Origin of the sequence: Chryseobacterium sp. StRB126 (assembly GCF_000829375.1) — a bacterium.
GTDB lineage: Bacteria > Bacteroidota > Bacteroidia > Flavobacteriales > Weeksellaceae > Chryseobacterium.
This window is the reverse complement of sequence record NZ_AP014624.1, coordinates 1150706-1381391: the sequence shown is the minus strand read 5'-3', so window position 1 is coordinate 1381391 and position 230686 is coordinate 1150706. Positions and strand designations below refer to the sequence as shown.

Genomic DNA, 230686 nt, shown 5'->3' with positions numbered 1-230686 from the left:
GTCATTGTAAAAAGCATCAGCAAGAAAACCTTTTGTTTCTTTATTTTCTAAATAAATATTCTTTTCACTAATCAAATTCATAAAATAATTGGCTTTTATTCAATATTCTTTATATTTAGAATACTAATTTTAATTGAAATTTATGAAAAAAACTCTACTCTTTTTATTTTTAATTGTCTTTTCTGCTGCCTTTAGCCAGATCACCAAAAAAGTATTCTTTATTGGGAACAGTTATACCTATTTTAATGACTTACCAGTGTTGGTTCAAGATATAGCCGAATCTACAGGGGATATTCTGGAACACCAAAGCCAGACTCCGGGAGGGTCTACTCTTCAGCAGCATATAAACAGTACTACTATTGCTACCCTTATACAAGGAAACTGGGATTATGTAGTATTGCAGGAACAGAGCCAACTTCCTTCTCTTACAGATCAGCAGGTTCAAACTCAGGTATATCCTTATGCTGCTCAGCTTTCTGACCTTGTAAAGAATACCAATGGCTGTGGCAATGTTATTTTCTACATGACCTGGGGCCGTAAAAACGGAGATGCTTCACGTTGCTCTGTACAGCCTTCTGTTTGCACCTATGAAGGAATGGATGATCTGATCTCCAAACATTATATAGAAATGGCAAAGGACAATGAAGCAATACTTTCTCCTGTTGGCAAGGTCTGGAGAGCGATAAGAGAACAAAATCCAGCTTTGGAGCTTTATAATTTGGATGAATCACACCCTAGTTATATTGGTTCCATGATAGCCGCTTATACATTCTATACGGTAATATTTAAAAAGGATCCAACTCTCGTTTCTTATAATGGAACACTTACTGCGGAACAAGCACAGCTTATAAAAAATACTGTAAAAACAGTTGTGTATAATGCAATGGATACCTGGAATATCCCTTCCAATGATGTACACAGCAGGTTTACCTATCAGGCTACCAGTACCCATACCATTAAGTTCACTAATAAAACAAAAAATGCTACCACTTATTTATGGGATTTCGGAGATGGTACAACTTCCACACTGGAAAACCCTGAACATACTTACAATGCTCCGGGAGATTATCAGGTAAAACTAACCAGTAATTCATGCAGCTCAAATACTACCAAGACAAAACTGATAACAGTTGGCAATTTAGGAACAAAGGATTCAGACATTGAAGATCCGATTCAGATTTACCCTAATCCTACACAGGACAATATTAACATTATCACCAAAAAGAAAACAGAGATTCTCTCACTTACCGATGCCAGTGGAAGGATAATATCTTATCAAATGAATAAGACCAATTCCGGTTATACAGTACAGCTCCATCATTTGTCTGTCGGAGTTTATTTTTTAAAATATAAAACAGGAGAAAAAGAATTCATTAAAAAAATTATAAAAAAATAACCTTATTTTTGCTTCATGCAGAATTTAAGAACGGTAACTGTGATGCGTTACATTCTGCCATTGAGAGAGGGAGGTTCACTTCCTGCTCTGGCAGAAGCTGATGATGATTTTAAATATGTCTTAAAATTCCGTGGCGCAGGTCATGGAGTTAAAATGCTAATCTCCGAATTTTTAGGGGGAAAGATTACAGAAGCTTTGGGATTAAAGATTCCTGAACTGGTTTTTATTAATCTTGATGCAGACTTTGGAAGGACAGAAGCAGATGAAGAAATACAGGATTTATTAAAATATTCCGAGGGTTTGAATCTTGGTTTGCACTATCTGTCAGGTTCCATCACTTATGATCCCGGAGTGAGTGTTGATCCGCTTCTGGCTTCAAAAATAGTATGGCTGGATGCTTTCATTACCAATATTGACCGTACCTTTAAGAATACGAATATGCTGATGTGGCATAAGGAACTTTGGATTATTGATAATGGAGCTTCGTTCTATTTCCATCATTCATGGCAAAATTTTGATGCTGCGGCAAAGACTCCGTTCAAATATGTGAAAGACCATGTTCTTCTTCCAAAAGCCAGCAAACTTGATGAAGCAGATAAGTTTGCTCATGAAATACTGAATGAAACGCTTTTCAGAGATATTGTCAATGCTATTCCTGAAGATTGGTTACATTGGAATGATGCAGATGAAACACCTGATGAGATCCGTGAAATTTATTTTCAATTTTTGAAAACCAGACTAGAAAATTCTCAAATCTTTGTAAACGAAGCCAAAAATGCAAGAGGATAAAATATATGAATATGCGGTAATACGCTTGGTGCCAAAAGTTGAAAGAGAAGAATTTTTCAATATAGGATTGGTTATGTTTTCTAAAAAGGAGAAATTCATTCGGGTAGAATTCTATTTATGTCCTGATAAATTCAAGCTGATGCACAGTAAACTGGATTATGATGATATTATTCAAAACCTTGAAAGTTTTCAGAAAATAGCGAATGGAGATAAAGATGGCGGGCCTATTGCCCTTCTTGAAATTCCAGAGCGTTTCCGTTGGCTAACGGCTGTAAGAAGTGCCGTTGTGCAAACTTCCAGACCTCATCCGGGGAAATCTAAGGATCTGAATATTACTTTTGGTAAACTTTTTGAAGAGTTAGTAAAGTAATAATTTCCTTTTAAAAATTTTATGCAATCATCTATAAACAACATATCAATTAACAGGTTTTTCACAAACCTGTTTTTTATTTTATTTTTAAGCGTTTCCGGTTTATTTTTTTCACAAACATTTTCACACGCACCTACCCAGGTTAAGCGTATAAAAAGCTCTCTTCTTCCTGAAATCACAGCACTTACCGAAAACATTGTATACAAAATCAGCAAAAAGGGAGACTCCATTACACTGGATCTTTATATGCCGAAAAATGTTTCTGTTGAAAAAATTCCCGTACTGATCTATGTTCATGGCGGAGGTTGGATAGAAGGTAATAAAGAAATTCATGCAGATAATTACGTTGAAAATACCATCAAAAAACTCACCACCAGACAGTATGCTATCATCAGTATCAATTATACACTTCTTAATAAGAATACCCATTTCCCTTTGCCTTTGGAAGATACTAAGGATGCCGTAAGATGGGTTAGAAAAAATGCTGAAAAGTATAATTTTGACACCAATAACATTGGGCTTTTCGGGGCTTCTGCGGGAGCACATCTTTCATTAATGGCCGCATATTCTCCAGACAATACTTTTAAGGGAAGCCCTGAACTTTCGCCTTATTCTGCAAAAGTTAATTATGTAATAGACCACTATGGACCGGCTGATTTGAATAAGCTTTTTCATACCAAGTTAGGAACAATTCCAGTTTCTCTGGTGAAAATGATTTCAAAAAAGATCGTTGATCTACAACAAGGGCTTGTAAAGGGTATTTCCGGTTATGATCTGAATAAAGATCAGGATGGAGCCACAGAATATTTAAAAACCATATCTCCTGTTAATTATACTTCAACTGCTGTTCCTACTTTAATTGTTCAGGGGAATCAGGATAAAATAGTTCCTTTAAGCCAGTCAAAAAAATTATACAGAAAATTAAAACGGGCCAATATTGAAACTTCTTTACTGGTTATTGATAAAGGTGTTCACAGCTTTTCTACTACAGATAAAGATACTCTGGATAAAATGACAGATCAGATGGTGGACTTTATTATTTCACAGAAAAAGTAATATACATTATTCAATATAATTAAACACAAAACACTGTAAATTAAATATTTAAATAAAAACAAAACAACAAATATGCTAGATTGATATATATATTAATATTTTTTACCTGAAAAATAATTACCTTGGCTATTGTTTAAGTTATTCATAACAAAAACAGTATTTCAATTAATTATTCATTAAAAAAATAAGCAATATGGATTCTCTAAATAATATCAATGCTCTTACCCTCATATTTGTATCTGTTCTTATTTTTACGATAGCTTACCGCTTCTATGGTATTTTTATAGCTAATAAAGTACTCAGGCTTAACGATCAGAATGTGACCCCTGCGGTAGAATTTGCAGATGGTAAAGATTATGTTGCTACTAATAAAAATGTACTCTTTGGACATCATTTTGCAGCTATTGCTGCTGCCGGACCATTAGTAGGGCCTGTTCTTGCAGCACAGTTCGGATATCTTCCCGGGGCACTATGGATATTGATAGGTTGCGTATTGGGAGGTGGAGTTCATGATATGGTGGTCCTGTTTGCTTCTGTAAGACATAAAGGACAAAGTCTTGCTACTATTGCCTCTAAAGAAATTGGAAAAGCAACCGGAACTGTAGCAGGTTTTGCCATACTCTTTATTCTGGTTCTTACATTGGCAGGTTTATCTCTGGCGTGTATCAATGCTATGCATGAAGCTTCCTGGTCTCTTTTCACAGTAGTCATTACAATGCCTATTGCGATCATTATGGGCCTGATTATGCGTTATAAAAAGAACAGTGTTCTGTTTGCAAGTATCTTAGGCGGAATTCTGTTAATTGCCGGGATTATTGGTGGTCATGGGCTAATGCAGAATCCAACCATGAATAATTTATTTTCATGGAATATTAAAACAATTTCCATTGCCATTCCATTATATGGTTTTATAGCTTCTGTATTACCGGTATGGCTTCTTTTAGTTCCAAGAGATTATCTTTCTACCTATTTAAAAATAGGTACTATTATTATGTTGGCTATCGGGGTAATTGTTATTCATCCTACTGTACAGATGCCTGCTATCACAGCTTTTGTAAATGGCGGCGGACCTATTATTGGCGGGCCGGTACTTCCTTTTATTTTTATTGTTATTGCCTGTGGAGCTATTTCAGGATTTCATGCTGTAATTGCTACGGGTACTACTCCGAAAATGCTTAATAAAGAAAGAGAAATTCTTTTTGTAGGATATGGAGCTATGCTTGTAGAAGGTTTTGTGGCATTGATGGCACTTATTGCAGCCTGTACGCTAATGCCAGGTGATTATTTTGCCATCAATACCCCTAAAGAAGCTTATGACTCATTTCTCGCAACACATCCTTCTCTACATGGAGTAGATATAGATTATTATTCACAGAAAATAGGAATTGACCTTTATGGCAGAACCGGTGGTGCAGTATCTCTGGCTGTCGGGATGGCCCATATCTTTAATAAAATCCCTTATATGGATCAGCTTACAGCCTATTGGTATAATTTTGCGATCATGTTTGAGGCCGTCTTTATCCTTACCGCCATTGATGCGGGAACAAGAGTTGGCCGCTTTTTTCTGCAGGAAATGCTGGGTTCTGTAGTTCCAAAATTTAATGATAAAAACTGGATCCCGGGAATTATTATCAGTAGTCTTCTTTTCACTTTTGCCTGGGGATATCTAGTATATACAGGAAATGTGAACAGCATTTGGCCGTTATTCGGAATCAGTAATCAGCTATTGGCTGCCTGTGGGCTTATTGTCTGTACAACGATGCTGATTAGGATGAACAGAGGAAAATATGCATTATGCTCAGCTGTTCCCGGAGTTTTTATGGCCGGAATTACATTCTGGGCCGGTTATATTCAGGTAACCTCTATTTATATTCCCAAAGGGCAGTATCTACTTGCTGCATTAGCGGTAACCGCAATGGTCCTTATGCTGATTGTATTTATAGGAGCGTTCAGAAAGTGGTATCAGTTGCTGCAAATTAACACAACAGAGATTGACCATTATGGAGAACCAGTGAAAGAGCTGGTTGAAAGATAATGTGTTTTCTGCAAAATCTGCTAAAGGTTTTTGCTTCCTTTGATAATTTTTATACATTTGTTTTGCTTTAGGGGTATTCTGTAAAGAATTGAGAGAGTCCCTTTGAACCTGATACGGCTTACACCGACGTAGGGAAAAGCAAAATGACATGATTTCTTATGTCTTTTGTTCCGGATTTTTTCCTAAAGCTATTTTTATTTTAATAATAACAATGGAAAAAAATCTCTGGCAACAAGTTCAGCTTGTACGACAAAAATCTCCTCTTGTTCACAATATTACCAATTATGTAGTGATGAACAATACAGCCAATGCTCTTTTGGCTGCAGGAGCTTCTCCTATTATGGCACATGCCAAATCAGAAATCCGGGAAATGATTAATATAGCTCATTCTGTGGTTATTAATATCGGCACTCTGGATGAATATTGGTCTGAGTCTATGCTGATGGCCGCAGAAACAGCGAATGCCATTCATAAGCCCTGGGTACTGGATCCTGTGGGAGCAGGAGCAACTTCATTCCGTGATCAGATTTTACATCAACTGTTACAATTTCATCCTACCGTAATCAGAGGCAATGCTTCTGAAATTATTGCTCTTGCTAAAATCAATACAACAGTCACCAAAGGGGTAGACAGCACAGCAGAAAGTAATGATGCCGTGGAAGCTGCACAAATCCTGGTTCAACAATATAATACCATTGTGTGTATCTCTGGTGAAACAGATATTATTCTTAGCCCAAATCAATCTATACAAATTAAAAACGGACATTCCCTTATGACCAAAGTAACGGGGCTGGGATGTTCTGCAAGTGCATTAGCAGGAGCATTTATTGCCGTTGCTGAAGATAAAGCAGCAGGTATTGCTGCGGTCATGTCATTATTAGGAATAGCAGGTGAACTGGCTGTTCGTGAAAGTAAAGGCCCCGGAAGTCTTCAGGTCAATTTGATTGATAAGCTATATAATATGACTGAAGAAGAATTTATAAGCCATTTAAAAATAGAAAAATCATGAATGTAAATCCTTTCCCTTACTCATTATATCTGGTAATTTCTGAAGAAGACTGTATGGGAAAAAACTTTCTGGAAGTCGCAGAACAGGCCATATTAGGTGGTGTTGATATGATACAGCTTCGCGAAAAAAAAGATAGTCCTGAAGTATTCCTTCAAAAAGCTTTGCAGCTTATTGAAATTACCAATAAATATGGCATTCCACTTATTATTAATGATAATATCACCGTTACTGAAAAAGTAAATTCAGCAGGAATACATGTTGGCAACAGCGATGCAGCTCCTCTGAATCTGAGACAGCGTCCTTTGATCAGGAATAAAATGATTGGTTACTCAATAGAACATCTGGCTCAGCTCGACAATGAACAATCTGCAGTGGCAGATTACCTGGGAATAAGCCCTGTTTTTAGAACAAAAACTAAAACAGATACTATTACAGAATGAGGACTGGAAGGTATTTCCCAAATCAGACAACTTACAGAAAAACCTTTGGTAGCCATAGGTAATATTCACCTGGAAAATGCAAAAGCTGTTATCAATGCCGGAGCAGACTGCATTGCCGTAGTTTCTGCTATATGCAGTGCAGATGATCCTCAAAAAGCAGCTTATGAATTAAAAAATGAAATTGTAAAATGAAAAAATACAAATACCCATCAGTTTTAACTATTGCGGGCTTCGACGGAAGCGGTGGTGCCGGTATTCAGGCGGATATTAAGACGACATCTGCTTTAGGATGTTATTCCACCTCCGTACTAACGGCTTTGCCTGTGCAAAACACCCAGGGAGTACAAAAAATATATCCTATTCCTGTAGAAGCAGTTGCTGATCAGATAAAAGCAATTCTCGACGATATTGTTCCTGGTGCGATAAAAATTGGAATGGTTCATACTCCCCAGCTGGTAGAAACCATTGTTTCCACATTAGCCGAATACCCTAAAATACCTATTGTTTTCGATCCTGTCATGGTTGCCACCAGCGGGCATCGTTTGATTGAAGAAGAAACCATCACAGCACTCGCTGAAATGTTGTTTCCTATTGCAGATGTCATCACACCCAATATGGATGAAGCCGCAATTTTAGCAGATATGAAAGTAGAAACTCTTGAAGATTTATACACCGCAGGAATTAGGATTAAAAAACTAGGCTGTAGAACGATTCTTCTTAAAGGCGGGCATCAGGAGACCTCAACAATCACCTCTCTCTTTTATGATGAACAGGAGAATTTTCATTCTTTCGAAACGCTGAAATTGAATACCAATAATACTCACGGTTCAGGCTGTACACTTTCATCTGCTATTGCCTCATATATTGCTCAGGGTAAAACCTTGTACGAAGCCGTTTCTCTTGGGCAGCAATATATCTACAAAGCTATAGAAAGCGGGACAGATGTACAAACAGGTCATGGAAACGGGCCACTGAATCACTTTTTTAACCCACAAAAACTCATCAAAAATGAAATGGTCTGAACAAACCTGGAATGCTATAGAGAAACATTATCAATCTATCCTTGATATGCCTTTCATCAAAGAATTATCCGATGGTAGTTTGCCACAGGAAAAGTTTCGTTTTTATATGGCTCAGGATTCTTTATATCTGGAGCATTTTGGAAGAACTCTTTCCCTTATTGCAGCAAAGATACCTGATCTTGAAGATGTACTTGCCTTTATGCGTTTTGCAGAAAATGCTATCGTTGTGGAAAATGCGCTTCATGAATCCTACTTTAAAGACTTTGGGTTAGTGGATAAAGGAGTTTTACAACCGGCTTGCCATCACTACATTCATTTTCTGAGAAGTACCGCAGCATTGGAATCTGTGGAAATTGCAGTTGCAGCAGTCCTTCCATGCTTCTGGATTTATCGTGAAGTTGGAAATTATATTTATGAGATTCAAAATACGATGAACAATCCTTATGAAAAATGGATCGCTACTTATGCAGGAGAAGAATTTTCAGCTGCAGTAGACCAGGCTATTGCCATCTGTGATCAATTAGCTGAAAACAGCACCGAAGAAACCAGAAAAAAAATGACAGAAGCCTTCATCGCTGCATCCAGAATGGAATATTACTTTTGGGAAGCAGCTTATGATTTGAGAAGATGGGAGTAAAGAATATACTGGCTACGCCAATCATTTTTGATCTCATCAACTAATAAAAAAACGGAACCAAAAAATTGGTTCCGTTTTTTATAAGTATAAAACTTCATTAAAAATTGAAGTTAAGTCTTGTGAAAACATATCGTCCGTTCTGTCCAAACTGTGAGGTAGAACGGGAGTAAATAAACTGATCATTATTACTTGAAGCCGGTAGATTTTTGGTAGGATAAATATCAAACAGGTTGTTCACTCCTATCGTTAATCCTACATTTTTTGTAAACTGATAAGCCGCTGAAAGATCTGTAATAATTTTATCGCCTATGGTCTGGTGCTCTCTAGGATCAAGGATACCATCACCATTCACATCAAGAACATCTGCTCCGGTAACTTTCCCGAAATAGGTATTTCTCAGGTAAAAACTTGCTCCTTTCCATGTAATCGTGTGAGACAGACTCGCTTTTACTCTAGGTACAGCTTCTTCCAAGTATACTCTCGATTTTTCAGAGAAATAGACCTTTTCAAGAACCGGAGATTTTAATAATCCAGCTGAATGAATCTCTCCTACCTGCTTAGTCTGGTTTAAATTGATCGCAAAGTTATTATCCAGTTTTACACCTGAAAATCTTGCGTTATGTGCAATAACAATATCCACCCCTTTTGTTTCCGTATCAATGGCGTTGGTGAAAAACTGAGCGGCATTCACATTTAATTTTTCAAACTCTGTCTGGGCTTCCAGAGGTACATCTTTTTTTAAGAACTGATCGGTAAGAATGATTCTGTTATCAATTTTTGTAAAATATCCATCAGCAGTGAAGGTCAAATTCACGGATGGAATTTTATAAGTAAATCCTAAACTTGCAGATTTTGAGGTTTCCTGTTTCAGCTTGGGGATATTCAACTGTCCTGCCAATCGTGAGTCATTGCTGTAAGTTCCCACTTCAAGAAGTTGCCCACCAGTAAATAAAGTAGAAGTTACATTATAATAGATTTGATGAATAGATGGTGCTCTGAATCCGGTCGATCCTGCAAATCTTACATTAAAATTAGGAGCAACTTTAATTCTTGAAGCCAGTTTATAATTGAATGTAGATCCGAAATCTGAATAATTTTCATATCTCGCAGCTGCATCTACTAACAACCAATTCGTAAAGTTCAGCTCTACATCTGCATAAGCCGCCAAAGACTGTCTGTTTTTGTTCACCGCATTCTCAGGTTTAAATCCACTGAATACCTGCGAACCTCCCGGAAGAGCTTGCCCAAAGAAATCTGTAGGTCTTTGAGTAGTATTGTTCCATGGATTTCCAAAAGCATCATATATAGTATAAGAAGCTTCTTCCCCTGCCGTCATTTTGAAGTTTTCAAAACGGTGTTCACCTCCAAATGCTACGTTCAGTCCCTCCAATACATCATATTTTTTAGAGAAATCTAAGTTGATGGTATTTTGAGTAAACCTTAATCCACCTGCATCAAATTCATTAGGGGAAGCAAAACGTAAAGAAGTGTTTCCTGTATTACGGATGTTATAGGTGAATGAATTCTGTCCGAAAGTATTACTGAAATCAATATTCCACCCTTCCCATTTTCCTTTGATTCCTGCAGCTAATGAAATATCCTGTATATCAGTTCCTATCTGTGGAAGATAACCATTGGGATATAAACCTGTAAAAGTCCTGTTTTCTCTCGGTCTTCTGTAGAATCCTCCGGAAACCCCATGTCTTAAACTGTATCCGCCAAAAGTATACACTTTCCAGTTATCACTTACAGGAACCTCAGCATTAATGAAAAGCTGGTGGTTATTAAGCTTGGACTGCCCTACCTGCATATTGAAATCTTTTCTTGTTTGTCCTCTGTAAGCAAGCTCCTGATCTGTTATATAATTCAAATAACTGGTCGTAAATCTGTTTGGATCCGACAAAACTTTCTGTAAAGCAGAAATAGAATTAGCACCCTGTATAGCATTTTGCAATTCCTGAGAAAAATAACTTACTTCTGGTGCATATTGGTGAATATAGTTTACAATTTGCTGAGAATTTGGGGTGTTTCCAATGTCAGTAAAAAGAGAAGAAAGATTTACGCCGTTTTTCAAAGCGCGCTGTTCAATGGCATTATAAGCATTATAAATAGGTGCATTTTCAGTTCCGGCTCTGTAGGTAGGATTTCTGAACTGGGAAGACCAGGTAATATTGAAGAAACCACCTTTAGTTCCAATCTTATTACCATAGTTCAGGTCTAACTGAATATTCTGCCCGTCAAAATTTCCGGTATGGTCGTTAGCTGTAGGGGTTAAATTTCCGCCATAGCTGATCTGACCGGCCAGTTTTCCTGTATCTCTTTTCAGTTCAAGATTCATTACACCTGCAATCGCATCAGAACCATATTGTGCGGCGGCTCCATCTCTTAAGACCTCTATTCTGTTTAAAGCGAAAGAAGGAATGGCATTCAAATCCGTTCCTACTGTTCCTCTTCCCGGTGTTCCGTTTACATTGACTAATGCAGAGGTATGTCTTCTTTTCCCATTCACCAATACCAGAACCTGATCCGGTCCCAAACCTCTTAACTGTGCTGGATCCAAATGGTCGGTTCCATCAGAATTGGTTTGAATGGTAGAGGTAAAAGAGGGTGCTATGGCATTTAATATTTGTCCGATATTAGACTGAGGAAGAACCACTGAAGCTTCCTTCAGATTGAATACATCCACAGGAACCGGACTGTCTGCCTTCGATCTTGCTCCGGCTCTGGATCCCAGGATAACAACTTCTTCTACATTATTGGTATTAACACTGTCTTTTTTGGTTTTGACACTGTCTTTTTCCTGTCCATAGGTAAATACTCCAAGGAAAAATAAAACAGAAGCTGAAAAAATAGTCTTTTTATTACTCATATCATTTCATCAATTTGATTAAACATTTATGTTTTTTGCAGATGCAAATGTAAAATATATTTATTAGTCTACAAAAACAATAGACTTTGTTTTTGTAAAAAATGATAATCGTTTCTTTCTATCCCCTATTAAAATTACTATTTTTTCTAATAACTTAAAGATATTTCATAAAAAAACGGATTCAAAAAATGAATCCGTTTGTATTGTTTAAAAGCTATTGTCAAGAATTAAATCTTCGTAAGTTTAGCATATTTCAGAATCAGGTTCTTCTCCCCTTCATGGATGAATACCACTTTTGCTTTGATATTCTGAGGATCTGTTCCATCCAGGAAAGCAACCTCTCCTATTCCGAAACGATCGTGTCTTACTTTATCTCCCACTTCAATATCCTGAGATGATGCACCGCTTGGATTAATAATTTTGGCAGTACTTACCGGTTTCAGTTTTCTTGCTTCCGGAGCAGGTTTTGAATTATCTTCACCTCTGTTAAGCGTCTTTTTCTCTACCTTCTTAAAAGATTTCATTTCAGATGGATGTTCATCAAAAATATTGGATTTCACTCCCGCATTATTGATAAACCTTTTCTCCATTGCCGGATTAAGGAATTCAATATATTCATCATCAATCTCACTCAGGAATCTTGATGGTTCTGCATCAGTAATTTTCCCCCATTGGAAACGGGATACTGCATAAGAGAAAAACACTTGCTTCTCAGCTCTGGTTAATGCAACATAGAACAATCTTCTTTCTTCCTCAAGATCTTCCCTTGTGGCAGAACTCATAAAACTTGGGAAAAGGTTTTCTTCAAGACCTACTAAATGAACTACAGGAAATTCAAGACCTTTGGAAAGGTGAATGGTCATCAATGAAACCATATCATCTTCCTGATCTTTATCCTGGGTATCAGCTGACAGAGCAATATTTTCAAGGAAGTTGGAAAGACTCGGATCTCCATCTTCCAATTGCATTTGTTCCTCAATAAACCCTTGCATAGAGTTCATTAATTCCTGAACGTTTTCTACTCTTGAAATTCCTTCCGGAGTCTGGTCATCCTTTAAAAACTTAATCAAACCACTTCGTTTGGCCACTTCCATAGCAACGCTGTAAGCTGTTTCTGTTTTCAACAATACCTGGAATGCTTTAATCATCGACCAGAAATCATTCAATTTATTTAAAACACCATTGTTTAGCCCTAGTTGAGGAGCATAAATAGGAAGATTATCCAAAACTTTTGATACAGGAAGGTTCTGAGCGTCTGCAAAAACAATCAATTTATTTTGCGTTGTTTCTCCAATTCCTCTGGTTGGATAGTTGATGATTCTCATCAATGCTTCCGAGTCATTTTCATTAATTAAAAGACGCAGGTATCCAATTAAATCTTTCACTTCTTTTCTTTGGTAGAATGAAAGTCCTCCATACACTTTGTACGGAATATTTTTACGTCTCAGGGCATCTTCAAATGCTCGGGTCTGAGAGTTGGTTCTATACAAAATAGCAAAATCGCTATATTTTCTCTGGTCACGGTTACGAAGTTCCCAGATATTTCCGGCTACGAAGTTTGCTTCATCAGCATCAGAGAGAGAACGGTAAATTTTAATTTTATCTCCTTCTTCATTATCACTGAAGACGTTTTTCTTAAACTGCTGTAAGTTTTTCGCAATAACAACATTGGCTGCGTTTACAATGTTTTGTGTAGAACGGTAATTTTGTTCCAATGATACTGTAATGGCATCCGGGTAATCTTTTTTAAAGTTCAGGATGTTATAGATATTAGCTCCACGGAACGAGTAAATAGACTGGGCATCATCTCCTACCACACATATATTTTCAAACTTGGAAGCTAATGCTTTCACAATAAGATACTGTGAGTGGTTGGTATCCTGGTACTCATCTACCATGATATATCTAAATCTGTCCTGATATTTCGCCAATACTTCAGGGAAACGCGTCAACAGTTCATTGGTTTTTAACAATAAATCATCAAAATCCATAGATCCGTTTTTGAAACACTGTTCAACATATCTCTGATAAATCTGTCCAATAAATTTCATATTGGCTTTTTCATCAGCCTCCATCAGTTCCGGATTGTTGAAATAAGCTTTAACGGTAATCAGATTGTTTTTGTAGGTTGAAATTCTTGCCTGAACTTTCTTGGGTTTATAAAGATCAGCATCAATATTCATATCCTTCAATACTTTTTTAATTACATTCAGAGCATCTTGCTGGTCATAAATGGTAAAATTAGAAGGATAGCCCAGATAATGAGCCTCAATTCTTAAAATTCTTGCAAAAACCGAGTGAAATGTTCCCATCCAAAGACTTCTTGCATTACTGTCTCCTACTACCTTTGCGATACGTTCTTTCATTTCACGCGCTGCCTTATTGGTAAAGGTAAGTGCCAGGATATTGAAAGGGTCTATTCCATTATGGATAAGGTGGGCAATACGCATGGTAAGCACACGTGTTTTTCCGGAACCTGCTCCTGCAAGCACCATCAGAGGGCCTTGTAAAGAGGTAACGGCTTCATATTGTGATTCATTGAGTCCTTTCAGATAATCCATACTGCAAAAAAATTTTGGGAACACAAAATTAAGATATTCAAAGGAGAATTCAAATTTTGGAAGCATATGTGTTTTTAAAGATGAAAGAAGATTAGAGATAAAGAGATTGGAGATAGGAATTGAAGAGCGAGGCGGATTGGCTATTAACATCTCATCTCATTAACTTCTCATCCTATTTCTGTAACATTTAATTCACTTTCCCTACTCATTGATAAACAATTTCTAACTTTATGAAAAAGCGTCTTCTTTCTGCTGCTGCCGTAGCTTTCTTCGGGCTCATACTGAATGCACAGCAAATCAAATTCGAAGAGTATGATCTTCCCAATGGTCTTCACGTCATTCTTCATCAGGATAATTCGGCTCCGGTAGTCACTACAGGTGTCATGTATCATGTAGGAGCAAAAGATGAAGTAAAAGGAAGAACCGGTTTTGCTCACTTCTTTGAACACCTTTTATTTGAAGGAACTCCAAATATTAAAAGAGGCGATTGGTTTAAGATCGTTTCGTCCAACGGAGGACAAAATAATGCCAACACAACCAACGACAGAACCTATTACTACGAAACGTTCCCTTCTAATAACGAACAACTTGGACTTTGGATGGAAGCTGAAAGAATGCGTCATGCAGTTATCAATCAGGTTGGAGTAGATACTCAGAGAGAAGTGGTAAAGGAGGAAAAAAGATTAAGAATGGATAACCAGCCTTATGGAAACCTTTTTTCAACTATTCAGAAGAATCTGTTTACCAATCACCCATACAATTGGCCAACGATTGGATCTATGGAAGACCTGAATGCAGCTAAACTTGAAGAGTTCCAGGCTTTCTATAAGAAATTCTATATTCCAAACAATGCTACATTAGTGGTTGCAGGAGACATTAAACCTGAGCAGACTAAAAAATGGATTGAAGAATATTACGGCGGTATTCCAAAGGGAACAATATCTTCAAAAGACTTCCCTAAAGACGCTCCTATCACTCAGGAAAAAGAAGTAACAGCAACCGATCCGAACATTCAGCTTCCGGCTTATATTTTTGCTTACAGAACTCCTGCCAATAAAGAAAAAGATGCGTATGTTCTGGATATGCTTTCTTCTTATTTAAGCAATGGAAAATCATCTGTTTTATACAAGAAATTAGTAGATCAGGACAAAAAAGCGCTTCAGGTAGCAGCTTTCAATCAGGGACTTGAAGATTACAGTATTTTTGCATTTTTTGCTATTCCGATGGGGCAAACATCTAAGCAGACTTTACAGACTGATATTGATGCAGAGATTAAAAGACTTCAGACGACTTTAATTTCTGATGAGGATTATCAAAAGATTCAAAACCAGTTCGAAAACCAGTTTGTGAATCAGAACTCCAGTATTCAGGGAATCGCAGCTTCTTTAGCGACCAACCATGTATTGATGGGAAATACCAATCTTATCAATAAGGAAATTGATATCTACAGATCTATCACTAAACAGGATATTCAAAATGCGGCTAAAAAGTATCTGAATTCCAATCAAAGAATCATCATCAACTACGTTCCTGAGAAAAAATAATTTACCCATGAAAAAGCAATTCACTTATATAGCAGCGGCATTTTTATTTGCAGGAATGCTTTCTGCCCAAAAAATTGACCTTAATGCAATGCCTAAACCGGGACCTACTCCTGCGATTAATATTGCTAAACCAAAAACTTTTCAGCTCAGCAACGGGTTAACCGTAATGGTGGTTGAGAACAACAAACTTCCAAGGGTAAATACCACTCTTTCCATGGACAGGCCTCCTTACTATGAAGGAAATATAGCCGGGGTAAGCCAATTGATGGCAGAACAGCTTGATAACGGAACCACCAACCTAAGCAAGGATGATTTTAATAAAAAGGTTGACTTTCTGGGAGCTAATATCAACTTCTCTTCTAACGGAGCTTCTTCGAATTCTCTTTCAAAATATTTCCCTGAAGTATTGGGATTAATGGCGGATGCCATCGTGAATCCAAAATTTTCAGCAGAAGAAATTAAGAATGGAAAAGAAAGAATCATTGAAGGATTAAAAGCGGATGAAAAAAATGCCTCTTCCATTGCTGAAAGAGTATCCAACGCTTTGATGTATGGAAAAAATACTTCAAGAGGGGAATTTGAAACTATTGAATCTATCAATAAAATTCAACTGGCAGATATTCAAAATATTTACAATAAATACTACGCTCCGGATAATGCTTATTTAGTGATTGTAGGAGATGTAAAATTCGACCAAATCAAACCTATGGTTGAAAAAGCTTTTGGAAGCTGGAAAAAATCAAACACCAAGTTTGCCGCTTTAGAACCTGCTTCTAATGTTTCCAAAACAGAGATCAATGTGGTTGATGTACCGTCTGCTGTACAATCTGTACTGTCTGTGAGCAATCTTAACAATCTTAAGATGAAAGACCCACATTACTTCCCTGCTACAATGGCCAACTATATTCTTGGTGGTGGTGGTGAAGCCAGACTTTTCATGAATCTTAGAGAAAAGAACGGATTTACTTACGGCGCCTATTCAAGCATGAATGCCAGCAAGTATTCTCCTGATTTTTCAGCTGAAACCAGCGTAAGAAATGAGGTTACGGATAAGGCTGTTAAAGAAATGATGAATGAGCTGAATGCTATTTCTACGGTTAAACCGGAAGAACTTGAAAATGCTAAGGCTAAATTGAAAGGTTCTTTCATTATGTCTTTGGAAAAACCTGAAACTATCGCCAAGTTTGCATTGAATCAAAAAGTTCAGGATCTTCCTGCAGATTTCTATACCAATTATTTAAAATCTATTGATAAAGTTACTGCTGCAGATGTTTCTAACGCAGTAAAAGCAACAATCCTTCCGAACCAGAGCCGAATCTTTATTGCAGGAAAAGCATCTGATATTGCTGAGGGACTTGAAAATCTGGGATATCCTGTAAAATATTTTGATAAAGAAGCCAATCCGGTAGCAAAACCGACAGCTCAAAAAGTTGATGCAAATGTAACCATTGGTTCTGTGGCAGATAAATACATCAATGCCATTGGTGGTTTAGCTGCTGTGCAGAAAGTAGCTTCCATTACAGCTGATGCCACTACCAAAGTTCAGGGAATGGATATGAGCATGAAACTTATTCAGGGGAAAGGCGGAAAAATGATGATGGAAATGAAAATGATGGGCAATACGCTTCAAAAGATCGTTTTTGATGGTAAAGACGGATATGCTGAAGCACAAGGACAAAAAATCCCTTTAAATGACAAGCAAAAAGCCTCTATGGCAGAACCGGAACTTTTCCCGGAACTTGCTTTCGCTAAATCCACAGAATTAAAGCTGGCAGGAATCGAAAAATATAACAATGAAGATTCTTATGTAGTAAAAGGACCAAAACAAACCTATTATTACAGCCTAAAAACAGGTTTAAAAACCGGTGAAATAAAAGTTGGAGAAGGAGGTTCTATGCCTACGAATTTCTCTGATTATAAAGAGGTATCCGGAGTGAAACTTCCATTCACTATTATCCAGAATATGGGTGGCATGGAAATTAATCTGGCTGTACAGTCTTACCAGCTTAATCAGGCTAAAGATTCTGATTTTAAATAATAAACAAAACAATTTTATAGAAAAAGGCTATCTCAATTCGGGATAGTCTTTTTTGTTTCTTCTCTCATTTAGAAAATCTAAGTACTATAAAGAATCTGCGTTATCTCCAAAACCGGTGAGAAAACTTAAAATAATTCAAACATCTGTTTTAAACATTCTTAACTTTCTATTTGTATTCTCCTTTGTTTTAAGCTTAAAATCATTGTTTGATTTTTATTTTTTTGCGATTTTGCCATATTTACCGATATCTTTTTTTGTTGTTCAGTAAAAAAAGATTAAATTTGCCCATTCAAAAAGATATCAGAATTAATGGATACTATATTTACACTATTGATGGTTCTTATTATGATTGCCAGTGTTTTATTGGTGATTGTTGTTATGGCTCAAAACCCAAAAGGTGGAGGTCTTTCCAGTACTTTCGGAGGGGCATCTTCTGCACAGTTCGGAGTACAGAGAACCAATGATTTCATGGAAAAAGCAACATGGACTCTAGGCGGAACTATCATCGTTCTTATCCTTTTAAGCGTTGTTATTACTGGTAAACCATCACAAGTGGCTCCAGCTCAACAACAACCAGCTAAAAAAGAAGCTCCGGCAAAACAATCTGCTCCGGCTTCTTCAACAACCACTACTCCGGCTCCAGCACCGGTTGCACCGGCTAAATAAGAAGATTATTTTTCTACATATAAAAAGCAACTCAATGTGAGTTGCTTTTTTATTGCCTATATTTTCATAGTTTAATTTATATTGTAAGGAAGTTATAAAGCAGATGATAAGCATTGCACTCATCCATATCTTCCAACTTCTCTCTTCCAGCTTCCAGCCTATTTACTTCAGCTTAATCTTCTCAATCTGGTAACGAAGCTTTAGCCCTGCTTTTAAAAAGGAATACTGCATCGGTTTTGATTCTTTATAATACTTACTGATGAAGATATGCATAGCACCATAGAAACGACTCAGATAAACATCATTTCTCACTGTACTTTCTCCTTTGTGGTGAAGAATAGAAGCCTGGCCATAATAATAATTCTTATATCCGCTTCTTATTAAAGTATAGCAGAGATCGATATCCTCACCGTACATAAAATAGGCTTCATCCAATCCTCCAACCTTTTTATAAACCTCTTTTTTCAGCAGTAAAAATGCGCCTGTCATTACTTCCACTTCAGCTACAGCAGTTTCTTCAATATCATTCCTGTAATAAGACTTGGAGTTATTTTTCTTAAAATTGGTGAACAGCTTTTCAAAAGAATTGAACATATCCGGCACCGAACGTTTGCTTTCCGGCAGGAAATATCCTTCTGCATCGTGCATCCGTATGCCAAGGCATCCGAAATCCGGCTGTTTATCCGAAAAATCTAAAAGATCCTTCATATAAAAACCTTCCAACTCCGTATCAGGGTTTAAAAGTAATACATACTCGCCTTTTGCAGCCTGTATTGCCTGATTATTAGCCTTTGAAAAACCTCCGTTAATTTCCGAAGGAATAAAATGCACTTCAGGAAATTCTGAAATAAGGTTCTTCCATGAACTGTCTGTAGAAGCATTGTCTATCACAATCACCTCATACACTACTTCTCTTACATATTTCTGAATAGATAAAAGGCAATTTCTGAGTAATTGGGTAACATTGTAATTAACAATAATAATAGACAGCTTCATATTAATCCTTTTCGTTGTAGGGTAACCTGTTGATAATAGATCTTCCGAGTGAAATTTCATCCGCATATTCCAGCTCATCTCCTACTGAAATTCCCCTTGCAATGCTTGAAAAATTCACGTTAAAGTTTTTAAACTTTTTATAAATATAATAAGCAGTGGTATCCCCTTCCATGGTAGCACTCAAGGCGAAGATAAACTCTTTTACCGTTCCTTCATTCAGCTTTCTTTCAATACTTGGAATATTCAGCTGGCTTGGTCCTACTCCTTCCATGGGAGAGATCTTTCCACCCAAAATCAGATACTTTCCACCATATTTTCCTGTATTTTCAATGGCAATTACATCCCGTACGTCTTCAACAATACAAATCAGCTCACCGCTTCTTTTCTCATTGCTGCAGATGTCACAGATGTCAAAATCAGAAAAATTATGACATTCTTTACAGTATTTTATTTCATTGACAAGATTAATCAGGGAATTTCCAAGGCTCACCGCTCTGGAATTGGGCTGCTTTAATAAATGTAATGCTAATCTCAAAGCTGTTTTTCTTCCGATTCCAGGCAACCCTGAAATTTCATCAACCGCTTTTGCCAACACTTTACTCGGGTAATCCATAGGTACAAAAATAAACAATATTTAAGGAAAATGATCTATCCGGAAGGGGAGTTTTTGGGGTTGGGAATATGGACGATAAAGTGAATGGTCAATTGTCAACCCACATCGGTCCTTAATTTGTGCAGACTGTACTCATTTACTATTCATATTTAGAATTTAAAGACAACCTTTGTCATTTTTATAGTCCTTGTCTCTTATTTTTCATCTATTATCTCTCTTTTTCAAATTTCCTATATAATAATGTCTCTCTTTGATATTTTAAATACCTATTCCATCCTTTTGCCCCATAACTATAAAAAAACCATTATATTTGCGGCTCAAATTAAATATGAAAAAAAAATAAACTAACACATGGTACTTAACAACCTAAATTATCCACTGGATTTCAAGTTTAAAATTTCGACATTAGCCAGTGACTTCAACATCACTGACAAAAATGGGAATTACGTAGCCTACGTACGTCAGAAAATGTTCAAACTGAAAGAAGACGTTATTGTTTTCAATGACGAAAGCAAATCAAAAGAACTTTTCAGAATCAGAGCCAATAAATGGATTGATTTTAATGCCTCTTATTCTTTAAATGATATTGTAGACAACAAAAACTATGGTAGATTGGCGAGAAAAGGAATGCGCTCCATCTGGAAAGCAAGCTATGATATCCTTGATGCTAAAGATCAACCTAAATTCAAAGTACAGGAAGACAGTGCATGGGTAAGATTCTGGGACAGCTTCGTAGGCGAACTTCCAATTATCGGAATGTTTACCGGATACTTCCTGAACCCATCTTATACTGTTACCGGTATTGATGGAAAAGCATACTTCAAACTTAAAAAAATGCCTTCATTCTTTGGAAGAAGATTTCAATTAGACAGATTGATCGACATTGATGATGAGGAAGAAAGTTTAGTAATCCTTTCCTTATTAATGATGACCCTTCTTGAAAGAGCAAGAGGCTAACATTTCAAAACCACAAACACATGAAATACTTAATCATTTTATTTTCTGCATTTCTTCTAGTTGCCTGTAAAAAAGACAAAGAAACAGTATCTGCAAACACTACCACTGATTCATCAAACATTGCTAAAGATTCTGCTACAGCTAGTATTCCTTCCGGAAAAATTCAGATTGAAACCATTTCATTCCCTGAAGAAATCAAAGAATGTTCATGTTATTTTGCAAGAAACAAAGCTGATTTTGAAGCTGAAAAATACATCTATGCAGATGATGCCGGAAAAACGGCTTACATGAAACTGGATGGTAAAAGACTCGCTATGAACCTGATCTCTTCAAGTGATATGGAAGTAGATGAAGAATTGACCAAGGAAATAGAAAATAATGATTACAAAATCTCCGTAAAAGGTAAAAAGATTAAAGGCGAAGAAGCTCTACTCTTTGAAGGCACCCTAACGATTGAAAAGCCGGACGGCAGTGTCATTACAACACCCATCTATGGAGAATGTGGATGTTAACAACAAAAAATGAATAGACTTACAGAAAAATTTGCTTATTCATTCTTTTATAACCCATAAAAATGCTTCTGTATTCTACGGAAGCATTTTTTATTTTGTAAATTTGAGAAAAATAAATTTCAATGGCATTATCTAACATAGAGCCGCAGATAATCTGGAAAAATTTCTCCAAATTAAATGCAGTTCCAAGACCATCTAAAAAAGAGGAAAAAGTAATTGCTTTCATCAAAGGATTTGGTGAAGATCTAGGCTTAGAAACCACTGTAGATGAAGTAGGAAACGTAATTATTAAAAAACCTGCCACTGCAGGAATGGAAAACCGTAAAGCTATTGTCCTTCAGTCGCATTTGGATATGGTTTGCCAGAAAAACAATGACGTTAATTTCGATTTTGAGACAGAAGGAATCAAAATGGAAATTGATGGGGACTGGGTAAAAGCAAAAGGAACTACTTTGGGAGCTGACAATGGCTTAGGTGTAGCTACCATTATGTCTATCCTTGAGAGTTCAGACATTCCGCACCCTGCATTGGAAGCTTTGTTCACCATTGATGAAGAAACAGGAATGACAGGAGCTATTGGTTTAAAACCAGGGCAGCTTACCGGAGAAATCTTATTAAACCTTGATACGGAAGAAGACGATGAAATTGACATAGGCTGTGCCGGAGGTGTTGATGTTACCATCACTCAAAACTATGCAGTAGAAGTTTCAAAAGGACAAGTTGTAAGAATTGAAGTAAAAGGGTTACAGGGTGGACACTCAGGAATGGATATCCATAAAGGTTTCGGAAACGCCAACATTATCCTGGGAAGACTTCTTTATAAAGGATTAGAAAATCAAAATATAGAACTGATCTCTATTGATGGTGGTGGATTAAGAAATGCTATTCCAAGAGAAGGTGTTGCTGTCATCTCTGTAAGAAATGCACAGGAGTTCATCCAGGAAGTTACTGTTCTTAAAACAGAAATTTTAGAAGAATTTGCTTCTGTAGAAGCAGGTCTTCAAATCAATATTGAGAATTCTACATCTTCTGACAAAGCGATTTCAGAAGCTGATTCTAAAAAAGTAATCCTTACTTTAAAGGCTCTTCATAACGGAGTGTACAGAATGAGTCCTGATGTAGCAGATCTTGTGGAAGCTTCTAACAACGTTGCCAGAGTTGAATTGAAAGATGGAGAATTAAAGATCCTTAACCTTACAAGATCTTCGGTAGATTCTTCTAAATATTCAACAGCAGAACAGTTGAAGTCTGTAGCAGAATTAGCCGGAATGAATGTAGTATTCAGTGGTTCATACCCAGGATGGAAACCAAGACCAGGATCTGAAATTGTACAGATCATGGAAAAGATCTATACAGAGAAATTCAATGAGAAACCTCATGTAGTAGCTTGTCACGCAGGTTTAGAATGTGGTATCATCGGAGCTAATTATCCTGAAATAGAAATGGTAAGTTTCGGACCAACCATCAGAGGGGCACACTCTCCTGATGAGAAAGCGAACATTCCATCTGCTCAGAAATTCTGGAGCTTCCTGAAAGATATTTTAGCAAATATTCCTCAGAAATAGAATAATAAAATAACGATAGTAAATATCCAAAGTCTTTTGATTTTGGATATTTTTAATTTAAACCATTAAATCCAATATTAACCCATTAAAAATAATTAGTTCTCCACAGGTTAAAAGAACGTAACATTTAAAAAACACTTACGAATATTTTACTAACTTCTTTAGCTTTAATGGGAAAAACATTTAAATATGAAAAGTATTACAGTATTCTGCGGCTCAAGTTTCGGGTCGGATAAGATTTATGAAGAACAGGCATTTTTGCTGGGACAGACTTTAGCAAAACAAAATATACAGCTTATTTACGGTGGTTCTGAAACCGGTTTGATGGGAACAATAGCTAATGGTGCATTAAGTGAAAATGGAAAAGTTACCGGTGTTCTTCCCCAATTTTTAAAATCTAAAGAAATTGCCCATAAAAACTTAACAGAGCTTATCCTTGTGGAAACCATGCACGAGAGAAAAACCAAAATGAGTGAGCTTTGTGATGGGGTCATTGTTCTTCCCGGTGGCTATGGAACTTTGGAAGAATTCTTCGAAATGATTACCTGGGCACAGCTCGGTCTACACAAAAAGCCTATTGGTATTTTGAATATTGACGGATTCTACAATGACCTGATTAATTTGGTTGAGAATATGGTAAATAAAGGTTTTTTAAAGGCTGTAAACCGGGATATGCTTTTGATTAGTGATAATATTGACAATCTGCTTGAAAAGATGAGAAACTATGAGGCTCCTACAGTTGGAAAGTGGATTTCTAAAGAGGAAATATAAACTCTTGTTCAATATAAAAACAAAACCCGTACGAAAAACTCGAACGGGTTTCTTATTAAGATTAAAAAATATTTTCTAAGGATAAGGAGCAATTTCCACTTCAAGCCCTTCCATGGCATCTGCAATATGCAACTGGCAACCTAATCGGCTGTTATCTTTCACGTGGAAAGCTTCAGCAAGCATGGCATCTTCTTCATCGCCCATGGGTTCAAGACCAGGATCATTGATTACATAAACCTGGCATGAAGCACACATCGCCATTCCGCCGCATACACCAATAGTACCTTCTTCAGCCAATTCATAAGAACGGATAATTTCCATTAAGTTCATGGACATATCCGTTGGAGCAATAACATCGTGGGTTACACCTTCTCTGTCGGTGATTTTAATATTAATATCTGACATAATTCTGCAAAATTAGTCAATTTTTTTCACAACAGCCTTCTCTGCTTCTTTACGGCTTCCGTCAAATCCGTCTACTCCACTTACGGTTGTATATTTTAATACGAATTTTTTACCAGGATTCAGTCTGTTATAAACACTCTGACACATTAAAGTAGCCTCATGGAAACCACAAAGAATTAACTTCAATTTACCAGGATATGTATTGATATCTCCAATTGCGTAAATACCGTCGATGTTAGTCTGATAATCTAGAGCGTTGTTCACCACAATCGCATTCTTCTCAATATTTAATCCCCAGTTTCCAATCTCCCCTAATTTTGGAGTCAATCCGAATAATGGAATGAAGTAATCTGTTTCAATTTCAAAAGCATCCTCACCATCTTTCTGTACAGTGATGGCTTCTACTTTTCCATCACCTCTGATACCGGTAACTTCAGCAGGAGTAATTAATTTAATTTTCCCTTCGTTTTTCAGATCCTGAACTTTTTCTACAGAATCCAAAGCTCCTCTGAACTCATTTCTTCTGTGAATCAAAGTGACTTCACTTGCTACGTTAGAAAGGAAGATACTCCAGTCAAGGGCAGAATCTCCACCTCCGGCAATTACTACTTTTTTATTTCTGAAGTGCTCAGGCTCTTTAACGAAATATTCAAGACCTTTTTCTTCATAATCAGCTACATTTTCGAAAGTAGGTTTTCTAGGCTCAAAAGTTCCCAATCCACCTGCAATAGCAATCGCTTTACATCTATGAACAGTACCTTTGTTGGTTACCACTTCAAACCACTCCTCATCAACCTTTTTGTAAGAAACAGCCGTTTCACCTAAAGTGAATCCAGGCTGGAACTGCTTGATCTGCTCCATCAAATTATCCACTAATTCTCCAGCATTCACTGAAGGATACCCAGGAATATCAAAAATAGGTTTCTTAGGATAAAGTTCAGCCAATTGCCCTCCCGGTTGTGGAAGTGCATCAATAATGTGGCACTTCATTTTTAAAAGACCCGCTTCAAAAACTGCAAAAAGTCCTGTAGGCCCCGCCCCTATGATCAATATATCAGTGGTTATCATAATTTAAGATAATTTAATTATACATGTAACTGCAAATTTACTAATTTTAATGCGAAGCATATTTAATTGATTCTAAATAAAAAGCTGAGATTTATCAAATATCTATTATTTAAGATATTAAATTTGGCAGTGTTTTTGTAAATGTCATACTATGAAGAAAATTTTAAACCTTTTTGCAGTATTTATATTCTTTTTAGGGTCTGCCCAGATTGATAACATTGCAGATGGGGAATCCATCACGCTTAGAATCCATTATGGCTTCTTAAATGCAGGAACAGCCAACCTTACTACTAAAAAGACCACCTATAAGGGTGCTCCTCATCTGTATGTAAAAGGTACCGGAGAAACTACAGGTGCTGTAAAGGCTTTCTTCAAAGTAGAAGACCTCTATGAAAGTTTTATTGATAGCGCAAGCGGATTGCCAAGCTACTATGTCCGAAATGTTCGTGAAGGAGGTTACCGTCAACATTTTGAAACAGCCTTCAATCACGATAACAATACTTTAATTTTAACTGATAAGAAAACACCTGCCAATGGGTCAAAGATAATCAAGTCTGTGAAGGGTGTTCAGGATATGCTTTCATGTTTTTATTATTTAAGAAGCAAAAGTCCGGATGAATTAAAAGTAGGAACGGTAATCAATATGAATGTATGGATTGATGATGAGATGTTCCCTTTCCAGCTTAGAGTGACAGGAACTGAGAACTTAAAAACAAAATTTGGTACCATCAATTGTTTAAAAATTATTCCGTCTGTAAAAAGCGGAAGAGTATTTAAGGAAAAAGAAGGGGTAACCATGTGGGTTTCGAATGATGCCAACCACTTACCAATGCTCTTGAAAGCAGAATTAGCAGTAGGGTCGCTTAAAGCAAGTATTGATGATTACAAAAACGTAAAATATCCTTTAAAGTTTACCAAGTAAACGGATATAGCCAATTTTTTTAATGTACAATGTCTGTAGTTTTTTACAGGCATTTTTTATTTTGAATGTAATAGATCTTCAATACAGATTGTCTTAATTATAGAGGCAGACAAAGAGCTGCGGCATGTCAATACTTCTCTGAGATACCTAGCGGATTCCAACCGAAGTATGGATATAAGAAACAGACACGTGTAAATTTTTCAATAAGATCTGTTTTTAATTACGTTTTGTTTCTTAGGTCAGTAATTAAAAACAAAAACCTCCGGAGCTCCGGAGGTTTGTTTTATTATAGAGTCTTGAATTGCTCCAAGGTTCTTATATCATTTTCAAAGAACATTCTGATGTCGCTCATTTGGTAAAGAAGCATTGTAATTCTTTCAATCCCCATTCCGAATGCATATCCTGAATATTTCTCAGAATCAATATTTACATTCTTTAATACGGCAGGATCTACCATACCACAACCCATGATTTCTAACCAACCGGTTCCTTTTGTAATTCTGTAGTCTGTTTCAGAGTTTAATCCCCAATATACATCAATCTCAGCACTTGGCTCTGTGAATGGGAAATAAGAAGGTCTCATTCTGATCTTAGATTTTCCGAAAAGTTCAGTGGTAAAGAACTGGATGGTTTGCTTTAAATCTGCAAAGCTTACATTTTCATCAATATATAATCCTTCAATCTGGTGGAAGATACAGTGTGAACGTGAAGAAATTGCTTCATTTCTGAACACTCTTCCCGGAGATAAAATTCTGATTGGCGGCTGATTTTCTTCCATAAAGCGGGTTTGTACAGAAGAAGTATGCGTTCTCAAAAGTATATCCGGATTCTGCTCAATGAAGAACGTATCCTGCATATCTCTTGCCGGGTGATATTCCGGAAGATTCAATGCGGTGAAGTTATGCCAGTCATCTTCAATCTCAGGACCATCTGCTACAGCAAATCCAATCGATTTAAAAATTTCAATAATTCTGTTTTTAACCAGGTTGATCGGATGTCTTGACCCCAATTCCAATGGAAAGGCAGGTCTTGTAAGATCTTCTTTTTCTACTACAACAGAGGATGCAGAAGCACTCTTTAAGTCTTCTAATTTTACAGCAACTGCTTGCTTCAAAGTGTTGATCTTTTGTCCGAATTCTTTCTTCTGGTCGTTAGGAACTTCTTTAAATTTTTCAAAAAAATCATTCAGAACTCCTTTTTTACCGTTGTACTTAATACGGAAGTTCTCTATCTCTTCCTTAGAGGTAGCATTAAAGCCGTTTACTTCGATCAGTAGTTCTTCTATCTTTTCTATCATTATTTTACCCTTTCAAAATGTTTTGCAAAAATACGACTTTTAAGTTGAATAATAAGTCCGTCATAAAAAAATCTGCCTCTTTTTCGGGAGGCAGACTTCAATCACTTATTTCACTTAAATAAAAAAATTATTTCTTTTCTAAAGCTTTAACGTTGATTTGAAGAGTTACCTCATCTTTAATCACCCCGTTTTCAGCTGGAGCCTGGAACTTCACGCCAAACTCTTCTCTTTTGATATCTTTAGGCTCAGTAGCAACACTTACTTCCCCGTTTTTCACAGAAACATTAGCTTTAAACTGAACTGGTTTTGTAATTCCTTTAATCGTTAAATTACCATCCAAAAGAGTATTATAATCACCTTCTGTAGCAGGAGTAACCTTTGTGATTTCATAAGAAGCTGTTGGGAATTTTTCTACTTCAAAAAAATCGCCACTTTTAAGGTGACCGTTTAATTTCCCCATATCTTCCGGACTATCTTTCAAGTCTACAGAGGTCAGGGAATTCATATCAGCAACAAATTTACCGCTTTCAAGTTTTCCGTCCTTTACCGTTACATCTCCACTTTCAAACTTAATAGTTCCGAAGTGGCTTGTATTCTCAGATTTAAATACTTTATATCCTTTCCATTCAACCTTACTGTTTAGCGTATCCAAAGTGTACTGGTTACCATCCTTGGTTGTTGTCACCTCATTACTGTCACTCGTAAGCGGTTTGTCTTTTTTACAAGAAACCATTACAGCAGCAACGAATAAAGCAGGAATAGCTAACGAAAACAGTTTTTTTCTCATTTTTGATTTATTTTTATTACTCCCGCTAATATAATAAAAAAAATTATGTTTTCATAAAAACCTTACATTTGTAATATGCTTTTAGAAATAAACAATTTATTCTTCTCTCACACCAAAGAAAAACCGTTGTTTCAAAACCTTAATTTAAGATTTGAGGCCAATAAAATCATTGCCCTGGCAGGAGAAAGTGGATGCGGAAAATCTACCCTTTTAAGCCTTGTATATGGACTGCTTGATTGGGAAAGTGGGGAGATTATTTTTGATGGAACCCAACTCTTGGGTCCCAAAGGAAACCTGGTTCCCGGAGAAGCTGAAATGAAGTTTGTAGCACAGAGTTTCGACCTGATGCCTTATGCTACCGTTGCTGAAAATGTAGGTAAATTTATTTCGAATATCAATTTAACAAAAAAAAGAGAAACCGTCATAGAGCTTCTTGAAGTAGTAGGTCTTCAGGAGTTTGCTGATGTACTTCCTAAGTATTTAAGTGGCGGACAGCAGCAAAGAGTAGCCATCGCAAGAGCGCTTTCTGTGATGCCTAAACTACTTATTCTTGATGAACCCTTCAGTAACCTTGATTTTCCAAGAAAGATTGAGCTTAGAGAAAGACTTTTCCGATATGTGAAGGAACATCAGATCTCTCTGGTTATTTCTACTCACGAACTTCAGGATATCATGCCATGGCTGGATCAGATTGTTATTCTTCAGAATGGAAGACTTATTCAGAATGAGAATCCGGAAGAAACCTACAAAAATCCATACAATTCCTATGTTGCCAAATTATTTGGTGAAGTGAATATCTTTAATGAAGCTGAAACGGCAGACTTCCAGCTTTCAAAATTTTTCTATTATCCAAAAGGAATAAAAGTGGCTGAAAATGGTATCGAAGCCGAAGTGTTAGAAAGCAGATTTGCAGGGAATCATTATTGGAATAAAATTAAAGTGAAGAATAAAGAATTGGTAATGTATACTGATGATAAACTACAAGGTTCTGTCAGTATTTCATTTATTTAAATTTCAGAAAATTGAGATAGCAAAACTCTGCTGTTTAAGCCCTGGCATAACCTTCACAGGCTTACAAAAAAAAACACATAACTCATACATTTACTTATACTTATCAATAAAAAAAATACAAACATAAGAATCTGTTATTAAACTTTTTCTTACATTTGTATTTCCACAGCATAAGGAAATTATTGGTTATTTCTCTTTCTGCCTTTTAGACGGACATTAGCAATCTTGCAATTAAGTCTTTGAAAGATTACACTGTCCAATTTTTTCCTTTTTTTATGGTCCTTAACCGATATCAAAAGTGAATTCTACTTATGCTTTCTTCACAAATTCCGACTTTAAAGCCATTGCTCCGAAACCATCAATCTTACAATCGATATTGTGATCGCTTCCCGGTCTTAGACGGATATTTTTTACTTTAGTACCAGCTTTTACCGGTTTTGGTGCTCCTTTTACAGGAAGATCTTTTACTACCACTACAGAATCACCATCCTGAAGTTCATTTCCGTTAGAGTCCAATATTTTCCCCTCGTTTGCTGCTTCTGAAGCCGCTTCTTCAGGATTCCACTCGTAGAAACACTGAGAACATACCATCATGTTATCGTTCGGGTATGTAAACTCGGAGCTACATTTTGGACAAAGTACTGTATCACTCATATTTTAATTTTTTGCAAAGGTAGGGCTTTTTAAAGGTTGAAGTCAAGAGATAAAAGTCAGGATAGTAGATAATAAACAGATTTTAATTATACACCAACAAGGGAATTACGATAAGATAACTAAGCTAAATGTAAAGAAAATAAAGTATACAGATAAACCGTGTATATTTTTTTCGTAAAGATTTTTCATTTAAGCAAAACAGGAGTTCATTCATCTCTGAATAAAAGGCCTTTATAACTGAGTAAAAAAATTGAATATTCAGAAAAATCTTTGCAAATTCTACATTAAAATTTATATACAATTTTACACCATTGTCATTGACTACGTCAAATCTTCGATTTCTGACGAAGGAAGAATCTCATATATGGCTTAGATTCTTCATTTCACTTCTGAACTACGTTCACAGACTTTCAGCCTGTATTCAGATGGCTGGGTCATACTATTAAAATCAGGAGATTAATATATAATTGCTATAATTTAAAAGCTCATAAATATCACAAACTAACTATTCACTCTAAAACCCTCCCACCTTCAAACTCTCCAACTCAATCTTCAACTCTCAACTTTAATTCGTATTTTTGCAGATTCAAACAGCGAAGCAAACTTATGGAACTTATTCACAGAAACTTGGCAATCGGAATTCACGATGCCTTACAGGAAACATTTTTTGAAAAAAACAAATATGCCGATAAAGTTATTGAAAGACTTTTAAAGGCAAACAGAAAATGGGGAAGCCAGGACAGAGCTGTTGTTTCTGAGATTTTCTACAATATTATCCGTTGGAAAAAACGCCTTGAATATTATATGGGCGAAGGAGTAAAACCCAACAATATTTATAAACTTATCATTGCTTATCTTCTTTGGAGCAAGACCAACTATAAAAAGTTTGAAGAGTTTGACGGAATCAAAATTGCAGACATTCTTACCAAACTTAAAAAGAATACAGTTCCTACCAAAGCCATAGAATATTCTATCCCGGACTGGTTGGCGGAAACGTTGGAAAAAGAATTGGGTGCTAAATGGGAAAGAGAAATGCTTGCTTTGAATGAGCAGGCCCCTACTGTTTTAAGAGCAAACTCATTAAAAACAACGACAAAGGAACTTATTTCTGACCTTTCAGACGAAGGTGTTGTATCCTTTCCTATCAAAAACTATCCTGATGCGGTACAGTTGGAAGAGAAAAAGAATGTTTTCCTTACTACAGCTTTTAAAGAAGGATTGTTTGAAGTTCAGGATGCTTCTTCTCAGAAGATCGGATATTTCCTTGACGTAAAAGAAGGGCAAAGAGTTGTGGATGCATGTGCTGGTGCAGGAGGAAAAACACTTCACCTGGCAGCATTAATGCAAAACAAAGGTCAAATTGTAGCTTTGGATATTTTCGAGTGGAAATTGGCTGAATTGAAGCGCCGTGCTAAAAGAGCCGGAGCCCACAATATTGAAACCCGTATGATCTCTGACAACAAGGTTATCAAGCGTCTTCATGATAAAGTAGACAGACTATTAATTGATGCACCATGTTCAGGTCTTGGAGTTTTGAAAAGAAACCCGGACAGTAAGTGGAAAATCGACCAGGACTTTATTGACAGAATCAAAAAAGAACAACAGCAGATTCTTCAGGATTATTCCAAGATGCTTAAAAAAGGTGGAAAGATGGTATATGCAACATGTTCTATCTTACCTTCTGAAAACAACCTTCAGGTAGATGAATTCATTAAAAACAACCCTGGATTTAAAATGATTAAGGATGAGAAGGTAATGCCAAGCGAAGGATACGATGGATTCTATATGGCATTGATTGAGAGAGTTTCTTAATTAACATTACATACCTCTACATATAAAAACTACTCCTTTGAGTAGTTTTTTTCCTTTTTTAGACAATTATGTAACATTTTGCCACTATTCTCTACTAAACTCTATAGATTAACCGTTTTGATGTTATAGGATATACTGATAAATTTCAATGACTTTATAGCAAATTATAATTATGAATACAAGAACCTAACTCTTGAGCTATCTTCTTAACCTTATCTGCATCTATACAGTTCTAAGGATACCAAGTAATATTCTTATTCTAGAAAAAATTCCCACAAAACGATTACTCATGACATCACCGACTGACAATGCTTCTCCCTGTTTTTAAGGGCGGAAAATCATTTCAAAGTCGGAATAGTATAGTTAGTAAGAAAAACAAGATTTTAACTTACTAGCAAAGGGCTTGTTAAAACCCTATAAAAACAAAACCTTCTTGCATGAGAATTGCAAGAAGGTAAAAACACAAATGATGAAAAAAAATTATTTCGAGCCACAAAGTAAGGGCTAAAATTCACATAATAAATTATCATATATTAAGAAATATGTCATTTTTATTTTGTATAGAGGATACAGTAATTTTAGCCCAACGAAAAAAATTAATCAAAAACATATTAATTCTTGCAAATAGTTAATATTTTTCTATTAAATAATTTATTTAGTTAAAAATATTAATTTACAAACATTTTTTATTGTTATTTATAAACATCCCTTTTACTTTTGTCTCATAAATAATAAAAATATGTGTGGAATTGTATGTTTATTCGATGCCAAGCAAAAAACTGAGATATTAAGGCCTCAGGTTTTAGAAATGTCAAAAAAGATCCGTCACAGAGGACCGGATTGGAGTGGAGTCTTTCAGAATGAAAAAGTAGTTTTCTCCCATGAGAGACTTGCCATTGTAGATCCAACATCCGGAAAACAACCTTTATTTACTAAAGACGGAAAAGTAGTATTAGCCGTAAACGGTGAAATCTACAACCATAGAGAATTAAAAGAAGAATTTCCTGATTATGAGTTTCAGACTCAATCTGATTGTGAGGTTATTCTGGCACTTTATAGAAAATATGGAAAAGATTTTGTTGAAAAACTAAATGGAATTTTCGCATTTGCATTATACGATACTGAAAATGAAGTGTACCTGATTGCCCGTGACCACATGGGAATCTGTCCACTTTATCAAGGCTGGGATAAGAACGGAAACTATTATGTAGCTTCTGAATTAAAAGCTCTGGAAGGTGTATGCAAAACTATTGAAACCTTCTTACCCGGACATTTGGTATACAGCAAGGACGGAAGTGAGCTTCAGCAGTGGTACACCAGAGAATGGGAAAGTTTTGACCACGTAAAAGAGAACGAAACGGATATTTCCAAATTGAGAAAAGGCCTTGAAGACGCAGTTCACAGACAACTAATGAGTGATGTACCTTACGGAGTATTGCTTTCCGGTGGATTAGATTCTTCTGTTATTTCAGCAATAACCGCAAAATTTGCCAGACAAAGAATTGAAAGTGGTGATACTCAGGAAGCATGGTATCCAAGATTACACAGTTTTGCTGTAGGTCTTGTAGGATCTCCTGATTTAGCTGCGGCACAAAAAGCAGCGGAACATATCGGATCTGTACACCATGAGGTTAATTTTACGGTTCAGGAAGGATTGGATGCTGTACGTGACGTAATTTATCATCTGGAAACTTATGATGTAACAACCATCAGAGCTTCCACCCCGATGTATCTTTTAGCAAGAGTAATCAAATCAATGGGTATTAAAATGGTATTATCCGGAGAAGGTTCTGATGAATTATTCGGTGGATATTTGTATTTCCATAAAGCTCCTAACGCTAAAGAATTCCATGATGAAACAGTAAGAAAACTTGGAAAGCTTCACCTATACGACTGTCTGAGAGCTAACAAAGCTTTAATGAGCTGGGGAATAGAAGGAAGGGTTCCTTTTCTAGACAAAGAATTTATGGATATTGCCATGATGCTTAACCCAAAAGATAAAATGATTAATGTACCTGAAGGAAAAATTGAAAAATGGGTATTAAGAAAAGCATTTGAAGATCTCCTTCCTGCCTCTATTGCATGGAGACAAAAAGAACAGTTTTCAGACGGTGTAGGATATTCATGGATTGATACTCTAAAAGAAGTTGCTGAGAAAGAGGTTACAGATGAGATGATGGCTAACGCAAGATTCAGATTCCCGTTAAACACTCCTCAAAACAAAGAAGAATACAGATACAGAACTATTTTTGAAGAGCACTTCCCAAGTGAAACAGCAGCAGCCACGGTTCCTTCAGTTCCGTCTGTAGCATGCTCCACTCCTATCGCATTGGAATGGGATGAGGCTTTCAAAAAAATGAACGACCCAAGCGGAAGAGCAGTGAAAGTGCATGAAACATCGTATTAAGGCATGAGAGTAAGGGAATTTTAGGATTAGAATGAATGATGAGCGGTCAAATTGTTATCCTATTAATTTGAGATGTTCAAAACTTAAGGTTTGAGGTTTAAAGGTATCGTGATACTAAATCCATTCATGATTTACTTGCAAAGCAAAATTCATTACCAACATTTACAATGTAAAATAACATTCTTATTCCTCTTGTTTTTGACCTTTCTATAATAATTTATTAATCCTGTAGCAATACGGGATTATTTTTTGAATTAACTATAACAATATGGCATAATTTAACTGACAATCAAAAATAATATCTAATAAATAATTATATTTGGAAAACGAAAATATCAATTATAAAAAAATGAGAAGAAACCTTACTGTTTTATTTGCCTTATTATTCATCAGTTTTGCTTTTGGACAGGGAAAATATGGCAAATATCTGAACTCAAAAAAGCTTGCTTTAGCTTATAAAAGCGTGAAAGATGCTGATAAGGATGACTATTATCAACAGTTTTACTGGCTGGTAAAAGCTGAGCAGCTTAAAACCTATCCTCACCTTAAGGATATAAAGCCGGTAGTGCTGTATGAATTTGTAAAATACGTAAACCCTCAGAATCCAACAAAAAAACTGGATAAAAGAGATAAAGAACTTAGAGCTACTGCAGAATTATCTTTAAATCAATACTTCAAAAACAAAAACTTTGAGAACAATTCTGTATTAATGTACAACCTTGAGACGTATGTTGACCCATCAAAAGGACAATTCTACACCAAGGTAGATCCTGAAAAAATTAAAGAACTGGTTCCTAAGGAATTATTTGCCTTCAATTCTTTCAACAGAAATTTAGGAGAGGAAAAAACGTATTATCTTTGGGTGGATAAGAAAAAAGATGATCTTAACATTGTAGATATTATTCCTAGTGAAAAAGAGGACAAATCGTTCTACACAAGATTAAGACAATACCTTCCAAGCTATAAATTTTCAAAATATGTTCCAACGGTAAAAAAAGGGAACAAATCTGATAAAACAGACGTAGAATATTATTACATCATGCCTTTCGAGCAGAATACTGATAATATTGAATATAAAACAAAGGATTTCAAAAATTTCACTTTGAGCCAGTATAGAAAAGCCGGTGACGAATGGAAAGGAGTAGAAAAACCTAAAAAATAAATCAAAAAGTTCTGTGATATTTCGCAGGACTTTTTTAATTTTATATGGATTTCTTTATCTAAGAATCAAACTGCTTAAAGCAAGCTCTTTTCTTCAAATAAAATAAGTCTGGAAATTTTTGAATATTCCAGCCTATACAAAATGACAGAAACAAACCCTCAACAGACATCCATAAAGAAAATTCTTCCTCTGATTCTGGCTACTGCTATTTTTATGCAAATGCTGGATTCAACCATTCTGAATACTTCTCTTCCATCTATCGCCAAGGATCTTCACGAGTCTCCGCTGAATATGCAGAACGCCATTATCAGTTATGTATTGACATTGGCCGTTTTTATGCCGGCAAGTGGATTTTTAGCAGACCGGTTTGGAACTAAGAAAATATTTATTTTTTCTTTGATATTATTCAGTTTAGGTTCTTTATTCTGTTCATTATCCCAAAACCTTACCCATCTTGTTATTTCAAGAGTCATCCAGGGAGTTGGAGGAAGTTTGATGACACCGGTCGGAAAACTGGCACTCATTAAAACCTTTGATAAGAGTGAATTACTGAAAGCCATGAACTTTGCAATTATCCCTGCACTTATCGGTCCTGTTCTTGGGCCATTGGTAGGTGGTTATATGGTGGATTATCTGTCATGGCATTGGATATTTCTCATCAATATTCCTATTGGTTTTTTAGGAATTATCTTAGGATTAAAATTTATGCCCGATTATAAATCTGATGATGTAGATTTTGATTTAAAAGGTTTCTTCATTTTCGCTGCAGCCTCTCTCCTGCTCTCCATTTCACTGGAGCTGTTTGGAGATATGCAGAATATCACCCCGGTTCTCATTGTATTTATCCTTGGGTTCCTGTTTCTTTATTATTATTATAAACATGCCAAAAAAGGAGGTCATCCTATTTTTCCATTAAACCTCTTTCAGGTAAGAACTTTTCGTGTGGGTATTGTGGGAAATCTAGCAACAAGATTAGGAATCAGTTCTATTCCTTTGCTTCTTCCACTGATGATTCAGATTGCTTATAAACAGTCTGCCGTAACTTCGGGATGGATTATTGCTCCGATGGCTCTGACTGCTATATTCGGAAAATCATCTGTTATCAAAATTCTGGATAAATATGGATATCGACAAACATTAATGATCAATACTTTTATCATCGGAACCTTGATCTGTATGCTGGCTATTCCTGATATCCATACTTCATTATATTGGTTTGTTCCTATTATTGCAGTACTTGGATTTTTCAACTCTATCCAGTTTACTTCCATGAACACAATTTCTATTGCGGATCTCCGAAATTTCCAGACCAGCAGCGGTAATTCTTTAATATCAGTTAATCAGCAGCTCGCCATAGGCTTTGGAATTGCTTTCGGGCTGATCGTTTTAAAATTATATGAAGGTTCAGACCTCATCCAGGGTGAAACCCACAACGCCTTCCGATATACTTTTCTCACAGTGGGAATATTAACGATCTTATCAGGATTCGTGTTTAGAAGACTCCATATTTCGGATGGAAAGAATATGAAATCGAAAGATGAATAAGTAAAGATTACAGCTTTTTCAACCTCTTTACATTCTCCCTTTCTACTCTTATACGAACTTATCACAGATCAATGCATTTGCCTTATAAGTATGGTAATTTTGTTTACATAAAATCAACAATATTATGGCAACTAAAAAAGTAGAAATGGTAGTATCTCCAAGACCTGCCCACTTTGTAGGTGACGGTTTTAGAGTTCATAATTTTATTCCTGGTGTACAGGGATTAGATATGAAGAGAATGGATCCGTTCATTATGCTTGATTATAATTCAAAATTTCATTTCAATGGTTCTGACAGACCAAGAGGTGTAGGTGTTCATCCACACAGAGGTTTTGAAACAGTAACCATAGCCTATAGCGGTAAAGTAGAGCATCATGACAGTGCAGGCGGCGGCGGTGTCATCGGAGAAGGTGATGTACAGTGGATGACGGCTGCCAAGGGAGTTCTTCACAAAGAATATCATGAAACGGAATGGGCTAAAGAAGGCGGAATCTTTCAAATGGTTCAGCTTTGGGTAAATCTTCCCGCAAAAGATAAGATGAGTAATCCTAAATACCAGGCGATTGAAAATTCCAAGATGGAAAAAGTTGACCTTGGTGACAATGGGCATGTAGAAGTCATTGCCGGAGAATTTAATGGACACAAAGGCCCTGCTTTTACCTTCACTCCTGTTCATATGATGAACGCAAAGCTTAAAGCCGGTGGTAAGGCAGAATTTAATTTTCCTGCTCACTTTAATACTGCTGCTTTGGTGATTGAAGGAAATATTACCATCAATGGAGAAGAACATGGTAAAGCAGATCATCTGGTTCTATTTAAAAATGAAGGTGAGTCTTTCACTATTGAAGCAAAAGAAGATTCAATTGTTTTAATCATCAGCGGAGAGCCAATCAATGAACCGATCTTTCCTCATGGCCCTTTCGTGATGAATACAAGAGAGGAAATTATGCAGGCTTTTGAGGATTTTAATACCGGAAAATTCGGGTACCTTGAAGATTAAAAGGAGAGAATTAAATTTTCCTTAATCTTAAATAGTCTCTTTTTTACTAACTTTATATATCATTATATCGGATTGAAGTGTAAAGATTAATGTTAAATAATGTTTGGGGATATAAACCTTATAGGCTTCGAAAACCTATAAGGTTTGTTTTCTCAGCGACATTTAAAGTAATATTAATCTCTTCAACCCAAGATCTTTAATAAACTTTTAATATAAAAAATTATGAAACCTGAATTTGAAAACATACCTCTTGTAAAAACCGAAAAAAGATTTCAAATAGAATTTAATGGGCATTATGCCTTCATTGATTATCGCGAAACTACTCACCAGATTGCATTAATACACACTGAAGCAGATCCGGAACTTGGAGGAACAGGAGCTGCATCTGCTGTTGTGGAAAAAACATTACACTATATTGAAGAAAGCGGTAAAAAACTTCTCCCTTTTTGTCCATACGTTTTTGCCTTTATCAAAAAGCATTCGGAGTGGAAACGTATTGTAGATGAAAAGTTTGATGGATACGATAAACTGTAAATTTTCATCATCTTTTATTTAAACTAACATTAAAAGCATTACATCATTATGTCAAATATTGGACTTATCATCGAAGAAAAAGCAGCAGACATCGGAAATTTTCTGGTAGGAAGACTTCTTCCGTTCCGTGAAAAAAGAGCGGTGGGACCTTTTGTTTTTATCGACCACATGGGACCTTCAGAATTAAAGGATTATCAAAATCTTGACGTGCCGCCACATCCACATATCGGATTATCTACATTGACTTATCTGCTTGAAGGCTCTATTTTTCACAGAGACAGTATTGGAAGTGCTCTTGAGATCAAACCTGGTGCAGTTAACTGGATGACGGCCGGAAAAGGAGTGGTACATTCTGAAAGAACTCCCGAATATTTAAGACACAGTGACAAGAGACTTCACGGATTCCAGATATGGGTAGGTCTTCCTAAACATCTTGAACAATCTGAACCTACTTTCCATCATATTGAAGCGGATGAAATTCCGGTTTGGGAGGAAGATGGGATTCAATATAAATTAATTGCCGGAGAAGCATTTGGAAAAACCTCTCCTGTTCCTGTACACAGTAAATTATTTTTCATCGAGATCAAAACCAAAGAGGCTAAGAAAATAAGCATTGGAAAAGATCTGTATGGAGAAGCGGCCATGTATGTTTTGGATGGAACAGTAACTACCGAAGGGAACTCTTATGGTTCAAAACAACTGATGATCGCGAAAGATACCAAGCTTTGTGAGTTTGATATGAGCGAAAACGGTACGGTATATCTTTTCGGTGGTGAGCCTTTTGATGAGGAACGTTTTATCTTCTGGAACTTTGTAAATTCTGACAAGGAAGTGATTGACCAGGCTAAAGTAAACTGGAACGATCAAAATCATGAGGCATTTCCTTTGGTTCCGGGTGATGAACAAGAATATGTTCCACTACCGAAAGCGATTTTAAACAGAAAATAATTTCATTTGATAAGAAAAACCATGAAAATATTAGCATTTGCAGGAAGCAGCTCCTCTACTTCTATTAACAGAGAACTGGTAAAGTTTGTTTTAAAGGATTTTCAGGAAGAAGAGATCAACCTCATTGACCTGAATGACTTCACGATGCCTGTTTTCTCTGTAGATCTTGAAAAGAAAGGGTTTCCGGATGAAGCTCATCATTTTTTAAAGGTCATTGAGGAATGTGATGTTATCATCTGTTCTCTTGCAGAACACAACAGATCGTACAGTGCCGCTTTTAAAAATGTTTTTGATTGGGCATCAAGGATTAATGTGAAGGTATTTCAAAACAAACCGATGCTTCTGATGAGTACTTCTCCCGGAGGGTATGGTGGTGGAAATGTTATGAATACAGCCAAGACATTCTTTCCCCAATTTGCAGCAGATATCAAGGACACTTTTTCATTGCCGAAATTCTATGAGAATTTTGATCTTGAAAGTGGAGTCATTAATCCTGATATCCTCAGTGAGCTGAAAGCAAAAATTGAAAATTTTAAATACCAAATTAAAACCAATGACTAAGGGAAGATTAGAAGCTTTCAGCGATGGGGTTCTGGCAATCATCATTACTATCATGGTTCTTGAACTGAAAGTACCTGAAGGAGGCAGCTGGGCCAGTCTCAAACCGCTTCTTCCTAAATTTTTAGCTTATATTTTCAGTTTCATTTATGTAGGTATTTACTGGAATAACCATCATCACCTATTTCAGGCGGTGAAAAAGGTAAACGGAGGCATTCTCTGGGCCAATCTTCATTTATTATTCTGGCTTTCTATGATGCCTATTGCCACAGAATGGATTGGCACTACCGGTTTTGCAGAAAACCCTGTAGCCACCTATGGTATCGTCCTCGTATTATGTGCAATTGCCTACAGCATTCTGGAGAATGTTATTATCCGGTGTGAAGGTGAAAACTCAAAGCTGAAGGAGGCTATACACGCAAAGTATAAGGAGAATATATCTATTATTTTTTATATTTTGGGAATCGCTATTTCATTTTTTTATCCTTATATTGCCATAGGTTTTTATTATATAGTGGCTCTTATATGGCTGATTCCGGACCAAAGAATCGAAAAATCATTAAAAGACAATTAATATGGAAACACACGAATATCCTAACGGCGACATTACTGTCATCTGGCAGCCTCAAAAGTGTATCCACTCGGCTGTATGTGTAAAAATGCTTCCCAAAGTCTACAATCCAAAAGACAGACCCTGGATAAAAGCAGAAAATGCAACCCCTGAAGAATTAAAAAAACAGATAGATCAATGCCCATCTGGAGCATTAAGTTATAAATTCAATACTGGAAAATAATGGCAGTAACGGTAAAAGCAAGTTTAGGAAAAACAAAATACTATACAGAGGTAACAGCGGGAGAAAATACAATCATTACCGATGAACCTATAGATAAAGGCGGACAGAACAAAGGTTTCAATCCCATGGAAATTCTGGCTACTTCTTTGGCAAGCTGTACCGCAGCAACCCTAAGAATGTACATCGAAAGAAAGGAATGGGATGTGGAAAACATCAATGTGGAAGTAGAACTTGAAAACTACCCATTAACCAAAAGAGCAATATTCAAAAGAGAGATCAGCTTTGATGGAGTTTTGGATGATGAACAGTTGAAAAGACTGCATACCATTGCTGATGCCTGCCCCGTACATAAAATATTAACCAACGATATAGAAATACTAACTAAATTCTCATAAAACATGATCGAAGTAAAACAAAACAACGACGAGAAACACGGAAGTTTTGAAGCTTTCATAGATGGAAAACGCGCAGGAATGATGACGTATACCTGGGCAGGAGAAGAAAGATTTATTATAGACCACACGGAGGTGGAAGAAGCCTACAACGGAAAAGGTGTAGGTAAGGAAATGCTTTTGGCTGCTGTAAATTTTGCAAGAAAGAACGGGAAGAAAATCATTCCTCTTTGTCCTTTTGCTAAAGCCAGTTTCCAAAAGAGTGAAGAATTGCAGGATGTTTTAGTGAATTAATCACTGTTTCCACCCTTACAATACAAACCTTTCAGAGTAAATCTGGAAGGTTTTTTTATGCTGATTTTTTTGGGGCAGTTATATATAATTATCTTGCAATGCTATCATTACGACTCTGTCATTCTTCCTTCGTCAGAATGACAGTAGTGCAAATTTTTCATATAGTTCCTTTATTTTTAACGCTAGAGTCGCAAAGTTTTTTTAATAGAATATTTCAAATGGGTCGCAAAGGCGTTTCACTCAGCAATGGCTGGAAGTTTTTTATGCAGAATTTTTTATTTTTAATGCCTGATGCTTTTTTAACGCAAAGTTTTTATTAACTTGATGTTATATTTTTAAGCGAGCTAAGAGTGAATCGATTTTCAATCGATTTGATGAAGGGAATTGTTATTCGTTATCCCTAAAAAATGGTAAAAAATATAGAGAACAATTGCTTTTGTGAGCTTCATAACATCCTGCTCCCAGCTCCCAGCTTCAAACCTTTCTGAAAAATATAGGTTTTATCCCAAGCTTAGGTTACTTTCCAAAAGTAATTGTATAAAAATTGCCTCTGAACTAAATTCACGATTCACGATGGTTCTTTTTTATATATTTGCTAAAATTTAAAATCTAAGCATGAATCCAGGAACTATCCTTTTGCTGTTTGTCTTTATCTACTTCATCGGCCTTTTGGTGATCTCATATTTCACCAGCCGGAATTCTGACAATCAGTCCTTCTTTATCGGTAATAAAAAAAGTAAATGGTGGCTCGTTGCATTCGGAATGATAGGTACCAGTTTAAGTGGGGTTACCTTTATTTCAGTTCCAGGAACAGTCGGTAAAATGACCGGCTCCGAATATATTTATGGTGGTTTTGAATATTACATGATGGTGATTGGCTTCTTTATAGGATATTTTATTGTTGCTGCCATTCTTCTGCCATTGTATTATAAGATGAACCTTACTTCTATTTATACGTATTTGGGAAAAAGATTCAATTTGGAAGCGCATAAAATCGGATCCATATTCTTTATTATTTCAAGGGCTATTGGCGCTACAGCAAGATTATATCTGGTGGTAAATGTGTTGCAGATTTTCCTTCTTGAAGGATTAGGAGTTCCATTTTGGGTAACTTCCATGATTCTTTTACTGATGGTTCTTCTCTATACTTTTGAAGGAGGTGTAAAAACCATTGTGATTACAGATACCTTGCAGACTTCTTTCATGATTATCAGTTTAGTGGCTTGTATTGTCTATATTCTATCCAATCTAAATCTGTCTTTTGGTGAAGCGTATACAATTTTAGAGCAGAAAAACTATACTCACTTCATCAATTTTGACCCTAATTCCAAAACATTCTTCCTTAAAACCATTCTGGGCGGAATCTTCATTACGATTGCCATGACCGGACTGGATCAGGAAATGATGCAGAAAAATATCTCTGTAGACAACCTTAAAAATTCAAAGAAAAACATGTTAACTTTTGCAGGAACCCTTCTATTGGTTAACCTTGCTTTCTTATTTTTAGGAGGATTACTTTATCTTTTCGCCTTACAGTATGGTGCAGAATATGGAACTACCGGAACTGATCCTGTGAGCAATATCTTCGGTTTCAAAGATGCTGCAGGAAACATCAAGAATATCATGGGAGATGATCTTTTCCCTGCTTTATCTCTTAATGGATATTTCCCAATGGCCATTTCCGTTATTTTCATCATCGGATTGATTTCAGCGTTATTCCCATCTGCGGATGGAGCATTAACAGCGGTAACAAGCTCCTATTGTGTAGATTTATTAAACCTTAACGAAGATAAAACCAAAACTGAAAAAGAAAAGAAAAGACTTCGTATGAAAGTGCATTTAACATTCACTGTTATGTTCTTCATTCTAATCATGGTTTTCAAAGCACTGAATGACAAATCTATTGTCTACCTGATTATGGAAATTGCGGGATATACGTACGGACCTCTATTAGGACTTTTTGCTTTCGGGATTTTCACCAAGTTTCAGATTTCCAAAAAATACGCTATTCTTATGGTAACAATTCTGGCTCCTATTATCACTTATTTAATCAATTTTGCGGTTACTTCTTATACGGATTACAGAATTGGTGTGGAACTGATTGTTCTTAATGGATTATTGACCTTTATTGGATTATGGATGATGAAGGATAAGCAGCATTTAAGAATCGTTTAACCCATAGTAACCCCAAAATATCAGCAATGAAATTATTCATTTTTCTGGCCTTTAGCTTGTTTGCAGGTACATCTGCAGACGCACAGAATGCTATTGATTTTGCCAATCTTACAAGGTATAAAGATGAAAATACAAGTATTTTAAATTCAAAGAAAAACGTGGATGTTGTCTTTATGGGCAATTCCATTACAGAAGGCTGGGTAAAGAGTCATCCTGAGTTTTTCTCTGAAAACAATTTTACGGGCAGAGGAATCAGCGGACAAACTACGTCACAGATGTTGTTACGCTTTCAGAATGATGTTGTCGCTTTAAAACCAAAGCTGGTGATCATTAATGCAGGAACCAATGATATTGCTCAGAATACAGGCATTTATGATGCTGATTTTACTTTTAATAATATCAAAGCTATGGCTGATATTGCTCAAAACAACGGAATTAAAGTAATCATTGCTTCCGTATTACCTGCCGCCGCATTTCCATGGCGCAAAGAAATAACGGACGTACCCCAAAAAGTAGATGCCCTAAACAACAGATTAAAGCAATACGCGAATAATAACAGACTCATGTTTGTAGATTATAATACTGCGATGCGTGATGCAAAAGGTGGAATGCGCGAAGGACTTTCAAAAGATGGTATCCATCCGGTTCCTGCAGGGTATGCAATCATGGAACCAATGATTAAAAATGCAATCCATAAAACATTAAGAAAAAAATAAAAATTTCAAAAAACATATTGTAATTAATTATGAGAAAAATTATTTCATTTTTCATTTTGGTGTTAACATTCGGTTCTTTGACAGCTCAGGAAAATTTTGAATTGTCCACGTTGAGAATAGGGCCTTACAAAATCTTTATGGAAAAAAGTGAAATTGAAAAAATGGCAGGGACTAAACTGAAAATTTCTGATGGGGAACAAAAGAATGGGGTGAAATACAATGGAGAGCTTATCAATATTGAAATCTTCCAAGGCTATGGTGGCGATGCAAAACCTGATGCCGTTACAATCGCAGGAATGACAACCACCAGTAAAAAATTCAGAACCAAAAGCGGAATGGGTGTTGGAAGTAGCAGAGATGAACTTATCAATACTTACAAAAACTATCCTATATTTAGTGTTCGTCCGGAGGTAGATGACAATGGTAAACGCATTAAAGATGCGGGATACTTTAATATTGAGGACTATGATGCCGGAACACAGTTAACATTTAAATTTGTTAATAATATTGTTACAGAAGTTACAGTTTACATCAACGAAGGCTGTTAAAAGCAGGAAAATATTCAAATCGATCAAAATCCGGGTTTTTATATCCGGATTTTTGTATTTCCGTAAGCCGGTAAAAAATTGTAAATTCGCGTGCAAATAAATCAGATATAATGAGTAAAAGTATCGAAGAGTTAAAATCTCTTACTACACAGATCAGAAGAGACATTTTAAGAATGGTTCACGCTGTAAATTCAGGACACCCGGGAGGAAGCTTAGGCTGTACAGAATACTTTACAGCACTTTACGGAAAGGTGATGAACTATCATCTTCCTTTTACGATGGAAGGTAAGAATGAAGATCATTTTTATCTATCAAACGGGCACATTTCTCCTGTGTACTACTCTACTTTGGCAAGATTCAACTTCTTTCCGGTAGAGGAATTGAGCACTTTCAGAAAGCTTGATTCAAGATTACAGGGGCACCCTACTACTCACGAAGGTCTTCCAGGAATCAGAATTGCTTCAGGTTCTTTAGGACAAGGTCTTTCTGTAGCTTTAGGAGCTGCTTTAGGTAAAAAAATGGATGGAGACCAGTCTCTTGTTTACACTCTTCACGGAGATGGTGAACTTCAGGAAGGTCAGATCTGGGAAGCACTAATGTTTGCGGCGGCTAAAAAAGTAGACAACATCATTTCTACAATCGATTATAACGGACGTCAGATTGACGGTGATACAGATGATGTATTAAGCCTTGGAAATCTTCATGCTAAACTTGAAGCTTTCGGATGGATCGTTTTAGAAGAAAAGAATGGTAACGACCTTGAGGCTGTAATCGGTATTCTTGAAAGAGCAAAAACTGAAACAGGAAAAGGAAAACCTGTAGCAATCATCCTTCACACAGAAATGGGTGCTGGAGTAGATTTCATGATGGGATCTCACGCTTGGCATGGTAAAGCTCCTAATGATGAGCAATTGGAAACAGCATTCAAACAATTGTATTTAGAAGCTCCTGCTGACTACTAATATCTAACCATCCGTTAACATCTCGATTAATAAAAATAAAAATGAAATATACATATACAGAAAAAAAGGACACACGTTCAGGATTCGGAGCCGGATTAGCTGAGCTTGCTGACAAAAACCCTAATGTAGTAGCACTTTGTGCAGACCTTATCGGATCTTTAAAAATGGAGAAATTCATTGAAAAAGCTCCCGAAAGATTCATTCAGGTAGGTATTGCAGAGGCTAACATGATGGGACTTGCTGCAGGTCTTAGCATCACTGGAAAAATTCCTTTCACAGGAACTTTCGCTAACTTCTCTACTTCGAGAGTATATGACCAAATCCGTCAGTCTATTGCTTACTCTGGAAAGAATGTGAAAATCTGTGCATCTCACGCAGGTCTTACATTAGGAGAAGATGGAGCTACTCACCAGGTATTGGAAGATATCGGGATGATGAAAATGCTTCCTGGAATGACTGTAATTAACCCTTGTGACTACAACCAGACAAAAGCAGCCACTCTTGCAATTGCTGACTTTGAAGGTCCTGTATATTTAAGATTCGGTAGACCAACTGTTCCTGTATTTATGCCTGAAGATATGCCTTTCGAAATCGGAAAAGGAATTATGCTTCAGGAAGGTACTGATGTAACAATTGTTGCAACAGGACACCTTGTATGGGAGTCTCTTGTAGCTGCTGACGAGCTTGAAAAAGAAGGTATTTCTTGTGAGGTTATCAACATCCACACGATTAAACCTCTTGATGAAGAGATCATCTTAAAATCTGTTGAAAAAACAGGGAAGATTGTAACTGCTGAAGAGCACAACTACCTTGGAGGGTTAGGAGAGTCTGTTGCAGGAATGCTTGCAAGAAAAAGACCTACAAGACAGGAATTTGTTGCGGTAAACGATACTTTCGGAGAATCTGCAACACCTGCTGAGTTGATGAAGAAGTATAAGATTGATGCTGAAGCAGTGAAAGAAGCTGTAAAGAGAATTTTAGCTAACTAAGAAAATCTTTTCAAATTATAAGATAAAAGCCGTCTCAGTGGGACGGCTTTGTTTTTATTCTGTTAAAAATAATTATTTCAATCCAAAGCTTTTAGAGATCCCCTCCAATTTCTTTTCCGAAAAATCAGAACCCTATTAGCTTAGATAAGACCCATAAAATTTATCTTGTCAGAATAATCTTATGGGTATAGATTTCCCTATCCTTTGTTTGCACACTGAGCATATAGATTCCTCCAGGTAATGTTGCCGGCAAATCAATGGTTTTGGATCTGAATTTTGAACGGAACACTTCTTTCCCCAAAGTATTGTTGATGAAAATATCCGCGTCTGTAAAATCGACATTTCCCTGTAAGGTAACCGACCCCGTGGTAGGATTAGGAAATACAGTTAAGACTTTTTCTATAGGTACGGTTTTCATTGCATTGGCAGAAGCTACCGTTACAGGCTGATAAACATTTTCCTGATAGGCATAATGGATTTTTAAATCTCTTGCAGAATTAGGACTCACAGACAAATTTAAAACAACCTGATCATACGGGTATGAGGTTATAAATTCGATAACTCCTTTATAAGGATCTTGAGGGTCTTTTTTCAATCTACCCATGATTAATTCAACAAGAACCTCACCGGTAATATTTGTATTAATCTTAACCTCTTTATCAATTACCTGATCAATTGGCTTACTATCACTACCAACACCAATCACAAGTTTAGTAAAGGTTTTTTCATTAGGAAAGTGAAGAGCCTGTTCAACCGAATAAAAAGACCCAGAAGAAGGTGCAATCAATTTAGAGAAATCGTTTTCATTGGGACCTACTGCATTTTGTGGATTTTGAACGGAACAGCCTGGGCATTTAATAATACGAGTCTCACTACTTGCATAGACTTTATCAAGCTGATAGGTATAATAGATCTGAAGCCCTCCATTAAGACCTACCCCAGAAGTAAATCTCAATACAATCCGGTCATAAGGCTTGTTGGTTGTAAATTCTATAGTCCCTTTACTGGGATCAGTAGCTCCAATTTTAAGGATTTCATTGTTAACAATTCTGTAATCATTGTTTGAAACGTTTCCGTTAAAAGTTTCCACAGAAACACCTCCCAGTAATTGCACTGATAAACCAGCCTGATTGGTGCCAATACCTATGACCACTTTCGAGTAGGTTTTTACCGAAGGAAAAATCAGGGTTTGCTCAATACTCGCAAACGCTCCCAGTGGTATTCGCATGAAAGCATAATTGCTTTCATCAGACCCAATTGCATTTTCCGGATCTTGGACGGAACAAGCAAAACAAACTCCATAAATTTGAGAACTCTGGCTGCTTACATAAACCTGTTGTGCATACACCAGCGTGCTTGCAATAAACATCAATAAAGGCAGCAGCATTGCCTTTCTAAGAATACAAACTGCTAATACATAAATTTTCATAATATTGAGGTTTTGGGTTTTAGTTTTTTTTAAGTCAAATTTTAAATATAAATACTGAGTGAAATAAAAAAAAGAGATACAAGCAACATTCTATCACCTGGAAAGAACATGTTTTAAACCAGCTACATTGAAAACTTTCTGGCAATTTTTAATTTCAATACCTACCTGTACACAAATTGATTAAAAAACAACTAACACCAAGCGTAATAATTAACTTTTTTAATCATTGTATTAAGTATTTTAGGTTCATTATTTTTAAAATTAAGTGTAAATAAACCTATTAAACAATCGGGTAAAATACCATTCAATAGTGAATCACTTATAGAAATGAGAAAAAAAGGTAAAAAATTATTGATTCTCATAATCATAGTTTTTGGTGTCACATCTAAAGTAAACACACTTATTCAATTTCACTACATTAAATGTATAAAAAAAATATTAATAAAAAAATATTAATAAAAAAAAACCAATAATAAATGAATTTATTTGAATTAATTAATATAATATTGCAATTTTACAAAAAATAAAGAATACTAAATTTAACTTAAAGTCATTTTTTTATAAACAAATTGCGGGCTGTTTCTTCGAAACAGCCCGCAGTCTTTTATTGAATGAGTGATTCAATGTTGGAGTTTTGTACAATGTTTTAACCACCCCGTCAAAAATTCTTTGAATTTTTGCCACCCCTCCAGCGGAGGGGAATGGTCATGCTTATAGTTATCATGGTTGTAGTTCTTACCCTACTTTTCATTTGTTTTTTTATTGTTCCGGTTTATTCAAAGGAATTCCCACGGCAGTCAGGATTGGATGTAATATTTCCTTTATATAATCATCTTCTCTCTCAATGGATTTCTTTGAGCCTGAAAAGTAATTGCTGATTCTATAATTTTTCACAAACTGGTTACGCTTCTTTCCAATGGAATAATAATATCCGCCCCTTTCATCATTGATAAAATAAGTCATTTCATCAAACGTCATGATCTTTTTGGAGAGCATCCATTTTTTGTAAATACACTTCTCCGATTTATCAAAAATATATTTTACAGGGATTCTGAAAAAAAGGTCAAACAGGAAATAGATCATATAAATTGCCCATATCATCAGGCCTATTTTAAACTGATCTCCAGACATTTTATCCATAAAGTAATAGACCATCACGGGAAGAGCAATACCTCCCAATACCAGCCACCATACCAAAGCTTTCAAAAAATCATAATTGGGCATTATGCTGATTTCGCTACCGTTCTCTTCAAATTTATAACGGTCTGTTATATTCATTCCCTGGTTCATTAATTTTCATGATATCTTCAGTTTCATTCACCATCTTTTGGATTCCTTTGTGCGTCAGAGCCTGTCCGATGGTCAGATGCTTTTCTTTTCCATCTACTTCAAAATAAATAGACAGTATCACATTAGTTGTAATAAAACCCATATACTTTGTTGCCAGCACGTGGAAATTGGTAAAATCCTTTAAATCATAGGTTTTGGCCGGAACAAAAATGGTATGTTTCCCGGTAATGGTTTTTCGATCCATATCGATGACAAATTTCTTTGTAAAGAAATTGATAGCAATAAGCACTACCAATGCAATGAGAATAAGACTTAAGATCCTTACATCCTTAAAGACAAGTCCTGCTATTATTAAAAAGAAAAGACATAAAACAGAGACAAAAACCGGTTGATTTTTAAAAATGTACAGATTTCCTTCCTGTTTGTAAAATTTGTATGAATTCATAATAATTTATTTATATAGTGATTTAAGTATTACAAAGATTAATCTTCTTATGGTTGGTAGCGTTGTGCTATTTCATCTTCATTAATCATTTTCAGAGTATTTAAGTCTGTTCTGAAATAGGTATCATGAATAGAAAAATAGGCGTCCATTTTTATTTTAGTTTGTTCCGATGCTTTCTTCCAGCAATCAAAAAACCATTGTTCAAACAGTTTATATTTTTCATCATCATATTCATCCAGAATATCATCAAAATCATCTCCTTCGTAATGATCCTGAAAATCTGAGACGATATTCCATATTTTTTCCGGGATCAGAGCATTCCAATCTCCGTTTTTTTCAATACTGCCGACCTTGTTAGTGGGTAAAGAAACAGTATTGGTAGCAATGTTACCTTTTCTATCTACCCCCCAGAATACAATATTCAGATATTCATATTCATACTCGAAATAGAATGCCTTGATATCAGACTTTCCTTTGTGATCCACATAGCTGATATTCTCTCCATTCAACAGATGAATCAGGTCTTCTGTAAGCTGTACACTGGTTTCTTCCAGATATTTTTTTAATTCAATATTGAGTTTTTTAAGGCGTTCCATAGACTGATTCCGTTTAAATGATTATGGTCTGTTAATTTTTCTACCGACTAGTTTTTCTAGTTCTGAAAACATCTCTTCAAGAGGTAAAACCTGTAAATCCTGATGATTCCTCAACCACTGCGAATGTAATATAATTAAATCTTCTTCTAAGCTGTAAAATGAACTATTTTTCAGTTTATCTCTGGTTTTATTGGGTCCAAAGTATTCTCTTTTCAGATATTCTTCTAATTCTCCATCTTCCAGTCTTTCTACCAGTGAACTTTGCTCAAGAAAAAGAGCAAGGTGTTTTTGTGCCCCTATTTTTCTTAACCCTTCTTCAATATCTCTATTGAGCTCCGGTGACCACCCAGAATTCCATACAAACTGGGAAAAATTCCCATTGGAATATTGCGCCAGGTAGTAATCAAGATAATAGCTGATGATGGAATCTTCGTGCATGTTTTCGACTTCAAATTCTTCTTCGTTCAGGAGATTCACCACTGAAATATTGGAAAGGATCAAATCATAAGGATCATTACTGTTGTAAGATGTGTCTGAGACAATTATTTTATTCTGCTTCATATTATATAATGAAATGTGTTTTTTTTCTTCATCCTTTCAATTGCCCCAGGTTTCCATCCAATCCAGATATTCACTTTTATGCTCATTATCATTAAGTCTGATAATTATATTTTTCAGATCTTGCTTCTCAAATTCATAATCTGAAACGGTGAAAATCAAGAAAATATCTTTCCCTATAATATTTTTAAAAAAGTTCTCATTTTTAAGCTTTTCCAAAACTTCAATACAGCTGGTATAAAGTCTGGTTTGAAATTCCTGAAACCATTCTTCATATTCACCCTCATCTTCATACTTCTCAAGCTCTGCTCTCAGGTGGTCACAAATTTCATTAAATTCCTGATCTGCACCTTTCATTTCATACGTCCATTCTGCAGGTTCAAATTTATAGTACACAGCATCATCCTTATCTATATTCTTAAGTGTTTCCAATGTATTGGAAGAAGGGCAAACAGTCATTGCTCCCTCATCACTATATAAAGCAAAGCTGTAAATATTTTCAGCACCATGCTTTTCAAACATTTCTAAAAAGGCTTTTTTTGCAGCTTCTTCTATCTGTTGTTTCAACATCTCAAAATCCATGCTCTGTTTCTTGATTTAAATGGGGCGGTAAAATTACCCTTATCATGTTGATATATTCATTAATAGTCCAGCCAAATTCACGATTATAGCTAGCTTATTTTATAATTTTGAAGTTATCTGCTTTTTTTATACATAATCCAACCGGGAATTATAATGACTGCCGCAACGACCATTGGAATCAAGTCGCCATAAGTAAAGAGCCAGGACGTCTCTTTAGACGGACCTATTTTTATAATAACGATCAGGCAAAAACCTATGATAATCATGATAATGCTTAGTGTCTTTTTCATAGTATTATATTGTAAGGGTTATTAATCTACAAAATTATTGTAACGGTTAAGAACAGTGCCGGCTTCACTTTCAAGATCATCAAGATCGTGATTCAGTTCACTGCTGTTTTCATTCAGACTTCGCTGCACAATTCTCATCTTACCCAGAAAATCATTCAAAGCATTATTAAGTGCAGTGTAACTGCTTTCTTTCTGCTTTTCTGAATATGGAATTTTTTCATCAATATTCCTGGTGTATAGCTTTTCCATCTGCTGATATTGTTGTGCAAATTTGTGCTTGTAGGCATTCAAATCTGTAATATTATAAGAATCATCAACAATCTTTTGAGTAAGCTCCATAGCTTCTTTAGACTGAATGATATGATCTTTTAATGGATGGTCTTTAAGAATTTCCATTTCAGCTTTATCTGCTTTTGGAGAGAGTTTGGAAAACAGCTCGTTGGCCGTATTACGGTTTTCCTGTATCAGTTTATTGGCTTTTTCACTAATTTCATTGATTTTCTTTCCTTTATCATCCTTCCAGTCTTCTGCTGTTTTATAGGTTTCCAGATCTTTCTTCAGGGCCTGTAACTGAGTAGCTGTATCTTTCATTTTATCTACCAGAACCTGATAGTTTTTTCCCAATACATTAGGAGCTTTAATCTCCTGGTTAATCCACATCATGATGGTAGGTGTAAATATTGGAGACATGCCTGAATATTGTGGATTGGCTGTAACATTTTTCACATACTCTTCCATTTGAGCCAGTGATTCCTGAAAGTTTTTAATGAATTCTGCCTGGGCCTCATCCATTTTCACCACCTTATTATTAAAGGAAACTATATCTCTGTTTTCATCTCCTGAATTAACACTGAAAGGGTTTACTTGTGTACTATTTCCACTTTGTGACAGTTTTTCTTTAATCTTCTCCAGTTTATCACAGGAAGTCAGAGAAATACCAATACTAAGTATTCCTGCGATGAGCAATGATTTTTTCATAGTCTAATATTAAAAGTTAAATAGATGTTATGTTGGGCTTTATATTAAGATCCTCCAGTTCATTCACCACTTCCTGCATGGTTTTCTTACTGAAGGATTGAGATATAACCGGACGCTTGAAACGGGATACATTCTTAAAATTCCCATATAAATAACACCCTAAAGGAATGAAGCCAATATACATGATCTGCAACTCAAATCCTTCAAAATCTTTAAGATCATAAGTAAATTTCCGATGGTTTAAGCCTCGGTTAAGAATAGTAAGACAATTTAACGCTGGATCAAAACAAACCTTTGGTGGCATAAAGGAAACAATCGTCAGCAACAATGAAAATATCAACATAATGATTCCTGTTTTCAGATAACTGGTATTAACCATCACAATAATCGAAATCAGAAGCCAAGCAATCACTATAATATGCTGTAAAGACAGGTATTGCTTTACCTGATATTCTGTTCCTTCTCTTTTTAAATGTTTAAATTCTTCCATCCCTGTAAGTATTCGACACTCTAACTGATAAATGAAAATTTATCTTCAATCATTTTTCCGATTAACGGCAAAGGTTTTTCAACCTCATTAGCAGCATTAATAGCACCAATAATCATCAGTACCAATGGCAGAACAGCAATTATACCCAGTATACCAAGATGTGTAACCGAAATCAAAATTCCAAGAATAGTTGAGAGAATAAAAGAAAGAATAACAACTCCCAATGACTGTTTAAGATGATATCTTAAAAGGCTGTCTGTTTTATCTTTTCCTGATATAAAAGCAATCAACCATCCGATAATGGTAATGTATGATACGATAGATAATGTTTTGTTGTCCATGATAATTTTTTTGATTTTTTCCTGTTTCAAAATTGCAACGGAAAAACATAACTCCAGTTTTTCATGCAACTACAAAACAACTTCACCCCAAAAAAACAATGTCTACAAAGTGTCTACAACTCATCACAAACAACTAATTAACAACTATTTAAAATCCGACTACATTTTCATTTTTTAACTTGAATCATTGATGGGTATCCGCAATTTTTGTACTTTCACTTCATGAAACTGCACTTCTCTTTTTTATACTTTATATTCTTTATCTGTATTTTTTGCCCGGCACAAAATACATTCATTGATGGTCTTAAAAATCAATTGAAGAGCAACAATTCTGCTGAGGAAAAGTTTAAAATTTATAATGAACTTACAGAATATTACAGAGTCAGTGACCAATATCCTGTTGCTGAAAAATATGTTCAGGAACAATTAAAACTGGCCAAAAATGAACATAATTATACGGAAGAAGTAAAGGCTTTGGTTCAGAATGGAATTATAAAGCTCAACCAATCTCAATATGATAAGGTTCCACAGCTTATTGATGATGCTAATACAGCCGCTCAAAAAACAAATGATAAAACAGCTTCACTATATGCTGCTTATCTGAATATCTACTATAATAATACTCTGGGTGAATCTGAAAATACCATAAAGCTTATTCAGAAAACACTTCCACAGGTTGAAAAACTTCCCTCAGAAGTTCTACTGAACGCAAAACTCAATTATCTTCTATACGGCATCCACTCTGAATGGAATGATGCAAAAAACGCCACAGTGTATGCTCAGAAAGCGGTGGAATTGGCTCAAAAATCTGGGAGTAAAAACATGCTGAGTTCGGCTTATTCTGCCATGGCGGTCTGTTATTACTTTCCTTATGAAAAAACCGGAGATTTAAAAGATTTAAAGCTTGTTATAGAGATGTGTAAAAAAGCAGTTTCGCTTTATCAACAGTTTCCAGGGCAGGTTTCAGCCCATGCTCATGCATTAGCTCTATTAAACCTAGCCAATTACTACCTGAGCTATCCGGTTATGACTCCGGAAATCCGCAAGGAAATTCAGGATAAGGCTAATGAAATTCTTACCCTTACCCAACATACCACTTTAAATCAGGGAATCCAGGCGGGTGCACTCGGCATTCTCAGCAATCTTGCCACCCGTGACCGGAATGACGCCTTATCTGAAAAATATCTTTTAAAAGCAGAACAGATTCTATTGACTCAGAAGCCTGTGTACTATCCTGTAATGATTAATGTAGTCACTGATCTTTCCAAACTATATGAAAAACAGAAAAACTACCAAAAAGCCTACGAATATCAGACGAAAGTAGCAGAATACAATAATCTTCTTTATAACGAAGGACAGGCAGAAACAGCAAAAAGACTGGAAGCTCAGTTTCAATCACAGAAAAAAGAGACTGAATTAAAAGCTCTTACAGAAAAAACATTAAGCCTTAAAAAAGAAAAGTTTCTGTATATAGGGCTGGGAATTATAGGATTAATTGGAGCATTTTTTATGTTCCGCTCCTATCATTACAAACTACGTTACTCCATAGAAAGAGAAAAGAAGCTCAATACCGAAAAACACGAAACAGAAATGCTGATCAAACTTCAGAAAGAAGAACAAGCCAGATTAAAAGCGGAACAGGAACTTCTTACCTTACGACAGCAGAAGCTTCAGAGTGAAGTTCTAGCCAGCCAGCTCCATATTCAGCATAAAAATGAAGTGCTCCAGCAGCTTCAGACTCAGCTTTCGGACACAGATATTAATATCAGTCAGGTTGTAAAAGAACAGAACCGTGTAGATAATGATTTTGAAAAGATCAGATTTACCATTCAGGAATTGCATCCTGATTTCTTCAAAAACATCAATGAAAAAGCTAAACAGAAACTAACACCACTAGACCTTAAATATTGTGCCTATATTTATCTGGGAATGGATACCAAACAAATTGCCAACCTTCTGAATGTGGAACCTAAAAGTGTAAGAATGACCAAATACCGCCTGAAAAAGAAATTAGGACTGGACGAAAATATAGCTCTGGAAACTTTCTTTCAGGGAGTACTTTCTGAATAAATCACAATGTTCAGTAACGAATACGCGAATTATTTGTCCCAACTTATCAATAAATCTTGAATTTAGGTATGCTTATGAACTCCAGATATCCTGGCTGCCTGTATATTAGAAATCTTTTTAAACCACATAGGCATATAGCCCTTTAGAATATTATTTATTCATATATTAAATACTTCCCTAACAATCATTATAATTTTGCACAATTTAAGAGCATGCATGCAAATTAACTTTTGTGTATATTTTATGTACAATAGAAAATAATACTGTTTTCCATTTTTATTAATTTATTTTTTTCCATTTCTTCTCACATGATAATTCATATCATTTTAAAGTTTCTTTACTTTCATTAAAACTCCCTAAAAATCAACAGGATAAATTCAATATACATCCTATACATATTACAGAAATATGTTATAAAATTTACAAATAAATTACAACAATTATCACAATTAAGTGATGTATTTATTTTTAGTTTTGAAGCATCAACGTTGATGAAATTCTGTATTTAAATTGTATGTGTACAGTACAAATTAAACATAAGAATACATCACCCAATGCCAGGGATTATATGGCAGACCATAATTTAATCAACAAAAAAATATCAAAAATGAAAAAATTAGTTGGAATGAAGAGAAATTTCTCTTCTACAGAAAACAAGAAATTACAAAGAGAAGATTTAAAATTAGTTCAAGGTGGTAATACATACACAGCTTCAGAAAATGCAACGTGTTATGATAAAAAAACCTGGAAAGGTAAAGATCTCCAGAGTACATTATATGTAGGAACTGGCTGTCAAGGATTATAGAAAATTTAGTTATTAGAATTTAATAACAGTTCAACTCCTTGGGGCTTAATTTAGTCCCAAGAGAGTTTTATATTTTAAATAATTCACTTTTACCATTAAATAATCTACTTTATGAGAAATAATACTTTTATAGTCTCCTTATCTATTTTAATGGTAGGCTATCTTCCTTTTTCCTGTAAAAACAGAGAACTTAATTATATTGATTATTACAATAAAGTTTACACCATAGACAGTATTCATAGAATCCATAAAGATACTTTAGCCACCATTAAACAATACAAAAAATTATTTAGGCAATATCCTCCGATTCAAAATGAGAGAATTAGAGAATTCGAAGCCTATATTAAAATGGCAGATAAATACCATAAAAGCTTTGGAGGAATGAAAAGTCTGAATAAATTAATCGCACAGGCAGGACCTTATTGGCGTCCTGAATCTGATTTTTTTAAGCTATATAAAAAACACGGAATAGATAGTGTACAGGTGGAACAAAAGTACCAAGAGTGGAAAAGAGGTCTTAATCAGGTTTTATTAGATTCATTCAGCATTGCTTTTAAAAGAGATCAGTACAATAGGCATATCAAAGAGACTGTTGAAATGAATGATAAAAAAAATGCTGAACTTTTACTATGGACGCTTAAAAATTATGGATATCCATCAAAACAGAAAATAGGACTCACCGGAAACCATGGTGTCTTTATGCCAATGATAGACATACTTAATCATATGGCTTATACCCCATATTATGAATTCCTAAAAACAGAATTACTGAAATATGTAAAATCCGGAGAATGCACTCCTAGGGATTATATTGATATGGTAGATAAATATCAGTATATGAATAATGGAATAACGATGTACGGGATATTTATACGTTATGATGAGTCAAACCTAAATGCTGCTGATTCTTCAAGAATTGATAAAAACCGTGCTGCCATAGGTTTCCCCAGAATGAAAACCTCTATGAAGATTGCAAAAGTTTTTTTCGATAAGCTTAAAAAGCAACAAAAACACTAATGGCTATCTATAATTACAAAACATTAAATACATTTCAGTTATACATGACATTCATCACATTCCCGAAGATAAAGTTGTTAAAGTTAAAATAGTTACTATCTGTAAGCCCAATAAATAGTTTTTCATAGAATCAAAACTCTGAAAGATAAAAATGTAAGTCAGAATTCAAAAAATAATTTTATCACAGATTTTAGATTTATATTTATTAACCTAAACCAACACAAAACTTTATGAAAAATTATAAGCACAGGCATTACCTTTTTACTTTATTAATAATCAGCTTAGCTGTCTTTTCCTGCAAAAACAGAGAACTTAATTATATTGATTATTACAATAAAGTTTATACTATTGACAGTATTCACAGGGTTCAAAAGGATACTCTGGCTACCATTAAACAATACAAAAAATTATTTAGGCAATATCCTCCAGTTCAGAATGAAAGAATCACTGAATATGAAGTTTATATTAAAATGGCTGATAAATACCATAAGAATTTTGGAGGAATAAAAAGTCTGGATAAACTAATAGCCCAAACCGGACCTTACTGGAGACCTGAATCTGATTTTTTCCAGTTATATAAAAGACACGGAATAGATAGTGTACAGGTGGAACAAAAATTTCAACAATGGAAAAAAAGCCTTAATCAGGTTTTGGTGGATTCATTCTCTATCGCTTTTACACGAGACCAATACAACAGGCATATCAAAGAAACTGTTGAAATGAATGACAAAAAAAATGCAGAGCTTTTAATATGGACTTTAAAAAATTATGGGTATCCATCATTACAAAAAAAAAGGACATCGGGGAAGAGAAGGCCAACTCATGTCTATGGGGACTATGCTCAACCATATGGCCTATACGAAGTACTATGAATACTTCAAAAAGGAATTACTACCCTATGTTAAATCCGGAGAATGCACACCAAGAGATTATATCGAAATGGTAGATAAATATCAATATGTAAATAATGGAGTAACGATGTATGGAATATTTATGCGTTATAGTGAGGCTAACCTAAATGCTGCTGATTCTGCAAGAATTGATAAAAACCGTGCTGCCATAGGTTTCCCCAGAATGAAAACCTCTATGAAGATTGCAAAAGATTTTTTCGATAAGCTTAAAAAACAACAAAAATGATTCTCATTATTTCTGAAAATAAAGAAAATACAACCAATGAAGTGATCAAATACCTTCTGGCCATGAACAAAAAATTCATTCGTGTACATGAAGATGAAATTTTTGAGATTAAAACGGAACAAAAGAGACTTCTTCTGGTAAGTAAAAGAAATAGATTCTATATTGATGAAATAACCAGCGTGTGGTACAGAAACGGAGGATTAAATTTCAGAAGGTTGCGCTACGAAAATGAATCCATTAATCTTAATATGAATGAATATCAACACTGGCTGGAAGATTATGTGAGAAAAACATTAGAATCTAAAAGACATATCAATAAAGAAAGTAATAGTGATGTAAATAAGCTCTTGGTATTGGAGCAGGCAAAAAAAGTGGGTTTAGAGGTTCCGGATTATTTTCTTGCTGAGAATACCAACGAAGTAGTAATCCATCAAACCATCATCAAAACCATTGGCGGAAATCCCAGAGCAGAAAATATTACTCAAGACTCCACAGGAATGATGTATACTTCAATAGTGAAGGAACCTCAAAAGGGAAATTTCTTTATCACATTCTTTCAGGAAAAAATTGAAAAAGATTTTGAAATCAGGAGCTTTTATCTGAACGGGAAGGTTTGGTCAACAGCGATCTTTTCGCAAAATGATGAACAGACCAAAATTGATTTCAGGAAGTATAACCATAAAAACCCCAACAGAAATGTGCCTTATCAGCTCCCTAAAAGTATTGAAGAAAGAATCCATTTGCTGATGCTGTCTCTGGACCTCAATTGCGGTTCATTAGATCTCATCAAAGGCCGGGATAAGTTTTATTTTTTAGAAGTAAATGCCATAGGTCAATTTCTTGGACATTCCGTTATCTGTAACTATTCATTAGAAAAAGAAATCGCTAATTATTTATGAAAAAGAACTTTACTCCCAAGGAAAAACATCCGCTTCCTCTTATTTATAACTACATGGAAATGATAAAGAATAAAGAAAGAGAGAAGTCTATTGCAAATACAACCATAGCAAGTGAAAAATATCAGACGGATTTTTACACACCATCAAAACCTTACAAATTCCTGGTAAGATTCTTATGAGATACTTTAATATATTCAGTACTATTTTAATTACAAAAGGAGCTAATAGAATCTTAGTTTCAGATCTCCAGAGAAACACATCTGAACTTTATCCATTAGAATTTTATGATCTGATTGAAGAGCTGAAAAAGAATTCTATTGAGGAAATCCTGGAAACATATGATAAAGAATCTCAGGACATTGTTCTGCAGTATTTAGATATCCTATTGGAAAACGAATATGGGTTTATTACAGAGAATGACTGGGACCTGAATTTTCCGGCCTTATCTTACGAATATTCCGAACCTAATCGTATTAATGATCTCTTTATCGAAATTGAAGATATAAGCCTTTTAAAGAGGCTTAAAAACTCTATAGAGAATCTTGAGATCAGAAATTTAGTAATTTATAGTTCAAAACCGTTACCCTTAGAGGAACTTATCAGTATAGATTATACCTTCACCTCATCTGTACTTGCAGGAATAGAAATCATTTCTCCTTTTCACAGCGAAATAGATCACTCACTTATTCAGAAACTGGACCATGCAACAGAAAGAATTTATAGCCTTATTTTTTATCAGAGTCCTAAGAAGCCTTTCAAAACAAAAAATGAATTTAAGTTCAATCTGAACTTTGTAAAAGAACCCATCAAAATATCATCCTGCGGAAAGGTGGATATGAAGTATTTCAATACCAATCTCCCAAAGGTACTAGAAGCTATCAATTATAATTCTTGTTTACACAAGAAAATCGGAATAGATATAGAAGGAAATATCAAAAACTGCCCTTTAATGCCAGAAAGCTTTGGAAACATTTACAATTCGAGTCTGGAAGAAGCATTGGAACAGCCCGGTTTCAAAAAATATTGGAATATCACCAAAGACAGCATAGAAGGCTGTAAAGATTGCGAATTCAGGTATATCTGTACAGATTGCAGGGCTTATACAGAACGATCCCATTATACTCCGGAAAACCTGGATATATCAAAGCCTTTAAAGTGTGGTTACAATCCTTATACCAATGAATGGAAAGAATGGAGTAAAAATCCGCTAAAACAGAAAGCCATTCATCATTATGAGTTACATAAACTAAAATAGCTTTTAAACGATGTTTAAAAGCTATTTCATTATATAGAAATAAGAGAGGTAAAAACTCTTATTTAAAAAATTTCCACTTCGGAATAATGGCCAGCATTCCAAAACCTGTAAAAAGGAAAAGATTGGTAACATCTGTATACAGGAAGGTAGACAGATAGTAGTTGTGCATAAAGAAATGCAGCACCAATAAAACCGGGAATATAATGATTCCTATTTTTTTGTAAAAGAACATCAATACAAGGCCTATCACCATCAGTGCATCGATTGAAAAGATGACATAAAAATACCATCTCGGGATTTCAAGATATTCATGCTGAAGATATTCATCAACATCTATTCCCAGTCCCATTAAGGTAAACAACATTAAGGCAGCAAATGCCAGTACAAATCCCCATCCTTTCTTCGGATCCTCGTCAAAATAGCTGTATTCTTCCATAGGTACAAAAATAAAGAACTTATGAGAAATTTCATAAGTTCTTTTATAGTAATTCGTTTAAAATTTGAATTAAATAGAGATTGCGTTAATCAGTCTATTTTTATCACTTAGGAATTCTTCCATAGAGATCATACTTTCAGTTCTCATTACGTCCTGAATGTCGTCAATCTGATAGATAATTCTTTTAGCATCATCCGTATTCTTAGCTCTTACTTTACAGAAAATATTATATTTCCCGGAAATAACACTAGCTTCAATTACGTTAGGAATAACTGACAATTCTTTTAATACTTCCTGAGTACGGTTTGATTTTGTCAAAAGGATTCCAATGAAAGCTGTAAAATGATAGTCCAGCTTACCATAATCGATGCTTAGAGATGATCCCAAAATAATACCTGCATCTTCCATCTTTTTCACTCTTACGTGAATTGTCCCAGCAGAAACATCCATCTGCTTAGCAATTTCTGTAAAAGGCATTCTTGTGTTTTCTACTAAGAAATCAAGAATCTTCTTGTCTATTTCGTCCAGTTGATAGTTCATATTAGTTAAATTACAATTTCTTTAAAAAATCTATGTATTTTTTGCAAATTTACGAAAAATAATTTAACTAAAAAATATATATCAAATATTAACAATAATTAACACGGATGATAAAAATCATTAAAATATTCCGATTATTTAGCATTTGATTTTATAGAATCTGTTTTTATTTCCGTTTTCTCGGGAGACACTTTTTTGTCTTTTTTCTTCTTTTTAAACAAAGAATTGAAGCTTTTACTCCACATCACCCCTACTCCATAGGCTTGATTAGCAGTTCCGTTTGTACTGATCATTCCAATGTTCGTAGGTTTAGAATATCCTCTTACCACCAAAGTACCGTCATTCTTCTTAGACAAATCATACTCTATAGACCCTTCTCCTGAAAGATAATTGTTCTGTGCTCCGGTAGCATTTGCTTCTGTTTTGGATAATGGAATACCCAATCCGGTCTTGATATTTATCCTTGGTGAAAGGGCTACGCTAACTCCCGCATTCGCTCTGTCTGCCGTATTTGAATTTTGGTCACCTTTCACATAGTTCAGGTCGATCTGGAATTCATTACTCATGGTATTAAGAACCGATCCAAGCTGTTTCAGAAGCATGTTATATCCTTGTGATTCTGCGACGTTACCCATATTCACATCTACTCCTCCGGTATTGGAAACATTAAAGGTACTCAGTAGAAGAACGGAACCGAACTGAAGTACTTTTTCTCCTTCCTGGCTCATTTTGGCAGCCAGCGTTTCTCTTACCTGGCTGGAAACATCCATTGCCGTAACATTCAATTCCACTTTAGGATCTATCAAAGACTCAGTAATATTAGCCTGTAACAGAATACTTATAGGCTGTAGTTTACCCATACTCAGATATTCCCCCGCATTGGAAACCATTCTTACATAATTAGCTGTAATATCCAGTGCCGGCTTCATCGCATCACCATCCCATCTGATGCTGCTGTTTTTCTGGATCTGGAAGGTTTTGTTAAGGATCGCTTTGGATACGAATGTTCCGTTATCAACCTTATAGGTACCGTTCATGGCAATATTTCCCTGTCGGCTCATCTGGAACCTCAACGGATCTGCTGTTCCTTTTACAGTGATACTTCCTACATCATCTCCAATCAATACATTTACCGTAGTTCCTTTATCTACTGCCAAATTGAAATCAATATACATATTGGCACCTGTTTTTTTCTTTTCTTCCAACGTTACCAAACCGTCTTTTCCTTCTTTCAGGAATCTCAGCATCTTGAACTCTTCAACATTTGAAGTGGAACTCGAGTTAAAAGTAAAGGTACTTCCGTTAAGTGCTCTCATATTAGGAGTCGTTATACTTAGTCCGGACACAGGACCGGATACATACAAATCACCCTGACCGTAAACTCTTCCCCAAAACAGATCAGAATCCTTCTGTGTAGAGTTTAGCACTAAAAGATTATCTGCCCTCATGATCAGATCAATCCCCATGGAAGAAAGTGTTTCAAACCTGATCGCCCCGGAAATATTTCCTTTGGAATTGGTTCTTCCATCATGTACTTCAATATTGTTAAGAATGGCAAGCCCCTTCGTTAATTGGATTACATTATCATCAAATGAATAGTCTACTCCTGTAAACAGAAGTTTTAATCCAAAATCCTTCAAAGCGATATCGCCACTATAATCAAGGTTATTAAGTTTTCCGTTAATCTTAAGATCACCCGTTGCCTTACCTCTGAGATTCCCAAAAATAGTCTGAACGAACTGCTGGGTAAACGCCAGATCAAAATCACGCATTTCTGCCGTCAGATCAATATCCGGGGACGCTGAATTGTTATTAACAGTCCCTGTAAGATTTAAACTGTTATTTCCTAAGATTCCTGCAGAATGAACCTTTACATCAATATCATATACATTTAGTGAGAACCCGTTGGTTGCTGAAATGGAAATATCTCCCATATCATTCCCATTCATTTTAATATCATCTACTGTAAGATCTACCAGAGGTTGTAAAGTGCTTTTATCCATCTTGATCTTTACACTTCCGTTAGCCAGACCTTTTATATCCATACTGTTACCACCAGACTGCATTTCCAGCAGTTTTTCTATCGCGAAATCGCTGATATCAGCATCTACATAAAAATCCTTGATAGATTTAAATTCGGCCTCTTTTATAAACAGAGCACTCTTATCAGAATAAATCCTCAGATTCCTAATATCAAAATCTCCGGTATTCTTCCTATAAGTAATAGAATGATTCAATTCCGGGCTCGTATCAATAGCCCAGGAAACTTCATTGAATTTCACTTCAGTAGGTTCGAATCTGAAAACATAATCACCTGCTGCATCGGTAGACTGATCTACATTAATAGCATACTCCTTCAGTTTCTCATTAATCTCATCATCCGGACTTCCATGCTTGAATACAGTGGCAAGATGAAGGGTATTTCCGTTTTCGTTATTCCCTTTAAGTTCTAAATCTTTAATGATATTTTTATTGTACTCTAATCTATTGATTCTTGCATACAGCTGCTGAGCAAGATTGGCAGTGTTAATCCTTACTTTAACACTATCAACCATAGCGCTGTCTTTGCTGAGATTCTTTCTGTTGTTGATCTGGTAGTCAGGATTCGAAGCTGCTAAAGCTTTATCAGCATCAGTGAGTTCCTCTTCTTTGGTCATAATATATTTCAGGGCAGTGGCATCAAGGTTCAGAATCAGGTTATTTGAGTCCCCGTCATATTCACCTTCCACTGCAGCTCCGTTAGGTAATTTAAGATCCGGCAAGAAATAGTTGACTAATCCTTGCTGAACATCAAATTTCATGGCAAAATTCTGACCTCTGTATAATTTTCTTGGCGGTGGCCCTACAAGAATTCTTCCTACTCCATTCTCTACCATTCCTACGAGATCTCCCAAGTTATATTTTCCGGATATTTTCCCGTTTGCTGCTCCCGGTGCATCCACATCAATAACGCGTCCACCTGCTTCAATAAAGGTTTTTAATTTTGCTGAAGGAATATTGTATTTCTGTGTAGCTGTGGCAAAGTAAAGATTATTAGCACTAACATCTAAGGTAAGGTCATTAATGGATGACATAGACATTTTACCTTCAACCTGTCCGCTTACCATCTGACTTCCAGGTTTATTGGTAAAATAATTCATGTTCAGCTGGGTAACATCCGCATTAACATCCATCATAATTTTAGATGTACTGAAGTCTATTAACCCTTTAATCGTAGCTTTCGCCTGCTCATCATTCACGGTGATCAGTCCGTTATATTTTTTATGGTCTAACAATCCATCTAAATAAAGATTATTGATAACCTTATCCATAATTTCAATACTGGCAATCTGAGATTTGGTGGTAAGACGCATCGTATTTACATCAAAACTCTGCCCGTTAAGATCAAAATTACCGGAAATAAGTCCAACCGATTTATTTTTAGTAATTACGGACGTATTAAGATCCTTTACATCAAGATGGCCTGAATATTTAGGCATAGCCGTACTATAACCCGTTAAAGAAAGTTTAGAAATCTTTGCCTGTCCTATTCCCGTGATTAGACTTCCATTATCAACATAAATTTGATCCGGGTTTACCTTTGCTGTTCCGTTATATTTCAGTTTTCCAAAATCATCTGCAAAATTTTTCATCTTGCTGGAGATAAATGTTGGCATCATTGCCTTCAGGTCTTTATAGGTAAAATCGGTGGAAAGATTTTTAGTTTCAATAGAAAAATGCCCATTCAGCAGATTATCCACTTTCATTGTTTGGGTGGCAATATTCACATCAGGATTTCGGATCAAGAAATTTTCTAAATGGAATTTGTTTAAAGGCCCCGTCATTTTCCCTGAAAGATTGAACGGTTTGATATTATCCCAATTGGTCACAAAATAGCTGATATCATAACCACTTACCTGACTTCCCTGATTAATATTCATATCCCAGCGAACCTTATCTGCAAAATCAGCCCATGAACCATCATGAAGATTGAATTTAATAGCTCCCTGAAGTAAAGTATGATCTGTATTTAAGGTAAGGTCTTTTAATGACAAAAACTGCTTGGTTAAAGACAGTTCTGTTGAAAAGGTATCTACAATATGAGACTTCCCCCATCTGGAGGTTACAAAGGACATATTATTAATAAGCGCCGTAATATTAGGGCCAACGACCTTCACATTGGGAGCTTTTAAATTAAATTTTGTTGCGGTAAGCCACTTTCCATGATCTCCCTCAGAGTTTTGATTAACGATAGATACTTTAGAATCTATGATCTGTACTCTTGAATTCAGTTGAAAAGGAGGTTTTTTAGGATCTCTTTTCTTTCCATCATCAAATAATTCTGTGAATCGGACAAAATTGGAGATACTGTCTCCTTTATAAGTAATAACTTTTACATCCGCATTAACCAGTGTAAGGGAATTAAAACTTAAAGAATTACTTTTCCCGGAAATAGCATTCACTGCAAGAGATATCCAGTCTGAATCAGCACGGAATTCTCGAGCCTGAATAAAGTTTAACCCTTTGTAATCTTTTACTTTTAAACCTTTTATGGTAACATCTCCGAAATAGTTTACATCTACACTTTCTGTAGAAAATCCGGATTTAAAATCATTGTTTACAAGCTTCAAAGCCTGATCTGCTGCCCATTGCTTGGTGACCGGAAGGTTGATGGTAATAAGGATTCCTCCAATAAGAACAATACCTAACCAAAAAAGAATAAGAAGAAGCTTTGCCCACCAGGTGTAGCTGGTGACATCTTTCATGGCTTGTTTACCAAACTCTTCAGCAGTCTCTACAGGATGATTAATGGCATCTGAAGCAAGCTCAGATGCTTCTTTCACTGTTTCCCGTACCTTTTCCTCTACATTTTCAACAGTCTTCTGTACCTGATCCCCTAGGTTTTCAGCTACTGATTTTTTATTCTCATTCTCGTTATTATTCTCTAACTTTGCCATTATTATGAGCGACTCTATAATTTTAGGTATTGAATCGTCTTGCGACGACACCTCAGCAGCTATCATCAAGGGGAATTCTATTCTTTCAAATATTGCTGCGAACCAGGCTATCCATAAAGAATATGGAGGCGTGGTCCCTGAATTGGCTTCGCGAGCCCATCAACAAAATATAATCCCCGTTGTTGAAAAATCTTTTACCAAAGCAAATATACAACAAAATGCAATCTCTGCTATAGGATTTACACGCGGCCCCGGACTTTTGGGATCACTTCTTGTAGGAACATCATTTGCTAAGTCTCTGGCTATGAGTCTTAATATTCCGTTAATTGAAGTTAATCACCTTCAAGCTCACATTCTGGCCCATTTCATCGAGGATGCAAATCCTGTGCCGCCTACTTTTCCTTTCCTGTGTCTTACCGTAAGTGGGGGGCATACTATGATTGTATTGGTTAAGGATTATTTTGACATGGAAATCATTGGAAAAACAACCGATGATGCCGCCGGAGAAGCTTTTGACAAAATCGGAAAAATATTCGATCTGGATTATCCTGCCGGGCCTATTATTGACAGGCTCGCCAAAGAAGGAAATCCTGATGCTTTTAAATTTAATAAACCCAAACTGGAGAACTACGACTACTCTTTCAGCGGAATTAAAACGTCCGTTTTATATTTCATCCAGAAAGAAGTCAGAAAGAATCCGGATTTCGTTAAGGAAAATCTCAACGACCTTTGTGCTTCTGTACAGAAATGCATCATTGAAATCTTAATGAATAAGCTTGAAAAAGCAGCCAAAGACCTTAATGTAAAAGACGTAGCCATTGCAGGCGGAGTGTCTGCCAATTCTGCATTAAGAAAGGCTATGGAAGACAACAAAGAAAAATTAGGCTGGAATATCTATATTCCAAAATTTGAATATACCACTGATAATGCAGCCATGATTGCCATGGTAGCACAGCTGAAATTCGAAAGAGGTGAATTTACAGACCTTAGAACTTCTGCTACTGCAAAATATGACTTATGAAAATACTCTTAGAAGAAAAAATACTGGGAACACATTCTAAAAAAAACTCAAAATATTATTGGGTTTTAGAAACTGTTACAGGAAAAAATGAAAGTTCGGAAAACGCTACTGATTATTTTCCATCAAGCTCTGAAACAGGATATATTCAGGATATAAAAGAGGAGATTATTGAAAAAATAAACGCTGAAAACCTTTTTAGTTTTCCTTATACTCCAAAAGAAGGTGACTATTTATCCATTAAAAATAACCTAAGAAAACAGGAATATTTAAATCTGATTTTCATTAATGATAAGTGGATAGAAGAAATATATATGTGCAGCTACCGCGAATGTGATACAGATATTTACACCACAATAAAAACAGGAGTGGCATTCTTAACTCAGGATATATGAAATTATTTTACGGAGAAATAACAGGCAATAAAGTCATCATTAACGACGAGGAACAACAGCACATTGTAAAAGTTCTTCGAATGAAGGAAGGAGAAGAAATTTATGTGACTGATGGAAATGGAGCTTTAGCTTCCGGAAAACTTGTTATAGAAGGAAAAAGAGCCGGCATTGAAGTTTCAGAAATTAAAAACGATCTCCCGGGCTTTACTCCTAAACTTCATATTGCCATAGCCCCTACCAAAAATATTGACCGTATAGAGTTTTTTGTGGAAAAGGCTGTAGAAATGGGGATCTCTGAGATAAGCATTATTGCTACAGAAAAAACAGAACGTAAAAATCTCAATATTGATAAGATCAGAAAACAGGCTATTGCAGCATCTAAACAAAGTTTGAGATTTCATTTCCCGGTTATCAATGATACGGTAAAACTTTCTGATTTTCTGAAAAGTATTAATTCTGAAAGTACTTTTGTTGCCCATTGCCACGAGGATCTGGAAAGAATGGAACTTAAAAGCATTCCTCCTATGGAAGAGGTGACCTTTCTAATTGGTCCCGAAGGGGACTTTTCTGAAAAAGAAATTGCATTTCTGGCTGAACATAAGATCAAAGCAGTTTCATTAGGAAATCAAAGGTTAAGAACCGAAACAGCTGGTGTATTTGTAGCTGCTTGGAATTATTATAATATGATTTAGGTCTTAAAATTCATATTATTTAATATACACTGTGATTGACTACGTCGAAATAACATTCATCAACTAACAGGAGATAATCTTCGGTTTCTGACGAAGGAAGAATCTCTTCCTTTACTTAGATTCTTCACTCCACTGCGTTACATTCAGAATGACATATCACATGTAATAGATAATTACTAAATATAATAAAGGAGGTTTTTCAACCTCCTTTTTCTATACTCTTCATTGATTATTTCCAATCAATATTATTTTCTTTCAGATATTTCTCAAAAATTTGCTGTCCGCTTCTTATGGAATTTACTGTCCACAAAATCTTCATTCGCAACAATTTTTCTTCATTTAGTTTATAATCAACGCCAGATTTTATCAGTTTTTGTTTCAATTCGTACATACAAATGGAAGCGGCTACGGAAACATTAAAGCTTCGTGTAAAACCATACATCGGAATCGCCAGCGTTTCATCTGCAAAATCCAGAATTTCCTGAGAAACACCCTCCATTTCTGTTCCGAATACCAACGCTATAGGCTCTGTAATCTCGTATTCAGGCAACATTTTCGCATTATTTTCCAGCGAAACCACTACAATCTTATAGCCTCTGTCTTTAATTTCCTGAAAAGATTCCATATTTCGGGGAAGTTTTTCAACTTCAACCCAGGTATCTGCTCCTTTGGTTACCCGAAGGTTAGGTTCAAAACTATATTCTTCCTGCAAAGCCACTACTTTATGAAAACCGCAAGCTTCTACAGAACGTACAATGGCTGCGGCATTCCGGAACTGGTAAATATCTTCTACCACCGGAAGTACAAAATCTGAACTTTCTTGTGAAAAGTGTTCAATTTTTGATAATCTTTCGTCCGTTAAAAACTGTTTTAAATATTCATAAGTTTGCGCTAAATCTTTCATCTGCATTTAGTTATTTTTTTCAATAGCCTTATGTAACCTTTAGAATTCATCTTATTCTTATAAAATTTCACCCTAAGTGTTCCATTCATTTTCAAATCTTTGCAAATTAACGTAATTTTGGGCTATGATCCTTAACCGGGATTCAATTCTTAATTAAAAATAATACATGAAAAGAAAAGTCCTGCTCATCTATACCGGAGGAACCATCGGTATGGAAAAAGATTATGAAACCGGAAGTCTCCGTGCCTTTGATTTTGGTAATATCTTCGAAAAGATGCCTGAAATGAAGCTTATGGAATGTGAAGTTTTCGTACATCCTTTTGCCAAACCACTGGACTCTTCGGACATGGGACCTGAAGAATGGAGAGTGATTGCCAATTACATCCACGATAATTACAATGATTATGATGGATTTCTGATCCTTCACGGAACGGATACCATGTCTTACACTGCTTCAGCATTAAGCTTCATGTTAAAAGGATTAAGAAAACCTGTAATTATGACTGGTTCACAGTTGCCTATTGGGGATCTGAGAACTGATGCCAAAGAAAACCTTCTTACGAGTCTTTACTATGCAAGTCTATATGAAAACGATGAGGCTGTCATTCAGGAGGTGGCCATCTATTTTGAGTATAAATTATTAAGAGGAAACAGAACACTGAAATACTCTGCTGAATATTTTGATGCCTATGCAAGCCCGAACTACCCTATTCTTGGACAATCAGGTGTTCATTTAAATATTATCAATGACAATCTTTTCCGTTGTGATCCAACAGTTGAGTTTCATGTTGACGAACATATCTCTGAGGATGTTCTTTTCTGGAGAATTTTCCCGGGAATGCATCTGAGCCATTTCAGGGAAATTCCTAAAATGAAGGTCCTGATTCTACAGGTTTTTGGTTCCGGAACTATTTTCAGCAGTGAAAAAACTCAGGAAACGCTTCAGGAGATCAGAAATAACGGTACTGAGATTGTTGTGGTAAGCCAATGTATTTCCGGTGGTATTTCATTCGGTAAATACGAAAACAGTAATATTTTCTCCAGAATCGGAGCAATTAGCGGAAGAGATATGACGGCAGAAACAGCTATTACCAAAGCGATGCACTTAATTGACAATCCTAATTACTCCGGAAGTTTCGCGGAGAACTTTACTCAAAGCCTTTGCGGAGAAATTACTGCTGAAAAATTACACTAAAAATTTGGTATTTAAAGAAAATAGTCTATTTTTGCAATCTCAAAAAGAAAGGTGTCCGAGTGGTTGAAGGAGCTACCCTGGAAAGGTAGTATACGGGTAACTGTATCGAGGGTTCGAATCCCTTCCTTTCTGCAAAGAAAAGCACTGATTATCAGTGCTTTTTGTTTTTAATACATATTTATTTTTTAATCTACTGATTTTTATTACTAGTTTTATTGGGTACAAAATAAGGATATATCAATCCATTTTTACACAATTTTTACACAATAGAATATCATGAAAATCAGATTTTACTTAGATACTAAAACTACACTAAAGACTACAGGAGAGCATCCGTTAAGACTTTATATATATATTTCTGCTAAAGATAGAAAATATCCTTTTACACAATATTCTTCATTAGTAAAAGATTGGGACTTCAAAAAAGAAATGCCTAAAAAAAGTCATCCTTTATATATTGCTATTTCAGATTTTCTATTAGAAAAAGACAGAAAGATTCTAAATCTTATAAATTCAAGAGATAAAAGAACTGCTCCGGAAATAGAAAGCATTATTCTTGGAAAAGAAACATCAGATAGTGTTTATGACTTTTGGGATGTAAGGATTAAAGAATTAGAAATCCATCGGGATAATACTTCTAAAACAGATATTAAGACCGGAGGAACAGCTACTAAGTATACTGACAATTTAAATGTTTTTAAATCCTATAAAAAGACTCTTAAGTTTTCAGAAATAGATTATAACTTTTTATATAAATTTAGATTAGAAAAGTCTAAAAAATGTAAAGATGGAGGCATAAATGCTTACATAGCAAATCTTAGAGCTGTATATAACCAAGCTGTAAAAAGAGGGATATATAAACCTGAAACTTCAGTTAGCCCTTTTCATGGAATTAAAACTTCAAGCAAAAATACTAAAGACAAATATTTATCTCTTAAGGAAATGAAAATTATAGCTGGCAATCAAGTAGATCATAATTACTATAGATATTTTATGCTTTGTTTTTACTTGGGGGGGCTAGATTTTATTGATATTGCCTCTTTAAAAAAAGAACACATTAAAGATAATCGAGTTAAATTTATCCGTTTTAAAGGAAATACTCAGGAAGTTATTGATAACTATATTTTTGAAGAAGCTCAGGAAATTATTGATTATTTTGATGAACCTGGATCAGAATTCATAACACCAATTCATAAATACGTTTACAAGCCTTATAGGCAAAAATATATTGATGGATTTAGAAAAATAGCTGAAGATCTTAAAATTAAAACAGAAACCTTCTCTAAGTCACCCAGATATTCTTTTATAAATATCGGAGGAAAGGAATTGTACTTGAATAGAGATATAATAAAAGAGATAACAGGACATGCACAGAATGATACGCATTCAATTTATGAGGGCCGATTTCCAGATCATATAAAAGATAAAGTTCACAAAGAAATAATTGATTCAATTAAGGCGTCTAAAATCTGACGCCTTATATAATCATTTTTTATTTTGGCGTTCTTGGCTTGAATCCCTTCTTATCCATTCAACCCCCTCAATAGGATGATCCTTTGTCAGTATCAAATCCGGTTTTATTGGTTTTGCTAATACTATTTGTGTTTCTTGTTTTTTACCCACGGGAATGCCTCTTAAAACAAGCTCAAATGTAACTTGCTCACCTACATTTAGGAATCCGGTCCTAAATGCAAGTTTATTATACGCGTAAATATCCAGCTCTTGATTTTTTTCAAAAGACCTTATCCTGATGATTCTTTCTGTTAAATCATCCTTTTCTGACTCTTCAAAGATTTTAAAAACGATTCCGGAAATTTGCATAATTAAATTTACAATTATTACAGCAAAGCAAAACCCGCATGGCGACAGAACTTGACGCATTAAAAAGTTATCCACATAAAAATCCCCGGACTATGCCAGGGATGAAAAACTAATTAAACTCAATTTATGTTGAGAATGATATTGTAAATATAATGTTTTAAATAAAAAATCCCCGGAAAACCGAGGATAAAAACTAATAACCATGAAAACTCAAATTAATGAGTTCTTAATTTATATTTTGAAGCCATTTAATACAGCCTTTCAATTCCTTGATCTTCACCTGAGTCTCTTTAATTTGTTCATGAATTATATTGCCCTGACTACGTAATTCTCTATTGACATAATCAGATTGTAAATCAAGTTTTCTATTTTCATAATGCTCTAATAAATCCTGAATGTTAAAAATTGTTTTCTCCTTCATCTTATTATATTTTATGGAGGTTAATCTTGAAAAAATTTAGGGTTTATCTTCTTAATAATATCTTCTGCATCTGCCTTATATCTTGTCCCTTTTGCCATTATCCATAAAGCGAATGTTAGTACATCTAATTTATTTGTTCTTTCATCATATGCATCTCCAACTGCTTCAGCCATTTTCTCTGATTTTGTTTTTTTAGCTCCCATACTCTACACTTTTATTCCTATAGCCTCTAAAGCGGAAGGGGTTAATGTTAAATCAAACTTTATTAAATCTTCAACTTTCAAATTATTTTTGCCATCAAAATATTGTTTTTCAATTTCTCCAGTCCAATATGTAAGTTCAGTGTAAATTCGCATAAATTTTTCGCCTGATACCAAATCAATAAGATTTCTTTTAGTTGCTTTATATGGCGTTTTATTAACTCGCAGTACTCCTTTGAGTAAAACCTTATCATTCGCTTCATAATATTCATCAATTTCTTCCTGAGCACTTACATTTACAGGCATTCCCATGCATCCGCAATCAGAACTTGTGCAGCAAAATTGTAAAGGCTCCAACACAACCCCATGTTTATCAACAGGCACAAACATTCCCAGCGTCAATGGCTGTTTTAGAAATTCTGCATAATTGAAAATTAATTTCAACGGTTTTACATAGTCTGTCTCAGACGTCGTTTTTCTTTTTTGTTCCAGAATAAAGTCCGAAAGGGGGATTAATTTCATAGGTTAAGCTTTTAATAATTCTGGGTTTTCATGAATATTTCCAACCACTTCAATAAGTGAGTTTATTTCATCATAAATGCCCTGTTCAATAAGACTCTGATTCATCGTTGCGAATGGTATGAATTCAGTAAATGTTTTTTCTCTATCATCTGTAACGCCAACTACTCCAAACGATCCTGATTGAAAAATGACCTTTCTTAATGCACGGCTTCCAACATAAAACTTAAAAATATCTCCGTCGTAAATTTCAACTCCGTTTTTGTCTTTTTCGCCAATGTATTGTTGTGGGTTAATGCTTTCGTTTTTATTTAGATAATCGTATAGATTGGCTGATCGTATGCTAATCCATGGGATAAAAAGAAATTCTTTTACATCCCAAAATCTGAATTTTATTTCTTTCATGACTATTTTGTTTATGTTTCTTTTGCAAATATAGTAGAATTATTTTGCATATTAAAATATTTTGCAATTATTTACGCCTTATTTTGTACTTTTGATGTAGAATTGTCGTATGAATAAAAAGTTATCGAACATATATGTTGTTATTTTTGAGGAAAAAGTGATTGCAATTGAAACCAATCTGCAAAAGTTTTACGACTCATTCCCCGCCGAACTTAAGAGTAAAAAGGCTTATGATTATTTTTACAGAGAATTCAAAAAGTCGTCATATTTCAAATTTAAACTAGACAACAGATATTCACTACAGAAAATACCGCTTAATCAGGAAGTGCTTACCAAATAAAAAACCTCCCAGGGCACCAGAAGGTTAAAAAAGTGTTGATAGAAATAAATTATTCGAGACTCTAATATATACAAATTTATGTAGCCGATTTATGACTGTAGTCATAATTCTACGGGAATCCGTAATGCGTGTGTTTTAATTGTTTGTATATTGGCCCCTTAACAATTAAAAATTAGATCATGACACAAAATTTCACAGAAGCAGATTGGCAGCAGGATGCTGATGATTTTAAAATTGACATTACAATTGACCACTCTGAAGACAAACCAATTGTACAAACCTATATGATTAAAGATGGCTCAACCCATCAAGTTATTGGAGGTGTTGAAATTATTGAAAATGCAGTACGAATAACGTCAGGACGACCATATAATGGATTTGTTGTAATAAAATAGCAATAACCCCACCTAACAGTGGGGAATTTTTATTTCGCAAAGAACAAATCAGCTTCCGCCTTTCTTCTTCGGATTAGCCCGTTCAAAACTTTTACTCCGGCTGTAATATATTTTGTAGTGAACCACTTTCTGATCTCATCTTCCTCTGCTTTTTTATTGATTAAAGAAAACAAACCATCTGATCCTCCTGTGTTATAAGCGTGAGATACTAAAGCATCAAATTGATTCTGAGTCAAAGCCACTTTCACTTTAGAACTTACAACCTTCTCATAAGTTGGCAATACTAACGCAAAGAGTTCCGCGCCTTTTTCTTTCGTAATAGTCGTATCTTTCATTGTTACCTTTTTACCTCCCGGATAATAAGTGTTTCCATAGCCAATGGTTGGAATCCCTGCAGAGTCCAGATAAGGCTTAGCGCTGAACCCTTCGAATGACAATATTAAGTCTATTCCTTTTTGTGATGTTTTCATTTCTTAAGTATTTCGTCAATTATTATTTTCCCGCAGAACCCGGTTTCGGCACCCAATGTGTAAAGTGTTATTTTGAATAGGATGTCGATCATAGCCTGATTAAATTGTAAGAAATACCTAATCCAAGGCCCGGATAAAATTGATTTACTCCTGGCACATAATAATAACCTGCCTGAATTCCAAAACCTATTTTTTTAGGTTTTATATCTATCCTCTTTTTGAAATGTTCGACACCATTAATCTTCATGTTTCTATCTGGAGAAGAAATATCGATGTACGTTTTATCGGGTCCTAAAAGCCATTTTCTTTCATTGTACTTAACAACGTCAACGACTGCATTGTATTTATAATTTACAGTACTGTCAGCCGTATTGGAAACGATCTGCATATATTTATTTTCATAATAAATACGGTCCTTTTCCCTTTGTTCCTTACTTGCTTTTAATTGTCCTTCTAAAATGAATTTAGCCCTTGTTAATTCGTCTATCTTTTCAGTAGCAATATTAAGAGCTGGAGCTAAAGTATCCTGAACATAAGTGTTATAGTTTTTAGTAACATGATTCTGAATTAAATCACCTTCTTTTTCTTCAAATTTTCCATGCAGGGTGCTATCAATTCGATTCATCCACGTATACAAAGCAATGCTATCACTTTTATGCTTTGAGTCTTCAACAATTCTGTCGTTTTTACTTAAAGTAAACCATCCCGTAAAAAGGTTTGCGGCTAAAACTAAAACTGCCAAAACCAAAATCGCTATAAATGTATTCTTTTTCATTTTGCTTGATTTAAAATTATTTTGGCCTGTTCTTGAGTTTTTTCCCGAAGGGTGCTATCTGCTTTTTTTATAGTCTCTTTCTCAATATATCCGGCCTTTTTTAATAACTGATCTTTCAAAGCGTCTTTTTCCCATTTCTCTTTCTCATACAATCCTTTCCAGTACTCTTCTGAATCATTATTTTTATTGATATTTATGAAGTAGGTGATCCAAAACATAACAAAGAAAACTGCAGCAACGAATGCGATAGGATTCTTTGTGATAAGCTGCTGAATCCGTCCGATTTGATTAGTATTTGGATCTGCCATTTCATTATAAGGATTCTAAAAATGTTTGTATTTTATTAGCGAAAACTTTATGTCCATCGCGATTAGGGTGTAAGCCAATATTATCAAAGTAAGCCGCTTTAACTTCTGGAATATCCGGAGTAAGACCACAACTACTATTAAGGTCCAGAACGGGCAATCCGTAAATCTTTGCAATTTCCTTAATCGCATCAACATACGGAAGTAAATAAGAGTTCCCCTCTCGTTGAATCGGCGTTATAATACCTATTTTTCTTCCAAGATATTTTTTTATTAATCCTTTAAATGTAACGTTCAAAGCACCTTTAAAAGTAACATTAGTGGTATCAGAATTAGTTCCAATTGGAGTCCCGGCAGTTACATCGTTGACACCTGCATGCACGGTAATAATATCAAGGTCATTAGCCATGTTTACATATGCTTCTGATATTACCATCGTTTGACCCGATTTAGGTGCATAACTAGCGCCATCTACCGCGTAATTAAATGTTTCACAATTTGACTGAGATGGAATAATTACCTTGTATCCGACTCCGAAATTCGCAATAGAATCTCCTATATTCCCCCATTTTTTGCCTCTTATTGGCGAGCACAAGGGGCGCAATTGTTCTGCAGGTAATTCTGATACAATATTAGCCAGTTCGTAAGGAATGAAGTCAACAGGATTTTGGGTAGTTTCGTAAATCATGGAATCAGGCATTAATGCAGATGCAGGTATTGCAACCCGCATGAAATAGACGCCGTTAGGAATTAAAAAATTCCCACCAACTCCAGTAACTAACTGAAAATTTCCCTTGTTCTGATCAAAATATCCAGAGTCCCAACTTCCAGGTGCTATATATCTTTTTCCCGGCGTTACAGGAATATAATCAGTCAATTTTGCGCCTGCATTAGGATCGATAGATCCATCTGCTCGCATAAAACCATTAATGAGTTTACTTGTATCAAGCAGGTTAAGATGTTTCTCACGTAATGCTAATTGATTTTCTCTTACAGTACTTACAATTAGTGATTTAAAGTTTTCATCTTTATAGTCAATTACATTATCTCCGTATGGTACATATTGAGGCGGATAAGGTATGTTTTTAACAATCATAAGACTATCCTTATATCCTATTTGAGCGTCTGTTCTTACGAACGCAATTAGAGGATCATTAGGTATTGTAAACTCTTCGCCTGCCCCCGGAACAGTATCATATATTATTAAATTTTGATTGGCATCATAACACGCCCAATTAATGTATGTTTGCGTTCTTATAACATCCCCTGAAACAACTGGAATATAGTCAGAAGTTAAATAACTCGTGTTAGGCGAAAAAACACCGTTATTTAGATAACCAATAGAAATTGCGTTTTTATCGAAAAGGTTTATTTCATCTTCTTTAAGAAATGAAGTTTGTTTTGGTGGTATAATTTGACTTTTAAAATAAGTAGAAACACTTTTGCCCGTTTCTGCCTTATCTATAGAATCAGGATCTAAAGCACTCATATTATAATCAACTTCAGGCAGTTTAATTATTTCTTTCTTGGCTACTCCATTTGTTACCCAAATCTGAACTATACTATCTTTAAAATCATCTTCAGTAATGATTATAAATTGATTATTTTCATCTTTAAAATTAGTATAGGTACCCGCTACTTTTACTTCCCACTTTTCAAATAGTGCAGGATCGCCTGGCGCCCAAGGTGTTGGTGAACTTGTTGGAGTTGCTTCACCCTTAGAATCTGACGCAATCATTGCTGGAATTTCATTTACAGCATCAGCTGTTTTTAGTAAAAATTGTTTTACTGTATTGAATTCTGAAGCAAAATGCTTATCTCCAAATGCCTTATTAGGCATATCTTGTATCGGTTTTTTATCAATCATCATAATTCCACTTTGTTATATTTCTTCCGATAGGATTTCTATTTTGAATTTCGTTGTTATTGTTTATACCCCCGCATCCGCAATTTTTACAATTGAATTGGATGCAATCTTTTATTTGTTCTTCATCTTTTACTGTACATAAATAATCCTTAACCATATCCAGGTAAATCTCAGCGTTTTTATAGTGCTCATTCATTATTGATTTAAGTTCGTTAATTGGTGCAGCAACACTATCTTGATTAATCTTTTGAACGACCCCTACTGCAGTATCCACATATCCATGTCTAAAGATGTAAGCTGCATAACTAGCATGAATAATAACCCTTTTTAATCCAAAATGAACCTTTAGCTTTCCTGCACATTGATACTCAGATCCACACCAAATCTTTTTAATTAATTCGTTTTCCGGATCTGAATTAATTTTGCTTATTAGACAATACCCTATTTTTGGGATTAGCCATAAGTTAGTTTGCTCTCTGATAAATACACATAACTGCTCCCAATCACAATGTTTCGCAACTTGTCCAATGCATTCAAAATCACTTTTGGAAATTAAATTTGCCTCTATGTTACAAAGTGGGGTCATCTACTTTATTTTTAGGTTGTCCAATCATTTTCTCAGCGAGATCAGCACTAATTCCATAGATTTCTTTAATGATCTCAATCGCGGATTCTCTTTGAGTAAATCCTTCACTTACACTCTTCTGAAGTTCAATTAGGGCCGATACTCCACCAACAGAGCCTTTTAACTCGGCTTGTGATTTCAATCTTAATTCCTCTCCAACATCACTAGAAACTTCTTCTTCGATAATTGGAATGATCTTAAATTCAACACTAAATATCTTTTTAAAAAGGTCTTCAATTTCATATCTAATAAAGGCTGTCTCATTGTTGTAAATTTTAGTGGCTTCTTTGATAGCTTCACCTGAATTTCCAAATATTCCACCGTCTTTATCATCAATAATAATCTTCGGTATTTGAAGATAACAGCTTCGAATATTATCTTTAATATCCTCCAGAACTTCCTTAAATTTTTTAGGATCATATGATGATTGAACAGTTTCAATAGCAATTGTGCTCTTAATATCTTCAACCTGAAATGGGGTATTGATGTGATATACGCCTCCAGCATTTTCAGCGCCTAGCCAATCGTAAAAGTCTTTTTGAAATTCCTTCTCAGAGTCTGGATCTAAACCATTCGTTATAAGAAGTGTTTTATCGATGAATCCTAAACGAATATTGTTATTGTGATATAAACTCATTCTGAATTCAGAATCCGCATCATTCATTCCCTGGGCATTTAACCACCCGTGAGAATATTCTTTATTTTTATCATCTAGTGAATAATACAGAACCTGGCCACGGTAATTGCGTATTTGAGTTTTTAAATCGCTTTTTGGACTGTCTTTTTCTCGTTGATCCTTTATACTCGATGGATTGTAAGGGTAAAACCATTTACTTTTTTTATTTTTCCTCTCGGTAATAAAACTAAATCTTCTTTCAATTTTAGACCAATCTCTATAAACGATTATTCCTTCATTTCCATAGTCATCTTCCTTAACCTTTCGGCATTTTTTGTATTCTAAAACATCAAAGTAATTTACTTTACCTTCTATATCGTAGTTAACATGAATATATACTCCTTTATGTGTTTTTAACGAAGAAACAACATCTAATAAACATCTGTTAAGGGTTATTTTTTTTCCTTTTCTTGTGTTTATTTCAGCTGCAAAATTGTTTAAAAAACCTTTTCCGAAAATAAAATTACCAAGTTTATTAGAGCAACTTAATGCAGTAACAGAATTATGCTCGATTGCCTCAAGCCTATCCGGATAAAGGTTGTCTACATCGTTAAGATATATATCAAAATCACACTCCTTTCTTTGTGGAATTATTCGATTATAAATCTCAACGAATTTTGCTGTAAACTTTGATAAATTATCTTCTGCTTTTTGCATTAGTTTTGTCTTTTTCTTCCTCTTTTTGGTTTTTCGGCTTCTTCTACTTCATTAACCACAACATCTTCTGTCACTGGCAAGTCGTTCAGCTCTTTTTTTTTATAATCTTTTTCAATAACCAAATCTTCATTAGTTTTATCAGCTAATTGTGGTAATACATAAAAAAGATCTTTTGCTTCCGGTTTTAATTCCATGTATCTTAGCCAATCTGCATCAGATGAGTTATTAGACCATACGTCACCGTATAAGTACTTTAATGTTCCTCTATCTTTTAGAACATATGTTTTATTGCTATTTTCTGTTTTCTTTTCCATTGGAATAATGTTTTTATTTAACACTTGATTTTTCCATTGATTGAAGTGATTGTTAAATTGGCAACCAAAACAACCTTGTGGCAATTGCCCCCAGTCTTCTAGGAGAAATTGTTTGTAAGCATTAAAAAGGAGCGGTGTGTTTCTAACCGCATCCGCTCCTTTATTTATTAATTCTAATCTATCCATACTAACTAAAGGGATAATCAAAAGTGTAGTTGAAGAAGGGGGTGTCCCCGCCCCCATTTAGTTTCCCAGGGAATCAAAGAACGCCTTAGTAGTTGTATAGTCTGTTAAAAGCAATCTTAGAGGCGGATCTTTTTCAAGATTTGGCTCACGAGATGCTAATGGAATGATAGAATTACCATTGTTTTCATTTGAGTTCCATGTGAATTCTCCAATCTTTAATCCATTGTCAAATCCATACACCCAAAAAGCATCCTTGTTATCAGTTCCTTTATCTCTCTGATGAACAATTGCTACAACTTCCGCTCCTACAGCTAATGCTTTAAGGTTGCAAACCGTTTCGATCGTCATCCCTTGACTAAATAGATTAACAGTATGTGTAAACAAATCTGCGTAATCACCAATTGTTAAGTTGTAAGAAGCCGATAGTAGCTGTTTAGAAGGAATCCCTTCAAAGGTTACGGCCTTTAAAGTTGTAGGATCACCAGCATAAGCTGAAATTGAATGTTGGCACGCCGGAGCCATAGCTCTTTGGATTGTAAAATCTCCAAGATTTGCTAAAATATCATCCCTGTTAATCAGCTTTATAGTTTGCTCTAATCCGCCTGTTGACTTATTATCACAGTTGAATAGAGAATTATTTATAATTTTTGCACAATTTGCCATAATTAGTCTTTTAGATTGCTAGAATGAAGTTTTTATCAAATGTTGCCTGAACGTCAATGTTGGTCTTAACTCTGATGTGCAACTTCTCTGTTACTGGATCATAAATTCTCTTCATTTGCTTGAATGCATTCATATCGCATGTACCTACTGAAATTTCAGTATCATAAGTAAGTAAAGCTCTATGTGGTTTATCATACTTAGTTGCAGATGGACCTGCAATGTGCTTGATTAACGCCGTCCACTCTTGTTCAATTTGGATTGGAATACCCATGTAATTAAGGTTTGATAAAGCATATCTTGAAGAAGTAACGCCATCTGTAGGAGAGAAACAACAAGTAACCTCTTTAGTGTTTTGAAGCCAATTCAAATAGTTTAATGCTAATTCCTGAGTTATTCTAAACTTAAGACCCGGCATTGACATCATGTATGGTCTGTTAGTAATCATCAAGTCAAACATTTTCTTCAAATACTGATAACCTGCATCAGCCGGCAATGTCATTTGTGCCGCAATATCTGCTCCTGCGTTCTGAGTAATGGCTACTCTTTGTTGAGCGGCTAATATTGGATCTGTAAGAATCCCCTGTAACTTCAAGAATATATTATCAATACCCGCAAAATCAGTATTTGTATTGTCTTTGTAGTCAAAATATGCAATTCTCCACATGGAATCATTTACAGCTTTTGTTGTTTGAGAAATTACAAACTGATAAAAAGCATTATCAAATTCTGTTTCCGGATCTGATTGGCATTTTAACTTCCAAAAAGCTCTAAAATTTTTAGTAATCTGTGGGTCATTCCAGCAGAACTCTAGTGAACAATCGTAATTATGAGGCGACCATAATTTTTTTGTTGGCTCACTTGATAGTGTACAAGAATTCCAACTACAGCCTGCATCACTTGACTTTTTTAAAAAATCCCAATTTTTTGGTTGTTCAAAACCGATAATAGGCGTATTGTGTTCAATTCCAGTTTGGATATAATGCTTAGATGCAAAGTCTGATGTTTCTACTGTTTCCTGGAAAATCATATTATCAATGTCTAGTTGTCTCGCTTGAGCAAGATCACAACCAGCATCAATTAAATCTTGAATATTAAAATCGTATGCTAATGCCATTTACTTTGTGTTTTTTAGTTTGAAATTTTCGAATCTGTTTTTAGCTTGAGTGGTAACATTGTTTTGTGGCGCTGGAGGTTCATTTTCAACTCCTGCTCCATATTCGCCCACAATACTCTTTAGGCTATTGAATGTTGTCTCAAATTCTGCTACCTTGTTAAGCTTTCCTTTTAACTCATCAATAATCGAGTTCTGTGCAGTTACCTTACTTTCAAGCTCTGTATTCTTTGAAATAAGGCTGTCTAATTTTTCATTTAAAGAATTAAGAGTTACAGAGTCTATCACTCCATCTTTTTCTTTAATCTCAGTTACTTTACCACTTTCGAAATTGTAAACAGATCCGTCAGCCATATTCACTGTACCACTCGCATTTTTACCGTTAATAGTTGCAGCATCGCCAACTTTCGGCTTTTCTCCTTCATTTAGCTCAGCAAATACAACCTCTTCATTCTTATCAGTGTACAGCATAGCATTTTTAGAAGGAACTTTCCCATTCAACAAGTTCATGAACTTGTCAAAAAATGAGCTCTTCTCTTCTTGCGTCATTTTATTATTTATTGAATTATTTCTAGGTCTTTTCAGGGAGTTAAAAATGATTTGTTTTTCAGAATTAAAAACAGGTTTAGATTCATCATCGTTTTCAAGCTCAGTATAGAATCCGTATTCAAGACATTTTTCGGCTGAAATCCACGTATCTTCCAGCATTAATTGAAGTGCATTTTCTTTTGTTAATTTAGTTCGTTCCTCATACAGAGAAGCAATCATAACATCTGTTTTTTCAAGCTCTTCAAACTGTTTTTCTACTTCGTTTTTATCACCTACAACATAGGTCCACGCATTATGCACGAATGGCTCCGCGTACTTATTACCAATTCGCTTATCACCAGCCAGTAAAAGAGTAACTCCAGCACTTGCACAATAACCATCTATTCTAGTGGTAATTGCCACGTTTCTCTCTTTTCCGAATCGTCTAATTTTATTGTAAATAGCGAAAGCAACAGCTGTATCTCCGCCTAAAGAATGTATATTAAAAATAACCTCGTCCCCTGGAGAAACTGTTAGTTTAGACAACTCATTATCAACATATTTAACATCAATATATTGAAAGCTTTCTTCCGCCCAAACCAAGTCGAGAATCTCTCCGTAAAGTTTTATTTCGTGCTTCATTAAAATCCATTCTACCTAATACAAATTTCAATGTTTTTTTTACTAATTTTGCTAAAACACAGTTCGTCAAAACCGCTCATAACATGCTTATTAATAAAGCAATTATGCTGTTTAACGAATTAAATAATTCGCACGTATCATGATAATAATGTTCCTTATTCTATGTTTTTGCTTTTATTGGTTTCTAAATGCCATGTTTGGAAAAAAGAAAGCCCATGCAAACCCATATATAAACACTCATCAAAAGAAGATGAATGATGACAAAATGTATGATGAATATTTAGAATTTTGTAAGAAAAATGGAGAGCTTCCAATGGAAAAATCTGGATTCAGGGAATTGAGAATGAAAGAAGAATCGATGAATAAAAAAATTAACGATATATTAAAATAATAAAGCCCCATTTAGGGGCTATTTTTATGCTGTTTTTATTCTTTTTATTTGCGGAACAACTACTCCTATAGTTTTTGCAATAAATCCGAGTCCTTTTTGAGTGATGAATGTTTGCATTGTAATTATTGCTTCTCCAGAACTTCTCTCACCTACAATCTTTTCCTTTACCCGGAAATACCCTCTTTTTAAATACTCCTGCTTAGGTTCATTGCTATTTTTAAAGAATATTCCAAGCTCACGAAGTCTCTTACATAGAGTATTTCTGCCATATTCTAAATTCAGCGCTTTAGAAGCCTGTGAGATAGTAAGTAAATCATCAGATTTAAAAACCACGTCTACAAATTGCGTCCGCTCCTGAAGCCTTCCATTTTCATTAATAAGCTTTTCATTTTCCTCCAGTAACCTAAGTTCGGATAAAATAACTTCTTTATGAGAGCGTGGAGCTGATAATGTATTCTGCTTTGCAATTTTCTCGCATTCTATGAAATACTTTCTAGCCTCCTTCCCTTTTTCATTGCCCTCAACCATTGATAATTCTTTTGCGCAGTCAATGGTTAAGGCATATTCAGTCAATGGACGGCCTCCATTTGGGTTTTCAATAAATTTATCGAAAACCTCATAATCTTGATTTTCAATAAACCCATATTTGTTAATTCGGTTTTTAATCCAGTTTGAAAAATCTTGCTTACTTTCTAAAAACTTGTGAAGCTCACGAGCAGAAACGGCATTATTACCGTTATGCTCCTGAATTGTAATTAATTGTTTCATTTTATCTGTATTTTATATTAATTTTCATTTAAACAAGCAAGTTTTGCTCTAAGTCTTTGCGCGCTGTTCTTAGTAATGCCTTTGTCTTTAATCTGCTTTTTCAAATAAGCTTTTTTAATAGCTGAATATTTTTGAAATAGCTTACCTCTAACCTGCATGAATATTTCGACAAATTCATAGTTTTTTATTACTCCTATTTCTCTTAATAGCTTTGCTTCTGATAGTATCTCAGAAAGATCACAAATAGATTTAATTTGAAACCTGGAAAGTTGTTCTTCTTTCAAGGCATTATATGCATATTCTTCAACATTTTTAAATTCTAAAAACTCATCACGCGAAATCAGTTTATTGAACATATAAGGCCAAAACATTAAGTCCTTATTGAAAAGACAGAAATGATATAATATATTATCGTTAGTTGGATCTAAAGCAGTAATATCATTTAGATGAAGTGAAAAATCTAAAGTTTCCACATTTACGTTTTCTAAATAGCTTATTTTTTGTACTTTTGTATTCATTATAAAGACATTTATTTGTTTTTACTTGGCTTTCTGTTGCGAGCAGAAAGCCTTTATTTTTTATATATTATACTAAATTCAATTTTTTAAAACATCTGAAAGCTCCAACTTCAGTATCATAATAAGTTTGCACCGTTTCATTTTGTTTTTTATTAGAATCAGATCCAGATTCCGGAATTAAGTCAGCCTTTAAAGTTCCCCATGCTTCTCTGATAGTTCCGTCTACCTTTTGAAAATAAAATTTTACAATCCCTTTTTTCATTCTTTCAGTTAAATGATAAAGCTTCCAGGCTTTTTTCAAGCACTCGGCAAATTCAATACCCGTTGTTCTAAAAAATTTCCAAGCGTTTTTCATGATGGTTGATAAGATAGTTTTCATTTTATTTATATTTATTTGTTCATTATTTACAGTACAAATATATATAGTTATATTTTAAATATAATTATTCACAATGTTAAAATTTTGTTAAATTTTATATTTGAAATATATTTTATTATCTTACATATATTATTTATTATCTTTGCTATATGGAAAAGAAAAAATATAACAGAATAAAAATAGTTTTAGCTGAAAAAGATGTTTCTCAAAAATCACTTGCTGAACACCTTAATGTAGGCCAAGTATCTGTTTCTCGCTGGTGTAATAATGACGCACAGCCAAACATTGATACCTTTTATCGAATTGCTGAATATTTAAAAGTAAGTGTATGTGAATTGCTTAATGATACAAATAATTAAATAGTTACGGTTTCCCTCAATTTACATTTCAAAAATATTTCCTTTCTTTGTGGAAATTTTAATCATGAAAAAACTATTATTACTTTCTTCTATTTTATTTTCATCTTATTTCTTTACACAAGAAACATTATCATCTTATACAATGGGGTATTTTCAAGACAGAAAATATGATATACAATCAGATAATCCCAATGAAAAAAGGGCTAAAATATATTTAGGAGTTGCCCCTCAAGATAATATTGTAAAAAAAATAGACATTCTAATCCCGATAAATGATATTGAAAAATTTAAATCAGATATTTTAAAATGCAAAGAAATTTTCAGTAATTGGAAGAAAACAGCCATCGAAAATAAAGTTGCCGAGCTTGATAAAGAAATGGATGTTAAATTTGATAAATACGACATTGCTTTTCTTTATGGGTCAAAATGGAATTTAGACTTTTCAAAATCTATTAAGCCAAGATTTAAAATATTGAATGGTAAATATCTGTTTATCTTAAGTAATGAGTATTCATTAACTTCAAGTAGTAATCAATTTATGACTACAAAGGGATTCTTTCTTGTTCTAAACGATGAGCAAGAATTTGACAATATCATTAAGAGCTTAGATATAAATGCAGTAAATAACTTGTTTAATAACAAAAATAAAACGGAAGAATTGTTTAAATAAAATCTACATGTATTAATAATAAATATTGCACCATGAAGAAATTACTAATAATTGTCTTGTCGATCATTGTTTCATGTTCTGATAATAGTGACAATATAAGTACAACTCCATATATTGATCCTACTTTGGAAAATTCCCAATTAAGTCCTGCGTCTGTTAATGTAACAGGTGTAAAAAAAACAATAAATTTTGAACTAAAAACTAATGGTGTTGTTTTGAAAAATAGTGATTTTAGTTGGACAATATCAAATTCGGACATTGGGCATCTAGATAATCAAGGTAAATTTTATTCAACAATGATTGGAAATGCCTTAATTACAGTAAAAGATAATAAGAACAATTCAATAAATGCAAATATCATAGTTAATCCTATGGTGACTGATATTCCTGATGTTCCTTATATTAGATGGGATAGTTCTGCAAATGAAATAATTAGTAATGTACCTGGTTGGAATCTTGTTTCAACAACAAATAGCGTATTAGAATTTAGAAATGGCAATTGGAGTTTAAAATATTTTTTTGGAAATACTGGATTATGGCAAGTTCTCCTTTCCAGTAGTGAAAGTCAATTTAATAATAGTGACAAATTTATGTCTTATAATTTAGAAAGATTTAAATTAGTTCAGTCATCAGACCCGAATGATGCTTCTTGGGCAAGATGGTACTTCCTAAATCCTAAAGATAATAAAAATGTATACATTGATATTAATAAAACGTCTAATTCTTATTACTATTTAAGATACAAAAATAACTAAATAGCTCTTTTCATAGTATGCAAAGCTATTTCTACAGTCCTAACAGTCACTTTACAAAATGTAGCAACTACTTTTTTCCGTTCCATGCTTGAATCAATATGTTTTTGATTCTCATATTGCTCATAAATAGAAAGATAATCTAGTGCGGTCTCAATATTCTTGATTCCGCACTTATTTAATTTATAGAATAAGTTTCTGTTATTCAGTACTGCTTCCTTTACTGTTCCCATCTGCTGCATTTCTTTACTGATTGTCTTAATTTATACGATAAAATACACCCACATTCTCCACATGTTTTACCGGATAATTCCGGAATATGTTTATCTTCAACACGTAATTCTGCTATAGGCTCTTCGATACTAAATTTACAACTTTTACAATGTTTTTCAAATCTTTCTATTGCATATCTTTTAGCTGTTTCATTATTTGTTTTAAAATTTGCAATTCCAGCAGCAATTGCTTTAGTATCTCTTATAATATTTACATCTTCTTGTTTTTTAAGGCTTTCACAAAACCTTTTAAATGCCTCCTTCATATCTTAAAAATTTGCTCCGTTTTGAATTTCTCTATTATTTGATAAATCAACTATTCCGGATTGACTACCAGCATAAACCGCTTGAGCAATGTCCATAACTGCTGCTTCGTCTAATGTTATTACTGTATTTTGTTTTATAGTATTTTGAACAGTTGGCAAGCTGCTTATATTTCCCAATACTCCGCCTGCAGCAAACTTAACACCTCCGCCTAATTGATTAATATGTGACAAAACACCTCGGTACATTGCTGAACTTTTTTTATTTATTATTACCTCGCCTCCTTCAGCTTCAATCATTCCTCCTGGTGTTTTAATTGAAATACCTCCTTGAGAATGTGAAGGACCAATTAACATTCCGTCTGCAGCTTTTGGACTAGCATCTATACCTGCAATTTTAGCGACATTTTTTAAACCAGATGCAACAGCAAGACCTGCTAATATCGGTCCCATTACTGCACCTAGCGGCCCTCCTAAAGATGCTCCAGCCGCGTACGCTGCCTGGGCGGCTTTGTAAGTGTTTATAGTAGTTTCTGCAATAGCTGCTGCTTTACCGTCTGCTGTTCCTTCGCCTACTAATGTTTTGATAGAGCCAAAAGCACTTGCGAAAGCGTCTAGTTTTGCAACTTGCGTAGCCTTTTCAATAGCTTTTCTTTTGTTTGCCGCGTCTTGTTCAATATTTACTAGTGAATTAAGCTGATTTTGTAAATTCTGCTTTTTCACTTCATCTTGTTCTAAAGCAATCTGATTTTCTAATTCTCTTCTTTGAGCTTCTATTTCAGAGTTTATATCATAATTTTCTTGATCTAATTGTCTTTTTAGCTCATTTTCTTCTAAGAAACTTGTTAGCCTTTGCTCTACTTGTTGATCTAGTTGAAGCTTTTGAATTTCAAACTCTGTATACCCATTTTTTTCTAAATCAGAAATCTGTCTTTCATATTCTAAAGCTCTAGCTAAGTTTCTTGTTTCCTCTTTTTGCTTTTCGTAATTCTTGTCTAATTCCTTCCTTTTCTCATAAACATCATTAACGATTTGAATTTCCTTCGTATCGTATTCTTTACGAACAACCTCTTTTTGTGCTTCAAGATTTTTTTTCTGACCTAGCTCTTGTTCGCTATTACCCTTTACAGCGGCTAATTGTTCATCAAGAGATTTTAGCTTTTGCTCACGCTCCTGTTCATTAGCTTTAAGCATTTTTTCACGAACATCATCAAGGTATTTTTGAATTTCATTAACTCTTGCCTGAGTAAGCCTTTTATCAGATTTAAGTTTTTCAGCATTCATTGCAATATACTCAGCTAATTCTGCCTGCGTGGCTTGAATTGCGATATTTGCTCTTTCTTTTGCGTTAGCAAGGTCTTGCTTGGCCGCTGCTTCAGCTGCCTTTTCGGCTTTTGATCTAGCTGCTTCAGCTTCTTTTTGTTGCTTGTCGAGAAGTTTTTGCCTATCTGCGGCTGCTTTTGCCGCAGCATCTGCTGAAGCTCCTGTTTCTTTGTTATTTTTTTAATTTTGGTATCAAATCTTGTCGTGTCTTCTTCTTCCTTAGCAGGTTTTTGTTTATTTAAAGCGACTATTTTTTCCGCTTCTTTTCTCGCTTTTGAAAGTTCATTAGAAATAGAAAAGGATTTTAATTTATTCAAAGCAGAAGAGAAATCAAGATTCTTAAGGTCTTGAGCTACACTAATTACTTGGTTAAATAGACTCTTAGCGGTTAATGCAAATGTTGTTATAAGAACTCGGCTGTTTTCAATAATTGTTCCAAATCCTTTTACAGCAGCTGATAATAAAACTATAGCTCCCTTTATTAGGTTTAAAGGGTTCAAGGTTTGCATAATAGCTTTTATCCATCCCCCAGTTTTATCAGTGTTAATACCTATCGCATCCAATAAATCATTAAATAAACCTTTCAATGGTTCTAACGCATCAATTAGTACATTTCCATATTTAACTAGTTCTTCAAATACAGCTTTAGCTAAAGCAGAAGTCCCTGTTAGTTTATCAAACCAAAGAACAATGTCCACAAGCCCTCCGGCTAATTGGACGAATACTGTTTTAATTTTAATCCATGAGAGCTCTATCCCTTTTGTAAATCCAGTAATGACATCAGATTTGAAAGCTTCCGTTTTGGCTTTTTCAAGTTCTACCGTAGCATTAGAAAGTTCAATTGTAGCCTTCTGGCTATCTGTTAATGTTTTAGTCTCTTTACTATTAGCTAAGTTTACAGCATCAATTATTTTAACTAAACCGCCCGCATCTTCTCCAGCTCCTTTAAATACATCAGCATTTAATTGTGCAATTTGCTGAGTGTTTAATCCTACCTTTTGCGCTTGTATTGATATTTCATCAACAGCTTGTTTAATGGTTGTTTTCCCTGTTCTAATCCTTTTTAATAAATCATCTGAAAATGTATCCCCAAATGCGTTTATTAATGCATCTCGTGTGGCTTTTGTTTGTTCATTTAAAGATAGCCCAGCCTCTTTTATTGCATCAGGAAGCTTATCTGTGTAAACGTCTAGATCAATACCCGCATTCAATAGATCAAGAAATTCCTGTGCAGAATATCCATTTTGAGCAAAAAGAACTCCATACTCTCTAATACTGTCTCCAAATTCTGAGTTAGCAGCGCCACCTTTAACTAGACCCTCCTGATATATTTTAAAAGCCTCATCCGAAGTCAGATTAAAATCTTTCATTAAAGAATTCATTTCCTGAATTCCATCTTTAAAATCTTTACCAAATACTTTTTCCGTAGCTGTAGCGAATTCTCTTAATTTATCAACAACAGGACCTGAAAGATTTGTAAGTTGTTCAATTTCTTTGTTAAGTTTAGAAACCTCTGCATTGTATTCAAATACAGCCCGCATCCCTTGTATAAACCCCGTAGTCAATGCCGCTAAAACAATACCAATAGCCAATAAAGGATTGGACATCATTTCAAGTTTAATGGCTATTAAACCATCTTTTACAGATTTTAAACCGTCTTTTATCTTTGCCATTCCGGCGGCAAAACCTCCGGTTAAGAGCATTGTGAATCCCGCTCCTATTTCCGAGAATGCATCTTTAATACCATTAGTATAATTACCAACATTTCTTCTGAAATCATTTGTTTGAGTTTCTAACTCAAGTATTTGGTCATGAAGTTCTCTTGCGTCATCTGAAGCCCTTCTCCATTCTTGCCTTAGTTGCCTATATCTTTCCGTGTTGGTTTCTCCAGATCTTTCCAACCTCATCATTTCAGCTCCTAAGTCGTAAGCAACCTGTCTGGCATCTGCTAAATCTTTTTTAAGTTGCTCATATTCTCCATGACTTGAACTTATTTGAGTGGCACCAGCCTCTAAAGCCCTATTAAGCTGCCTGTTTTCTGTGGTTAAAGACCTAACATCATTTTGCATTGAGTTCAACTCGATCTGTTGTCTTCTTTCAGCTTGAATTAAATTACCAAGGTTGACCTCTTGATCTCTTATAACTCTTGATGCCTCCTGAGTTATTTGATTGTATTCTTCTTGTGATATTACACCATTTGCCAGATCTTGATTTGCCTTATCCTGGATAGTATTTTGCCGTTGAATTTCTTTTGATACATCTGCAATTTGCTTCTGATAATCCTTTATACTAGACTGAGTATCTTTAATTGTATCTTTTAGTACGTCTATCTTTTGCCTGTTGCTTGCTATTTTTTCGTCAATCTGTCTAGTGTCAATATCAAATTGTCCTAAATTTATTCTCTCTGCCATATCCCTTCTTCATTTTGTAATTTTTATTATCTAATCGATTTTAAATAATGTATCTCCGCTATAGTGCTTTGTCTTTTTTCACTCAATAGATTTAATGATAATGTTTTTTCTAAAAATACTATCTGAGCATCAATTGTACTGCATTTAGCGCGAGTACCTACTAGTATTGTCTCTTCATTATTTTCCTGAATAAACACATCAATCATAACGTCGTTATGTACACAATATCCCCTTCTTCTATTTTCAAACTTGTAAACAGGTTCATCAATTAAAATGATATTATAAACTTTACTTATCTCTTGTATATCTTGTACAAGAACATCTACATCATTAATATCTGTTGTTTTTTCTTGAATAAAAAGCGATGTTCCTCCAACAAATTTTAGATCTGTAACAGTAGAAAGGTTTTGTATTACTAATAATATATCTCTTATGCCAGCCATTACTTAAAGTTTTTTATTTTAATTATTTCTGCCGTTGTTTTATTTACATCAAAGGAAATCTTATTAATAAAACAATATGACTGTAATTGTTTGAAGTAAAATACTTTAGTTAAGTCAAGGTTCAACAATTTAGGATATGGAACATTTAATGAGGCATTCCACACTTTCATATCATTAACAATATTTTTAAAGTCTAAGTAATATTTTCCAACAATGTAAGGCATATCTAAGTTTACAAATTCACCAAATTTTATGATATTATTGCTAGCCTGAAGGTTTTGTATATCTGACCCAATTACTACAGGAGTAACTACCTTTCTCATTCTTAAATAAAAATATCTTTTTGAAAGAGGTTTATATTTTAGTTCTGTTGTTCCATCTTGTGGCTCTTTTTCGTAAAGTTTGTAATAAGAAGCCTTATAATTTAATGTCGCATTTACATAGAAGTTTGATAATAGCTCTTTTTCTACTGAATATGTTAAAGATGTAAACAATGTCTTTTCTTCATCTAAATGTTTATTTTCTATACTAAATGAACCGTCAGATTGATTATCTTCTGGGTCATTATATTTGTATTTGAAAATGTTTTTTTGCCCATAAGAATTGCCTAAAACGTATGTCTCCTTGTCGATACTTATCAAATACTTTGACCAATCTTCGTTGTCTGCTGTTTTGAATCTCTCATGATTAGTTAAGTAATTTATATGTTTATTTTCATTATCTACAATTGGGGTTAATCCTAAAATATTATATACATCTTTAAGGAATTCAGTAATTTTTAAATCTTCAAATTCCCCTGTAAATGATACGTCTTCCAATTTTTTTATTACTACTCCCATTCCAACATTTCCATTCCAATCGGTATCAACTTTATAATAAAATTCGATTATATCATTTTCATTTAAAGCCAACTGAGGTTTTCCATTTGTCGGATTCCCATTAACGGTAATGTAAAAGCTATATGATAATTTACCTAGCCCCGAAGGAATAGGCTCATTAAGTCCTGCTGTGCCAATATTTTGAATATTATAGATGCCCGATTCTAATATTTTTATACCCGGAACGCCTCCGTTATTAAATGTAAATCCAAATGATTCTTCTGCGCCTGGTTCAGAAAATGTCACATTTTTAATTTCTTCAAAATAAACAACTGATCCATCGTCTTCTGGAGCCTTAGGATATGATATATACCAATTGATATAATCTTCTTCGGATAAGAAGCTTCCACTATATGAATAACCTTCTTTACTATGGATTTTATCAAATAAGTAAGACACTAAAACACTTGGAACGACAAAATCTATATTAATAACATTTGGATCAGATTTTCTATGCGTTCTACCATTAAAATCAGCAAATAGATATGAATATTTTAAAGTATCATCATTCTGTGTATTAATAACTGCTTCTAAATTTTTATTGTGATTTATTTCGGCTAGATCTGTAGCCAACTCATCACCTATCGTTTTATTATCAAACTTTTTAAAGAACTCTATAATTCCAGAGTAAATAGCAATGTCGTATTCGTCATCTGTTGACCTTACTTGAATCCATGCTTGTGTAAGAAAATCAAATCCTTCTATTTTTAATAATGCATTCGGTTTTATATATGGCACATTTGAACTACTTGAATGAATCCCAAGTCCTCCGAGTGTTATAACATTATTTGGTGTTTTTGGCGCTTTAAATGTGTTAGTATATGTTGCTTGACGATCCTTTACCTCTGCAATATCATTAATCTGAAGTGTATGATTAATATCCGTACCTTCATATAGATCAATTTGTCTACCTTCATACCATAATTCAACTATCATATCTGTATTGTTCTATAGTTAGGAAGTGTAAATTCTGCTTTATTTTCAAAGGCGTTTTCGTAATTATTCCACGTTGACGAATTATCATCAAGTTTAATTAAATGCCATGCCGAATCCATATCTACACCATTAGGATCAAAATACAAAATATGCAAACTTTTAATAAGGTCTTCAAAATTTGATTGTAACTCTTTTTCTGTAAATGAATAAAGAATTAATATTTTAGTTTCGGTGTAACCAATATTTTGAAAGTTATCCTTTCGTAGTCTATTCGTTATTTGATTTATGGTTTTAGATGCCTTAGTTTTATTTTTAAGTTCATAACGATCAAAATAAAAATATTGATAACATCCTAATGAATTAAGATATTTTATCAATATTCCATTACAAGTCTTCTTCTCTTCTTGAACTACACTTTGAATCCCAGTATCCTCAGTTAATACTCCCCCACTTATCTTTAAAGGAGGTGTTGGAGCACTCCAACTTTTTCCTCCAGAAATCCATTTATTAACCACCAAAGACCCTCCGTCATTAATAAACCACTCATTAGATCCAGCTTTATCACGGCCACCTCTAATAAAGTATTTATTAATTGTCGTAACCTCGTCAGGCACTGTTGTATTTTTGAATTTTGCTGTTATTTTAATCTGAAATGATTGTAATGTATTAACATTAATATGATCCAGTTCAGGCATTAATGCTCTAATTGGGAAACAAACATTAAATGTACAATCGTTGTTAGGACTTGATGAACAATCAAATCCGTTTAACTCCTCGTTAGTAGATAGGTTTTTAAAATCAATAAGAACCCTTGATACTACATCGGTAAACCCATTAATTAAAACCCAAATATCATTTTGAGTTAAATAATAATTATTTTCAAGTCCGTTTATTGTCATTCTATCATTTGTCTTATTAAATGTTCTTTTATCCTTGGTGTAGCTATTTGCCCTAATTTCATATTAACGAAGTTTATCGTGTCTTGCTCTTCAAGGACCTCAAGTAAATTACTTCCTCCTTGCTCATACCATGTTGTCCCAACTGCCTCAATTTTCTTTTGAACCCTTACTGCTGCAACAGCTGCAGCTGCATCACTTAGTTTAAACTTAGCTTTAGCCCAACGCTTAAGATCCGGTATTGGAACAGTCGTAGGCTCTTGACCATGAACAAGTTTTTCTGTATAATCAAGCCCCATTATAATCCCTCTATTAGGCTCCGCTTCACCACCAACAGCCGCTAGCCAATCACCTGTTGCGTTCATATTGAGCTTGTTAAATCGTGGTATTAGGAATTTTTCCACAACCTCATTCATCACCGATTTAATTTCTTCAACCGTTATTACTTCAAGTGTTGTCATAATCAATAATTATATTGTCCTTTTACTAACCATCCATCATAATTGGTATCCTGAAAGTTTATCTTTTGAGTAGCGGTGAATTCAGCAGGCTGGTACAGCCCATTATAATCACATAACACTTCTAAGAAATCACATCCTAAACATTCTTCTATAGTATGCAGTATATCCCATTTAGATTCTTGCTTTTCTTGCTCGTTATTTCCTAATTCATTATAAAATTGAATATCTAGTCTACTTGGAATTCCAATAAAGCCTTCAAAGCTTTTAAAACAGTATGTTTTACGAGTAAAGCCTTCATCGTCCATTTTATATCGAGTTCCAAACTTTATATTGAAAAGTGCTACATAAATACAGCATTGGTTTTCGTCAATATCAGTAAACATATTGAATAGATCTGGTCTACCCGCTCCAATTAATTTCCAACAGTAGCCGCATTTACCTTCATCATTCCAGCCATTAACCAGGCCTTCAAACTGTTTGATTATATTCATTACCTCTTGTTTTTTATTATTTCGTTATAATTATGCTGTATCACCGAATTAACACCATCCATCTTCATTTTTGTAAAAACTAATTCAAATGGCAAATTCCCTATCAGTTCCCATTCTACCGGATTTTTTGTAATAGAATAGTAAATATTAAATTCACCAAATTCATCAAGGTCTGATATTCCTGCTGCTGACATTTCGTTGTTAGGAACTGAAGGAATTGAATTCATAACCTGGATACATTTATCAATTTCTTGCTCCAGCCATTTCATGAACTTTATCGCCTCATTTGCGGGTGATTTTATATATTCTTCTACACTATTACCGGTTACTAATGATACAGCTTCTAAAACATTTCCTTCTTTATATAGTTCAAAACATTGATATATTTTAGTGAATGAAACTTTAAATATATTCCCTACATTCATTGTATCTTCAGGCTGTATCAATTCATACACAGCCTTAAATAAAGCCTCGTTTTGAATTACCACTTCTAAACTATCGTGTTCTTGCCCCACCTGAATTTATTTTTATTGTTTTGCCTTTTTTAGTTATGTAATACCCTCCTGCATCGTTTGTATGGTCATATCCCTCTTTCTTGTCAGGCTCACCGTTTTTATACTTTTGTTTTTTAAGTGACTCAGAATATACAGGGCATGTAAATCTATTTACATAGTATTTCCGTTCTCTAAATGCTGTATTAACTTCATTTACCCTATCTCTAACAGCCGGATTTGATACTCCTGTTCTAATCAAATACTTGTACTGTCTTATTATATCAAAGTCTGACTTTCCACTAGTCTTACGGTTTTGGCCTGAGGCATCCGGATAAATTACAATACTATGCCCACCATAAAGTTCTTTTATCTTTTCACACATACTGAATGTGTCAAATATTCCCGTTAGTTCGGCAACTGCATAATCAGAATCACCTTCATGCACATGAATAATAGCACTCATGTTTGTCACGTTAAAGTCCATACCTATATGTAAAACATCGTTTGGCTGAACTACTCTATCTGAATGGTTTTCAATATCATCATAGTCATTATAAACTGAATGGCCTCCTTTGTCTGGGATTAACCCTAAAATAGTTGTACAGAAATAATGAAAATCATCTTCTAAAAACTTTTCATACTGCTCAATCGCAGTCTCATTTAAGTTCTCATAATTATTGATGAAAGTATTCTGGAGTGAAAGATGATTCTTCCTTTTTGGAACAGCCAGATAGTAGGGCTTATTATTCAGTTTGACTATCTGTTCAACTTCTTCTCTACTTTTGTTAGTATGTTTTAATACTATTTCAACAAGAACATCATTTGAAACCTTAGTAAGTTTATAATCTCCCCATACGTGATGATCTTTTTCTGGAGGATTAAACGCTCTCAAAATTTGAAGAACTGCTCCTTTTTTTCTTAGTGATAATAAAAGCTTATTAAAATCCTCTTTTTCTACTTCATCATATTCTTCAATATAAAGATCTGTTGCTCCTGCTAGCGACTTTAAACTAGCTGTTTGATTGCCTGATGAAACCTTAAATCCTTTTGTTCCTAATGTATTTCCATTTAAAAGGTTTTCTGCGTAATTCTCACCTGACTTATTGTCTGAGTAACTAATTATTCCATTGAGACTAATTCCATGTTGCTTTTCATACTCATCAATTCTATCTTTAAGATCCTGCCAACATGAGGTGTAAATAGTAGCGTGTGTTTGTCTTAAAAAAAAAGCCCTTGAATTCTCTTTATGAAGAAGATTATATAAGGCTCTTTGCGACATTGCATATGATCTAGCCCCGGCTCTTCCTCCCCATAAATCTGCAATGAAATAATCTTCAGTGTATAAAGGGTAATATTCTTTTAAGACATTCATTTCTTGCTAGCATCAACAACAACCCATTTAGGTGGATCGGTGATTTTAATTTCACTTTTGACTGTTTGTTCTTGCTTATCGGATATACCTTGAAGTCTAGCTGTTAAATTGGCATTGAATGCACCAACCATAGCTCCCTCTACCTGTTGATTGTTTATTTTTTCCCTCGCCCATGTTGTGACTGTAATAAACTCCGCCCTTGCTTCATAGTCTTTCCAAGCATTAAGAGATATTCCAAGGTAATGACATAACGCAATTAAAGTATATGGACGCTGAGTAGGAATTTGTAAAGGTGTTCCTGCAAACTCCCCTCCTTTTACTACATCATTCTTTATCCATGGGTTTTGATCTGCCCATTCGAAATATCCATGTAATAAAGGCTCTAATTCAGCAGGATTAGCAAACTTTAATGGTCGTCCCCCTTCGTTGCCTATAGAAATAGCATTTCCCTCCGCAAACTTTCCGTCCGGCATTCTCCCTTCATTATCTTCAATCTTCTTCTTTGCCATTTCTTTTTGTTTATTCATTCACCGCACTCCCTGTAACTCCCTCTGCCATTCTTTATGCTGATTTTAATCTAAATGTGTCTTTCCTACTTTTATCCGGATGGTTTTGAACATATCCAATACTCAACATTTTTACAATATCCTTTTCATCTACATTTACGAATGACTCTGCTTTGTTATGCCCACAACAGCTACCGTATGTTGTAATACCTAGCCTCCATAGTTCTTTAATTTCATCTATGATGCATGGATCAATACTTATTTTGTCAGATAATCCCTCCTTTAACCTTGATTGTTTATAACCTTCCATGTGTGGAGGAATGTCAACCATTATTTGCTGGAGGAAATTCTCTATAGATCCAAAGTATATGTCTTTACATTTACATGCCATAGAATATTAGTTTAATTTATTAACATCTTCGTTAGTTATTAACCTTGCTTCATATTTGTATACATGGAATTGTACATCTTTATTTCTCGTGTTTATTTTACTATAGTATCTCTTAATAGCACCCTCACAACCATAAACAAAGCCAATATGAGTATTATTGAATGTTTTTCCACTGCATTTTATCGCAAATATTTTAATTTCTTTCTCCATACTCCCTAAATTAAAAACCCCGCTACCTATTACAGCAGCGGGACACCAAATCACAAAATATTAATATGAAAAAAATAGTTCCTACTGCATTAAATCAATCTCCCTCGAATTCGAGGCATTTAAAAAAGAACGATGGGGTTTTCACCCTTCTTTTTCTTTCTCCAATTTCTCAATTTTAATTAAAAGATACCTAACTAAATCTGTCAGCTGATAGTCGTACAGATACAACTTTGGATTCTCTTTGAGTTTGCCAATTAAATCTTCAACTTCTTTTTCGTTCAACACCATATTTAAAAATTTTAGTGGAAAAGCCAGGACTTGAACCTGAATCACCCTTGCTTTATCAGAGTTTTGAGTTTCTCACAAGCATTGCCATTATGCTAGCATCACGTTTGCGTTTTTGAAGGCATTTAACCCATGGAACGCTAACCAATATTTAAATAGAACTCTTAGTCTAAAAAAACACCAAGCACCCTCCTTCATCAACCAACTATCCACCCCTTCTGCACTCATCATCTGTGCTTGGTAATTCAACAACAATTAATAATATCTAGCACACTTCCAAACCTCCTACAAGATCATAATCATCTGTAGGATCGATCAAGTCATGTTCAATTAAATAGTTTTTCAAATCATTAGCTCTTTCGGCCAAATTATTAACAGGACGAAATTCAGACAGTGCTACGTAATAGTCATTACCCTCTCCTGTGTAAGCCCCCTCTCCTGTTTCAAAAAACACATATCCTGAATCTTGGAGAACTTCGTCTAGATACCCAAAAAAATCAAATTCTCCTTCACCTTCAAATTCCTTTGGTGTTCTAACCATGAACCCTATACCTGAATGTGCGTAATAATCTACTCCCATATTATTTTGTTTTTAGTTCTTTAATCCTTTTACGGTAATACTCAATCTTTTCTTTTATCTCTGGAATTGACAGCTTTAACAACGACTGTTTAGCCTTTATAACAAGCATATCAAATCTTTCTTGTCCTATTCGCTTTGGAAGCCTTAAAGAATACTCAGCTAGATTCCCATGTCTATGTAAATTACACTCAACACAACTAACATGAACATTGTCTTCATTAAACCTCACATTAGGATGTGAACCCACTGCAAAAAAGTGGCTGGCGTGTCCATTTCCATTAACTATACACCCACAACTCACACACGGCTTACCCTTATCTCTAACTCTGATAAACTCGTTAAATATTTTCTGTAAATCGTTTAAATAATCCCTGTGAGTCTTTAACTTCTCCTTCCTGATCTTCTTCTCTTTCTGCCAAGCTTTAGCGTTTTGCTTTTGAATATTTGATTTGCCTAAAGAAATTGCGCAGCTCATTCCACATACTTTCTGAGTTGACCTAAATGGTATAAATTCATCCCCACATACTGCGCACTTCTTAGACTTTATCTCCTTCATTCCCAGCTTCTTTATAGTAAAGTTACAAAAACGAATGTTTAGTTTTAAACCTCATATAACTTTTTTTAAAGTATTTACTAACATTTTTTATTGATTAGCCTAATTATTTAGAATTGAAATAAATTGCGATTTTTATAAAACTTTTTTTCATTTAAATTTGGATAATAGTACAAATTTGTACTATATTTGTAATAAGAAAATGAGAGAATAACTAACTCATTAAATTAATACCCTGGCGGCAACAGTAAAATACGGCAATAACTACCATGTCAACAACTGTAAAAAACATCTTCAACTACATTCAAGGGATGAACCCTAATTCTCAAACAGTATCATCAATTGGAACTTTTGTAACAGCTTTCAGCCAACAAGTAGCAGATTCTCAAATTTCAGAAGTCATTCAGGTATTAGTAAATGCTGATAAAAAAGAAACTTTAGCTTTTAAAATAGCTTCAACAAACACGACTTTCTCTGAAAAACAACTTTGGGTAATTGCTTTTGAATTAGAAAAAATTCAAGAGTATGCACAAAATGTTAATAGCTACTATGAAAAACAAGCTTTAAAATCAAAGCAAAAAGCTCAAGAATCAAAAGACAAACTAGCGACTAATAAAGCAGGTTCACAAAGCGAATTAGACAGAATTAAATTAGCTGGAAAAAAGCTAGGCGATTATTATGCATGGTTGAAAAAATCATCTTTTAAAAAAGAGTTTTTTAATAAAAAATATTCAAAAGAATCTGTTTCTCAATTTATAGCACTTTAATATCATGAAAAACTTAGAAAGAATTTTAGACAACGCTTTTATTGCGACAAGAATAGAATCTAAAAGGGGTACTCAATTTTACAATACCGAGTATCATAGGCCAGTTACTCATGATTGCTTGTACAGTATTCTATTTGATAATGATATACAAATTGATTTACGCGATTTTAATGACCTAATGATTAATTATAAATACGCGAAAGACTATCATACTGATTGGGACTCTGAAGTATTTTTGATAGTTCGTAAAGATGGTTCAGAATTAAGATTCCAAAACAAAGGTGGTAGCAATAGAAAGGTTATTACTTTAAAAAAAGAATATTTAAGAGTTTATGATCTTAAATGGTCTGATTTGTTTTCAGAAGAAATCCTTTTTGAAACTGACTTTAAAATACAGAAAAAACATTCAGAAAGATATTACACTCCTGAACCACAAAATAATGATAGTCAATGGCAGTTGTTAGTCTTACTTTTAAAAGAAATTGCCGATCAAAAGAAACTAACACAAAACGAAATTTCTGAATTAACTGGAATGCAACAGAGTGCTATTAGTAGGTTATTTCTTTTAAAATATAAGCCGACTTTAGAAACATTTATAAAGGTAGCAAAAGCAATTAAAGTTAATTTCTTTTTTGAAGATAAAGAGAATAAGTCAGATTTGAATTTAGCATTTGAAAAAGCTATGACTGAATTAGGGCGAAGACCTGACAACTTATCAAAAAATTAATATAAAATACCCCTGTTAATTCAGGGGTTTTATTTTGGAATAGTAATTCTTCGGGCGTTCAAGGTATTTATGAAAGTGATTTTCTTTTCTTTTACCATTTTAGCAAGCAGCTCATTTCTCTCTGAAATTGGAAGCTTAATAATTTCGTCAATCTCATTAATGTCAGAGCCATTTGCTCCTCCGCAATTTTTATAATCTTCTCTTAATTTTATCAGAATTTTTGCTTCTATTTCTTCCATGTTTTCCATGGAGTAAAGATACTACACTTTGTACATAAAATTAAACTTTAAGCGTCCACATTTTTAGGTTTAAAATTCTTTCCTGCACCTTGTCTTAGAAAGGTAATTTTACCTTGTGTTTGCTTTGCTTTTTCAAGAACTTCCATAGCTCTTGTACGCTCATTCATTCTACCTGCATGTGTGATACTACCTTGATTTTCAATTTTCTTCATGTTACAAGATAGTGAAAATATATGAGAAAAGCAAATCCTAAGTTATCCGTAAAGCATCCAGTAAAACAAATATATCCATCCTAGAACATCCAACCATGCAACCACACCAATTAATCTAATCTGCGTATCCGGATGCCTAAATAGCATACAATCGTTGATAAACTGTTTAATCGCTTTCATTTTGTCGTTTGGAATTGTCAAAAATTGCAAAGTACTTCATTCCATCAGTATGTGTGTCGAGAAATACGAGAGTAAGTTCTTTACCCTCATAAACGTGTTTTTTGTAAAAACGTTGTCTGTAAATGCTTCCAGAATAGCAATTCCCATCTCCTGACTCTAATTCTTCAATTGATTCAGCATAGCTTACTTCATCTCCATATATATTCCAATAATACTGTGTATTGTCGTTAATTGGGTACACTACCCAGTATTCCGTAAAGCCTACATGTTCATAGATTGCGTCTAACGCCTTGTTGTAATTTTCTAATAATTCCATTTTACTAATTTAGTTTTGTTGTTTGGTTTTAGGTTGTGGGTTTCCGTAATTAACTATTATCGAATGTTTTTAAATAATAATCTATTCCTTCAGGAACTCTATTTCCATGTCTTTCGGGATCATGCATTATCCAATTAGAAACGCATTTATTGCCAGCATTTATGATTTGCTTCTTTTCTCTTTCTAAAAATTCATTACCTTTTTCCAATAACTTTTCTAGATCTGTAACAGATGTTCTAGCTGATTGAACATCTTCATAATGATAACTGCTTTCATTATTGATAATATTGTAATATTCAATAGTTTCAGCTTTCAACAAGTCTAAGAATTCTTTTAATACAGTTTTCATCTTTACACTATTTCACAGATTATACATTTAGATGGGTTGAAGGTCCTGGATTCAGCCTCCTGCCAATCATTTTGATTTTTCACTCTTTCATGTTCTGAAGCTTCACCTCTTTCAATTAATTTCACCGGATTCTCTCCCCAATGGTAATTTTTAAATTCGATTGCAGAAATGAAGGATTTACTAGGTAATGTGAAGAAGTGACTGTCGTTTTTATAATCCTTGTAATATCCATTTTCATGGAGCTCAACCAATCCCTTCGCAATATCCTCAGTAAGAACGGAGCCTTTGCAAATCGGTTTCACTTTATATCCATGATTAGTAATATTTGGGTTTTTGAACATTGTCATTAAAGCCCATTCTATTTTTAATTCTTCTTCTGATTCATACTCCACAATAAGGAGTCTTTTATTTAAATTAAGTTCTACGCTTTTCATATTACTTTTCCGTGTTTAATTACGAAATAAATTTTACCTGGTTCAGCGCCCCATTCTGGATTGCCTTCCCGGATCTCAATTCCTTTGTGTTCAAGTTTTAATATTCTTTCGGTATCTGTAGATTTTGGATAACCTAAAGTCATTGTATTAATTGAGAAAGGTTTAAACCAAAAACCATAACAATTATAAACATGATCCTCTGTATATCCATCTCGCAAAGCACATAATCCAGCGTTAATTTCATCAACAGTCAAATCAATATCATTATCAGTCAATCGCTTTATCCAATACTCATTTATCTCTCTATAATCTTCGGTTTTAATTCCGGCTTTCGTCATTTCAAACCATTTCTTTTTTAAAGGCAACTGTAGATTTAAGCTTTTCATTTTCTGTTATTTCTTTAAAGTGTTCAATTTTATCTGGTAGAATATTCCAAAACCATAAGCCATCTTCTTCGTGGTTTTCGCTTGCAATAATAGCTCCGGTAAGCTGTGATAGGTAATAATGGATTCCATCATCAATGTACGTGTCTCCTTCTTCTGGTTCTGATTTGGCCGCACAATAAATCTCACCTGTTTTTCTAATTCTTAAGGCCATTATTGTTCTTTTATTGTTAGTTCTTCACTAGTAAAAATATTGAAACAATTCTGCAATTGATGAACATAATCAATCATTACTAAGCCTCCTACTGCATTGCCATACCACTTAACTATACATGATTCAATTTTCACCCAGGTTCTATCATATTTATGATGGTAGTATTTATCATCATCTCTTTTCTCAAATCCAAACTTCAGCAGCCATTCCTCAGTTAACAGAGTTCCAACAAGTGTATGATACGGGAATTTTAACCCTTTTTCTTCTCGTATTCCATCTGTAAGAATCTCGTTTACTTTTATCTCGTAAAAATTAATAGTTTCTATTCCATTAGTGGCAATGGCATTCAAAATGTTTCCTATTCTTAGTTCTTGTGGTGCTATCATAAATCTAACGTTGTTTGTCCGTTAATTTCTCTACCCGCTCCCATACAAGCCATTCCTGGCATTCCGTGTTTAAATGATAATACTGGATTAACTGAAGAAGGCAATCCCATCAATACACACCATCCGTCATCATAATTAAAATGAATACATTGTACGCATTCACCATCTCCACCTGGAGAAGTCCAAACTTCAATTACATCGGCTTTATCATTATCCTTAAATTCTTTAATACACTTATTCCATCTTAATTTTCTATCATCTTTCGAATACTGAGACTCTTTTTTTCCTAATATCTGTTCAAATGATGAATAGTAGCGTATTTCATCAATACCAATCGGATATTTATCTCTATGATTATCAATTTTTGATTTTTCCATAATTCTTGTTTTAAAGTGCCACCCTAAGATGGCACGGGGTTAATCTTCTATAATCCTAACATTATGCAAGTATTCATTGCACATTACTGGTTTGCCTATTGGCTTACCATCCTTGTTTAATCTTTGCTTTAAAGTGACTTTGCCAGGATCTAAAGAATATTTTTCAGCGGAAAATATTTGTCCTTCCTTGATTCCAAATCTCTCTTCTGTTATTAATAATTCTACTGTCATTGCTTTATAGTTTTAAAGTTGCTTTGTTGATAAATTGGTCTTCCGGTAATTGGAAGACGTTTAATTTCCATGAAGTTAATTTTTGATAAGCCTTAAATTGATTTATAGCTCGATATGGCTTGCCTTTTTTATTGGAATAGCAACAAATTGTCATATCCTTATAAATCTCTAATGTCCCAGTTATGACTCCATCTATTCCAAAATTCTGGGCATATCCATGATCTCCATTGATAGGACTTCCGATTGCTTTTTGATACATTAAAATCATTTCGCATAATTTTTGAATCGGCACAAACCTCTTCCCCTCGTGTTCTATTTCCTTGGTTAAATAGGATAGATCCCAAAATATTGGCTTAATATCTTCTGATGATATTGATTCCTTTATGGTAATATTATTGCTTATTTCTATCAAATGGTCGCCATCATTCCTAACCTCTATTCGTTTTAATAAATGGGCTGAACTTAATGAAGCATACCAAACTTCTAGTTTATAAGGCAGATACGCTGCGTATACTCTTAGTTTTTCTTCGTTTGTTTTCATGATAATAGTTTTCTAGCTTTCACAATTACCCATTCTTTTCCTGTGAATTCTCCAGATGCTAACATTGCATCAATGAGGCTTCTAATTGTTGCTTTTAATTCTTCCTCTTTTGTCATTGTTTTGTTATTTTAGTGGTTAAAATAATGTTGGTGTTGACAATTCTATTTTAAATCGAAACTCTTGATCTTCAAATTTTTTCAAGTCAATTTCACAAGCATAGAATTCATTTCCATTACGATATTGCGCTATCCGGTTGCTTCCAGATCCTAAATGAGAATCAAACACTTTACCGCGGATATTATATTCTTGAATAAGCCAATCGTAAAGAATTACAGGTTTCTGTGTCTCATGAATTCGCTTCTCGTTCAACTTTTTATTTCCTTGCTGAACTAAAGCCTTTCTAACGTCCTTCCCACAATAAATTCCTTGCATCATACCAGCCCACATATAGTACACAATATCAGTTCTGTTAGAAAAAGATAGCCAAGCAAGTTCGCATCCATATTGATCTGAAAGCCCATTAAGTTTATCCCAGATCAAATAACCACCTTCAAGCCCGTAATAATTACCTCCAAAAATGATTTGATTTTTACTTATCCTTTTTAGTTGTTCAAAATATTCTGATGAAGATTTTTTCATATCCCAATCTGAATGAGCGTAGTCAACGCCTTTTACATATTTTCTATCGCCATTTTTCTGAATCACATATCCGGATTTATCAGATGGTTTACTTGCGCCTATTCCATATTCAATATCACAAACCGCCCAGTCAAAGAACAAATCCGGAACTGTACTCATATATTCTAAACAGTCAATATTTAAAACTGTTGAAATTGGTAGCTTCTCCCTAATATCCTGGGTTAGTTCTTCTAGTGCTTTCATTGTATTTTGTTTTCAGGGTTTGTGATGATATTTTCCATAATACAGTAATCTGTAAGATCCGGTGGGTGGTTGTCGGGATTTTTGAACCTTTCAACATAATCAGAAATCTTCTCCGCTATTCTCTTCTGCTGTTCCTCCTGGATGAGATCGCAGGCAGCGAACATATAAAGGTTGAACTCATCATCCGTCATCAATAATGTGCAATATTGAAATTGCAAATCATCCCAGTCTTTGAATCCTTGACTCTTTGCATACTCATCAAATATGCGTTGCTTCTCTTGGTGACTCATGATTTTGATTTTAATGTTTCCAGATCGGTATTACCTGATGAAAGAAGTTTATATTGTTCGATATTCAGGAAGAATAAAACAGGGATAGTTTTCTCTGTTTGAATGTTAATCAAATCTTTCATTGATGCGCCCATAGTTATATTTGCGCCTTGCTTTACACTTTTTCCTTCAACGAAAGAATCAGCACGTGAAATATCTAAATTGTTTTCTGCCATAAAGGCCATGATTTGTAGTAAATTCATTGTTATATTTTTTAAAATTAGACGTAAAGTGTGTGCGTTCGCTGTTTTTTACGAACTGTTTTTTGTCTTTAAAAGTTTTTTATTTACCGGATAGAATACGGTCCGGTTTCCGTTTATTTTTTCTTGGATTCGTTCATAAAATCAACAAATCCTTGCATGTCATTAAGCTCTTGTTCTCTTGCTATTTTGACTTCATTGTCAGCTTGATTGAATTTTTTCTTACATTTTTTGCAGGTAACCGAATCTTTATCTGCTGAGGAATTTTCATCTATTATGTAAGTACCACAATAACCATAGTCACTGAAACTATAATCATCATTTGGATTTGCAAAAGGATCGTAATGTGTTTTCATAATAATTATTTTAGCAGCTCTGGATTGGAGTGAATGTTGCCGATGACTTCGATAAAACCATGCTTACCAGGTGTAATTCCATCAAAGTACCATTCCTTATATTTTTCACCAAAAATAGATACCATCCACGAATTGCGTTCAAATACTACCTTCGCGATATATGATATGTCATTAAGATATTGATGCAACGTTCTTGGGTCTGATTCTGGTTTACTACCCCAATCCGTATATAGTATTCTAACAATATCTCCCTCGTATATCTCTACTCCGTTTTTGTCCTTTAGTCCGGTGTACTGGCCAACTGTTTCAGAAATCACATCCCAAACACCAATAGGCATTTCATGTGATATAATTTGCATCTTATATCCATCTTGAGACGACTGCCCGTTTTCCCATATTCTATTCTGGCATTTTGTTAAAAACCCATACATCCACTCATCATTATCAACATTTTTTCCGCGAAATTTTATTTCTCTCATGATTCTTTTGTTTTTAGTTTGGTTAGTAATTCTTCTATTTCCTTTCTTGTATCAGTACTTATTTGAAGATAATTTGGAGTTTCTAGGTAAATCTGCTCCAGCATCTCCCTCATTTCCTCTTCATAGTCTGGAACCTCTTATAGCCACCAGTCTACTTCGTCTTTCCAAAATATGACTGCATCCTCATAATTCGGATCAAAAGGCATACAGGCGTCCATTTTAAGGGTTGTTTGCATTGAACAAACGTATTTGCCTTCTTTCTCCGGAAGCCTTTCGCTTACCTTTACTTTTTTATACTTAGTTTTCATTTTTAAAAATTTTGCGTTTTAAATAAAACCCCGACCCGAGAGCCGGGGAAACTTAACCATGAGACCATTATAGGCCTGCTTTAACAATGTTTATTTTGATCTAAGATCTCTCACTTTTCTTACTTGAATAGTCCCAGCCTCGATTGAAGATCTATAAGAGTGCGTTACTTGCATCACCTCGTAGATAGCTTTATCTGTGATATAGTATTCACCTTTTGCTGGAGGTGCCACATAGCATCCACTACCGATAGTTTCTTCTAAATCTGAATCTCTGAAAATGAATTCAGACTCTAATTTTACAACTATTGAAGATTTAAAACTTTCAAGCACATTATGCAACTCTTCTGCAAATTCTTCTTTTGTTTTTAATCCTAATAGATTTAATAAGCTTTCTTTAAATGTGTTCATGTTGTTGAATTTTTAATTGTTGTTAATTTGATTTGACTTTGTAAATATATTACTTTTGTAATATATGATCCAAATAAAATATATACTTTTTGTAATATATTTTTATTTACTACCTTTGTTAAATGAATTTGAAGGATTTTTTAGAAAAGCATTCTATTATTAACATGTCACAACTTGCAAAAGAGATGTGGCCGGAAAATAACAACCCTAGAATTAAGCTTTATAATAAGTTAAATGAGAAAAAAGCCGGATCTGGGATACAAAGAATTACAGAAGATGACATTAAAGAAGCTAAACGCGTTCTCAATAAACTTGCTGATGATATTAAGAAGCTTTAAAGTCTTTTCGTTTAAGTTCTTTATACATCTCCCCTACTGTTTTAATAGGATTTTTAGGTTTCTGAGATTCAACAAAGTCCTTAATCCATTCTGCTTTTGACTTTGCTAAGTTTTCTATTCGCTGTTGGTAATTTTTCTTGAACTCTTCCAACTCGTTAGAATGGGTATTCTTCATCTTGGATTATTCTTTTTTCGTTAGCCGGAGCGTCAAAAGCATCTGAGAGATTTCCTAATGGGACCGGATTCTTATATTCAAACTCTTCTTCGATAGGGTAAAATCTTTGATAATCCCCTCTAAATTTCATTCTTTCAGTGAAAACCGAACCGCCTCTGAACTTCTCAACCATCAATTCAACTTGCCCTTTTGTGTCCGTTTCTGCGCCTTCAGGATCATTATCCCATTTATCTATTTTGTAATATTCTGGACGGAAAAGAAAACCCACAACATCAGCATCTTGTTCAATCGCTCCTGACTCTCTTAAGTCTGCTAATTGAGGTCTTTTTCCAGGTCTTTGTTCTACAGATCTTGATAATTGAGAAAGAGCAACAATCGGCAAATCTAATTCTTGGGCAAGTTGTTTCATTTTTCTGGAAATTGTAGAGATAATTTGCTCTCTATTCTTTCCCTTTTCTAATCCGGCTACCTCAGTGAGCTGAATATAGTCCCAAATGACCATTTTAAGCCCCTTCTCCTTCTTTAAAAGCCTCAGCTTAGCAATTGTCCTATTGAGTTCAAAATTGACGGTTTTTCCCTCTATTATGTAAAGTGGTAAATTTTCAAATATTGAGCACTGATAAATCCTCTGCCAGTCTTGATCTGAAAGTTGACGATCGCGGAACTTAGTTCCATTGATTTCAAGTTCATTCGCCATCTGCCTTTCTTGGAGCTCTATCGCTGACATTTCAAAGCTTACAAAAGCTACCGGATTCCCCTGTTTAGCAATTCCCAATGCTTCGTCAAGAACAAAAGCCGTTTTTCCCATAGCCGGCCTTGCACCTATTACAACTAAAGATCCATTTCTCCATCCGTTCATTCTGAACTGAATATCCCTGTTTTTACATGGAACACCCGGAATAACATTCTGCTTTTGCTGTTCTATTACCTGCTGGAATAAGTCCTGAGCGTTTGGCGTTTCCTGCTGTGCAGCGATTTCTTCTTCAATTTCAAATACCTTTGTTTGTAGTTTAGTGAAAATATCAAGTGTAGATTCTGTATTGTTGTAAGATTCATCAATTAAGTTTCCACAAATATTAATCAGCTTTCTACGTAGATACGATTGCCAAACCGACATAACATGGTATTCCAGGTGAGCAGATGAGCTTACTCCCATTGTAAGATTGATAATGTAATGATCACCTCCGGCAATTGTTAATTTATCTGTTCTCTTAAGCTCCTGTATAACAGTCATCATATCAATTGGCACATCAGACTCTTTTAGTTTTTGAACTACAGAGTAAATTTCTACATGTCTAGGATCGTAAAAAACATCTGAGTTTCGCCCCAGTCTTTTGATACACACATCTATTGCTTTTTTGTCTATTAGCAATGTACCTATGATCAATCTTTCAAAGTCAATTTCACTTGGCGGAAGTCTTCCATTTACTTGTTCCATTTTCCTTCGTTGTTTTTCCATGTTATTAATCTTAGCTTAGTTTCCCAAGTGTCTTGTTTTTGAAATTTCATTTTACCTTTCGTGTCTTTTTCAGACCAATAGTTGAAGAACTTTGTTACAATATCTTTTCCAAATTCTTCTACGTAGTTCTTTAATTCTAAATGAAATTCCTCTTTTGTTATTTTTTTGAAATTTAGGGGAGGAATGGTTCTTTTCCCTTCCTCTTCTACTTCTACTTCTACTTCTACTTCAGGCTGACAACTCGCCCGCGACTTGCCCGCGACTTGCTGACAATTTTCAATTATCACGTTTTCAGGTATTTGCGGAAAACATCTTTTCATACTTCGCAATCTTTGATTAAAATTCAAAATATTTAGAAATGGTTTGTTTTCGGCATCGTAGAGGACGATCAAACCGGATGAAGCTAACTCTTGTAACCATCGGGTAATGTCGGTTTCTCTAATATTCTTCAGCGGGAAACAAAACGCATTTAATAATTTGGGATTTGCGTGATATGATCCGAAGTCATCGGCTTTCATAATCAAACGTGTTAAAAGAACTTCTGCCTGGAAAGAAAGATTATCTACTGGCTCGCTGTCTGTCCAGTCTCGTAAAATTCTTTGTGGCATATCTTCATCCTGAATAAATTAAACTCCTGGGATGATTTCAGAATTAACGATAGCTACTGTATGCCTATTTTCTTCGTTGCTAAAAACTCCTTTGTGCGGACGGTATGATACTATCTCAGTAATAACATGTAACCTCCCTTTGTGATCTCTAAAATCATCACCAACTTTAATTTCTTTTTTGCTCATCAAATCTATACTACTTGTTTCGTCCGGATAATCAAATAGTCTGAAATAATCTGATTTATACATTGGCTTTTTTTTCTTCTCTTCTTCTGAAAGATTAATATAAGCCTCTAGTTTACTGTTTAATGTTTGTGCGTTCATATCTTCTATATAACTTTTGTTACTTAATTTTTTACCAGGCACGGTAAGCCTGTACTTCAGATCCGGACTTTAATACATTCATTCAATTTTTGCCGGATTAAATTTCCACCATGTTTAAACATCACTTCTTACATGGTATTTTTCATGAAGCTTGTAAAACGCAAGCTCTAAATCTGATTATTTCGGCTTCTGTGAAGTAATTTCTTTTGCCAACTTTAATCGGAGTAATATTGTTCACATTTTTATGATACCAAAGATTGTTTCTAGATATTCCAAGCTCTTCAGCAGCTTCTTTAGAATTATACATGTAGTCTTGTTGTTTTTTCTGATATTGCTTGTATATATCTTTTCTTTTAGCCTCACACTCTCCCGGTAATGCTCTACGAACTGGGCGGTTTTGTTTTTTTGCATACTCTAGGGTTGCTGTTGCATCAAGTAGATCTATTTGTTTTGCAACTCTTGAATTTGGAATATATCCTTCAGGAAGAATTTCCTGTCTAAGTCTATTTTTAATTGACTCAATTTCTGGGTTTGTTTTTGGGTTTCTCATTGGAATATTTTTAGTTGTGATACATGGTTTTTAATTCGGTTAATTGAATCATTGTAGTAGTCTTCGTCAAGCTCACAGGCTGTTAACTCAAATCCATAATCGTAACAGGCTATTGCTATACTACCAGATCCTAAATGCGTATCAAGTATTTTATCTCCGTGTTTTGCATATTTATCTAATAGCCAAGTATACAAAGCCACTGGTTTCTGAGTTGGATGAATTTTACCATTAGTATATGCTTCTACTCTGCTAAGTCTAAAGGCTTTACTTGCTTTATCAAAGGATGTCCATGCTAGTTCAAAATCTGCTCCAGTAAAATTTGTTTGTTTTTTATCCCAAATTATGTTGCATCGGGTTGGTGGTAAATCAAAATAGTTACTCCCCCAAATAATTTGATTTTTAGATACTCTGAACAACTCATTAAAATAATCTGTCGATGGAACTTCATCCCATTTAACCGCTTCTAAATTTTTATTAAACCTTCTTTTTTTGGACTTTCCTCCTTCAACAAGTTTTGCACCTAATCCATATGGTGGGTCAACAATAGCTAGATCAAAGTAGTTATCTGGATATCTTGCCATAAGTTCCATGTTATCCTCGTTTGTGATTGTTATTTTTTCGGTTATCTTCATTTTTCTTTTTGTCGTTTTCGATTCTGATTAGTCTTTTTTCGTTCCATTTGAATAGGCCGTTTGCATCACGGCCAGTCCAGTATCCGTCTTTGTCTTTCATAGTTAGAATGGTAAATCGTCATCATCAGAACCTGGGACCAAGTTTTTAACATCGTTTTCAAACTCAAACTCTTTTCCTGATCCCATGTAAACCTTATCTTCCTTAGCCTCCCTTTCTTCTTTAGTCTGCTGAATGTATACAGTATGCGTATTTCCGTATTGATCTGTTTCTTTTCTTTCAGCTACGATAATGTTTAAATATTTACCTTTTTCACCTACGACAATTTTTGATTTATCAATTTTGTCTAATTCAAGTCGTACATTGATTATTTTGCTCATTTTTATTTGTTTTTAAATTAATTGTAAGTGTTTTGCTAAAGTTGTGTTTAGCGAGTTGAGATATTCTCTTGCTAGCAAGATCATAGCTTTAATCTGGTCTATCCTTTTTTCATCTCTGTATATGATAAATTTTTTAATTCGGGCTTCTTTAGGAATATCAGCGTAAGTCATATTTCTGGTTATTTCTTCATCTAAATCTTCCGGAAGCCCATCTATTAAACCTAGTTTCCATCCTATCCTCCTTTTCTCATCTAATATCAAATCAACCGGGGTGTCTACAAGTCCGTATACTAACTTTGCAGATTTAACATTTGGACGAAGGTCCATGTATGCTAATAGTTGATCTTCATAATCTTCGTTAGGCACATCGTCTTCAAACAGCGGAAATGTTGAATAATCCCATGAGCTTTTAAAATCAATAATCTCATCATCCTCTTCAATATCCATTTCACCAGTAAAGAATTCATTTTCATATCTAACTTCGTTTTTAATAAGAAAAGTTCCGTTAACTTCATTATACAAGTTGATATTTTCATCCTCAACTGCGATACCTTTAGTTAGGTATTTATTCTGAACTTCTTTTTTTCTTCCAAAAACCTCTTCTTTAAATATTGATTTTAAATATGTCTTAGCTCCTTCAGATAATACAGGTTTTGCTTTTTGTTTTTTTCTTAGATCAACTAGTGTTTCAAGTTGCTTTTCAGTGATCTTTTGATTTGAATATTTTTCCTCAAGAGCTATTAATGTTTCCGTCTGATTTTGAGTTAAAGGTTTTGGCAATCCCTTCATTAATTTTCCAACTGCATGAGGACGAAACTTATAATTTGAAAAATCACGCACTCTTAACATTTTCTAATTCTTTTTTACGTTCAATTACTAATATTTTATATCTCTGCTGTTGATCCTTTGACATTTTGCCGAATAGTTTGCCAAGCTCTGAAACTTCTTTACATGAATTAATTTCATTTGTTAAGTCTGTATCAATAATTGGTTGCTTTTTTACGATTCTGACCCCTCCAACTACATCACCTTTCATTTTTACTGTAGAGTCAATAAATAGCTCAATTAATAATCCTTTCCAATCCTCTACGAATGACGATCCGGAGAATCCCTTTAATACTGTAGCATTTGTTGCATTTAATACTAGAGGCTTTATATTTTCTTCAAAATATGCGATATTGAAATTGCCCTTCTTCCCTGCTACTGTAGCTCCTAACTCCTGTTTAACTTCCCGTATTTTGAAAACAAGCCTTTTTCCATCTTCCATGTAGTCCTCAAGATCCGCCACTCCTAAGTGGTCAGACTTGTAAACTTTTCTGAAGTGTGTTTTAGATTGTTTTTCCATAATTAATTGATTGTTTTTGAATAGACCGCGTAGTGCTTACTGCCAATCTTTGTTGATGAGGTTTGATAGGTTTTGTTTTTAGCTTTTAGCTCACTGAACCGTCCTGAAATAGTGTGTATTGGAACTCCCAGTATATTTGCGATATCTATTGTGGATCTTTTTCCGTCTACTTCATTTAAAACTTTCTCCCACATTGCTGGAATAGTCTCCTTTACTTTTTTGAATGCGAGTTTGGAATTAGCGTTATTCCGCCCCCGGCTGTAGTCTTGAATATCCATATCTTCATTTTTGCTTTGGTTATTTTACCATTTAAAATTTCCGGCATCTAAGTAAACCTGACAGTGACGCCTTAAAACTGATTTATTTTCAAATGGATTGTTTACTGTCTTGGAATTAATTCCCAAATCTTTATGGCATGCCCTGATTAATCCACGCCATGTAAATTCTTTTGCTGGCTGACCGCAATGCCAATCTCTTTGGGTAAATCGGTGCCACTTTCCGGCTTCAACTTCATATTCTTCGCCGTATTCATCTTTAAAAATCGTTAGTGGAGCATTTGACAACCATAAGTACATTGGTTTCGATTCATCAATTTTACTTTCATCTTCCTTTAATTCTGAATCTCTTGGTATCATGTCTCTGTGCCAATTTGGAATACATGGGTACTGGTTAGGCATTAACATGTGAACTTTAACATCCCATATAAAATCATTAGGATTTTCAGGAAAAGATTTTAATAAATCCGCCAGATCAGGCATTAGTTCTAAGACATCAGTATATTCTCCTTGGATTACTCCGCAATGTTGATTTTTCCAATTTATATTTTCCATGATTATTGATTTGATTGTTTAAACTCTTTGATGAACTCGTTTAAGGCACTTTGCTCCATTTCAGAAAGCTTGTCATGCCCAAGGCGCTTGTAATTGACATACCATATACCATTATGGTTTTCAATTCTTATGGTTACTGAATGTGTCATGGTTATACTTTTTTAAGGGTATGATACTCATCCATTAAATCACAATTAAAAATTATTATCCAAGGATTTTTTTCTTTTATTGCTGTTTTAAGTCTTTCCATCCAAAGAGGATCTTTAATCCCTACCGGTTCAGTTACTATTTGTTTTCTTTCCGATATTGGAAGTTGTAGGTAGTCGGTTAGGTTCATAATCCAAATTTTATTTTAACTACCTCAATGATTGAAATGTATTCCTTAGCATTTTTACCTTCACCATGTGTTTTTCTGACCTCATTCTCAAATTCTTCAATAGAACCGGAAAAGCAACCACAACTAACTTTTATCATATTGTCTTTCTCTTTGAAGAATGTTGTAGTTCTATTTGCAGACCCGAAGTTTTGGAAACAGCAATAATCATTGTTTGATTTTGTCTCAGCATCACCGTACACCCTAGCATCACCGTACACCAAAGCATTACCGTACACCCTAGCATTACCGTACACCAAAGCATTACCGTACACCCTAGCATTACCGTACACCCTAGCATTACCGTACACCAAAGCATTACCGTACACCCTAGCATTACCGTACACCCTAGCATCACCGTACACCCTAGCATCACCGGACACCAAAGCATCACCGTACACCCTAGCATCACCGGACACCCTAGCATCACCGGACACCAAAGCATCACCGTACACCAAAGCATCACCGTACACCCTAGCATCACCGGACACCAAAGCATTACCGGACACCCAAGCATTACCGGACAGACAATCTTCTTTTTCTATCCACCCGCCTAATTCACCTTCGTTTACGTATTTTGAGTTTTTAGTGGCTTTAATTCTGAAAAGCTTAACCCCTAAAAAGTTGATTTTATATTCTTGTGTTAATTCAAAATGTTTTTCCATGATTATTGTTTTTTAAGTAAGTATTCTATTATGTAAATTGTTTGCTGTACAAACCAGCATTTGATAAGAAATAATAAGGTTTTCATGATGCTGTAAAATAATGGTTAAAGGATATTCTACCTCTCTGAATCATTTTTATTCTCAAACTATATTCAGCCTGCTGGCACGCTTCTCTCAGCGTTGATATTCTTTCTCTGAAAAATGATTTACAGCCTTTTCTGTAAGTCTGAAACCATCTTGCAATCATTCGCTTTACCCATTTGTAAGCCGGATTAGTTTTTAAAATAATTGCCTCTTTATCCCCTTCTAAATTGATGAGGTAGTAACTACCATTCTCTATTCTTACTCTCTTAGAGCTTTCCAGCCATATAATACCTGAAATAACATGCTTTCTTAATCTGTGATTGTAGGTCCTCAAAAATTCAAATGATTTAATTTGATAACCAAAGATTGTTTTTTGTAAATTTGCCATGTTGTAATTTTTAACTGTTACACGATTTGACCGAGTCGCTCTGTTACCGCAGTGCGACTCATTTATTTCTAAGCCAATTCTTATATTCTTCTACAGACCATTTATGAAATTTCGTTTGGTTACCTCGTCCGGATCTGCTTTTTTCTGATTTACGAAGAGGACAATCTATATTTCGTAGGTCTTTTTTTATTTTTTCAACACCTATTCCTAGATACTCAGCAACTTCATTAATCTTAGGTTCTTCTATTTCTGACCAAAATGATTTGTTAAAGTATTTTTCGGCCCAACTCTCAGGGACTAGAACATATCCCGCTGGAATTATAAACTCTCCTGTCATGATTGTAGAATTAAGGTTAATTCTTTCTTGCACTTAAGAGCTTCTTTCCTCTTAGCTTCAGCATTATTTATAGCCGCATCAATAAGATTCAAAATACCAACTTCATTACCTTCAGAAACATTATTAGCTCTTCTTTTTACATAGTTCAAAGTAGAAATACTTACGCCTGTTTTAGTGCTTACATTTGCTACATCCTCCTTAGTTGTAAAGTCTCTCAAATAATTGGAAAGTCTTAAACTAATCGGCTGGCCATATTTAAATTTTCCCATACATTATTTTGTTTAAATAAAAATTAGTTTTATCACTGTTTTTTCACATCCAACAAAAAGTTTAACTTTGCGTTGTTGTTTTGTTGAGACAAATATACACCATATTTCGTATTAAACAAATTAATAATGCGCAATTTTTCTCTTTTCACACGAAATATTACGTAACAAGCTGATTATGAACGGAAAAAAATTAAAAGAAATAAGAAAAGAATTAGGATTAACGCAGACGGAACTTGCTAAATTAATAGGCAGGACCACAATGCGTACGGTCCAAAATTGGGAATCGGATAAAAATGCTATTCCTGATTATGTTGATGAATTTTTAAAAAATGAAATACATCAAAGACACACACCGAATTTCGTATCTAATAATAGCAATACAGATTTCAAAAACTTGTCAGTAGACGACAAATTGAATTATTTGTTTAAGCAGAACGAACAAATAATAAAAGAAAATGAAGAACTTAAGGATATGGTTGATGACTTAACTCTGAAAATAGAGATCTCTTTAGCTCCAATTTTAAGACATTTTAAACTTAATGCTGATAGTAAAGAAAAAAATAACAATAAAAGCTCAATTAATTAAAACCTAATTGAGCTATTTTTATTCCTAATCTAAATTTGTCAAGATTTAAATTTATAGAAATTGATTCCGCTAGAATTAATTTTTGTTCATAGTTTAAATTGGAATATCGTACTTGTCTAAGTAGCAAGAAGTTATTTTCGATATATTCTCCATATTCAATTAAACCTTTATCAAAAAATTCTTCGTTCCTATAATGTAGTTGTCTAATAAAACCTCTTTGTTCTCTACTAATCTTTTCCATTGGTTTTATTATTTTGTTTATAAATTCTTTCAATTGTTCTAAACTGAATTTCATCTTCAAGTTTTAAATCCTGTAAATGATTCACAAATCTATATAAAACATAAGCCCCAGGTATCATCATAAGTATCATTCCTAATCTATGGGGCCATTCTGGTTCGAATTTAATCCCTAAAACAAATTGACATACATATAATGAAGAGCAGTAAATCGATGCAAATAATGGAAAATAGAAAAGTAATTCGTAAGCCTTCATAAACTTTCCTATGATAACTATTATTGTAGTGTAATAAAGAGACAAGAGCCAATAGTCGTTTCTAAGATAACCTCCAATAGTATTTTGGTATCCAGCAAAGGCAGGATTGAATATAACTATAATATTATCAAGAAAAGGCAAAAAACCCGATATTATAACTAATATCGAGCCTACAATTTTCCAAAAAGTCAATTTGCTTTTATCTGTGCGGCGGTGTAATTGTTGTGGGGTCTCCTCCATCTGTTGTTGGTAATTCATTTCCACCTGCAGAATCTAAAACTCTAATTGTATCTGACTTTATATCGAACTCATTAGATTCAGAATTCTGAATGATGGGGTTTAACTTTAAATTTTCTTGCTTGATAGTTTTTTCTGGAGCTGGGGTGATATTTTCATCCCTATCTCCGGAACATGAATAAAGTAATGCAGCTACTACGGCTACTACGGCTGTCAAAATAATTAGCTTTGTCTTCATAATAAAAATTAGTTTTTATAATTCGACTTAAAATTACTAATAATTTCAATCAATATAATAGACTAAATCACATTTCCATGAATTGCGAATATAGTATTTTATATCAAATCACAATGAATTATTTTTAAATATTTTTCACTTTAAACCATTTCTAAATAAGCATTACGGGTTACCGTAAAATCGAAAATAATTTATATTTTTATATTTGTAAAAAATAATCATGAAAAAAATATTATTACTTTTTATAGTCAATATATCTTTTTTTAGCAATAGCTCAAGAATCTGCTTTTGTTATTTCGAATAAACAAGTAGCCTGGCAAAGAATATATGAATCAACAAAAACTCTAACAGAAGTAAAGAATATACTTTTATCGACTGGTAAAATTAAATTTACCGGAGAAGACACAAATACTTTAACTGGTGATATTTCTGATTTCATTATGGATTTTAAAGGCGCGGGATACACTAAAATGGGCACTCCTACGTATCTGGCAAATAGTTCTAAATTTTCAGGCAATTTTAAAATTGAATTTAAAGAAGGAAAATACAGAGCCACTGTTACAAATATAAACTCTAAAGGGAATAGAACAACGCTGTATTATGGCGGAATTTCAATTGGAGATAATGGAGAAAATACTCTTGAAGAATTTGCTCTAACAAATGATAGAGAGTATTTCAAAGGAATATTCGAAGGAAGAGCATCAAGAATCATAAATTATTCTTTCGCACAACTTTTTGATGTATCTAAATATTCAAAAACAGATGACAACTGGTAATTTTGGGGATTTGCATAATTTTGCATTTTTACAAATTATTTACACAATATTTTAAAATAATAATCATAACAATCTGAAAACAAAATACATATACAATTATTTTACTACCCTGGAAAGGTAGTATACGGGTAACTGTATCGAGGGTTCGAATCCCTTCCTTTCTGCAAAGAAAAGTCTTAAGTTTTATGCTTAAGATTTTTTTGTTTTTATATACTTCTAGCAATCTGATTGTCAATAATCTGTGGATTAATTTGACGCAAAGTTTTATGATAAAAGCCTTATATTTTTAAGGAAGCTAAGAGGGACAACTTCGTCGCTGATGAAGCAGTTTGGGTTATGCGTTCGCTTAAAAAGAATCAACTTTGTTGATTACGCCTTTGCTTCCTAAAATCTACAGAACAGAATAATGAAATGCTACCTTAAAAGCAGAAACTTTTCTCTATTATAATTTAAACGCCAGGTTCGCAAAAAAATAACATTAATCTTTATATTTTTTGTTCGCAAGGGCATTGCATTCAGCAAAGGAAGATAATACTCGCTAAAAAAGACACTCATTGCTGAGTGAAACGCCTTTGCGACCTTAAAAAATCACATAGCCTCATGATAAAGCTTTGCGAGCATTGCGTTAATAAAAAATTTACTGCCTGTATATGCCAAAACTGATGACAGACTCTTATACTTCCTGAAAAGTGGTGAAATTATTTTTCCATTTTCCATTCAACCAAGTATTTCTACTCAAATGTTTAATTGGTCATTTATACTCTACAACATCTCTATTGTTCTTCGTTACTTTGGTTTATACAATAACCACAAAAACCAATTTTATTATGACATCAACAAGCGTAAATGCAAATTCATCTGGCCAGTTACAACTGGGTGGCGGAGCACAGTTCTGGGTGTATCTATCCCCTCAACATGATACTGCTAAAATGATTACCAAATGGCGGGTAACATTTTCACAGGGAAATTGGAGCGGTTCTATTTCAAGCGACAATCCTACACAGCAAATTCAGACTCCTAACCTTTCAGGGATCTTTGAAATTAAAGTGGAATTATTAAGTGGTTCAACGGGTACATGGAGACAGATTCCTCCTCAGGCTGGAAGCCATAATGAAATAGGCTGTAACTCTAATTGTGCTTCAATGGTAGGAATTGTGGCTGATAGCACGAACCCACCTATTGGTGCTATTAACGCCCATTTCTGGACTACCTGGGATGCTATGTGCAGAACAGGAGCATAAGAACAAAATCAATCATTACAATCAAGTCTGCCGTGGTATTTTTTAATACCGCGGTTTTCATTTTTCATCTATTTCAGCCAATGGATCCTTTTTCCTTAAATTTGCATGATCAATATAATTCAATTAAAAATGCATACAATACGAACAGCGTTTTCTTTGCTGTTATTTTTTGCTATTTTTCTCTTTCCTTCTATGACAAAGGCCAGCGCCTATTGGATGGAAATTCATGGATCAGGAAAAATAAAAGAACAGGTTGTCATTCAGGTATGCTATGGCTTTATTGATGACCTTAGTGAACGCCATCGTACTACTGGTCCCGAATTTCAGAGGATTAAAGATTTTAATTTTTTTCTTTACAATGCTAAGGGGGAAAAATTAAAAATTGAATTGCAACCTAAAGGAGATCATTGGGAAGGAACTTTTATTCCTGATCAGGAAGGAACTTATCGGATTTTAGGAATGAATGACCAACAACCCGTTTTGGTACGCTCTAAAAATCAACAGGAAAACGTAAGACCTATTGATTTTATGTGTGGAGCTTATCAAGTGGGAGTCCCATCCAGTAATAATCCACCTCTTCCATTGATGGATATACGACTTTTTGAAAAAGACGGAATCTATACCATTTTCCCTTACCGTAATATGAAACCTGTAGAGAAAGGAACAATGCTTCGGGTTTTTAATCCTGAAAACTGGGAAAAGAACATACCGGTAAATGAAAACAATAAAGCATTCTTTAAACCTACCATGCCTGGACTTTATGTAATCAGACAGGATTGGCAAGATAATACTTCTGGTACATTTCAGGGAACAACCTATGCAAAGATAAGATACCGTAATAACTATTGCCTTTGGATTAATTAGGGAAGATGAAGGATAGAAGTCATCTTAGATAGCAAATTAAACAGACCTTTATTAATGAAATAAAAAGTTCAGAAAGTCTTTATAAAATAAAATTCCCGGATCTATCTATATCCGGGAATTTTTATTATCAATTATTAAAATCTTAGTTTAGAATTTCAGAGAAACACTTCCTAAGAAACGGGCTGGTGCCTGTGGTGTTAAACGTACAGACCAAGCTTTCTCGTTGGTAATATTGTCAAACTTCAATCCTACTCTATATTTTGGCTGGTCGTAGAAAATTCCAAGGTCAAACATTGTATAGGAAGGAATAATCACTTTAGCAGTCTGTGTGTTGGTTTGATAAGATGAAGATCCCATATTTCCACCACCACCTATTCCAAGGCCTTTTAATTTACCTTGTGCAACTCTGTAGCTGATCCAGAAATTGAACATATTCGCAGGACCTGATAATGCAGGTCTTAATCCGTTAACGGAAGGATTGGCATTGGTGAACTTACTGTCATTATAAGCATACCCGGCTACAATATTTAATCCATCAAAAGGATTGGCTGTTAACTCTGCTTCAAACCCTTTGCTTAATTGAGCTCCATCCTGAATGGAATAGTTGATATCATCCGGATTGGTTCTTAAAATATGATCAACACGGATATTATAATAACTCAATGTTCCGACAAGTTTATGATTGAAAATATCTCCTTTCACTCCCAACTCCAATTGATTGGCATATTCTGGCTTGAATGAATTTCCATTAATATCTACTCCACTCACGTTATTGAAACCGTTCATATAGTTTCCGAACAGAGAAACTTTATTCTTTACTATTTCATAAACAAGACCTAATTTAGGTGAAAGTGCTGTTTGTGCATAGGGCCCGGACTGCGTTCCACTGTTACTCAAACCTCCTTTTATCTGACCTGTGGTAATGTCATACACTCCTTTAAACTGGAATCTGTCTACCCTCAGACTGGCCATTACCATTAACTGATCTGTTACATTGAAAACATTCGAAACATAAGCAGCATAAGTATTATCACTGTTATTTTCTTTTCTCATAGCAGAAGTTGCAGTAAGTGCATCAATGGTATTGCGGTTCACTCTAAAATCCGAAGAAGGATGAACAAAATTAAACACCTTTGTATTGGTATGATAACGGTCAAAATGATTTGAATTATTATAGTAATCCAATCCTACTACCATTCTGTTTCTGAAACGTCCAATATGAAAATCTCCGATAAAGTTCTGTTGAATATTTGTAGCAATAAATGAAGTAGTCCCAACCATCACTTGAGCACTTGCTGTAGAATCTGTTTTCCCGTTAATCGCTGAAATATAACCGTTGATTGTTGATCTTGCGCGGGATATAATTGTCTGAGAAGTCCAGTTCTCGGATACCTTATAATTCAGTTGAGCAAAGATATTCATCATTTGGGTCTCATACGCAAGATCGTCGCCAAGGAAATTTTTATAGTAAGGGAATTTCATATCTGCAATAGATTTCGTTTTATTACTTCCTGTATAAGGATTAAAACGTACCACTGAAGTTCCTTTGGCTTGATTAAACTCTATATCCAAAAGAAGCGACATACGGTCATTAATCTGATAGGAGAAACTTGGTGCAATGGCTAATGAATTGGTAAATCCTAAATCCTGAAAACTCTTTTCAAATGTTCCTGCAGCATTAAGACGGAAAAGCGCTGTCCTGTCTTTATTAACCGGTGTATTTACATCTACAGTCAATCTGTTATAATCCCAGCTTCCGCCCACGTATCCTACTTCACCGCCAAATTTATTATACGGTTTTTTCGTTACACGATTATATACTCCACCATAACTGCTCGCTACACTTTTCCCAAATAAAGTTGCAGAAGGACCTTTTATGGCTTCAATACGTTCTAGGTTTACAGGGTCAATCACTGAAAAAGCAGCTCCTGCCACTCCATTTCTTGCATTAGGTTCCGTTTCAAATCCTCTTGAACGGAATGTTACTCTTCCCTGATTAGCAATCATAGGAACCCCTGCTCCCGGTACATTTTTAGAAATACTTCCAAGATCTACAGCCACCTGCTCCTGAAAAAGTTCTTTGGTTACGGTATTGTATACCTGAGGATTTTCAAGGTTTTTTAAAGGAAGTCTTGCAACAAATCCACTTTCTTTTTTAGAAAATCTGTTGACATTTTTCATGATGACCACTTCTTGTATTGCCTGAATATTTTCTTTAGTCAACCGATAATCCAATGTTATATTTTCTCCTGCCTTTACTTCAACAGGAATACGTATTTCTTTAGATCCTAAGATTTGTAGTTTTACGGTATAGGAACCTGCATTTATATTTGTAAAACGATAGCTCCCATCATCATCCGTTAAAGTTTGGCGATCTGCTTCCAATAATGAAACAGATATTGCTCTTAAAGGCTGTCCATCCACCATATTAACCTTACCTGTTATTTCGCCTTGAAGATCCTGTGCAGATAGTTGGGTTGTGCTTATCAGGGAAAAGAAGAAAATGAAAAATGGCTTAAGCCATTGTATTATTTTATCTGTTATAAAATCCTTCTGCTCTGTTTTATGGACATAACTCATCAACTTCATCGGAAGTTCACATTCACTTGATCGTATCATTTTTCAGCCTTATTTAAAACAATTATAAATAAAGTGCAAAATAAAGGATAAACAAACTCTCACGCAATATTAATTTGAATTATTCTAAATAAAGAATAAAAATCATAGCAATTGAGATTAAAATCATTACCAATTCTCCTTTTCCCTATTTACTATTTATCACCCAAAACCCTTTATAGAAAAAGGATTTAATATATTTTAAAATATGAATATGGGTTTTTCCACATTTTATTAACAAGTTATCCACAATTTGATGTTGTGATAAAATTGCACATTATTTTCACAATATATTTTTATTTAGGGATCTATCTTTTTTAAATTAGCGGCACAGTATAATAATCAAATCATGGAAAATCAGGTTAAAATTTTAAGAGAGAAAATGAATATGACTCAAAATGAGCTTGCTGAGAGATCCGGACTTTCTCTTCGGACAGTTCAAAGGGTTGAAGCTGGAAGTATTCTAAAAGGTTTTACATTAAAAGTACTTGCAAAAGCTTTGAACATTCAACCGGAAGATCTGATTATTCTCCCAAAAGAAGAAGCTAATATCCAACGAGCTAAAAAGATTAATTTATCTGCATTGGCCGGTTTGATTATTCCATACGGAGGGATTATTTTCCCTGCCATTTTAACTTATCAAACAAAAGATCTGAAAAATAGAGAACTGGGAAAAAGTATGATCTGCACCCAGATCATTATCTCAGTAATTTTTTCAGTTTTAATGATTATCTGTCCGTTTATTCAGAAGCTATTTTCATTCAAATTACCACTTTTCATTATTCCTTTACTCCTGTTTTTATGCTTGAAGCTATTCATTATCATTAAAAATGGAATCAGCCTGAACACAACACAGAATCTAAGTATTAAACTGAAAACCAACTTCATATAAACAAAGACATAGAACTGTCGTAAAATTGTCACATGGTTTTTATGCAAAACCAGTACAGGATTTCCGAATCTTGTACAAAAAAAAACAGCATGAAAGTAATAAAGAGAATTGGCTTTATGGCCTTAACTCTAATCATCATTACAGCTCTGGGAGGATACATTTATTTTGACCGGAAATTTACTCCTGAAAAAAATTATTTAACAGTGCACAATGAGAGTGGACCTATTCCCGTCAAATGGATTGGAAGAGATAAAAATGCATTGCTTGTGCCTATTCATTTTTCTAAAGATACTACTACTTATTATCTTCAATTTGATACAGGAGCTGCTTATACTGAGTTTTACAGCAGAGCCATACCATCTTTAATAGGGATGTCTGTCAGGAATGAGCGAGCCATAACCTCATTTTATATCGGAAAAATGAAAATCACTTCCAAGCAAATTAAAATATCAAATACTGGAAAACCCTCCGATAAAAATGACCTGGTAAAAATTATCGGTACTCTTGGCGCTGATATACTTGAAGATAGAAAAACACTGATTAATTTCAGAGATAATTCTATCGTTTTCAATCTATCTAAAGAACCGGATGAATTCCATAACAATCTGATTGATTTTCAATTTAAAAAGAGAAAAATCATTATTCAGGGTAATTTAAAGGGAAAAGCTGAGAAATTCTTGTATGATTCCGGTACCAGTGCTTATGAATTACTGACCAATAAAGAAAACTGGGAAAGTTTAAGATTATCTCAGTCAAAAGTTATGACAGAAAAAGCCCAGTCGAGACCCAATATTTTAACCACTTATACCACAAAGACAAATCATACGATCCGTTTTAAAAATAAAAAACTTCCACTGAATGAAGTAACCTATGTAGAAGGATTTTCCCAAACTCAATATATGCTCATGAAATTTTCAGGAATGTCGGGGATGCTGGGAAATAGGATCTTTTTAAACCACAAAATCTACATTGACTGTTCAAAGGAAAAAATGGGAATTGAATAAAATTTAAATGCATTCTTATGATTTTTTGTTATTCCCAAATCTTTCCTAAATCAAGCTCTTATTTTGTCTCGTTTTTAAACAGTATATAAGGTTTTTGAATAAACAATCTATTTGTAAAGCCCTATACATTTGTTATGACAAAATATACTCTCTGCGTATTACTGATATTTTTATCTAACCTTATGATTTCTCAGAGATTAACATTAATAGTAAAATAGTTTTCATGATGTTTGGTATAAGAAAAACCCTTATCATATTAGGTACAACAGGTTGTTTGGGAAGCCTTGTAAAAGCACAGATCAGTCCGCCTGGTCTTGGAGATGCAAACACTGCATTCTGGTCGGCTTTTGGAGTGAAACGTAATCTGGATTCTTTGGGAAAGAAGCAAACCATGAGCTATATTGCTATTGGGCGTAAAAGCACTCCAGCCAACGATAATCTGTTTGCTAAGCAGGCTATTTTTGTGTTGAATCACGAATTTTATTATTCTTTTACCCCTCATCAGCAATACAGTTATGCGCTAAGCTACCGCCGACAGCCTGAGTATGAGAAAGAAGCTCCTTATGATAAAGAAGGTATAGAACAGGAATTCAGAGTTTATGGAAGATACGCCTATACTTTTGATCTTGGAAAAAAGATGAAGCTTAAAAATACACTTCGTCAGGAATTCAGGAAATTCTTTGATGCGGATTTTCATAAAGTGGAGGAAGATTTTCAGTTAAGAACTCGTATCAAAAGCCAGTTGACTTATAATTTATCTCCGAGGAACAATCAGAAACTAGCCTTAAGTGCTGAAGCGTTATTTTCCATCAGCCATCTGAACGAACATGAACAGCACTGGAACTCTTTTGGATATCGGGAGCTACGTCTTGCAGCCTACTATATGTTCAATATCCCCAATTCTCCTTTTACAGTAGATATTGGCTATATGAATGATCTGATCAGAGACAGCAAAAGTATTCATCACGGAGGAGTTCACTACATTGCTGCAGACCTCATCTGGAATATTCCTTATAAAAAGAAAGAAACAACAGATCAGGATCATCTTGATTAACCTTCTATACCTTAAAAAATCCCAACCATTTCTGGTTGGGATTTTTGTTGGAAAATATAGAATTCTCCGCAATATAATTAAGTATGAATGTGGTGTGAAATGTTAATTGCATAAGGTCAGAAACTGACGGCTCATCTGCACTTTAAATTTGGCTTCGGCTCTGGACTGAGCATAAATGGTATGTTCAAAAGCCTGAATTGTTTTTAACTTCTGATCGATACATTCTGCAATCTGTACAATGGAAAAGATAAAATCCCTGTACAACGCCATATCCACTGTCTGCCCATAATACGGAAGATAAGCTTTAAGGAAAGGAATGGTCATCTGATGCCTGTTATAGCTCACACAATATCCAGCTCCTTCTCTGGAGGTCACAATATCATAATCATTGATGTAATCCAGGATATTTTTACTGCCACTCAAAGCTTCTTTATTCTTTGAGCAATAGCGGTTGATCTTATCCAGAATATGTTGCGCATATTCCATCATGGAAATGGTTTTCCATTCAAAAACGTGATTCATTCCTTTTTGAGGTGATGTTCCGTTCTCACAACCTGTACAGAAGGAAAGACCTATTTTTTCATGATAAGGAAAGAAACAGTCTTTGATTTCAATAGTGGCATCTGCCTGCAGGCTATCATCAGCAAAATTGTAATAGAGGTAAGGGCTATACATACTTGCTAACATTTTCAGATAATCTGCCTCACTAGCATTATGATATTCTTCAAACCATTTTTCAAGATGATCGTAATAATGGTTTTCGAAGTCTTTAAAGTTTAAGTAAAGTGGCAATTCCATAACTCTGTAATTTTGATATGACAAAGCTATTGCTGTAATGCGACAAAACTTGACGTATTATATTTTTTTTACAACAGACATGAAAAAAGGGACAAGAGATCTTAGACCATAACCAGCAAACCTGTATTCACGAACGGTTAAATGTTAATGGTGAATTTGCTTTGCCAATGAATAATGAATTGCCCTGTCCGTTTAAACTTCAAAACCACGAATCACGAGCCACAAACCATGGAACTCATCACTACTTATCATAATTTTTCATCATGAACTCAAAATAATGGATCATTTTCAGATAGTTTTCTATACTGAGATACTCATTGGTACTGTGAATACTCTGTTGTTCTGAGCTATTGATTCTAACAGGCATGAATCTGTAAACATTTTTGCTTACAATTTCATATTTACCGGCATCGGTTCCGGCCATGGTAAGATAGGGGGAAACAATGGCTTCGGGATAGATTTCTTTTACTCCTGCTTCAATCAATTTAAAAGCTTTGGTATTGGATGGCGATATGGCAGAAGCTTCTCTTGTATTGTCAATTTCTTCTACCTCCACATCAAAACCTTTTGTAGCTTTTGCAATATGGTCTCGTACGTCTTTTACTGTATTTCCGGGCAGAAGTCTGAAATTGACTACAAATTCAACTTCCGGAGAAAGCACATTCGTTCCGTCACTTCCTTTCATCATGGTTAAAGCAGTTGTGGTTCTTACCAATGCATTGGTTGTATTATTTTTGGTAAGTTGAGAAATTAATATAGGTTTTAAAAGCCATTGGTTGGCCAATGCCATTCTGGTTGTAAAGGGCATTGCTCCACCGATATTATCAAAAAACTCTTTAATTAATGGAGTTATCACGGGCTTCATCTGTTCGTCTTCGAGTCTTTGCATAATGACCGCAGCTTTTCCTATCGCGCTTTCCATAGGTGGCATTGAGGAGTGTCCGCCTAACCCTTTTACCTTTATTTTTGCAGAAAGAAAGCCTTTTTCAGCGCATCCTACTACAGCTACATCAGCATCTACTCCGGCTACATTTCCTTTTCGCATAATGAGTCCGCCTTCATCATAAACAGCATCGAACTTCAATCCTTTTTTCTTAAAATAATCAGCAATCTGAATGGCTCCTTTTTGTCCGCCCACTTCTTCATCAAAACCAAAAGCCAGATAGATGTCACGCTGAGAAATCTGTTTGCTTTTAATCTGATTATTCATAGCTTCCATTAAAGAGAAAAGCATCCCTTTCATATCTATTGCTCCTCTGCCGTAAATTCGGCCATTGGCCACTGTTCCTGAAAAAGGCGCAAAATCCCAGTCTTCAGCCACCTTCGCAACAGGTTCTGCCGGCTTATCATCCGGTCTGAAGATATTTTCAGTAGTATTTTTTACATCAGCATCTCCCGGCGGAACCACATCCATATGAGAAAGGAATAAGATAGGTTCCAGTTTGGGGTTGCTTCCTTTCAGCCTGAATACTAATCCGTATTGATTAACCTCAACATTTTCCGTATTTTGGTATACTAACGGATAGGTTGTTTTCAGGTATTCTTTAAACTGTTCAAAGGGAGCATAATTAAACTCACCTAAACTTCCTGTAGAAACCGTAGGGATCTTTATTCCTCCGGAAAACCTTGCTACTGCGGAATCATTTTTTACAGGCTTCCATCCTTCTCCATCTCCTGAAGTGCTTTTCTTAAAAGGATAAGTGTATGTTTTAATTAATACTATGGCAGCCAGAATAGCGAGAATGCCCAGAAGGGTTAAAAGGACTTTTTTCATAACAGAATGATTTTGTGAATGGGTTTGGTCCTATAAAGATAGTAAAGTATTTGGTCTTTAACAATTCTAAAGGAAAGGAAGATGGAGGCTGAAAGTTACTATTGGACTATTCATCAATGATCGTATGTCAATAACTTTCTTTTCCAACTTCTATCTTCCTACTAATTTTATTGATAATGATTATTTATTTCGAACTCGCAGTATCTAATGAATGATATCTTAATTCAAGATCTCATTCATTTGAGTTAAAACAACAGGTTTCCCATCCGTAATTAAAATGGTGTGTTCGTGTTGTGCCATATACCCGCCTTTGTTACCAACCATCGTCCAGCCATCTTTTAATTCTACAGCAAGGTTTGAGGAAGTGGAAATAAATGTTTCAATTGCTACTACAGAATTTTTCTTAAAACGTCTGGTATCGAAACGGTTTTTATAATTCAATAATTCATCGGGCTGTTCATGTAAACTTCTTCCTACTCCATGTCCCCCGAGATTTTTAATGACTTTAAAACCTCTTTTCTTTGCTTCAGTCTCCATTAAAAATCCAATATCAGCTATTTTCACACCACCTCTAATGTTATCAATTGTTTTTTGAAGAATATCTTTGGAAGCATCTACTAACTTCTGGTGTTGATTGATATCTTTCCCAATCACAAAGGATCCGCCATTATCAGCCCAATATCCCTTGAGTTCTGCTGAGACATCAATATTGATAAGATCGCCTTCCTTCAAAACTCTCTGATCGGTAGGAATACCATGACAAAATTCATTATCTACACTTATGCAGGTCCAACCGGGAAATCCATAGGTAAGATAAGGGGCAGACTTAGCTCCGAAATCAGCCAATATTTTGGCTCCGTATTCATCAAGCTCCTTGGTAGTCATCCCAGGCTGAGCATATTGCCTCATCTCTTTCAAGGTATACGCCACTGCTTCACTCACTTTTTGCATTCCGATTAACTGATCGTCGTTGGTAATTGACATGATTTTATTTTTTGATGGGGTATTAATTTCAAGACTAAGGACCACCATAGTTTTGAAAAAGACAAAGTTAAAGAATAAAAATTTCTTATGAATATAAATTGAGGCTAAGAAAAGAACCCTTGCCGTTGCAAGGATTCTTTTTATTTCTTGTATTAGGTTTTTGACAGCTCAAAGTCGGGAGACTTTGCGGAGCAGGTTATTAATTACAATGAAAACATAATTCCTAAAGAGATTGTAATTGAAGATAAATCGACTCTCGAACAAATGGAACTCATTCAGCAGCTCGACGAAGAAGACAAAAGCACCGTCTTTAAAATCATCGATAAAATGCTTACCATCAAAAAATTTAAAGACTTCTTTAATAAAAATGTAGCTGCATTATAACACAAAAGAGGCTGTCTCAAAAGACAGTCTCTTTGCTTTATTTGAATTAGTCAAGACTTAATCTGACAGTTATAATCAAATTAAATAACTTTAAAACAGATTAAGTATTATGACAACACAACAAAAAATCATCAAAAACAAGTTAGGTGTACTTGAATTAGCACAACATTTAGGAAATGTATCCAAAGCTTGTAAAGTAATGGGCTATTCCCGAGACAGTTTTTATCGATTCAAAGAACTGTATGAGCAAGGAGGTGAATTAGCATTACAGGAAATCTCCAGAAGAAAGCCAGTATTAAAGAATCGTGTAGATGAAGTTATTGAAAAGGCTGTTGTTGATATAGCCATTGAAAACCCTGCTTTGGGGCAGCTTAGAGTGAGTAATGAACTTAAAAAGAAAGGGTTGATCGTATCCCCAGGCGGGGTCAGAGGTATTTGGTTAAGACACGATCTACATACGTTTAAACTAAGATTAAAAGCCTTGGAAGCCAAATCCGCTCAAGATGGTATAGTCCTTACTGAATCTCAACTTTCAGCACTAGAAAGAGCCAAGGAGGAGAAAAAAGCTCATGGAGAAATTGAAACTCATCATCCTGGATATTTAGGAGCTCAAGACACTTATTATGTAGGCAATATCAAAGGAGTTGGACATATTTATCAGCAAACTTTTATTGACACGTATTCTAAAGTAGTATTTGCAAAGCTATATGACCGTAAAAATGCTCTTATTGCTGCTGACATGCTTAATGATCAGGTAGTTCCGTTCTTTGAGCAACAGGAACTTCGTTTACTCAGAATTTTAACAGACAGAGGAACGGAATACTGTGGAATAAGAGAACAGCATGAATACCAGCTTTATTTAGCCATTGAAGATATTGATCACACGAAGACCAAGGCTAAAAGCCCTCAGACCAACGGCATTTGTGAACGTTTTCACAGGACAATACAGGAAGAGTTTTATGCCATAGCTTTCAGAAAGAAAATTTACAGAAGTATTGAAGAGCTGCAATTAGACTTAAACAGCTGGCTGTCGTATTACAATAATGAAAGAACGCATACAGGAAAACATTGTTACGGTAAAACACCGATGCAGACGTTTTTGGATAGTAAACCTATTGCAAAAGAGAAATTATTGGAAACTCTTGCAGAGGAACAAAAAATCCTTACTTTTGGAAGTAAGGATAATATTGGATAACTGACAATTATTTTTAAACCCTAACTGTCAGATCAAGTTGTGGCTATTACACTTTATTCTTCTTCTAATTTTACAAATTCTCCTGAACATATACGATAAATATTCTTTATCTTTTGATTAACAATGAGTGTAATAAAGGTTATATCTTTTAAGGCACAATCAGGATAATCAGACATTTTCTTGCTTGGAAACTTTCCTTGTTTTAGCTTTAAAACATAATTATAGTGATTATTACTCAAAATATAATCCCTATCAATCTTTATTGTTTTAAATCCTTTATTAAAAGCATTAAAAGAAAGTAATTCATTATTTCTATAGATTCCAGTCAAATTGGTATTTGTTCCGGCATAATCATCATGTCTAATTCTTTCTAAAACAATGACTGTGTCTTTAGGAGAATTAAATAAAATTTCTTTCCTTTCACAAGTATTAAATTTTGTATAATCACTTAAATGATTAATTATTACATTTTCTTTTACAAATAACTCTCTATTTTTATTTAAATTTTCGTTATACTCTTTTTCAAGAACTCTATTGAGTGTATTAATATATACCTCGCATTGATTTTTTGTTTTGCAACTATTGAATATAGTCAAAACAAAGATTATGTATAAAAAATTTTTAGTATTCATAATTATCTTTAACTTTTTCTTTAGTAGGATAGCTTTCTTTTTTATTGATGTACAAACTTTTTTTGTTGTCATCTGTTAACAACGATGTATCAGTTCTATAAGGGTTATAACGTGTCCTAAGAGGAAGATTTGCTGCTTTTCTAATTTTATTTTCTATGTGGGTTGCGTTTATTTCATCTAAAGTTACTGATGTTCCATCATCTTTTTTATACCATTCTTTTACTGTACCTTCCTCCTTTTTCAAATCTGATTTTGCATGACCCATCTCATGCCCTAAAACGATGTAAGAGTCTGCATCTTGCATGCCTTCAGTTGTAGGTAAAGGAACAGTTTCACCTGTTACAGTTATACTTCCTGTTCCATAACCATAATGGTTTTCGCTATCTGGATTCAATCTGATTGTGACATCATTACCTTCTTTTGAAAAGTAGTCAATAAGTTCTGATTTTCCCGCTGAATTTGCACTTAACTTATTCAAATCCGAAATAATCCCACTTACTTTTGAAGTGTCTCCAGTATATTCAACACCTGTTCTCTTTCCATTGGAGTATGCATATAGTTTCCCACCATCATATCGTGCCTTTATTTCTGCCTCCCATTTATCATGTCCTAATGATAGAATAATATCTTTCCCTTGTCTTCCATCTGGATCTATAAACCTAATCGGATTATTATAAGCATAGGTATATGTTGACCAACGTCTGGAAGTTTCTGCCAGCGGATCTACTACACTCCATCTTCCTAGATCAGGCATATACATCCTCGCCCCAAAATCATACATACCCGTCTCCTGAAGCTCCTTACCATTATACTTATAGTTCTTATAACTACCTAACTGTCCTTTAGTCCCTCCAATATGGTTTAGCCCAAAAGGATAATAATTATTGGTATCTATAACTTCAAGAGCACCTGCGCTGTTTTTAGCAAAACTCACCCTTGTATTTCCTAAGTGATCTTTATACTGATAAATATAACGGTTTTCTTACGCTTAAAATAATAAAGACCACTGTAAGTACAATGATCTTTATTTTATTTATGGGACACGAGCTATAAGCTCGCGCCAACGAGGGGGATCTTATTCAATAGCTAAAATTCGAGGATAGTCAAAATATTCTATATATAGTTTGTCTTCTTTTTCATAATAACAAATACCTATATAATCAAATCCTTTTTTTTGTTTAATTAAAAATTCTCTGCCATCAGATATTTTTATCTTAATAGATCCTTCTTCTTTTTTAACTAATTTAAATTTTTGACCATAATGATCATTATTTGGATCCTTAGGAAAGTCTAGATTATACTTATTATTGATTTCCAACTTTTTATTATAGAAGCAATTATATTGGAATAATAAAGCAATTTCATTTTCTTTTTTTGCTAAATGCTTTAATACTTCTTTGAGACTTTCATCTACTTCTTTCTTTTTTTTTGTGTCTAAATTTTCATATTTAACCTGAGTTCGGTTTAAGCAAAATTTAAAAATAGTTGACCGTTATTTACTTTTTTTAAGTTAAGTGACGGTTTTTTTGGAAAGAAACAATATGCTGTTAGCCCTCCCAAGATATTCATTATAAAATTGTTCACACTTCGGTGTCTGGTGTGTTCAACCTGACAGTGATTCTTTAGTTCGTCATTTATGGTTTCAATGATAGCTCTTTTTCTAAGCAAAATCTTGTCTTCCATTGTCATTATGTGATTTTTCATATTCTTTCTAAGTTTGGTAAAGAGTTGAATACCATCTGCAAAAAGCATCTCCCACAAGGCTTTTGAGAGATACCCTTTATCGGCAAACAACTTCCCAAACAATTGCTTGGTCATTTTCTTAATATGTTTCGGATTTCGGTCATCCACATTTCCTTTTGTCAAATAAAAGGATAAAAGTTCTCCTTTTTCATTGCATACCAAATGTAGTTTGAAGCCGTAAAACCAGCCCATTGAGGACTTTCCGCGTTCTGCGAAACCTTTGAAAACTTTATGATTATGTATCCTTTGGTTTCTACAGACTTTCAAAGTTGTACTGTCCATAAAGCTGATTCCTGTGCATTTTCCAAGACATTTTTCTTTCAAAAACAAGACAAAAACAACAAAACATCTTTGTTGGAGCTCGATAAACCTGTTGTAGGAAAGCCTATTTGGAAATAAATCTTTCCAATATCCACAAACTACTTCCTGATAGTAATGTTTAAATGTTTTGTGAGCTCCCAAATGAAAGCCTATCATGATTGTGATAATTTCAGAATCAAACATTTTTGAAGTTCTGTTTCTTCTTTTCTTGCTGTCTCCTAATGCTTCTAGCTTTAATTTTTTAATTTGCGCATCAAACTCTTTACAAAAATCATCAATTTGTACAAAAATATTTGTAATTTGGTCTTTCAAATTCATAGCAATAAATCGTTTAAATATTTGAATGTCAGAAACTTAAATATACGAATTATTGCTATTTTTTACAAAGTTTATCTCAATTATTATCCCGAACTCAGGTTATTTAGCATAAGTAATTATTTTCTTAGTCTGACACGAAACAAAACTTAACGCTAAAAGAGTTAGTATTAAAAATGCCTTTTTATTAATTTCCATTTTGATTAGGGGTTTGATTTAATTTTTGTTGTTCTTTTTCTTTTCTTTCCCTATTCTCATTAGTAATTTTGATATGATTTTTTATATCATTTGTTTGAGAAGTAGTTAAATTTGTTCCTGCGGTATCTCGTAATTCTATTTTGTTATTATCATCAGAGTTCATCAGGTTTTTTTGATTCTCTTTTGTATTTTCAACTTTACTTGTTTCTCCAAAAATATGTGGCAGGCTTGCTTTATGTCCTAATTCGTGAGCTAATGTTCTTGGGCTATCTTTTGATACAGCTGTGCCATCATATATATTACCATCGTTTACGGTATATCCATTGGTTGTAACAATACCATCCTCAGTAAATTTTGATACTGGCTTGGTTAATTCAATAGTAAATAATGCTTTGGGGTCTTCAATAATTTTTACAGTTAATCCATTACTTCTGAAACAATTCGTACAGGATGATTAGCTTCTATTAACTCCGATAAATTCGGAGGAAAAAGAAAATTTTGCTTGGGATTATAATCTTTAAAGACTACCTTTGAATTACTTAACACACAGCAAATTAATCAATTTGCAAATATTAGGAAAGCAAAAGCTTTCCTTTTTTTATGCTTGCAAAAAAAAAGACTGCCTCACTTTTGAGACAGCCTCTTTATTCGTTTTATGGAACACGAGCTAGAAGCTCACCCCAGCAAGGGGGCAACACAAATGGAAACAAAGGTACTTTGTGTTATAAATAATAGTTATATTATTATTTATAACAAAGACCATTTAAGTTATTGGTTATAAATAAATCCTTTTTAACATTATAATCTTTGTCAAAAGGAATTAATACTTCATTATACGTAATACCAATAAGGTGATGTGACACTAGATTCTTAGGATACAAAGAAGTAAGAATAAAGCTATAATTATTTGCTACAGTAACAATTTTGTTACTTTTACAATTTGTTTTAGTCTTTATTGATGCTATTTTTATTATATCAGTATTTTTTATATTAACATCTTTTTTTTCTGCATATATTAAATATACATTTTCAATAGAATCAATTCTAACAATTCTATAATTGTTACCTTCTGCAACTTTTGACTTTATACCACAGGAGTATAAAATGAATGATATTGCTACAATAAGCATTATTTTTTTCATAAATTTAAGGATATGTTTGAATAGTTTCTGATTTCTTAATGCCACTTGGATCAGTTACAAAAAACTCCGCTCTACCACTTTTATATAATACAGATGATGGCTTCCCATTCCTATCAAAATATTTAACACCATAACCACCCGTTTGAGAAGTTGCTGCACTATGTGCACCATTGTAAATACTAAAAAAATCATCATTTTCAGCTTGAGTTGCAACGCCTGCATCTTTTCCTATTTTTCTTGAAATTAAAGCTCCTTGATAAGACTCTGTAACTTCATGCAAGATATCAGCTCCCGATTTTCCAAAATAATCACTCATCGCCCCTAAAACCGTTGGATTTACTTCTTGCTTTGCTTCTGTAAAAGGGCTCATTGAACTTCCATCTCTATTTAATAAGTATCGTGTTGTATTTCCAGAAAAAGTTCCTCCAACATATAAAAGTCCTGCTTCAGTTGTATTCGTATTTTCAGCCATTATTTTAACTCTGACAGAATGGTCATCAATAGCATTAGCTAATTGCTGTGCATCAGAAGACAATTTAACTTTAGGGTTATTTTGAGTATAAGATACATTACCATTAGCATCTTTATTCAAAGTAAGTTCAGACGAAACAGACTTTTGTAATTCTTTTAATGCAGCATCAGCAGCTTTCCCTGTAATAATTACATCTTTATTTTGTCTACCGTCTGGATCAATAAATCTCAAGGGACTATTAAAAGCATAATTATAAGGTGAAAATCTTCTTGACTTTTCGGCAAGTGGATCTACCACACCCCACCTTCCCAAATCCGGCATATACATTCTCGCTCCATAATCATACATACCGGTCTCTTGAAGCTCCTTTCCGTTGTACTTGTAATTCTTATAACTACCTAACTGTCCTTTAATTCCTCCGATATGATTCAATCCAAAAGGGTAATAGTTGTTTGTATCTGTAACCTCAAGAACTCCTGCGCTGTTTTTAGCAAAACTCACCCTTGTATTCCCTAAGTGATCTTTATACTGGTAAATATAACGGTTTTCTGTGAAACTATAAAAACCTTCTGCTGTGGGTACAAAATCCAGTTTCCAGGATATAGATCCAGGTATTAAAGCATCCTGTGTACTCTTATAAGCCTGTTCTTCATAAGCAAAACTGGTTTTATCTAATAACACAGGACCTCCGATTAATCCATTGTCATAATAGCGATACTGAAAACCATCAAGATAATCAATCATCGTTGTTTTGCCTATATCACCCTCCCTTGCATTGTACTTAGTTGTTCTAAGTTTGGTTCCGTCTGCACGATATAAGTGACTTATATTGGTATTATAAGTCCATCCCAAAAGCTTCTGACTGATGGAAAACTGATGGGATAAATTAAGATAATTATAACCAATAGAATTGATGTTTTTATCATTCATATTGGTCATATTCCCATTGGCATCATAATCAATGATATTATTTCCCCCTTCATACCCTGTATCATTCATGGCAGATTCTATCACCTGATTTAAGCGGTTTCCGGTGTATTTATATTCAAGATCATCTACCAAAGTAGAAGTGCCGCCTGATACAGGAATAGCTTTTCTTTTCAAAGTATTGATATTCCCATTCAGATCATAGGTCAGATATTCATCAAAATTACCATTAGAAGGATTAGTGGCATTAGGCTCCGAGTAGAAGCCATTTCTTAAGCGGTTCAGAGGATCATATTCATAATTATATCTTTTCAGAACGTCTTCCGAAGAATTTCTCCAGTCTACCTCTGCAATATTACCATTAAATCGGCCTGGTGATTTGGTTGGGTTTAATGGATTGTTGTACTTTATTTCATACCCAAATAATTTCCCATTCAGAGTAGAAGGATCATTGATCTTGGTCAGCCAGCCCCGGATGTTGTATTTATAATCCATTTGCTGAAGAGGAGACCCTATTACAATCCCGCCTACTTTTTTAGTTTCCAGCTGGGATAGTTCATTATAGGTATTCTGGGTAAGGATTTCTACAGGGTTGGTATCTACCTGATGTTTATGTACCAATAATCTGTTCTGGTGGTCATATTCAAAATTCTCTGTAATAACTCTTTCTGGATCTGTTTCCAACCTTTTATGTTTGGTGATAACGGTTTGGGCTACTCCTGCAAAATCCAGCTTGGATTCTGTTTTGGTATAGCCTCCCAGGTGATTGATAGAATGAGTTCCTATCACTCTTCCTTTGGTATCGTAATAGGTATAATTCTTTGTCCAGTTATCATCTTCAATGTTCTTTATCAAACTCATCACTGGAAGCCCTTTTGTGCTTTTTCCTTCAGCAGATACCGCTTCTTTTAAAGTTTCTTCACCCTGAATAGATGATGGAAATGATGGGTTAAAGTTATACCCCGGATAGGTATCGTAATAATTGATACTTAAAATGGTAGGGATTTCTCCAACAAAGGCACTATCAGTATAGTACACTGTGATGCCATTTCGGGTAAATCCTGTGGTGCTTCTATCTTCAGTAATCACCAGATCCTTGATCTGATTCTGCCTTCCAGCTCTATCACCGCCAGTTAAAAAACCGGTATAAGCAATTCTCCCCAACTTGTCATACTTGGTAATGAGCCATTTATTGGAGACACTGAGATTGGCATCCTGAGAGAGAACTAACCTGTCTGATTTATCATATACCATTAATTCCCAGCCTTTGCCCGGGAGTTTCTTTTCTACCAGGCGATTTTTCCCATCATATTTATACTGATAACAAAGGGTATCTAATGTAGTGGTATCTATTGCCGGCAAGACAGAGGCTAAAGGTGGAATTACAAAAGCCAGCTGATCGTAATTATTATAAACATAATAAGTATCAGCTTTTTCTGTTGCATTTATTTCTTTTCTTACCAGTAAAACCTGGCCTTTCCCATTTTTAAATTCAATGGTTTTGTTTCCATCTTCATCTGTAACGGTATTTTTATATAACTGACCACCTCCATAATTGCCTGATACATTAATCTCGGATTTAAAGGTTGAATAATCAAAAGTGGCAACATATTTTTTTACTTCACCATCAACATTGGCTTCATAATCAAATTTTACGGGTTTAGTACTCCAGTCATTACCTACCTGAATCTGCTGTTGAAGTCTGTTCAACGGAGAGTTTTCTAATACTTTCTCTGAATAGATCTTTTCTGAACCATAAGCGGTATTGGCTGCATTAGATAATGGGTTGGGAATTAGGGCTCCATTTAAAGTTCCTCCCTGAGGAACAGGTAGATAATCTTTAACCTGTCTTCCAAGGCTATCATATTCAATATGCGTGGCTACATCTCGTCCCAGCGGAGATGCTTTTACATTAACTACTTGCTTGGGTCTTCCCAAACCGTCAAAATATTGAACGGTTTCTGAGGTTTTGGAAGGTGTAGTTCCATTATAATCCAGATAAGTTTTGGATTGAATATAGTTTTCTCCCTGAGTGAGCTGGGCATAGGCTGAATGACTTATCAGCAATATGCCTACGGGAATGAGTATTTTTTTCATCGTCTTAGTTTTTGTAATGGTAGTTAAATTCTTTTAATAGTTTTCCAGTCTGGTTATTTTCTCTGACTTCTTTAAGTCTGCCAGCATCGTCATAAAGATATACTTCCCTGATTCCGGATGGTGGAGTAATACTTCTTACTCCAATTAAAGGGTCATAACTGTAGGTGGTGATCTGATAGCCGTATAGATTGTCTCTAAAAATTTTAAAAGCATTTAACAAATTGGTTTCATCATTATTACTTTCTGCTGCGGCATCTGTATTAGAGGCATTTACAATACTGTCTATGAATGATTGTCCAATGCCCTCCAGTTTTGCATTTTCAATCTTGGCAATTGGCTGGGTCCCATTATAGCCCCAGATAATTACTGTTGAAACTCCATCTTTTGTAGTATACTGCTGAATATTTCCCTTAGGGTCATACTTATCATATTTTACTTCATTAGCCACTGTGGCAGGATTCTGGAGATCGTAAGATAATACTGACATAGGAAGTACCAAATCTCCTGTTTGAGGAGTTGGAAGTGCTGTAGGAAAAACTGTTTTGGATTTTGACAATATATTGGTTGTTCCATTGATAGTCTGTTTTGTTTCTGTCTCTAATGGCGTTGCAATCATATTTTTGTCGATTAAAAGCTGATTCCCGGTCTGATGCGCATACTGATACTCTGTTTTTATACTTTCACCGGAGGGTAAAATATTTTCAGTACTTCTTACATTAAAAGGTTTATTAATATCAGTATCCCAATAATTATTTAACACTTTGGTTACAACAGATTTATTTCCAAAAAATTCTTTTGTTGTGGTTGCTACATGCTCTACTTTTGCAGATTCAATCATGGACATTTTCTGGTCAACAGCATAAATCTCCACTGGAACATCCAGAACAATGGCGGTTCCTTTTGTAATGCTAAAATCGGTAGAAAAAGCAGCTATTTTCGGATTACTTGTTGTAAACTCGGATAAACCATTTTTCAGCGTGTTAATCTCATAAGTATTTTTTACTATTTTTAGTGTATCATTGGCTGTATTCAGATAAATTTCTCTTTTAAGCCTTCCGCCTTTCCATTTATTATACACATAATTTGAACTGTCAGAAATTTCATATTCTCTTACAATTTTCCCTTTTCCTGTAATTTCAACTACAGAAGGATAATTAATGACCTCCGAACTTCCATAGCTGGTATTAGCCTGGCTGGAGTTGTGAAGACGATAATATCTTTCAAAAGTATATCCAGTCTGTGTGCCATCACCAATACTGGCAAATTCTCTTACCTGTCTTTTAATAAAAGATGAAAAATTATATTTTTGTTTCAACTGAAAGTCAGGAACAAAAACTTCGTTGTTATAGTTTCCGTAAGCATATTCATAGACATTTGAAACATTATTAGCATCAATATCTTCTATTTTCCGGATGCGAGGTCCACCATATTTTTTAGTTTCATCAATATAAGTAGGATATTTATACCTAATTGCTCCGCCAATCATACATTTACAGTTACCTATTTTTTGCAGATATAGTACAAGATTTTTGCCTGGTGATATATTCCAGTCTACAGTTTTTGAACGCCACTCAGAAAAATAATTTGGGGGATATGATGCTGTTCCCGTGCACTGGGTTTCTGCTATAGTCTGATTGTCTCCCGGATTACTGGCATTTAAACAAGCATTACTAAATGTTACTTCAAGTTTGTCAGGAAAAGCATCAATTCCCAGATTGACTATTTGCTGTATGTGCGCAGAAGTAATCGGCAAGATTTTTTTTTCATAAAAATCTTCTTCTGATGAATCAGTTTCCATTCCTCCTATTCCTAAATACCCCCAAGTATATCCTGTAGATTTCCTTGCTGTATTGTATGGAAGTTCATAATAAAAATTTTTCTTTGCTCCTGTAGGATATTTTATAGAGGTTAGGGTCCCTAAAACAGCATAATCTTCGTTAGGTTCTCTATCTCTTCTAGCAACAGCATTTAATTCTGTCGTAGGTATACTATCATCAAAAAGGTTATATGGTATATTCGTTGTTTCTCCGTTATGAATACTATTGATATAGCCCCAGTAATCATCGTTACTGCTGCTTCGTTTAGGCATTTTGTACTGCTCGTTATATTCAAATGAATACTCTGTGTTTTGCAAATTATCACGAACACTCAAGAGTTTAAGCCTATAATCTTCATAGGTTTTGTTCACATTATCTGTTTCAAAATAACTATAATTAAGACTGATATCCTTTACAATAACCCCTGCTTTATTGGTCACTATTACTCTGCGAAGTGCCACTCCATTGCCTCCACTCAGATCTTTTCTGTATGATGATCCATCAGTAAATGCTGCATTAGTGTCATTGGAATATAAAAAGTTAACATTCCCATTATCAAAGCCGATTTTACTAATCAAGGATTCGTAGAAGGAAGTAGATGTTTCTGTTTTTTCATATTTGGGAAGCGGAACCAACTGTTCATAATTCCCGATTAATTTAGGACTTATTTTAAAATTAGCAATCTGGTTAATATTTCTTTCTCCATAACCATGGGTTTTATTATAATAAAATAAAACTGATTTATTATTAATTTTAAGTTCATCAAGATTATATAACGTTTTATGTGTCACTGTGGGTCCTCCTATACTACCAGGCATAACCCCGTTTCTGGGAGATATCCAATATTCAGTACCCTGCGTATCTTTTACATAAAACTTATCATTATTTTTTATGATAACCACATCATCATTGGGAATCAAAAAGGTCTGATTATTCTCTTTCATCAGAAAAGAACCTGATGCAGTAGGTAAATTGTAATCAAAAATATCTTTTTGGGTATCATAATTACCATTATATATACTTTCAAGATCAGCCCGCAGCTGATTATTCATATATGACTCATCAATAGTCCCACTATAGGCTCCATAATCAGCTATATTTTTTTTAAAAAACGGAACATCCAGATCATCTAAACCTACAACATTATGAGAAATAGTGCCGGGGATACTAAGCGACCAACCTAATCCTACGGTAGTAGCAACTTCGTTTAATTTTATTCCACCTGTATTATAGGCCAGAGAAATCGGAATACTAATTCCATTAACGCTTATCGTATAAATTGGGATATTGATATTGGCCTTTCCTCTGAAGTAATCCATAGGTATAGCTTCCACTTTGGAAAGACTATAAGACTCCGCACTGGCTGGTAACGGAACGATCTGTTTATTTTGTTCATCACCAATAGTAAGCTGTGCTTTACAAAGCATTCCCACTAGTAATAATAGTATTATTTTTTTCATGATTACTATTTTTTTATTTCTTAATCAGCTTTGCATTGGCTGTTTTGTTGTTATCAATTTTTACCGTTACCAGATAAGCTCCCTGTATCAAAGCCTGGGTATTCATCTTAGTCACCCTATTCTTCGTCTTAAAGTTCTGAAGCTGTCTTCCACTCATATCATACAGCATAATATCAGCTTCTTTAAAGTCAAAGCCGATTTCTACATAGGCATAATCTGATACCGGGTTTGGATAAATCTTAATGTCATATTTTTCTATCAGATCATTCACTTGTTTATCTCCCAGCTTTACAATCTTCCAGTTCTCCTTGCCTAATTCTTTGGCACTGGTTCCCGCTAAAACAATCGAGCCATCACGGTTCAGTTTCAAATCTGAAAGCCTTTCTTCTTTTTGTCTGGACTCTCCTGCTACATGTTTTCGCCACTGTTCATTTCCGTTGCCATCCAGATACAGCATCCAGAAAGTCTCATCATCTTTTTCTATTCTTCCTTCGGCCTGAGTGTAACCACCTAACAGAATTCCTTTTGAAGATTTGTCATCTGAAGAATGAATGACACTCATTCCCATCAGAATATCACGGTTTTTAAAATTGTAGGACTTCTGCCACTGCTCATCGCCTCTTTCATTAAGAGCAATCAACCAAAGGTCTGTACCTTCTTCAATGCCTACGGTTTTGTTTCCGGATCTTTCGGATCTGGATTCGCCACCGATGATATAACCGTTTGCAGTTAAAGCCAGTGTTCTGATATGATCATCTCCTTTCCCGCCAAAGTTCTTTTCCCATTCTACTTTTCCGGTTTTGTCCAGTTTGATGATCCAGTAGTCACCTTCACCTAAGTTTTCTGTAGATTTTGCGGTGCGGGATGCGGGATTCGAAGTGCGAGGTTCAGAAGATGATGCAGTTCCACGAGGGCTATCTCCGGATCCCGAAACACGGACCTCGGAACTCCTTGAGTAAATTCCCAATAAGGCTCCACCGTCTTTTGTTGGAATCATTTTCTCTACTTCGTCCAACCCTTTTCCGCCTAAGATCAATTGAGAAATTTCCTTTCCGTCTTTATCCAGTCGGGTGATCCAGACATCTTTGGATCCATAGCCTTGGGAAGAGCCTTGTACATTTCCGGCAACAAAAAAGCCCAAGTCTGTACTTTGAATGACTGCTCTGGCTTCTTCATCAGAAGAGGTTCCCAACGTTTTCTGCCATAATTCATCCCCGAATTCATTGATCCTGATCAGCCAGATATCTGATCCTCCTTTAGAATCGTCTTTCTTCTCCAGTCCTTTTCCTGAGTAAGAGGTTCCGGCCAATAAAAATCCACCATCCTGAGTGGTTACCGTTGCGGATAAGTAATCATGGTTATTTCCTGAGAAATACTTTTCCCAGGCTTCTTCTCCCTGCTGGTTCAGTTTAATCAGATGGAAATCATAACCGTTATTCTGTTTGTTTCCTTGTTGGAGTTTGTCGCTCTGTATAGAGCTTCCTGTAATGAGATACTGCTCATCGATGGTGGTAGTGACCTGGCTTAGAAAATCCTGAGTAGAGGATTTTATGTCTTTTTGCCACAGAACTTCCTGGGCAGAAAGCCCAAGAATGGTGCATACAGTACATGCACTGAGATAAATCTTTTTCATTCCCGTGTTATTTGAGTTTAATGATTAGCTTTTCAAATTTTGCGCAAATTTAGTTTTTTTTCATTCACACAAATCATATTAATGTGATTTAATATGATTTATTTTCAACTACATGGCTGTTTTATTGTGCTTCTATGACCCTTCATTGATCCTACAAATCTACTACAGCACTGCGACAAAACTCGACGTATTAACAACAAAAAAGGGCCAGCTCCGAAGAGCTAACCTTCAAAAAATTAACTGTTTATTGATTATTATGCTTATACTTTCTCTTATTGTAATAAAGAATTACTATCATTAATTTTAGGAACAGTAGTAATATTTGAAAACAAAGCTGAAGCTTTAAAAATATTTCCTTTAAACAAAGAATAGTTAACATTTAATGGTAGATTAAAAGGAACCGCAGAATTTGCTGAAATAAATTTACTATTTAATACTTCCAAAACCCCCAGCTGCCCAAAAGGTGTATCTAAAAATCCATTGGCACTATAATTATTGATATCACTATTTTTGATTACCATTTCAAAATTCGATTTTGGATTCAGGAAGGTAAGATTTTTAAATGTACTGTTATCTATAATCACTTTCTGTGAGCCATACGTTCCAATAAGAAGATTCATTGGGCCCGAAGACTCCACATGACAATTTCTGAAAATAACCGTTGGAGACTGGCTTCGGATATCCATATCTACAGGTAAACGAATTTCACAGCTATCAAATAACTGTTCATGATCTGTATTGGTAAGATAAAGGAGTGTTTTAGGTGCATACCCAAGGCTATTAAGATCAAATAAAGTATTGAAGTACTTAATAGACCCCAAAATAGTGGCTGCCGAAAAATTTCTATAGGCCCAGTTTCCTTTGCAATCTCTTACTGTTACACTACACTGCATCCCATAAACGTCAGGAAAAGAGATTGGAGAAAGCCCAGCATCAAAAGAAGTATCATTAATACAATCTTGAATAATAACATTTGTGGGCTTTTGTATACCATTTGCAATACTTACTAAACTATCTTTTATAGGCTGCTCTACTCTTTCACCAAAGTAAATATTTGAAAGAATAACAGTCTCCGCATCCCCCACTTCAATGCCTTTGCTGTAATTGAAAAGGAAATTATCACTTACTATGACTTTAGCATTTCTCCCAGCCGTAATATTAATTCCTTCACGAGAATTCTTAATCGTATTTCCATGAACCAAGTAGGTATAAGTTAAATCTCCTTCAATAGCGGGAGCCACAATAATTCCTTTCTTATCATGATTTTCTACATAGTTATTCACAATTTGGGCACCATGCGTTTTCTCCACCCAAATTCCTGCGTTAAATTCTCCTCCAATAGCATTATGCCCTTCTTTACAAATATTTCCGGCAATATAAACTTCCCCACTTTGGGTAGCGTACCTATCACATACAATCCCAATTCTCTGGTAGTCCAAACAATAGTTATTTGTGATTTTACAACCAAAAGCTGACATCACAATAATTCCATCACCATTTTGTCCTCTCGTTTTAGTTGTTTTACAATGATCAATATGAGCATAAGAGGATTTCAATGCTGTAATTCCAGCTCCCTGAACACTATTTACTTTTACATTCCTAATAAGACAATTTTCACTAGACTCCACATACAATCCTCCCCCAATAATACTGTCTCCAGTGCCAGCACCTGTCACCGTAATATTTTCAACAATGGCATCATCTTTAAGTTTAACTACAATGAGAACTCCTGCATTGGTTGTTCTTAACGTCCCTGTCCCAGTTATACTACACTTAGCTTCTATTTTTTGACTAATTCTAAACACTTTCCCTTCTGGTACTAAGAGAAATTTCTTCTGTTCTCCACAGTAATCTGTTGCCAACTTATAAGCTATAGTATCATCAGCAATATCATCCCCTTTTGCTCCAAACCATAATAAATTTACTGGTCCTTCGTAAGATCTTCTCCAGGCACCTATCCCCCCAACAGTTATAATAGTCCCATTATTTCCGGTACCAGAATATGCCCCATCCCAATAAAATTCACCACCACCACCATCATTGGCAGCATGATACCCTCTTACAATATAGAAATCGGCATCCGTATTTCCATTTTTAGTTTTTAAGTCTACAATTGAATTTAATGTCATAATTAATTATTTTAATGATTCAGGACAAAGCTATCCCATCAAAGCGACAGAACTCGACGTATTAAAAACAAAAAAGGGCCAGCTCCGAAGAGCCAACCCTCAAAACATTAACTGTTTATTGATTGAATTATGATGTTTCTTTATTTCCAGCCACCGCCAAGACTCTTATAGATATCTACAACAGTACTTAACTGTTTTTGTTTCGCTTCTATCAGCTCCATTTTAGCATCCAAAGCATCTCTTTGATTCAGAAGAACCTCAAGATAATCTGCTCTGGAATTTCTGAACAACTGGTTGGCAATATCAATAGACTGATCCAGGGCTTTTGTTTCCTGAGATTTCAATTGATAATACTGGTCTATATTTTTAATCTTCGACATCAGGTTGGCTACATCCAGATAAGCATTTAAAATGGTTTTATCGTATTCATATAATGCTTGTACCTGTTTGGCATCCGCAGTCTGAAAATTAGCTTTAATCGCACTTTTATTAATCAATGGTCCAGCCAGTTCACCTACAAGATTATAAGCAATAGACTCCGGCATTTTCACCAGATAAGAAGGTTTAAAAGCTTCCAATCCTAAGGTAGCCGAAATTTCCAATGATGGATAAAATTCTTTTCTTGCAGCCTCCACATCCAGCTTTGATGCTTTCAATTCCAATTCTGCCTGCTTGATATCAGGACGATTGGCCAATAATTGTGACGGAATTCCCGTATACACCGTTGGCGGAATGGTTGACATAAAGTTTTCCTTTGTTCTGACAATCGGTTGTGGATATCTTCCTAACAGAGCATTGATCTCATTTTCTTTTTCCGTAATCTGCTGACGAATGGTATATTCTGAAGCTTTGGATTTTGCCAATTCAGCTTCAAATTTCTTCACCGCCAATTCCGTTGCAGCTGCAGCTTCTTTCTGAATTTTGGAAATTTCCAATGCTCTTTGCTGAAGCTTGATATACTGTTGAATAATATCCAATTGATTATCCAGAGCCAACAATTCATAGTAATTATCCGCAACTTCCTCAATAAGATTAGACAATACAAAGTTTTTCCCTTCTACCGTAGAAAGATAATGAGCCACTGCAGACTCTTTTTCTGTTCTCAGCTTTTTCCAGATATCAATTTCCCAATTAGCCATCAAACCACCTTCAAAGTTCCCAAGAGGATCTGGTATTGCTTTACCCGCCTCCATTTCTGTACTGGCATCTCCGGCACCTTCACTCGTATAACGGCCTGCTTTTTTCAGTCCTGCTCCTATTCCGGCAGAAACAGTAGGGCTAAGTCTTCCTTTTTTAGCTAAAACTCCGCTCTTGGCTATTTCAATTTCCTGAAGAGTAATCATTAGCTCCTGATTGTTCTTTAAAGCAGTTTCAATAAGGCTTACCAGATTCGGATCCGTGAAGAACTGTCTCCAGGGAGTTGTTCCGCTGTTGTTATTTGCATCCTGCTGCTCTTCCTGATTGAAGTTCTGAGGTATATTTTCTTTTACCTCGTCTTTTATGACGGTCGCCATTGGCGCCTTACAACTTGCTAACACAAGAGATAAGGCAATGGCTGTTATTATATTTTTAGTCTTCGAATTTTCCATCGTGTTCATAAGGTTCAGTTTGTTCTGTTAAAGGATTTTCTTCTTCATATCTTGCCAGCCTCGACTTTTCAGCAATGGTTCCGAAAATGTAATACAATCCTGGAATAATCATCAGCCCGAAAACAGTTCCTATCAACATCCCTCCAGCTGCAGCTGTTCCAATGGTACGGTTTCCAATGGCTCCGGGACCTGTTGCAATCACTAACGGAATCAATCCGGCAATAAAGGCAAATGAGGTCATCAGGATCGGACGGAAACGAATGGCAGCACCTTCAATAGCAGCTTTTGCCACAGAAATTCCCTCTTCTGCTTTCTTCTGTACCGCAAATTCAACAATCAATACAGCATTCTTTCCTAAAAGCCCAATAAGCATTACCATCGCTACCTGAGCATAAATATTGTTTTCCAATCCTAACAATTTTAAGCATAAAAATGCCCCAAAAATACCAGTAGGAAGAGATAAGATCACCGGTAACGGAAGAATAAAGCTTTCATACTGGGCAGCAAGGATCAGGTATACAAATCCAAGACACACCAGGAAGATAAATACCGCTTCATTTCCACGGCTCACTTCATCTTTAGAAATCCCAGCCCAATCAATACCAAACCCTCTAGGAAGGGTTTTATCCGCAACTTCCTGAATGGCTTTAATAGCCTGCCCGCTACTGTATCCCGGTGCCGGAGTTCCACTCACCTCTGCAGAATTGTACATATTATGTCTTGTAATCTCAGACAGTCCATATACTTTTTCAAGATGCATAAAGTCTGAATACGGCACCATCTGATCCTTATCATTCTTCACATACAATTTTAAAAGATCCGTTGGCAATGCCCGATATTGAGGCCCTGCCTGAACAATCACCTTATAAGGCCTGTCAAACCGGATAAAACTGGTTTCATAGTTTGAACCGATAAGGGTTGACAGGTTATCCATCGCCTTTGCAATAGTTACCCCTTTCTGCTCTGCAAGATCATTATCCACACGAAGCATATACTGAGGGAAACTCGCAGAATAGAAGGTAAATGCAGAACCCAGTTCCGGGCGTTTCTTCAGCTCCTTCACAAAATCATTACTCACCTGCTCCATTTTATGATAATCACCACTTCCTGCTTTATCCAGTAAACGAAGTTCAAAACCTCCGGCAGCTCCATAACCAGGAATAGATGGTGGTTGGAAAAACTCAATATTGGCTCCCGGAATATTTTTGGCTTTTTCTTCAAGCTTTTCAATAATTTCAGCGGCAGATTCTTTACGTTCATCCCAACTTTTAAGGTTGATCAAGCAGGTTCCTGAGTTGGATCCTGTCCCCTCTGTTAAGATCTCATAACCCGCCAGTGAAGAAACAGATTTCACTCCGTCAACATCTTCAGATTCTCTCAACAGCTCTTTAGCAATCTGATTGGTTCTTTCCAAGGTAGATCCAGGCGGAGTCTGAATAATCGCATAAATCATCCCTTGGTCTTCAGCAGGAATAAACCCTGATGGAAGAGAGTTACTCAGGAAGAATGTACAGGCACAAAATGCCAATAATAACGGCAATGTGATTCCCTTTTTGGTAACTGTTTTCTTCAGCATTCCTTCATATTTCCCAGCACCTTTTGTAAACAGGTTATTGAATTTATCAAGGAAAACAGTAATCGGAGTCTTCTTCTTAGCTTTTCCGTGGTTATTTTTCAGGATTAAAGCACATAAAGCTGGCGTCAGAGTTAAAGCCACAACCCCCGATAGAATAATGGACGATGCCATGGTAATCGAGAATTGACGATAAAATACCCCTACAGGTCCAGACATAAACGCAATCGGAATGAATACCGATGCCATTACCAAAGTAATTGCGATAATGGCCCCGCTGATCTCATGCATGGCTTCTTCCGTAGCTTTTAAAGGGGAAAGATTTTTTTCTTCCATCTTGGCATGGACGGCTTCAATAACTACAATGGCATCATCAACGACGACCCCAATGGCCATTACAAGGGCAAAGAGTGAGATCATATTCAAGGTAATACCAAATGCTGACATCACAGCAAATGTTCCTACCAATGAAACCGGAACCGCTAATGCCGGAATTAAGGTTGAACGCCAGTCTCCAAGGAAAAGAAATACCACAATAGCAACCAGTATAAAGGCTTCAAATAAGGTATGGATTACTTTTTCCATAGAAGCATCCAGGAATCTGGAAACATCATAGCTGATATCATAATGCATTCCTTTAGGGAAAGTATTCTTTTCAAGATCCGCCATTAAAGCTTTTACGTTTTTGATAACGTCGCTGGCATTAGATCCATAAGACTGTTTTACGGTAATTGCCGCAGAAGGCTTCCCATTCAATGTAGAATAAATATCATACATTGAACTTCCGAATTCAATATCAGCAACATCTTTTAACCTGATCGATTCACCATCTGGTTTTGCCCTTAAGATAATATTTCCATAATCTTTTTCATTATTAAAACGACCTGGATATTTCAATACATATTCAAATGACTGAGAACGTTTCCCTGAACTTTCCCCGGTTTTTCCCGGAGAAGCTTCCAAACTCTGGTCATTTAAAGACTCCATCACTTCATCTGCGGAAATGTTATAAGCTGTTAACCTATCAGGCTTAAGCCAGATACGCATTGCATATTCACGGGTTCCCAAGATATCAGCAAAGCCTACTCCACTTACCCTTCTCAATTCAGACATTACGTTAATATCTGCATAATTGAACAGGAATTTCTGATCGGCTTTAGGATCGTCACTGTACAGGTTAATGTACATCAACATATTTGGTTCTTCACGGGTAATTTTCACCCCTTCACGAACTACCAGAGGAGGTAATTTATTAACCACGGAAGATACACGGTTCTGAACGTTTACCGCTGCAACATTGGGATCTGTTCCCAGGTCGAATACCACCTGAATGGATGCCTCTCCATCATTTCCGGCATCTGAGGTCATATATTTCATACCCGGAACCCCATTTAACCCTCTTTCCAAGGGAATAACAACAGATTTAATCAATAATTCGTTGTTAGCTCCGGGATATTCTGCGGTAATATTTACTTTAGGTGGAGAAATTGAGGGAAACTGAGTCACCGGAAGTTTTACCAATGACAGAATTCCCATAAACACAATAATCAATGAGATTACAATAGACAGAACAGGTCTGCGGATGAATTTCTTAAACATACTACTTCACTTTAGAGACCATTACTCTGCTTTTAATTTCAATGATTGAAGAACCTTTTTAGGATCCTGGAACTTTGTTTTTACTTTTTGATCATCCTTCACCTTCTGAACGCCTTCCAAAAGAATCTGATCTCCTTTTGAGATTCCCGAACCTACCACATACAGATCCGGAAGCTCATAAGCAACTTTAATATTTCTGGATTTCGCTGTACCGTTTTTATCAATAACAAATACATATTTCTGATCCTGAATTTCGTAGGTAGCTTTCTGAGGAATAATAAGAGCATTGTGAACCGGCATTGTCATTTGCACTTTTCCGGTTTCTCCGTTTCTCAGAAGCTTATCCGGGTTTGGAAACTTTGCTCGGAAAGCAATATTTCCGGTTTCATTGTCAAATTCCCCTTCAATAGTCTGAATTTCTCCTTTTTGAGAATACGTTTCTCCATTTGCTGTAATCAGAGATACCTGATTGCTTCCTCTGTCTGCAGCATGCGTCTGATAGCTCAGATATTCCGGTTCAGAAACGTTGAAATATGTGTAGATACTTGTATTGTCTGACAAAGAGGTCAACAAATCTCCTTCATCTACCAAGCTACCCAACTTTAAAGGAATTCTATTGATAATCCCTGAAAACGGAGCTTTAATATCGGTAAAAGACAAATGGATTTGTGCTAATTTCATTTCTGCATTGGCTGCATCCAACTTAGCTTTAGCCATAGCCTTTTCATTCTTTGATACGATATTGTTTCCGGCTAATGTACTTGCATTTTTCAGTTCAATAGAAGCCTGTTCTACCTCTGCTTTTGCCTTTAATAATTCTGCCTGATAAAGTTTAGGCATGATACGGAACAGGGTTTGCCCTGCCTGTACATACTGACCTTCATCAACAAAAATTTTCTCAAGGAATCCTTTTTCCTGAGCCCGAACTTCAATGTTCTTTACAGACTGGATCTGAGCTACATATTCCTTATTAATCACAGTGTCCATCACTACCGGTGATGTTACCGGATAAGTGGTTACTTCTTCTTTCTCCTCTTTTTTCTTATTGCAGCTTACAGCCAGTAAAAGGATACTCAATGCAATACCTGAGGCAACTCTTTTTATCATAATTCGAGAGTTTTATAAATCGTTAATGTTTTGAATAGAAATAAATGGTAATTAAAGAATAGTACGAAGTGATGATTACCAACATACACAACGAAAAGCATTCCCACCTGAAATCAGGCAGAACTTCACTAGGAAAAATGAAATTTTAAATTCTAATGGAACGGATCAGAATGAATTTTTTAGCAGTAAGCCCCCAAATAAACCCATGAATATCCGGTTTAAACTGCTTGTTGCTTTTTAATCCAAAAATATAGACAAGACTGAAAACTCCGGCAAGAACAACGATAGCCTGAAATACATCAGACAGCTGAAAGTCATTTTCGGCAAGTTCTAAAGTTGAATTATCTACAGAATCGGCCATTTGCTGAACAGTAAGCTTTTCAAATGTCTGATTCAGCTTATTGGCTCTTTTAGGGAGATGATGAGAAACATGACCGGAATAGTCATTTCGCAGTGTTTTAACATTCAATCTGCTTTCTACTACAAAGAGCAGAAAAAGACCGGTTAAAAAATATACTATAAAGTTTCTCATTTTGAAGTCGCAAATGTACACTTAGATTGTTATATCATCATAATAGATTAACAAAATTTAACGCTTCTTTAAATAACCTGAATATAAAATCTTATTAAATATTAAACACCATGAAAAACAGACATTTATCAATTAACAAAGCCTCTTATCAATACAATAATACCTTTTGTTTCTTTCTTTTGCCATTGAGCTATGTTTTGTTTTTCGACATTTTATTTCGAACATACTTACGATTCAGGGAAAATATCAACCTAAAAAACTAAACTTTATCATGATTTCAAATTATTAATACAAGCGTATTGTTATTCTCTTAATTTTGAATTATTTTTGCCGAAAATTTAAACAACAAATGAACAATGAAAAAACTTTCCTCTATCCAACTGAGAATAAATCGGTTAAAAAAACAACCCCAATCCTCTCAATCACAAATTTCTTACTCTAAATAATCAGTTTTTGTTTCTCTGAAGAATGTTTTAAAAATAATGGAAAAAACCAAAACGTTTAAAACATCATGTTAGTTTATGAAAAATTAACACATATTTATTAAAAATATTTGTATTTTTATATAGCATTAATATCATGATTCATGAAACACTTTAAAATCACTTATCACTATGAAAAAATTATTACCAACAGTTCTTTTGGGATTGGCCGTTCTTTCCTCAACAGCGTGTAAACATCCCGGAAAAGATGCTGAAACCGTTACCACTGCTACTCCTGAAAATACAGATGACATTTCGAAAAATGTATATGTTGACAGCTACGGAGAAAAAATAGAAGTAACTATCAACCGTTCTAAAAATACAGCAACGGTACATTTAAACGGTAAAACTTACGACCTTAAAAAGAGTGATGCTTTGCCAGACTACACAGCCTCTAATGAGGAGTATCAATACTCTGAAATTAAAGGGAATATCACTTTTTTAAAGAAGAATGTAGATATGGTACTTTTCCATCTTAAACAGGCAAAAAAAGAATCAGGTCCTGCAAAAATGGCATCGTATTAGCATAAGTACAAACAGAAAATTTAAAATTTAAAATTTATGAAAAGCTTGTATTACTATTTATCCGCTCTTTTCCTAGCTGTATTTCTTGTATCTTGCCAGACACAGACTGCACAGAAACCAACAACAGATATTACAGGAAAGACCTGGAAATTAACGGAACTTAATGGTCAGCCGATCAAGTTAAAAAATCCAAAAAGCAACCCTTATTTCAAACTTAATATGAATGGGATGAGATATGAAGGTAATGCAGGATGTAATGGATTAGGAGGTACTTTTGAGATTAAACAGGACATCATGAGAATCAAATTCAACCAAGGAATGTCTACCATGATGGCTTGCGAAGATCTTGATATCGAAAATCAGTTTACAAAGGCTATCCTTGCAGCTGATAACTATTCTGTGAACGGAAATACGCTAACATTGAACAAAGCAAGAATGGCTCCTTTAGCTAAATTTGTTCTTGAATAAGAAAAAATAATTAGATTTAATATAAAAAGACGTCCTTCTATGGGGACGTCTTTTTTACTTTTTGTGATATATCATATAGCAAATCAAAAGACTGATATTCACCAAAACAGCAAATGAGTTTGATAAAATAATAGGAAGTTCATTTTTTACAAAACCATACCACACCCATAAAGATAACCCGGAAATAAGGATCAAAAGCATAAGCAGAGAAATATCTTCCACATTTTTCTCCCGAACCACTTTTATAAGCTGCGGAATCATGTATATGGAAGTGAGTACTCCTGCAATGATTCCTAATAGGTTATCATTCATACATTGTAGTCTTTTAAGATTTATATTCTGATGAAAATTACTTAAATCTATTCAGTGAAACTTCTTCATGCAATGGAATATCTTCTTCAATAAAACGGAATAAATCTCTTGCAAAGTAACAACCGTTCAGAATCCCTCTTGCTCCCAGCCCATTGAAAACATATAAATTGCTATGAATTTCATGTCTTCCAATAATCGGTCTCCTATCTTTTACCGTAGGCCTAAACCCAAAATTTACTTCTTTCACTTCAAAATCATAAGGGTAGAATTCTGACAACCCATTGACTAACTGATTCACTGCAGATTCATCAATGTGGTGGTGAAGCTGCTCACGGTCATAAGTTCCACCATAGAAATAAAGTCTGTTCCCCGTTGGAAAAAGGAAGTGTTTCTTTTTAATGGTTATATTTTCCGGGATAGGTTGAGAAAGCTCAACTTTTATGTGGTGTCCTTTATTGGGGGTCACATTGATATCTGAAAAGTAGGGATTATTTTTTACTCCCATTCCTTCACAGAAAATAATATTTTTGAAATTAAAATCGTTGTAAATTCCTTCCGAAGGGTTCAATTTAGCATATTCAAATTTTTCACTGATAAGAAAACCTCCTTTTTCGAAATAATTGAATAGACCTATGAAAAATCCATTAACATTCAACCTGGCAGACTGATTCACCTTTCCTGTGAGAAAATCATTTTTTACCACATTTAAAGACTCAAATTTTTCATTCAAAAACTTTGATAATTCTTCATTTCCGGATTTTTTAAGCCAAAGCTTCTGTTCATTCTCATCATGAAAAATTCTATGAATAGAGGCATCAATCAAATAATTTTCACCAGTATACGATTCTATCTCCTTCAAACTGTTCTTCAGAAAATCAATTTGCTCCTGAGCCTTCCAAAATGTGGTAAACTTTTTAAGAACCACAGGATTGATAATCCCTGCAGAAACCTGCGAAGCGCTTTTTCTTCCTTCGGAAAAAATGACAAATGATTTGTTATTTTTAATTAGCTGATGAGCTAAAAAAAGCCCAGCATATCCATCTCCTACAATAATATAATCTACATTTCTCATAATAAAAAAAACCTGAGTAAAAATACTCAGGTTTTGTATAAATATCAAATGAAATTTAGTAATTCCACATATCATTTTCCATTTCAAGGATCTGCGACTTAATTCTGTCACTTTCTTCTAACTGATCGTCAGCATCTTTAGGGATATAGTCTTTAATAGTACCGTCTCCTAAACCGCTTGAAGATTTATAGATAACAGAAGAGAATCTTCTTGCATTGATGATATCATCAAAAGATAGATCTGCAGAAGAATTTTTTCTGTTGTAAACATAATTGTTTGCTAAGATATCTCTTGCATTCGGATAGAAAATCCAGAATAGGTCGATAAGGTCATCATTGCTAGCAATTGGCTTCCCATCTGGTCCTATAACTCCCTGTACTGCAGGGTCTGGCCCCATTGCTGCAATACCTAGAGGTCTGTATTTCATTTGTCCGTCTCTCTTATCTATGAACCACATACCCATAATTTTAAGAACTTTCACTTTCTCAGTAGTCGTCTTAAATACGTCGGTATATTCTTTTTTCTCCTGTTCAGTTAATTGTCTTCCAGAGTTTAGAATATCGATAGCTGCATCGTTGATTCTAACGTTCTCCAATCTTTTCTGGATTCCTTCCGGTGAAAGCTTCACCGTAAAGTTTTCATCGTCATACACCTGCTCAATTTTACCACTTAAAGCTGCATCTAACAGTAACTGGTATAGAGATCTTGTAGGGGTAGAAAGAAGACCATCCGGATTATCATAGTAAAATGGCTGATTGATCTTATCATTCATATCGATGATTTCCCAAACAAACATACTCTTAAGGATGTCTTTGTCTTCCACAAATCCATATTCAAGAGGCTTTACTGTTTTATCAATAATAGTATCACCAACTTTTTGTTTGTTCTCCGCTCTCATCTGTCTAAACTCTTCTGGAGAAGAAGCGTTCAGAATAGTCTGGGAAAATGCAAATCCCGAGACTACTACTAAAAGGGTGCTAATATATTTTTTCATAATAAATTACAATTTTAGTCCTATTGAACATTAATAATTATAGGAGTAATGTTTTTAATCTGCTGACCTTCCAATCCTTGTGCTGTTGCTTTGATATCGAAGATAGATACTACATCTCCTGTTCTCAGATTCTTGATTAATCCTGCTGCATCATTTAATGTATTCCCATGGATTAATAGTGCAGCTCTACCTGGTACTCTTACCATGAATTGTGTTACGTTGAACGAAACAGGGAAATCGAAGTCAGGAATAGCAGCCTGTACAGATTGGTTAGGAATAGAAGATGCCGGCATCGACAATACATTCTGTCCTCTCATCTGACCCTGAGGTGGCGGAACATTCTTGATTCTATATTCAAATACCTGAGATACTGTTTTTCCATAAGGATCTACACCAGATAATGTAATTTTCACTGTAGTTCCTGTTGAAGGTTTTACAATCCACTTACCAGGACCTGTATTTCTTACAGAAGCTCCCGGAGCTGATAATGAAAGTTTAGAGTTGTCTGCACCTAAGATAGATCCTGATACAGGGTTCTCTAATCCTCTATACATTACATTCATTTTATCAGCAGAAAGTAATAATCCTTTTTCAAGTTTCACTTCTCTAGGTCCTGCAATTACATTGTAAGTATGCGTCCAAGGGAAAGATTGTGGCTTACCTGAAGCATCTGTTAATGTAATAGTTCCGGCTAGTTTATGTTCACCAATACCAGCTCCTGAAATAGGAATGATTCCTTTACCATTTTCCTGCTTGCTTACTCCAGAGATATTGATCTTATTACTGTTAGAATAAGTACCCAGCATTACTTTTACTTCAGCCTGCTTACCAGCCTGAATATCCGTAGGTCCGGAAACAATTGGCTCATAGCTTGTAAACTTAATACTAGCATCTACTTTTTCCTGAAGCATTAAAGCTAATGCATCGGATTGTACATTTCTGGCATCATTTTGGATAATTTCCAAATTAGATATTGCAGCAATTAATGGCTGATGATAGAATTTATTTTGGAACCAAGTCTTTTCGTTTGGAGATTTTCCTTTAGGATATTCCGCGATAAGAGACTTGTTAGCTCTCTCAACTAAATCCGTAAGCTGAGGGTTGTTACCAAAAGTTGCATTAATATAATTTCTTACATCATCAATTTTAGCTTTTAAGTCTAATGCATTTTTCGATGGTGTATTTTCGTCTCCTTCTTTAAAGAAGTATTCTGTAGTGGCTTCGTTATTGTTAAGGGCAGCGAAATTTTCACTTACATCAATATCTTTTCCTGTTTTAGGATCTTTATCATGAAATTCAGATTGTTTTTTCAACAAATCCTTGATCTTTTGAGCATGTTCTACCAATGCATCAATTTTACCTTTTAAAGTCTTGTAATCTTGCCAAGGTTTTGAATACGTATCCGGAACTTGCTGAGCCTTAGCTTCAAGCGTTTTTTCAAAGATCTTTTCGTTCTTCTTCTCTGTTAGAGTTCTTGTTTCATTTAACGCTCGGGTAGAGTCGTAATATGATCTGATGATTTCTGCGTCAATGTTTAGGGCCATCATCGCGATGAACACCAGATACATCAGGTTGATCATCTTCTGACGAGGGGTCTGTTTTCCTTGTGCCATTCTCTTTTCTTTGTTTTTTGATTAAATAGTTTAAGTTCAGAAATGGTTAGGAATTAAGACTTCATAGCAGTTAGCATACCACCATAAACTCTATTTAAATTATTAAGATTAGAGGTTAAACCTTGTAGCTCTTGATTGAATTTCTCAGAATGTTCAACAGATTTCTGCATGTCTGAAACATATTTAGTAGCAAATTCTGCTTGCTTCTTACCGCTTTCCAACTGCATCGCATATAATGCATTCATACTTTCCATATGCTGAGCAGCCTTGTTCAACTGATCGTTATATTTATGGGTCGAAGCAGAAACGTCAACAGTTTGGTTGATTTGATCTACAGAACTTGAAAACTTGTCAATTCCAGTTCTTAGTCTTTCGAATAGTTGAACATCTAATCTCGCATCTTCAAGCATTTTATCCAATTTAGTAGAAAGAGAATTTTCTAATTCTGCAAAGTGGTTACCTGTATTTCTAGTTGTTACATTTGAGTGTAATGGGTTTGGGTTAGCATGTTTATCTAATAATTCAGGGTAAACATTTTCCCAAGCATAAGACTCTTCAGTTTTTGGAGGGTCGAAAGCGAAAATAATAAAGATAATCGCTTCTGTAATAAGCCCTACCGTAAGAGCAATATTACCGTTAATTGGTCCCAAAGTAATGTGAGTAATTTTAAGCCAAGCTCCAAGAATTACAATTGCAGCACCGAATGAATAGAAGAAATTCATCCAAGCATCTTTCGTCTTAAACATATTGAGTTAGTTTTTTTAATGTTAAATAAAATTGTATTGAAAAATAATTGTTTTGGTTTTGTTATCTGTTAACTCTTCTTGGCTTAACAGCTGCTTCAGGAATGTCCTGTACAGTTCTAAATCCGATATAGCTTCTTGCTGAATCTTTTCTCTCCCAATCTCTTGCACCCGTCATTAACGCATATCCTATATCTTTCCAAGATCCACCTCTTACAGATTTTTTAGTATCCTTTTTATCTTTAGTAGAAGGATTTAATGTAGAAGAGAATCCATAAGAAGAGTTGTTATACGCAGATTCTGTCCATTCAGAAACGTTTCCAGCCATATCAAATAACCCAAATCCATTTTTCTTAAATTTCTTAACTGGAGCTGTATATGTATAAGTACCTTTTTTCTCGTCTTCCATGTAGTTACCTCTCTTAGGTTTGAAGTTAGCTAAGTAGCAACCTCTATCATCCATTAAATATGGACCTCCCCAAGGGTAAGTGGCATTTTGCATACCTCCTCTTGCAGCATATTCCCATTCGATTTCTGTTGGAAGACGGAACTGCAATGGTCTTTGTTTCTTTCTTTTTAAACTTTCGTTATAGTCAGTTTTCAATTTAGATCTGAAGTTACAATAAGCTCTTGCCTGATCCCAGGTAACACCAACTACAGGGTAGTTTTTGTAAGCTTTATGCCAAAAATATTGTTCAAATAATGGCTCATTGTAAGCAAAGTGGAAATCTTTTACCCAAACCGTAGTATCGGGATAAATCGCGATACTCTGGCTCTTAAGGTAATTCGCTCCTCTTTCGTTATCTGCAAGTGCTGCATCCATATCCCCCCAACGGTAAGTATACTTCAGTTTACTAACATCTAAAATTCTTTCGTTTCCAATTCTTGAAGAAGCAGGCAGATACATAGATTCCAGAACTTCTGCGTATTCTACATCCGGATACTTTGTAGTACTCCAGTGTAAAGGAATTTTCCAATCTAATCTTTTGCTTGCATCATAGGTACCGTCTTCACGGCCACCCTGCCCTTCCATATATTCCTGATAAGGTGTTAAATTTTCTTCTTTTTTAGCAAGGTATGCATAATCTCCTATGCTTGCTCCTCTACGACCGCCTTCATCACCACCTTCTCCGGCTGCTTCAGCGAGTAGAGTTCTTGCGATAGAATCTCTTACATAGTTGATAAATACCCTGTATTCTGCATTGGTAGTTTCTGCTTCATCCATGAAGAAAGAAGAAACAGTAACTGTCTTCAATGATGCTTTTTCAGGTGTATTTGTTGGGTCCTGGTCTGCTAAACCAGCAACAAATGAACCTGCAGGAATTGCAACCATTCCGTATGGTCGCTCCGCAACAAATGATTTCGTTTTTTCTCTTGGTATCAATTCTCCTTTTGTTCCTGGCTTCCCTACAGAAGAGCTGCCACCACCTGAACAAGATACCGATGCTACCGACGCAGACAATAATAAAAGAAATATCCTTTTCATGTTAATTTTTATAATTAAGCCGTAAATATATAATTTTTTTAAGAAACTTTTAAGATTTATTTTGAAATAACGAAAGAAATCTAAATTTATTTTATTTACACCTAATTTTTATTCTACAGTTACAGATTTTGCCAAATTTCTTGGCTGATCTACGTTCGCTCCTCTATATACAGCAATGTAATAGGCAAGCAGCTGTAACGGCACTGAAGCCACAATTGGAGAGAAACATTCTGAGGTTTCAGGAATTTCAATAACATAATCTGCCATTTCACTAACCTGACGGTCACCTTTGTTAACAACAGCTATAATTTTCCCTTTTCTTGCTTTGATTTCCTGAACATTGCTTACAATTTTATCATAGTGTCCTTTTTTAGGTGCTATAATAACAATTGGCATATTTTCATCAATCAGAGCGATAGGTCCGTGCTTCATTTCTGCTGCAGGATACCCTTCTGCATGGATATAAGAAATTTCTTTTAGTTTTAATGCTCCTTCTAAGGCAGCAGGATAATTATACCCTCTTCCTAAGTAAAGGAAGTTGGTCGCTTTCACAAAATCTTTTGCAATATTCTGAGCCAACTCATGAGTGGTATTCAATACTTCTTCAATCTTCTTAGGAATAGCTTCAAGCTCTGCAATTAAGCTCATAAATTCGGCATTTCCTAGATTTCCGTTATGCTTACCTAATTTAAATGCAATTAAAGTAAGGATAGTAAGCTGTGCTGTAAATGCTTTTGTAGAAGCAACCCCAATTTCAGGACCTGCATGGGTATATGAACCAGCATCTGTAATTCTTGCAATAGATGAATCTACTACGTTACAAATACCATATATAAATGCACCTTTTTCTTTGGCAAGTTTTAAAGCGGCCATTGTATCTGCCGTTTCTCCTGATTGAGAAATCGCAATTACAACATCTTTATCAGTAATGATAGGATTTCTGTATCTAAATTCTGAAGCATATTCTACCTCTACCGGAATTCTTGCATATTCTTCGATAAGATATTCTCCGATAAGACCTGCATGCCATGAAGTTCCACAAGCAATGATAATAATTCTATTAGCATTTTTGAACTTTTCTACATGATCCCAAATTCCCGCCATTTTGATAACTCCCTCATCTACAATAAGTCTCCCTCTCATGGTATCATGAATAGATTTAGGCTGTTCAAAGATTTCTTTCAACATGAAGTGCTCGTATCCTCCTTTTTCGATCTGCTCTAAGCTTAATTTAAGCTCCTGAATTTCAGGTTCAATCTTAGAGTTTTCATTAATTGTTCTGATATCTACTCCGGTTTCTAAAGAAATAGTTGCCATATGACCTTCTTCAAGATAAATAGCTTCTTTCGTAAATTCTACAAAAGGAGAAGCATCAGAAGCAATAAAATATTCATTTTCCCCAAGTCCGATAGCTAAAGGAGAGCCTAATCTTCCTACAACCAATACTCCTGGATAATCTTCGTGAAGTACTGTTATAGCATATGCTCCATATACTTCATTTAAGGCATATCTTACTGCTGCCGGGAAATCAATCTCCGGATTAAGATCCATAAAATATTGAATAAGGTTTACCAATACTTCAGTATCTGTTTCTGATTTGAAAGTAAATCCTTTTTCAGTAAGCATTGTTTTAATGGTATCGTAATTTTCAATAATACCATTATGCACTAGTGCTATTTTTCCATTATTTGACAAATGCGGGTGGGAATTTCTGTCGCTCGGAACTCCATGGGTAGCCCAACGGGTGTGTCCCATACCAATTTTGGCTGTTCCTTTTAATTGCTTCGAAATATTCACCAAATCCTCTACTTTACCTTTTGTTTTTTCTACTTCAAATTTGTTGTTTGAACCTTCTAAAACAATTCCGGCACTGTCATATCCTCTGTATTCAAGTCTTCTAAGACCGTTAATTACGATCTCATAAGCATCCTGAAAACCTGTATATCCTACTATTCCGCACATATTTATTTTGTCTTGTGTTTATTGTGTTTTTATTTATTATTAGCTGTTGAATAAGTAACCTTAAGCTGAACTCTCGTTTTATTCGTTTCAGTTTTATCCGATCCTATAAGAACAACTCTGTTCATGTCAGTAGCTCTGGTTGTATATTTGGGTCCATAAATACCTCCATTAGGGTTTTTCACAAATGCTCCTAAATTAAGGTATAGTATTTTATCTACCGCAGATACTTCAGGTTTTTCAACAATATCCTTAAGAGTTTGTGTAACTACAAAATCATAATATTCATATTCAACATTTTCTATGGTTGTTTTACCATAATAATACATTGGAAACCCTTTTGACATATCTGCTGTAAGTGCAAGGTCTTTGTCTGCAGTAGTATTTGTTACTGGTAGAAGAGTAAATTTACGATCAGCTGCTACAGACTCTGCATTAGCAAATGTTTTATTTTTATCTACAAACACTCTTATTTTAGCCCCTACAATACCCGCTTTATCTGTGCTAAATTTGCTCTTCAAAAGTTCAATTGTAGATTTTTCAATTTTCAATCCAATTGAAGGACCTCCCATTCCCTGAACAAAAAGCGCTTCATCACCTTCTGTTGTATTGTATTTCTTCGCCTGATCATAACCAGAGTTTGCTCTAGTATATTCATACTGTCCTAAATGAGCATTCTGGCTTCCCAAATCAAAATTAAGTATTGATTGTGATCTGGTTACCGTACCATTATCTGTTTTATCAGATTTATAGTACATTATAAGCTGCATATCATTAGGAGCAAACTGGAAAAGATAACCATCATTATTCTCTACAGAAAGTTTGATTCCTTTAAAAAATCTTGTAAAGTTAGCTGCATCCTGAAGTACAGGTTTTCCTTTTTGATCAAGAATATTTTCTTGGAAAAAAGTTTTATCCAAATTTATTCTAAAACCTAGTTTACCATCAAATACATTGGTGTTATCTGATTTTTTGGTAATGGTTACTGTGCTTACATTTCCATCAAAAGTAGCAGATCCAAGTAATTTATTATCTGTTCCGATTTGCCCATTAGAGTATGTGAACTGTGTTTTGCTTGCATCTATGAAATCAGTAACTTGCTGTACATTAATTTTCATAGACTTAAAATTTCCATCTGTATTACCGTATCTACGAACCGGATATGTTTTCTTTTCTATTGAAACGGTTACTTTATCATTACCGACTAGGAAATCATTTTTATCATAAGCACCGGGTGCTACTACTTTGTCTGCAAAATAATAAGTATCATCAGCTGTATTCGCGGGTGTTCTTACTACCAACACAACAGAATCCACTACTGGTTTATCTCCAAAATCAAAACTGGCCGGCATCCTCAGTTGAGTAATATAAGATGCTTTCTGCATTCCGAACTGGTCATCTTTAAAAGCTCCCAGAACAGCTACAGAAGTTCCTCCTGTAGCAAAAAGCCTTGTCCCATCACTTTTGATAGAGTCATTATTATTGATATTGTAGGCAATAACACGATATGAAGTTTCATTACCTGTTGCTCCATCTTTATCAAAGAGCTGCTGACCAAGAGAATCCGGATCCGGTTCACAGTTATAAAGAATTGCACTTCCGAAAACCGCCAATAGAAGCATGGCGAAAGTTCTTTTAAGAGTATGAGTCATTAAAAATGTGTTTTTTAATAAAGTTGATTTATAGAATCTACGTCAAGATACTCCGACTTTAGAGTCGCTGTTTCATTGAAAGCCTTATCCAGATCTTCATCCAGGAATTCGTCTCCTTTTACAACAGTATCTACATAGTTCATACTTTCGATAACGAAATTTTTGATTGTTGGGTTATCTAACGCTTTTAAGCCTGAAATATTATCAAACTTCAGCTTTTCATCGATCTTTTTATCAAGCTCAGCCTCTTTCTCGTTGTATAGAGAAAGAACAATTTTCGCATCCTTGAAATAAGTATCTGATTCGTAGTAAGTTTTAAGATAAATTGGGACAAATGAAGACATCCACCCATTCAAATGAATAACATCCGGTACCCAGTTCAGTTTTTTGATGGTTTCAATTACTCCTCTTGCAAAGAAAATAGCTCTTTCATCATTATCGTCGAAGGGGTTTCCTTCATCATCGAAATAATATTGTTTTCTTTTGAAGTATTCTTCGTTGTCTATAAAGTAAACCTGCAGTCTTTCCCCCGGAAGAGACGCTACTTTAATGATAAGCGGCTGATCCAGGTCGTTGATGATAATATTCATCCCTGAAAGACGGATCACCTCATGAAGTTGGAATTTCCTCTCACTTATTTGTCCAAATCTTGGCATAAAAACTCTTACATCATTGCCTTCATTGTGCATCTTAAGCGCCATTTTGTTTACCACAGCGGCCATATTTGTATCTTCCTGGTACGGATACATCTCTGTAGTAATGTACAGTATTTTTTGATTCGGCATAAACTTTCTATCTAATTTTTGTAAAAATGCTTTAATGTGCAAAATTACAAAAAAACATCCAACATTATTTTAATTAACATTTTTTTACGAAAATTCCCTTTCTCAAATTGGTAAAAACACATTTTATTATATGATATTTTTAGTATTTTTGAATAAGTATTAAAATAAACTATGGAAGTTATAAAAAACAGGAAAACCCTTCAGGATTTCATTGAAAGACAGAAGGAAATGGGAAAAAGAATTGGCTTTGCCCCTACGATGGGAGCTCTGCACAAGGGACATCTTTCCCTGTATGAGGAAGCAAAAAAGGAGAATGACCTTGTGATTTCTTCAATTTTTGTAAATCCAACTCAATTTAACAATCCTGAAGATCTGGAAAAATATCCGAGAGACATCAACAGGGACATCCTGATTCTGGAAAAATCTGGATTGGTAGACGCGGTTTATATTCCTGAAGTTACCGATATTTATCCTGAAAAAGCAGAAAGCCAACACTATGATTTTGATGGATTGGAAAATGAAATGGAAGGAAAATCCAGACCCGGGCATTTTGACGGCGTAGGAACCGTTGTAGAGGAATTATTCAGACAAGTAAAGCCTGATAATGCTTATTTTGGAGAAAAAGACTTCCAGCAGCTGGCCATCATCAGGAAAATGGTTGATAAAAAACATCTTCCGGTTAAAATAAAAGGAGTTTCTATTTACAGAGCAGACAATGGACTCGCATTAAGCTCAAGAAACCAAAGACTTCATGAAGACCGCAAAGAAGCTTCAAAAATCATTTACGAAACCTTAAAGAAAGTAAATGATTGGTTCAGAACGGTTAGTATTCCTGAAATTAAAGAAAGAGTAACTGATATTTTTAACAATCAGAAAGGGATGCAATTGGAATATTTCCTGATTGCCGATGAAAACACATTACAGGAAACCGACTTCTTCTATAAAGACAGAAAGTTCAGAGCATTTATCGTAGTAGTTGTGGATGGAGTCCGATTAATTGACAATATGCATTTGGATTAATAGACATTCACAAAGGTTATTCCTTAATAAAATACAGCTCTGATCATTTGAATGGTCAGAGTTTTTCATTTAAATGCTTTACTCCCAATATTTATTTTAGATTACATGCAAAAAAAATCAAAGGCCTCCGGAAGGAAGCCTTTGAAACACCAAATCACAAAATATTAATATGAAAAAAATTTACTTTTCAGTAAACTTGTGACCCGGCTGGGATTCGAACCCAGGACCCATACATTAAAAGTGTATTGCTCTACCAGCTGAGCTACCGAGTCGGCCACAATTAGGAATAAATATTCTTAATTATAAAATTTTCTTTGCAGTGCCTGCGACTGGACTCGAACCAGCACATCCTTAGGAAACCACCCCCTCAAGATGGCGTGTCTACCAATTTCACCACGCAGGCAATAAAATTACAAAATCTGTAATTTTTATTGCTAGTGACCCGGCTGGGATTCGAACCCAGGACCCATACATTAAAAGTGTATTGCTCTACCAGCTGAGCTACCGAGTCGGCCACTTATTAAACAAGTTTTCATTTAAGCAATGTCCCTTGTTTTAAGTGGTGCAAAGATATGACTTTTTTCTTTATCTCAAAACTTTTTCGCAAATTTGTTTAAAAAAAATTCATGATAATTTCACTAATTGGATACATGGGAAGTGGCAAATCTCACATTTCCAAAATATTAAGCGACAAAATAGATTTTAAATTGATAGATCTTGATAAAGAAATTTCCAGAAGAAATAAATTAACCATTCCTGAAATTTTTGAAAAAAAAGGAGAAATTCACTTTAGAAAACTGGAAAGAGAGGCTCTTGAAGAAATATTAGCTTCAGAAGAGAATGTAATATTAAGTCTTGGGGGCGGAACTCCTGTTTACTATAATAATATGGAGATCATCAATCATAATTCCAGAAGTGTCTTTTTAAGGACTTCCGTAGGGACATTGGTTGAAAGACTTTCTAAACAAAAGGAAAAAAGGCCATTAATTGCCAATATTTCAGATAAAGACCTTCCGGAATTTATTGCCAAGCATTTATTTGAAAGAAATCAGTTTTATAGTAAAGCTCAAATTAGTGTAGGGACTGATGACAGAGAACCTGAAGATATAGTTAAGGAAATAATAGAAAAGCTCTATCTCTAGAGCTTTTCTATTCTAATCTTCGTCTTTTGTTTCATCGCCAGTTTCTCCGAAGAAATCGTCCCAATCCGTAAAATCAGCATCAATATCGTTGCCTACATAATCATCCATATCCCTTCTGTCTTTCTTCGTAGGTCTTCCCTCTCCTTTATTTCTGTAATAGTCCTGAGACATTTTACGAAGTTTCAGAAGTTCATATTGTTCCTTATCTGTTACATCCTGTATATGAAGTGGCACCAATTTGGCTCCAATTCTGCTCTTAGGAATCTGCAAGACCTTTATTTTATAATCTATCTGATTCTTTCGGACTTTAATAATATCCCCTTCTTTTACCTCCTTAGATGACTTTACGGCAGACGTTCCTATAGAAACTCTATTCTTTTTAATCTCCTCAGTTGCAATACTTCTCGTTTTATAAAAACGAATGCTCCACAAAAATTTATCTATTCTCATATTTTTTTATACTTTTGCCGTTATATTATTTGTAAAGTAATTAAAGTTTTTGAAATGAAAAAAATATTTTTATATATCCTTGCTGGATCTTTGTGTTTTACTGCATGTAAAAAAGATGATGAAGTACCTACGTATCAGGAGCCGGAAGACATCAATGTTCAAAACAGCTATGATGATCAATCTATTAAAAGATTCATGGATGAAAATTATCTGGATGCTCAGGGAAATATAAAAGCTTTCAGTACTACGGATACTTCTGATGATAATGAAAAGAAACTATCACAATTAGATTATAAAACCCTTCCTTCTGGAACAATCTATATTATGAGAGACGGTGCACAGCCTGCTCCAGACAATGGTAAAGTAATTGCTACGGATGATATTATTAAAATAATGGGTAGAATTTATACTTATCAGGCTATTGATAATAACGGTACCGTTTTATTTTCTTCCAAATCTCAATTTTTAAACACGATAGATGATAGTACAATTCCGTTCGTTGATCCTGCGTATTACTATGCAAAGAAAAGTGTAAGAGAAGCCAACAAGCAAGAAAGATCTTACTTTGAGATACCTGGATTCAGAGAGGCATTACAAAAGTTTACAGCTTTTAAAGATATACCAAATTCAACTCCTTACAACCTGCAGGGTGTAATTATTGTTCCATCAAGAGCTGCATTTGCAAGAAACGCACACTATCCTTACTTAGGAACCTCTTATAGAAATAAATCATTTGTTTTCAACTTCCAGATATATGGAACCGAGACACGACCTACTGATGATAAATAAAAACAAGCCGTCTATAACAGACGGTTTTTTATTCGCGAAACACTCTTGAAAGCTGACTAGTACCAATCAGAATTTTAAAGTTAAGAAACCCCTTATTTTCAAGGTCATAAAAAATTCATCAAATCAAATAGTACTGCTTTTCAAGTCTACCAAACCTTAAACATAAAAAATCAGATTAGAATAGATCTCTAATCTGATTTTTTATTTATCACAGTAGCCTTTAAGCTACTTATTTATCTCAATTATTAAAATCTTGCCTTCTGTTTTACATTTCCTAAAATATCAGGGAAATAAAGATCTGCAAGGTGGTCAAATTCGTCTCCTCTCATGAACATGGTAGCATCTACTTCTTCATAAGAACTTCTTCCTGCTGCTGCGATCAGTTCATTGCAGGTATGAAGAGTATTTTTGTGGAAATGATATACTCTTTCACTTTTATCTGTAACATCCAATCCTTTGATTAACATTTTATCCTGAGTAGCCACTCCCGTAGGACAATTGTTAGAGTTACATCTTAAAGCCTGGATACATCCTAACGAGAACATAAATCCTCTCGCATTGTTACACATATCAGCTCCCATTGCTACAGCTCTTAAGATATCTAAACTTGTAAGGACTTTACCACTGGCAATAACTCTCAGCTTATTTCTCAGATTATAATTATTAAGAGTCCTGTTGACAAAGATTAAGGCTGGCTCCAAAGGCATCCCTACTCCATCTGAGAATTCCGGTGGTGCTGCACCTGTTCCTCCTTCAGCTCCGTCAATAGTTATAAAATCAGGATAGATCTTCAATACATTCATTTGTACGCAGACATCCTCAAATTCTTTAGTATCCCCAATACAAAGTTTAAACCCAACAGGTTTTCCCCCTGAAAGCTCTCTTAATTCCTGTACGAACCTCAACAGTCCGGCAGCATCAGAGAATGCAGTATGTGATGGTGGTGAAATAACGGTCATTCCCGGCGTTACGTGACGAATGGCTGCAATTTCCGGTGTATTTTTCACTCCGGGAAGTACCCCACCGTGGCCTGGTTTTGCTCCCTGTGACAATTTGATCTCAATCATTTTCACGTTAGGAAGTGTTGCATATTTTGTAAATAATTCCGCATTAAATTTTCCTTCATCATCACGACATCCAAAATATCCTGTCCCGATCTGCCAGCATAAGTCTCCTCCTTCGAGATGATAAGGCGAAATACCACCCTCTCCTGTATTATGGAAAAAATTTCCTTTTTTAGCTCCTCTGTTCAGGGAAATCTGAGCCCTGTCACTTAATGCCCCAAAACTCATTGCTGAAATATTAAATAAAGAAGCATGATAAGGCTGTGTACACTGTTCTCCTCCTACCCAAACTCTCGGAAGTTCTTCTGATGGGGATTTTGCATAAATAGAATGCTTGATACCTTCATATTTTCTGTGATTTACTTCCAGCTGTGTTCCAAAAGCTACCGTATCACTTATATTTTTAGCTCTCCTGTATACTGCAGAACGCTGATTTCTTGGGAACGGCTTCCCGTCAGTTTCCCTTTCAATGAAATATTGCTGCATTTCGGGTGAAATACTTTCGAAAAAATATCTGAAGTAACCCAGTACCGGGAAGTTCCTCAGAATAGCATGTTTCGATTGGTAAGCATTGTAAACACCCAATGCATAAATAGCGGATAGCAGCGTCGGTATCCAGTAATGCGCTTTTATCAGCAGTGCTACAACCCAGGTAGCGACTACTAATACAATTCCCCAAGATAAAAACTTATCTCTCATGAATGTAGTATTTAAAGTTTAAAAATAAATTTAGTGGAAATTTTGCAAAGAGCCTATGCTTTTGCTAAAAAATTTTGGTAGGAAGATTGCACAGAAACTGTGCCATCTGACAGGATTTTTTCTAAATTTAGAAATTCGATTTGATTTACGAATGCAGGATCAAAGTCTTTCTGGACTCTCACATAGTTTTCTGTGAAGCCAAACATTTTTCCATCCTTATTTTCATGCTCCCAAAGTACAGGAAGTGTTTTTCCAAGTTGAGCCTGATAAAATGCCATTTTTTTCTTTTCAGAAAGAATTCTCAGCATTTTATTACGTTTTTTTCTTTCAGCTACCGGAACTACTCCTTCCATTGCAGCAGCCTCTGTATTTTCTCTTTCAGAATAAGTAAATACATGAAGGTAAGTAATAGGAAGTTCATTAAGGAAATTATAGGTTTCCATGAATGTTTCTTCTGTTTCTCCAGGAAATCCAACAATAACATCCACACCAATAGCAGCATCAGGCATTACCTCACGGATTTTGTTTACCCTGTCATTGTAAAGTTTAGTCAGGTAACGACGTTTCATTTTTTTCAATAAATCATCACTTCCGGATTGTAATGGAATATGAAAATGTGGAACAAAGCTTTTACTTTTAGAAACCAGTTCAATACTTTCATCCTTTAAAAGATTAGGTTCAATGGAAGAAATACGGATTCTTTCAATCCCTTCTACTTTATCAAGTTCTGAAATAAGATCCAGGAAAGTATGCTCATGTCGTTTGTTTCCAAACTCACCTTTACCGTAATCACCGATGTTTACTCCGGTAAGAACAATTTCTTTAATATCTTTTGCCGCAATTTCTGAAGCATTTTTAAGAACATTTTCGATGGTATCCGAACGAGAGATTCCTCTTGCCAATGGAATGGTACAGTAAGTACATTTGTAATCACATCCGTCCTGAACTTTCAGGAATGCTCTTGTTCTGTCACCAATAGAATAACTTCCGATAAAAAAATCTGTTTCTTCAATCTCACATGAATGAACGATTCCCTCGTTGTCTGATTTTTCCAAATCATCAAGGTAGCTTAGAATATTAAATTTTTCTTTTGCTCCTAAAACAAGATCTACTCCTTCAATCTGTGAAATTTCCTCAGGCTTCAGCTGTGCATAGCATCCAACAATAACCACCAGCCCATCAGGATTGGCTTTCATGGCTCTTTTTACATGAAGCTTACACTCACGATCAGCATTTTCAGTAACAGAGCATGTATTGATTACGTAAACGTTAGCCTTCTCATCAAAGCTCACCTTATCGTAACCTGCATCTGTTAATTGACGGGCAATAGTAGATGTTTCTGCAAAATTTAATTTGCAGCCAAGTGTATGATACGCGGCAGTTCTTTGAAAAGTAGACATATGTTACTTCTGAATTTTATGGGTGCAAAGATAGTAATTTTAATAATAATCCAAGATTGATTCAATCTATTGTTTATATTCGTCCCTTACTTCCAGGCTGTTTTGAAAACAAACGGGTGATGAGTTTCCCTCCGTTTCTTCTCTGGAAAATTTGTTTTTCATTTCAGTATTAAACTCCTGAGATTTGTTTCTGGCAATAGACAATGTTTTCCAATCTTCATTTTTAATCATTTTAGCGATATAAACAATCTGCCCGATATGATATGGATAATGAGCAAGTTGCCTTAAAACAGCATCAATAACAGAATGTGCCTCTCCTCTTATATAAATTGTAGAATAAAGATTTTCTTCATTGATTTGTTCTAAAGCTTCAAAAAAACATTTCCATCCTTTTTCCCAGAATTCAAGAACCTCATCTTTGGATTTAAAAGTATTCACAAATTCTTCATCACGGTGGCGCCATGATTTTTCTCCGTCTTCAGTAAGAAAATTAGTCCATCTTGACAGCATATTTCCTGCGATATGGTGTACTATGACTGCAATGGAATTACTTTCATCGTTATACTGCCAGAAAATCTGTTCATCTGATAACTGACTAAATGATTTATCTCCAAGGGATTTATAATATTCAAAGCGTTTTACAAACAGGTCTTTCATTTTTTCTATTTTGATAACTAATGTAAAAAAATCAATTAGAAAAACCACCTCTTCAGAAGTGGTTTTATCTATGCTATTTATTTACATTATATGATTATTCCCGATTTTTAACCAATACCCAACCGGTAAATTTAACAGGGGTATTCTTAGTATTATTTTCATTCCATAATATAGAATACCAATAGGTTCCTGTAGGCACTCTTCTTCCGCTTACCGTTCCGTCCCACTTATAGCCGTTAAGTTTATCAGCCTGATGGATCTTGGTTCCGTATCTGTCGAAAATATTAATCACAAGATTTTGTTTACCGGATAATGCAGAATAATCAATCACATCATTCACACCGTCAGCATTTGGAGTGATAACATTAACCAGATTGGGAACAACAAATTCAACTTTTATAGGAGTACAATTATAATCATCTTTCACATAGATCTTATACTCTCCTCTTGGAAGATTGTTGAAAACATTGGAATCCTGCCAGGTAATATTATCCAACGAATATTTATAAGGAGGTGTACCTCCTATTACAGATACTGTTATGATATTATTGCCCACCTCAATATCAGAAATAACAGGCAACTCAGATGACATTACCTTTACTGTCTGCATAGTATAACACTCTCCGGTTTTGAGTTTCACCCAATACACCCCAACCCCAACAGTAACAGTTTGAGTGGTTGCACCAGTACTCCATTGATAGCTTTTGAATCCAGGCCCGGCATCCAAAGTAGTTTTACTTTCCACACATATCGTTTTATCTTTAAGTACACCAGAATATTTTGGCGGGGTTACCACTAAAGTAACTTTCACAATAGCATAACATCCTCTGCCATTGGTAACTCTAACATATACCACTCCGTTAGGAGCAATATAAGTCATTGGATTCAGAATTTCATTGGTCTGATTGATAGCATCTGCTTCGGATGGATAGTATTTTTTAGTGTTGTCCGGAGTCGTTACCGGAGCGTTTGCAAGATTAAAAGATCCGGTACTCGGATTGGATTCTAAGAAGCATTCTGTAAGGGTAGCCTCATGAACAACAACGATGGGATGAAATGTTAAAGTAATCTTTGCTATTCCGCTACATCCATACTCGGAAGTTACTTTTACATAAATAGTTCCTTCTGCAGAAGTAAATGCTGTAGGATTGATAATCTCATTAATTCCAGCATTAAGATCAAACATGCTGTTATAGTATTTCTTAAAAACATTTGTAGATGCTGTAACGTCTGCCAATGTGAGATCAAAAAGAGCTGTCCCAGCATTGTTATTGTTACATCCTATTAATGTGGCATCTTTTACAGCAATAGTCCCATCCTTAAATTTAAATGTCCCTGTCTGTTTACATTTATTGAGAGGGCTATTGGGATTAGTTGGATCAGTATAACTTATACTATAATAATAAACAGTTGTAGTATTTACTGATAGGGGAGCTGTAATGGGGTTATTTACTGTCAATGCATCGTTAGCACTGGTATGATAACTTACGCTAAAACCGGGATTTCCATTAACAATACCTGCGGATAACGTTGTAAAATCAAATACAACGGGGTTTCCACAGATAATAACTTCTCTTGGATCAGCAGGATTAGCTGCTGGAATTCCCGGTGGCATGAAAGGATTAGGCTGAATAGTAGGATCTGTGAACGGGGAAGCCAACGTAGCTGTTCCACCCCATGTTAAAGAGAAAGGCGCTGTTGTACTGCTCGTACTGCTCACCCAGTTGTCAATAAATAAATAATAAGTTTCCCCTGGTAGTACATCCAAATATTTGCAATAAGGAGTTGTTGATCCTCCAATTGCGTTTGTAATGGTGCTCGTCATGTTTAATCCGGTAGCTGCCCCCACTCCAACAACTGTTGCAGCATTACAGCGTATAGCGGGTCCCAGACTTCCGCAATTCACGTTAGGTCCGAAGATAGCCCAGTCATAATCTGCATCCTGATTATTGGGCACCAAATTAAATGTCAAAGTACCTCCCGTAGCAATTGTAATTTTATACCAGATCGAATTGTGCTCTCCTGATGCATCTATACATGTTCCGGAATTTACCATTTCTTTGATATTACCATACCCTGAAGGGCTGTAAGTAATATTCGAATTTCCGCAAACAGCCAGCGCCGTAGCACAATCTTGTTGAGAGTATAAGAAATGGGAAATGTATAAAAAAGTAAATAGTAAAATTCTTCTCATAGATATATTTGTTTTTATGGTTAAGTCGTTTTGAGTCAGATTAATATCCAACGTATACCAAATATACCTATTATTTAATTACAAATAACAAAAAGCAGTATTTTATATTATATTTAAAAAAAACACCCTATTTAATTAAAAAATCAATATTTAAAATTGTTATTTTATACTTGTAATATTCCCACAGAGATTTTCCAGGTGAAAAATTTTATGGAAGGGGCTTTTCACTTCTTTCAAATGGTCTTTATTCTGAATAAATGTATATCTTGAGGCAATAGAGTTCATATCAGAAACAATAACCAGCCAGCATTCATCCACTGAAGTATCATAATAAGGAAATTTTTCATTCTTCTTTTCAATAAGATCAAGGATTTTATCTGAACAGAGTTCGTCAAAAAGGTTCATACTGTACTCGTGTGTAATAAAAACATTTCTGCGGTGAAAAGATTTCCTCACACTTTTTACACAGCCTATTCCTTTATTTTTTTTAATGCTTTTATAGATATTAATAATATTTTCTTCCTGTTCTTCAAGGTTATCAAACTTTATATTCGGGTGGAATTCTAAAAAATAAACACCACGATATTTCGTAGTGTCTTCCTGTTCTAATAATATTTCTGCCTGACGGAACATTTTATTCAAAGTGCTCTCCACTTTTTTCATTTCCAGATGGTTGATAACTTCGGTAAGTTCTATTCCAATTTTTTTGTCGTTTAGTTTTGCGATAAAGTCTGGGCTTTCGCAGGTGAAGTTTTCAAATTTAACATCAGGAAAATGGTGCATAAAGGAGTTGAGAAGAAGAATCTCTGATTTTTTCCGGTATTTTTCACGATCATGAAGCGGAGACTCATCTATGGTACGGTGATACTTTTCTATGGGCTTTTTTTTCAAATGCCGATTCAGGTAATATAAACTCAGATTCTTTATCAGATCTTCATCAGAAAATGTCTTTTTCATGTGTGATTTTTTTTATTGAATTAAACACATGCAGCCATTGGCTTTCACCGTTAAAAGTTTTTGATAATCAAAATTTTACACTCTTAAAGATAAGTAAAAAAACTATTCAACGCTTACTTTTTTAAATTAATTTATCCATTATTTAACATAGAGTTTATTTTCATTATTAATACCTTTGCCTTTTCAAACACAAACCCACATTCTATGGATTTTAGGAATTTTAAAATACCTTATAGCATCAATCCCCAATATTCAAAAAAAACTGCCTATTTCTCAATGGAATTTGCCCTTGAGCAGGTGTTGAAAATATATTCCGGAGGACTTGGATTCTTGGCAGGATCTCATATGAGAAGTGCTTATAACCTGAAGCAGGATCTTATCGGAATTGGTATTCTCTGGAAATTCGGATATTATGACCAGGCAAGAAACCACGATCAGACTCTTCAGCCTGTATGGACCCGAAAAATGTACAGCTTTCTTGAAGATACGGGAATAAAATTTCAAATTGAAATTCATAGTGCTCCTGTTTGGGTAAAAGTATGGTATCTTGATCCTGAAATTTTCAATACAGCACCCATGTTTTTCTTGTCCACAGATGTTCCTGAAAACGATCATGTTTCAAAGACTATCTGTCACAAGCTCTATGATGCTAATGAATCTACTAAACTGGCTCAATATATTCTACTTGGAAAAGGTGGTGCTAAATTACTGGATGAAATGAACATCGAAAGGGAGGTTTACCATTTAAATGAGGCTCACGGACTTCCGGCAGCATTTTACTTGTTAAGAAAATACAATGGAGACCTGAATAAGGTTAAAGAAAAACTGGTCTTCACCACCCATACTCCGGAAGAAGCAGGAAATGAAAAACATAATTTCAAATTATGCTACGACATGACGTATTTCTCCGGCTATAGCATGGAAGAAGTAAAAGCTATTGGAGGTACCGACGATAACCGTTTCAATCATTCTCTTTGTGCTCTGAAAATGGCAAGAATTGCCAATGGTGTTTCTCAGCTTCACGGAGTGGTTTCCCGTACCATGTGGAATAAATATCCAGGAATCTGCGAAATCATTTCTATTACCAACGCACAGGAGTTCAAATATTGGGCAGACAAGCCGCTTTACAATGCGAAAGATGAAAATGATGATACTGTTTTCGATTATCGTAAAAAGCATTTAAAGAAAAAACTGTTCAGCATTGTTGCAGACCAAACCGGTAACCTTTTCAATCCTAATATTTTCACTATTGTATGGGCGAGAAGATTTGCAGAATATAAGCGTGCTGATCTTCTTTTACATGATAAAGACAGATTCTATAGACTTCTGAATAACCCAAAATATCCGGTACAGATCATTTGGGCAGGAAAGCCTTATCCAATGGATTATTCAGCAATTTCCACCTTCAATACTTTGGTGGAAGAAAGTAGAAATCATAAAAACATGGCTGTTCTTACAGGATATGAACTTTCTTTAAGCAAATCATTAAAACAGGGTTCTGATCTTTGGCTAAACAATCCAAGGGTTCCAAGAGAGGCATCCGGAACTTCAGGAATGACGGCTGCGATGAACGGATCTGTCAACTTATCTACAGATGACGGCTGGATCCCGGAATTTGCCAAGCATGGAGAAAATTCTTTTGTTGTTCCAAAAGCAGATTATCTGAATATGAGTATCTACGAACAGGACAATTATGATTTAAATACATTATATGAGATCCTTGAAAAGGAAATTCTGCCAATGTATTATGATCATCCGGACCAATGGAGAAAAATCCAGCACAATGCGATGAACGATGTAAAAGATCAGTTCAACAGCGATAGAATGGCGGATGAATATTACAGAATACTTTATAATCAAACCAATAGCTAGTCGTTATTCACTTTACCTTATAAAAATGCCCGGAAGTTGTCCGGGTATTTTGTATTAAAATTATTTACTTTTCTTTTTCGGCGGCACTTTCAGGCCTTCTTCTCTTGCTTCAGAAATACCAATAGCTATGGCTTGTTTTCTGTCTGTCACTTTTTTCCCGGAAGAAGACTTCAGTTTTCCTTCCTTGAATTCGTGCATTACTTTTCCTACTTTGTCCTGAGCTTTATCGGAATATTTGGTTTTGCTCATGATAAGAATTTTTAATATTTTGGCAGGGATACCCCTAGTTCATAAACTCTGGCGTGTTTCAAATATTTTGAACGTTCTCTTGATGTTACCGATTGAAAATGATCATTTTTGAGCACAATAATCGGGTCTTCTGTATTTTCGATCTCAAAATTGGCAAAATACCTTTCATCCGGACTTGTTTTATCATTATTTGCTTTAATTTTCTGCAGTTCGTCTGCATATTTTCTAAATCCGGGATCAGATGAATGGATAAATTTATACTCATCGCCTGCATACACATAGTAATGAAGTTTTTTCTCTATCAAACCGGCTTCATCTGTAATTTCTGGGTTATCGTTTCCGTCTTTAAACCCCACTTCCACTAATATTCCACCTTTTTTGCCGGCGCATTGCTGAGCGTCATCAAAGCTGGAAAAACCTGTATAAACAATTCGGTCGTTTAATACATAACGGTTCAGTTTCTGGTTGTATGCATTCGTTTCCATAATTATTCTTTTTGATTTGATTGGTAGTTATATACATTCAATTCTTTTGCCAAATTGCCTTTTTTTGAAAATTTCACATCAGATGTTTTTTTAACGTCCTTAAATGTTCAATCAAAAATATTTACCATGAAAAATTTAAAAAAATTTCAAGAGTACAATTAAAAGAAGTATAAGGAGGTGTTTTACCGGGAATGAGAAGATCTGTAGACAGGCAAGCATGTAAACTTAGAATCTGGTGGATTGGAGGACTGGAAGAAATTCCATGCAAATCAGGACACTTCGTCCTGATTTTTGTTTTATATGGTTATATAAGTAAGATTCATTAAATTTGGAAGCATTAAAATTAGAAATGAAAAAACTACTCTTAACTCTTACTATAGCAGCGGCATTTCATAATGTGTCAGCACAAGAAATCACTTTAGACAAAATATACTCAGGATACTACCGCGGTAAAGGTATTGCCGGGATTACTTCTATGAAAAACGGGGAAAACTATCTTGTTATCGAGCCTTCAGGAATTGCAAAGTACTCTTACAAAACCTCTCAAAAAGAAGGAAATATTGTAGATGGAAGTTTTAAAAGCTATGTATTTTCTGATGATGAGTCTAAAATTCTTTTACTGAAAGAAAGCCAGCCTATCTATAGGCGTTCTTTCCTTGGAAAATTTGAGGTAAAAGATTTAAAATCAGGGAAAGTAATCAGTTTAAATGACGGAAAACCTGTTCAGGAGCCTGCTTTTTCACCTGATGCCACAAAAGTAGCTTTTATTGCTGATAACAATTTATATTACCAGGATTTATCATCAGGAAAAATTACTCAAATTACTACTGATGGTAAGAAAAATGCTATTCTTAACGGTTTGGCAGACTGGGTTTATGAGGAAGAATTTGGACATGCAAAACAATATGAATGGACGAAGAATTCCGATGCTCTTGTATTTGTAAAATCTGACGAAAGCCAGGTTCCGGAGATTTATATTCCAATTTATGGAAAGAATCTTTATCCAGCAGAAATGCGCTACAAATATCCTAAAGCAGGAGAAAAAAACTCTGTAGTTTCTGCACAGTTATACCGTCTTGATACGGAAAAAGTAATACCATTGAACTTAAGTTCTTTTAAAAACTATTATATCCAGAATGTTTTCCCGACTGCGAAAGCAGACGAAATGGTTTTGATTACTTCGGAGAGAATTCAAAATGCTTCCGATGTTTTAAAGGTAAATACTAAAACAGGAGCAGTACAGAAATTATTTACAGAAACTGATGATAAGTGGATTGAAACAGACAGTCCAACCATTGAATTCCTTGATGATGATTCTTTCCTTTGGGCTTCTGAAAGAGATGGAAACCGTCATTTATACTGGTATGATAAAGATGGAAAACTTAAGAAACAGATTACTAAAGGAAATTGGGAGGTAACTGACTACTATGGTTTCAACCCAAAATCTAAGGAAATTTATGTTCAGACTACCGAGAAAGGAAGCATCAATAAAGTAGTTTCTAAAGTAAATATCGAAAACGGGAAGTCTCAGCTGATCTCCAATGCGGAAGGAAATAATGCTGCAAATTTCAGCAAAAACTACAGTTATTTCATTGAAACCTCTTCTACTGCTGCAAAACCTCACACGTATGTTTTGAAAGACGGAAACGGTAAAACAGTGAAAGAGCTTCAAAACAATAATGATCAGCTTCAAAAATTAAAAGCAGATAATTTTGTTGAAAAAGAATTTATTACTATTCCTAATGCAGTAGGCGATCAAATGAATGCTTGGGTAATGAAGCCTAAAAACTTTGATCCAAATAAAAAATATCCGTTGTTTATGTTCCAATATTCGGGACCGGGATCTCAACAGGTTGCGAACTCTTGGGATAATGGAAATGCCATGTGGTTCAATCACCTTGTACAAAAAGGATATATTGTTGCTTGTGTGGATGGACGTGGAACAGGTTACAAAGGAGCAAAGTATAAGAAAGTTACTTATATGAACCTTGGAAAATATGAGATCGAAGACCAGATTACAGCCGCGAAATGGTTCGGAAATCAATCTTATATTGATAAGAGCAGAATCGGAATGTTCGGATGGAGCTTTGGGGGGTATATGACCAGTTTAGCCATGACAAAAGGAGCGGATGTTTTCAAAATGGGTATTGCGGTAGCACCGGTAACCAACTGGAGATATTATGATTCTGTATATACAGAAAGATTTATGAGAACTCCTCAGGAAAACCCTGACGGATATGATAAGAATTCTCCTACAGAGTATGCAAAATTATTGAAAGGTAAATTTCTTTTAATCCACGGAACAGCTGATGATAACGTACATTTCCAAAATTCTATGGAATTCTCTGAAGCTTTGATTCAAAATAAAAAGCAGTTCGACTTTATGGCATATCCGGACAAAAACCACGGAATTAATGGCGGCCAGACAAGGCCTCAGTTGTATCAGAAAATGACAGATTTTATCTTAGAAAATTTATAATCACATTACAGGTTAAAATAAAAAATACCTTCCAAGTATTTGGAAGGTATTTTTATATCAGCAATACACTTACTGAGTATTAAGGATACTTTATCGCTTTATCCAGCTCAATAGGATTATTAAAAGACCTTATCTTCTTCCTTTCATTTTCCTCAGCAGGTTTAAGTTCTTCTTTGGTAAGAATTGTACCATCCTCAAGCTGCAATCTCTTCCCTTCCGACAAAGAAAGTCTTCCATTCAGAACATATTTAAATGGGCTGTTAAATAACTCTATTTTAAGTTTATTTAGTTTATTCTGATCTGCAGGAATCATGTTACTAATAGCATTTGACAAGGAGATACGTTTATAATCATCCGGAATCTTATCACTTTTAATAACTTTAAAATAATAATCCTTTTCCGTATCATATAATTCCATGATTAATCCTGGCAGTCCATTGAACTTATAAGGTCCATAAGGAAAAGGAATATCTTTGCAGAACCATGCTGTCCAGAATCGTCCTCCAAATTTAGCGGTTGCTTTCTGAAGCGTAATTTGATCTACCTTTTTTATATTGTCTGTAATGGTCCATTGCTGTTTGGGAGTTTCAGATATCCTATAAAAATTCACATCTCCGATATATTCATAATTTTGATAGGTATCATTATTTATTTTTTTGGTTAAAAATGAAGTTAACCGATATCCTTTTCCTCCATACTGATTTTTAGCAGCAAATACTGAATCATTAATGTAATATATCCTGTTATAATAAGCTAGATCTTCCCCTGTAATATCCAGATTATAGTTTTCTCTGGTCAGGTTATTTGAAGTAGAATCTTTCTTATATACAACATCATACACAAATCTATTGCTCTGAGATGAACAGATGAATGTTCCCAATAGTAAAAATAGTAGCTTTTTCATAGTTTAAATTCTATCAATATTATAAAATATCCAGCTTTTATCAAAACTTTTATATTTATTTCATTAATCATTTGAGGCCATATTATTTATTTTATCAATTGGAATTAAAAACCTATTTTTGGGGCAATTGAAATTTGAATATATGAAGACAAAACATCCTAAAGGGCTGCCTTACCTTTTCTTTACAGAAATGTGGGAGCGTTTCGGGTACTACCTGATTCTTGGAATCTTTGTTCTGTATGTCATTGAACCTGCCGGTATGAAAGGAGGTCTGGGACTACCGGACAAAACTGCTGATGACATTTTCGGAACTTACATCGCATTAACTTATTTAACTCCTTTTATTGGTGGTTTTTTAGCCGATAGAGTTTTAGGATATATTAAGTCTATTTATCTTGGAGGTATTTTGATGGCTGCCGGATATATTGGAATGGGTGTTTTCAAGGATTTACCTTTATTTTATGCCTCTCTGGCATTAATTATCATAGGAAACGGTTTCTTTAAACCTACCATTTCAACCCTTTTAGGAAATCTTTATTCTGAAGAACCCTATAAAGCCAACAAAGACTCCGGATACAATATTTTCTACATGGGAATCAATATCGGGGCATTTATCTGTAACATTATTGCTGCATTTATGCGTAATAAATTCGGATGGGGTGAAGCTTTCATCACTGCCGGAGTTGGGATGTTGATTGGTATGGTTATTTTTACCATCGGAAGAAAACATTATATCCATGCTGCGCAAATGAAACCTGTACAGGAAGGAGATACCAAGCTTTCTGAAATCATGCTTAAAGTATTTATCCCTGCCATTGCTGCTGGAGCTATCGGTTGGTTTATTCCTAACAATATTTTTGGAAGTGATAGTACAGATGCCTTCATTTTTGCATGTGTTCCTGTTATTTATTTCTATGCTTCTCTTTACTTTAAAGCTAAACCTGACGAAAAAGCATCCATTGGAGCATTGCTTTCTGTATTTCTTATCAGTATGTTTTTCTGGGCGGTTTTCAAGCAGAATGGTACTGCTTTAACGAGGTGGGCTAATTATTATACGGACAGAAGCGTTCCTGCATCTTTAGAAAAACCTTTGGAAGGAATCTATATGGTTGACGGGAAGAGCTACGAAGACAAAGAAGTTCCTGTGTATGACAACCAGTTCCGTTCTCAGAAAGATGATAAGGGAGATACTAAAAAAGAAACAGGAAAGGATGTTTACTTTAAAAACATCTCTCCGGAACAGCGTGCTGCTCTGGAGAAAAATCCTGAAAATAAAGTTTACTTATACAATACGGAGCTATTTCAATCCATTAATCCATTCTGGGTAATTGCATTAACTCCGGTTGTAGTAGGATTCTGGGCTTTGTTGAGAAGAAAAGGAAAAGAACCTTTAACACCTACCAAAATCGTTTTAGGACTATTTATTTCAGGATTATCGTGTCTGGTAATGGTTTTAGCGGTAATGGCCGGAGATAACGGTTCTGTAAAGGTTTCTCCTTTATGGCTGGTAGCAAGTTACGGAGTGATTACCATTGGAGAATTATGTCTTTCACCAATGGGACTTTCATTCGTTTCCAAGCTTTCTCCTGCAAGAATTACAGCTTTAATGATGGGTGGATTTTTCCTTGCCAACTCTGTAGGAAACAAGCTTTCAGGAATTCTGGCAAGTACATGGTACAGCTACGAAAACAAGACGAATTATTTCCTTGTGAATTTCGCTTTGTTAATATTTGCTACACTTTTAGGTCTTTCCATGTTAAAAAGATTAAATAAAATTATGAAGGAAAAAGGGCATTAAACCTTGATCTTATAAAGAATAGAAAGCTGCAGACCAGGTCCGCAGCTTTTTTATTTAAAAATAAAATTAAAACCTTGCCAAAAACCCAAAATAAACTATATTTGTCAGTCTTAACAAAAATTAACAATAGAAAATGGATAATATTGAAGCAATAAGTCCGAAACCGGATGAATTGGTAGAGAATAAGAGCACCAGGCACCCGAAAGGATTATGGGTTCTATTCGGAACGGAAATGTGGGAGCGTTTCAACTTTTACGGAATGAGAGCACTTTTAACGCTCTTTATGGTAAATTCCTTATTGATAAAAGAAGCTGATGCAGCGATTATCTATGGTGGATTTTTAGCTTTATGTTATTTGACCCCGCTTCTAGGAGGGTTTATTGCTGATAAATATATAGGAAATAGATTTGCCATCATCGTAGGTGGATCATTGATGGCCATTGGTCAGTTTTTATTATTCATCAGTGCTTCAACTTTCTCTGCGGATATTGGAAGTGCTAAAATGATTATGTGGTTGGCATTATTTGTTATCATTTTTGGTAATGGATTCTTCAAACCGAACATTTCCTCAATGGTAGGAAGTCTATATCCAAAACAGGAAAAATCTAAACTGGACTCTGCGTTCACCATTTTCTATATGGGGATCAACATTGGAGCATTCTTAGGACAGTTTATCTGTCCTTACGTAGGAGACGTAAAAGATGCTACCACCGGAGTAAGAGATATTTTTGCTTTCAAATGGGGGTTCTTGGCAGCTTCAATAGCAATGCTAATCGGAACTATAACATTCTTTATCCTTAAAAACAAATACGTTGTAACTCCAGAAGGAAGACCTATCGGAGGGTTACCAAAAAATAACAGTACTGCAGATTTCGAAGAAGGGGAATCTCAAACAGCTAAATTCTCAGGGATGTCTTTAGGTATCACGGTAGTTATCTTTGCTGTTCTTTTCTTTGTATTCAGATATTTACTGGTAGGACAACTTGGATTTAACTCTGTGGAAATGGGGCAAATGATTAAAGGAATTATTTATCCGTTCATCTATGCAGCAGGTATTTCCCTTGCATTCCTGATTATGACTTCTGCTGAAAATAAAGTGGAAAGACAGAGAATCTGGGTAATTTATATTGTTTCATTCTTCATTATCTTCTTCTGGGCTGCTTTTGAACAGGCAGGTTCTTCATTAACGTTTATTGCGGATAACCAGACAGACAGAAACATCTTTGGATGGAATATGCCCCCTTCAATGGTTCAGATCTTCAATGGGATTTTCGTAGTTTTACTGGCTTTCCCTTTCAGTTTGATGTGGGATAAATTAAGAGCTAACGGAAAAGAGCCTGTATCTCCTCTTAAACAAGCTATTGGTCTTGCTGTAATTGCTCTTTCTTATTTCATCATTGCACACAATGTAAAAGATCTTGGAAGTTCAGGTTTATTAGCCATCAAATGGTTAATGCTTCTATACTTCATCCAAACTTGTGGTGAGCTTTGTTTATCTCCAATCGGACTTTCTTTGGTAGGTAAATTAGCCCCAAAAAGATTTGCTTCATTATTATATGGTGTTTTCTTCATCTCTAATGCTGCCGGATATGCTTTAGCAGGTTCGTTAGGAGCTCTTATCCCTGCTACAGGTGATAAGTTTAAGAAAGCTCAGGAAATTGGAGTGAATTTACAGGATGTTTTAGATAAAAAAGTAACCTTGACTACAGAGCAGGTTGCCGCATTTGAAAAAGCTCAATTACCATTACACAACCCTACTTTCGTAGGATTTGAGATTCACAATTTATTTGAATTCTTCATGGTATTCGTTGTACTTTGTGGTATTGCTTCTGTAATATTAGGTCTACTTTCACCTATCTTAAAGAAAATGATGCACGGTGTAAACTAATTGCATTAACAAAATATGAATAAAACCTCTGCTAAGTCAGAGGTTTTTTTTATTTTCGTATGATGGAAATTTCCGAAGATTCTTTATTCCAATCCGTAAAGGAGATCATTAGACTGTCGCGCGAAAAGGTTTTTCGAATAGCGAATTCTACGCTACTGCTTACTTACTGGCAGATTGGAAAACTTATTGTTGAAGATGAACAACAGGGAAAAGAACGCGCTGAATACGGAAAATATACATTAAAAAATCTTTCTCAGAAGCTTACTTTGGAGTTTGGAAAAGGGTATGACTATACCAATCTTTCCAATATGCGTAAGTTTTACATCGCTTTTCCAATTGTTGACACATTGTCTCAACAATTGAGCTGGTCTCATTATCGGCTGCTTTCCAGTCAGGATAATAAGAATAAAAGGCAATATTACCTGAATGAAGCAGTACAAAATAATTGGAATGTAAGAGATTTAAAAAGACAAATCAATTCCCTTGCCTACGAAAGAGTCTTAAAACATAAAGAGTCTTCACCTGAAAACATCCACAGCGTTTTAAAAGACCCTTACATTTTTGAATTTCTGGGATTAAAAGCTGATGAACAGTTTTCTGAAAAAGAAATTGAAACCGCCATCATTGACCATATCCAAAAATTCTTATTGGAATTTGGAAAAGGATTCGCTTTTGTGGCAAGACAACAACATATCTCCACAGATACTTCAGATTTTTATATTGACCTGGTTTTTTACAACTACATCCTAAAATGTTTTGTCATCATCGACCTGAAAACAGGAGAACTTTCTCACCAGGATATTGGGCAAATTGATATGTATGTAAGAATGTATGATGACCTGAAACGTGGCGAAGGAGATAATCCAACTATAGGTATTTTACTATGTTCTGAAAAAGATGAAACCATTGTAAAATACTCCGTACTCAATGATAAAAATAATTTATTTGCCAGCAAATATCTGCTGTACCTCCCCAAAGAAGAAGAATTAAAACAAATCATCGATCAGGACAGAATCCGTTTTGAACTGGATCAGGATAATAAAAACCCTTAATTAAAATAATCATATATCATTATGAGCTTAACTTTAGATGAAATACAAAATTTCAAAGGAAAATACCCCAGACAAATCTGGAGTCTGTTTTTCTCTGAAATGTGGGAACGCTTCTGTTTCTACGGAATGCGCGGAATGCTGGTTTTCTTTATGATCTCACAGCTTAATTTCCACGAAAAAGAAGCCAACCTTCAATATGGCGCCACACAGGCTTTCGTATATGCCTTTACCTTTATAGGGGGACTTTTTGCCGATAAAATCTTAGGATTCAGAAAATCTCTGTTTTGGGGAGGACTTCTGATGATTCTCGGAAGTTTAATTCTGGCAACCGATCCACATAAATTCTTTTTCCTTGGAATTGCATTTACTGTAGTGGGGACAGGTTTCTTCAAGCCTAATATTTCATCCATGGTGGGCCAACTTTATAAGCCAAATGATTCAAGAGCAGATGCAGGTTTTTCTCTGTTCTATGCAGGAATTAACCTTGGTGCATTATTAGGTGGTTATTTATGTATTGCTATTGGTAAAGGTGAATTTTTAGGCAATATGATTGCTGAAGAAATGAGATGGCATATTGCGTTTGGGTTAGCTTCAGTAGTAATGGTTATCAGCTTAATCAACTTTGTATTTACACAAAGAAGATTGGGAACGATTGGCTTACAGCCAGGGCATCCATTAGCAGAAATCAAAAGCGCTCCTATCCCAAAATGGAAAGAGTATGGAGTGTATGCTCTGTCTTTACTATTCATCCCAATCATTATGACAATGGTTGCCAAAACAGAATATACAGATTATTTCATGTGGACTATCGGGCCATTGACCCTGATCTATTTATTCTATGAAATGTCTAAAGTAACAGCTGCTGAACGTAAGAAACTTTGGGCAGCCTTAGTATTCATTATCTTCTCGATTATATTCTGGGGGATTTATGAACAAAGTGGAGGTTCATTAAGTATTTTCGCTGCAAAAAACCTTAATAAAGATCTTTTCGGATTGGACCCGAATGGTGTGAATAACTCAGGAGGTGCGTTCTTCATCATTTTCCTTGCTCCATTAGTGGGTCTTCTTTGGATTTGGTTGAATAAGAGAAAGATTGAACCCAATACAATCATTAAATTCGGATTAGGATTTATTTTCTTAGGAGCAGGATATTACGTTTTATTTGCAACCCGATTATTTGCAGATCTTCAAGGAATTACTTCATTGAATTTCTTTACCCTGGCATTATTAATTATTACACTTGGGGAGCTATGCCTCTCCCCTATCGGATTATCTATCATGACGAAACTTTCCACGAAAAATCTTCAGGGAATGATGATGGGAATGTGGTTCCTTGCTTCAGCATACGGACAGTATGTTGCGGGAATCATAGGAGCAAGTCTTGCTACAGCTAAAGAGGGTTCTACCAATTATGATGAACTTATCACTTATACTGATGGATATAAACAATTGGGATTGTATGCGATAATTGCCGGAGTGGTATTAATTTTGATATCTCCGTTTGTGAAAAAATTAATGCAGGATGTAAAATAAAAAAATAAGTAATTATGCTTATTTTTACGTAAATATCAAATTATGAAGAAAATTTTAAGCATAGTTCTCTTATTATTATTAAATTTTAGTTTTGCACAGACTAAATGGATGACTATCGAAGAGGCTTTAAAAGCACAGAAAGAAAATCCTAAAAAGATTCTTATTGATTTTTATGCAGACTGGTGTGGCCCCTGCAAGATTATGGATAAAAAAACTTACGGACATCTGGTACTTTCGCAGATTTTAAATGATAATTTCTATCCTGTAAAATTTAATGCAGAGGAAAAAAAGAATATTGAAATTTTTGGAAGAACATTTTCCAATCCTAATACAGAACAGAAAAAAGGACGTAACTCACTACATGAATTCACTCAGTATATGAATGTAGGAGCTGTTCCAAGTACCGTATTTTTGGATGAACATGGTGATCCTATCACAATTCTTCAGGGAGAATTATCTGCCAAAGAGCTGGAACCTTATCTGGAACTGATCTCAAAAGATCTCTTTAAAAAGATCCGTACCCGAGAACAGTGGGAAGATTATCAGAAAAAGTTCAAATCTAAAATCAAAGAATAATCGCCATTAAATTTTCAAATTTTAATGGTTTATATAAACTAAGACTTTCAATTTTTTTTGGAAGTCTTTTTTATTTTACCGAAATTCGAACCTTTGTTTTTCATACAACATTCGATTCCCGAATCTCAGATAAGAAATGACTTTAGAAACTTCCATAGAATATGTAAAAGGAATAGGTCCGGAAAGAGCCAAACTCATTAAAAATGTGTTAGGATTATCCACTGTAGAAGACATGCTAAACTTCTATCCTATCCGCTATCTGGATAAAAGTAAGCTCTATAAAATCTCTCAGCTTCATGAAGAAACCAGTCAGGAAATTCAGTTTAAAGGAAGAATTACCCAGGTTCAGGAAATTCAGACCGGAAAAACCAAGAGATTAACGGCTAAATTCAATGATGATACGGGAAGTATGGATCTTGTATGGTTTCAGTATTCAAAATGGTTGAAAGAACAGCTTCCCACTAACCGTGAGGTTTATATTTTCGGAAAGATCAATGTATTTAACCGCCAATTTTCAATGCCACATCCTGAAATTGAGGCCGAGGAAAAAAAAGAAGGTGAAAGCCGCTTAAAACCCATTTATCCAAGTTCTGAAAAACTGACAAAAAGAGGGCTCAATCAGAGGTTCTTCCAAAATGCTTTAAGAAATATCTGCAGGGAAATCCCGAATCTTATTGAGGAAAATTTCCCGGAATATCTGATGAAAACCTTCAAGTTTATGTCACGCCAACACGCTTTCCTGAATGTACATTTTCCTAAAGATCAGGAACACTTTGATAAAGCAGATTTCAGACTAAAATTTGAAGAATCTTTCTTTTTTCAATTAGGATATGGTTTAAAAAAGCTTCATCATAAAGCACAGTCTTATGGTAATCCCTTCCCCATTATAGGCGATCATTTCAATGATTTTTATGAAAAACACCTTCCGTTTGAACTTACCGGTGCCCAAAAAAGGGTTTTAAAGGAAATCAGGATGGATATGAAAAGACCTATTCAGATGAACAGGCTTTTACAGGGTGATGTAGGTTCCGGAAAAACAATGGTTGCTTTATTAACCATGCTTATTGCCATGGATAATGGTTTTCAAAGCTGCCTGATGGCTCCTACTGAAATTCTTGCTCAGCAGCATTATAACGGAATAAAAGATTTATTGGAAAAAACGGGAATCAATGTCCGATTGCTGACTGGTTCCACCAAAATAAAGGAAAGAAGAGTTATTCACGAAGAGCTGGAAAATGGTACGCTTTCTATTCTTGTGGGGACTCATGCTGTTCTGGAAGATAAAGTTAAATTCAAAAACCTTGGGCTGTCTATTATTGATGAACAGCATAGATTTGGAGTGGCACAACGGGCAAAACTATGGGCTAAAAATAAGATCCCGCCTCATATTCTGGTGATGACCGCAACTCCTATTCCTAGAACATTGGCAATGAGCTTTTATTCTGATCTGGATGTTTCTGTAATTGATGAAATGCCTGTGGGAAGAAAACCAATTATCACAGCTCACAGACGGGAAAAAGATAGATTATATGTGTATAATTTCTGTAAAGATGAAATTAAAAAAGGAAGACAGGTGTATTTTGTTTATCCATTAATTGAAGAATCTGAAACGTTGGATTACAAAAATCTGATGGAAGGCTTGGAGCATGTCATGGATTTTTTCTCTGACTATAATGTGACCATGCTCCATGGGAAGATGAAACCGGACGAAAAGGATGCTGCTATGGCTTATTTCGCCTCAGGAAAGGCAGAGATAATGGTAGCTACTACCGTTATTGAAGTAGGAGTAAACGTTCCGAATGCTTCCGTAATGGTTATTGAAAGTTCTGAGAGGTTTGGCCTTTCACAGCTTCATCAGCTCAGAGGACGTGTAGGAAGAGGAGCTGAACAGAGTTATTGTATTCTGATGACTTCCGATAAATTATCGAAGGAAAGCAGAACCCGTATTAAAACAATGACCGAGACTAATGATGGGTTTAAAATTTCTGAGGTTGATATGCAGCTTCGTGGCCCTGGTGATATTTTAGGAACCCAGCAAAGTGGGGTGGTTGATTTTAAAAGGCTGGATCTGATCAAAGATTCTGCCATTATTAAGACTACCAAAAATACTATCGATAAGATCCTTGAAGCTGATCCTATGCTGACAAGACAAGACCATCTGATTATTAAAAATTACTATATAAAATACTATAAAGGAAAAAACAAATGGGGTAAAATTTCATAAAAAAACCGCAGAAAAATTTTCCTGCGGTCCCCTTATAAAACTGTTATTTAGAAGAAATTACTTTTTTGGTCTGCTTAAAAAAATTTATTTTAATAGCTTATACTTAATATTTTGTGATGTGGTGTGAAAATATCTATATATTATTTGAAGATAAGTCGTCACTATTAAAATAAATTATAAAAAACAAAATGAATTATTTTTCCAACTTGCTTATTATAAAAACTAACTGTGTCTAGCGGAGATAAGGGAATGAAACGAATAAAAAATATCTCCAACTATTTCGAGTTTTCATGATTGTACCGTTTTGTTTAAAGATCTTCTATGCTTTAAAATTGGAAATGAATATAACTCATTTTGTTTACATCGTGATTTATATATTTTTACTATAGAAACAATTACTCCTCATTCATCTGTATCTTTATGTATATAATCTAATTTGTGTCACTAAGTTTACATTTACAAATGTCTGAATAGTAAGGGTCTTCTTTTTTATATTATTTCAGTTATTAGTTATAAAATTTTCACTTTATTGTGAATATTACGTAATAAATAACATTCTATTCTTTTAAAATGGAAACCATAAACAAGCTACTAATCATACTTTTAGAATAAAATTATCTTTATTCAACCCTGAAGTATGATATTGCCAGTTTATTGTAATAACCTCTGTAAGTACTTTTTTTAAAGTTCCAAAATCGGAGGGTTTTCTCATAAAAATATTGTTTCCTTTTACAAAGGTTTCTTCAATTTCACTCTCAGAGATTTCTTCACTATAAATGACTGTCACTATATTGCTGAACTTTGGATTTGCTTTCAGTTCATCAATACATTCCATGCTGTCTCTTCCGGGAATAGTGTAATTAATAAAAATGATTTCAGGAACTACAGCATCATTATTATTGAGATACTCCATCAAATTTTTTCCATTGTTGAAACATTGAACTTTTATAGAGATCCTCAGCTCTTTAAATATACTTTTAAAAAAAATTAAAGTGTTTTCATCATTATCTGTTACAATTATGTTCAGAAATTCTTTATTCATACTGCATTTTAGGATTTATTACCATGCTTTGGGCTCTTCTTCTTTTTCCTATGATCTTTTGAAACTGTGAGGGGGTAATTCCTGTCGTATTTTTAAATTGCGTACTTAAATGCGCCACACTAGAATAATTCAGCTTATGAGCAATTTCGGTAAGACTTTGCTTATTTCTTATAATGAGAGCTTTTGCATACTCTATTTTCTGGAGAATAATAAAATTCTCTATGGAAGTATAAGCCACCTCTGAAAATAGATTGGAAAGATATCCATAGCTGTGATTCAGTTTTTCAGAAATATAAATGGATGCTTTTACAGGAATAATTTCTTCAGAAAAGACAAGTTCTACAATAGCATCTTTTATCTTCTGTACCAAAGCCGTTTTCTGGCTTTCTATGATCTCAATACCATAATCCCCAAGATTCTTCTTGAAAAGATTACGTTGCTCTTGTGTAAAGGGTTCATAGAACTCCACCTCACCGAAGTTCAGCAGGCGGTATTTCACCCCATGCTCCTTCAGTTTTTCGTCCAATACCTTTTTACAAAGGGCATTGAAATCAAATTTAACATACATTTTCATCCTAGTATAAGTAAGCCTATTTTTTTAGTAAATATAATAATTTATTTCAAGTAAATGTGAAATAGGGAATATTTTTTTAACTTAATATAAATACACAAAAAACTCCTGTATCCGAAAATACAGGAATTTAAACACTAAGGATGAAAAAAATATACTGATAAAAAGCTATGTCAGCTCAAAACCAAGCATATGAATGTATTATTAATAAGTGATTTGGTTCTGAAACAAAGATGATTCAAAAAAAGAAATCACCCGTTATAGAATTACGGGATAAAGTTACAGAATTTTAAGTCAATGGTCAGTGAATTAGGAATTCCATTAAAAAATCATCCATTACAAAACCGTTTCCTATATCGAAAATACCCTCGCTGTAAACCTTGTAACCTTGCGATTCATAAAAGTTTCTGGCCGCATTATTTTTATTCACATTAAGAATAATTCTTTTATTTCCGTTCTCAGAAACTTTCTCATTTAAAAATAAAAGCGCCCCTTTCCCAAATCCTTTTCCTTTACTTTCCGGAACCAGATAAATGCGGTGAAGTTTTGTAGTTTGATCTTCATAATTGTGCTCATATCCAATAAACCCTTCATAAGAATTACTACTTTCATCTTCAATCAGATAATAATGATAATTGGGATTCTGAAGTTGATTTTCAATTTCCACTTCTGAATACATTTCAGAGAGCATATACTCCATTTGTTCTTCTGAAAGGATCTCTGCATAAGCATTTTTCCACGATCTTCTTGCTAGGTTCTGAATCAGGGGAATATCCTTCGCTGTTGCTTGTATTAATTTCATATTTTATGGATTATGATTAAAAAAAGTGAAAAGCCAGAACTTTTCACTTTGTTGTATTGTATGATGTTTAGTGGACAGGTTATTAAATCCTATCCATTTCAGCTTTAATTTTAGCGTAAAGTCCTTCTGATGCCTGAACTAAAGGAAGTCTCAGATAATTCTTAATGATTCCTTTTTCAGCTAATACTACTTTAATACCACAAGGGTTACCTTCTGCAAAAATAAGGCGTGTAATATCAACCAGTTTATTGTGGATCTCATAAGCCTCTTTTACCTTTCCTTCAAAAGCCAATTGCACCATTGTAGAAAATTCTTTTGGATACCCCTGCCCGATTACAGAAATTACTCCACCACCTCCGGCTAAAGTTACAGGAAGTGTATATTCATCATCTCCAGAAACTAAAGAGAATCCTTCCGGTTTCTTTCTAAGGATATCAAAATACTGTAAAATATTTGGAGACGCCTCTTTAATCATGAATAAATTCGGGAATTCTTTTGCAAGACGAAGTGTAGTATCTGCATCAACATTCTGCCCAGTTCTAGACGGAACATTATAAATGATGATATTTTTCCCTGTAGAAGCTAAAGCTTTATAATGTTGGTATAGACCTTCCTGATTAGGTTTATTATAATATGGAGATACAGAAAGTACTGCTTCAAATGCAGAAAGGTCTGCTTCTTCAATCTGTTTCTTGACTTCAAGAGTATTGTTCCCGCCAATTCCTAAAACCAAAGGAAGACGTTTATTATTTACCTTAATGATATGTTCAATTACCTGTTTCTTCTCATCATCAGAAAGCGTTGCAGCCTCAGCTGTAGTTCCTAATACTACCAAATAATTGGTTCCGTTATCAATGTTATAATCAATCAGTTTTGTTAAACTGTCGAAGTCAACGGATAAATCTTCATTAAAGGGTGTTACCAATGCAACACCTACTCCTTTTAAAATGCTCATCTGTTCGAATTATTTTTGCCAAATTTAATCATTTACAATAAGAATTTGTAATAAATAATAATGTTTTATTATACATATAGTTATATTTGCATATACTAAAAGATATTATGAAATCGCTATAACAGAAATTGTTTATAAAAACACCGAAATAACTAGCAATGGCATATGACCTTTATAAAAATAATTTACAGCATATGAAAAATAAATTCTTGTTACTAGGAATTGCTCTGGCATCTCTTACCGCATGCAAAACGGCTTCTACGCCACAGCTTGCGAATGTAAAGGCCCAGAAAAATATTTCTATTAATAATGAGCTAAAGAATGATGAGGAGTTTGTAAAATTTATTGAACCTTATAAGCAGAAATTGGATAAAGAGATGAATCAAAAAATCTCACACACCAATACAGACCTTACTAAGCAAGGGGACAACAGCAATTTGGGAAATCTTTTAGCAGACTATACCCTTGAAGGCGGTAATGAATGGACAAAAGCCCACCTTAAACAAAATGTAGATGCCGCATTAATCAATATCGGAGGAATCCGTACTACAATTGGACAAGGTGACATCATGCTGAAAAATATTTTTGAGGTAATGCCTTTCGAAAATGAACTCATCATTGTAAAAATGAAAGGTGCAGATTTACCGGGACTTTTTGAATATTATGCCAAAACACAGGTTAATAATCCGGTCTCTCAATTATATATTGAAACAAAAAACGGACAATTAACCCAATCATTAATTAACGGAAAAGAAGTAGATCCTAACAAGGACTACTATATTGCTACTTCAGACTATCTGGCTTTAGGAGGTGATAATATGAAGTTCTTTTCTAAAGGCGAAGCAATTCCTACAGGAGTCAAACTTAGAGATTTATACATTGATTATTTCAAGAGAAATCCTGAAATTGTTTCTCCTACAGATGTTCGTTTAAATTTTATCGGTAAAAAGTAATGGATAGAAAAAGTTTTTTAAAGGCAATAAGTGGTGGATCTTTGGCAATGGCTTTAGCTCCCAATATGATGATGGCGGAAGAATTAAAAATTCCCAACTTAAAATCCGCGAATAAACTAACCATTCTTCATACTAACGATCAACATAGCAGAATAGAACCTTTCGATGCAAGCTATACAAAGAATCCTAATCAGGGAGGCTTTGCAAGAAGGGCCAGCTTAATTCAGCAAATCAGAAATCAGGAAAGCAATGTACTTCTTCTTGATTCCGGTGATATTTTTCAGGGAACCCCTTATTTTAACTTTTTTGGTGGCGAACTGGAATTCAAATTAATGTCTATGATGAAGTATGATGCTTCTACCATGGGAAATCATGATTTTGATAACGGACTTGAAGGATTTTTAAAAGTTCTTCCGAATGCGAAGTTCCCCTTCATCTGTTCCAATTATGATTTTAAAAATACCATTCTGGATGGTAAAACATCTCCTTATAAGATCTTCAACAAAAACGGAATCAAAGTTGGAATTTTTGGCGTAGGAATCCAGTTAGATGGTCTAGTAGGTAAAAAGCAATATGCAGAAACCATATATTCTAATCCCATTGATGTAGCTCAGCATTATTCCACCTTCTTGAAAAAAGACCAGAAATGTGACCTTGTCATTTGCCTTTCACATATTGGATACGATTACAAGGATGAACCGAATAAAGTAAGTGATAAAATTTTAGCCGCCAGCACGGAAAATATAGATATTATCCTTGGTGGACACACCCATACATTCTTACCGGAACCCCAGACATTCACCAATAGACAGGGCAAAAACGTTCTTGTAAACCAAGTGGGATGGGCTGGACTTCTTTTAGGTAGGATAGATTTTTATTTTGATACAAACAAAAACATACAACATATTTCCTGGAACAATCAGGTAATAGACAGCAGCATAATAGCATAACATGAAAAAACTCTCTCTAATTTCTCTTGGTATTTTAGCCTCCCTGCAGTTTACAAAAGCTCAGGTCATTTCATCAAAAAAATGGGCAGATCTCTTTTCCTATAATAATGTCTTGGCCATGAAGGAAGACAATGGAAGAATAGTAGCTGCCACAGAAAACGGGATATTCTATTATACTATATCAACAGGAGAAATTACAAAGTTGTCTAAAGCAAATGGTCTTCATAATATAGGCATAACAGCTTTCGATTATGATCCCAAAAGCAAAACAGGAGTTATTGGTTATGAAAACGGAGCCATAGATGTGTTTACTCCCAATGAGGTTAAATACATTGTTGATATTCCTATCGCTACTGGGTATAATGGAAATAAGAAAATCAATCATATCTCTATCACAGGAGATAGAGCTACAATTTCCGTAGGTTATGGAGTATCTATTTTTAATATAAAAAAGAAAGAATTCATTGATTCTGTATTTTTCCTGAATGGAGGAACATTTGAGGCAAGTAACGAAGCAACCATATTCGGCAATAAGGTATACTCTGTTACTAATTCAGGTTTGAAGAGCCATGAAATAAATAATACTTTCCCGGCATATTCTACATGGGTTACTGAAATTCCTGGAACTTTCAAACATATTGATTCCGAATCGGAATTAGCCTTTTCTTCTGCTACCGCTGCATTCATCTATAATAACGGAGCTCCTATTCAGTTGCCTATTAACCTTGGAAATATTCAGGATGTTGTTGTAACGGAAAATAATATTGTAGTTACAGACAGCAGAGTATATACTTTTGGCCTTAATGGAACCAATTCGAATGCTACAGATTTCGGAGAACAGTGTAATACCGCTACGATGGCCGGCGGAAAATTATTTGGCGGAACTGTATTATCAGGAATAAAGGATGAAAGCAATCATACTTATAGACCTTCAGGCCCAGAATTTAATTTTGCATATAAAATAAGCATACACGATAACAATCAGTTATTGGTTTCCACCGGAGCAAGAGTTGGAAGATATAATACCCCAGTAAATAACCCTAAAAGACCTGGCTTTTACTATTTTAATGGAACAGAATGGATTTATCCTTCTTACTTTAAAACTTTCACCGGACCTATCAATGTATTAGATGCTATCCTGAATCCTCTTGATAATAGTGAAGCTCTCTTTGCAAACTATACATTAAGTGCTCAGGGAATCTATAAACTGAAATATAATGCGTCAAATAAAGACTTTGATTTTGTAAAATACTACCCAGTACAAGCTACTGGTGGAGATAGACGAGCAGTAGGCCTTACAACTGACACTCAAAACAATATTTTCGCTGTATTTTCATATAATAACGCGGGTCCCGCAGTGGCTGTCTATGACAAGGCTAAAGATGACTTCAATCTAAAAATATCTAATTTTAAAAGTGCATCCGTACAAAAGCCTATCATTTATGAAAATATGTTATGGATACCTTTATCAAGATCAAATGCTTTCTGGGTGTATGATTATAAAGATCCACTTAACTTTTCTGATGATACCGATTATATATTAGATGAAAAAAACGGGTTTCCATCTACTGCCTCCGGGACATTATCTGTAGCGGCGGACAAATCCGGTGATGTATGGATTAGTACAGACAAAGGGGTAAGAGTTTTATCTAATGCCGCTGCTGCAATAAAAGCTCCTGAACCTAAAGTTAATCCTATAATTATAGAACAAAACGGGCTTGGTGAAGAGCTTTTCAGAGATTCCAGCATTCTTCAGATAGAAACAGACGGAGGAAATTATAAATGGGTTTCTGTAGACGGAGGCGGTGTATATTACCTTTCTGCAGATGGTCAAAGGACCATCAAACATTTTACCATGGAAAACTCTCCTCTTCCTACCAATACTGTTACTGACATAAAAGTAGACAGAAAAACAGGAAAAGTATATTTTGTAACCTATAACGGTATTGTAACTTATCAGGGAGATGTAACAGATGTAACATCCAACTTTGGGGAAGTAATGGTGTATCCTAATCCAGTGGTTTATTCTAATTTCAAAGGGAAAGTTACCATTAAGGGATTAGCAGAAAAAACCAACATAAGAATCGTTGATGCTGCAGGAAATGTTGTACATTCTTCGATAGCACGAGGAGGAACTTATGAATGGGATCTTAACAACCAACGAGGAACCAGAGTGGCATCGGGAATTTACTTTGTACTCATGACCAATGAAGATGGCTCTGATAAAGCGACAGCCAAAATAGGCGTAGTCAATTAATGAATACACAAAACGGTTTTTTACTTTCATTCATCAAATACGGGGAAAATGATGCTGTGTTACATTGTTTTACTGAGGAGGATGGTTTTCAGTCTTATTTTCTGAAAGGAATTTATTCCCGAAAAAATAAAAAGAAAGCCTTCCTGCAACCCTTGAATAAGCTGAACTTCTCCATTAGTCCTGTAAGAGGCAATGGAATACCCACCATCTCAAAATTTGAGCTAATAAAAGGAAATGATGCTTATTCCGATATCAAGGCAGGTACTGTCATATTCTTTATTTCAGACTTCCTTAATCAGGTTCTCAAACTAGAAAATAAAAACCTTACTATATTCTTCAGTATTGAAAGATTTATTGCTGAGCTGGAACAACAAAATTATCAGTGTCATTTATTGTTTCTGTTTGTTATACTAAAAGTACAGGGAGTTGCTCCTTTAATAGGTGAAGGAAACTTTTTAGATCCGGAAACCGGAACTTTTTCTACAGTTCCCTCGCATCAGCTATTCAGTGAAGAAATTTCTATGATTTGGAAAAACATTCTCACTGCTGAAAATCTTTATAGTGTAAAAATACATTCTTCTCTAAGAAAAGATTTCCTGGACAGTCTGCTTGTTTATTATCATTATCATATTACAGATTTTAAAACTCCTGCATCGCTGGAAGTGATCCAGCAAATTTTTGAATAATAAAAACGAAGAAAGCCTGGTAAAGCATAAAAAGTAGATACAGTATTCTTATTGATGATATTTTACTTTTTACAACCTCAGCTATATCAGCATTCTTCGTTATCTAATTTTCTTTACTTTTTATTTTCTCAGCATCTTCCGGCATTTTTGTCTCAGATTCTACCATTTCTTTCTTGGAAAATCTTGGTTGGAGTATTTTTGCAATAAGCCCTGTCCAGCCTGTTTGATGGGAGGCTCCTACTCCACGCCCATTATCTCCATGAAAATATTCGTAGAATAAAATATAATCTTTAAAATCAGGATCAGTTTGAAATCTTTCATATTGTCCATTTACAGGGCGTTTTCCGCTATCATCTTTTAAAAATATCTTTGCCAGTCGTTTATTTAAAGAATTTGCTATCTGATCCAGATTGGAATAGCTTCCGCTTCCAGTAGGATATTCAATTAAAAAGTCAGGACTGTAATAGAAGAAAAAACGTTGGAGGCTATCAATAATCAAAAAATTGATAGGAAACCAAATTGGTCCTCTCCAGTTGCTGTTTCCTCCAAATAATCCGCTGTCACTTTCTGCGGGAGCATATTTCACAGAATAATTAGTTTCATTGATACTCAGGGTATAAGGATTTTGTTCATATTCCTTAGAAAGAGCCCTTATTCCATACTCGCTTAGGAATTCAGCAGGATTCAGCATTTTTGCCAACAATCTTTTTAATCTATGCCCTCGAAGTAGAGACAAAAGATGTTTAGAATCCTGTCCTTTCACCTCCCACCTTGAAACCAAAGCTGCTAATTCTGGTTTATTTTCTAATACCCATTTCATTCTTTTCTTGAAATTAGGTAGGTTTTCAATCATTTCATCATCTATTACCTCAACGGCAAACATGGGAATTAACCCTACAATGGTTTTTAGTCTTAAATACATATGAGTTCCGTCACTGGAGCTAATAGCATCATAGAAAAACTCATCCTCTTCATCCCAAAGACTGAAATTTTCATCTCCCATATTGTCTAATGAATTGGCAATGGCCAGAAAATGTTCAAAAAACTTCATCGCCATTTCTTCATATACATTATTATACAATGCAAGTTCCAAGGCAATACGCATCATATTTAAAGCAAACATAGCCATCCAGCTCGTTCCATCTGATTGTTCCAGCTGCTCTCCATTAGGAAGGACTGAATTTCGATCAAAAACTCCAATATTATCAAGACCTAAAAAGCCCCCTTCAAAAATGTTATTGCCATTGATATCTTTTTTATTTACCCACCAGGTAAAGTTCATCAGTAACTTCTGAAAAGCACTTTCTAAAAATTCCAGGTCGGGTTTTTCTCTTAAATATTCATCAATCTTAAAAACTCTGAACACTGCCCAGGCATGTATTGGAGGGTTTACATCACTTAAGTTCCATTCATAGGCAGGGAGTTGTCCGTTAGGATGCATGTACCATTCAAATAAGAAGAGTTTCAGTTGATGTTTAGCAAAATCCGGATCAATTAATGAAAAGCTGATGGTATGAAAAGCCAGATCCCAGGTGGCATACCAAGGATATTCCCATTTATCGGGCATAGAGATAATATGTTCATTATTGAGATGTTTCCATTCATAATTTCTTATTCTTTCTCTGGATTTTGGGGGCGGCATCTCTGTAGGATCGCCTTTCAGCCACTTCTCAACATTGTAATGGTAAAACATTTTGTTCCAAAGCATACCGGCAAATGCCTGTCTTTGTACTAGTTTTTCATCCTCCGACTGAATTCCTTTCTGAATCTCGGCATAAAATTCATCTGCTTCCTTATGCCGTGTTTCAAAAGTAGCTTCAAAATCACTGAACGGGTCTTTTAGTTCCTTATCAGAAATTCTAAACTCATATACTTTGGATTCTTTAGCTTTAAAATATTCATCAATAAAAAACGATGCTTTTGTACCGGTATTTTTAGGATTAACTGCTTGAGAATTTCCTGTCAGCACAAAATCATTAATTCCATCCTTGCAGTATCTTGACGCATTGGAAGACTGATACAGTCTTTGATTGTTGGTCTCGTTATCACAGAATAGTATTTTTGAAGATTGTTTTGCATAGAAATTCTTTACTTCAAGATCCTGATGGTTTATTCTGATATGATTTGCTTCTTCCGCAGACAATTGGGGCTTGTAATCATTATATCCCCAGTTCCAGGTATTCCTAAACCAGACTGTTGGTAAAATTATAAGGGCTGTATCTGTTTCAGCTTTATTAATTATCGTTAGTCTGATAAGAATATCATTCTGGTCCTCTTTGGCATATTCAATAAAAATATCGAAGTATTCATTATCTTCAAAAATTCCGGTATCAATTAATTCGTACTCAGGGTCATCTTTGCTTTTTTCTGCATTGGTTTTTATCAGATCATCATAAGGAAAAGCCTTTTGAGGATATTTATATAACATCTTCATATAAGAATGGGTAGGTGTCGAATCCAGATAATAAAAATACTCCTTCACATCCTCACCGTGATTTCCTTGTCCATTGGTAAGGCCAAAGAATCTTTCCTTTACCATTTTATCCTTCTTGTTCCAGAAGCCAACAGAGAATACAAGTTTTTGGAGATCATCACATATTCCACAGATACCTTCCTCACCCCAACGGTAAGTTTTGGCTTCTGCGGTGTTGTGGCTGGTATAATTCCAGGCGTCTCCATTTTCGCTATAATCTTCCCGAACAAGTCCCCATTCACGGTTACTTACATAAGGTCCCCATTTTTTCCATGAAATATCTGAAACTCTCTGTTTTTCTGACATAAGCGTTAATTATGAGTAATAAGTAATGTATAATATTCAAAATTTACAACAATAACTTTGAACCAGAAACTCTACCCTCCTGTAGAGAAACTCTCAAACGTAGTCATCCCACCATCCACGAAAATACTGGTACCGGTAATGTAATCCGCAAGGTCACTGGCCAGAAATGCTGCCAGGTTTCCTATATCCTCTGGTTGTCCAATTCTGTTATAAGGAATAAGTGTGAGAAGTGAATTAAGGGCTTCCGGTGTACTCCATGCGTTTTTATTGATGGGTGTTTGAATAGCTCCCGGACAAATAGAATTAACACGGATCTTATCAGCACCATATTCCTGAGCTAATGTCTGCATCAGCATTCTGATAGCACCTTTACTGGAGGCATAATTAGCATGTCCGGTCCATGGGATAATTTCATGTACGGAACTGATATGAATAATCTTTCCACAAGCTATGGAGCGGGACAGATCTATTCCACGGCGAAGGAATTCTTTGATAGCTTCCCTTGCGCAAAGAAACTGCCCAGTAAGATTAACACCTATTACGGCATTCCACTGATCTAAAGTCATTTCAGTGAATTTTGCATCTTTTTGAATTCCGGCATTGTTAATCAGGATATCTACAGTACCAAATTCAGAAACTACATCCCGGAACATCTTTACCACCTGATCTTCCTGCGAAACATCACATTGATAAGTAATTCCTTTTCCTCCGACATCCGTAATTTCTTTCAGTACTGATTTTGCTTCATCCTGAGATCTTGGTGAAGAATGGTTGATAATAACAATTGCGCCTGCTGATGCTAATGATTTTGCTACACCGGAACCAATACCGCTAGAGGCTCCCGTAACCACTGCTACCTGATTGTGAAGTGATATTTCCATATTTGTAAATTGATGTTACTCAAAGTTATGGAAAGAAATCAGCAGTAAAGGGATTATAATTTTAAAATTTTATTAAAGTTTTTTATACATCAGGTATTGCAGGCCGCTCCTTCCTACTCTTGTTTTGCCATCATAGATATATCCTGCCTTCAAGTAAATATGATAAGCCGAATTATTTTTCTGATTCACTGCCAAAACAATTTCATCACAATGTTTAAAATTTTCTTTTACAAAATCATCAACCAGTATCATGGCTACTTTCCCGATTCCCCTACCCTGCTTTTCAGGGTTTACAGATAAAGATCTTACCAGAGCAGAGTTTTGATTATCCGTAAACTCGAATTTATCTTTTCCAAAATCAAGGACAAAAAATCCTGCCGGAACATTATTTTCCAAGATGGTAATGGGAAATGCATTATTATCATCCCTTTTCTCAATATTTTGTAAGGCCTGACTGGCAGAAGCGGTAAAACGCAACTGATTTTCGTCTAAACTATAACTAACTCCTGAAAGATGCTCCTCTGGGTTAAAAAAATCTAATCTAATCATAACTAATGATGGTAAATATCTTCGTACATTACCCCTGCACGTATTTCCACAGGAAGTTTATTTTCTTCAGGAACAATCGGGCAATTATAATCGTAGGCATTATAAGCACAAAATGGATGATAAGACTGATTAAAATCCAGAATTATGGTATTCCCCTTCGGAATCTTCAAATCCATATATTTTCCGCCACCATAGGTTTCTTTTTCATTGGTAGCATCACGGAATGGCAGAAAAAGGTAATCTTTATATTTATCCTGTTTAATCAAGTCAAGGCTTTGGTATAAAGTCAATGTATAAGGCTTTCCATCCAGTTCAAATGTTGCTTTCCCATATTCTTTATAAGACTTTGTTTTACCTGAGGACGTTGGCAGTTCAAAAGGCTGTGCATCTTCGGTTTTAACCAACTTTGCATTCACCCGGTATTTTATATCAAAAGGAAAAAACGGGTGCCCTTTAAAATTTTTAAAATTATCTCCCCGTAATGGAGTTTGTTTAGGGTCCAGATATTCTGCATCAAGATTTTTCTGAAATTTTTTAATTTCCATTACCTCTTTTGAAACCATCTTTTGAGAAAAGGTAAATAAAGGAAGAAGTAAAAATATCAATATATATCTTTTCATAAACTTTAAATTATAAGTAAAATTATGAATTTTCCAGTGTATGAAAAGTTAAAAATGTACTAAAAAGGTATAATCTGTTTTAAATAAAATAAGTTTTCTTTAATCTAGCATACTTTTTGAGCAGCAATGCCCATGGACAGAAAGAAATTCATCAAAACAGGTATACTGGCTATCTCAGGTTTTTATTTTCTGCAATCGGATCTTTTTCAGGCAGCTGAACGAAGAAACAATAAGATAGTAGAAACTATAAATGCACCAATTATTATCATTGGAAGTGGATACGGAGGTGCTGTTTCAGCTTTGCGTCTGTGTGAATCAGGAAAAAAAGTTGTTCTGCTGGAAATGGGCCTTAACTGGGAAAAAGCAGGTATTCCTTACTCCAACCTTCTGAAACCCGGAAAAAGTTCTGCATGGCTGAAAAAGAAAAGTATTGCTCCCTTCATGAATTTATTTTCTCTCACTCCTTTTACCGGAACATTGGATCGTCTGGATTTTGAACATCTTAAAATTTGGGTGGGAAGAGGTGTTGGCGGAGGTTCGCTGGTTAATGGAGGAATGGCAGTAACTCCAAAAGAAAGCTACTTCAAAGAAGTTTTCCCCAATCTTGATGCTGATAAGTTCTATACTCATTACTTTCCTCTGGTTCGGGAAGAGCTCAAAGTCAATGTTATTGATGAGCAGTTTCTAAAAGAATGTCCTTATTATAAATTCACAAGAGTAGGTGAAGCAGAAGCTCATAAAGCAGGTTTTAAAACCATGCGTGTTCCCAATGTATATGATTTTAAATACATGGAAAAGGAATATTTAAATGAGGTTCCCCGTTCTGCCCTTAATACAGAAGTGATTTACGGAAATAATCATGGTAAAAACAGCTTGGATAAAACTTATCTGAAAAAAGCTATGGAAACCGGAAATCTTGAAGTACTGGATCTTCATTGTGTAGATCATATCAAACTCAATGATGATAAAAGCTACACCCTCAATGTTCAGCAAATTGACACCTCTGGAAAAGTAGTTACAGGCAAAGTTTTTAATTGTAAAAAACTGATTCTCTCTGCGGGAACTATGGGAACATTACAACTGTTGTTACATTCCCATGCTGTGAATAATCTTCCTGTTCCTGAAAAAATTGGTAAGAACTGGGGAAACAACGGTAACTTTATGACTGGAAGAAACTGGGTAAAACCGTTATCCGGCGGAACAGGTTCTAAACAGTCAACCATTCCGGTGGGCGGAATTGATAACTGGGATGATAAAGAGCATCCGTTCTTCACAGAAATTGCCCCTTTACCAATGGGAATGGATGTTGCTACAGCTTTATACCTGCTCATCAACAGAGTGGATAAAAAAGGAGAAGTAAGTTATGATGCGATCAATAAAAAAATTACTTTAAACTGGGGTGAAAGCAACACGACGAAAATGAGGGAGAATGCCAAGTATTTTATCCGAAAAATGAATAATGCGAATGGTGGAACCAGAAGTCACTTCCTGTTCAAGAATGGTTTTGGAGCAGATATCTGCTATCATCCATTGGGCGGATGTGTATTAGGTGAAGCTACCAATGAGTTTGGAAAGCTAAAAGAACATGAGAACCTCTATGTATTGGATGGGTCTTTAATCCCCGGAACCATTGGGGTGAATCCGTTTGTAACCATTACAGCGATTGCTGAATATTGTATTGAAAATCTAATTCGTCAGAATGAGTTTGCTTAAGGCAGCACTTTTACTTCTGCAAGATAATTCCGGATATCTTTTTCATGCTTAAAAGGGTATTCAAAATTCAGTTTTTCTGATAAAGCAACTCCCAATTCATGAACAAGATCAGCAAATGCAAATAAAGCGGCCCAGTTTTCCTCAATATTACTTCCTGAAAAAGTAGCTTCTACTCTGCTCCATAGTTCTGCAGAAAGATATTTTTTGAAAAGTCTTCCGTGTTTGTTCGTGGTTATATTCTTCCAGTTATCAGAACCTGCAATATGCCATTCGATTAAAGGAACCAGATAATCTGATCTCAATATATTTTCAGACATGAATTTAGCATAGAAAATATCACCCCGTTTAAGGCATTTTGCTACATAAGTGGTATCCCACCAAAAATCATTCAGCAACTGTTTGAACTCTTTTTCTGTTGGCTGATGAATCATAATGGTTTGATAAGTTGGAGCCTTCAAATTCTTTGTAAGTCCATCTTTATCTACTAAAACCTTATATCCAAGATCCCAATCTTCCGGAAGTGTTTCTTCTTTCACTTCTTCAGAAAATTCTGATACCTGATACAATTTAAAATCAACCTTTATATGATCTCTGTACAAAACCATTTTCATGGCATGTTTTCCATCAAAAGCAGTATCATTTTCTTCCACCATAGAAATTGGTTCTCCGAAAAGCTTAATCCATTCATTATGGTCTTCATAAGACTTTCTACTCTCAAAAACCAGTTCTATATCAAGATCACTAAAGTCATCTACAGGAGCATAGGGATTTACCAATGAACTGGTTAAAAGAACAGTACGGATATCCGGATTATTTTCTGCCCAGTGAATAATTTGTTGCAACTTTTCGTCCCTTACCTTCATGCTAATAAGATTCTGATATTTTCACACGATAAACATCTGAGGAATTCCTTTTAATAGATTCTACAAAGAAACCTCCCTCTTCAGGAATAACTTCTTTAAGATCGAAACTTTTACAGTCTTTCGGCAGCCCTGAAAATATAAGTGTAAACCAAAAATCCTGCATGAATGGAACAGGCGTCCAATAAGGAGAAATTGAAATATTCTCTGCATGAATCATCTTACTTCTATGCTCAGACTGGTTATCAAAAAGATAGGTTGAATGCCAGATCCTGATTAAGTTCCCTAGAAATGGGGATGCAGGAAAGCAACAGTGTACAATTACCTGTTTCTCTTCTTCTATCTTTGTTTGAAGAGACTCCAGGAGTTCTTTTGCAATAACCGGCTTTATAACTATTTCTTCCACCTTTTAAAAGTAATAAGTGATGAGCAATGAATAATGCTTTTGGATTGCTTGTTATTCATTGCTCATTATTAATATTTAGTATTCTAATTCCAGTTTTTCCTTGGTATACTCTCTTACTTTTTCAGTAAGCTCAGGATTCTCTGCTAGTTTTTGTCCGTATGACGGAACCATTTCCAGCAATTTAGCCTTCCATTCTCCATTTAGTTTCTCAGGGAAACACTTTTCAAGAACATTAAGCATTGCCGGTACAGCTGTGGATGCACCCGGTGAAGCTCCCAATAAAGACGCTATGGTCCCATTTTTATTCACTACTACTTCAGTTCCGAACTCCAGTTTACCACCTAGCTTATCATCTTTCTTAATAATCTGAACTCTTTGACCCGCTACTTTCAATTCCCAATCTTCTTCTTTAGCATCCTTGATAAATTCTCTTAAATGCTGCATTCTTTGAGATTTCGTCATCGCTACCTGCTGAATAAGGTATTTAGTCAGAGGAAGGTTATGCCACCAAGCTCCAAATAAAGATTTTAAATTTTTGGTATTCACACTTTCCGGTAAATCCAGATAACTTCCTTCTTTCAGGAATTTTGTTGAAAACCCTGCGAAGGGTCCGAAAAGAAGAGCCTTCTGCCCATCAATAATTCTAAGATCAAGGTGTGGAACAGACATTGGCGGAGCATCCACTGTTGCTTGTGTATATACTTTAGCATGGTGCTTCTCTACCAATTCCTGATTATGCGTTACCAGCCATTGTCCGGAAACCGGGAATCCTCCATACCCTTCACTCTCTTTAATATCAGAACTATCCAATAACGGAAGTGCATATCCGCCCGCACCAATGAATACGAAATCAGCATTCACTTCCTGTTTGTGGTTATGGATTCGGTCCTTCACTTTCATTTCCCACTTACCATCTTCTTTAGGGCTGATATCTTTCACTTCATGATACAGGAATACTTCAACTTTTGAATCTTCCAAAAGATGTCTTCCCATTTTTCTGGTTAATGTTCCGAAGTTTACATCTGTTCCCATATCCATTTTGGTAGCCGCCATTATTTCAGACTTGTTTCTTTTGCTCATTACCAATGGAATCCATTCTCTCAGCTTATCATGATCTGTTGAAAATTCCATTCCGGAGAACAGAACAGATTCAGTCATTTTATCATGACGTTTTTTAAGATATTCAGCATCTTTTTCTCCAAATACCAAACTCATGTGTGGACAAGCATTGATGAAATCCTTTGGATCCTGAATATATCCTTTCGTTAATAAATATGCCCAGAATTGCTTTGAGATTTCAAATTGTTCTGCAATACTTTCAGCTTTCTTGATATCAATGCTACCATCCGGATTTTCCGGTGTATAATTTAGCTCACAAAATGCGGAGTGCCCTGTTCCGGCGTTGTTCCAAGCTGCTGTACTTTCTTTGGCAAACCTTCCTAGTCTTTCGAAGATGGCAATTTCAAGTGTTGGATCAAATTCATGAAGCAGCGTGGCTAAAGTGGCGCTCATGATTCCGCCCCCTATCAGTACAACGTCGTATTTAGGTTTCGGTGTTCTGCTTGTAAGCGATTGTGACATAATTTTAAATTTTAGTTCAAATTTCGGGAAAAGTTTTAAAAAGAGAAACGCGTTTAACGATTTTAACACGTTAATTTTTGCTCTAAAAACACTTATGAATTACACAACCCTATATCATGGAAAGTATCAATTTATTTTGTTTATTTGATTTATCAAAACCATCGGATTTCAAATTTAAGTCACTTCATCCGACAAAGTGATTTTATAAACACGAAAAGCGCTAAGATGTATTTTCATTATGCTTTATTTCAAAATCTTTGCGAACGCTGCGTTAAAAACAAAAAACTCCGTCATACAGATGTATAACGGAGCTTACATATTTTAAAATTGCTTTTAATTCAATTTTGCAGTTAACTTTTTAAACTGTTTTTCAGCATTTTTACCTTCATAAAGAATTGCATACACAGTATCAATAATTGGTAATTTCAAATTTTTCTGTTTGGATGTTTTGTAGATAGACTGAGCAGCATAATATCCTTCCGCCACCATGTTCATCGATTGAATCGCAGATTTTACGGTATATCCTTTTCCAATAAGGTTACCAAGGTTTCTGTTTCTTGAAAACAGTGAATATGCGGTTACCAATAGGTCTCCCAGATATGCACTTTCATTTACATCTCTTGGAGCTTCATAAATTGCTTCCAGAAAAATTTCCATTTCACGGATCGCATTGGATACAAAAACGGCCGTGAAGTTATCACCATATCCTAATCCACTTGCAATTCCGGCTCCGATGGCAAAAATATTTTTAAGAATAGCACTGTACTCATTTCCTAAAATATCTTTACTGGTTTGTACCTTAATAAAATCTGAACTGAAAACGCCTTCAAGTTTTTTTGCAGTTTCATCTTCTACGGTAGCTATGGTAAGGTAAGAAAGTCTTTCCATCGCCACCTCTTCAGCATGACAAGGTCCTGCAATAACAGCCTGATTTCTGAAACCGATTTTAAACTCATCACGCAGATAATGTGCTACCACATCATTCACTTTAGGAATAATTCCTTTAATTGCAGAAACAAAGATTTTATCTGAATAATCACAAGTCATCTTATCCAAAGTATCGGACAGGTAAATGGAAGGTGTTGCCAAAACAATAACATCGCAGGCAGAAACCAGTTCATTAATATCTGTGGTCAACTTTAAACTCTTCAGGTTAAAATGAGCAGCAGTAAGATACGTCGGGTTATGTCCACGAAGCTCAATAGCTCCTTTTACAAACTCACTTCTTACGCACCAGTGCACAACTTTACAATTTTCAACAAGCATTTTTACGATAGCAGTGGCAAAACTTCCGCTTCCTACTACTCCTACAGAAACATCCTTTTTAGTCTTTTTTGGATTCGAAGATTCTGAAATAATTTTCTTTTTAGCCATAATTGGAATGTGAACTGCAAATATATTAAACAAAGATTTAACAGTATACTTTAAGGCATGATAAAAAACCACTTTCTGAAAAAATAATGCTTCAGCACAATTAAATATGCAATTAAGCGTTAGATACAGAAAAAACTGAGTTTTAGTTAAGAATAACCAACAAAACTTATTTTTAATTAAATTTGCAGTCTTAAAACCGTTTTAACTATTCTAAGAGAAGAAATATGAAAAAATTTCTAAACAGCAAGAAGAACGTAAACATTCTCCTGGGAGGACTTTTATTAGTAGTTTTTGCGCAAGGTATCTTCATTGCCAAACTTTTCTCAGAGAAGGATGACAAAAATTATGAAGTGAACCTCGTAAAAATAAACACTGAAAAAGACAGTGTAGATTATCTGAAAATGAAAACTGATCTTACTCTTGTAGATCAGACAATTGCCCAACTGAACTCTTTCCTGAAGTCTAAGGACATCTCCAATGAAAAGCTAATGATGCTTGATCAGGACAGTATTGCCAATTCTATTTATCTTTCCAAACAAGCCAACCGATACAGCCAGTATCTGATGGACCTACAGAAAAAACTGATGCAGGTTCCATTGGGAATGCCTACAGACGGATATATTTCATCTAATTTCGGTATCAGAAAAAATCCTATTCCCTTTAAAACTGTTTTTGCTTCGGTAAAATCAAGCGCTGCTACAGAAGCTAAACCTGTTGCTGCAGCCGCTCCAAAACCGGAAGTGAAGGCTGAACCTGTGGAAAAAATAGTGGAATTAACAGACAGCTATGGAAATAAAAGAGAAGTTAAAGTGATGGTAACCCCAAAAGCAGCTCCTGTAGCTTCTGCACCCGCTGCTTCAGCTCCTGCTACAAAAGCTGTTGCAGGAAACACTACTTCTAAAGCTGCGCCAATGGAAAAAAATAATCCTCCAGCGGAAGCAGATCAGATGCAATTCCATAAAGGATTGGATATTGCTGTTGCATTTGGTTCTGAGGTAAGAGCTGCCGCTGCCGGAACGGTTATTTTCTCAGGGCAGAAAGGTGGTTATGGAAATTGTGTCATTGTTTCTCACGGAAACGGACTGGCAACACTTTACGGACATTTATCACAACTTGTTTCTAAAGTGAATGATAAAGTAAAGGTAGGTCAGGTGATTGCTAAATCCGGAAACTCCGGACGATCTACCGGGCCTCATCTTCATTATGAAGTACATAAAAACAACACTCCGGTAAATCCGAGGTTGTTTATGAATCTATAAATGAAAGCTGTCTCTAATAAGGCAGCTTTTTTTGGCTTCAAAAGATAGATTTTGTAATTTTTTTATGCTCTCGCTGATCTTGCAGATTATGCAGATTTTTCTTTTACATATCTATGAAAGACTTTTTTTAAAACACAAAGAATACTAATAATATCACAAATATAATTCTCACACTGATAGATCTGCGTAATTTGTGAAGTCTGTGGGAAATTATTTTAACACAACGTTCTAAGATCCTTCTTATTTAACAAAGAGTCAGCAAGCTGATTGGATGAAGCTTTGAGGATACTTTACCTTAATTTATTATGCTATAAAAAAACAGCCGCCAATGGGCAGCTGTTCTTTTATTTTAAAATCTTAAGAGTTCCTTTCGGGTGAGTGAATGTACCGTCTGGTCCTGCAATATTAGAATACACTATGTTTTTGTTGTAATCCTGAATATGGGTTACATTAAAACCTAAGTTAGGTTCATGCCAATAGACCATAAAAACATTCTTCGCTACCTCAACAGCAGTATATTCTACAGTATCAGTACTGTCTTTTGAACTTCCTGTTAGTCCTGTGAACGTCATTGTTTTATTGTCTTTAAAATCCAAAAGGAATTTTACCGCTCCAAAATCAACTTCTACCTTTTGGCCGATTGCTGGATATGGTGATTTTAAATCCCAAGCCATTTCTCCAAGGAAAACCTTTACACCCATTTCTAACTCATCTTTTCCGGGAAGATTAGGGTATTTCTTTACCATAAAATCTACGATTGCAGATGTAGTTTTATTTTCAGTAACGGCTTTCTTATAATTTTCAAGATAACCTTTTACAAAGTCAAGAGATGCCGGAGATAAAGATTGTTTTGCAAAATGTGATGGAACTACCTGTTCTGGTTTTAAAGATTTCATCGCATCAATTTGTCCAATCCATTGGTCAATGGCTTTTACATTCTGAGTATCTGCCATCCAAAGATGTGAATCTATGGATACTGAAATTCCTCCTGCAACAGTTTTAATAGACGGAATCCAAAGAAAACTGTGAGCAGAATCTTCAGGATTCTGTCTGATCTCAATTTTATTTCCTTCAAGATCAGGAACAGCAGTTACTGCTTCCGGAGTGATGATTTCTGATGGCGCATCTGCTTTCAACTGTGGTTTCCAAACAGCCAGTTTATCATCCTTTGAAGCGGAAATAAGATAAGCCGTTTGTGCTGTAGAAATAATTCTTACATTAGGAAATGCTTTTTTAATCACATCTAATCCAAAATAAAAATCCGGATCACTGTGAGAGATAAAAACTGTTTTCAGATTTTTTCCGGTTGCTTTAATTTCTTTTACCAACTGTTCTGCATATTGCTTTTGAAACTGTGCATCAATAAGTATAGCATCCTTATCTCCATAAATAATGGTAGAAGTAATGGGGAAAATAGCCTTGGTTCCGGGATTATAAACTTTAACCTTCAGGTTCCCCGCAAATATGCTTATGAAACCTAAAATAGTGATTAATGATAATAATTTTCTTTTTAACATTTTTGTTCTTTTTACATTAATAAGCTGCTGTAAAACGTTCACGAATATGGTTGTTCTGCTCCAGCTCATCCACTAATACTACGGCTACATCTTCTACTGAGAGTTGGCTTCTTCCGTTTTCATCAAATACAGGAGTTTCCAATGATGTTCTGTACTTTCCAGTTCTTGTTCCTACGTTAGCCTGATTCATTTCTATGGCAGGGCTGAAGAATGTCCAGTCTAGTGTATTATTTTCTTTGATTTTGTTTAAATAATCTCTTGCGGCGGTGGCTCCCGGTTTGTAAGCATCCGGAAAGTCCGGGGTATCTACAATCTGAACATTATCTGGTGTATAAAGGCTTCCTGCTCCTCCTACTACGATCAGTCTTTTTACTCCTGATTCTGATACTGCTTTTTCAATATTTTCAGAACCATTCAAAAAGTCATTGTAAAGATTGGGGTTTGTCCACCCTGCATTAAAAGCACTGATTACGGCATCACTTCCTTTTAAAGCTTCTGCTAATTCTGCTACATTGTTTACATCAACGCTTTTTGCCGTTACGTTTTCCTGTGTTTTTACTTTTGATGCGTCTCTTACTAAAGCTTCCACTGCATATCCTCTATCAGCTAATTCTGTTACGATGTGTGCTCCTACAAATCCGGTTGCACCAATTACTGCTACTTTTTTCATACTGTTTTATTTGTTTAATTAAATTGTAATAAATTTTGTTACATTTAAAGGTAAAAAATTTTTATTCGAACTGATCTGCGAATTCCTGCAAAGATTTATCTCCTAAAAACTGACTTACCAACTGATCTGTCTCTTCAAATAATGTATTTAAATGACTGTTAATTTCTTTTCCTACGCTACACGCAGGATTGGGATTCTGATTTTTCTTTCCTAATACTTCTGTATTTTTTACTGATCTGTAAATCTCAGAAATAGTAATGTTTCCTGCCTCTTTTGCAAGCTGGCTTCCACCATCTTTTCCTTGTCTGCTGATAATTAAGCCTGCTTCTCTCAAGACACTGATCTCTTTACGTACAATGACAGGATTTACATTGATACTACCCGCAACCCAGTCAGAAGTGAGCCACTCCTGAGGACTTTTCGCCAATAAGGTCATGATATGTATTGCCGTAGCAAATCTTGTGTTATTCATTGTAATTACTCTGCAAAGATAAACAAATTTTAATTGTAACAAAATTTATTACAATTAATTTTTCCTAAAGGATTAATTTATCCAGATCCAGCAGTAAATAATTAATGTTCTGATTGATGGTTCGTGTTGCCGATTGCATCTGATTAAGCATAGCTGCACGGTTATGAAGGTCGTCTGCCCTGTAATATCCGCCATCTTTGAAAATAACGGACTGATCTGCAGCTTCTGTATCATCATCAAACTGATAATGCAGCCATCTTTCTTTCATATTTCCAATAATGGAACGTTCTTCCCTATTGGAAAATTTCTTTTCGGTATACATATACCAGATAAATGGCGGGAAGTTCGGGGATTCTAATTTCCCTTTCCAGATATCTCTAAGAAGGTTTCTTTGGTGAATAAATTCTACCTTTTTCCCTTTCGGATTAAGAGTTGCCAAACCGAAACCTGCTCCCAAAACCCCTCCACCGATATCAATGGCATTGCTCCAGCCCTGATCTCCAACAATTCCTCCGGCAATGGAAGCTGCCGCTCCTGTGATAATAGAATATAGAATGAGTTTATTATTTCTGGAAGAATTGAGGTTATCTACATAGTTTCCAATCTGGGCTACTCTTTCGCCCTCGCAATCAAATTCTGCTGCTACAGCATCCAATTCTGTAAGCGCAATGGTAATTTTACTGTTGATTTTAGTTTTTAGCTGCAAAACTTTAACCTGAGAAGCCAGCGATGAATCCTTTTTAAGGTCCATAATCTCATGAACCTCATCCAGGTTATCCAATGCATTTAAAATCAAAATACTCTGGTCAGAAAACATTTCCTTCAGCTCTTTATTGGCTGCTAAAATAGAATCCGAATTGTAGGAAGGGACTTTATTGCTATAATTATACTTGAAAGGAGCCTTACAATAGCTATCCTTCAAAGTAAGTATGTTTTGTTGAATAAGCTGATTCTTCTTGGAAACACAAGAAGTCAACAAACCGAAAACGATAAAGAGGTAAAATATTTTTTTCATTCAGCCCAATTTTTGTGTCATAACTGAATCATTGTCAGAAATCATCAATCAGTTTCAATATAATTCATCAATACGAATATAGTACAAATAAAAAAATTTACCTGAAATCAGGTAAATTTTTAATTTATTTTTAAGCCGGATTATTTAATACCCAGTAATTCTACTTCAAAAACAAGAGTACTGTTTGGTCCAATTTCTTTGCTGATCTCCTGATCTCCGTATGCTAAATGCGGTGGAATAATCAGTCTCCACTTACTTCCTACCGTCATTAACTGAAGAGCTTCTGTCCATCCTGAAATCACTCTGTTCAGTGGGAAAGATGCCGGAGTTCCTCTTTTTACAGAACTGTCGAAAACCTTACCGGAAATAGTAGTTCCGTGGTAGTGGCATTTTACAGTAGATTTAGGTCCCGGCTTTGCCCCATCCCCTTCCGTAATAATTTCATATTGTAAGCCGCTTGGTAATTGAACAACACTTTCTCTCTTACCATACTCTTCCATGTACTCTTTGCCGTCATTAAGGTTCTTTTCAGCCAATTCTTTTTTACGTTTAAATAACAAATCTGCTACTCCCATATTATAATTTTTTGCAAAGATAAGGCTTTTTTAGGCTTGGAAGATGGAAGCACGAGGGTGGAAGTTCAAAAACCGAGTATTTCACTGTCAGGCATTTTCTTTTTTATTCATTCTTTACTATATTAATTAAGCACTAATAATCAATAAGTTAAAAAAAAGATCATTAAAAATGGTATACTCAGAAACTTCCTGCATCAAACTTCCTGCATCAAACTTCCATAAAATTCAAATAATTGTAATATTTCCTTAACACAAATTCCGAAACTTGGCGTTATACTTGAATTTTAAAACTAAATGCCAAATCCGATACTATATAACAAGAAGTTTGACGAGCTTAATGAAGAGGAAAAAAAACTTCTGGAAATCAATAAAAAAACGATTGCCGATTTTGTTGAGCAATCCTCTTCCATAAGTGACGTTAATTATGCTACCAGAAATGCCCATGCAAAGACTTATGCAGTCTCAAAAGGAATCTTCTTGGTAGACCCCAATATTCCTGAATTTCTCAAACCTTTTTTTGATAAAGAAAAATTTGATTTGTTTATAAGACTTTCCAACGCACAGTTCAAAATTCAAAATTCAAAAAGGGATATTCCGGCTTATGGCTTTGCCGTGCAGATCAGGGATGAAAACAATAATCTGCTTTCCAATTATCCGTTGGTAAACTTTCCGCTGTTTCCTGTTAACTCTGTTTCTACCTTTTTAAAACTGTTTACAGCCATCAATCTTTCTTATATCAATAAATGGAGCAGTTTATTTTCTCTGCTTACGCAAATGATTAAAATAATCCCATCTGTTTGTACAGGTTCATTTATCAGAAATACAATAAAGTTGTTCAGTAAGAGAAATGATTTCATTCTCTCTTTTGATTATCATTCTGTAGGAGCTTACCGTTTGGGAGATTATATGATGAAGATAAAGTTGAGCCCCAAATCCGTTAATAAGAATATGGATAAGAAACAAAACATGAAAAAGGCTTTAAGGAATTATCTTCAGAAGAATGATTTTACCGCTGATGTTTTGATTCAGCTTTGCTATAATATTAAGGACCAACCCATTAATAAGCTGAATGTGGAGTGGAAAAATTCGCCATACATTAAAATTGGTGAGGTTAAAATAGAGAAAAATTCTTTACTGGATCCTCGTGATTGCAGTAATGAACTGCTTTCATTCAATCCTTTTGAAAGTAAGGTCATTTTTCATCCGGTTGGTAAGATCCAGAAATTACGGGATGGAGCTTATAAAGTCTCTGTACAGACCAGAAGAAAAATCAATAAGCTACTGCATGGCAAAGATGTAAAATAGTACACAAAATGGCTAATGAAATCTTTTTTGACATTTTTATTTTGCATTTAATTTAAGGTACAATATTCAAATTTTCTTTTCTCATAATTCCTTATATAATATAAAGACTGCTAAGATAGCAGCCTTTATTTAAAATTTATCTAATTTTTAATAGCCTATATTATCCTTTCTATTTTACCCAATACTGAATTATTCTTCCCTCAGGTTGATTAGATGGATTCATATTGAAGCCATGAGGTCTCCAGTTTGCCCATCCATTGATACAGTAACTTGCTCCGCCATAGTTATCAGTACTGTTAGCACAAGTACCAATATGATGGTTCAGCTGGTATTCGGTATTCATATATAATCCAAACAAATCATTGATATAATATTTATTGAATGTTGCTGAACTTCCATTACTTGAGGTATATGTTAAATTAGAACTTGCATTATTAGCCCCTGCATATCCTAAAGCGCCATAAAATCCTGTAAAAAATCCTGCCTGGCTGTACATTCCCGGAGGAACTACTACAAACGGCACATTATTAAAGAAATAATTAGTGCCATTAACTCCTAGCTGGGGTTTCCCCCAAGGAAAACCAAAAAGTTTACCTGCTGATGTATATCCATTACTACTATAATCACTGCTTGACGGATTTCCATCAGTTATTACAACATCCCAATAATTATTAGGTGTCCATACATCATTTACCGGAGCAGTTGTACCACTTTCAACACTCTGAGCAGTTACTCCTGCAGAAGAAGGGTGTGTAGCAGGTCCTTTTTCCTTAATAGTAAAACGATATTCTCTTATCGAGCCACTTGAGCCGCCAATATTACTAACCACATATGGAAGCAATGAAAAGCTATATTCATTAAATATTCCATCTTCAGTCGTAACCGGGTTCCTTTGTATTTGGGTAGCAAGAGACTCACTTTGAGTTTTTTCTATAACCAGAATCTGTCTTTCTGATAAGGATTTCACCAATGTCCATCCACCATTACTCATATCACAATACGTTTTAAATTTGGCACTGGCACCTTTTAACCAATAAAATCCATCTTGTGCATTTGCATTTTCGTTAAGAATATCAGTACATCTTGCAACAGGATTTTTAAACGTACCGCTTGAACTCTTTACCTCTACAGCCACACTGCAGGTTATATTATTGCCCGGACTTACAAACTGATAAACATTGGTTCCCATAGCCCCTGGAGTCTGATATCCATATAAGCGGATACTTGTTGTCGTATTGTTAATCACAATATTTCCAGATGAAAAATAAATACCATTAGCTGAAGTAGTCGTTACAGTAGTTGAACCTGATGTATAAACGGCAGTCACTGGTATATCAATATAATTGGATCCATCCAGTGCAATTTTAGCCTGATATTCTCCATGTACAACCGCATTATTACAATCCATATCAAAAGAGGTTTGCGCTTGGGAAACATTAATACTGGGCAGTGGGCAAGTATTTACATCCACACCGTTTATATTTAATGTCACAGAATCCGTTCCTGGATTCGTTGGAATACCAACTCCATCTAATCTAATGGCCTGAACCCCTGTAGAGGTAAATACTCCGGACTTCGTAAAATAATATCCGTTAGTTGTGTTGATCTGTATATTATATGTTCCAGTTACTGCTACATTTACAGACAAAGTATAAGTATTGGTTGAATTAAGCACAGACTGCGCCCTATAACTTCCTGATACCCGGGTTGGCAGATCACAGCTACTTAGGGTAAACTCTGCAGGATCTGGAGTTCCGCAAAGATTTAACCACTTTAATTGCGTCCCGCTCCAAAAATTATAGCATTGAGTATCTTTATTAAATATAGTAAGTCCGTCTTCTGTTGCGGTAAGGTTGGTAAAATGGATGTTCCTTTCCTGAGTTGTATAACGTTGTATAATTATCCCATTAAAAGCATCAGGAATATTGGGACTTAAGGGAATTTTCCGTTCAGAAATGTGTAATCCTGCTTTTAAATTCGGCTCTCCTGTATTAATCCCTACTTGAGCATAACAAAGTAAAGTAAAGACTGAAATAAATAAAATAAAACATTTTTTCATAAGTTAATAGTTTTAATATGGTTAAACATTAATAAAGTACTCGCTAGATTAACATTAACATTATCCTTTCGCTTTCAATTATAAAGTATCAAAACACTCTTGACAATTGAAAGGTTAATGGTAAAGTTTGAACGGTAGAATCATGAGCTCTAAAAACTTATAAAAATGCACACAATCTTACATTTTTAAGTATTTATATGAATGGAAAGACAGTTGAAATAGAAATTCATACATCAAAATACGGCACAAATATAGTTTTTTTTACCTTTACTACATCCCTGATTTCCCCCCACAAAAACCATACATTTTCATAAGGGTCTACTCTCTCACTAACCATAGTGGTATTTAAGCTAAAAACAAAATGAATATTTACCTCTATCCACATATTTCAAAAAACAAAAAAGACTATTGTATAAACAACAGTCTTTATCTATTTATCTGAATTTTCGGTCGTCTTCTTTTATAGCGAGATCATTAATACTAGCATATCTTTTAGTCATTAATCCGTTTTCATCAAACTCCCAGTTTTCGTTTCCATAAGCTCTGAACCAATGGCCTTCTTTGGTCTGGTATTCATATTCAAAACGAACCGCAATGCGGTTATCGGTGTGTGCCCAATATTCTTTCTTAAGCTTATAATTGAGTTCTTTTTCCCATTTCTTCTGAAGAAACACAACAATTTCTTCTCTTCCATTGACGAATGTATCTCTGTTTCTCCATTCGCTGTCTATCGTATAAGCTTTGGATACTTTTTCAGGATCCTGACTGTTCCAGGCATCTTCTGCCATTTGAATTTTTTGCTTTGCCGTTTCAAGGGTGAAAGGCGGAAGCGGATGTTTCTGTTCCATTGTTTAAGGGATTAAATGGTTGACTATTTTTTTTGATTTCAAAATCAGTTCATTCGATTTAAAAAGCTGACTTTCTATAATGCTGCTTTCAAAAAGCATATAGATATGATCAGAAAGAGCATCATCTTTCAGTAATTCCAGAAAATAATTTCTAAGATCAGCTTTATGAGACTGGATTACATTTAGGATTTTAACATTATCTATTGGAATTTCTGATAAAATATTCAGGAAACTGCAACCTCTGAAGTTCTCTTTTTCATTCATATACATCAGAAAATCAAAAGCACCAATAATCTTTGAACTGAGGTCTGCTGACCAGGCTGTAAAAGAATGAAGCTCATTGAACCAGTATTCATGTCTTACATTCAGAAACTCCACACATAAGTCTTCTTTGGACTTAAAATGAAGATAAAAGCTTGCTTTGGCCACTCCTGCGTCAGAAATAATCTGGTTGATTCCTGTAGAATTATATCCCTGTTTTGCAAACAGATCAAATGTTGTTTCTACAATTCTTTCTCTTGGAGACTTCATATTGACTTTATTTTGTAAGACAAAGATAGAAGAAAAAAACAAAATAGACAAACTTGTCTGTCTATTTTGTTTTTTTTTGGAGGGAAGCTGGAAGAATGAAGCTGGAAGTACAGTTAGTTTTATAGATAAATAACCTGAGTTCGGGATCATAAAATTAAGGATAACTAGGCTGTAAGCCGGAAGAGAGAGGTTGGAAGTGACTATCGGAACTACAATTTCTGACATTGCATAAAATTTGATGAAGCTGTCTTTAAAGGAATAATACATTACAGGGTTGTAACTGCTTTTTTAGCCTCAACTCACTTCCCTCTCCCAGCTCCAGGCTTCCTTACTTACTAAAAACAGAAATGTCTTATCCCCAACTCAGCTTAACTATTTACATTCTTATAATGATAATCTCATTACAATGCAGATGATTCTTTATTTCGTCTACAAGTACTTCCGCCTTCCAGCATCCATCTTGCTTTCCCTTCCTTCACAAAAAAGCCCCCAAGATTAACTCTCGGGGGCCATTTATATATCGTAATGTGTATTACTCTTCCAGCTTATCTTTTTCCTCATCCTCTTTTTCAGGGAAGATAACGGATAAAAGAACGGAAATAACCAATACTCCACCAACAATTCCTAATGAAACTGGGGAAGGAATGTGAATCCATGGTGCAATAAGCATTTTAACTCCAATGAATGACAGGATAATCGCCAACCCATAAGGAAGTTTGCTGAACATATGGATAAAGTTCGCCAATAGGAAATATAATGATCTAAGACCTAAAATTGCAAAGATATTTGATGTATACAGAATAAACGGGTCGTTTGAAATCGCAAAGATCGCCGGAATGGAATCTACTGCGAAAAGAACGTCTGTAAACTCAATAACTCCCACTACTACTAATAGTGGTGTTGCCATTTTGATCCCGTTCTGAATGGTGAAGAACTTGTCTCCATCGTAATTATCAGAAACTTTCCAGAAACTTTTGATCAGTCTTGCTCCTGCTGTATTGCTGTAATCTTCATCGTCATCATCGCCACCATCACCCCATGATTTGATTCCTGCATACACAAGGAATAATCCGAATAAGGCCATTACTATGTTGATCTGTACTGCTTTTCCGAAAATATTCATTTCAGGAAGATAAGTAAGGTTAATAAGTCCTACTCCTGCAAAGATAAATATCGCTCTGAATATCAATGCTCCGATAATCCCCCAAAACAACACTTTATGATGAAGGTATTTCGGAACTTTAAAGAAACCGAAAACAAGGATAAATACGAATAAGTTATCCACAGAAAGGGCTTTTTCAATCCAGTAGGCAGCCTGATACTGTGTAAATTTCTCTACCGCTACAGCATGACTTTCCGGTGTTCCGTCTGTATTGAAAACCCAATACACAACACCTGAAAAGATCATGGAAAGTGAGATCCACACAATTGACCAGATGGTCGCTTCTTTGGATGAGACTTCATGACTTTTTTTATTGAATACTCCTAAATCCAGGAGCAGCATGATAACAACTGTTATCGCAAATCCCCAGACCAATCCCGGGTGCAGTTCTAAAATACTTTGATGTTCCACTTTAGTTATGTTATTATATGATAAAAGCAATAGATGTACAAAGTACAAATATTGCTATTTTATTTACATTTTGATGTATAAATGATTATAAATAATTCATCTGTACAGTTTGGATCGTCTGCTCCAGCTTTCTGTCCGCTGTAGGATCTCCAATCGCGTTGAATTTCCATTCACCGTTTCTTCTGTAGAAAACGCCCAATACCATAGCAACATGGCCTCTGAAAGAAGCATCGTTAGCTATATCATATTTAGCAAAAACCTCTTTTACATTGGTTGGTGTTCCTTCATAGATACGGATAGAAGCAAAAGGGATGGTTCCGAAATCCTGACCTTTATAACTGTTTAGTACCATTGCCACGTGATCTACGTTAGGTTCAAGGTTACTGAAATCTACCGTAATCACTTCGTTATCCAATCCGTCATCTCCATTTACGTCACCGGTAAGGTCGTCTCCACTGTGTCTTACAGAACCGTTTTTAGATTTCAGGTTCCCGAAATAAACTACTTCAGTAACATTTTTGTTTGAATCATATAAAATACAGCTTCCGTCTAAGTCTACTGCTTCTTTTTTAGTTCCGAAAAGTCCTTTTTTTTCAATTGCTCCCCAGTTGATTCCTACACAGGCTTGAGAAAGCTCAGCTCCGTTTTCTTTTTTAAGGTTAATTCTCTGACCTTTTTGTAAGTTGATAGCCATCTTTGTATGTTTAGTTATTATTTACATTTTTGGCGAAAAGCAAATACGCTTATCCGCTTGTTTCAAATTCCGTTTTATTGATTATTCAGGTTCAAATTAAGCATTGCCCGCAGAATATTTGTTTCTTCATCAAAGGCAAATATCTTGCTCATAATATCTATATTTTCGAGGTTTCGGATATAATCTTTCAAGACACCTTCTACCTCGGGGGGTAAGTTGCGTTTTCTTTCATTCATCGTATTCTCCAGCTCTTCGTTTTTATTCTTAAGCTGGTCGATAATGATACTCTGATTGGATTGGTTTTCAGAAACATCCAGCTTATCCAGTTCCTTGTCGAAAAGATAAAGCTTTTTATCATCTACACTGAAAATAAAATAATCATCAGACTGAAAGATCTTGAAAAGTTCATATTCATGAGTCCCGATAGCATAGCCACAGACAAAACGGACCTTAAATCCCTGTATGTTCAGCCTTCCCAACAGTTTCCTTTCAATAGAATAATCTTTGTACTGATATGCCGGAAAAGACTCAGCTTTCAGCAGAGATTCATCTGCTTCCAACCTGTAGAATTCTTTCGCATACTTTTTATGAAAATACAGTACATTATCCCAGTTGGCTGTGAAAACATCTTCTGTAAGGTCTTTGTACAGAGCTTTCAGATGTTGTGAAAATATACCGCTGTACATTTTCCTATCGGTCTGAAAACTATCTGCCTGCCTTTCTTCAAAACCTGAAATATATTTTTTGTTGATGTCAATTTCATTAAGGACCGCCAGCATATCATTTTCCTTCTGTCTTTTTATCTTCGTCAAAAGTTCTATGAGGCTATCGGTATATTGCAGGTGGAAAAGTTCCAGTTTATTGTAATCAAGAGCCGTATTTTCCTGGAACAGATTGTGGATAATATCTGTTTTGATGTAAATGGATATTATATCAATATGTTCAAAAAAATTAGCCAGAAGTTTAAGCCTTGTTAACCTTCTTTTGCTCTGTGACAATATGGTTGCTGCATCTTCCCCCACCGTAGTATCCTATAAATTAACCTCTGACATTCGCTTTCAATTCATGCTCCAATGTCTGAAGATCCTGATCCAGTTTTCTTCTGTTGTCAGCTCCCTGTTTCTGGATTTGTTTCACTTCATTTAATGTATTGATCAACATTGAAGTTGTTTCTCTCAATGTTTCTACAGATACAATCGTCTGCTCATTGGCTCTCGCCACGTTAATTGAATTCTGACCAAGACGTTCTGCATTCTTTCTTAAGATCTCTTCTGTAGTAGCAGATACTTTCTGCTGGATCTCAATATTCTGCTGTTGTCTGTACATCGCAACGGCAAGTGAAAGTTGATTTTTCCATACAGGAAGTGTAGTCGTAAGAATTGTCTGTGCTTTTTCAGCAATAGAAACGTTATTATTCTGAACCAATCTGATCTGTGGAAGTGACTGCATCATAATCACACGTACCACTTTAAGATCAGCCATTCTTCTGTCTAATCTTGCAATGAAGTCTCTCTTATCTGCAATCTGATAGTCCTGGAAATTCTGAGGACTGGCTTCCATCTGAGCTAACTCAACAGCGGCTCTTTCCATTCTGATATTTCCTGCAATAACAAGATCTTCAATTTGCTTGATAGAATTTACATTGCTTTCAAAAATCGTCTGAAGAACAGCATTATCTTTTGTAGAAGTAATGATACCTGCATTTACTTTGTAAGAGATCTGCTCAATATTGTTGATGATCTTGTCATACTTAGCAAACAGGTTTTCTACCTGGGTGATTACCTTCTTCATGAATGGTAATTTGCTCAGGAAGCTTTTTACTTTATTTCCGTTAAGCTCCTCTACATCTACGTAGTTTAGCTCTACTAAAAGGTCATTGATCAATCCGCCAACTTCTCCTGAGTTTGATCTTCTCACATTTCCTAAGAAGCTGTCACTCTGATTGGTTAACGTTTTCTGAAGTTCTGCTCCAAAATTTACAATAGATCCCGGATTAGCTTCATCAATAGAGTTTGCTAAAACTTCGTACTTCTGACGTTCTTCTGACTGTAACTGAGTCAGATTTACGTTCCCTTCTCTGTCTACAAGCACCGCCGGCGCTGCATTTTGAACAGGTTGAGCCGGTGTTGGTGGAACCATCGGCGTAGGCTCAAATGTTCTAAGAGGTTCAATTGATCCTAGTGGATCTATAGGTTGATTTTCTTGATTATCCATGATTATTTCTGATAAATTGATACAAATTTCTCAAGGCCGTCTCTCTGTCCTGCTCCTACTGCCTCAAATTTCCATTCCCCATTTCTGTTGTAGATTCTTCCGAATTCCACGGCTGTTTCAATTGAGAAATCTTCATCCAATTCATATTTTAAGATCTCTTCATTCGTATCTGTATTGAAAATTCTGATGAAAGAATTCCTTACCTGTCCAAAGTTCTGTCTTCTTGAATCTGCATCGTGGATGGTTACTACAACCGTAATTTCCTTTACCGCATCATCAATTTTTGTAAGATCGATCTTGATCTGCTCGTCATCACCTGATCCTTCTCCTGTAAGGTTATCCCCTGTGTGAATTACTGCTTTATCCGGAGATTCAGTATTGTTATAAAAAATAAAGTGATTATCTGAAACTAATTTCTTATCATCTCCTAGTAAAAATAAAGAAGCGTCAAGGTCAAATGCAGTTCCTGTAGAAGCATTATTAATATCCCATCCTAAACCTACAGTGAATTTAGGTGCGTTGATGTTTTCTCTTTGTCCTTTTTGTAAGTTAATAGCCATAATATAATTCCGTTTGTGTTAAAGTATTGATGTTATTTTTATATTCTTTTATTAAATGATAATTGTTACTGATGGCAAGCTCCAGCAGAAGATCCATCTGTCCTTTTTTTACTTTAGACGTAAGATAGTCAAAATTACTTGAATCTAAGCCTAAAATATATTTTACAATCCTTGTATTGAACTGAAAACAGGACTTATTCATAACTTCTGCAATGTGTTTTACGTTTTTCACTGCATAATAATTGAAAAAGTTTTCAATTGTAGGGTCTAGATCAAAGTTCATCAGTTCTGCATAATACAGGAACATAAAGTCTGCTTCCACATTATATTCATTCAGGATCCTGTTGACAGTATATTCATGACTTCCTGTAATTTTTATATCGTCTATAAAAATACAAAGTTTTCCTCTTAAAAAGTCTTTATCAATATAATAAGTATCATTGGCAATCAGATTTTTACGATCCTCAAAATTAAGGTTTCCATAATCTGTTATATAGGTATGATTTCTATTGATTTTAGATAAAATACTCGATTTTTTTTCTTTTTGGAACAGATAATAATCCAGATGTTTTTTAAAGTAAAAACATAAAAAATTGGATGCTGTAGGAATTGCCATATAAGGGCTTGGAAGCACTACGATCTCTCTATCCGTATTTAAAAGTTCCTCGTTTTCAGAAATAAATCCATCGAATAATTCTTTTGCAAATTTTTCAGCATACGACTTATCGCCATACTTGAAATAGCTGTATTCTGCAGGTGAGAAGGTGAACTCATCCGCGGAATGAATGTGATGTAAGCTGTATCTCTTGTTCATGTTTATGGTTAGTGTTTAAGTAGATATGCGCTGAACCCAAAGTCTGTAGCTCCTTTATAATCTGCCACAGGATTATCACCAATATGTAAAATCTCGTGCATTGGAAGATCCTGATTTTTAATTTTGTTCTTCACTTCCTGAAAAATAAGCGGGTTCGGTTTTGAACAGTTGATTTCATCGGAATAAATATGGAAATCGATATATTGATCCAGATTTTCATGAATCAGAAACTTTCTCATCGTTTTTCCTTTGATAAATCCTGTATTGCTAAGAATGTTAATGGTTTTTCCCTGACTTTTAATATCATCAAAAAAATCATGAATATTTTCAAAAATGATAACAGGTTTATACTCTAAAAACAATTCTTCGCTTTTTACATAAAACTCATTCAGTTTTTCTTTATTTAAAAGCTTTACATCTACATTCAAAGCCCCCAAAATCATCAGATAGATCTCAAAAGTATCTATATTTCCCCCTGTAACTTCGTTAATGGTATTGCAAAGATCATCATAATATTTTACGGTTCTTGCAACCACCCCTATGGATGCGTCCACATTAAAAAACGAGGAGAATAGCTCAACTCTTTTTGTTTTAAATTCAGGGTGAGATTTGATTAAGGTGAGCCACAAGTCAAAAGAAAAATGACAGTGGTTATGAATGTCGATATCTGTTTTCAATATGTTTTAAGTTAAAAGTTTTATTTAGCTTCTTGAAAAAGATTTAAAATTTATTAATCATCAAAAAGTGCTTAATTCTCTATTCTTCCCAAAGATAAAATTTTTATCATTACTGCATACCTTTACTACTCTGTTTTAAGATATTTTATGATTTGAGGAGGAATTCATACCAGTTGGTTTCTTCATACAAAAGAGTGTTTAACTTTTACTTTGAAAAAAATATTTTGAAAAATTCTTTGGAAATGAAAAAAAAATTATAATTTCGCAACCGATTAAAAATCAACAATGTCAACAAAAATGATAAATATTATAACTTTAAGTAACCCTGTCAGAGCTGTGTTCTTTGGCAGCACTCAATATTTATCTGAATAGTTCTATAGATCTTTATTACTAAAAAATATAATAAAAGACCTGTCTATTCGGATAGGTCTTTTTTGCTGCCCTATTTTCAGCCTTTAACAATTCAGAAACTTCTGTTATCTGTTAAAGCGGGCTTCGAAAAACATTACCACATATAAGATTATTCTTTTCAACTACCTGTTTAATACATTCATTAATCTGGGGTATTCTTTGTGGCTTTTTTTCCTCTCAGCTTTTCCAACAGAAGTTTAAAATCAACAATTTAAATTAAACAAAAATGAAAAACAACACAAGAAACATAGGGATTATAGCACACGTAGATGCAGGAAAAACAACTTTATCAGAAAGGCTTCTTTATTATACAGGGCTTATTCATAAAATTGGAAATGTAGATGACGGAAATACAACCATGGATAAAGATATTCAGGAAAAAAACAGAGGGATTACCATTTCATCTGCTGCGGTTTCAACCCAATGGAAAAAGGATAATACGGTATATCATATCAACATTATTGATACTCCAGGGCATATTGATTTTGCTGTGGAAGTAGAACGTTCACTAAGAGTTCTGGACAGTGTAGTTGCTGTTTTCTGTGCTTCATCCGGAGTGCAGCCACAAACTGAAAACGTTTGGTTCCAGGCTGAAAAGCATGGAACTTCAAAGATATGTTTCATCAATAAAATGGATAGAATAGGAGCTGATTTCTTTGCTGTTCTTGAAGAGATCAGAACTAAACTGAATGCTGTTCCCCTTGCTCTTCAGATTCCTATTGGAGCTGAGGACAATTTTGAAGGTGTAATTGATCTGGTACAACAGAAAGCTTTATACTGGACAGATGAAAATGGAGAAACCATCATCGAAAAGGAAATTCCAATGAATTATAAGGCCGAAGCTGACGAATACAGAATAAAGTTACAGGAAACTCTTGCTGAATATAATGAAGATTTCTTTGAAACTTTCATGAATACAGAACATGAAATCAATAATGAGATGATGGTTAAAGCGATACAGGAGATCTGTAGATCAGGTGCTGCCGTTCCTGTTCTCTGTGGCTCTGCATTTAAGAATAAAGGTATTCAGCCGCTTCTGGATGCTGTGGTTACTTATCTTCCAGCTCCGGATCAACTTGCTGATATACAAGGAAAAGATCCGCAAACAGAGAAAACCATTGAATTGGGAAGAAATGAAACGGAAACGTTTTCAGGGCTGGTTTTCAAAGTCATTATTGATAAACATATCGGAAGACTTGCCATGCTTCGTATCTATTCCGGAAAGATAAAATCCGGAGATTCTGTACTGAATGTGAGAACCGGAGAAGGTTTCAGAATTTCTAGGATTTTAAAGATGCAGTCCGATAAAACTTTATCCGTTGAAGAAGGTAAAGCAGGTGATATTGTTGCATTAACAGGAATAAAGGATGCCAAAACCGGAGACTCTTTATCTTCTGTAGAAAAACCTGTATTACTGGAAGCGATTACGATTCCTGCGCCAGTTATCAGAGTTTCAATTGAGCCAAAAACCAATGGTGATGAGAAAAACTTCGGATTGGTGCTGGCCAAAATTCAGGAAGAAGATCCTTCCTTAGTGATTGAGAGAGACCCACAAACCGGGGAAACTTTATTGAGTGGGCTTGGTGAGCTTCATCTGGAAGTTACTTTGGAAAAAATCCGACTGAATCATGGTATTGAGATTAACCAAGGAAAACCTAAGGTTTCCTACAGGGAGATTTTAACGGAAACAAAGCTCCATAGAGAGAAACTTTCCAAACAAAACGGCGGAAGCGGGCAGTTTGCGGATATCAGTTTTGAAATAGGGCCTAGAAATGATAACGAACATGGATTGGAATTCGTCAATATGATTAAAGGAGGGGTTATTCCTAGTGAATGTATTCCTTCTGTTGAAAAAGGCTTTAAAGAAGCTATGCAACAAGGCCCATTAAAAGGGTATCCTTTAGAAAGTATGAAAATTACTCTTTTGGACGGATCATTCCATGCTCAGGATTCTGCAGCACTGGATTTTGAGATTGCAGCTAGAGATGGATTTAAAGCTGCAGCCGGCAAATGTATTCCTAAGCTTCTGGAACCTATTATGCAGATAGAAATTCAGAGTATTGAGGAGTACACCGGTGCCATTACTTCTGATATCAACAAAAGAAGAGGAATTATCACTTCTATTGATGAAAAATCAGGAAGAAAGATTTTTGCAGCGGAGGTTCCATTGGCTTCTACGTTTGGATATATTTCTGATCTTAGAACATTGGCCAGCGGAAGAGCTTCCATCAGCATGAAATTATCACATTATGCTCTAGTACCTGATTTTATCGCTAATACATTAATAACCTAAACAAGCAAGGACTGTAGATTTTTCTTACAGTCCTTGTCTGGTTATGGGAGTTAGTTGCTTTTAATTGATAATTGATAATTGATAATTGATAATTGATAATTGATAATTGATAATTGATAATTGATAATTGATACAAAATTCAACATTGATTTGAAATTCAAGGTGTAAGGTTATTGATTTACCTTTTTCTATCTTCCGTTTCAAATCTCCATATCTTTTATCTAAATTTTTGCTTTTCCCTATTTTTCCGGCATCACCTTATACGTTGGATCATCCTGAATATTGACTTCTACTACAGCTTCAGCGTTTTTCAACATTTTACGACAATCTTCACTGAGATGACGAAGGAATAATGTTTTTCCCAACTGCTTATATCGTTTTGACAATTTATCTACAGCATCTATTGCACTCATATCTACAATTCGGCTTTCTTTAAAATCTACTACTACTTCATTGGGATCATTCATCGGATCAAATTTATCTGCAAAAGCTGTTGCTGAACCGAAAAACAAAGGACCCAATATTTCATAGTGCTTGACACCATTCTCATCAAT

At 35.0% G+C, this 230686-nt stretch carries 243 protein-coding genes, 4 tRNA genes, 1 pseudogene and 1 riboswitch (2 of these 249 cut by a window edge); of the genes and pseudogenes, 86 read left to right on the top strand and 162 right to left on the bottom strand.

Features of this window, described 5'->3' with window-relative positions; all coding sequences use genetic code 11:
• Window positions 1–81, bottom strand: partial view of an alpha/beta hydrolase family protein gene (locus CHSO_RS06275; RefSeq protein ID WP_045493730.1) — the start only. Its footprint begins 762 nt before the window's first position; 81 of the gene's 843 nt are visible here — the first part of the coding sequence; its start codon is at window positions 79–81; its stop codon lies off the left edge, out of view.
• A gap of 61 nt (window positions 82–142) precedes the next feature.
• Here CHSO_RS06275 and CHSO_RS06270 point away from each other — a divergent pair, with 61 nt between their 5' ends.
• The 9 genes and pseudogenes from CHSO_RS06270 (at window position 143) to tenA (ending at window position 8754) form a co-directional block, all read left to right on the top strand.
• Window positions 143–1396: a PKD domain-containing protein gene (locus tag CHSO_RS06270; RefSeq protein WP_045493728.1), complete on the top strand. Its 1254-nt coding sequence runs from the start codon at window positions 143–145 to the stop codon at window positions 1394–1396.
• Window positions 1397–1411: 15 nt separating this feature from the next.
• Window positions 1412–2185, top strand: a complete 774-nt coding sequence (locus CHSO_RS06265; RefSeq protein ID WP_045493721.1) for a HipA family kinase — start codon at window positions 1412–1414, stop codon at window positions 2183–2185.
• Window positions 2172–2555, top strand: a complete 384-nt coding sequence (locus tag CHSO_RS06260; RefSeq protein ID WP_045493719.1) for a DUF3037 domain-containing protein — start codon at window positions 2172–2174, stop codon at window positions 2553–2555. The genes CHSO_RS06265 and CHSO_RS06260 overlap by 14 nt, the downstream gene beginning before the upstream one ends.
• Before the next feature lie 21 nt (window positions 2556–2576).
• Complete coding sequence (locus CHSO_RS06255; protein WP_045493717.1) at window positions 2577–3611, top strand: alpha/beta hydrolase; 1035 nt, start codon at window positions 2577–2579, stop codon at window positions 3609–3611.
• 193 nt (window positions 3612–3804) lie between these two features.
• Complete coding sequence (locus tag CHSO_RS06250; RefSeq protein WP_171817614.1) at window positions 3805–5646, top strand: carbon starvation protein A; 1842 nt, start codon at window positions 3805–3807, stop codon at window positions 5644–5646.
• Window positions 5647–5705: 59 nt separating this feature from the next.
• Window positions 5706–5798, top strand: a riboswitch (TPP riboswitch).
• A 59-nt stretch (window positions 5799–5857) separates the two neighbouring features.
• Window positions 5858–6655 carry a hydroxyethylthiazole kinase gene (gene thiM / locus CHSO_RS06245; RefSeq protein ID WP_171817613.1) on the top strand — a complete coding sequence of 266 codons (798 nt, stop codon included), beginning with the start codon at window positions 5858–5860 and terminating at the stop codon, window positions 6653–6655.
• Window positions 6652–7287 (top strand): annotated as a pseudogene (thiE, locus tag CHSO_RS06240) (thiamine phosphate synthase). Before thiM ends, thiE begins: the two are co-directional and overlap by 4 nt.
• The gene (gene thiD / locus CHSO_RS06235) at window positions 7284–8117 is read left to right on the top strand and encodes a bifunctional hydroxymethylpyrimidine kinase/phosphomethylpyrimidine kinase (RefSeq protein WP_045493714.1); all 834 of its coding nucleotides are present in this window, start codon (window positions 7284–7286) and stop codon (window positions 8115–8117) included. Before thiE ends, thiD begins: the two are co-directional and overlap by 4 nt.
• Window positions 8104–8754 carry a thiaminase II gene (gene tenA / locus CHSO_RS06230; RefSeq protein WP_045493713.1) on the top strand — a complete coding sequence of 217 codons (651 nt, stop codon included), beginning with the start codon at window positions 8104–8106 and terminating at the stop codon, window positions 8752–8754. Before thiD ends, tenA begins: the two co-directional genes overlap by 14 nt.
• A gap of 97 nt (window positions 8755–8851) precedes the next feature.
• On the opposite strand, the gene CHSO_RS06225 is transcribed toward tenA, so the two are convergent.
• Window positions 8852–11623: a TonB-dependent receptor plug domain-containing protein gene (locus CHSO_RS06225; protein ID WP_045493710.1), complete on the bottom strand. Its 2772-nt coding sequence runs from the start codon at window positions 11621–11623 to the stop codon at window positions 8852–8854.
• Window positions 11624–11850: 227 nt separating this feature from the next.
• Window positions 11851–14184, bottom strand: coding sequence for an ATP-dependent helicase (locus CHSO_RS06220; RefSeq protein ID WP_045493708.1), 2334 nt, complete (start codon window positions 14182–14184; stop codon window positions 11851–11853).
• Between the two features lie 230 nt (window positions 14185–14414).
• Here CHSO_RS06220 and CHSO_RS06215 point away from each other — a divergent pair, with 230 nt between their 5' ends.
• The 3 genes from CHSO_RS06215 to secG all read left to right on the top strand — a co-directional run bounded on the left by CHSO_RS06215 (window position 14415) and on the right by secG (window position 18432).
• The gene (locus tag CHSO_RS06215) at window positions 14415–15728 is read left to right on the top strand and encodes a M16 family metallopeptidase (RefSeq protein WP_045493706.1); all 1314 of its coding nucleotides are present in this window, start codon (window positions 14415–14417) and stop codon (window positions 15726–15728) included.
• Between the two features lie 7 nt (window positions 15729–15735).
• Window positions 15736–17766, top strand: coding sequence for a M16 family metallopeptidase (locus CHSO_RS06210; RefSeq protein ID WP_045493705.1), 2031 nt, complete (start codon window positions 15736–15738; stop codon window positions 17764–17766).
• 309 nt (window positions 17767–18075) lie between these two features.
• Complete coding sequence (gene secG, locus CHSO_RS06205) at window positions 18076–18432, top strand: preprotein translocase subunit SecG (protein WP_045493703.1); 357 nt, start codon at window positions 18076–18078, stop codon at window positions 18430–18432.
• 162 nt (window positions 18433–18594) lie between these two features.
• On the opposite strand, the gene CHSO_RS06200 is transcribed toward secG, so the two are convergent.
• Together CHSO_RS06200 and recR are read right to left on the bottom strand one after the other, a co-directional pair.
• Complete coding sequence (locus CHSO_RS06200) at window positions 18595–19434, bottom strand: glycosyltransferase family 2 protein (RefSeq protein WP_144429043.1); 840 nt, start codon at window positions 19432–19434, stop codon at window positions 18595–18597.
• On the bottom strand, window positions 19430–20041 hold the full coding sequence (gene recR / locus CHSO_RS06195; RefSeq protein WP_045493698.1) for a recombination mediator RecR: 612 nt from the start codon (window positions 20039–20041) through the stop codon (window positions 19430–19432). Before recR ends, CHSO_RS06200 begins: the two co-directional genes overlap by 5 nt.
• Window positions 20042–20392: 351 nt before the next feature.
• Between recR and CHSO_RS06190 the strand changes: the two genes are divergently transcribed.
• From CHSO_RS06190 to CHSO_RS06175, 4 genes are all read left to right on the top strand, one after another.
• Window positions 20393–20998, top strand: coding sequence for a hypothetical protein (locus CHSO_RS06190; RefSeq protein ID WP_045493695.1), 606 nt, complete (start codon window positions 20393–20395; stop codon window positions 20996–20998).
• A 20-nt stretch (window positions 20999–21018) separates the two neighbouring features.
• Window positions 21019–21510, top strand: a complete 492-nt coding sequence (locus CHSO_RS06185; RefSeq protein WP_045493692.1) for a hypothetical protein — start codon at window positions 21019–21021, stop codon at window positions 21508–21510.
• 122 nt (window positions 21511–21632) lie between these two features.
• On the top strand, window positions 21633–23075 hold the full coding sequence (locus CHSO_RS06180) for an aminoacyl-histidine dipeptidase (RefSeq protein WP_045493689.1): 1443 nt from the start codon (window positions 21633–21635) through the stop codon (window positions 23073–23075).
• A gap of 189 nt (window positions 23076–23264) precedes the next feature.
• On the top strand, window positions 23265–23846 hold the full coding sequence (locus tag CHSO_RS06175; protein WP_045493686.1) for a TIGR00730 family Rossman fold protein: 582 nt from the start codon (window positions 23265–23267) through the stop codon (window positions 23844–23846).
• A gap of 75 nt (window positions 23847–23921) precedes the next feature.
• Here CHSO_RS06175 and CHSO_RS06170 read toward each other — a convergent pair whose 3' ends face one another.
• Both CHSO_RS06170 and CHSO_RS06165 read right to left on the bottom strand, forming a co-directional pair.
• On the bottom strand, window positions 23922–24251 hold the full coding sequence (locus tag CHSO_RS06170) for a 2Fe-2S iron-sulfur cluster-binding protein (RefSeq protein WP_045493683.1): 330 nt from the start codon (window positions 24249–24251) through the stop codon (window positions 23922–23924).
• A gap of 12 nt (window positions 24252–24263) precedes the next feature.
• Window positions 24264–25319, bottom strand: a complete 1056-nt coding sequence (locus tag CHSO_RS06165) for an NAD(P)/FAD-dependent oxidoreductase (protein ID WP_045493681.1) — start codon at window positions 25317–25319, stop codon at window positions 24264–24266.
• A 151-nt stretch (window positions 25320–25470) separates the two neighbouring features.
• On the opposite strand from CHSO_RS06165, the gene CHSO_RS06160 reads away from it, so the two are divergent.
• Complete coding sequence (locus CHSO_RS06160) at window positions 25471–26241, top strand: DUF3108 domain-containing protein (RefSeq protein WP_045493678.1); 771 nt, start codon at window positions 25471–25473, stop codon at window positions 26239–26241.
• Window positions 26242–26527: 286 nt separating this feature from the next.
• Here CHSO_RS06160 and pheS read toward each other — a convergent pair whose 3' ends face one another.
• Window positions 26528–27538: a phenylalanine--tRNA ligase subunit alpha gene (gene pheS / locus CHSO_RS06155; RefSeq protein ID WP_045493675.1), complete on the bottom strand. Its 1011-nt coding sequence runs from the start codon at window positions 27536–27538 to the stop codon at window positions 26528–26530.
• Window positions 27539–27665: 127 nt separating this feature from the next.
• On the bottom strand, window positions 27666–28325 hold the full coding sequence (locus tag CHSO_RS06150) for a YceI family protein (protein WP_045493673.1): 660 nt from the start codon (window positions 28323–28325) through the stop codon (window positions 27666–27668).
• A 75-nt stretch (window positions 28326–28400) separates the two neighbouring features.
• On the opposite strand from CHSO_RS06150, the gene CHSO_RS06145 reads away from it, so the two are divergent.
• The gene (locus CHSO_RS06145) at window positions 28401–29336 is read left to right on the top strand and encodes a sulfate/molybdate ABC transporter ATP-binding protein (protein ID WP_045493670.1); all 936 of its coding nucleotides are present in this window, start codon (window positions 28401–28403) and stop codon (window positions 29334–29336) included.
• Window positions 29337–29645: 309 nt separating this feature from the next.
• Here the strand turns inward: CHSO_RS06145 and CHSO_RS06140 are convergent, their stop codons facing one another.
• On the bottom strand, window positions 29646–29990 hold the full coding sequence (locus CHSO_RS06140) for a zinc ribbon domain-containing protein YjdM (RefSeq protein WP_045493665.1): 345 nt from the start codon (window positions 29988–29990) through the stop codon (window positions 29646–29648).
• A gap of 606 nt (window positions 29991–30596) precedes the next feature.
• Between CHSO_RS06140 and CHSO_RS06135 the strand changes: the two genes are divergently transcribed.
• The 17 genes from CHSO_RS06135 (at window position 30597) to CHSO_RS06050 (ending at window position 46826) form a co-directional block, all read left to right on the top strand.
• Window positions 30597–31802: an RsmB/NOP family class I SAM-dependent RNA methyltransferase gene (locus CHSO_RS06135; protein WP_045493662.1), complete on the top strand. Its 1206-nt coding sequence runs from the start codon at window positions 30597–30599 to the stop codon at window positions 31800–31802.
• 739 nt (window positions 31803–32541) lie between these two features.
• The gene (asnB, locus tag CHSO_RS06130; protein WP_045493658.1) at window positions 32542–34209 is read left to right on the top strand and encodes an asparagine synthase B; all 1668 of its coding nucleotides are present in this window, start codon (window positions 32542–32544) and stop codon (window positions 34207–34209) included.
• Window positions 34210–34528: 319 nt separating this feature from the next.
• Window positions 34529–35371 carry a hypothetical protein gene (locus CHSO_RS06125; protein WP_045493655.1) on the top strand — a complete coding sequence of 281 codons (843 nt, stop codon included), beginning with the start codon at window positions 34529–34531 and terminating at the stop codon, window positions 35369–35371.
• Between the two features lie 141 nt (window positions 35372–35512).
• Window positions 35513–36916, top strand: coding sequence for an MFS transporter (locus CHSO_RS06120; RefSeq protein WP_045493652.1), 1404 nt, complete (start codon window positions 35513–35515; stop codon window positions 36914–36916).
• 124 nt (window positions 36917–37040) lie between these two features.
• Window positions 37041–37916 carry a pirin family protein gene (locus tag CHSO_RS06115; RefSeq protein ID WP_045493649.1) on the top strand — a complete coding sequence of 292 codons (876 nt, stop codon included), beginning with the start codon at window positions 37041–37043 and terminating at the stop codon, window positions 37914–37916.
• Window positions 37917–38138: 222 nt separating this feature from the next.
• On the top strand, window positions 38139–38450 hold the full coding sequence (locus CHSO_RS06110) for a GNAT family N-acetyltransferase (protein WP_045493647.1): 312 nt from the start codon (window positions 38139–38141) through the stop codon (window positions 38448–38450).
• Between the two features lie 48 nt (window positions 38451–38498).
• Complete coding sequence (locus CHSO_RS06105) at window positions 38499–39398, top strand: pirin family protein (RefSeq protein ID WP_045493645.1); 900 nt, start codon at window positions 38499–38501, stop codon at window positions 39396–39398.
• A gap of 21 nt (window positions 39399–39419) precedes the next feature.
• Window positions 39420–39959, top strand: a complete 540-nt coding sequence (locus CHSO_RS06100) for an NADPH-dependent FMN reductase (protein ID WP_045493642.1) — start codon at window positions 39420–39422, stop codon at window positions 39957–39959.
• Window positions 39952–40530, top strand: a complete 579-nt coding sequence (locus CHSO_RS06095; protein ID WP_045493639.1) for a TMEM175 family protein — start codon at window positions 39952–39954, stop codon at window positions 40528–40530. Before CHSO_RS06100 ends, CHSO_RS06095 begins: the two co-directional genes overlap by 8 nt.
• A gap of 1 nt (window position 40531) precedes the next feature.
• A complete protein-coding gene (locus tag CHSO_RS06090; protein ID WP_045493637.1) occupies window positions 40532–40750 on the top strand; it encodes a (4Fe-4S)-binding protein in 219 nt (72 codons plus the stop codon).
• Window positions 40750–41145 (top strand): OsmC family protein, encoded by a 396-nt coding sequence (locus tag CHSO_RS06085; RefSeq protein WP_045493636.1) that lies wholly within the window; start codon window positions 40750–40752, stop codon window positions 41143–41145. The genes CHSO_RS06090 and CHSO_RS06085 overlap by 1 nt, the downstream gene beginning before the upstream one ends.
• Window positions 41146–41148: 3 nt before the next feature.
• Entirely contained in the window at window positions 41149–41436 is a 288-nt protein-coding gene (locus CHSO_RS06080; protein ID WP_171817612.1) for a GNAT family N-acetyltransferase, read from the top strand.
• 615 nt (window positions 41437–42051) lie between these two features.
• Entirely contained in the window at window positions 42052–43611 is a 1560-nt protein-coding gene (locus CHSO_RS06070; protein WP_045493632.1) for a sodium:solute symporter, read from the top strand.
• A 26-nt stretch (window positions 43612–43637) separates the two neighbouring features.
• Window positions 43638–44327: an SGNH/GDSL hydrolase family protein gene (locus CHSO_RS06065; RefSeq protein ID WP_045493630.1), complete on the top strand. Its 690-nt coding sequence runs from the start codon at window positions 43638–43640 to the stop codon at window positions 44325–44327.
• Between the two features lie 29 nt (window positions 44328–44356).
• Window positions 44357–44875: a hypothetical protein gene (locus tag CHSO_RS06060; RefSeq protein WP_045493618.1), complete on the top strand. Its 519-nt coding sequence runs from the start codon at window positions 44357–44359 to the stop codon at window positions 44873–44875.
• Between the two features lie 107 nt (window positions 44876–44982).
• Entirely contained in the window at window positions 44983–45837 is an 855-nt protein-coding gene (locus tag CHSO_RS06055; protein ID WP_262483773.1) for a transketolase, read from the top strand.
• Between the two features lie 41 nt (window positions 45838–45878).
• Window positions 45879–46826, top strand: coding sequence for a transketolase family protein (locus tag CHSO_RS06050; RefSeq protein ID WP_045493614.1), 948 nt, complete (start codon window positions 45879–45881; stop codon window positions 46824–46826).
• A 160-nt stretch (window positions 46827–46986) separates the two neighbouring features.
• Here CHSO_RS06050 and CHSO_RS06045 read toward each other — a convergent pair whose 3' ends face one another.
• From CHSO_RS06045 to CHSO_RS06005, 9 genes are all read right to left on the bottom strand, one after another.
• Entirely contained in the window at window positions 46987–48255 is a 1269-nt protein-coding gene (locus CHSO_RS06045) for a T9SS type A sorting domain-containing protein (protein WP_045493610.1), read from the bottom strand.
• Between the two features lie 759 nt (window positions 48256–49014).
• Entirely contained in the window at window positions 49015–49533 is a 519-nt protein-coding gene (locus CHSO_RS06040; RefSeq protein ID WP_232509155.1) for a hypothetical protein, read from the bottom strand.
• Complete coding sequence (locus CHSO_RS06035) at window positions 49511–49990, bottom strand: hypothetical protein (protein WP_045493608.1); 480 nt, start codon at window positions 49988–49990, stop codon at window positions 49511–49513. The genes CHSO_RS06040 and CHSO_RS06035 overlap by 23 nt, the downstream gene beginning before the upstream one ends.
• A 47-nt stretch (window positions 49991–50037) precedes the next feature.
• Window positions 50038–50586, bottom strand: a complete 549-nt coding sequence (locus CHSO_RS06030) for a hypothetical protein (protein WP_045493606.1) — start codon at window positions 50584–50586, stop codon at window positions 50038–50040.
• A gap of 21 nt (window positions 50587–50607) precedes the next feature.
• Window positions 50608–51147 (bottom strand): DUF4375 domain-containing protein, encoded by a 540-nt coding sequence (locus CHSO_RS06025; protein ID WP_045493604.1) that lies wholly within the window; start codon window positions 51145–51147, stop codon window positions 50608–50610.
• Window positions 51148–51183: 36 nt separating this feature from the next.
• Entirely contained in the window at window positions 51184–51726 is a 543-nt protein-coding gene (locus CHSO_RS06020) for a DUF4303 domain-containing protein (protein WP_045493601.1), read from the bottom strand.
• Between the two features lie 311 nt (window positions 51727–52037).
• Window positions 52038–52994, bottom strand: coding sequence for a DUF3829 domain-containing protein (locus CHSO_RS06015; RefSeq protein ID WP_045493598.1), 957 nt, complete (start codon window positions 52992–52994; stop codon window positions 52038–52040).
• A 16-nt stretch (window positions 52995–53010) separates the two neighbouring features.
• Window positions 53011–53484, bottom strand: coding sequence for a hypothetical protein (locus CHSO_RS06010; protein WP_045493595.1), 474 nt, complete (start codon window positions 53482–53484; stop codon window positions 53011–53013).
• A 20-nt stretch (window positions 53485–53504) separates the two neighbouring features.
• Window positions 53505–53825, bottom strand: coding sequence for a DUF4870 domain-containing protein (locus tag CHSO_RS06005; RefSeq protein WP_045501995.1), 321 nt, complete (start codon window positions 53823–53825; stop codon window positions 53505–53507).
• A 222-nt stretch (window positions 53826–54047) separates the two neighbouring features.
• Here CHSO_RS06005 and CHSO_RS06000 point away from each other — a divergent pair, with 222 nt between their 5' ends.
• From CHSO_RS06000 to gwsS, 8 genes are all read left to right on the top strand, one after another.
• The gene (locus CHSO_RS06000; RefSeq protein WP_045493593.1) at window positions 54048–55895 is read left to right on the top strand and encodes a helix-turn-helix transcriptional regulator; all 1848 of its coding nucleotides are present in this window, start codon (window positions 54048–54050) and stop codon (window positions 55893–55895) included.
• Window positions 55896–56502: 607 nt separating this feature from the next.
• The gene (locus CHSO_RS05995) at window positions 56503–56700 is read left to right on the top strand and encodes a TIGR04139 family peptide modification target (RefSeq protein ID WP_171817611.1); all 198 of its coding nucleotides are present in this window, start codon (window positions 56503–56505) and stop codon (window positions 56698–56700) included.
• A 111-nt stretch (window positions 56701–56811) separates the two neighbouring features.
• Entirely contained in the window at window positions 56812–57717 is a 906-nt protein-coding gene (locus CHSO_RS05990; protein ID WP_045493587.1) for a hypothetical protein, read from the top strand.
• A 230-nt stretch (window positions 57718–57947) separates the two neighbouring features.
• Complete coding sequence (locus CHSO_RS05985; protein WP_045493585.1) at window positions 57948–58589, top strand: hypothetical protein; 642 nt, start codon at window positions 57948–57950, stop codon at window positions 58587–58589.
• On the top strand, window positions 58567–58854 hold the full coding sequence (locus CHSO_RS05980; protein ID WP_045493579.1) for a hypothetical protein: 288 nt from the start codon (window positions 58567–58569) through the stop codon (window positions 58852–58854). Before CHSO_RS05985 ends, CHSO_RS05980 begins: the two co-directional genes overlap by 23 nt.
• The gene (gene gwsG / locus CHSO_RS05975; protein ID WP_045493576.1) at window positions 58851–59753 is read left to right on the top strand and encodes a grasp-with-spasm system ATP-grasp peptide maturase; all 903 of its coding nucleotides are present in this window, start codon (window positions 58851–58853) and stop codon (window positions 59751–59753) included. Before CHSO_RS05980 ends, gwsG begins: the two co-directional genes overlap by 4 nt.
• Window positions 59750–59932 carry a hypothetical protein gene (locus CHSO_RS05970; protein WP_045493574.1) on the top strand — a complete coding sequence of 61 codons (183 nt, stop codon included), beginning with the start codon at window positions 59750–59752 and terminating at the stop codon, window positions 59930–59932. Before gwsG ends, CHSO_RS05970 begins: the two co-directional genes overlap by 4 nt.
• Complete coding sequence (gene gwsS, locus CHSO_RS05965) at window positions 59929–61008, top strand: grasp-with-spasm system SPASM domain peptide maturase (protein WP_045493571.1); 1080 nt, start codon at window positions 59929–59931, stop codon at window positions 61006–61008. Before CHSO_RS05970 ends, gwsS begins: the two co-directional genes overlap by 4 nt.
• A 58-nt stretch (window positions 61009–61066) precedes the next feature.
• On the opposite strand, the gene CHSO_RS05960 is transcribed toward gwsS, so the two are convergent.
• From CHSO_RS05960 to CHSO_RS05950, 3 genes are all read right to left on the bottom strand, one after another.
• On the bottom strand, window positions 61067–61444 hold the full coding sequence (locus CHSO_RS05960) for a hypothetical protein (protein WP_045493568.1): 378 nt from the start codon (window positions 61442–61444) through the stop codon (window positions 61067–61069).
• Between the two features lie 69 nt (window positions 61445–61513).
• The gene (locus CHSO_RS05955) at window positions 61514–61984 is read right to left on the bottom strand and encodes an Lrp/AsnC family transcriptional regulator (RefSeq protein ID WP_045493567.1); all 471 of its coding nucleotides are present in this window, start codon (window positions 61982–61984) and stop codon (window positions 61514–61516) included.
• A 134-nt stretch (window positions 61985–62118) separates the two neighbouring features.
• Window positions 62119–66921, bottom strand: a complete 4803-nt coding sequence (locus CHSO_RS05950) for a hypothetical protein (protein ID WP_045493566.1) — start codon at window positions 66919–66921, stop codon at window positions 62119–62121.
• 4 nt (window positions 66922–66925) lie between these two features.
• Here CHSO_RS05950 and tsaD point away from each other — a divergent pair, with 4 nt between their 5' ends.
• The 3 genes from tsaD to CHSO_RS05935 are packed head-to-tail and all read left to right on the top strand — an operon-like array spanning window position 66926 to window position 69026.
• Window positions 66926–67942 (top strand): tRNA (adenosine(37)-N6)-threonylcarbamoyltransferase complex transferase subunit TsaD, encoded by a 1017-nt coding sequence (gene tsaD / locus CHSO_RS05945; protein ID WP_045493564.1) that lies wholly within the window; start codon window positions 66926–66928, stop codon window positions 67940–67942.
• Window positions 67939–68334, top strand: coding sequence for a hypothetical protein (locus tag CHSO_RS05940; RefSeq protein ID WP_045493562.1), 396 nt, complete (start codon window positions 67939–67941; stop codon window positions 68332–68334). Before tsaD ends, CHSO_RS05940 begins: the two co-directional genes overlap by 4 nt.
• The gene (locus tag CHSO_RS05935; RefSeq protein WP_045493560.1) at window positions 68331–69026 is read left to right on the top strand and encodes an RsmE family RNA methyltransferase; all 696 of its coding nucleotides are present in this window, start codon (window positions 68331–68333) and stop codon (window positions 69024–69026) included. The genes CHSO_RS05940 and CHSO_RS05935 overlap by 4 nt, the downstream gene beginning before the upstream one ends.
• A gap of 229 nt (window positions 69027–69255) precedes the next feature.
• Here the strand turns inward: CHSO_RS05935 and CHSO_RS05930 are convergent, their stop codons facing one another.
• A complete protein-coding gene (locus CHSO_RS05930) occupies window positions 69256–69936 on the bottom strand; it encodes a TrmH family RNA methyltransferase (protein ID WP_045493557.1) in 681 nt (226 codons plus the stop codon).
• A 160-nt stretch (window positions 69937–70096) separates the two neighbouring features.
• On the opposite strand from CHSO_RS05930, the gene CHSO_RS05925 reads away from it, so the two are divergent.
• The 3 genes from CHSO_RS05925 to CHSO_RS05915 all read left to right on the top strand — a co-directional run bounded on the left by CHSO_RS05925 (window position 70097) and on the right by CHSO_RS05915 (window position 72598).
• Window positions 70097–71125 carry an asparaginase gene (locus tag CHSO_RS05925; RefSeq protein WP_045493554.1) on the top strand — a complete coding sequence of 343 codons (1029 nt, stop codon included), beginning with the start codon at window positions 70097–70099 and terminating at the stop codon, window positions 71123–71125.
• 45 nt (window positions 71126–71170) lie between these two features.
• Window positions 71171–71257: transfer RNA gene (locus CHSO_RS05920), tRNA-Ser, on the top strand.
• Window positions 71258–71401: 144 nt separating this feature from the next.
• Window positions 71402–72598 carry a phage integrase SAM-like domain-containing protein gene (locus tag CHSO_RS05915; RefSeq protein WP_045493551.1) on the top strand — a complete coding sequence of 399 codons (1197 nt, stop codon included), beginning with the start codon at window positions 71402–71404 and terminating at the stop codon, window positions 72596–72598.
• 12 nt (window positions 72599–72610) lie between these two features.
• Here CHSO_RS05915 and CHSO_RS05910 read toward each other — a convergent pair whose 3' ends face one another.
• From CHSO_RS05910 to CHSO_RS05890, 5 genes are all read right to left on the bottom strand, one after another.
• Entirely contained in the window at window positions 72611–72946 is a 336-nt protein-coding gene (locus tag CHSO_RS05910; RefSeq protein ID WP_045493549.1) for a hypothetical protein, read from the bottom strand.
• A gap of 226 nt (window positions 72947–73172) precedes the next feature.
• On the bottom strand, window positions 73173–73367 hold the full coding sequence (locus CHSO_RS05905) for a hypothetical protein (RefSeq protein WP_045493547.1): 195 nt from the start codon (window positions 73365–73367) through the stop codon (window positions 73173–73175).
• A 20-nt stretch (window positions 73368–73387) separates the two neighbouring features.
• Complete coding sequence (locus tag CHSO_RS05900) at window positions 73388–73570, bottom strand: hypothetical protein (protein WP_045493544.1); 183 nt, start codon at window positions 73568–73570, stop codon at window positions 73388–73390.
• Between the two features lie 3 nt (window positions 73571–73573).
• Window positions 73574–74089 (bottom strand): hypothetical protein, encoded by a 516-nt coding sequence (locus CHSO_RS05895; RefSeq protein WP_045493542.1) that lies wholly within the window; start codon window positions 74087–74089, stop codon window positions 73574–73576.
• 3 nt (window positions 74090–74092) lie between these two features.
• On the bottom strand, window positions 74093–74491 hold the full coding sequence (locus CHSO_RS05890; RefSeq protein ID WP_045493539.1) for a YopX family protein: 399 nt from the start codon (window positions 74489–74491) through the stop codon (window positions 74093–74095).
• A gap of 519 nt (window positions 74492–75010) precedes the next feature.
• Here CHSO_RS05890 and CHSO_RS05880 point away from each other — a divergent pair.
• Entirely contained in the window at window positions 75011–75226 is a 216-nt protein-coding gene (locus CHSO_RS05880) for a hypothetical protein (RefSeq protein ID WP_045493531.1), read from the top strand.
• 29 nt (window positions 75227–75255) lie between these two features.
• Here CHSO_RS05880 and CHSO_RS05875 read toward each other — a convergent pair whose 3' ends face one another.
• The 10 genes from CHSO_RS05875 to CHSO_RS05830 form a co-directional block, all read right to left on the bottom strand.
• On the bottom strand, window positions 75256–75696 hold the full coding sequence (locus CHSO_RS05875) for a lysozyme (protein ID WP_045493528.1): 441 nt from the start codon (window positions 75694–75696) through the stop codon (window positions 75256–75258).
• 88 nt (window positions 75697–75784) lie between these two features.
• The gene (locus CHSO_RS05870) at window positions 75785–76471 is read right to left on the bottom strand and encodes a hypothetical protein (RefSeq protein WP_045493525.1); all 687 of its coding nucleotides are present in this window, start codon (window positions 76469–76471) and stop codon (window positions 75785–75787) included.
• A complete protein-coding gene (locus CHSO_RS05865) occupies window positions 76468–76779 on the bottom strand; it encodes a hypothetical protein (RefSeq protein ID WP_045493522.1) in 312 nt (103 codons plus the stop codon). Before CHSO_RS05865 ends, CHSO_RS05870 begins: the two co-directional genes overlap by 4 nt.
• A 4-nt stretch (window positions 76780–76783) precedes the next feature.
• Window positions 76784–78646 (bottom strand): SGNH/GDSL hydrolase family protein, encoded by a 1863-nt coding sequence (locus tag CHSO_RS05860; RefSeq protein WP_045493519.1) that lies wholly within the window; start codon window positions 78644–78646, stop codon window positions 76784–76786.
• The gene (locus CHSO_RS05855; RefSeq protein ID WP_045493516.1) at window positions 78636–79229 is read right to left on the bottom strand and encodes a hypothetical protein; all 594 of its coding nucleotides are present in this window, start codon (window positions 79227–79229) and stop codon (window positions 78636–78638) included. The genes CHSO_RS05860 and CHSO_RS05855 overlap by 11 nt, the downstream gene beginning before the upstream one ends.
• The gene (locus tag CHSO_RS05850) at window positions 79213–80601 is read right to left on the bottom strand and encodes a hypothetical protein (protein ID WP_045493508.1); all 1389 of its coding nucleotides are present in this window, start codon (window positions 80599–80601) and stop codon (window positions 79213–79215) included. Before CHSO_RS05850 ends, CHSO_RS05855 begins: the two co-directional genes overlap by 17 nt.
• Window positions 80601–81101, bottom strand: coding sequence for a hypothetical protein (locus CHSO_RS05845; RefSeq protein ID WP_144428861.1), 501 nt, complete (start codon window positions 81099–81101; stop codon window positions 80601–80603). The genes CHSO_RS05850 and CHSO_RS05845 overlap by 1 nt, the downstream gene beginning before the upstream one ends.
• 57 nt (window positions 81102–81158) lie before the next feature.
• Complete coding sequence (locus tag CHSO_RS05840) at window positions 81159–81764, bottom strand: hypothetical protein (protein ID WP_045493499.1); 606 nt, start codon at window positions 81762–81764, stop codon at window positions 81159–81161.
• Between the two features lie 10 nt (window positions 81765–81774).
• Window positions 81775–82878: a hypothetical protein gene (locus tag CHSO_RS05835; protein WP_045493496.1), complete on the bottom strand. Its 1104-nt coding sequence runs from the start codon at window positions 82876–82878 to the stop codon at window positions 81775–81777.
• The gene (locus CHSO_RS05830) at window positions 82879–84045 is read right to left on the bottom strand and encodes a Clp protease ClpP (protein ID WP_045493493.1); all 1167 of its coding nucleotides are present in this window, start codon (window positions 84043–84045) and stop codon (window positions 82879–82881) included.
• A gap of 193 nt (window positions 84046–84238) precedes the next feature.
• On the opposite strand from CHSO_RS05830, the gene CHSO_RS05825 reads away from it, so the two are divergent.
• Entirely contained in the window at window positions 84239–84436 is a 198-nt protein-coding gene (locus CHSO_RS05825) for a hypothetical protein (protein ID WP_045493491.1), read from the top strand.
• Between the two features lie 24 nt (window positions 84437–84460).
• On the opposite strand, the gene CHSO_RS05820 is transcribed toward CHSO_RS05825, so the two are convergent.
• The 3 genes from CHSO_RS05820 to CHSO_RS05810 all read right to left on the bottom strand — a co-directional run bounded on the left by CHSO_RS05820 (window position 84461) and on the right by CHSO_RS05810 (window position 86101).
• The gene (locus tag CHSO_RS05820; protein WP_045493488.1) at window positions 84461–85204 is read right to left on the bottom strand and encodes an antA/AntB antirepressor family protein; all 744 of its coding nucleotides are present in this window, start codon (window positions 85202–85204) and stop codon (window positions 84461–84463) included.
• Between the two features lie 17 nt (window positions 85205–85221).
• Window positions 85222–85722, bottom strand: a complete 501-nt coding sequence (locus tag CHSO_RS05815) for a hypothetical protein (RefSeq protein WP_045493486.1) — start codon at window positions 85720–85722, stop codon at window positions 85222–85224.
• A 67-nt stretch (window positions 85723–85789) separates the two neighbouring features.
• Window positions 85790–86101 carry an SH3 beta-barrel fold-containing protein gene (locus tag CHSO_RS05810; RefSeq protein ID WP_045493476.1) on the bottom strand — a complete coding sequence of 104 codons (312 nt, stop codon included), beginning with the start codon at window positions 86099–86101 and terminating at the stop codon, window positions 85790–85792.
• 149 nt (window positions 86102–86250) lie between these two features.
• On the opposite strand from CHSO_RS05810, the gene CHSO_RS05805 reads away from it, so the two are divergent.
• From CHSO_RS05805 to CHSO_RS05795, 3 genes are all read left to right on the top strand, one after another.
• A complete protein-coding gene (locus CHSO_RS05805) occupies window positions 86251–86460 on the top strand; it encodes a helix-turn-helix transcriptional regulator (RefSeq protein WP_045493474.1) in 210 nt (69 codons plus the stop codon).
• A gap of 64 nt (window positions 86461–86524) precedes the next feature.
• Window positions 86525–87130 carry a hypothetical protein gene (locus tag CHSO_RS05800; protein ID WP_045493472.1) on the top strand — a complete coding sequence of 202 codons (606 nt, stop codon included), beginning with the start codon at window positions 86525–86527 and terminating at the stop codon, window positions 87128–87130.
• Between the two features lie 32 nt (window positions 87131–87162).
• Window positions 87163–87885 (top strand): hypothetical protein, encoded by a 723-nt coding sequence (locus CHSO_RS05795; RefSeq protein ID WP_045493468.1) that lies wholly within the window; start codon window positions 87163–87165, stop codon window positions 87883–87885.
• Between the two features lie 217 nt (window positions 87886–88102).
• Here CHSO_RS05795 and CHSO_RS05785 read toward each other — a convergent pair whose 3' ends face one another.
• The 15 genes from CHSO_RS05785 to CHSO_RS05715 form a co-directional block, all read right to left on the bottom strand.
• The gene (locus CHSO_RS05785) at window positions 88103–88420 is read right to left on the bottom strand and encodes a hypothetical protein (protein WP_045493452.1); all 318 of its coding nucleotides are present in this window, start codon (window positions 88418–88420) and stop codon (window positions 88103–88105) included.
• A gap of 3 nt (window positions 88421–88423) precedes the next feature.
• A complete protein-coding gene (locus tag CHSO_RS05780) occupies window positions 88424–89701 on the bottom strand; it encodes a hypothetical protein (protein WP_045493450.1) in 1278 nt (425 codons plus the stop codon).
• Window positions 89702–89715: 14 nt separating this feature from the next.
• Window positions 89716–92151: a hypothetical protein gene (locus CHSO_RS05775; protein WP_045493448.1), complete on the bottom strand. Its 2436-nt coding sequence runs from the start codon at window positions 92149–92151 to the stop codon at window positions 89716–89718.
• Window positions 92152–92177: 26 nt separating this feature from the next.
• The gene (locus tag CHSO_RS05770) at window positions 92178–92594 is read right to left on the bottom strand and encodes a hypothetical protein (protein ID WP_045493447.1); all 417 of its coding nucleotides are present in this window, start codon (window positions 92592–92594) and stop codon (window positions 92178–92180) included.
• Complete coding sequence (locus CHSO_RS05765) at window positions 92594–94408, bottom strand: hypothetical protein (protein WP_045493445.1); 1815 nt, start codon at window positions 94406–94408, stop codon at window positions 92594–92596. The genes CHSO_RS05770 and CHSO_RS05765 overlap by 1 nt, the downstream gene beginning before the upstream one ends.
• The gene (locus tag CHSO_RS05760) at window positions 94405–95307 is read right to left on the bottom strand and encodes a hypothetical protein (protein ID WP_045493443.1); all 903 of its coding nucleotides are present in this window, start codon (window positions 95305–95307) and stop codon (window positions 94405–94407) included. Before CHSO_RS05760 ends, CHSO_RS05765 begins: the two co-directional genes overlap by 4 nt.
• Complete coding sequence (locus CHSO_RS05755; RefSeq protein ID WP_045493432.1) at window positions 95304–95765, bottom strand: hypothetical protein; 462 nt, start codon at window positions 95763–95765, stop codon at window positions 95304–95306. Before CHSO_RS05755 ends, CHSO_RS05760 begins: the two co-directional genes overlap by 4 nt.
• Window positions 95766–95767: 2 nt before the next feature.
• Entirely contained in the window at window positions 95768–96256 is a 489-nt protein-coding gene (locus tag CHSO_RS05750; RefSeq protein ID WP_045493429.1) for a hypothetical protein, read from the bottom strand.
• On the bottom strand, window positions 96256–96771 hold the full coding sequence (locus tag CHSO_RS05745; protein ID WP_144428860.1) for a hypothetical protein: 516 nt from the start codon (window positions 96769–96771) through the stop codon (window positions 96256–96258). Before CHSO_RS05745 ends, CHSO_RS05750 begins: the two co-directional genes overlap by 1 nt.
• On the bottom strand, window positions 96752–98122 hold the full coding sequence (locus tag CHSO_RS24900; RefSeq protein ID WP_052480502.1) for a phage terminase large subunit: 1371 nt from the start codon (window positions 98120–98122) through the stop codon (window positions 96752–96754). The genes CHSO_RS05745 and CHSO_RS24900 overlap by 20 nt, the downstream gene beginning before the upstream one ends.
• Complete coding sequence (locus CHSO_RS05735) at window positions 98119–98631, bottom strand: terminase small subunit (protein ID WP_171817610.1); 513 nt, start codon at window positions 98629–98631, stop codon at window positions 98119–98121. The genes CHSO_RS24900 and CHSO_RS05735 overlap by 4 nt, the downstream gene beginning before the upstream one ends.
• A gap of 52 nt (window positions 98632–98683) precedes the next feature.
• On the bottom strand, window positions 98684–99019 hold the full coding sequence (locus CHSO_RS05730) for a hypothetical protein (protein ID WP_144428859.1): 336 nt from the start codon (window positions 99017–99019) through the stop codon (window positions 98684–98686).
• Between the two features lie 6 nt (window positions 99020–99025).
• Window positions 99026–99229, bottom strand: coding sequence for a hypothetical protein (locus tag CHSO_RS05725; RefSeq protein WP_144428858.1), 204 nt, complete (start codon window positions 99227–99229; stop codon window positions 99026–99028).
• A gap of 550 nt (window positions 99230–99779) precedes the next feature.
• The gene (locus CHSO_RS05720) at window positions 99780–100094 is read right to left on the bottom strand and encodes a hypothetical protein (RefSeq protein ID WP_045493414.1); all 315 of its coding nucleotides are present in this window, start codon (window positions 100092–100094) and stop codon (window positions 99780–99782) included.
• Between the two features lies 1 nt (window position 100095).
• Window positions 100096–100650: a recombination protein NinG gene (locus CHSO_RS05715; protein WP_045493411.1), complete on the bottom strand. Its 555-nt coding sequence runs from the start codon at window positions 100648–100650 to the stop codon at window positions 100096–100098.
• 266 nt (window positions 100651–100916) lie between these two features.
• Between CHSO_RS05715 and CHSO_RS05710 the strand changes: the two genes are divergently transcribed.
• Window positions 100917–101414, top strand: a complete 498-nt coding sequence (locus tag CHSO_RS05710; RefSeq protein WP_045493408.1) for a hypothetical protein — start codon at window positions 100917–100919, stop codon at window positions 101412–101414.
• Between the two features lie 4 nt (window positions 101415–101418).
• Entirely contained in the window at window positions 101419–102141 is a 723-nt protein-coding gene (locus CHSO_RS05705; protein ID WP_045493405.1) for a helix-turn-helix domain-containing protein, read from the top strand.
• Between the two features lie 29 nt (window positions 102142–102170).
• Here CHSO_RS05705 and CHSO_RS05700 read toward each other — a convergent pair whose 3' ends face one another.
• The 18 genes from CHSO_RS05700 to CHSO_RS05620 form a co-directional block, all read right to left on the bottom strand.
• A complete protein-coding gene (locus CHSO_RS05700; protein ID WP_144428857.1) occupies window positions 102171–102380 on the bottom strand; it encodes a hypothetical protein in 210 nt (69 codons plus the stop codon).
• A 47-nt stretch (window positions 102381–102427) separates the two neighbouring features.
• Complete coding sequence (locus CHSO_RS25885) at window positions 102428–102592, bottom strand: hypothetical protein (RefSeq protein WP_171817609.1); 165 nt, start codon at window positions 102590–102592, stop codon at window positions 102428–102430.
• A gap of 166 nt (window positions 102593–102758) precedes the next feature.
• Complete coding sequence (locus CHSO_RS05695) at window positions 102759–103088, bottom strand: hypothetical protein (protein WP_045493399.1); 330 nt, start codon at window positions 103086–103088, stop codon at window positions 102759–102761.
• A 49-nt stretch (window positions 103089–103137) separates the two neighbouring features.
• Entirely contained in the window at window positions 103138–103437 is a 300-nt protein-coding gene (locus CHSO_RS05690) for a hypothetical protein (protein WP_045493396.1), read from the bottom strand.
• A 2-nt stretch (window positions 103438–103439) separates the two neighbouring features.
• Entirely contained in the window at window positions 103440–103871 is a 432-nt protein-coding gene (locus CHSO_RS05685) for a hypothetical protein (protein WP_045493393.1), read from the bottom strand.
• The gene (locus CHSO_RS05680) at window positions 103868–104257 is read right to left on the bottom strand and encodes a hypothetical protein (RefSeq protein WP_045493390.1); all 390 of its coding nucleotides are present in this window, start codon (window positions 104255–104257) and stop codon (window positions 103868–103870) included. The genes CHSO_RS05685 and CHSO_RS05680 overlap by 4 nt, the downstream gene beginning before the upstream one ends.
• The gene (locus tag CHSO_RS05675; RefSeq protein WP_045493387.1) at window positions 104211–104468 is read right to left on the bottom strand and encodes a hypothetical protein; all 258 of its coding nucleotides are present in this window, start codon (window positions 104466–104468) and stop codon (window positions 104211–104213) included. The genes CHSO_RS05680 and CHSO_RS05675 overlap by 47 nt, the downstream gene beginning before the upstream one ends.
• Complete coding sequence (locus CHSO_RS05670; protein ID WP_045493383.1) at window positions 104468–104854, bottom strand: hypothetical protein; 387 nt, start codon at window positions 104852–104854, stop codon at window positions 104468–104470. The genes CHSO_RS05675 and CHSO_RS05670 overlap by 1 nt, the downstream gene beginning before the upstream one ends.
• A complete protein-coding gene (locus CHSO_RS05665) occupies window positions 104851–105231 on the bottom strand; it encodes a hypothetical protein (protein WP_052480499.1) in 381 nt (126 codons plus the stop codon). The genes CHSO_RS05670 and CHSO_RS05665 overlap by 4 nt, the downstream gene beginning before the upstream one ends.
• Before the next feature lie 39 nt (window positions 105232–105270).
• A complete protein-coding gene (locus CHSO_RS05660; protein WP_045493380.1) occupies window positions 105271–105462 on the bottom strand; it encodes a hypothetical protein in 192 nt (63 codons plus the stop codon).
• Window positions 105463–105466: 4 nt separating this feature from the next.
• Window positions 105467–106003 carry a hypothetical protein gene (locus tag CHSO_RS05655; protein WP_045493377.1) on the bottom strand — a complete coding sequence of 179 codons (537 nt, stop codon included), beginning with the start codon at window positions 106001–106003 and terminating at the stop codon, window positions 105467–105469.
• 135 nt (window positions 106004–106138) lie between these two features.
• Window positions 106139–106885: a DNA methyltransferase gene (locus CHSO_RS05650; protein ID WP_052480498.1), complete on the bottom strand. Its 747-nt coding sequence runs from the start codon at window positions 106883–106885 to the stop codon at window positions 106139–106141.
• Window positions 106882–107175, bottom strand: coding sequence for a hypothetical protein (locus CHSO_RS05645; protein WP_144428856.1), 294 nt, complete (start codon window positions 107173–107175; stop codon window positions 106882–106884). The genes CHSO_RS05650 and CHSO_RS05645 overlap by 4 nt, the downstream gene beginning before the upstream one ends.
• Window positions 107172–107417 carry a hypothetical protein gene (locus tag CHSO_RS05640; RefSeq protein WP_144428855.1) on the bottom strand — a complete coding sequence of 82 codons (246 nt, stop codon included), beginning with the start codon at window positions 107415–107417 and terminating at the stop codon, window positions 107172–107174. The genes CHSO_RS05645 and CHSO_RS05640 overlap by 4 nt, the downstream gene beginning before the upstream one ends.
• A 113-nt stretch (window positions 107418–107530) precedes the next feature.
• The gene (locus CHSO_RS05635; RefSeq protein ID WP_045493367.1) at window positions 107531–107770 is read right to left on the bottom strand and encodes a hypothetical protein; all 240 of its coding nucleotides are present in this window, start codon (window positions 107768–107770) and stop codon (window positions 107531–107533) included.
• 5 nt (window positions 107771–107775) lie between these two features.
• Window positions 107776–108249, bottom strand: coding sequence for a YopX family protein (locus CHSO_RS24895; protein WP_052480497.1), 474 nt, complete (start codon window positions 108247–108249; stop codon window positions 107776–107778).
• A 137-nt stretch (window positions 108250–108386) separates the two neighbouring features.
• Window positions 108387–108557, bottom strand: a complete 171-nt coding sequence (locus CHSO_RS25880; RefSeq protein WP_171817608.1) for a hypothetical protein — start codon at window positions 108555–108557, stop codon at window positions 108387–108389.
• A gap of 90 nt (window positions 108558–108647) precedes the next feature.
• A complete protein-coding gene (locus tag CHSO_RS05620; RefSeq protein ID WP_045493364.1) occupies window positions 108648–108965 on the bottom strand; it encodes a hypothetical protein in 318 nt (105 codons plus the stop codon).
• 164 nt (window positions 108966–109129) lie between these two features.
• Between CHSO_RS05620 and CHSO_RS25875 the strand changes: the two genes are divergently transcribed.
• Complete coding sequence (locus CHSO_RS25875) at window positions 109130–109303, top strand: hypothetical protein (protein WP_171817607.1); 174 nt, start codon at window positions 109130–109132, stop codon at window positions 109301–109303.
• Here the strand turns inward: CHSO_RS25875 and CHSO_RS05610 are convergent.
• The 18 genes from CHSO_RS05610 to CHSO_RS05535 all read right to left on the bottom strand — a co-directional run bounded on the left by CHSO_RS05610 (window position 109290) and on the right by CHSO_RS05535 (window position 117720).
• Complete coding sequence (locus CHSO_RS05610) at window positions 109290–109478, bottom strand: hypothetical protein (RefSeq protein WP_045493349.1); 189 nt, start codon at window positions 109476–109478, stop codon at window positions 109290–109292. The genes CHSO_RS25875 and CHSO_RS05610 overlap by 14 nt on opposite strands.
• Window positions 109459–110916, bottom strand: coding sequence for a replicative DNA helicase (locus CHSO_RS05605; protein ID WP_052480496.1), 1458 nt, complete (start codon window positions 110914–110916; stop codon window positions 109459–109461). The genes CHSO_RS05610 and CHSO_RS05605 overlap by 20 nt, the downstream gene beginning before the upstream one ends.
• Window positions 110904–111545: a hypothetical protein gene (locus tag CHSO_RS24890; RefSeq protein ID WP_052480495.1), complete on the bottom strand. Its 642-nt coding sequence runs from the start codon at window positions 111543–111545 to the stop codon at window positions 110904–110906. Before CHSO_RS24890 ends, CHSO_RS05605 begins: the two co-directional genes overlap by 13 nt.
• An 18-nt stretch (window positions 111546–111563) precedes the next feature.
• The gene (locus CHSO_RS05595) at window positions 111564–111869 is read right to left on the bottom strand and encodes a hypothetical protein (protein WP_144428854.1); all 306 of its coding nucleotides are present in this window, start codon (window positions 111867–111869) and stop codon (window positions 111564–111566) included.
• Between the two features lie 142 nt (window positions 111870–112011).
• Entirely contained in the window at window positions 112012–112419 is a 408-nt protein-coding gene (locus CHSO_RS05590) for a helix-turn-helix domain-containing protein (protein ID WP_045493343.1), read from the bottom strand.
• Window positions 112416–113051 (bottom strand): DNA methyltransferase, encoded by a 636-nt coding sequence (locus tag CHSO_RS05585; protein ID WP_045493340.1) that lies wholly within the window; start codon window positions 113049–113051, stop codon window positions 112416–112418. Before CHSO_RS05585 ends, CHSO_RS05590 begins: the two co-directional genes overlap by 4 nt.
• Window positions 113011–113151 (bottom strand): hypothetical protein, encoded by a 141-nt coding sequence (locus CHSO_RS25870; protein WP_171817606.1) that lies wholly within the window; start codon window positions 113149–113151, stop codon window positions 113011–113013. Before CHSO_RS25870 ends, CHSO_RS05585 begins: the two co-directional genes overlap by 41 nt.
• Before the next feature lie 2 nt (window positions 113152–113153).
• Window positions 113154–113429: a hypothetical protein gene (locus tag CHSO_RS05580; RefSeq protein WP_045493336.1), complete on the bottom strand. Its 276-nt coding sequence runs from the start codon at window positions 113427–113429 to the stop codon at window positions 113154–113156.
• A 12-nt stretch (window positions 113430–113441) separates the two neighbouring features.
• Window positions 113442–114278, bottom strand: coding sequence for a hypothetical protein (locus CHSO_RS24885; RefSeq protein WP_052480494.1), 837 nt, complete (start codon window positions 114276–114278; stop codon window positions 113442–113444).
• A complete protein-coding gene (locus tag CHSO_RS05570; RefSeq protein WP_045493333.1) occupies window positions 114262–114774 on the bottom strand; it encodes a hypothetical protein in 513 nt (170 codons plus the stop codon). The genes CHSO_RS24885 and CHSO_RS05570 overlap by 17 nt, the downstream gene beginning before the upstream one ends.
• Window positions 114775–114776: 2 nt before the next feature.
• On the bottom strand, window positions 114777–115052 hold the full coding sequence (locus CHSO_RS05565) for a hypothetical protein (RefSeq protein WP_045493330.1): 276 nt from the start codon (window positions 115050–115052) through the stop codon (window positions 114777–114779).
• Window positions 115053–115076: 24 nt separating this feature from the next.
• Entirely contained in the window at window positions 115077–115604 is a 528-nt protein-coding gene (locus CHSO_RS05560; protein ID WP_045493327.1) for a hypothetical protein, read from the bottom strand.
• A 2-nt stretch (window positions 115605–115606) separates the two neighbouring features.
• A complete protein-coding gene (locus tag CHSO_RS25865; RefSeq protein WP_171817605.1) occupies window positions 115607–115753 on the bottom strand; it encodes a hypothetical protein in 147 nt (48 codons plus the stop codon).
• Window positions 115754–115755: 2 nt separating this feature from the next.
• Window positions 115756–115941 carry a hypothetical protein gene (locus CHSO_RS05555; protein ID WP_045493324.1) on the bottom strand — a complete coding sequence of 62 codons (186 nt, stop codon included), beginning with the start codon at window positions 115939–115941 and terminating at the stop codon, window positions 115756–115758.
• Entirely contained in the window at window positions 115938–116642 is a 705-nt protein-coding gene (locus CHSO_RS05550; RefSeq protein WP_045493322.1) for a hypothetical protein, read from the bottom strand. The genes CHSO_RS05555 and CHSO_RS05550 overlap by 4 nt, the downstream gene beginning before the upstream one ends.
• An 82-nt stretch (window positions 116643–116724) precedes the next feature.
• On the bottom strand, window positions 116725–117114 hold the full coding sequence (locus CHSO_RS05545) for a hypothetical protein (RefSeq protein WP_045493320.1): 390 nt from the start codon (window positions 117112–117114) through the stop codon (window positions 116725–116727).
• 58 nt (window positions 117115–117172) lie between these two features.
• On the bottom strand, window positions 117173–117451 hold the full coding sequence (locus tag CHSO_RS05540; protein WP_045493317.1) for a hypothetical protein: 279 nt from the start codon (window positions 117449–117451) through the stop codon (window positions 117173–117175).
• The gene (locus tag CHSO_RS05535) at window positions 117448–117720 is read right to left on the bottom strand and encodes a hypothetical protein (RefSeq protein ID WP_045493314.1); all 273 of its coding nucleotides are present in this window, start codon (window positions 117718–117720) and stop codon (window positions 117448–117450) included. Before CHSO_RS05535 ends, CHSO_RS05540 begins: the two co-directional genes overlap by 4 nt.
• Before the next feature lie 175 nt (window positions 117721–117895).
• Here CHSO_RS05535 and CHSO_RS05530 point away from each other — a divergent pair, with 175 nt between their 5' ends.
• On the top strand, window positions 117896–118306 hold the full coding sequence (locus CHSO_RS05530; RefSeq protein WP_045493311.1) for a helix-turn-helix domain-containing protein: 411 nt from the start codon (window positions 117896–117898) through the stop codon (window positions 118304–118306).
• Here CHSO_RS05530 and CHSO_RS05525 read toward each other — a convergent pair.
• From CHSO_RS05525 to CHSO_RS05515, 3 genes are read right to left on the bottom strand one after another with little or no spacing between them, the layout of a single operon-like run.
• Window positions 118299–118547 carry a hypothetical protein gene (locus CHSO_RS05525; protein WP_045493309.1) on the bottom strand — a complete coding sequence of 83 codons (249 nt, stop codon included), beginning with the start codon at window positions 118545–118547 and terminating at the stop codon, window positions 118299–118301. The genes CHSO_RS05530 and CHSO_RS05525 overlap by 8 nt on opposite strands.
• Window positions 118534–119040 carry a hypothetical protein gene (locus CHSO_RS05520; RefSeq protein ID WP_144428853.1) on the bottom strand — a complete coding sequence of 169 codons (507 nt, stop codon included), beginning with the start codon at window positions 119038–119040 and terminating at the stop codon, window positions 118534–118536. The genes CHSO_RS05525 and CHSO_RS05520 overlap by 14 nt, the downstream gene beginning before the upstream one ends.
• Complete coding sequence (locus CHSO_RS05515) at window positions 119000–119275, bottom strand: hypothetical protein (protein ID WP_045493304.1); 276 nt, start codon at window positions 119273–119275, stop codon at window positions 119000–119002. Before CHSO_RS05515 ends, CHSO_RS05520 begins: the two co-directional genes overlap by 41 nt.
• Before the next feature lie 440 nt (window positions 119276–119715).
• Here CHSO_RS05515 and CHSO_RS05510 point away from each other — a divergent pair, with 440 nt between their 5' ends.
• The 3 genes from CHSO_RS05510 to CHSO_RS05500 all read left to right on the top strand — a co-directional run bounded on the left by CHSO_RS05510 (window position 119716) and on the right by CHSO_RS05500 (window position 122156).
• Window positions 119716–120051, top strand: coding sequence for a hypothetical protein (locus tag CHSO_RS05510; protein WP_045493301.1), 336 nt, complete (start codon window positions 119716–119718; stop codon window positions 120049–120051).
• Between the two features lie 827 nt (window positions 120052–120878).
• Window positions 120879–121292 carry a hypothetical protein gene (locus tag CHSO_RS05505; RefSeq protein ID WP_045493298.1) on the top strand — a complete coding sequence of 138 codons (414 nt, stop codon included), beginning with the start codon at window positions 120879–120881 and terminating at the stop codon, window positions 121290–121292.
• Between the two features lie 129 nt (window positions 121293–121421).
• Window positions 121422–122156 carry a hypothetical protein gene (locus CHSO_RS05500; protein ID WP_045493295.1) on the top strand — a complete coding sequence of 245 codons (735 nt, stop codon included), beginning with the start codon at window positions 121422–121424 and terminating at the stop codon, window positions 122154–122156.
• Window positions 122157–122303: 147 nt separating this feature from the next.
• Here CHSO_RS05500 and CHSO_RS05495 read toward each other — a convergent pair whose 3' ends face one another.
• Complete coding sequence (locus CHSO_RS05495) at window positions 122304–124775, bottom strand: TonB-dependent receptor domain-containing protein (protein ID WP_052480493.1); 2472 nt, start codon at window positions 124773–124775, stop codon at window positions 122304–122306.
• A gap of 346 nt (window positions 124776–125121) precedes the next feature.
• On the opposite strand from CHSO_RS05495, the gene CHSO_RS05490 reads away from it, so the two are divergent.
• The 3 genes from CHSO_RS05490 to CHSO_RS05480 all read left to right on the top strand — a co-directional run bounded on the left by CHSO_RS05490 (window position 125122) and on the right by CHSO_RS05480 (window position 127722).
• The gene (locus CHSO_RS05490; protein ID WP_045493292.1) at window positions 125122–125664 is read left to right on the top strand and encodes a helix-turn-helix domain-containing protein; all 543 of its coding nucleotides are present in this window, start codon (window positions 125122–125124) and stop codon (window positions 125662–125664) included.
• 89 nt (window positions 125665–125753) lie between these two features.
• Window positions 125754–126668: a hypothetical protein gene (locus tag CHSO_RS05485; RefSeq protein WP_045501963.1), complete on the top strand. Its 915-nt coding sequence runs from the start codon at window positions 125754–125756 to the stop codon at window positions 126666–126668.
• 223 nt (window positions 126669–126891) lie between these two features.
• Window positions 126892–127722, top strand: coding sequence for a DUF2490 domain-containing protein (locus CHSO_RS05480; protein ID WP_084220936.1), 831 nt, complete (start codon window positions 126892–126894; stop codon window positions 127720–127722).
• 102 nt (window positions 127723–127824) lie between these two features.
• Here CHSO_RS05480 and CHSO_RS05475 read toward each other — a convergent pair whose 3' ends face one another.
• From CHSO_RS05475 to map, 3 genes are all read right to left on the bottom strand, one after another.
• On the bottom strand, window positions 127825–128520 hold the full coding sequence (locus CHSO_RS05475) for a hypothetical protein (RefSeq protein ID WP_045493289.1): 696 nt from the start codon (window positions 128518–128520) through the stop codon (window positions 127825–127827).
• A 241-nt stretch (window positions 128521–128761) separates the two neighbouring features.
• A complete protein-coding gene (locus tag CHSO_RS05470) occupies window positions 128762–130294 on the bottom strand; it encodes a M20/M25/M40 family metallo-hydrolase (protein ID WP_045493286.1) in 1533 nt (510 codons plus the stop codon).
• Window positions 130295–130513: 219 nt separating this feature from the next.
• Window positions 130514–131278, bottom strand: a complete 765-nt coding sequence (map, locus tag CHSO_RS05465) for a type I methionyl aminopeptidase (RefSeq protein ID WP_045501959.1) — start codon at window positions 131276–131278, stop codon at window positions 130514–130516.
• A 493-nt stretch (window positions 131279–131771) separates the two neighbouring features.
• Between map and CHSO_RS05455 the strand changes: the two genes are divergently transcribed.
• Window positions 131772–132857 carry an IS481 family transposase gene (locus CHSO_RS05455; protein WP_045492331.1) on the top strand — a complete coding sequence of 362 codons (1086 nt, stop codon included), beginning with the start codon at window positions 131772–131774 and terminating at the stop codon, window positions 132855–132857.
• A 53-nt stretch (window positions 132858–132910) separates the two neighbouring features.
• Here the strand turns inward: CHSO_RS05455 and CHSO_RS05450 are convergent, their stop codons facing one another.
• The 14 genes from CHSO_RS05450 to CHSO_RS05390 all read right to left on the bottom strand — a co-directional run bounded on the left by CHSO_RS05450 (window position 132911) and on the right by CHSO_RS05390 (window position 154143).
• Window positions 132911–133489 carry a hypothetical protein gene (locus CHSO_RS05450; RefSeq protein ID WP_144428852.1) on the bottom strand — a complete coding sequence of 193 codons (579 nt, stop codon included), beginning with the start codon at window positions 133487–133489 and terminating at the stop codon, window positions 132911–132913.
• A complete protein-coding gene (locus tag CHSO_RS26490) occupies window positions 133479–134423 on the bottom strand; it encodes an RHS repeat-associated core domain-containing protein (protein ID WP_045493280.1) in 945 nt (314 codons plus the stop codon). Before CHSO_RS26490 ends, CHSO_RS05450 begins: the two co-directional genes overlap by 11 nt.
• Window positions 134424–134564: 141 nt before the next feature.
• On the bottom strand, window positions 134565–134807 hold the full coding sequence (locus CHSO_RS05440; protein WP_045493277.1) for a hypothetical protein: 243 nt from the start codon (window positions 134805–134807) through the stop codon (window positions 134565–134567).
• A 146-nt stretch (window positions 134808–134953) separates the two neighbouring features.
• Window positions 134954–135871, bottom strand: coding sequence for an IS982 family transposase (locus CHSO_RS05435; RefSeq protein ID WP_045493275.1), 918 nt, complete (start codon window positions 135869–135871; stop codon window positions 134954–134956).
• Window positions 135872–136055: 184 nt separating this feature from the next.
• Window positions 136056–136229 carry a hypothetical protein gene (locus CHSO_RS25860; RefSeq protein ID WP_171817604.1) on the bottom strand — a complete coding sequence of 58 codons (174 nt, stop codon included), beginning with the start codon at window positions 136227–136229 and terminating at the stop codon, window positions 136056–136058.
• Window positions 136230–136809: 580 nt separating this feature from the next.
• Window positions 136810–137208 (bottom strand): hypothetical protein, encoded by a 399-nt coding sequence (locus CHSO_RS05430; RefSeq protein ID WP_144428851.1) that lies wholly within the window; start codon window positions 137206–137208, stop codon window positions 136810–136812.
• 4 nt (window positions 137209–137212) lie between these two features.
• Window positions 137213–140704 (bottom strand): DUF6443 domain-containing protein, encoded by a 3492-nt coding sequence (locus CHSO_RS05425; protein ID WP_052480491.1) that lies wholly within the window; start codon window positions 140702–140704, stop codon window positions 137213–137215.
• Window positions 140705–140708: 4 nt separating this feature from the next.
• Window positions 140709–143981 carry a hypothetical protein gene (locus CHSO_RS05420; RefSeq protein ID WP_144428850.1) on the bottom strand — a complete coding sequence of 1091 codons (3273 nt, stop codon included), beginning with the start codon at window positions 143979–143981 and terminating at the stop codon, window positions 140709–140711.
• A 13-nt stretch (window positions 143982–143994) separates the two neighbouring features.
• Complete coding sequence (locus CHSO_RS05415; RefSeq protein ID WP_045493268.1) at window positions 143995–145614, bottom strand: T9SS type A sorting domain-containing protein; 1620 nt, start codon at window positions 145612–145614, stop codon at window positions 143995–143997.
• A 272-nt stretch (window positions 145615–145886) separates the two neighbouring features.
• A complete protein-coding gene (locus CHSO_RS05410) occupies window positions 145887–147743 on the bottom strand; it encodes a right-handed parallel beta-helix repeat-containing protein (protein ID WP_045493265.1) in 1857 nt (618 codons plus the stop codon).
• Between the two features lie 140 nt (window positions 147744–147883).
• The gene (locus CHSO_RS05405; protein WP_045493262.1) at window positions 147884–149341 is read right to left on the bottom strand and encodes a TolC family protein; all 1458 of its coding nucleotides are present in this window, start codon (window positions 149339–149341) and stop codon (window positions 147884–147886) included.
• Window positions 149313–152504 (bottom strand): efflux RND transporter permease subunit, encoded by a 3192-nt coding sequence (locus CHSO_RS05400; RefSeq protein WP_045493259.1) that lies wholly within the window; start codon window positions 152502–152504, stop codon window positions 149313–149315. Before CHSO_RS05400 ends, CHSO_RS05405 begins: the two co-directional genes overlap by 29 nt.
• Window positions 152505–152525: 21 nt before the next feature.
• Window positions 152526–153608: an efflux RND transporter periplasmic adaptor subunit gene (locus CHSO_RS05395; RefSeq protein WP_045501948.1), complete on the bottom strand. Its 1083-nt coding sequence runs from the start codon at window positions 153606–153608 to the stop codon at window positions 152526–152528.
• A gap of 148 nt (window positions 153609–153756) precedes the next feature.
• Entirely contained in the window at window positions 153757–154143 is a 387-nt protein-coding gene (locus tag CHSO_RS05390) for a hypothetical protein (protein WP_045493256.1), read from the bottom strand.
• Between the two features lie 614 nt (window positions 154144–154757).
• On the opposite strand from CHSO_RS05390, the gene CHSO_RS05385 reads away from it, so the two are divergent.
• Together CHSO_RS05385 and CHSO_RS05380 are read left to right on the top strand one after the other, a co-directional pair.
• Window positions 154758–155150, top strand: a complete 393-nt coding sequence (locus tag CHSO_RS05385; protein WP_045493244.1) for a hypothetical protein — start codon at window positions 154758–154760, stop codon at window positions 155148–155150.
• A gap of 36 nt (window positions 155151–155186) precedes the next feature.
• Window positions 155187–155618, top strand: coding sequence for an META domain-containing protein (locus CHSO_RS05380; RefSeq protein ID WP_052480490.1), 432 nt, complete (start codon window positions 155187–155189; stop codon window positions 155616–155618).
• Between the two features lie 54 nt (window positions 155619–155672).
• On the opposite strand, the gene CHSO_RS05375 is transcribed toward CHSO_RS05380, so the two are convergent.
• The 9 genes from CHSO_RS05375 to CHSO_RS05335 all read right to left on the bottom strand — a co-directional run bounded on the left by CHSO_RS05375 (window position 155673) and on the right by CHSO_RS05335 (window position 166234).
• Window positions 155673–155930 (bottom strand): SemiSWEET transporter, encoded by a 258-nt coding sequence (locus tag CHSO_RS05375; protein ID WP_045493241.1) that lies wholly within the window; start codon window positions 155928–155930, stop codon window positions 155673–155675.
• 37 nt (window positions 155931–155967) lie between these two features.
• Complete coding sequence (locus tag CHSO_RS05370; protein WP_045493238.1) at window positions 155968–157002, bottom strand: NAD(P)/FAD-dependent oxidoreductase; 1035 nt, start codon at window positions 157000–157002, stop codon at window positions 155968–155970.
• A gap of 55 nt (window positions 157003–157057) precedes the next feature.
• Window positions 157058–157996, bottom strand: coding sequence for a gliding motility protein GldN (gldN, locus tag CHSO_RS05365; RefSeq protein ID WP_045493235.1), 939 nt, complete (start codon window positions 157994–157996; stop codon window positions 157058–157060).
• Window positions 157997–158016: 20 nt separating this feature from the next.
• Complete coding sequence (locus CHSO_RS05360; RefSeq protein ID WP_045493232.1) at window positions 158017–159609, bottom strand: GldM family protein; 1593 nt, start codon at window positions 159607–159609, stop codon at window positions 158017–158019.
• A gap of 53 nt (window positions 159610–159662) precedes the next feature.
• Complete coding sequence (gldL, locus tag CHSO_RS05355; RefSeq protein WP_045493229.1) at window positions 159663–160355, bottom strand: gliding motility protein GldL; 693 nt, start codon at window positions 160353–160355, stop codon at window positions 159663–159665.
• Between the two features lie 61 nt (window positions 160356–160416).
• A complete protein-coding gene (gldK, locus tag CHSO_RS05350) occupies window positions 160417–161838 on the bottom strand; it encodes a gliding motility lipoprotein GldK (protein ID WP_045493226.1) in 1422 nt (473 codons plus the stop codon).
• 108 nt (window positions 161839–161946) lie between these two features.
• The gene (gene glmS / locus CHSO_RS05345; protein ID WP_045493222.1) at window positions 161947–163800 is read right to left on the bottom strand and encodes a glutamine--fructose-6-phosphate transaminase (isomerizing); all 1854 of its coding nucleotides are present in this window, start codon (window positions 163798–163800) and stop codon (window positions 161947–161949) included.
• A 29-nt stretch (window positions 163801–163829) separates the two neighbouring features.
• Window positions 163830–165449 carry a DUF4270 family protein gene (locus CHSO_RS05340; protein ID WP_084220934.1) on the bottom strand — a complete coding sequence of 540 codons (1620 nt, stop codon included), beginning with the start codon at window positions 165447–165449 and terminating at the stop codon, window positions 163830–163832.
• 14 nt (window positions 165450–165463) lie between these two features.
• Window positions 165464–166234 carry a glycogen/starch synthase gene (locus CHSO_RS05335; protein ID WP_045493219.1) on the bottom strand — a complete coding sequence of 257 codons (771 nt, stop codon included), beginning with the start codon at window positions 166232–166234 and terminating at the stop codon, window positions 165464–165466.
• A gap of 171 nt (window positions 166235–166405) precedes the next feature.
• Between CHSO_RS05335 and panC the strand changes: the two genes are divergently transcribed.
• Window positions 166406–167254 carry a pantoate--beta-alanine ligase gene (gene panC / locus CHSO_RS05330; protein ID WP_045493216.1) on the top strand — a complete coding sequence of 283 codons (849 nt, stop codon included), beginning with the start codon at window positions 166406–166408 and terminating at the stop codon, window positions 167252–167254.
• 199 nt (window positions 167255–167453) lie between these two features.
• Here panC and CHSO_RS05325 read toward each other — a convergent pair.
• From CHSO_RS05325 to CHSO_RS05315, 3 genes are all read right to left on the bottom strand, one after another.
• Window positions 167454–167526, bottom strand: a tRNA-Lys gene (locus CHSO_RS05325).
• Between the two features lie 48 nt (window positions 167527–167574).
• A tRNA-Leu gene (locus tag CHSO_RS05320) sits at window positions 167575–167657 on the bottom strand.
• A 35-nt stretch (window positions 167658–167692) separates the two neighbouring features.
• A tRNA-Lys gene (locus CHSO_RS05315) sits at window positions 167693–167765 on the bottom strand.
• A gap of 115 nt (window positions 167766–167880) precedes the next feature.
• On the opposite strand from CHSO_RS05315, the gene CHSO_RS05310 reads away from it, so the two are divergent.
• A complete protein-coding gene (locus tag CHSO_RS05310; RefSeq protein ID WP_045493214.1) occupies window positions 167881–168396 on the top strand; it encodes a shikimate kinase in 516 nt (171 codons plus the stop codon).
• A 12-nt stretch (window positions 168397–168408) separates the two neighbouring features.
• On the opposite strand, the gene CHSO_RS05305 is transcribed toward CHSO_RS05310, so the two are convergent.
• On the bottom strand, window positions 168409–168846 hold the full coding sequence (locus tag CHSO_RS05305) for an RNA-binding S4 domain-containing protein (RefSeq protein WP_045493211.1): 438 nt from the start codon (window positions 168844–168846) through the stop codon (window positions 168409–168411).
• A 54-nt stretch (window positions 168847–168900) separates the two neighbouring features.
• Between CHSO_RS05305 and CHSO_RS05300 the strand changes: the two genes are divergently transcribed.
• On the top strand, window positions 168901–169635 hold the full coding sequence (locus CHSO_RS05300) for a hypothetical protein (protein WP_045493208.1): 735 nt from the start codon (window positions 168901–168903) through the stop codon (window positions 169633–169635).
• Between the two features lie 245 nt (window positions 169636–169880).
• On the opposite strand, the gene CHSO_RS05295 is transcribed toward CHSO_RS05300, so the two are convergent.
• The 5 genes from CHSO_RS05295 to CHSO_RS05275 form a co-directional block, all read right to left on the bottom strand.
• A complete protein-coding gene (locus tag CHSO_RS05295; protein WP_045493205.1) occupies window positions 169881–171398 on the bottom strand; it encodes an FMN-binding glutamate synthase family protein in 1518 nt (505 codons plus the stop codon).
• Window positions 171399–171451: 53 nt separating this feature from the next.
• The gene (gene mtaB / locus CHSO_RS05290; RefSeq protein WP_045493202.1) at window positions 171452–172798 is read right to left on the bottom strand and encodes a tRNA (N(6)-L-threonylcarbamoyladenosine(37)-C(2))-methylthiotransferase MtaB; all 1347 of its coding nucleotides are present in this window, start codon (window positions 172796–172798) and stop codon (window positions 171452–171454) included.
• 66 nt (window positions 172799–172864) lie between these two features.
• Entirely contained in the window at window positions 172865–173455 is a 591-nt protein-coding gene (locus CHSO_RS05285) for a DUF1572 family protein (protein ID WP_045493199.1), read from the bottom strand.
• Between the two features lie 94 nt (window positions 173456–173549).
• Window positions 173550–175649 (bottom strand): T9SS type B sorting domain-containing protein, encoded by a 2100-nt coding sequence (locus tag CHSO_RS05280; RefSeq protein ID WP_045501943.1) that lies wholly within the window; start codon window positions 175647–175649, stop codon window positions 173550–173552.
• Between the two features lie 159 nt (window positions 175650–175808).
• Window positions 175809–176606, bottom strand: a complete 798-nt coding sequence (locus tag CHSO_RS05275) for a hypothetical protein (protein ID WP_045493196.1) — start codon at window positions 176604–176606, stop codon at window positions 175809–175811.
• Between the two features lie 204 nt (window positions 176607–176810).
• Between CHSO_RS05275 and glgP the strand changes: the two genes are divergently transcribed.
• On the top strand, window positions 176811–178478 hold the full coding sequence (gene glgP / locus CHSO_RS05270) for an alpha-glucan family phosphorylase (RefSeq protein WP_045493193.1): 1668 nt from the start codon (window positions 176811–176813) through the stop codon (window positions 178476–178478).
• A 60-nt stretch (window positions 178479–178538) separates the two neighbouring features.
• Here the strand turns inward: glgP and CHSO_RS05265 are convergent, their stop codons facing one another.
• Both CHSO_RS05265 and CHSO_RS05260 read right to left on the bottom strand, forming a co-directional pair.
• A complete protein-coding gene (locus CHSO_RS05265) occupies window positions 178539–178727 on the bottom strand; it encodes a DUF6496 domain-containing protein (RefSeq protein WP_045493190.1) in 189 nt (62 codons plus the stop codon).
• A gap of 11 nt (window positions 178728–178738) precedes the next feature.
• A complete protein-coding gene (locus CHSO_RS05260; RefSeq protein ID WP_045493187.1) occupies window positions 178739–179212 on the bottom strand; it encodes a hypothetical protein in 474 nt (157 codons plus the stop codon).
• 349 nt (window positions 179213–179561) lie between these two features.
• On the opposite strand from CHSO_RS05260, the gene CHSO_RS05255 reads away from it, so the two are divergent.
• Window positions 179562–181691, top strand: coding sequence for a S9 family peptidase (locus CHSO_RS05255; protein WP_045501941.1), 2130 nt, complete (start codon window positions 179562–179564; stop codon window positions 181689–181691).
• 79 nt (window positions 181692–181770) lie between these two features.
• Here CHSO_RS05255 and CHSO_RS05250 read toward each other — a convergent pair whose 3' ends face one another.
• Complete coding sequence (locus tag CHSO_RS05250) at window positions 181771–182595, bottom strand: GLPGLI family protein (protein ID WP_045493184.1); 825 nt, start codon at window positions 182593–182595, stop codon at window positions 181771–181773.
• A gap of 142 nt (window positions 182596–182737) precedes the next feature.
• Between CHSO_RS05250 and CHSO_RS05245 the strand changes: the two genes are divergently transcribed.
• The 6 genes from CHSO_RS05245 (at window position 182738) to recG (ending at window position 191666) form a co-directional block, all read left to right on the top strand.
• Complete coding sequence (locus tag CHSO_RS05245) at window positions 182738–184393, top strand: peptide MFS transporter (RefSeq protein ID WP_045493182.1); 1656 nt, start codon at window positions 182738–182740, stop codon at window positions 184391–184393.
• A 133-nt stretch (window positions 184394–184526) separates the two neighbouring features.
• A complete protein-coding gene (locus tag CHSO_RS05240; protein WP_045493180.1) occupies window positions 184527–186281 on the top strand; it encodes a peptide MFS transporter in 1755 nt (584 codons plus the stop codon).
• A 59-nt stretch (window positions 186282–186340) separates the two neighbouring features.
• Window positions 186341–187333 (top strand): YhcG family protein, encoded by a 993-nt coding sequence (locus CHSO_RS05235; RefSeq protein ID WP_045493177.1) that lies wholly within the window; start codon window positions 186341–186343, stop codon window positions 187331–187333.
• A gap of 21 nt (window positions 187334–187354) precedes the next feature.
• Window positions 187355–188866: a peptide MFS transporter gene (locus CHSO_RS05230; RefSeq protein WP_045493174.1), complete on the top strand. Its 1512-nt coding sequence runs from the start codon at window positions 187355–187357 to the stop codon at window positions 188864–188866.
• A gap of 42 nt (window positions 188867–188908) precedes the next feature.
• Window positions 188909–189442, top strand: coding sequence for a thioredoxin family protein (locus tag CHSO_RS05225; protein ID WP_045493171.1), 534 nt, complete (start codon window positions 188909–188911; stop codon window positions 189440–189442).
• Between the two features lie 136 nt (window positions 189443–189578).
• On the top strand, window positions 189579–191666 hold the full coding sequence (gene recG, locus CHSO_RS05220; RefSeq protein ID WP_045493168.1) for an ATP-dependent DNA helicase RecG: 2088 nt from the start codon (window positions 189579–189581) through the stop codon (window positions 191664–191666).
• Window positions 191667–192261: 595 nt separating this feature from the next.
• On the opposite strand, the gene CHSO_RS05215 is transcribed toward recG, so the two are convergent.
• From CHSO_RS05215 to dapA, 4 genes are all read right to left on the bottom strand, one after another.
• Window positions 192262–192708: a response regulator gene (locus CHSO_RS05215; RefSeq protein ID WP_045493165.1), complete on the bottom strand. Its 447-nt coding sequence runs from the start codon at window positions 192706–192708 to the stop codon at window positions 192262–192264.
• A complete protein-coding gene (locus CHSO_RS05210) occupies window positions 192701–193282 on the bottom strand; it encodes a helix-turn-helix domain-containing protein (RefSeq protein ID WP_045493162.1) in 582 nt (193 codons plus the stop codon). Before CHSO_RS05210 ends, CHSO_RS05215 begins: the two co-directional genes overlap by 8 nt.
• 298 nt (window positions 193283–193580) lie before the next feature.
• Window positions 193581–194081, bottom strand: coding sequence for a GNAT family N-acetyltransferase (locus tag CHSO_RS05205; RefSeq protein WP_045493159.1), 501 nt, complete (start codon window positions 194079–194081; stop codon window positions 193581–193583).
• Between the two features lie 82 nt (window positions 194082–194163).
• On the bottom strand, window positions 194164–195036 hold the full coding sequence (gene dapA, locus CHSO_RS05200) for a 4-hydroxy-tetrahydrodipicolinate synthase (protein ID WP_045493156.1): 873 nt from the start codon (window positions 195034–195036) through the stop codon (window positions 194164–194166).
• A 194-nt stretch (window positions 195037–195230) separates the two neighbouring features.
• Here dapA and CHSO_RS05195 point away from each other — a divergent pair, with 194 nt between their 5' ends.
• The 4 genes from CHSO_RS05195 to recO are packed head-to-tail and all read left to right on the top strand — an operon-like array spanning window position 195231 to window position 199882.
• The gene (locus tag CHSO_RS05195; RefSeq protein ID WP_045501939.1) at window positions 195231–195989 is read left to right on the top strand and encodes a 5'-nucleotidase C-terminal domain-containing protein; all 759 of its coding nucleotides are present in this window, start codon (window positions 195231–195233) and stop codon (window positions 195987–195989) included.
• Window positions 195989–196939: a bifunctional metallophosphatase/5'-nucleotidase gene (locus CHSO_RS05190; protein ID WP_045493153.1), complete on the top strand. Its 951-nt coding sequence runs from the start codon at window positions 195989–195991 to the stop codon at window positions 196937–196939. Before CHSO_RS05195 ends, CHSO_RS05190 begins: the two co-directional genes overlap by 1 nt.
• Window position 196940: 1 nt before the next feature.
• On the top strand, window positions 196941–199196 hold the full coding sequence (locus CHSO_RS05185) for a T9SS type A sorting domain-containing protein (protein WP_045493150.1): 2256 nt from the start codon (window positions 196941–196943) through the stop codon (window positions 199194–199196).
• On the top strand, window positions 199196–199882 hold the full coding sequence (gene recO / locus CHSO_RS05180; protein ID WP_045493147.1) for a DNA repair protein RecO: 687 nt from the start codon (window positions 199196–199198) through the stop codon (window positions 199880–199882). Before CHSO_RS05185 ends, recO begins: the two co-directional genes overlap by 1 nt.
• Before the next feature lie 103 nt (window positions 199883–199985).
• On the opposite strand, the gene CHSO_RS05175 is transcribed toward recO, so the two are convergent.
• The 4 genes from CHSO_RS05175 to CHSO_RS05160 form a co-directional block, all read right to left on the bottom strand.
• Window positions 199986–202661 carry an MGH1-like glycoside hydrolase domain-containing protein gene (locus tag CHSO_RS05175; RefSeq protein WP_045493145.1) on the bottom strand — a complete coding sequence of 892 codons (2676 nt, stop codon included), beginning with the start codon at window positions 202659–202661 and terminating at the stop codon, window positions 199986–199988.
• 71 nt (window positions 202662–202732) lie between these two features.
• Window positions 202733–203542 carry a glucose 1-dehydrogenase gene (locus CHSO_RS05170; RefSeq protein ID WP_045493142.1) on the bottom strand — a complete coding sequence of 270 codons (810 nt, stop codon included), beginning with the start codon at window positions 203540–203542 and terminating at the stop codon, window positions 202733–202735.
• 72 nt (window positions 203543–203614) lie between these two features.
• Window positions 203615–204091 carry a GNAT family N-acetyltransferase gene (locus tag CHSO_RS05165; protein ID WP_045493139.1) on the bottom strand — a complete coding sequence of 159 codons (477 nt, stop codon included), beginning with the start codon at window positions 204089–204091 and terminating at the stop codon, window positions 203615–203617.
• Window positions 204092–204093: 2 nt separating this feature from the next.
• A complete protein-coding gene (locus CHSO_RS05160; RefSeq protein WP_045493136.1) occupies window positions 204094–204711 on the bottom strand; it encodes a DUF1684 domain-containing protein in 618 nt (205 codons plus the stop codon).
• 132 nt (window positions 204712–204843) lie between these two features.
• Between CHSO_RS05160 and CHSO_RS05155 the strand changes: the two genes are divergently transcribed.
• The gene (locus CHSO_RS05155) at window positions 204844–206424 is read left to right on the top strand and encodes a GMC family oxidoreductase N-terminal domain-containing protein (RefSeq protein WP_045501936.1); all 1581 of its coding nucleotides are present in this window, start codon (window positions 204844–204846) and stop codon (window positions 206422–206424) included.
• On the opposite strand, the gene CHSO_RS05150 is transcribed toward CHSO_RS05155, so the two are convergent.
• The 4 genes from CHSO_RS05150 to CHSO_RS05135 all read right to left on the bottom strand — a co-directional run bounded on the left by CHSO_RS05150 (window position 206421) and on the right by CHSO_RS05135 (window position 210645).
• Window positions 206421–207287: an AadS family aminoglycoside 6-adenylyltransferase gene (locus CHSO_RS05150; RefSeq protein WP_045493122.1), complete on the bottom strand. Its 867-nt coding sequence runs from the start codon at window positions 207285–207287 to the stop codon at window positions 206421–206423. The genes CHSO_RS05155 and CHSO_RS05150 overlap by 4 nt on opposite strands.
• Window position 207288: 1 nt before the next feature.
• The gene (locus CHSO_RS05145) at window positions 207289–207690 is read right to left on the bottom strand and encodes a hypothetical protein (RefSeq protein WP_045493119.1); all 402 of its coding nucleotides are present in this window, start codon (window positions 207688–207690) and stop codon (window positions 207289–207291) included.
• Between the two features lie 75 nt (window positions 207691–207765).
• Window positions 207766–209271, bottom strand: coding sequence for a malate dehydrogenase (quinone) (gene mqo / locus CHSO_RS05140; RefSeq protein ID WP_045493117.1), 1506 nt, complete (start codon window positions 209269–209271; stop codon window positions 207766–207768).
• Window positions 209272–209604: 333 nt separating this feature from the next.
• Window positions 209605–210645 carry an NAD(P)H-dependent glycerol-3-phosphate dehydrogenase gene (locus CHSO_RS05135; RefSeq protein ID WP_045493115.1) on the bottom strand — a complete coding sequence of 347 codons (1041 nt, stop codon included), beginning with the start codon at window positions 210643–210645 and terminating at the stop codon, window positions 209605–209607.
• A 224-nt stretch (window positions 210646–210869) separates the two neighbouring features.
• Here CHSO_RS05135 and CHSO_RS05130 point away from each other — a divergent pair, with 224 nt between their 5' ends.
• Window positions 210870–211904: a M23 family metallopeptidase gene (locus tag CHSO_RS05130; protein WP_045493113.1), complete on the top strand. Its 1035-nt coding sequence runs from the start codon at window positions 210870–210872 to the stop codon at window positions 211902–211904.
• A gap of 344 nt (window positions 211905–212248) precedes the next feature.
• Here CHSO_RS05130 and CHSO_RS05125 read toward each other — a convergent pair whose 3' ends face one another.
• From CHSO_RS05125 to CHSO_RS05105, 5 genes are all read right to left on the bottom strand, one after another.
• Window positions 212249–213421: an MBL fold metallo-hydrolase gene (locus CHSO_RS05125; RefSeq protein ID WP_045493110.1), complete on the bottom strand. Its 1173-nt coding sequence runs from the start codon at window positions 213419–213421 to the stop codon at window positions 212249–212251.
• Window positions 213422–213437: 16 nt separating this feature from the next.
• The gene (locus CHSO_RS05120) at window positions 213438–214091 is read right to left on the bottom strand and encodes an NAD(P)-dependent oxidoreductase (protein ID WP_045493107.1); all 654 of its coding nucleotides are present in this window, start codon (window positions 214089–214091) and stop codon (window positions 213438–213440) included.
• A 61-nt stretch (window positions 214092–214152) separates the two neighbouring features.
• Complete coding sequence (locus tag CHSO_RS05115) at window positions 214153–214563, bottom strand: Rrf2 family transcriptional regulator (protein WP_045493104.1); 411 nt, start codon at window positions 214561–214563, stop codon at window positions 214153–214155.
• 64 nt (window positions 214564–214627) lie between these two features.
• Entirely contained in the window at window positions 214628–215578 is a 951-nt protein-coding gene (locus CHSO_RS05110; RefSeq protein ID WP_045493101.1) for a hypothetical protein, read from the bottom strand.
• Between the two features lie 140 nt (window positions 215579–215718).
• A complete protein-coding gene (locus CHSO_RS05105; RefSeq protein WP_052480489.1) occupies window positions 215719–216153 on the bottom strand; it encodes an FKBP-type peptidyl-prolyl cis-trans isomerase in 435 nt (144 codons plus the stop codon).
• 294 nt (window positions 216154–216447) lie between these two features.
• Here CHSO_RS05105 and CHSO_RS05100 point away from each other — a divergent pair, with 294 nt between their 5' ends.
• Complete coding sequence (locus CHSO_RS05100) at window positions 216448–217458, top strand: catalase (protein ID WP_045493097.1); 1011 nt, start codon at window positions 216448–216450, stop codon at window positions 217456–217458.
• A 169-nt stretch (window positions 217459–217627) separates the two neighbouring features.
• On the opposite strand, the gene CHSO_RS05095 is transcribed toward CHSO_RS05100, so the two are convergent.
• The 10 genes from CHSO_RS05095 to CHSO_RS05050 form a co-directional block, all read right to left on the bottom strand.
• Complete coding sequence (locus CHSO_RS05095) at window positions 217628–219517, bottom strand: fibrinogen-like YCDxxxxGGGW domain-containing protein (protein ID WP_045493094.1); 1890 nt, start codon at window positions 219515–219517, stop codon at window positions 217628–217630.
• Window positions 219518–219951: 434 nt separating this feature from the next.
• Window positions 219952–220365, bottom strand: coding sequence for a DUF1348 family protein (locus CHSO_RS05090; RefSeq protein WP_045493092.1), 414 nt, complete (start codon window positions 220363–220365; stop codon window positions 219952–219954).
• A 3-nt stretch (window positions 220366–220368) separates the two neighbouring features.
• A complete protein-coding gene (locus CHSO_RS05085) occupies window positions 220369–220896 on the bottom strand; it encodes a TetR/AcrR family transcriptional regulator (RefSeq protein ID WP_045501925.1) in 528 nt (175 codons plus the stop codon).
• Window positions 220897–221428: 532 nt separating this feature from the next.
• A complete protein-coding gene (locus tag CHSO_RS05080) occupies window positions 221429–222469 on the bottom strand; it encodes a TerC/Alx family metal homeostasis membrane protein (RefSeq protein WP_045501922.1) in 1041 nt (346 codons plus the stop codon).
• 85 nt (window positions 222470–222554) lie between these two features.
• Window positions 222555–223163, bottom strand: a complete 609-nt coding sequence (locus CHSO_RS05075; protein ID WP_045493089.1) for a TerD family protein — start codon at window positions 223161–223163, stop codon at window positions 222555–222557.
• Between the two features lie 74 nt (window positions 223164–223237).
• Entirely contained in the window at window positions 223238–224185 is a 948-nt protein-coding gene (locus CHSO_RS05070; protein ID WP_052480488.1) for a hypothetical protein, read from the bottom strand.
• A gap of 16 nt (window positions 224186–224201) precedes the next feature.
• Window positions 224202–225377: a toxic anion resistance protein gene (locus CHSO_RS05065; RefSeq protein ID WP_171817602.1), complete on the bottom strand. Its 1176-nt coding sequence runs from the start codon at window positions 225375–225377 to the stop codon at window positions 224202–224204.
• Between the two features lie 2 nt (window positions 225378–225379).
• Window positions 225380–225937 (bottom strand): TerD family protein, encoded by a 558-nt coding sequence (locus CHSO_RS05060; protein WP_045493086.1) that lies wholly within the window; start codon window positions 225935–225937, stop codon window positions 225380–225382.
• The gene (locus tag CHSO_RS05055) at window positions 225927–226751 is read right to left on the bottom strand and encodes a phosphoribosyltransferase family protein (protein WP_045493084.1); all 825 of its coding nucleotides are present in this window, start codon (window positions 226749–226751) and stop codon (window positions 225927–225929) included. Before CHSO_RS05055 ends, CHSO_RS05060 begins: the two co-directional genes overlap by 11 nt.
• Window positions 226752–226759: 8 nt before the next feature.
• On the bottom strand, window positions 226760–227428 hold the full coding sequence (locus CHSO_RS05050; RefSeq protein ID WP_045493081.1) for an HAD family hydrolase: 669 nt from the start codon (window positions 227426–227428) through the stop codon (window positions 226760–226762).
• Window positions 227429–228065: 637 nt separating this feature from the next.
• Here CHSO_RS05050 and fusA point away from each other — a divergent pair.
• On the top strand, window positions 228066–230132 hold the full coding sequence (gene fusA, locus CHSO_RS05045) for an elongation factor G (RefSeq protein WP_045493078.1): 2067 nt from the start codon (window positions 228066–228068) through the stop codon (window positions 230130–230132).
• A 239-nt stretch (window positions 230133–230371) separates the two neighbouring features.
• On the opposite strand, the gene CHSO_RS05040 is transcribed toward fusA, so the two are convergent.
• A protein-coding gene (locus CHSO_RS05040) for a SulP family inorganic anion transporter (protein ID WP_045493075.1) crosses the window boundary here: on the bottom strand, window positions 230372–230686 show its final stretch. 1224 nt of this gene lie beyond the right edge of the window; 315 of the gene's 1539 nt are visible here — the last part of the coding sequence; its start codon lies beyond the right edge, outside the window — the gene reads right to left on this strand; it ends in the stop codon at window positions 230372–230374.

Coding starts and splice junctions, on each gene's coding strand:
- CHSO_RS06270 (WP_045493728.1), top strand. CDS start 143: ATGAAAAAAACTCTACTCTTTTTATTTTTAATTGTCTTTTCTGCTGCC.
- CHSO_RS06265 (WP_045493721.1), top strand. CDS start 1,412: ATGCAGAATTTAAGAACGGTAACTGTGATGCGTTACATTCTGCCATTG.
- CHSO_RS06260 (WP_045493719.1), top strand. CDS start 2,172: ATGCAAGAGGATAAAATATATGAATATGCGGTAATACGCTTGGTGCCA.
- CHSO_RS06255 (WP_045493717.1), top strand. CDS start 2,577: ATGCAATCATCTATAAACAACATATCAATTAACAGGTTTTTCACAAAC.
- CHSO_RS06250 (WP_171817614.1), top strand. CDS start 3,805: ATGGATTCTCTAAATAATATCAATGCTCTTACCCTCATATTTGTATCT.
- thiM (WP_171817613.1), top strand. CDS start 5,858: ATGGAAAAAAATCTCTGGCAACAAGTTCAGCTTGTACGACAAAAATCT.
- thiD (WP_045493714.1), top strand. CDS start 7,284: ATGAAAAAATACAAATACCCATCAGTTTTAACTATTGCGGGCTTCGAC.
- tenA (WP_045493713.1), top strand. CDS start 8,104: ATGAAATGGTCTGAACAAACCTGGAATGCTATAGAGAAACATTATCAA.
- CHSO_RS06225 (WP_045493710.1), bottom strand. CDS start 11,623: ATGAGTAATAAAAAGACTATTTTTTCAGCTTCTGTTTTATTTTTCCTT.
- CHSO_RS06220 (WP_045493708.1), bottom strand. CDS start 14,184: ATGGATTATCTGAAAGGACTCAATGAATCACAATATGAAGCCGTTACC.
- CHSO_RS06215 (WP_045493706.1), top strand. CDS start 14,415: ATGAAAAAGCGTCTTCTTTCTGCTGCTGCCGTAGCTTTCTTCGGGCTC.
- CHSO_RS06210 (WP_045493705.1), top strand. CDS start 15,736: ATGAAAAAGCAATTCACTTATATAGCAGCGGCATTTTTATTTGCAGGA.
- secG (WP_045493703.1), top strand. CDS start 18,076: ATGGATACTATATTTACACTATTGATGGTTCTTATTATGATTGCCAGT.
- recR (WP_045493698.1), bottom strand. CDS start 20,041: ATGGATTACCCGAGTAAAGTGTTGGCAAAAGCGGTTGATGAAATTTCA.
- CHSO_RS06190 (WP_045493695.1), top strand. CDS start 20,393: ATGGTACTTAACAACCTAAATTATCCACTGGATTTCAAGTTTAAAATT.
- CHSO_RS06185 (WP_045493692.1), top strand. CDS start 21,019: ATGAAATACTTAATCATTTTATTTTCTGCATTTCTTCTAGTTGCCTGT.
- CHSO_RS06180 (WP_045493689.1), top strand. CDS start 21,633: ATGGCATTATCTAACATAGAGCCGCAGATAATCTGGAAAAATTTCTCC.
- CHSO_RS06175 (WP_045493686.1), top strand. CDS start 23,265: ATGAAAAGTATTACAGTATTCTGCGGCTCAAGTTTCGGGTCGGATAAG.
- CHSO_RS06170 (WP_045493683.1), bottom strand. CDS start 24,251: ATGTCAGATATTAATATTAAAATCACCGACAGAGAAGGTGTAACCCAC.
- CHSO_RS06165 (WP_045493681.1), bottom strand. CDS start 25,319: ATGATAACCACTGATATATTGATCATAGGGGCGGGGCCTACAGGACTT.
- CHSO_RS06160 (WP_045493678.1), top strand. CDS start 25,471: ATGAAGAAAATTTTAAACCTTTTTGCAGTATTTATATTCTTTTTAGGG.
- pheS (WP_045493675.1), bottom strand. CDS start 27,538: ATGATAGAAAAGATAGAAGAACTACTGATCGAAGTAAACGGCTTTAAT.
- CHSO_RS06150 (WP_045493673.1), bottom strand. CDS start 28,325: ATGAGAAAAAAACTGTTTTCGTTAGCTATTCCTGCTTTATTCGTTGCT.
- CHSO_RS06145 (WP_045493670.1), top strand. CDS start 28,401: ATGCTTTTAGAAATAAACAATTTATTCTTCTCTCACACCAAAGAAAAA.
- CHSO_RS06140 (WP_045493665.1), bottom strand. CDS start 29,990: ATGAGTGATACAGTACTTTGTCCAAAATGTAGCTCCGAGTTTACATAC.
- CHSO_RS06135 (WP_045493662.1), top strand. CDS start 30,597: ATGGAACTTATTCACAGAAACTTGGCAATCGGAATTCACGATGCCTTA.
- asnB (WP_045493658.1), top strand. CDS start 32,542: ATGTGTGGAATTGTATGTTTATTCGATGCCAAGCAAAAAACTGAGATA.
- CHSO_RS06120 (WP_045493652.1), top strand. CDS start 35,513: ATGACAGAAACAAACCCTCAACAGACATCCATAAAGAAAATTCTTCCT.
- CHSO_RS06115 (WP_045493649.1), top strand. CDS start 37,041: ATGGCAACTAAAAAAGTAGAAATGGTAGTATCTCCAAGACCTGCCCAC.
- CHSO_RS06110 (WP_045493647.1), top strand. CDS start 38,139: ATGAAACCTGAATTTGAAAACATACCTCTTGTAAAAACCGAAAAAAGA.
- CHSO_RS06105 (WP_045493645.1), top strand. CDS start 38,499: ATGTCAAATATTGGACTTATCATCGAAGAAAAAGCAGCAGACATCGGA.
- CHSO_RS06100 (WP_045493642.1), top strand. CDS start 39,420: ATGAAAATATTAGCATTTGCAGGAAGCAGCTCCTCTACTTCTATTAAC.
- CHSO_RS06095 (WP_045493639.1), top strand. CDS start 39,952: ATGACTAAGGGAAGATTAGAAGCTTTCAGCGATGGGGTTCTGGCAATC.
- CHSO_RS06090 (WP_045493637.1), top strand. CDS start 40,532: ATGGAAACACACGAATATCCTAACGGCGACATTACTGTCATCTGGCAG.
- CHSO_RS06085 (WP_045493636.1), top strand. CDS start 40,750: ATGGCAGTAACGGTAAAAGCAAGTTTAGGAAAAACAAAATACTATACA.
- CHSO_RS06080 (WP_171817612.1), top strand. CDS start 41,149: ATGATCGAAGTAAAACAAAACAACGACGAGAAACACGGAAGTTTTGAA.
- CHSO_RS06070 (WP_045493632.1), top strand. CDS start 42,052: ATGAATCCAGGAACTATCCTTTTGCTGTTTGTCTTTATCTACTTCATC.
- CHSO_RS06065 (WP_045493630.1), top strand. CDS start 43,638: ATGAAATTATTCATTTTTCTGGCCTTTAGCTTGTTTGCAGGTACATCT.
- CHSO_RS06060 (WP_045493618.1), top strand. CDS start 44,357: ATGAGAAAAATTATTTCATTTTTCATTTTGGTGTTAACATTCGGTTCT.
- CHSO_RS06050 (WP_045493614.1), top strand. CDS start 45,879: ATGAAATATACATATACAGAAAAAAAGGACACACGTTCAGGATTCGGA.
- CHSO_RS06045 (WP_045493610.1), bottom strand. CDS start 48,255: ATGAAAATTTATGTATTAGCAGTTTGTATTCTTAGAAAGGCAATGCTG.
- CHSO_RS06040 (WP_232509155.1), bottom strand. CDS start 49,533: ATGAATATAACAGACCGTTATAAATTTGAAGAGAACGGTAGCGAAATC.
- CHSO_RS06035 (WP_045493608.1), bottom strand. CDS start 49,990: ATGAATTCATACAAATTTTACAAACAGGAAGGAAATCTGTACATTTTT.
- CHSO_RS06030 (WP_045493606.1), bottom strand. CDS start 50,586: ATGGAACGCCTTAAAAAACTCAATATTGAATTAAAAAAATATCTGGAA.
- CHSO_RS06025 (WP_045493604.1), bottom strand. CDS start 51,147: ATGAAGCAGAATAAAATAATTGTCTCAGACACATCTTACAACAGTAAT.
- CHSO_RS06020 (WP_045493601.1), bottom strand. CDS start 51,726: ATGGATTTTGAGATGTTGAAACAACAGATAGAAGAAGCTGCAAAAAAA.
- CHSO_RS06015 (WP_045493598.1), bottom strand. CDS start 52,994: ATGAAAAAATCATTGCTCATCGCAGGAATACTTAGTATTGGTATTTCT.
- CHSO_RS06010 (WP_045493595.1), bottom strand. CDS start 53,484: ATGGAAGAATTTAAACATTTAAAAAGAGAAGGAACAGAATATCAGGTA.
- CHSO_RS06005 (WP_045501995.1), bottom strand. CDS start 53,825: ATGGACAACAAAACATTATCTATCGTATCATACATTACCATTATCGGA.
- CHSO_RS06000 (WP_045493593.1), top strand. CDS start 54,048: ATGAAACTGCACTTCTCTTTTTTATACTTTATATTCTTTATCTGTATT.
- CHSO_RS05995 (WP_171817611.1), top strand. CDS start 56,503: ATGAAAAAATTAGTTGGAATGAAGAGAAATTTCTCTTCTACAGAAAAC.
- CHSO_RS05990 (WP_045493587.1), top strand. CDS start 56,812: ATGAGAAATAATACTTTTATAGTCTCCTTATCTATTTTAATGGTAGGC.
- CHSO_RS05985 (WP_045493585.1), top strand. CDS start 57,948: ATGAAAAATTATAAGCACAGGCATTACCTTTTTACTTTATTAATAATC.
- CHSO_RS05980 (WP_045493579.1), top strand. CDS start 58,567: ATGGCCTATACGAAGTACTATGAATACTTCAAAAAGGAATTACTACCC.
- gwsG (WP_045493576.1), top strand. CDS start 58,851: ATGATTCTCATTATTTCTGAAAATAAAGAAAATACAACCAATGAAGTG.
- CHSO_RS05970 (WP_045493574.1), top strand. CDS start 59,750: ATGAAAAAGAACTTTACTCCCAAGGAAAAACATCCGCTTCCTCTTATT.
- gwsS (WP_045493571.1), top strand. CDS start 59,929: ATGAGATACTTTAATATATTCAGTACTATTTTAATTACAAAAGGAGCT.
- CHSO_RS05960 (WP_045493568.1), bottom strand. CDS start 61,444: ATGGAAGAATACAGCTATTTTGACGAGGATCCGAAGAAAGGATGGGGA.
- CHSO_RS05955 (WP_045493567.1), bottom strand. CDS start 61,984: ATGAACTATCAACTGGACGAAATAGACAAGAAGATTCTTGATTTCTTA.
- CHSO_RS05950 (WP_045493566.1), bottom strand. CDS start 66,921: ATGGCAAAGTTAGAGAATAATAACGAGAATGAGAATAAAAAATCAGTA.
- tsaD (WP_045493564.1), top strand. CDS start 66,926: ATGAGCGACTCTATAATTTTAGGTATTGAATCGTCTTGCGACGACACC.
- CHSO_RS05940 (WP_045493562.1), top strand. CDS start 67,939: ATGAAAATACTCTTAGAAGAAAAAATACTGGGAACACATTCTAAAAAA.
- CHSO_RS05935 (WP_045493560.1), top strand. CDS start 68,331: ATGAAATTATTTTACGGAGAAATAACAGGCAATAAAGTCATCATTAAC.
- CHSO_RS05930 (WP_045493557.1), bottom strand. CDS start 69,936: ATGCAGATGAAAGATTTAGCGCAAACTTATGAATATTTAAAACAGTTT.
- CHSO_RS05925 (WP_045493554.1), top strand. CDS start 70,097: ATGAAAAGAAAAGTCCTGCTCATCTATACCGGAGGAACCATCGGTATG.
- CHSO_RS05915 (WP_045493551.1), top strand. CDS start 71,402: ATGAAAATCAGATTTTACTTAGATACTAAAACTACACTAAAGACTACA.
- CHSO_RS05910 (WP_045493549.1), bottom strand. CDS start 72,946: ATGCAAATTTCCGGAATCGTTTTTAAAATCTTTGAAGAGTCAGAAAAG.
- CHSO_RS05905 (WP_045493547.1), bottom strand. CDS start 73,367: ATGAAGGAGAAAACAATTTTTAACATTCAGGATTTATTAGAGCATTAT.
- CHSO_RS05900 (WP_045493544.1), bottom strand. CDS start 73,570: ATGGGAGCTAAAAAAACAAAATCAGAGAAAATGGCTGAAGCAGTTGGA.
- CHSO_RS05895 (WP_045493542.1), bottom strand. CDS start 74,089: ATGAAATTAATCCCCCTTTCGGACTTTATTCTGGAACAAAAAAGAAAA.
- CHSO_RS05890 (WP_045493539.1), bottom strand. CDS start 74,491: ATGAAAGAAATAAAATTCAGATTTTGGGATGTAAAAGAATTTCTTTTT.
- CHSO_RS05880 (WP_045493531.1), top strand. CDS start 75,011: ATGACACAAAATTTCACAGAAGCAGATTGGCAGCAGGATGCTGATGAT.
- CHSO_RS05875 (WP_045493528.1), bottom strand. CDS start 75,696: ATGAAAACATCACAAAAAGGAATAGACTTAATATTGTCATTCGAAGGG.
- CHSO_RS05870 (WP_045493525.1), bottom strand. CDS start 76,471: ATGAAAAAGAATACATTTATAGCGATTTTGGTTTTGGCAGTTTTAGTT.
- CHSO_RS05865 (WP_045493522.1), bottom strand. CDS start 76,779: ATGGCAGATCCAAATACTAATCAAATCGGACGGATTCAGCAGCTTATC.
- CHSO_RS05860 (WP_045493519.1), bottom strand. CDS start 78,646: ATGATGATTGATAAAAAACCGATACAAGATATGCCTAATAAGGCATTT.
- CHSO_RS05855 (WP_045493516.1), bottom strand. CDS start 79,229: ATGACCCCACTTTGTAACATAGAGGCAAATTTAATTTCCAAAAGTGAT.
- CHSO_RS05850 (WP_045493508.1), bottom strand. CDS start 80,601: ATGCAAAAAGCAGAAGATAATTTATCAAAGTTTACAGCAAAATTCGTT.
- CHSO_RS05845 (WP_144428861.1), bottom strand. CDS start 81,101: ATGGATAGATTAGAATTAATAAATAAAGGAGCGGATGCGGTTAGAAAC.
- CHSO_RS05840 (WP_045493499.1), bottom strand. CDS start 81,764: ATGGCAAATTGTGCAAAAATTATAAATAATTCTCTATTCAACTGTGAT.
- CHSO_RS05835 (WP_045493496.1), bottom strand. CDS start 82,878: ATGGCATTAGCATACGATTTTAATATTCAAGATTTAATTGATGCTGGT.
- CHSO_RS05830 (WP_045493493.1), bottom strand. CDS start 84,045: ATGAAGCACGAAATAAAACTTTACGGAGAGATTCTCGACTTGGTTTGG.
- CHSO_RS05825 (WP_045493491.1), top strand. CDS start 84,239: ATGTTTGGAAAAAAGAAAGCCCATGCAAACCCATATATAAACACTCAT.
- CHSO_RS05820 (WP_045493488.1), bottom strand. CDS start 85,204: ATGAAACAATTAATTACAATTCAGGAGCATAACGGTAATAATGCCGTT.
- CHSO_RS05815 (WP_045493486.1), bottom strand. CDS start 85,722: ATGAATACAAAAGTACAAAAAATAAGCTATTTAGAAAACGTAAATGTG.
- CHSO_RS05810 (WP_045493476.1), bottom strand. CDS start 86,101: ATGAAAACTATCTTATCAACCATCATGAAAAACGCTTGGAAATTTTTT.
- CHSO_RS05805 (WP_045493474.1), top strand. CDS start 86,251: ATGGAAAAGAAAAAATATAACAGAATAAAAATAGTTTTAGCTGAAAAA.
- CHSO_RS05800 (WP_045493472.1), top strand. CDS start 86,525: ATGAAAAAACTATTATTACTTTCTTCTATTTTATTTTCATCTTATTTC.
- CHSO_RS05795 (WP_045493468.1), top strand. CDS start 87,163: ATGAAGAAATTACTAATAATTGTCTTGTCGATCATTGTTTCATGTTCT.
- CHSO_RS05785 (WP_045493452.1), bottom strand. CDS start 88,420: ATGAAGGAGGCATTTAAAAGGTTTTGTGAAAGCCTTAAAAAACAAGAA.
- CHSO_RS05780 (WP_045493450.1), bottom strand. CDS start 89,701: ATGAATGCTGAAAAACTTAAATCTGATAAAAGGCTTACTCAGGCAAGA.
- CHSO_RS05775 (WP_045493448.1), bottom strand. CDS start 92,151: ATGGCAGAGAGAATAAATTTAGGACAATTTGATATTGACACTAGACAG.
- CHSO_RS05770 (WP_045493447.1), bottom strand. CDS start 92,594: ATGGCTGGCATAAGAGATATATTATTAGTAATACAAAACCTTTCTACT.
- CHSO_RS05765 (WP_045493445.1), bottom strand. CDS start 94,408: ATGATAGTTGAATTATGGTATGAAGGTAGACAAATTGATCTATATGAA.
- CHSO_RS05760 (WP_045493443.1), bottom strand. CDS start 95,307: ATGACAATAAACGGACTTGAAAATAATTATTATTTAACTCAAAATGAT.
- CHSO_RS05755 (WP_045493432.1), bottom strand. CDS start 95,765: ATGACAACACTTGAAGTAATAACGGTTGAAGAAATTAAATCGGTGATG.
- CHSO_RS05750 (WP_045493429.1), bottom strand. CDS start 96,256: ATGAATATAATCAAACAGTTTGAAGGCCTGGTTAATGGCTGGAATGAT.
- CHSO_RS24900 (WP_052480502.1), bottom strand. CDS start 98,122: ATGAATGTCTTAAAAGAATATTACCCTTTATACACTGAAGATTATTTC.
- CHSO_RS05735 (WP_171817610.1), bottom strand. CDS start 98,631: ATGGCAAAGAAGAAGATTGAAGATAATGAAGGGAGAATGCCGGACGGA.
- CHSO_RS05730 (WP_144428859.1), bottom strand. CDS start 99,019: ATGGCATGTAAATGTAAAGACATATACTTTGGATCTATAGAGAATTTC.
- CHSO_RS05725 (WP_144428858.1), bottom strand. CDS start 99,229: ATGGAGAAAGAAATTAAAATATTTGCGATAAAATGCAGTGGAAAAACA.
- CHSO_RS05720 (WP_045493414.1), bottom strand. CDS start 100,094: ATGGGAGTAGATTATTACGCACATTCAGGTATAGGGTTCATGGTTAGA.
- CHSO_RS05715 (WP_045493411.1), bottom strand. CDS start 100,650: ATGAAGGAGATAAAGTCTAAGAAGTGCGCAGTATGTGGGGATGAATTT.
- CHSO_RS05710 (WP_045493408.1), top strand. CDS start 100,917: ATGTCAACAACTGTAAAAAACATCTTCAACTACATTCAAGGGATGAAC.
- CHSO_RS05705 (WP_045493405.1), top strand. CDS start 101,419: ATGAAAAACTTAGAAAGAATTTTAGACAACGCTTTTATTGCGACAAGA.
- CHSO_RS05700 (WP_144428857.1), bottom strand. CDS start 102,380: ATGGAAGAAATAGAAGCAAAAATTCTGATAAAATTAAGAGAAGATTAT.
- CHSO_RS25885 (WP_171817609.1), bottom strand. CDS start 102,592: ATGAAGAAAATTGAAAATCAAGGTAGTATCACACATGCAGGTAGAATG.
- CHSO_RS05695 (WP_045493399.1), bottom strand. CDS start 103,088: ATGGAATTATTAGAAAATTACAACAAGGCGTTAGACGCAATCTATGAA.
- CHSO_RS05690 (WP_045493396.1), bottom strand. CDS start 103,437: ATGAAAACTGTATTAAAAGAATTCTTAGACTTGTTGAAAGCTGAAACT.
- CHSO_RS05685 (WP_045493393.1), bottom strand. CDS start 103,871: ATGAAAAGCGTAGAACTTAATTTAAATAAAAGACTCCTTATTGTGGAG.
- CHSO_RS05680 (WP_045493390.1), bottom strand. CDS start 104,257: ATGAAAAGCTTAAATCTACAGTTGCCTTTAAAAAAGAAATGGTTTGAA.
- CHSO_RS05675 (WP_045493387.1), bottom strand. CDS start 104,468: ATGGCCTTAAGAATTAGAAAAACAGGTGAGATTTATTGTGCGGCCAAA.
- CHSO_RS05670 (WP_045493383.1), bottom strand. CDS start 104,854: ATGATAGCACCACAAGAACTAAGAATAGGAAACATTTTGAATGCCATT.
- CHSO_RS05665 (WP_052480499.1), bottom strand. CDS start 105,231: ATGGAAAAATCAAAAATTGATAATCATAGAGATAAATATCCGATTGGT.
- CHSO_RS05660 (WP_045493380.1), bottom strand. CDS start 105,462: ATGACAGTAGAATTATTAATAACAGAAGAGAGATTTGGAATCAAGGAA.
- CHSO_RS05655 (WP_045493377.1), bottom strand. CDS start 106,003: ATGAAAACAAACGAAGAAAAACTAAGAGTATACGCAGCGTATCTGCCT.
- CHSO_RS05650 (WP_052480498.1), bottom strand. CDS start 106,885: ATGAAAGCACTAGAAGAACTAACCCAGGATATTAGGGAGAAGCTACCA.
- CHSO_RS05645 (WP_144428856.1), bottom strand. CDS start 107,175: ATGAGTCACCAAGAGAAGCAACGCATATTTGATGAGTATGCAAAGAGT.
- CHSO_RS05640 (WP_144428855.1), bottom strand. CDS start 107,417: ATGAATTTACTACAAATCATGGCCTTTATGGCAGAAAACAATTTAGAT.
- CHSO_RS05635 (WP_045493367.1), bottom strand. CDS start 107,770: ATGAAAACACATTACGATCCTTTTGCAAATCCAAATGATGATTATAGT.
- CHSO_RS24895 (WP_052480497.1), bottom strand. CDS start 108,249: ATGAGAGAAATAAAATTTCGCGGAAAAAATGTTGATAATGATGAGTGG.
- CHSO_RS25880 (WP_171817608.1), bottom strand. CDS start 108,557: ATGAAAACTAAGTATAAAAAAGTAAAGGTAAGCGAAAGGCTTCCGGAG.
- CHSO_RS05620 (WP_045493364.1), bottom strand. CDS start 108,965: ATGAACACATTTAAAGAAAGCTTATTAAATCTATTAGGATTAAAAACA.
- CHSO_RS25875 (WP_171817607.1), top strand. CDS start 109,130: ATGTCACAACTTGCAAAAGAGATGTGGCCGGAAAATAACAACCCTAGA.
- CHSO_RS05610 (WP_045493349.1), bottom strand. CDS start 109,478: ATGAAGAATACCCATTCTAACGAGTTGGAAGAGTTCAAGAAAAATTAC.
- CHSO_RS05605 (WP_052480496.1), bottom strand. CDS start 110,916: ATGGAACAAGTAAATGGAAGACTTCCGCCAAGTGAAATTGACTTTGAA.
- CHSO_RS24890 (WP_052480495.1), bottom strand. CDS start 111,545: ATGCCACAAAGAATTTTACGAGACTGGACAGACAGCGAGCCAGTAGAT.
- CHSO_RS05595 (WP_144428854.1), bottom strand. CDS start 111,869: ATGAACGCACAAACATTAAACAGTAAACTAGAGGCTTATATTAATCTT.
- CHSO_RS05590 (WP_045493343.1), bottom strand. CDS start 112,419: ATGAGAAACCCAAAAACAAACCCAGAAATTGAGTCAATTAAAAATAGA.
- CHSO_RS05585 (WP_045493340.1), bottom strand. CDS start 113,051: ATGAAGATAACCGAAAAAATAACAATCACAAACGAGGATAACATGGAA.
- CHSO_RS25870 (WP_171817606.1), bottom strand. CDS start 113,151: ATGAAAGACAAAGACGGATACTGGACTGGCCGTGATGCAAACGGCCTA.
- CHSO_RS05580 (WP_045493336.1), bottom strand. CDS start 113,429: ATGAGCAAAATAATCAATGTACGACTTGAATTAGACAAAATTGATAAA.
- CHSO_RS24885 (WP_052480494.1), bottom strand. CDS start 114,278: ATGTTAAGAGTGCGTGATTTTTCAAATTATAAGTTTCGTCCTCATGCA.
- CHSO_RS05570 (WP_045493333.1), bottom strand. CDS start 114,774: ATGGAAAAACAATCTAAAACACACTTCAGAAAAGTTTACAAGTCTGAC.
- CHSO_RS05565 (WP_045493330.1), bottom strand. CDS start 115,052: ATGGATATTCAAGACTACAGCCGGGGGCGGAATAACGCTAATTCCAAA.
- CHSO_RS05560 (WP_045493327.1), bottom strand. CDS start 115,604: ATGGAAAATATAAATTGGAAAAATCAACATTGCGGAGTAATCCAAGGA.
- CHSO_RS25865 (WP_171817605.1), bottom strand. CDS start 115,753: ATGACACATTCAGTAACCATAAGAATTGAAAACCATAATGGTATATGG.
- CHSO_RS05555 (WP_045493324.1), bottom strand. CDS start 115,941: ATGAACCTAACCGACTACCTACAACTTCCAATATCGGAAAGAAAACAA.
- CHSO_RS05550 (WP_045493322.1), bottom strand. CDS start 116,642: ATGGAAAAACATTTTGAATTAACACAAGAATATAAAATCAACTTTTTA.
- CHSO_RS05545 (WP_045493320.1), bottom strand. CDS start 117,114: ATGGCAAATTTACAAAAAACAATCTTTGGTTATCAAATTAAATCATTT.
- CHSO_RS05540 (WP_045493317.1), bottom strand. CDS start 117,451: ATGACAGGAGAGTTTATAATTCCAGCGGGATATGTTCTAGTCCCTGAG.
- CHSO_RS05535 (WP_045493314.1), bottom strand. CDS start 117,720: ATGGGAAAATTTAAATATGGCCAGCCGATTAGTTTAAGACTTTCCAAT.
- CHSO_RS05530 (WP_045493311.1), top strand. CDS start 117,896: ATGAACGGAAAAAAATTAAAAGAAATAAGAAAAGAATTAGGATTAACG.
- CHSO_RS05525 (WP_045493309.1), bottom strand. CDS start 118,547: ATGGAAAAGATTAGTAGAGAACAAAGAGGTTTTATTAGACAACTACAT.
- CHSO_RS05520 (WP_144428853.1), bottom strand. CDS start 119,040: ATGGAGGAGACCCCACAACAATTACACCGCCGCACAGATAAAAGCAAA.
- CHSO_RS05515 (WP_045493304.1), bottom strand. CDS start 119,275: ATGAAGACAAAGCTAATTATTTTGACAGCCGTAGTAGCCGTAGTAGCT.
- CHSO_RS05510 (WP_045493301.1), top strand. CDS start 119,716: ATGGATTTTAAAGGCGCGGGATACACTAAAATGGGCACTCCTACGTAT.
- CHSO_RS05505 (WP_045493298.1), top strand. CDS start 120,879: ATGACATCAACAAGCGTAAATGCAAATTCATCTGGCCAGTTACAACTG.
- CHSO_RS05500 (WP_045493295.1), top strand. CDS start 121,422: ATGCATACAATACGAACAGCGTTTTCTTTGCTGTTATTTTTTGCTATT.
- CHSO_RS05495 (WP_052480493.1), bottom strand. CDS start 124,775: ATGATACGATCAAGTGAATGTGAACTTCCGATGAAGTTGATGAGTTAT.
- CHSO_RS05490 (WP_045493292.1), top strand. CDS start 125,122: ATGGAAAATCAGGTTAAAATTTTAAGAGAGAAAATGAATATGACTCAA.
- CHSO_RS05485 (WP_045501963.1), top strand. CDS start 125,754: ATGAAAGTAATAAAGAGAATTGGCTTTATGGCCTTAACTCTAATCATC.
- CHSO_RS05480 (WP_084220936.1), top strand. CDS start 126,892: ATGATGTTTGGTATAAGAAAAACCCTTATCATATTAGGTACAACAGGT.
- CHSO_RS05475 (WP_045493289.1), bottom strand. CDS start 128,520: ATGGAATTGCCACTTTACTTAAACTTTAAAGACTTCGAAAACCATTAT.
- CHSO_RS05470 (WP_045493286.1), bottom strand. CDS start 130,294: ATGAAAAAAGTCCTTTTAACCCTTCTGGGCATTCTCGCTATTCTGGCT.
- map (WP_045501959.1), bottom strand. CDS start 131,278: ATGTCAATTACCAACGACGATCAGTTAATCGGAATGCAAAAAGTGAGT.
- CHSO_RS05455 (WP_045492331.1), top strand. CDS start 131,772: ATGACAACACAACAAAAAATCATCAAAAACAAGTTAGGTGTACTTGAA.
- CHSO_RS05450 (WP_144428852.1), bottom strand. CDS start 133,489: ATGAATACTAAAAATTTTTTATACATAATCTTTGTTTTGACTATATTC.
- CHSO_RS05435 (WP_045493275.1), bottom strand. CDS start 135,871: ATGAATTTGAAAGACCAAATTACAAATATTTTTGTACAAATTGATGAT.
- CHSO_RS25860 (WP_171817604.1), bottom strand. CDS start 136,229: ATGAACTCTGATGATAATAACAAAATAGAATTACGAGATACCGCAGGA.
- CHSO_RS05430 (WP_144428851.1), bottom strand. CDS start 137,208: ATGAAAAAAATAATGCTTATTGTAGCAATATCATTCATTTTATACTCC.
- CHSO_RS05425 (WP_052480491.1), bottom strand. CDS start 140,704: ATGAAAAAAATACTCATTCCCGTAGGCATATTGCTGATAAGTCATTCA.
- CHSO_RS05420 (WP_144428850.1), bottom strand. CDS start 143,981: ATGAAAAAAATAATACTATTATTACTAGTGGGAATGCTTTGTAAAGCA.
- CHSO_RS05415 (WP_045493268.1), bottom strand. CDS start 145,614: ATGAAAAAGATTTATCTCAGTGCATGTACTGTATGCACCATTCTTGGG.
- CHSO_RS05410 (WP_045493265.1), bottom strand. CDS start 147,743: ATGACATTAAATTCAATTGTAGACTTAAAAACTAAAAATGGAAATACG.
- CHSO_RS05405 (WP_045493262.1), bottom strand. CDS start 149,341: ATGAACACGATGGAAAATTCGAAGACTAAAAATATAATAACAGCCATT.
- CHSO_RS05400 (WP_045493259.1), bottom strand. CDS start 152,504: ATGTTTAAGAAATTCATCCGCAGACCTGTTCTGTCTATTGTAATCTCA.
- CHSO_RS05390 (WP_045493256.1), bottom strand. CDS start 154,143: ATGAGAAACTTTATAGTATATTTTTTAACCGGTCTTTTTCTGCTCTTT.
- CHSO_RS05385 (WP_045493244.1), top strand. CDS start 154,758: ATGAAAAAATTATTACCAACAGTTCTTTTGGGATTGGCCGTTCTTTCC.
- CHSO_RS05380 (WP_052480490.1), top strand. CDS start 155,187: ATGAAAAGCTTGTATTACTATTTATCCGCTCTTTTCCTAGCTGTATTT.
- CHSO_RS05375 (WP_045493241.1), bottom strand. CDS start 155,930: ATGAATGATAACCTATTAGGAATCATTGCAGGAGTACTCACTTCCATA.
- CHSO_RS05370 (WP_045493238.1), bottom strand. CDS start 157,002: ATGAGAAATGTAGATTATATTATTGTAGGAGATGGATATGCTGGGCTT.
- gldN (WP_045493235.1), bottom strand. CDS start 157,996: ATGAAAAAATATATTAGCACCCTTTTAGTAGTAGTCTCGGGATTTGCA.
- CHSO_RS05360 (WP_045493232.1), bottom strand. CDS start 159,609: ATGGCACAAGGAAAACAGACCCCTCGTCAGAAGATGATCAACCTGATG.
- gldL (WP_045493229.1), bottom strand. CDS start 160,355: ATGTTTAAGACGAAAGATGCTTGGATGAATTTCTTCTATTCATTCGGT.
- gldK (WP_045493226.1), bottom strand. CDS start 161,838: ATGAAAAGGATATTTCTTTTATTATTGTCTGCGTCGGTAGCATCGGTA.
- glmS (WP_045493222.1), bottom strand. CDS start 163,800: ATGTGCGGAATAGTAGGATATACAGGTTTTCAGGATGCTTATGAGATC.
- CHSO_RS05340 (WP_084220934.1), bottom strand. CDS start 165,449: ATGACTCATACTCTTAAAAGAACTTTCGCCATGCTTCTATTGGCGGTT.
- CHSO_RS05335 (WP_045493219.1), bottom strand. CDS start 166,234: ATGCCGAATCAAAAAATACTGTACATTACTACAGAGATGTATCCGTAC.
- panC (WP_045493216.1), top strand. CDS start 166,406: ATGGAAGTTATAAAAAACAGGAAAACCCTTCAGGATTTCATTGAAAGA.
- CHSO_RS05310 (WP_045493214.1), top strand. CDS start 167,881: ATGATAATTTCACTAATTGGATACATGGGAAGTGGCAAATCTCACATT.
- CHSO_RS05305 (WP_045493211.1), bottom strand. CDS start 168,846: ATGAGAATAGATAAATTTTTGTGGAGCATTCGTTTTTATAAAACGAGA.
- CHSO_RS05300 (WP_045493208.1), top strand. CDS start 168,901: ATGAAAAAAATATTTTTATATATCCTTGCTGGATCTTTGTGTTTTACT.
- CHSO_RS05295 (WP_045493205.1), bottom strand. CDS start 171,398: ATGAGAGATAAGTTTTTATCTTGGGGAATTGTATTAGTAGTCGCTACC.
- mtaB (WP_045493202.1), bottom strand. CDS start 172,798: ATGTCTACTTTTCAAAGAACTGCCGCGTATCATACACTTGGCTGCAAA.
- CHSO_RS05285 (WP_045493199.1), bottom strand. CDS start 173,455: ATGAAAGACCTGTTTGTAAAACGCTTTGAATATTATAAATCCCTTGGA.
- CHSO_RS05280 (WP_045501943.1), bottom strand. CDS start 175,649: ATGAGAAGAATTTTACTATTTACTTTTTTATACATTTCCCATTTCTTA.
- CHSO_RS05275 (WP_045493196.1), bottom strand. CDS start 176,606: ATGAAAAAGACATTTTCTGATGAAGATCTGATAAAGAATCTGAGTTTA.
- glgP (WP_045493193.1), top strand. CDS start 176,811: ATGGATTTTAGGAATTTTAAAATACCTTATAGCATCAATCCCCAATAT.
- CHSO_RS05265 (WP_045493190.1), bottom strand. CDS start 178,727: ATGAGCAAAACCAAATATTCCGATAAAGCTCAGGACAAAGTAGGAAAA.
- CHSO_RS05260 (WP_045493187.1), bottom strand. CDS start 179,212: ATGGAAACGAATGCATACAACCAGAAACTGAACCGTTATGTATTAAAC.
- CHSO_RS05255 (WP_045501941.1), top strand. CDS start 179,562: ATGAAAAAACTACTCTTAACTCTTACTATAGCAGCGGCATTTCATAAT.
- CHSO_RS05250 (WP_045493184.1), bottom strand. CDS start 182,595: ATGAAAAAGCTACTATTTTTACTATTGGGAACATTCATCTGTTCATCT.
- CHSO_RS05245 (WP_045493182.1), top strand. CDS start 182,738: ATGAAGACAAAACATCCTAAAGGGCTGCCTTACCTTTTCTTTACAGAA.
- CHSO_RS05240 (WP_045493180.1), top strand. CDS start 184,527: ATGGATAATATTGAAGCAATAAGTCCGAAACCGGATGAATTGGTAGAG.
- CHSO_RS05235 (WP_045493177.1), top strand. CDS start 186,341: ATGATGGAAATTTCCGAAGATTCTTTATTCCAATCCGTAAAGGAGATC.
- CHSO_RS05230 (WP_045493174.1), top strand. CDS start 187,355: ATGAGCTTAACTTTAGATGAAATACAAAATTTCAAAGGAAAATACCCC.
- CHSO_RS05225 (WP_045493171.1), top strand. CDS start 188,909: ATGAAGAAAATTTTAAGCATAGTTCTCTTATTATTATTAAATTTTAGT.
- recG (WP_045493168.1), top strand. CDS start 189,579: ATGACTTTAGAAACTTCCATAGAATATGTAAAAGGAATAGGTCCGGAA.
- CHSO_RS05215 (WP_045493165.1), bottom strand. CDS start 192,708: ATGAATAAAGAATTTCTGAACATAATTGTAACAGATAATGATGAAAAC.
- CHSO_RS05210 (WP_045493162.1), bottom strand. CDS start 193,282: ATGAAAATGTATGTTAAATTTGATTTCAATGCCCTTTGTAAAAAGGTA.
- CHSO_RS05205 (WP_045493159.1), bottom strand. CDS start 194,081: ATGAAATTAATACAAGCAACAGCGAAGGATATTCCCCTGATTCAGAAC.
- dapA (WP_045493156.1), bottom strand. CDS start 195,036: ATGAGCATTTTAAAAGGAGTAGGTGTTGCATTGGTAACACCCTTTAAT.
- CHSO_RS05195 (WP_045501939.1), top strand. CDS start 195,231: ATGAAAAATAAATTCTTGTTACTAGGAATTGCTCTGGCATCTCTTACC.
- CHSO_RS05190 (WP_045493153.1), top strand. CDS start 195,989: ATGGATAGAAAAAGTTTTTTAAAGGCAATAAGTGGTGGATCTTTGGCA.
- CHSO_RS05185 (WP_045493150.1), top strand. CDS start 196,941: ATGAAAAAACTCTCTCTAATTTCTCTTGGTATTTTAGCCTCCCTGCAG.
- recO (WP_045493147.1), top strand. CDS start 199,196: ATGAATACACAAAACGGTTTTTTACTTTCATTCATCAAATACGGGGAA.
- CHSO_RS05175 (WP_045493145.1), bottom strand. CDS start 202,661: ATGTCAGAAAAACAGAGAGTTTCAGATATTTCATGGAAAAAATGGGGA.
- CHSO_RS05170 (WP_045493142.1), bottom strand. CDS start 203,542: ATGGAAATATCACTTCACAATCAGGTAGCAGTGGTTACGGGAGCCTCT.
- CHSO_RS05165 (WP_045493139.1), bottom strand. CDS start 204,091: ATGATTAGATTAGATTTTTTTAACCCAGAGGAGCATCTTTCAGGAGTT.
- CHSO_RS05160 (WP_045493136.1), bottom strand. CDS start 204,711: ATGAAAAGATATATATTGATATTTTTACTTCTTCCTTTATTTACCTTT.
- CHSO_RS05155 (WP_045501936.1), top strand. CDS start 204,844: ATGGACAGAAAGAAATTCATCAAAACAGGTATACTGGCTATCTCAGGT.
- CHSO_RS05150 (WP_045493122.1), bottom strand. CDS start 207,287: ATGAAGGTAAGGGACGAAAAGTTGCAACAAATTATTCACTGGGCAGAA.
- mqo (WP_045493117.1), bottom strand. CDS start 209,271: ATGTCACAATCGCTTACAAGCAGAACACCGAAACCTAAATACGACGTT.
- CHSO_RS05135 (WP_045493115.1), bottom strand. CDS start 210,645: ATGGCTAAAAAGAAAATTATTTCAGAATCTTCGAATCCAAAAAAGACT.
- CHSO_RS05130 (WP_045493113.1), top strand. CDS start 210,870: ATGAAAAAATTTCTAAACAGCAAGAAGAACGTAAACATTCTCCTGGGA.
- CHSO_RS05125 (WP_045493110.1), bottom strand. CDS start 213,421: ATGTTAAAAAGAAAATTATTATCATTAATCACTATTTTAGGTTTCATA.
- CHSO_RS05120 (WP_045493107.1), bottom strand. CDS start 214,091: ATGAAAAAAGTAGCAGTAATTGGTGCAACCGGATTTGTAGGAGCACAC.
- CHSO_RS05115 (WP_045493104.1), bottom strand. CDS start 214,563: ATGAATAACACAAGATTTGCTACGGCAATACATATCATGACCTTATTG.
- CHSO_RS05110 (WP_045493101.1), bottom strand. CDS start 215,578: ATGAAAAAAATATTTTACCTCTTTATCGTTTTCGGTTTGTTGACTTCT.
- CHSO_RS05105 (WP_052480489.1), bottom strand. CDS start 216,153: ATGGGAGTAGCAGATTTGTTATTTAAACGTAAAAAAGAATTGGCTGAA.
- CHSO_RS05100 (WP_045493097.1), top strand. CDS start 216,448: ATGCCAAATCCGATACTATATAACAAGAAGTTTGACGAGCTTAATGAA.
- CHSO_RS05095 (WP_045493094.1), bottom strand. CDS start 219,517: ATGAAAAAATGTTTTATTTTATTTATTTCAGTCTTTACTTTACTTTGT.
- CHSO_RS05090 (WP_045493092.1), bottom strand. CDS start 220,365: ATGGAACAGAAACATCCGCTTCCGCCTTTCACCCTTGAAACGGCAAAG.
- CHSO_RS05085 (WP_045501925.1), bottom strand. CDS start 220,896: ATGAAGTCTCCAAGAGAAAGAATTGTAGAAACAACATTTGATCTGTTT.
- CHSO_RS05075 (WP_045493089.1), bottom strand. CDS start 223,163: ATGGCTATCAACTTACAAAAAGGTCAGAGAATTAACCTTAAAAAAGAA.
- CHSO_RS05065 (WP_171817602.1), bottom strand. CDS start 225,377: ATGGATAATCAAGAAAATCAACCTATAGATCCACTAGGATCAATTGAA.
- CHSO_RS05060 (WP_045493086.1), bottom strand. CDS start 225,937: ATGGCTATTAACTTACAAAAAGGACAAAGAGAAAACATCAACGCACCT.
- CHSO_RS05055 (WP_045493084.1), bottom strand. CDS start 226,751: ATGAACAAGAGATACAGCTTACATCACATTCATTCCGCGGATGAGTTC.
- fusA (WP_045493078.1), top strand. CDS start 228,066: ATGAAAAACAACACAAGAAACATAGGGATTATAGCACACGTAGATGCA.